This window comes from Tistrella arctica (genome assembly GCF_039630945.1).
GTDB lineage: Bacteria > Pseudomonadota > Alphaproteobacteria > Tistrellales > Tistrellaceae > Tistrella > Tistrella bauzanensis.
In genome coordinates, this window is sequence record NZ_JBBKTV010000007.1 from 1 (window position 1) to 230,686 (window position 230,686).

Here is a 230,686-nt window from a genome sequence, read left to right on the forward strand (position 1 = left end):
CTGGCGCGGTGCCCGGCCGCCCACCGCGTCCCCGGGGCGGCGGCGCCGGCCCGCCCGGGGGGCGCGCCCCGGCGCGCACGGTCGGCCTGGACACCATGCCTGCCCATCCCCCAAGCATCCGATGCCATGTCACAGCTCCGCACCTCATCATCGGCCGGTGTCGCCGAGGCCGGCGACAGTCCGGCGCCTGTTCCTGCTCCCGTTCAGGCGCTGGTGCATGGCGGCACGGTGGTCGCAGCCCAGTTGGCGCAGCTTGGCATCGGCCACCTGTTCACCCTGACCGGCGGCCATCTGTCGCCGCTGTTCGACGGCTGCGACCGCGCCGGCATCCGGCTGGTGGATTTCCGCCATGAACAGGCCGCCGCCCATGCGGCCGATGCCATGGCGCGGCTGACCCGGCAGGTGCAGGCCAGTGCCGCGACCGCGGGCCCCGGCGTCGCGGGGGCGGCGGTGGCGGTTGCCAATGCCTGGTCGGCGGGCAGCCCGTTGATGCTGCTCTGCGGTCGCAACCCGATCGCGACCGACGGCATGGGCGCGCTTCAGGAAGCGCCACAGCTTGACATGCTGAAGCCGGTGACCCGGGTCGCGGCCCTGCCGCTGGATGCCTGGCGGCTGCCATCGGTCATTGCCGAAACGGCTGCCGCGGCCATGGTGCCACGACCGGCGCCGGTCGCCATCGATCTGCCCTTCGATCTGCTGATGACCCGGTTGCCGGCCGATCAGGTGGCGCTGGCGGGTGGGCGCGGCCAGAGCCATGGGCCGGGCGCCGATCCGGATGCCGTGGCCAAGACTGCCGCCCTGCTGCGCGCGGCCCGCACGCCGCTGATCCTGGTGGGCTCAGGGGTGTACTGGGCGGGGGCCGAGGCGGCGCTGGACCGGTTGACGCGTGAGACCGGCTGCCCGGTCTTCGCCAATGGTGCGGCGCGCGGCATCCTGCCACCCGATCACCCGGCGATGATCGCATCCGACCGGGCACGCGCTCTGCCGCGGGCGGATCTGGTGCTGGCGATCGGGGTCGATTTCGATTTCCGGCTGAATTATGGCCAGCCGCCGCTGTTCCACCCCGATGCGGTCGTGGTTCATGTCGATGCCGATCCGTCACGGCTGGGCCGCAATCGCGGTGCGGTGATGGGCATCACCGCCTGTCCGCGCCGGTTCGTCACCGCACTGGCCGAGGCGTTCGAGACCGGCGGCCACCGGGTGCCGGGTGACTGGTTGCAGGGGCTGAAGGCGCGCGATGTTCGTGCGGCGACAGCACGGGCGGTGCGTCTGGCCGACGAGGACGGCATCATCGATCATATCCGTTTCGCCGCCGAGGCCGCGCGCTTCGCCGATGCCGAGACGGTGGCGATCGGCGATGGCGGCGACGTGATCGCCGAGACCGCCGGCGCCATCCAGGTGGGGCGCCCTGGCCATTGGCTGGACCCCGGCCCCTTCGGCTGCCTGGGCGTGGGGCTGCCCTTCGCGATGGCGGCCCGCCTTGCCCGGCCGCAGGCGCCGGTTCTGGCGGTGATGGGCGATGGCGCCTTCGGATTCAATGCCATGGAAATCGACAGCGCGGTGCGCCAGCGCCTGGGCTTCGTGGTGCTGATCGGCAATGACGGCGCCTGGGGCGAGATGCGCAATTTCCATGCCGATATTTTTGGCGATCGCTGCCTCGACGCCCAGTCGTTGAGCCGGCATGCGCGCTATGACCGGCTGGCCGAGGCGCTGGGCGGCCATGGCGAGCGGGTGGAGCGCGCGCGTGACATCCGCCCGGCGTTGGAGCGTGCCCGGCGTGCCGCCGAACAGGGTGTGCCGGCGATCGTCGATGTGATGCTGGACCCGGCCGCACGCCGCCCCGCGGGCGTCGTATCGGGTGCGGCTGTCGCCGCCGCCTTTGGCGGCGGCGACCCCTCTGCCTTCAAGTCCTGACCCGGTCCGGTCCGGTCCCCGTCGCGTCGTCCCGAGGTGCCAGCCGTCATGCACAGCCCCGATCCATCCACCGCACGCCCTTTGAAGCCCAGGCTTGCCGCCCGGATCGTCGAGGATGCCGGCGGTTTGTCGCTCGATCGCGGCGACAGCCGCTTCGTCCTGGCGCCTGATGGCATCGATGCCCACGCGCTGGGGCAGGTGCTGCGGCTGATCGATGGCGGCGCCGGTGCCGTCGATCTGGTGCGGGCGGCGGGAAGCGCCGCCGGCCAGGGCATCGGCCGGCTGATCGACGATCTGGCCGCCCACGACCTGATCGACGAGGTGGCGGCACCCCATGCCCGATCGGGCCGTGCGGCACTGCTGGCTCTGGAAGACCGCACCAATCGGCTGCTGTTCAGGACGCTCTATCGCAACCGGTTCTGGCGGGCGATGCTGGATGATCCGCATGCGGTGCCCGAGCGGGTGTTTCATGGCATGGCGATCGAGAATTATCACTTCCTGTTCCGGGAAAGCTGGTTCGACAGCCCGGTCCTGGCCTGGACCGGCAGCACGCCCGCCCGGGTGGCGATGAACCGCTTCTATGCCGAAGAAACCGGCCATGACGAGCTGATCCTGAAGGCGCTGGTGTCGGTGGGCATCGACCGCGAGATGCTGGCCCGGACCGTGCCGCTGCCGGAAACCATGGCGCTGGCCAACGCCCTCAGCCATTGGGCACGCACCGATCCGCTGCTGTTCTTCGCCACATTGGGTGTGCTGGAGGGGCGCGACATCGCCGTCGACAGCTTCGTGACCGCGGCCGAACGCCGGGGGCTGGACGAGGCCTTCGTGGGGCCGATCCGTGCCCATGCCGGCATCAACATGACCGGCGAACATGGCATGCTGACCCGCGAGATCTTCGATGCGCTGGATGGGGTGGGCGAGGATGACATCCGCCGGGTTTCAGACGGGCTCGACCTGTTCGTCGCGCTGTATGACGATTTCTATTCGGCGATCCTCGATCACTATGCCGCACCGGGCGACCGGCTGCGGCGGGTGGAAAGCTTCGCGCCCGATACCGTGCTGATGTCGATCGCCCTGCCGCTGACCGCCGATCCGGCGGCCGCCCTGCCGCCGGTGCCGCGCCGGCCACGGCTGCGGGCGGGTGTCGGTGTCGACTGCGCGGCCGATCATGTCCGGCTGGATTATGGCGATCAGGGCTGTGTGATCGACATCCTGCCCGAGGGCGCCGACGAGGCGGTGCGGCTGATGCAGGCCCTGGGCACGGGGGCCGATCGCGGGCGGCTGGCGGCGGTGGCGCCCGGCTTCGCCGATGGCCTGGACGGGCTGCTGTCGACGCTCGACGGGCTGGGGCTGCTGGACGATGCCGATCCGGGGCAGGTGCGGGGCGTGTCGGGCGTGCAGGCGATGCGGGAACTCCGCCGGTTCATCGCCGCCGCCGAACGCCGGATCTGCACCGGCAGCCTGGCCCATGCCTTCGCCGAGGGCAGCGCGTCGCGCGCCCAGGTGGTGGGCTATGCGATCGAATATCATCAGATCGTCCGGATGGGGCCACGGGCCGTGGCGCCGGCCCTGGCCCATGCCGGCCCGCCGGCCCGCACCCGGCTGATGGAGCGCTTTCTGGCCGACGAGGTGGGGCATGACCGCACGCTCGCCCAGGCTCTGGGCGCGGTCGGTCTGGATGAAGATCTGCTCGACGATCTGGTGCCGCTGCCGGAAAGCTTCGCGCTGACCGCCACGCTCGGCGTGCTGGCGGCGCAGGATCCGGTCAGCTTCGAGGCGCTGCTGTTCCTGTTCGAGCGACCGGCCGCGACCTTTCATGATCTGCTGGTGGCGCGGGCCCGGGCGCTGGACCTGCCGGACGGGTTCTGGTCGCCGCTGGTCTGGCATGCCGGGCTGAATGACGATGGCGGCCATGGCGACATCTCCGCGCGTCTGATGGCGCTGCGCGATTTCGTCGGTGCCGAACAGGTGCTGGTGGTGCTGAAGGCGGCGGTGCAGCTTCTGGAAGGCTTCGACCGTCTGGAACGGCGCATCCTGCATCATTACGGGCCCGGCGATGACGTGCGCCCGGCGCTGCGCCTGCCGGCATCGCGGCGGGCGGTGGCCGGCAACGGCGGTGTGCCGTCATGACTGCGATGCCGCACCCGGATGACGAACCGGCCCCGTGGAGCGTGGGTGCCTATCGCCGGCCGCGGCTGGTGCTGGACCGGGTGGAGGTGGCGGGCGATGGCGGCCTGCGGATCGGCCGGGGCGCGATCATGGCCGATCTGGCCCCCGATGGCATCGACGCGGACGTGCTGGCCGCCTTGCTTGCCCGGCTGACCGATCCCGATGACGGGGGCTGGCGGCAGATCGCCGGCGATGCTGCCCGGCGTGCCCGCCAGCGCCTGGCCGGCGGCGATCCCGGCCCCGATGGTCTGGTCGATCTGATCGAATGCCTGGACCGGCTGGGGCTGGTGGCGGAAGCCGATGACGGCGCCGACAGCCTGACCGCCGATCGCGCGCGGATCGCGCGGGCGGTGGACCGCGCCGCCGGCTGGCTGGCGGCGGCGCGGCGCCTGTCATCGGTGGATGATATCGCGGTCGACCGGCTGGGGGCCGATCTGCTGGAGCGGACCCGGCATCTGGCGGCGGGCGGGGTGACCACCGGGCCATTCGCGCCGCCGCTGCTGGCATCCGGCCGCACAGGCTTTCATGACGCGGTGCTGACCGCCCTGGTCGATGGCTGGGCGGTGACCGCACCCGCCAGCCTGATCGCGGCCGGCCGGCTGCTGACCCGGGTGGTGCCGGCGGTGGCGGCGATGCCCGGCCTGCTGCTGCCGGATGGTTGCCTGTATGACGCGGGCGAGGTGGAACGCCATCTGGGCGTGCTGGCGACCGGTCTGGTGCTGGCCGGGCTGCCCGGTGCCGGGCGCCGGGCGCTGCTGCCGGCGGATATCGATCTGCCGTCGACCGGTATCGGCCTGATCCATGCGGCTGAAGCCGCGACCCCGTCACTGGTGGCGGCGGCCGGGGCCGACCGGCTGGGGGCACTGCTGCGGGGGGCGGCACCCGATCGGGCCCTGGCGCTGGCGCGCGGCATCTATCTGGCTCAGTACCACGTGTCGGCGCGGATCACCGACATCTTCCTGCCGGCGATGCGCATGGGGCTGCGGTCGGGCCTGCGGGCGCGGATGCGGCGCTATCATGTCGAGGAAAGTGGCCACGAGGCCCATGAACTGGCGGCCTGTATCGCGGTGGGGCTGGATGCGCGGGCAGTGCCGGCCAGCCTGCCGCTGCCGCCGTTTACCGCCTATGTCGAGTTGCTGGGCCAGATCGCCGAACGGGCGCCTGCCGCCTTCCTGCCGGCGCTGATCGTGACCGAAGGCCTGCCCGGCGCCCCCAACCCCACCAATGACTGGCTGGCGTCAGCCGGCATCGGTGCGGCGGCGGAAGACACCGCCACCGCCCATCAGCGGGTCAATGCCGGGCTGGACCACACCACCATGCCCCGCCGGCTGGGCGCTGAAATCCCACGCATCGGCACGGCCGACGTGCGTCTGGCGCTGGATCTGTATGCCCTGATGATCGATCTCAACGCCCGCGCGCTCGGCTGGATCGCGGCCTATCACGGCGACCCGTCGAACCCGCCGCTGCCCGACTGGCTGCCGGTCACCCCTGAGGTGCTGGCCGGCTGGGCCGCCGACGGCATGGTATAGCCGGCTGGCAGCGGGCTGGCCGCTATCTGATCAGGATGGCGCGGAAGTCGTTGACATTGGTGCGGGTGGCACCGGTGACGACCTGATCGCCCAGCGCCTCGAACAGGCTGTGGGCATCGTTGGTCTCAAGCATGGCCACCGGGTCCAGGCCAAGCGCCCGGGCGCGGGCGATGCTGTCGGGGTGGATCACGGCGCCGGCGATCCGCTCGGCGCCGTCGATGCCGTCGGTATCTGCCGCCAGCGCATGGATGCCGGCATGACCATCCAGCGCCAGCATCGCCGCCAGCAGCCATTCGACATTGCGGCCACCCCGGCCGTTGCCCCGCACCGTCACCGTGGTTTCACCACCCGACAGCAGCACGGCGGGTGCCGCCACCGGCTGGCCATGGGCCGCGACGGAAAGCGCCATGCCGGCCAGGGCGCGGCCGACCTCTCGGGCCTCGCCCTCGATCCGGTCGCCCAGCACCAGCGGCGACAGGCCCAGGCGCCGGGCTTCCGCGGCCGCGGCATCCAGCGACAGCATGGGGGTCGCGACCATCCGATAATCGGCACGGGCGAAGGCGGTGTCGCCGGGCTTCGGGGTCTCGTTCGCCGGATCGTTCAGGGCCGCCGCCACCGATGGCGGCGGCGTGATGCCGAAACGGGCCAGCACGGCGCGGGCGTCGGCCAGTGTCGTCGGATCGGGCACGGTCGGCCCTGAGGCAATGGTGGACCGGTCGTCGCCGGCGACGTCGGAGATCGCCAGGGTCACGATCCGTGCCGGCGCCGCCGCCGCGGCCAGACGCCCGCCCTTGATCGCCGACAGATGCTTGCGGACGGTGTTGATGGCGCCGATCGGCGCACCCGACGCCAGCAGGGCGCGGGTGACCGCACGCTTGTCGTCGAGCGTCACCCCCGCCACCGGCGCTGCCGCCAGTGCCGAGCCGCCGCCTGAGATCAGCGCCAGCAGCAGGTCGTCGGGGCCAAGCGTGCCGGCGGCGGCGATCAGGGCGGCGCTGGCATTCTGGCCTGCCGCATCAGGCACCGGATGGGCCGCTTCCACCACCTGGATACGCTGCGTGGGCGCGCCATGCCCGTAAGGGGCGATGACCAGACCTTGCGGAGGAACCGGCCAGTCGCCGGTCAGGGCCTCAATGGCCGCCGCCATGGATGCCGCGGCCTTGCCGGCGCCAAGCACCAATGTGCGGCCTGGGGGCGGCTCGGGCAGATGCGGGCGCAGCAGGTCGGGCGAGGGCAGTGCGGCCGCGAGCCCGACATCGAACAGGCGGCGGAGCAGGGCATCGTCGTCTTGCAGGCTGAAGGGCGGTGTCATCTGGCTGTCCGCTGCGCGTGAGAGAATAGGGGCTCGGACCGTGCGACGGTGGCCGCGATCGCTGTGGCTTGGCAAGGCCTGCGGTCCGCGCCATGCTGCGGGCGCAAGCCTACAACCACGCCGCGTCGATATCCACCCGGCAGGAATGAGCCCGCCATGATCCCGATCCATCAGCGATTGCCCGAACGTCGCAGCCATCCGCCGGTGGCGGCGATCCTGCCGGTCGGGTCGTTCGAGCAGCACGGCCCCCATCTGCCGATGACCACCGATAGCCTGATCGCGGCGCTCGTTGCCGGCGCCGTCCACGGCGCGCTGCCGCCCGACATGGCGCAGGCGACCCTGCTGCTGCCACCGCTGCCGGTCAGTTGCTCGCAGGAGCATGCGGGCTTTCCGGGGGCTGTCTGGATCAGCGCCCGCACGCTGGCGGCTGTGGTCGAGGATATTGCCGCCGGGCTGGCCGGGCAGGGGGTGGGCGTGCTGGCGATCGTCAATGCCCATGGCGGCAATTACGTGCTGTCGAATGTGGCCCAGGAACTGAATCTGCCGGGCTGTGGTCCGCGCACCCTGCTGTTGCCCGGCCGCGACCATTGGCGCGGGGCGCTCGCCGCCGCCGGGATCGCGCGCAGCCTGTCGGAAGACATGCATGCCGGGGAAATCGAAACCTCGATCCTGCTGGCCGGATGCCCCGATGCGGTGGCGGCGGATCTGCCGCCCGCCGATGGCGCGCGCGAGCGGCCGCGGCTGACCGAGCTTGGCATGGCCGCCTATACCGAAAGCGGCGTGATCGGCGCGCCGCGCGATGCCACGGCGGCCAAGGGGCGGGTGCTGCTCGACCATCTGGGCAATGCCGGTGCCGCCGATCTGGTCGCCGCCGTTGCTCTGGCCTCCGGAGGCGCCGGCTGCTAGCCTTGGGTGGTTCCGAGGTCTTCGTCCTGTCGTCTTGGCCTGTGACAGCAAGGCACGCATGCCCGATCGCCCGATGCCGATCCATTCCGACGCTGCCCGTGTCGTTCCCGACATCGTCAATGGCGACCGGATGGCCGATGTCATCTTCATCTGCGATCACGCGAGCAACGTGATTCCGCCCGATCTGGCCGGGCTGGGCCTGCCGCCGGCGGCGCTGGCGCTGCACATCGCCTGGGATATCGGGGCGGCCGACATCACCCGCCGGCTGGCCGGTGCCTTCGGCGCGCCGGCGGTGCTCGCCACCGTGTCGCGTCTTGTGCTCGACGTGAACCGGTTCCTCGACGATCCGGCCTCGCTGCTGGCACAGAGCGACGGGATCGAGGTGCCGGGCAATCGCGGGGCGTCGGCTGAGGAACGTCACGCCCGCGCGGCCCGCATCTTCCATCCCTATCACGCCGCCACCTGCCGGTTGATCACCCGGCAGGTGGCGGCGGGCCGGCGGCCGGCGCTGGTCGCGGTGCATTCCTGCACCGACCGGATGGAGGGCGTGCCGCGGCCCTGGCATGTCGGCGTGCTGTGGGGGCGCGATGACCGTCTGGCCCGGCCGCTGCTTGCCAGCCTGGGCAGCCAGACCGGCATCGTGGTGGGTGACAACCAGCCCTATTCGCTGCAACTTGTGCGTGGCTACACCACCGAAGTCCATGGCGAACATCGCGGCCTGCCTTATGTGGCGTTGGAGATCCGCCAGGATCTGATCGCCGATCCGGCCGGGGCCGCCGCCTGGGCCGGGCGGATCGCGGCCGGGCTGTCGGCGGCGCTGGCGTCACTGGACTGAAACCGCCGCCGCCCCATAACGGCCGCGATCCGACCCTGGACATGCGGATCAGCGACATGTGCACCCGGCCAATGCCGGCGCTGCCGATGCCGAACCAACAGACAGTGTGAAGGACAAGCGTCATGACCGACCAGACCAGCCAGACCGAACTCGAAGCCGCGGCCTTCCGCCGCCTGGTCCAGCATCTGCGCGACCGGCCCGAGGTGCAGAACATCGACCTGATGAACCTGGCCGGGTTCTGCCGCAACTGCCTGTCGAACTGGTATGCCGATGCCGCGGCCGAACGCGGCCAGGAGATCAGCAAGGACGCAGCCCGCGAGCGGATCTATGGCATGGCCTATGCCGACTGGAAGGCGCTGCACCAGACCGAGGCGACCCCCGAGCAGCAGGCAGCCTTCGCCGCCAAGGCACCCGAAAAGCCTTGATCCGGCCGCACGCGACGCGGGGATCCGGCGGCACGCGGCGCGGGCGGAGCGACAGCGTTGCGCCTGACGTCGCCAGCGGCTATCTTGCCGCCCTTGGCGCCCAAGGCCATCCAGGGTGGATGGTCGGTTGGCCAGATGCTCCGGCGGCCCGATGCGCTGGCGGCATGGGTCGCCGACGATGCGTCACGTGACATCAAGAGACGGGGATACGATCCATGACCGAGGTCGGCGGCATCGCGGGCGACGTCCTGCGCTCGTATATCGATCGGATCGAGCGGCTGGAAGAAGAGAAGGCGGGGATTGCCGCCAATATCCGCGAGATCTTCGCCGAAGCAAAGGGTAACGGCTTCGACACCAAGGTCATGCGCCAGATCCTGAAGATCCGCAAGATGGAGCCGCATGACGTGGCCGAGCAGGACGAATTGCTTGAGCTGTACAAGCGTGCGCTTGGCATGCCGCTGGGTTGACGGCCGAGACCGGATTCAAGTCGACGCGAAACGGGCGCCCGCAGATGCCGGGCGCCCGTTTTGCATCTTCGGCCGGGCATGATGCCCCCTCAGAGGCCATATCTGCGGGCGAGCAGCCGGTCCAGCGACAGGCGGCCGGCGCCGGCGGCGGCGATGATCAGGCCGGCGGCCACCCAGGGCAGTTGTTCAGAGGCGACGGCGATGCCGTTCTCCATCCCCTGCGGGGTCTGGCCTATGACCAGATAGATCATGGCGGCCATCACCGCCAGTCCAAGCGCCGCCGGGCGGGCGAACAGGCCCAGCGCCAGCAGCACCGGCAGGGTCAGTTCGGCGCTCGTGGTGACGATGGCGGCGAACAGCGGATCGACGCCGGGCAGGGGATGGATCTCGCCGAACAGGAAGGTCTGGCTTGGCCAGTGATCGACCCGCAGCATCCCGGCCTGGAAGAACGGCCGTGCCAGCCACAGCCGCAGGGCCAGCAGCGCCGCGCCGATCAGCAGACCGTTGCCGGCGCCCGGCAATGAGAGATAGCGGATGAGCAGGCGTCGCGGCAGCGCGGCCTTGGCCGTGGACAGGGCTGAGGACATGCTGTGGTTCCTTTGACTGATGAAGAGGTCAGCGATCCTGCGGCATCGCCACCGCGGTCAAGGCGCCGTGGGCGACCAGCAGGCCCAGCGCCGTGGCCAGATCGAGCGCCGGATCGGCGGCGAGCGCCCGGCGCGCGGCCTCGGCCAGAGCGACCGCTCCGTCGGCAGAATTCAGGGCATTGAACAGATGAACGGCGCCCGGTGGCAGTGGATGCAGGCCGATGCGGTCATCGCGGCGAACCACCAGCACGGTTTCCGGGCCGGCATCCGCCGCCTGATGGATGGTGAGGCTGGCTCCGGGCTGATGGGCCTGCCACAGCGACAGGATCGGGCAGGGGCTGTCGATCACCCGCGCCGCCGGATGGGCGGCCAGATGATCGGGGATCGTTGCCCCGGGCGTGAAATGCTCGGCGCCGACCGCGAACCACACCGCCACCCGCGCCCATTCAAGCCGCGCGGTCTCGGCCACGGCCGGCCATGCCGCCAGATCGGGATCCGCCGCAAGATCGGCGGCGAAGCCGGCGCCCCATTGCGACAATTGCGGCGTCGATGGTGGCTGATGCCGCAGATGCCGTGTCACCACGGCGGCGAAGCAATCCAGGCCGACCATCCGCGCGACCACCGGAAACGCGGCCTCCAGCGACTGGACAGCCGCGCCCAGCGCGTTTCGCCGGTGCACGGCCAGCCGGCGGGCGATCAGCCTGTCGGGCGCATCGGGTGCCATCCAGGGCCGAAGGGCCGAGGGATCGACCGGTCGGCGGCCCCAGGCGATGGATGCGACCTGATCCTGGAAATGTTGAAGCGCGGCGACGGTTTCGGTCACGACGCGGCCTCGATGATCTGATGCGTGCCGCATGTGGCGTCGATCGCGCGCCCGGCACGGGCGGCTTCGGCCATCAGCACCTCGAATTCCGGCAGGTTGGTGTCGCGTTCCAGCAGAACCGGCACCGGTCCGGTGCGGGCAAGCGCGCGGTCGAGCAGATCCCAGACCGGGTCCGACACCGGATGGCCATGATCGTCGATCAGCAGGGGGGGGCCATATGGATCATCGGGATCGGCATCGACGGCATGACCGGCGATATGAATTTCGCCCACCGCCGCGAACGGCATCGCGTCCAGCCAGGCCGCAGCATCGGCCCCGAGATTGACCGCGCTGACCTGAATGTTGTTGACGTCCAGAAGCAGGCCGCAGCCGGTGCGACGCACCAGTTCGGCCAGAAAGGCCGGTTCGTCCATGTCATGGGCCAGCGGCATGTAGCTCGACGGGTTTTCGATCAGCAGCGGGCGCTTCAGCACGTCCTGCGCCCGGCCGATATTGCCGGCCAGCACCGTCAGGCCGGCCGTGGTCATCGGCACCGGCAGCAGGTCGTCGACCCAGCCATCGGCGGTCCGGCACCACGACGCGTGTTCAGACACCGCCGCCGGCTCGATCCGGTCGACCAGATCTGCCAGACGGCGCAGATGATCGTGATCGATCCCGCCGGCCGAGCCGAGCGACAGGCCGACGCCGTGCAGCGATACCGGCATCAGCGCCCTGATCTGTTCCAGATGCCGGGCCCGTGGATGAGGCGCCGCGCCGGGGCGGGCGCTCATGTAGTTTTCGGCGTGTACCTCAACCCAAGGTGGTATTATGGGATTGGGGCCCATGTCGGCTGTGTCGAGCAACCGGTGGAGGTGCGGCGTTCTGAGGCCGATCCCGGCCTTGCGGGGCAGGGTGGTGGCACCCGGCCGGGATGATGCATCCCGGCGCGGGTGAGCGGGTCGGACCTGGACCGGCATCTGACGGCACCTCCACGGTGGCGTAAGCATATCCGCGCGCATGCCGCGGCGTTGGGGCAAGCGGCGTCCGGGCGATCAGCCCTTCTTGGGGTTCATGCCCTCGAAGGCATCCAGCATGCCGCCCATCTCCTGGCACGTACCCTTGGCGACCGCCTTCCAGTCGCCGCCGTCGTAATCGGCCTTGGACATGCCGGCGCAGGAATGGGTGCCGGCCTTGTTGGCGCAATCGTTCTCGCCGGCCTTGGAAATGCCATAGCACTTCTCGGTATCGGCCGCCACGGCGGGGGCGGACAGCGCGATGGCGGCCAGTGACATGGCGCCGGCAATGGCGGATGCGATGGCGGTATTCGTGGCGCGGGTGGTCATGTCGTCATCTCCCTGATCTGGATCGGCATTGCGAATGCCCGGGGCCTGTCGGCCGGGCTCCCTCTCCGCTGCCGTAAGAGGACGATAGGACGGTCGGCGGTTCGGCGCCAATCAACCCCCCATCGCTGCCGATCACGTTCCCGTCATCACATCGTCATCGGGTGCCCCGCCATGCCGGCCCTGCGTTGCGCGATGGCACCGGCTCCACATCTATAAGTTGTGTATATAAACGACGACATGCGTCATGACCATTGCGTGTCATGCACCATATGCGTGCCAGTTCCACTGCTAAAAGATGAATGACATGTGATCAATATCATCGTTAAGTTTCAGTTCATGATTAGATCCTCTTGTGTCCCCATGTAGCTTAGGGGCTGATCTGCACTATCGGGGGCAGCTTGAGAGTGTTCCAGTATGCCAGATCGCTCCCCGTATCACCCGAAACGGCGCCAGACCGGCGCCAGCACTTGTCCGATGACGGACATGACTTCCAGGAGATGACACATGCTCACCAACGAGATCGCCGCCGTCCGCGCTTCCGCCATCGACAGCATGCACCGCACCCTCGCCGGCCCGCAGCCCTTTGCCGCCGCCCAGCCCCGCAGCCTTGGCGGGCTTGCGGCCGAACTGCCGGGACTGACCCGGCGGATCGCCGAATGGAAGGCCGAGTATCCCGACCATCATGTCACGGTTGGCCGCGCCCCGCAGGCGGGTTCCATCATGCTGGCCAATAATGATTATCTGTCACTCGCCGATGACGGCAGGATCATCGGCGCACTGCGCGCGGCACTGGATGACGTGAAGACCGAGACCTTCATGTCGGGCGTGTTCGTGCAGTTCCTGGACGCCCAGAGCCGCTATGAGCGCGAGATGGCGGCATTCCTGGGGGCAGAGGCGGTGTCGCTGTGCCAGTCGGGCTGGGCCGCCAATGACGGGCTGATCCAGGCGATCGCCGACGCCGAAACGCCGGTCTATGTGGATCTGTATGGCCATGCCTCGCTGTGGCAGGGCATTCACAGCGCCGGCGCCAGGCCGCGGCCGTTCCGCCACAACAACATGACCCATCTGGCCAGCCTGATCGCCAAGAACGGCCCGGGTGTGATCCTGGTCGATTCTGTCTACAGCACCAGCGGCGATCTGTGCCCGCTCGACAAGCTGTGCGATCTGGCCGAGCAGACCGGCTGCACGCTGGTGGTGGATGAAAGCCACGGCGTTGGCGTGTTCGGCCCCGGCGGTGCCGGCCTGGTGCCGGCGATGGGCCTGGAACACCGGGTGCATTTCCGCACCTTCAGCCTGTCGAAGGCCATGGTCGGACGCGGCGGCATCGTGGCCGGCACGAAGCGGACGCTGGAATATTTCCGCTATACCTCGCGCCCCGCGATCTTCAGCTCCACGGTGCTGCCGCATGAAATCGCGGGCTTTCATGCAACGCTCGACGCGGTGCGCGGCGACGACCATCGCCGGGCGCGGCTGTTCGCGAACACCGCCTATCTGCGGTCGGGCCTCAGGGATGTGGGCATCGATGTCGGCAACAGCCCGGCGCCGATCATTTCGCTGATCGGCGGGTTCGAACCCGGCACGGCGCAGTTGCGCGACCGGTTGGAGGATCACGGCATCTTCGGTGCGGTGTTCTGCGCCCCGGCAACGCCCAAGGGCCGTTCGCTGGTGCGGTTGACCGTCAACAGCGGCCTGACCCATGCCGATCTGGACCGGGTGATCCACGCCGTGGGCCAGTGCCGCGACTTGCTGGTGCGCGATCTGCGGCTGGAACAGGCGGCGGCCTGATGCGCATCACGCGCCGTCATGCGGGTCAGACCGGGGACCGGGCGTTTACGCCCGGCCCCGTCGCTGGTGGTGCCGTCACTGGTGATCCCGTCGCTGATGGTCCCGTCGCTGATGGTCCGGGATCAGCCCTGGCGCCGCCGGATATCGGCCGGATCGCCCAGGGCCTGCAGTCTGCGGGCGACATCGGCGCAGTCTTCATCGATCCGCGCCGGCACGTGGAGCAGGGCTTCCAGATGCGCGTCGTCGAAGCTTTCGACCGGCACGCCCTGCGCGCGGGCGATGCGGTGACTGCGCACCAGCCCCGGCAGATAGGTTTCAAGCGACCGGGCCGAGGTGCGGATGCTCATCAGCGGTGTCTGCACCATGCGCCCGGCGGTGCGGCCGCTTTCGGCCAGGGCGCGTTCACGCACCGCCCGGCTGTTGGCGGCGTTGTAGTTGAAGATGGCGCCGCCCAGCAGGCCGAAGGCCAGGATCGGCGCATATTCGGCATAGATCGCCATGTCATGGCCGGGCGGTCCGGTGATCAGGGCCGCCAGGATGCCGAGGCTGGTGCCCAGAATGAACAGAATGATCAGGCTGAACCAGTCGACCAGCAGTACCAGAAGGAACAGGGCGGTCAACGTCGACATCTGCCAGATCACCGACCCGCCGTTCATCACCGTCATGAAGGTGAAGAAAAAGGGCAGGCAATAGCCCAGCATCAGCAGCCAGACCACCGGCGTCGCCGCCTGCAGACGGCCGGGCCAGCGGCGGCGGAAGACCAGGCTCAGACACAAGGCGGAGCCCGCCAGCCGCATCGGCAGGTTCTCGTAGGCCTGCGGAAACAGGAAGGTCCACACCATCCAATAGGCCGGCATCATCACCGCGCCGGCGATGGACACCGCGACGATATTCGGCTCGATGTGCTGAAAGCCGTTGAGGATGATGCCCCGCAGGCTGCCCGGCTGGGCCGGGCCATGCGGCCCGGGCGGTGCTGGCTGGCCGGCCGGCATCCGTGCGGGATCGCGTGCCGGTTGATCGGCCTGATAGGTGCTGCTTCCCGACATCGTTCAGCCCATCACCGCGCTCGGGCCCGTCGGCAGGCTGCCGGTCGGGCGGCGGCCGTCGCCACTCCGCCCGCCGCCAAGACGTCCGCCGCCCAGATCCTGAACGCCGGAATGCGGGCCGCCGCGCCGGCCGCTGCCCACCACCCGGGCCGGGGGCCACAGAATTTCCGCACGCGTGCCTTCATTCACCCGGCTGACCAGTTGAAAGCGCCCGCCATGCATCTCGATCAGCGAGCGGACCAGCGGCAGGCCCAGCCCGGTGCCGGCATAGCGGCGGTTCAGGGCGCTGTCGACCTGGCCGAACGCCTCCATGGCGCGGGTGATGTCTTCAGGCGCGATGCCGATCCCGGTATCCACCACGGCGATCAGCAGCCCGCCCTCTTCGGCCGCACCGGCCTGAACCGTCACGCTGCCGCCGATCGGCGTGAATTTGACCGCATTGGACAACAGGTTCAGCAGGATCTGCTTCATGGCGCGTTGATCGCCGCGGATCGCCGGCAGATCCGGCGCCAGATCGCTCACCAGCCGCAAGCCGGCCTTGTCGGCCTGACCGCGCATCAGATTGGTGGTGGTCCGCACGACGCTGTCGAGCGTGAACACGCTTTCGTCGAGGTTGTAGGCGCCGGCTTCGATCTTCGACAGATCCAGGATGTCGTTGACGATATCGAGCAGATGGACCCCGCTTTCGTTGATCAGCCGCGCGAATTCCATCTGTTCCTCGATCTGGGCATCACCGCGCGGCCTGTCGTTCATCAGGATCTCCGAAAAGCCGATGATCGCGTTCAACGGCGTGCGCAGTTCGTGGCTGGTATTCGCCAGGAAGTCGGATTTGGCGATGTTGGCGGCCTGTGCCGCCTTGACCGCATCGGCCAGTTCGAAACGCAGCCGCAGACCGTCGTCGAGCAGGCGCGATAGATGACGCGCGCCAACCGCCAGCGCGCCGCTGGCGACCAGAATGGTCAGGGCCAGTTGCAGGTCGAGCCGGCCGGCCACCAGCAGGCCGGTGAGCAGGGCGCCCGATGTAACGCCCAGCCAGATCAGCGCCGCTGTCAGATGACACGACATCATCACCGTGCCGGCAACCCCGATGGCGGCGGTGGCACACAGCACCTTCGCCATGTCGATGGAGGCGGCATTGGTTGGCAGCACCAGGGGTGCCAGGCCCCAGATGACCCCGCTGACCGCGATGATCATCATGATCGGCAGGGCGCGGCTGTCGGTGTCGCCACCCGGACCGACATCGCGCACATCGCGCTGAATGGCGGCGAAGCGCAGGCCCACCAGGCAGTTGACCGCCACCAGCCACAGCGCGATCTGCTGCTGAGCCGCGGCGGGCCAGATCAGCACCGCCAGACAGATGGACACCAGCGGCTCAATCAGGATTCCGATCCGGGCGGCCTGGTACAGGCTGTCCAGCTGGGCGGCACCCATGCGCGCCGCCACCGTCACAGATGCCTTTTCGCCCGGCCGTTCCGTCTGCAGCTCCATGGTCTGCCGTCATGTCCTCTGATGCCGACGGGTCAGTGTTGGCGGCCTGCCGGCCGTCGGAATCATTATGACGACAAACCATCGTCATTGCGATGCGGCGTTGCGTTGACGGCGGATGATACCCGCCAAGCGGGTTTATTCTTCTATGTGATAAAACTATAACACGTTATTCTCGTCGTGTCGGTTGTATCGGTGCCCGATCTCCCATTCGTGGCAGGCGGTCCCTTTGCCGAATAAGGTATATGGGCCGCCGCCTGTTACCCGGCGATCACGCAGAAGATTGCGGCCTGCAATGCAGGGCGGGGGCTACTCCGCCGCCAACGCTGCCGGCGCCGGGCCGTCATAAGCCGCCAGCAGGCGCTGTTCCTTCAGTCGGGTGCGTGTCAGAGCCTCGTCCTTCACATGGCCGAAGCCGCGGATGTCCATCGCCAGGCGGGCGATCTCGACAGCCCTGGCATGGGTTGCGGGGGTCAGGCCGTTGATCAGCCGGTCGACGGTCTGGCGATAATCGTCGATCAGCCGGCGTTCAGCCCGCCGTTCGGCGGTATAGCCGAAGATGTCGAAGGGGGTGCCGCGCAGGCCCTTCAGCTTTGCCATCAGCTTGAACAGCCGCATGGTGGCGCCGCCGAACCGCATCTTGCGCATCCGCCCGGTCCGCGGATCGCGCGGAGCGATCATCGGCGGTGCCAGATGGAAGGTCAGCTTGACGTCGCCCTCGAACTGGCGGTTCAGCTTTTCCAGGAACCGGCCATCGGTGTACAGACGGGCGACTTCGTATTCGTCCTTATAGGCCATCAGCTTGAACAGCGACCGGGCGACCGCATCGGTCAAAGCGGTGCGGCCGGGCGTGCGTGCGGCCTCGGCGGCCCGGACCTGGTCGACGGTCTGGCGATAGCGCGCGGCCCAGGCGGCATTCTGATAGCCGGTCAGGAAATCCACGCGCCGCGCGATCACCTCATCCAGGGTGTCCGACAGCCGCTCGGTCTCGACCACCGGGCGGTTGCGCTCGACGATGGTCTGCACGGCCTGCAGGTCGTGGGCGGCGCGCCGGCCCCACATGAAGGCATCCTGATTGAGCGTGACGGCGACCCCGTTGATCTCGATCGCGCCGAGGATCGATGCCTCTTCCAGCGGCACCAGACCCTTCTGCCAGGCATAGCCCAGCAGGAACAGGTTGGTGGCGATGCTGTCGCCAAGCAGGGTGGTGGCGATGCGGGTGGCGGCCACCAGATCGACATTGCCGGCGCCGGCGGTGCGGCGATAGGCGTCGCGCAGATCCTGGCCGGGGAAGCGCAGATCCGGGTTCGAGATGAAGCCCGCGGTGATCAGCTCATGATCGTTGATCAGCACCGTGCTGCGCGCCGGATCCAGCAGGACCAGGGCGTCGGGCCGCGCGCCCACCACCAGATCGGCGGCGATCATCAGGTCGGCACCGCCGGTGGCGATGCGGATCGAATGGATGTCTTCAGGCGTTTTCGCGATGCGCAGATGGGTGAACACCCCGCCGCCCTTCTGGGCCATGCCGGTCATGTCCAGAACGCCGACACCCTTGCCTTCAAGATGGGCCGCCACGCCGATCAGCGCGCCGATCGTCACCACACCGGTGCCGCCGATACCGGCGACGAGGATGCTGTAGGGATCGGCCCCCACCGTCGGCAGAACCGGATGCGGCAGGGTCTCGAACGGCGTGCGTCCGGAGTCGCGGGCCCTGGGCTTGCGGATGCTGGCGCCCTGCACCGTCACGAAGCTGGGGCAGAAGCCCTCGACGCAGGAATAATCCTTGTTGCAGCTCGACTGATCGATCTGGCGTTTGCGGCCATATTCGGTCTCAAGCGGCTGAACCGACACGCAGTGGCTCTTGGCCGAACAGTCGCCGCAGCCCTCGCAGACCAGATCATTGATGAACACCCGCCGGTCGGGATCGGCCATCAGGCCGCGCTTGCGCCGGCGGCGCTTCTCCGTGGCGCAGGTCTGCTGATAGATGATGATCGAACAGCCATCGACCTCGCGCATCATCCGCTGCACATCATCGAGCGCGCCGCGGTCATAGACATCGGTGCCGTGGGGCAGGCCGTTGCGGCCGGCATAGGCGCTGGTGTCGTCGGTCACCACCACCAGCTTCGTCACGCCTTCCTGAACCAGTTCGTGCGCCATCTGCTGAATGCTCAGCGACCCGTCGATCGGCTGGCCGCCGGTCATGGCGACCGCGTCGTTGAACAGGATCTTATAGGTGATGTTCACCTTGGCGGCGATGGCGGCGCGGATGGCCAGCACGCCCGAATGGAAATAGGTGCCGTCGCCCAGATTCTGGAAGACGTGCTTTTCCGTCGTGAACGGCGCCTGACCGATCCAGCTTGTGCCTTCGGCGCCCATCTGGGTATAGGTCTCGGTGCGCGGCATGATCCAGGTCGCCATGTAATGGCAGCCGATGCCGCCAAGCGCCCGGCTGCCTTCCGGCACCACGGTCGAGGTGTTGTGCGGGCAGCCTGAGCAATAGGTCGGCTTGCGCTCGATCGGCGCCTGCGATGGCACCGCGTCTTCCAGCCGGCGCAGATGATCGAGACGGCTCTGGATGCGGTCATTGGTATAGAAGCGGGCCAGCCGCTCGCCGATCACCCGGGCGATCCGGCTGGGGCGCAGTTCGCCCGCCGATGGCAGGATCCAGTTGCCCCGCTCGTCGAACTTGCCGACGACCCGGGGGCGAACCTCATCCTTCCAGTCGTAAAGCTGTTCCTTGAACTGGTTCTCGATGACCGCACGCTTCTCCTCGACCACCAGAACCTCGTCCAGCCCCTCGGCGAAGGCGCGGGCACCTTCGCGTTCAAGCGGCCAGGACATGCCGACCTTGTAGAGCCGGATGCCGATCTCGGCGGCCAGGGCCTCGTCGATGCCCAGCTCTTCCAGCGCCTGCATCACGTCCAGATAGCTCTTGCCGGTGGTGACGATGCCGAAGCGGGCGCGGGGGCTGTCGAGCACCACGCGGTCCAGCCGGTTGGCGCGCGCGAAGGCCAGCGCCGCATACAGCCGGTAGCGGTGATGGCGGTATTCCTGATCCATCGGCGCATCCGGCCAGCGGATGTTCACGCCATCGGCCGGAAAGTCGAAATCGGGCAGGGTGATCCTCACCCGGTCCGTGGCAACCGAGACCGAGGCCGAGCTGTCGACCGTGTCGGCGATGGTCTTCATGCCGACCCAGGCGCCCGAGAACCGCGACAGCGCCCAGCCGATCAGGCCGTAATCAAGGATCTCCTGCACCCCCGACGGGTTCAGCACCGGGATCAGGCAGTCCATGAAGGTGTATTCGGCCTGATGGGGCAGGGTGGAGGATTTGGCGCCATGGTCGTCGCCGGCCAGCAGCAGCACGCCGCCATGGCGCGACGAGCCGGCCATGTTGCCGTGCTTCATCACGTCGCCGGACCGGTCGACGCCGGGGCCCTTGCCGTACCACATGCCGAAAACGCCGTCATATTTGGCGAGGCTGGCATGCTCCGGCCGGGCGACATTGTCCATATTGGCCTGCTGGCTGCCCCAGACCGAGGTCATCGCCAGGTCTTCGTTGACGCCGGGATTGAACACCACATGGTGCTTCTGAAGATGCTTGCGCGCCTTCCATAGCTGCTGGTCCAGGCCACCCAGCGGCGAGCCGCGATAGCCCGAGATGAAGCCGGCCGTGTCGAGGCCGGCGGCCAGATCGCGCTGGCGCTGCATCAGCGGCAGCCGTACCAGAGCCTGGGTACCGGTCAGGAAGATCCGTCCGTGCTCGACGGTGTACTTATCGTCGAGCGACAATTCGGGCAGCGTCATCTTGGCATCTCCACGCGATATCGTCCCCGCCGCGGGCGGGTGCCCCGGTCATGGCCCCGCCTTCGCCGCAGTCGATGCGGTGGGCCGGGCTCGTCTTGTCCATCCTGCCCGAGAGGGCTGCCGACGGATCAAAATAGGTCAGTATTAATGACCTATTTTCCCGGTTATACGACGAACGAAAGCTGTGCCGCAATGACCTTGTCAGGTGCGGCAAAGACACCTCATCGAGGACGATTTTCTGGAAAATAATTCTGAGAAGGTGCTGAATTTAATAATTAATGACCAATAGCGGCATCTGGCGCTCGTAGAACGCACTCAGGCCGGACTGGCTGGGCCGTTGTCAAAAGCCGGCCGAGGCCGCACCCGGCAGCTCAAGTACACCTCGACGGGGCTGGTGGCCGGAGGGCGTTTCGCCTGCTTGAGAATGGCTTCGGCACCATTCAAGAAGACCTCGATGCTGAAATCGATCTGGGCGGCGCCGTAGGTATCCACGCCGCGGCCGGCAATTCGTTCGAGATTGTGAAATCGCCTATGTCCGACCTCGGACAGGGCCAGTTTAGGTGAACGAACACGGGAACGGTCATTCTCCCGGCGGGCCCGGCTGCATCGCCCCTGGACCAGAATGCGGAACGCATCCGATCCCACCTCAATCAGTGCCGTCGAGGCCCAGCTCGCGCAGCTTGCGATAGAGGGTGGACCGGCCGATGCCGAGCCGCCGGGCCATCTCGCTCACCCGGCCGCGATACTGACGCAGGGCGATGCGGATGACATCGGCCTCGATCTCTTCCAGCGAGCGGATATGGCCGGCATCGTCGAAGGCACGCACCGGCGCCTCGGCGTCCTCGTCGCGCAACCGGGCCAGGGGGATCGGCTGGCCCGGCGTCAGCGGCAGGGCCGGTGCCTGGGCAAAGCCACCGGCCTGCATCGGCGATGCGGCGACAGCCGCCTGCCCGCCGGCACCGGCCGCGAGCAACGGCCTGCCACCGCCGCCATAGGTCATGCCGGCCGCCGCAGCGATGCCGCCCGGCACCGACCCGATGGCGCCGGCACCGATGCCGGCGGTCGTCGATGGCAGGTGGCTGCCCATGGGGCCGCCGGTCGCGGCCACCTGCGCGGGGCTCGCGCCATAATCGCCGGGCAGGGCGGTGTCGCCGAAGCCATTGGCGCGATAGGCGGCCTGGGCCACCTGTGGGAAGTGCTCCACATCCAGCCATTCGCCGTCCGACAGCACCACGGCGCGAAAGATCGCGTTCTCAAGCTGCCGGACATTGCCGGGCCAGTGATAGGTGGTCAGCAGGCGTTCGGCCTCTTCGGTCAGGCCTTCGATCCGCTTGCCTTCGGCGGCTTCGAACCGCTGGATGAAATGCTGCGCCAGCACCAGGATGTCGTCGCGCCGCTCGCGCAGCGGCGGGACATAGATCGGGAAGACGTTCAGCCGGTAATACAGGTCGTCTCGGAACTGGCCGGTCTGGACCAGATCCCAAAGATTGCGATTGGTGGCCGAAATCAGCCGGATGTCGATCGGCACCGGCTGCTTGCTGCCCACCGGGTCGATCTCGCCGGCCTGCAGGGCGCGCAGCAGCTTGACCTGAAGGTCGGGGCGCAGCTCGCCGATCTCGTCCAGGAACAAGGTGCCGCCCGATGCTTCCTGGAACTTGCCGATATGGCGTTCGCTCGCACCGGTGAAGGCACCCTTCTCGTGGCCGAACAGCAGGGTTTCGACCAGATTCTCAGGGATCGCGCCGCAATTCACCGTGACCAGGGGGCCGTGGGTCCGATCGCTGCGCGCGTGGATCGCGCGGGCGATCAGCTCCTTGCCGACACCGCTCTCGCCTTCGATCAGGATCGGGATGGTGGAATTGGCCGCCCGGTCGACCAGGCCCAGCACCGCGCGGATCGCCCGGCTGTCGCCCAGAATCTCGGTGACCGGCATCGGCCGGCCACGCCTTGGCGCCGGGCCGTCCAGATCATCGGCGACACCAGGCCGCAGCGCCTGGCGGATGGCGATCTGAAGCCGGTCGGCCGAAACCGGCTTGACCATGAAATCGGTGGCACCGGCCCGCATTGCCTGCACCGCCACATCGATGCCGCCATGGGCGGTGAAGACCAGGATCGGCAGATGCGGCCGGATCGGGCGTACCTGATTGAGCACGTCGATGCCCGACAGGCCGGGCATGGTCAGGTCCAGCAGCACGGCATCGACCCGCTCCCGCCCCGGCATCAGCAGCCGCACCGCTTCCTCGCCGCTGCCCACAGGGCGCGGACGATAGCCGAAGCGGCCGATGGTCGCCTCCAGCAGGCGCCGCTGGGCAGGGTCGTCATCGACGATCAGGATGGTGGGGTTCATATGAATGGGCCGCTGACATGCCGGTTGCAGGGTGGCCGCCAACCGGCCGCCCGCGTGAGATCGCATATTTAATCAGATAAGCGTATCGCGTCCATTTACCAAGTTGCTTAACGCCTGAACGGCGATCCGCCGCACCCGGTCCCGCCCATGGTTGACGGATGGGTCGGGGTCGATGGACGGGCCGGGGCCGATGGACGGGTCGGGACGGATGGATGGATAGGGCCCGATGTCGGTGGGGCGGGCGCGAATTGTCTATGATACGCCCGAAAGCCGCATGATAAGCCCGAAACCCTGGTGACACCGGGTTGGTGGGCGATCGACGGCCAACTATATTCAGGGTCCGGACGGGGCACGATGCGTGGTCCCGGCCAGGGATAACCGATCAGGCGGCGTCTGGCCGCCTGGACGAACAGGAGCTGCGCACCCATGCCTGATGGCCACGAGCCCGCCCGCGCCACGTTCGGCGACCTGCCGCGCTGGCGCCTCGACGATCTTTATGCCAGCCCCGAGGATCCGGCGCTGGACGCCGACGTCGCACGGGCGCGCAGCGATGCCCAGGCCTTTGCCGCCCGGTATGAAGGCAAACTGGCTGCGCTGACGCCGGCAGAGCTCGCCGATGCGATCGAGGCCTTCGAGCGGCTGGAAGAGCTGATGGGCCGGGTCGGCTCGTATATCGGGCTGATGCATGTCACCCGGCTGGATCAGGCCGAGGCGGGGCGCCGTTATCAGACCGTATCGGAACGGCTGACCGAGATTTCCAGCCTGCTGCTGTTCTTCACCCTGGAATTCAACCGGCTGGACGAGGCACTGCTAGAGGCCGGCTATGCGGCCGAGCCGCGGCTGGCGCGCTATCGCCCCTGGGCCGATCAGCAGCGGGCCTTCCGGCCCCATCAGCTCGAAGACCGGCTGGAAAAGCTGCTGCTTGAGAAATCGGTGTCGGGCCGCGCGGCCTGGGTGCGGCTGTTCGACGAAAGCTGGGCCGCCGCCCGCTTCACGATCGATGGCGAGGAGCTGACATCCGACGCCGTGCTGTCGCGGCTGAGCGATCGCGACCCTGAGCGCCGGCGCAAGGCCGCGGCGGCCTTCTCCGCCGGGCTGGCCGACCGGGTGCCGATGCTGACCCTGATCTATAATACGGTGGTGAAGGACAAGGAGGTCGAGGACCGCTGGCGCGGCTTCGGCCGGCCGATCTCGTCGCGCAATCTGTCGAACCAGGTCGAGGACGAGGTGGTCGATGCGCTGATCAAGGCGGTGCGCGAGGCATATCCCCGGATATCGCATCGCTATTACGCCTTGAAAGCCCGGCTGCTCGGCGTCGAGACGATGAATTTCTGGGACCGCAACGCCGCCTATCCTCAGGACAGCGACGCCCATATTCCGTGGAGCCGGGCGCAGGACATCGTGCTGGGCGCCTTCGGCGGCTTCATGCCCGAGATGGCCGATATCGCCGGCCGGTTCTTCACCGAGAACTGGATCGATGCGCCGGTGGCGCCGGGTAAGGCCGGTGGCGCCTTCTCGCACCCCACCGTGCCCAGCGCGCATCCTTACGTGCTGATGAATTATCAGGGCAAGGCCCGCGACGTGATGACGCTGGCCCATGAACTGGGCCACGGCGTGCATCAGACGCTGGCGGCGGATCAGGGCCTGTTCCTGGCCGATACGCCGCTGACCCTGGCCGAGACAGCCTCGGTCTTCGGCGAAATGCTGACCTTCCGTGCCCTGCTGGATGCCGAGACCGACCCTGAGCGTCGCCGTCTGATGCTGGCCTCGAAGATCGAGGACATCATCAACACCGTGGTGCGCCAGATCGCCTTTGCGACCTTCGAGATGAAGGTGCACGATGCGCGGCGCGAGGGGGAGTTGACCCCTGACGTTCTGGGGCGCCTGTGGTTCGAGGTTCAGACCGAGAGCCTGGGGCCGGCCTTCACCTTCAGCGATGACTATCGCAACTGGTGGGCCTATATCCCCCACTTCTTCCACACGCCCTTTTATGTCTATGCCTATGCCTTCGGGGAATGCCTGGTTCATGCGCTGTATGCGGTGCATGAACAGGGCGATCCGGATTTCGCCGCCAAATATCGCACGTTGCTGGCCACCGGTGGCGCCAAGGGCCATCGCGAGCTGCTGGCCCCCTTCGGGCTGGATGCGGGCGATCCGGCGTTCTGGAGCCGTGGACTGGCGTTGATCGAGGGCTATATCGACCGGCTGGAGGAGGAGGTCGCCGCCGCCGGTCTGTAGCCGCGCGCCGGGACCGCCCCCGATCCGGTCCAGGGAGCCGATGATGACCACCGAAGCCCGCACGCCTGCCGATGCCGATGCCGACGCTGTCCGCGATGCGGATGGAGGTGACGCGCTGGCCTCGCGATCGACCGCCGTCGGCGATGATGCCGCCTATGCCGAGAACGACCGGCTGGGCGGCCGCATCCGCCGCTATGCCCGCGTCGGCACCGGGGTGGGCGGGCTGGCGGCCCGGCTGGCGGGGGAACGCCTGCTGGGACTGCCGATGGACCGCGGGCGCCATGCCGAGGATCTGCGCGCGGCTCTGGGCGGTCTGAAAGGGCCGCTGATGAAGGCGGCGCAGATCCTGTCGACCATCCCCGACGCGCTGCCCCGCGAATATGCCGAGGAACTGGCCCAGTTGCAGGCCGACGCGCCGTCGATGGGCTGGCTGTTCGTCAAGCGCCGCATGGCGACCGAGCTGGGGCCGGACTGGCGGGGCCGCTTCGGTGCCTTCAGCCGCGAGGCGGCGGCGGCGGCATCGCTGGGGCAGGTGCACAAGGCGGCCGCCCATGACGGCCGGCCGCTTGCCTGTAAACTGCAATACCCCGACATGTCATCGGCGGTGGAGGCCGATCTCAGGCAGTTGAAGCTGATCTTCGGCATCTATCGCCGCTATGACCGGGCGATCAATCCCGACCAGATCCATGCCGAGCTGTCGGCGCGCCTGCGGGAGGAGCTGGATTACGGCCGCGAGGGCCGGCAGATGCGGCTTTATGCCCATATGCTGCGCGATGAGCCGGGGGTGGTGGTGCCGGACTGGCTGCCCGAGCTGTCGACCCGGCGGCTGTTGACCATGTCGTGGCTGGATGGTCAGCGGCTGATGTCGTTTCAGGGCGCCGATCAGGCGGTGCGCGACCATATCGCCATGAACATGTTCCGGGCGTGGTATGTGCCCTTCTATGAGTATGGCGTCATCCATGGCGATCCGCATCTGGGCAATTATTCGGTGCGGCCCGATGATCACCGGGTGAACCTGCTCGATTTCGGCTGCATCCGCGTGTTTCGTCCGGTTTTCGTGAAGGGCGTGATCGACCTCTATCACGCGCTGGACCGCAAGGACGACGAATTGGCGGTCGAAGCCTATCGCGCCTGGGGGTTCGAAACGGTCGACAAACCGCTGCTTGAGGTGCTGAACGCCTGGGCAGGTTTCCTGTACCGGCCGCTGCTGCAGGACAAGGTCCAGCGGATCGAGGAAGACGGCGCCGGGCAGGCCGGCCGGGCGGTGGCAGGTCGGGTTCATGCCGAGCTGAAGCGTCTGGGCGGGGTGACGCCGCCGCGCGAATTCGTGCTGATGGACCGGGCCGCCATCGGGTTGGGCTCGGTGTTCATGCATCTGAAGGCCGAGATCAACTGGCACCGCATGTTCCGGGATCTGATCGACGATTTCGATGTCGATGCCATGGCCCGCCGTCAGGACGCGGCGCTGGCCGCGGTCGATCTGGAGCGCCCCGCCGACTGACCATCCGACGGGGCCCGGGCTGCGTCGGGTTTTTCATCTGATCGCCCAAAGCGTTACCGCCCGCCTGGACCCGGTTCCCGGCGTGCGCGTGGTTTCTGCCGCAAGAATGTCACGGCAGACAGGAACCCTTTTGCCCGCGCCACGTTGATGTCCATAAGGTGGGGCCATGGTCGCACGACGATTGCGGAAGGCTAAAATGCCAACAAAATCCGTGCGATAAAAAGACATGGTTAACGGTTTATGAACGCTTGCGACGGCGTTCGAACCGCCCCATATGACGGATCACGGTCGCGTGGCATAATTGGGTCATCGGGGAGAGACGGGATGATGTTCGACGGGCTGCTGGCCGTGCACACGGCCGCCGCTGTCCTGGCCGTGCTCGCCGCGTTCGGCTTGGCACTACTGGACCACAAGGATCGGCGACATCGGAGGATGGGCGGCGTGTTCGCCCTGACGATGGCGGTGGCGCTGGGTGCGGCACTGGCCATGGCATTCGTCCAGCCGTCGCTGGTGTTGATGATCCTGACCTTGCTGTCGGTCTATGTGCTGGTTTCGGGCTGGCGGGCAGCCAAGCGCCGCTCCGCCGAGCCCGCCATTGCCGACCGCATGTTTTCAGGTGTCGCCATCGGCTTCGGCCTGCTGCTGGTGATGGCCAGCCTGACCGGCATGATCGACCGCTCGGCCGATCCGGCGGTTGCCGCCATGATGCCGGTCGCGGCCAACATCATTCTACCGGCGCTGGGCGTGATCGGCGCGGTGCTGGCGGTGCAGGACGTGCTGGAGGAACCGGGCCGGGTGCGGGTGGGCCGTCACATGGCCCGCATGCTGGGCGCACTGGCCGCCACCGTCACCCTGGTACTCGTCCGTTATGAGCCGCTGTCATCGACGGCTCTGCCCAATCTGGCGCATTGGATCGCACCGGCGACCGTCACTATGCCCCTGATCGTGTTGTGGATCATGCGGCTGCGCCGTGCCACCACCTCCGACGCCCGGGCCGATCTGCCCACCGGTCAGGAAGCGCTGAGCAACTGATCCGGCAGCCGGCCGGGCCGGCGCCGCGACCTCTTGTCTCTGCCCTCCAATCCATCCCTTGTTTCTGTGGCTTTTCTGTGTCACACCGCACAACCGGTGCTGACCGGACGCATTTATAATGCGCCATGGGCCGGTTGCACCGGTTCCGGCAAGCCTGCGGGAACGAGGAGAGTGGCATTGATTTTCAGCCTGTTGCTGATGGTGCACATCGCCGCCGGGGCGGTCGCCCTGGGGGCCGGGCTGGTGCTGCTGGTGCTGGCCAAGGGCGATGACCGCCATCGTCGGATCGGCCGGCTGTTCGGCCGCATGATGGTGGTGGTGCTGATCGCCGCCTATGGCTTGGCCCTGATCCGCTTCTCGCCCTTCCTGCTGGCGGTTGCGGCCTTTTCCTCATATCTGCTGGCGGCGGGATGGCGGGCGGCGCGGCGGCGCAAGCCGGCCCCCGGCATGGCCGACCGCCTGATCGCCGGGCTGATGCTGGGGGTGGGGCTGGTGATGGCGGCGGCGGGGCTGACCGGTGCCGTCGATGGTGCCGCCCGGATCGTGATGCCGGTCTTCGGCCTGTTGGGGGCGGCCCTTGCCGCCCAGGACCTGCTGGAAAGCGGCCGCAGCAATGCCGACCGGATCGGCCGCCATCTGTCGCGCATGCTGGGGGCGCTGATCGCAACCGTCACCGCGGTTCTGGTGGTCAATGGCGATGCGCTGGGCCTGCCGTCGGTGGCGGCATGGCTGGTGCCGACGGTGGCGGTGGTGCCGCTGATCGTGTGGTGGAACGTGCGTCTGCGGCGCGGGGCGCCCGGGCACTGATCCGCCGGGACACACGGGGGGCGATGATGGCCAGACCTCCGGCCAGCACCAGTCCGGCCATGGGGACGATGCAGATCCAGCCGGCAAGGCCGATGCCCAGGCCCCGGCCATCGATGATCACACCGGCCGAAATCGCCAGCAGCACCCAACCCATGGCTTTCAGCGTGCCCACCCTCAGGCGGGATGGTGACCGGTCGAAGACCTGCCGGTGGTGGCGATCCATCGCAAGGCTGATCGCGGCGAGCCCTGCCCAGGCAGCCGCCATCGACAGCAGCGTCGCCGTCATGACCTGAACCCTCGGCGGCATACGGTCCGGGCGATCCAGCCAAACCCGATCCCCGATCCGATGGCCGACAGATGCACGCCGATGGTGACGGCGTCGCCGCGACCCAGTGCCGCGCCCGCCTGGCCACCGGTGCTGATCAGATCGAGGACCGGCAGCAACAGGCACAGCGCGGCCGCGAGCCCAAGCTGCGTGGTCCAGCCGACGGCCGGGCGCACCATCAGGCCATGAAGGATGGCCAGCAACCATACCGCCAGGAATACCGCCACTTCGGCCAAGCTGCGCATCTCCATTGCCACGGGCAGAAGCCGGTTGCCCCAGAGATAGGCGATGCAGGCCAGAAGCAGCCCGGCCACGGTGCCGGTATTGATCCGGGCCGCCACCGCCGGAAAGCGGCTGACCTCTGTGGGGCGCCTGCCGGTGAACAGCACCAGCCCGGTCGCGATCATCGCCGATCCGGCGGCACCGCCCGCGACATAGAGCCAGCGGATCACCGGATCGGCGAACGATACCCGGTGCAGGCCGATCATGGCCGCCTGCACCGCATGGGCGGGGCGGCGCGTGCGGCGTTCACCGATCAGCGCGCCGCTGACCCCATCGAAGCTGGCGATGTCGGCATCGCGGGTCAGCCGCCGGTCCCAGGCATCATGGACGTGGACCAAGGCGGCGGCATCGCCGGGGTGATCGACGATCAGAAGCCGCACGCCAGGGCCGCCATCCGGTCGCCTGAAGGTATCGAGCATCGGCCCAAGCGGCGCCAGCGGGGCCGCGACACCTGCGGCCGGTCGATCCGGCAGGGGGCCCTCGGGATACAGCGCCGCCAGATAGGCACCGCGGCGGCCGTCATAGAGCTGGTCGATCGCGGCCGGCATATAGGTGTCGTAGAGAATGGCGAGGCCTGTGTAGGTGATCATCACGTGGAAGGGCAGGAACAGAACCGCCAGCAGCAGATGACCGTCGAGCCAGGCACGGCGGGGGGATGCCCATGGCCTGAAGGTGAAGATGTCCTTGAAGATCCGCAGATGGATCAGCACCCCGGCCAGCATCGCCACCAGCATGGCCATCGCCGCCACCCCGACGACCCATTTGCCGATCGCGCCGGGGGTATAGAGCCGGTAATGGAACCGGAAAAAGAAGTCGCCGCCGGCGGTCTCGCGGGCGTGCAGATCGGCGCCGGTCGCCGGGTCGATCAGCCGCAGCCTGAAGCCGTCATCGCCGAACCAGCCGACACTGGCATAGGGCCTGCGATCGTCGGGCAGGGCGATGATCAGCCGGTCGGCACCGGGGATGTCGCGGGAAAGCTGCGCCATCACCCGGTCAGGATCGAAAGGGCCGCCCGATACCACCAGATCCGGCCGCATCCAGGCATCGATCTCGTCGTCGAACACCGCCAGCGTGCCGGTGACGAAAATCGCGAACAGCAGCCAGCCGAACACCAGCCCGGCCCAGCTATGCAGCCAGGTCATCGATTGCAGAAGCGCCCCCTTCACGGCGTGCCCTCGCTGCCGGCCAGCACCATGATCAGGGCGCCTGCGGCGGTGATCGCCGCGATCTCTGCCCAGGCGCGCGCCGTGGTGGCAACCGCGAAGACCCGGACCGCCAGCACCGTGTGGAGCAGGAAGGCCGGCAGGGTTGCCACCAGCACGGCATCGGGCCGCCCGATCGGGTCTGCCAGCAACAGCGCGGCGGCGGCGGTGACGGCATAGCTTGCAGCCCAGGCACCGCCGGTCGCGGCGGTGATGCGGGCGACAAGCGCCGGCACCGCCGGCCGGCCGGTTTTGCGCTGTGCGACCGGCTCCGCCATTGGCGTTCTCACCAGCGATAGCTGATGGTGCCGGTCATGGTGCGCGGATCACCATAGCGGCAGCCATCGGGGGCGTTGCAGACGACGTAATCCTCGTCGGTCAGGTTGCGGGCGTTGAACCGCAATTCGGCACCCGCCAAGCTGGGCGACAGTTCCGCCAGATCGAACGAGACCATGGCGTCATAGAGGGTGTGGGAGGGGACGTCGGCGCCGGTGTCCTCGTTGACCAGATTGGCGGCGCCGACATAGCGCGCACCGCCACCGACCCGCACACCGCGCAGGCCGAAGCCATCCAGCCCGTAATCGCCCCACAGGCCGAAGGCATGCAGGGGAATGCTGCTGCGGCGCTGGCCGGTCTCGCCCGCGACGGCACTTTCTGTGATGCGGGCATCGGTATAGGCATAGCTGGCGATCACGGCCAGGGCGCCGATCCGGGTGCGGGCCTCGGCCTCGAACCCGCGTGAACGGACCCGGCCGGTCTGGACGACGTCGCTGCCGACATAGTTGACGACATCTTCCTGAACCAGTTCATAGACAGCGGCACTCAGCATGGTGTCGCCATCGGGCAACTGATAGCGCAGGCCGATTTCGATCTGCTCCCCGGTCGTCGGGCTCAACGGCGCGCCGTCCGAACTGGTGCCGGCATTGGCCGAGAACGACTGACTGAAACTGGCATAGGGCGCCAGACCATTGTCGAACAGATAGACCAGCCCGGCGCGGCCGGTGAAGGCATTCTCGTGGCTGGCATCGGTGACGCCGCTGCTGGCGGATGTCACGTCGCTGCGCAGCCAGTCATAGCGGCCGCCCAGCACCACCACCCAATGGTCGTCGATCTTCACCTGATCCTGAAGATAAATGCCCAACTGGTCGCTTTCGGTCCGTGAACCGCGGTTGGTGGCGAAATCGACCGCCGGATCGGTGCCATAGACCGGGTTGTTCGGGTCGAACAGGCTGAAACCGCCACGATAGCGGTCGGTGTCGTAGAGCTGGCGGTAGATATCCACACCGCCGAGCAGGGTGTGATCGAGCGGGCCGGTGCTGGTGGTGTATTCCACCGAGGTGTCGGCGGTCAGGCCGGTGGAGTGCTCTTCGCGATCGCTGGCCCGGCGGATGAAGCTGCTGCCCGACCAGCCGACCTGCATGTAATCCCAGGTCACGTCGGCGCGGTAATAGCGCAGGCCATGGCGCAGCCTCAGATCGGGCGACAGGTCATGCTCGATCCGATAGCCGATGGTGTCGACCGTGCTCTCGAACGTGTCGTAATCGGGCTCGCCCAGAAAGGTATCGGCGGGAATGAATTGTCCGTCCGGCCCGGCATACAATGTGCCGGCCGCGGGCAGTGGTGCCGCAAAGCCCGAACGGATCTCCTGGTGACTGGCCAGAAGCGTGATCCGGGTGTCGTCGTCCGGATCGAAGCGCAGCGCGGGCGCGATATACAGCTTGTCGTCCTGGATGTGGTCGACCCAGGTATCACTGTCGCGATACAGCGCGGTCAGCCGGTATGACCAGCGGCCGTCATCATCGAGCGCGCCGCCGTGGTCGGTGGCGATCTGGCGTCGGGCGTTGCTGCCCGCATCCAGCGACAACTCGTGCAGCGGGTCGCGGGTCGGCTGCTTGGTGATGGCGTTGATCACGCCGCCCGGCCCCAACTGGCCATAGAGCACCGAGGCGGCGCCGCGCAGCACCTCCAGCCGTTCAAGACCATAGGGTTCCTGGCCGCCGTCATAGACATTCGATTGCAGCTTCATGCCGTCGCGCAGCATGCCGGTATTGCCATTGGCGACGTTGAAGCCACGGATAGTCACGTCATCCGCCACCCGGCTGAACCCCGACGGCATGGTGACGACCGATGCGGTATAGCCCAGGGCGTCGGATAATGTGGTGGCTTTGGTGGTGACCATTTCGTCGGCGGTGACCACCGTGACCGATTGCGGGGTTTCGATCAGCGGCGTGTCGGTGCGGGTGCCCGACGCGCTGCGGGTGGCGACATAGCCGATGACCGGGCCGTCGGCACGTTCCCGGAACCGGCTTCCCTCCACGGTCAGCGGATCGAGCCGTTCGGTGGCGCCGGTCTCGGGCAGGGTGTCGAGTGCCACGGCCTTGGGGCCGGTGAACCGCCAGCCCAGCCCCGTACCCGCGAGCAGGATGGCCAGCGCCTGATCGGCGGGATAGCGGCCTTGAAGCGGGCTGCTGTGCCGGCCCTCGACCCGCGTGGCATCATAGAACACCTGCCATCCGGCCTGATATGCAAAGCTGAGCAGGGCCTGGTTGAGATCCTGTGCCGGAATGTCGAACGCTGCCGTCGCATCGGCTGCAACCGCCGGCGCGGGCCATGCAGATAGTGCCGTGGCCATGGCTGTGCTGCCGATCGCGGCTGCAACCGCCATGGCGCAGCCCGCCATCCGGCGGCGTGCATCCGCCTGCTGTCGTCCGGTCATCCGTGCGTCCTTCCCGATACCATGCCAGAGCTGCGCCGACTTGGTCTGCGATTGCGTGTCGGTCGCGCTGTGCAGGGGAAGACGTGCGACGGCGGATATCCGGTAACGCCGATCTGACTTTTTTGCCGCCGGCGGTGCTGCGCAGGCAGCGGCTCAATAGAGCAGGGTCAGAAATGGCGGCATTGTGCGGCGGGTGGCGCCCAGTTCATCGGTGATTGCCCGCAACGCGGCTTCGGGATCGTCGCCGTGAAACACGCCGCTGACCCGGCGCGCGGCCAGATCATCGTTCAGAATCATGATCCGGCCATGCTGATGGCGTTGCAGAACCGCGACGACCTCCGACAATGGCTGCCGGTCGAAGACCAGCCGGCCCTGGCGCCAGGCCATGGCGCGGCTGACATCCGCTGCCACCACCTGTCCGATCCGGCCATGATCGTCATAGACGAGGCTCTGGCCGGCGGCGAGACCGGCTGTGGTGGGAGTGGGAGTGCCCGACCCGGCGCCGTCGGCGGTGGGGGTGGTCGTCACCTCCACCGCGTGCTCGGTCACGGTCACGGTCACGCGGTCCGGCAGGGTCATATCGGCCACGAAGCCGGTGCCGATGGCCCGGATGGTTCCGGTGCCGGCCGCCACCACGAACGCCCGCCCGCCCGCCACCGCCGCGGGGGCGACGTCGAAATAGGCGCGGCCGGCAAGAAGGGTGACCCGGCGCTGCGTGTCGGTATCGTCGACCGTGATCGCGCTGGAGGCATCGAGCACCACCCGGCTGCCATCCGCCAGGGTGACGCTGGCCGGGCCATCGCTGGTGCTGCGGTGATCGGCGGTCAACATCCGCCATGGATCGGGTGCCAGCCAGACATCGGCGCCGCCGGTTGCCAGGCCGACCGCAACCATCACCGCGGCCGCGGCCGCCATGGCCATCAGGCTGCGCTGGCGGTGCCTGCGCGGTGCCGCCCCTGTCATCGTGGTGCGGGCGGCCGCGGGTGCGGGCCCGAGCGCGCCCCACACCGCCTGTGCCGCATCGAAGGCGTCCCGATGGGCCGGATCGTCGGCAAGCCACTGGTCGAATTGGCGGCGCGTCGCGTGATCCAGCGGCGCGCCGCCCAGCCGGATCACCCAGGTCGCGGCCTCGGCATCGATGTCGGGGCGTGGGTGGTGCTGTTGCTGACCCATCATCTCGTCTCGGGACTCATCTCGTCTCCGGCTTCACCGCGCGCATGATCTCGACCAGCGCCTTTGCCAGATGCTTTTGAACCGAGCTTTCCGAGATGTCCAGCCGGCGTGCGACCTCGGCATAGCTCAACCCCTCGATGCGATTGAGCACGAAGATCTGCCGTGTACGGGGCGGCAATCGATCAATGACATGCCGGACCCGCGCCAGCATCTGGCGCGCGCCAAGAGCGGTCTCGGAATCCGGCCGGTCCTCGGCGATCCGCGCCAACTGATCATCGGGCGTCGTGACGGTCTGCCGGCGCGCGCTCGACCGCAGATGGTCGATCATCAGGTTGCGGGCGGTGCGGAACAGGAATGCCCGGTCGTTGACGATGGCGGCCGCGCGGTCTGCGGGAGGCTGGTCATTGGCGCCCCGCTCGGCATAGCGCAGAAACGTCTCCTGCGTCAGGTCGGCCGCCATCTCCGCGTCCCGCAGCCGGCGCGTCAGATAGACCTGCAACTCCCGACCATGGGCCAGGAACAGTCGTTTGAGCGTATGTCCGGTCAAGAGAGCCTGTGCGCCGCCGATCAGCCGGTCCCGAGAAGCGTGAACCGGTCTTCGGCGGCGACAGTAGAGTTATTGCGAATCATTCGCAATAATCAAACAACCATTCCCCCGCATGGGGACGGTCAATCCCCGGCGGCTGGCGTGAACAGATGCGGTACGAAACGGCTGGCGACGCCGGTGATCGCGCCGGCATCTTCACGTATGCCAAGGGCGACCGCCTTGTCGCCGATCACCCACACCCCCAGCACCGCATGTCCGGCCGGGCCGCCGTTGATGCCGGGAGCCGGTGCCAGCGGCGTGAAGGCCTGATAGACCCAGCCCTCGTCGCCGGCGATCCGCGGGCCGGCGCCGATCTGGCGCACGACACTGTCGGGCAGCGGCATGCCGTCGGGCCCGAGCGTCACGATCTCGATGCCGTCGCCCTCACGCCCGGCCATCGGCTTGGCGACCACCTGTTCGCCGGGGCCGAAGGCGGTGGGCATGAAGGCCGCTTTCAACAGGCCCGGGTGATCCGGGGCAATCTCGTGCATCAGCGCCAGAATGCCCTTCGACAGCATCTGCTTCCAGAGCGGTTCGAACAGGACCAGCCGGCCGGCCTCGATCGCCTCGATCAGCGGCGCGCCCCAATCCTCGCGCAGCATCCATTCCGGCGGATACAGGCTGAACAGCGCCTCGATCGGCGTGCCGTCGGGATCGAAGAACCGGCGGTCAGCCTCGTCGAATGCGATGTCGTTGATGGCGACCAGCTTGGTGGCGAGCCCGGCTTCGGTGGCGATGGCCTGAAGATAGCCGGCCGTCGCCATGTCCTCGGCCACGTCGGCGGCGGTGAAATGTACAGGCCGCCCGGCCAGCGCGTCGCCCCTGGCGCGCCAGGCCTCGACCAGCGCCTCGTGCAGCAGGTTGAACTGGTCGGCGCCGGGCTGGATGCTCGGGCCGGCATCTTCCAGCCAGTGCCATTGCACGACCGAGGTTTCATACAGGCTGGTGGGCGTGGCGGCGTTGTATTCAAGCAGGGCCGGCGGCCCATCGCCGGCCCAGGCCAGATCGAGCCGGCCATAGATCGGTGCCTCCAGCATGTCGCCATCGCGAAAGCGCCGCCAGCTTTCCGCCACGGCCGCGACCGCGAAGCCGGGCACGCCCAGTTCGCCGATCCGGCCCTGTTCCACCGCCCGATCGGCCGCGCGCAGGGCCAGGGCATGGAAAGCGGTGGCGGCATCCTCGATCTGGTCGATCTGGGCTTCCGAAAACGCCCAATGCGCGGTTTCGTCCCAATAGACCGTGCCATCGGGGGAATGGAAGACGAAGCCAAGCTCGGTCTCGACGCGCCGCGCCCAATCGGGGCGTGGCGGGTGGGTTATGCGCTGCATGATGTCTGTCCGCCCTGAAGATCGCCTGGATCGCCCGTCGCCTGGATCGTCCGTCGCCTGGATCGTCCGTCGCCTGACTCAGCCGCCGACTGAAAAGCCGCGGGCGCCGGTGCCGCCGAAGCCGCCGCTGCGGCGTGCGGGCGACACGGTGCCGGCGGGCTTGACCGGGTTGGTCACGGTGCTGCGGGCGACATTGGCCGATCCCGCCCAGTTGCCGCGCTGGCCGTTGCGGAAGACATCCTCGCGCCGGGCCTGACCGACGCGGTCGGCGCCACTGTACATATAGCCGCCGCGATCGACATAGACCGGCCGGCCCTGATAGCCCCCCATATTGCCCATCATCCGGCCCATCATGAACCCGGCCAGCGCCGGCATGAACATGCTGCCGCCGGACGATGCCTGCTGCTGCTGCTGCTGCTGCTCGGCCGGGACCGGCTGGCAGCCGCCTTCGCCGAAATCGGCCTCGCAGGCGGCGATGTCCTCGAAACGCGGGGCGGTTTCGGCATGGGCCGCCAATGCCTCGGCCTCGGCGGCGGCACAATCGGCCGGCGTCAGCTCGGCGCTGCACGCCTGAGCGGTGCCATAGAGCTTCACCTCTTCCTTGTCTTCGCCACAGGCGGCAAGGGTGAAGGCGGTGCCGGCCAGCAGCAGGGTGGTGACGGCGCGGGAGCGTCGCATCGGGGGCAGCCTCATGGCATTGGGGAAGATAAAACGGGTCCTGGCGTCAACATGGTGATGCCGGGCATGGATCTGTAGACCCGGCGATCGCTAAGCCTGAGCGGTCAATAGGTGAGCGCGCCGGCATTGACGATGCCGGTGGCGATCGACACGCCGCCCAGCAGCACGCCATAACCCATACGGTCGCCTTCGATGCCGGCGCGCAGATCGCCCAGCAGGCGCGACACCACCAGGAACACCACCAATTGGCTGATGCAGGCGATGGCGCCCCACAGCGCCATGTCCAGGATCGAGACGGCGCCGGCGGCGACGCTGTTCAGCGCGATGGCAAGGCCGATGATCGTCCCCGACAGCGACAGGGCCGCCGCACGGTTGCCGGCACGGATCAGCCGGATCTCGTGATAGGGCGTGATCGCCTGATAGATGGCGGTGAACACGGCGATCAACCCGGCCATGGTCGCAAGGAAGCCCAGATAATCGGGCAGGGCGGCGATGGTGTAGTCGAGGAAGGTCTGCATCCTGGCTCCGCGTCGGGGCTGAGGTGCGGCCGGCCATGCGCCGGCCATCGACCTGGACGATACCCCGGCGCGGGTCCGCTTTACAATCAGGCCCGTCTGCAATCAGGTCCGTCTACAGTCAGGCCTGTCTGCAATCAGGCCCGGCGAAACGGCGATATCACGCCGGCATTGCGCCGGAAGGCGGCGATGCCGGCCATGCAGAACCCGACCACGAAATCGATCCGCTGCGGATTGTCGGCGGCGCCGTCGGGCACGGCCGCGAACGGCCAGATGATCGCCTCGTCGATCGCGCCGGTGATACAGGCCGCGGCCATCGCCGTATCGAATGGATAATACTCGCCGCCGGCGATCGCCTGATCCATCACACCTGCGAACATCTCGTGAAAGCCCTTGCGGCAGGCCAGGCGCACGGCTTCCACGTCCGGGGCGACCGGTTCGGCCAGCAGGGCGTGGGCCAGGCGCGGCCGTTTCAGCGCCCGGGTCAGATGGATGCGCACGGCGGCGGCCAGTCGATCGGCCCCGGGCCCGGGACCGGTCGCGGCCCGGGTGGCGACCTCCAGCTCCCGCATGGCCGACATCCGGAGCAATTCGGTGAACAGCGCCGTCATGCTGGGAAAATAGCGATAGATCGTGCCCTCGGACACGCCGGCCCGCGCCGCCACCAGCCGGACGCGGGTGCCGCGAAATCCGTCCGTCGCGATCTGTTCGCGGGCAGCCTTCAAGATCAGGCTGCGACGCTCCGCCTTGCGGCGTTCGGTGGCTTCTGTCGGACGATAGGGCATGGCGCTTGATCTCCGTGGAGACGGCGTGTCGGGTGCGGGCGGCCGACACTGCGATACCGCATTCCGCCTCTGCCTGAACAGCATGCCGGCTGCGTCGCGGGCTTGCCAGCCAGAAAGATATGAGTCCATACTCATTTTTATGGACGCCACTTCAGGGTGATCCAAAGCCAACCTGCAGACGTCAGTATTCGGTCGGTCTTCGCGTCATCCCCTTAAGGACGGAGAGCTCGCATGACACTCTTCCTGCGCCCGGATGCGCAACCTTTAGGTGATGTTGATACGTTGAGGGCAATCCGTGATGCCGCCGGCATCGCCACGGGCGGGAGACCGGCGGTGAACTGGTGGCCGGCTGATACCTCGGAACCGGCGGATCAGCCGGGGCTGGGTGACCGGCTGGCTGCCATGGCCGCGCGCCATCCGGCGCGCCGTGCCATCGACGGCGATGGCGGCGCCCTGGATTATGCCGGCTTTGATGCGCGGGTGAACCGCACCGCCCGGCTGCTGCGGGCGGCGGGGCTGGGCGTCGGCGACCGGGTGGCCGTGCTGTCGGAAAACCGGACGGAATATCTGGAACTCGCATTTGCCGCCGCGCGCAGCGGCGTCGTTCTTGCGGCCTTGAACTGGCGGCTGTCGGCGGGCGAGCTTGGCCATTGCGTCGGGCTGGTGGCACCGTCGCTGCTGATCGCATCGGAACGCTTTGCCGGCGCGGCCGCGGGGTTGCTGCCGGATGACCGGGTTCGTGTGTTCGGGCACGATTATGAAACGGCACTGGCCCATCAGAGCCCCGCGCCGCTGGACAGCGATGATCCGGCACAGGGGCTCGATCCGGAATCCGGCCTGCTGATCCTGTATACCAGCGGCACGACCGGGCTGCCCAAAGGCGCGCTGATCAGCCATCGTGCCGAACTGGCGCGGCTGGCGCTGAGCACGGGCGAACTTGGCCTGCAAGCCGGCGATGGTTTTGTCGCCTGGGCGCCGATGTTTCACATGGTGTCGATCGAACATGCCATGCACGTGCTGTGCACCGGCGGTTGCGTCACCGTTGTGGATGGCGCCGACATTCCGCGTCTGGTGGATCTGGCCGGAACCCGGCCGCAATGGTGGCTGGTGCTGATCCCCGGCATGATCGAGCGGGTGGTGGCCGAGATCCGCGACCGGCGGGCCCGGCCGGGCGGCTGGCGGCCGGCGCCGATCCGGATGGTGGGCGCGCTGGCCGATCTGCTGCCGCCCGATCTGGTGGCCGAGGTGTCGGGCGCCCTGAACGCCCCCTATTGGAACAGCTTCGGCTCCACCGAGACCGGCATGCTGCCGGCGGCCGGCACCCGTTTCGCACCCGGCGAGCGGCCGGCCGATCTGGCCAAGGCCCCGAACGGCCTGCATCTGTGGCGGCTGGTCGGCCCCGACGACCACGACGTGGCCCCGGGCGAGGCGGGCGAGATCGCGGTGCGTGGCCCGACCGTGTTCAGCGGCTATTGGAACGCGCCGGAGGCCAATGCCCGGGATTTCCGGGGCGGCTGGTTCCATATGGGCGACATGTTCCGGCAGCGCCCCGATGGCCGGCTCGATTTCGTCGATCGGGCCAAATACATGATCAAATCCGGGGCCGAGAACATCTATCCGGTGGAAATCGAACGGGTGCTGATGACCCATCCACGGGTGGGCGAGGCGGTGGTGGTGCGCCGCCCGGACCGGCAATGGGGCGAAGTGCCGGTTGCGTTCGTGGCCCTGGCCGATGGCGCGGCGGCGGTGACGCCGGATGAGTTGTTCGCCCACTGCCGGGCGCATCTGGCGCGCTACAAATGCCCGCGTGAGATCCGCTTCGTGGCCTCCCGCGACGATTTCCCGCGCAGCACCAGCGGCAAGGTTCAACGCAAGCTGCTCGAAGTCCGGGCAATGGAGAGCATGGAGGGCGTGGCATGACCGGCATCATCCTGCACCATTACGACTATTCGCCGTTTTCCGAGAAGATCCGGCTGATCTTCGGGATGAAGCAGCTTGAATGGCGCTCGGTGATCGTGCCGGCGATCATGCCCAAGCCGCAGTTGCTGCCGCTGACCGGCGGCTATCGGCACACGCCGGTGATGCAGATCGGCGCCGACATCTATTGCGACACCCGGATCATCGCCCGCGAGATCGAGCGCCGGTTCCCCGAACCGCCGCTGCACGCCAATCTGGCCGAACAGGGGCTGTCGGGGGTGATCGAGGCCTGGGCCGAGCGCGACCTGTTCTGGCCCCTGGCGCGCTATGTCAGCGGCATCAATGCCGAGCGGACGGAACCCGGGCTGAATGCCGACCGGGCGGCCCTGCGCGGCAAGCCCGAACCCTCGCCTCAGCGTCTGAAGCAGGTGGCGCGCGACAGTCTGGGTCAGGCGCTGGGCGAAATCCGCCTGATCGACCAGATGCTGTCCGATGGCCGCGACTATCTGCTGGGCGGGGCGGCGCCATGTCTGGCCGATCTGTCAGTGTATCACGGGCTGTGGTTCCTGGATGCGCTGCCGATCCGCTGCGGTGCCGCGCTCGACATGTATCCGCGCATCCGCGCCTGGATGCGGCGGGTGACGCGGCTGGGGCATGGCATCAGAACCGAACTGCCGGCGGCCACCGCGATCGACATCGCCACCGCCGCCTATCCTGAGCCGCTGATGCCGGGCTGTGACGGTTCGGCGCCGGCGCCGGGCAGTCTGGTGACCGTGCGGCCCGAGGGCTATGTCACCCCGCCGGTGACCGGGGTGCTGGTGCGTGCCGATGCGGCCCGGATCGTGATCAGCCGCATCGATCCGACGGTGGGCGAGGTGATGGTGCATTTCCCGCGCGCAGGCTATGTGCTGCGCCCGGCGGCACGGCGCGGCACCGATGCCGGGCCGCCGGCCATGGCCGTGGATGATGATGCAAGCGAGGACGAAACCATGGCTCTGACGGGATATGGCCGATGACCGGCGCCTTGCATCCGGGCCAGTTGGATGGCCGGGTGGTGCTGCTGACCGGGGCGGCATCGGGCATTGGTGCCGCCTGCGCCGAGCGGATGCTGAATGAAGGCGCCCGGGTGATGATGACCGATATCGATGCCACGCGCGGCCGGCTGCTGGCCGATCGGCTGGGCGAGATATATGACGACCGTGTCGCCTTCACCGCCCATGACGTGACCGACGAGGCCGCGTGGCGGGCCGCGATCGACGCGGTCGGCGCCCGGTTCGGCACTGTCGGCGTGGTGGTCAACAATGCCGGCGTGCTGCCGGCGCTGTGCCGGCTGGAAGACACCAGCCTTGAGGAATGGCGCCGGGTCAGCGCCGTCAATCTGGACGGCGTGTTTCTGGGCGTGAAGCATGCGATCCTGGCGATGAAGCAGACCGGCGGTGCCATCGTGAACATCTCGTCGGTGGCGGCGATGATCGGCATGCCGATCACCGGCGCCTATAACGCCACCAAGGCCGGCGTGCATATGCTGACCAAGTGCGCGGCCCTGGAATGCGCCCATCTGGGTTATCCGATCCGGGTGAATTCGGTCCATCCGGGCTATGTCCGCACCGAGATGACCGAGGCCATCGCCGAGCGGCTGGGCGGTGACCGCTTCGCCAGCCGGATGCAGGCGGTGACCCCGATGCGCCGGCTGGGTGAGCCGCGCGAGATTGCCGATGCGGTGGTGTTCCTGGCATCGGACCGGGCTTCTTATGCCACCGGCACCGCGCTGGTCATCGACGGCGGCTGGACGGCCCAGTAGGATCGGCGGGCGATGTCCCCTGATCCGCGAGGCCCCCCTTGATCCGCCAGGCTATGCCCATGCGTTCCGTCGTTTTGCCCCTGCTCGGTTTGTGCGGCCTTGCCGTCGCTGGTGTCCTGTCGGCCGGGCCGGCAGCGGCCGAGGAGGTCGGCTGTGTCAGCACCACCTTCAAACTGGTCGGGCCGAACAACAAGATCTGCGTCGACAGCTTCCGTGACCCCAAGATCGACGGCGTGGTCTGCCATGTCAGCCGCGCCAAGACCGGCGGCATCAAGGGGGCGATCGGGCTGGCCGAAGACACCTCCGACGCTTCGATCGCCTGCCGGCAGGTCGGGCCGGTGACGATCAAATCCAAGCTGAAAGAAGGCGAGGACGTCTTCCGCGAAAGCCGGTCGTGGCTGTTCAAGCGGCTGCAGGTGGTCCGCTTCTTCGACGAGCCGAACAACACCCTGATCTATCTGAGCTATTCCGACGAGCTGATCGACGGCTCGCCCAAGAACGCCATCTCCACCGTGCCGATCATGCCCTGGCCCGACGCGAAGTGATCCGGGCGCCGACGGTGGCGGTCAATGCGCCGCCGGCGACCAGAGCGCAGGCGACGGCAAGGCGCCAACTGGGCTCCGCCCGGCCGAAGCCGACCAGCAGCAGGGTGGAGATGACCGGCGCCGCATAGGAGGCGACCCCCAGCAGGCGGACATCGCCGCGCTTCATGCCGATATCCCAGGCAAAGAAGGCAAGGCCCACCGGGCCGAGGCCGAGGGCTGCCACCGCCGCCCATTCCACCGCGCCTGCCGGCCACACCGTGGTCTCGAAGGCCAGATGGCAGGCAAGGCCCAGAACCGCGGTGGCGGCACAGAACCAGCCGACCGCATCGGTCGGCACATCGCCGAAGCGCCGCGAGCCGACCGAATAGGTCGACCAGATCAGCGCGCAGGCCGCCGCCGCCAGATAGCCCGGCACGGCGGCCGGATCGAAGGCGAGCCCGGCCCTGGCGATGAGCGTGGCGGTGCCGGCAAGGCCCATCAGCGCGCCCAGGATATGGGCGGCGCGCAGCCGTTCCCCCGGCAGCAGCCCCGACAGCACCACGATCAACAGCGGCCACAGATAGGCGATCAGGCTGGCTTCCGCCGCAGGCGCCAGCCGCAGCGCCACGAAATAGCAGGCGTGATAGCCGAACAGCCCGCCCACCCCCAGCAGCCAGACCGCCGGCGGGTGGCGCAGATGCCGGGTCCAGCGCTCGCCCGTCCAGGTCCATTTCGCGGCCATCAGCAGAAAGGCGATGGCGAAGGTCATCGCGACCATCTGGAAGGGCGGCACGGTGCCCGACAGATCGGTGAACAGGGCAAGCGCCCCCCACATCAGCACGGCGGTGAAGCCGATCAGGGTGGCGCGGATCCGCGCCGGCCGACGGGTCTGCGCCGGCTGGTCTGTCCGGGTGGCATTGGCTGGCATGAAGCGGGCAATCCGGCGGTGATGCGATGATGGGCGGGGTGCAGCACGCATCCTATGCCGGATCGTCCGGCTTTGGTCATGAGGATCGGTGATGCGGCCATCATTGTCGGCAATGGCGGCGCGGGGTAGGCTCGCCGGTGCAACAGCATAAGGATGACGATGATGGAAGTCTGGATCGCGATCGGCGCCGTGGTGCTGCTCGCGCTGTATGCGATCACCACCTATAACGGGCTGGTCGGGCGCCGCAACGGCGTGCGCAACGCCTTCGCCCAGATCTCGGTGCAGTTGAAGCGCCGTCATGATCTGGTGCCGAACCTGGTGGCGGCGGTGCGCGATGCCATGGCGTTCGAGCGCGAGACCCTGGAGGCGGTGGTGGCCGCCCGCGGCCGCGCGATCAGCGCCAATGAGCGGGCGACCACGGGTGGTGCCGCCGAGCGGTCGGCGGCGCTGGCGGCCGAGCGCGAACTCGGCGCCGGCCTGGGCAGGCTGCTGGCGGTGGTGGAGGCCTATCCCGAAATCCGCTCCGGCGCCCATGTCTCGGAATTGACCGAGGAACTGCGCTCGACCGAGAACCGCATCGCCTTTGCCCGCCAGCATTACAACGACAGCATCCAGTCGTATAATGACCGGGTGCAGATGTTCCCGTCGAACGTGATCGCGGGGATGTTCGGCTTTCGCACCGAGGCCTTCTTTCAGGTCGACGAGGCAGAGACCGCCGTTCCCGCCGTTTCGCTGCGCTGAGGCCGCTGATGCAGGATGATGGCGGGCATGAACCGGCCGGTGGCACGCCCGCACCCCGCGGACCATGGGGATGGCGCCGGGCGCCGGGCCGGCGCCGGCCGTGGGAGCGCGCGCCCGCGCATGCGGCTGCGGCCACGGCGGCGACCGCCATGGCCATGAATGATGTGGCGGCGGCGGAACAGGCCGATGACCTGCCCCAGCCGGTCGAGGGGCCGCGCATCGACCGCACCGATTTCGCCAGCGCCATCCGCGCCAACCGCCGGCGCAGCCTGATGATCTGTGCCGGATTGACCCTGCTTGGCGTGGTGCTGGGCTATCTGGTGGGCTTCGTGATCCTGCCGCCCGAGGACGTGGCGGCGGCCGGCGGCGCACAGGTCGGCGGACCCGGCGATTACGCCTGGCTGCTGACCGGCGGCGGCGCTGTCGGTGCCGCGGCGATGGCGGCGGCGGGCGGTTTGTGGTCGGTGCTGGCGCTGACCCGGGGCGACCGCATGGCGCTGAGCATTGCCGGCGCCCGCGATGCCGACCCGGTCGCCCATCGCCGGCTTCACAACGTGGTCGAGGAAATGGCCCTGGCGGCGGGCCTGCCCAAGCCGCGGGTGATGGTGATCGATACCGACATGCCCAATGCCTTCGCGGCCGGCCTGCGGCCCGAACGCGGCACCATCGCCGTCACCCGCGGGCTTATGGAGCGGCTGAGCCGCGACCAGCTTCAGGCGGTGGTGGCCCATGAAATGGGCCATCTGGCCAATGGCGACAGCCGCTATATGGTGGTGGTGTCGGTGGTGGTGGGGCTGATCGTGATCGTGGCCTCGATCGCGCGCAACATGGCGCGCTTCGGGGCGCTTTCAGGGGGCAGCCGCCGTGGGCGCGGCGGTGACCGGGGCGGTGGCGGCGGCAATGCCGCGCTGGTGGTGATCGCCCTTGTGCTGATGCTGGTGGCGTTTCTGGCGCCGCTGGCGGCGCAGATGATGAAATTCGCCCTGTCGCGCCAGCGCGAATATCTGGCCGATGCCACGGCCGTGAAGCTGACCCGCAACCCGCAGGCGATGATCGGCGCCCTGGACCAGTTGGACCGGGCCGCGGCCGAAACCTCACGCGCCGCCCCGGTATCGGCGCGAGCGCTTGAGGCCTTGTGGATCGTCAATCCGCTGGATGGCCCGGGCGAGAGCGGCCGTCGCCGCCGCCCGGCCGGCCTGTTCTCAACCCATCCGGCGATCGAGGACCGGATCGACCGCATCCGGGCGATGGCCTGATCAATCGCCGCCCGGCCGCGACGTGGCGGTGCGGGGAATATCCTGGCGCGGCTGCTGCCTGCGGCCGGGCGCGGGCTTGCGGCGCGGCGCCGTGCGACGGGCCAGTTCGTGCAGCCCCGCAATCGCCAGCGCCGCCAGCGCAACCACGGCCGCCGGGCGCGGGAACACGTCGGGATTGACGTTCGCGACCACCAGCTTCAGCGGATCGATGCCGGTGCCGAAGGCGAACCACGCGCCTTCGATCGCGACCGTCAGCAGGCCCGCCGCCAGTGCCAGCATCACAAGCCCGGCAGGCTTGCGCAGGATCTGCGGGCGGCGGGCATCGGCCAGCCGCCACAGGGCGGCCCAGCCCAGCACGCCGGCCAGGATGGTCGCCTCCGACGGTTCCAGCCGGGTCTGCATGAAATAGTGCAGCGCGCCCAGCAGGGCCGCGGCATAGACCAGCTTGTGCAGCCGCTTCCACGCCCGCCCGCCCAGCCGGCGCAGCATGCCGTCGGTGGATGTGGCCAGCAGCACAGCCAGGATCAGGATGGCCGCGAAGCCGATGGTGAGATAGGTGCGCAGCCAGATCTCGGACAGAACGCGCGCGATATCGCCCTTCATGTACAGGATGTAGAGCGCCAGATGGCCGAGCGCATACAGGCCCGCCGCCACGCCGATCATCCGCCGAAGCTGGCCGATCATCGGGCGGGCCAGGGTCACCCGCAATGGCGTGATCAGCAATGACAGCGCCAGCAGCCGGATCGCCCACAGCCCGGCCAGAAGCAGCGCGTCCTTCACCGCCGGCACACCCAGCCCGCCGCCGGCAGCATCGGCGGCCGGGCCCAGAAGCCCGCGATCGGGCAGGGCCGCTCCGCCGCCGATACCCGCCGGTCCAGGCCCGAGGCTGCCGATATCCGTCAGACCGGGGGCGGCGCCGCTGCCATTGGCCATGCTCCACAGAATCCACACCGCCGGCAGAAACAGGCCGGCCAGCACCACGGCCTTGACCGGAGAGAACCGGCCGCGGGGATCGTTCCAGGGAAAGCGCATCGGGATCGGCCTTGGATGGGGAAGGGAGCGGGAGACGGGGAAGGGGCGGGGGACGGGGAAGGGAGCGGGGCATGGGGCAGGGCGGCGGTGACGTCTCATGATGCGACGACCCGCCCTCAGCAGATGGCGGCAGAAGCACCGGTCACGCAAGTCATGCTCTGTACACCATCGCTCACGTTCCGGTGATCCGGGCCGGGGCGGGGGATATTCCGTCCGCTCACGCGAAAAATATAAGCGTTACTCGACTCACAGGTTCAATCCGTGGTGGAATTCCCGCGGATGGCCGGCACGAACCGGCTCTGGCGCGGCGAACCGCCGCCGACCTCCTGAGGATGGAGACGTGTGTGATGGACGTGCACAGCATTGACGAGATCGCCGGCAGCCTGCCGCTGCTGACCGTCGGCCCCGGCACCACCCAGGCCGATTTCATGACGGCGATGCGACCATTGGGGGTTGCCAATGGCTGCGTGGCCAGCCTGCTGCGCTATACGGGCCAGGTGCCGTGGGAACGCCACCCCCAGGATGAGCAGGTCTTCGTGTTGAAGGGCGCGATCCATCTGACCCTGCTGCATGACGCGGGGCCCGAGCAGATCCTGATCGAGGCCGGCAATTTCGTCGTCATTCCGGCGGGTGTCTGGCACCACCCGATGCCGGCGCCCGAGGCGACCAGCTTCGCCGTCACCTCGATGGTCGGCACCGAGCATTCGGTGGCTCAGGATCCCCGGGCCGCCTGAATCCCCGGGCCGCCTGAATCCCCGGGCCGCCTGACGACGCCGGTGTGACGGCGGGTCCGGGCAGGATCAGGTATACAGCAGCCGCCCCGGCCGCATGCTGTCGGCGAGGGCGCGGGCGACCGCCTCCTCCTCGCCGGCGGCAAGGCCGGCGATGCCGATCCGCACACCCGGTCCGCTGCGCAGCCTGAAAATCTCGCCGGCCTGGATCGCCCAGCCCCTGGCCAGCATGCCCTGGACCACCTCGGCCTCGCGCTGAACCGGCACCCAGACATGCAGGCCCGAGCGGGCGGTGCCGGTGATGCCCTCGGCGGCAAGGCAGGCCAGCAGGCGTTCGCGGCGCGCGGCATAGGATGTGGCCGCGCGTTCGATCAGCCCGGTGGTCTCAGGCGCGGACCAGACCTGCATCACCAGCCGCTGGATGATGTGGCTGACCCAGCGTGGCCCCAGCGCCTGCTGGTCCTGAAGCCGGGCGATGGTCATCGCGTCGCCGGTCATCACCGCCAGCCTGAGATCGGGGCCGAGGAATTTCGACACCGAGCGGATGATCGCCCAGGGCCGGCTGCCGGGATGGGCCGGCGCGGCGGTGACCGGTGGCGCGCCCGACACCGCGCCGGCGTGATCATCCTCGATCAGCACGACATCGGGATGCCGGTCGAGCACCGCCGCCAGGGCGGCGGCGCGCTCGGCGCTCATGCAACTGCCGGTCGGGTTCTGGGCCCGGGGGGTCAGGACCACACCGCGAATTCCGGCGGCGAGCGCTGCTTCCAGCGCCTCGATCTGCACGCCGTCATCGTCCAGCGACAGCGGTACCGGCTTCAACCCCAGCGACCGCACCAGCAGCAGGGCCGATACATAACCGGGGTCTTCGATGCCGATCGCGTCGCCCTGGCGCAGATGGGCGCGCAAGCCGCGTTCCAGCCCGTCCATGGCGCCCGAGACCACGGCGACCCGGCCGGCGGGCAGGCCGTCGGTGCGAAAGGCATGGGTGGCGAAGCGCACCAGATCGGGATCGTCCTCGACCATCTCATAGCCCCCCGGCGCCAGATCCAGCGCCGCCAGCCATGGCCGCAGATCGGGCAGCAGGCTGGCATCGACATTGCCCGAGGCAAGGTCGCGGACATCGGCCGGGATGACGGTGCGATAGATCTCGACACTGGGTGTGCCGGCAACGCGCGATCCCTGGCGGCCATTGCCGGTGACCAGGCCCGCATCGCGCAACCGCGCATAGGCGGCGGTCACCGTGTTGCGATTGACCCCCAGCCGTTCGGCAACCTCGCGCACCGACGGCAACTGCTCGCCGGGGCTGACCTGCCCGGTGCGGATCGCGCGCTCGACGCTCGCCGCGATATCGGCGGCCGATCTGCCGGTGACGAAGTGCATGAGGTCCGGAACTCCGGGCGTGAGGGGCAGGCCCGGACCGGCCTCTGCCGGCCGAAGCCGCCCGAGGGCCGGCCCCCGGGGCCGCAAGGAGATGGCTGCATCATTCCCGGACATTTATGGCGTCATCTCCTGTGATCGGCAATCACCCAGCCATGATCGGCGTGGAAGAGCCTTGTATCGGTGGCGGTTGTCATCGGGGCGCGGGGCGGATTCCGGATGCTGAACCCGGGCCCGGCAGCGGCGCTCGACATTGGCCGATGATCTCCGCGTCGGGCCTTGCCGGATGATGGGGAAGCGGGTAGATATATCGGCACGTGTCAAAATATAGATTGGCATGGGTCATTAATCGGAGGCAACGATGCTGAAGACCGCCGTCGCCATTCGCCACCTCGCCTTCGAGGATCTGGGCTGCTTTGAACCGGTGCTGGAACGGGCCGGTTACAAGGTTCACTACTACGATGCGGGCGTGGACGATCTGTGGACACTCGACCCGCTGACCACCGGGCTGATTATCGTGCTCGGCGGTCCGATCGGCGCTTATGAGGACGACAAATATCCGTTCCTCGCCGATGAACTCACCCTGATCGAGCAGCGGCTTGCCGCCGGCCGGCCGATCTTCGGCATCTGCCTGGGCGCGCAGTTGATGGCGCGGGCGATGGGGGCCCGGGTTTATCCCGGCCCGGCCAAGGAAATCGGCTTCGCGTCGCTGACGCTGACCGATGCCGGTGCCGCGTCGTGCCTGGGGGTGTTCGGCGACGGGCCGGTGCTGCATTGGCATGGTGACCGGTTCGATCTTCCCGATGGTGCGGTGGGGCTGGCATCGACGCCGCTCTGCCCCGTGCAGGCATTCAGCCGCGGACCGAACGTTCTGGCGGCGCAGTTTCACCCGGAAGCGGGTGGCGAGGGTTTCGAGCGCTGGCTGATCGGCCACACGGTGGAGCTGGCGGCGGCGGGCGTGGATGTGCCGGCACTGCGGGCGGCAAACGCCGAGCTCGGGCCGATGCTGGGATCGCGTGCCGCCGCGTGCCTGCAAACCTGGCTGCGTGGCCTGAACGCCTGACCTCAAGGCCGCCGGCCCACGCCCCCGTTCTTCCCCTTCATGTGAGGCGACGCGCAATGCCGATCACAGCGACCGCAATGGCGACCCAGGCACCCGACGATGTGCTGGCCGCGACCGACCCCGATCTTGCCCGCGCCATCCGCGCGGAAGAGCGGCGCCAACAGACCCAGATCGAACTGATCGCCTCGGAGAACATCGTCAGTCAGGCGGTGCGGGCGGCGCAAGGCTCGGTCCTGACCAATAAATATGCCGAAGGCTATCCCGGGCGGCGCTATTACGGCGGCTGCGAGGCCGTGGACGTGGCCGAGCGGCTGGCGATCGATCGCGCCTGCCGGCTGTTCGGCGCCGCCCACGCCAATGTCCAGCCCCATTCGGGCGCCAATGCCAATCTGGCGGTGCTGTTCGCGCTGCTGGAGCCGGGCGATACGGTGATGGGGCTGGATCTGGCCTGTGGCGGCCATCTGACCCATGGCTCGCCGGTCAGCCTGTCGGGCCGCTGGTTCAAGGCCGTCAGCTACAAGGTGCGCGGCAGCGACGAGCTGATCGATTACGACGCCATGGAAGCCGAGGCCCTGCGGGCGCGCCCCCGGCTGATCTTCGTCGGTGGTTCGGCCTATCCGCGCTGGATCGATTTCGCTCGCGCCCGGGCGATCGCCGACCGGGTCGGGGCCTGGCTGATGGCCGATATCGCCCATTATGCCGGGCTGATCGCCTGCGGCCTGTATCCGGACCCGGTGCCCCATGCCCATGTGGTGACCTCCACCACCCACAAGACCCTGCGCGGGCCGCGCGGCGGCATCATCCTGACCAATGACGGCGATCTGGCGCGGCGGATCGACAAGGCGGTGTTCCCGGGGGTTCAGGGCGGGCCGCTGATGCATGTGATCGCGGCCAAGGCGGTGGCGTTCCACGAGGCGCTTCAGCCGGATTTCCGGCAGTACATCAATGCCGTGGTCGATAATGCCCGCACGCTGGCCGCTTGTCTGAGCGCAGGTGGGCTGCGGCTGGTCACCGGTGGTACCGATTGCCATCTGGTGCTGGCGGATCTGCGGCCCTTCGGTGTCACCGGCAAGGCGGCGGTCGAGGCCATGGACAGTGTGGGCCTGACCGCGAACAAGAATGCCGTGCCCTTCGATACCGCCAAGCCCACGGTCACCTCGGGCATCCGGCTGGGCAGCCCCGCCGCCACCAGCCGTGGCTTCGGTCCGGCCGAATTCCGCGCGGTCGGCACGCTGATCCTTCAGGTGCTGGCCAGCCTGCGCGATCATGGCGGGCTCGACATCGCCACCGCGGCCCGGGTACGGGCCGAGGTCGACGGGCTGTGCCGGCGGTTCCCGGTCGCCTGACGCTTTGGGGCAACGCGACGTCACGTCGATCAATGGCTGCCGCCCGACCGTTCATCGGTCGGGCGGTTTGCATGTGGGGGCATAATAGGGAAAGAGTACTGACCTATCTGTTTGATGTGACACAAAACCGCGACGGATCAGACGCTAAAAATTCGTAAATCATCATAACTTTTGGTTGTGTTCCGTCTGGACAGGCGATGGTCGTTTGGGTAATTTATGACCCATGCCGTTAATAAAATGACCTAGGCCAAAATGGCATTTTCCGCAGGAGGCATCCTTCACCCTCCGTCAGAGCCGCGGAGCGGCGGACCACAGACCTGCCTTCTCCGGCAATCCCCCCATCTGCATCCGCTTTCGGAGAGCCCTGCCATGACCACGATGAGCGCCCCCGCCATCGGTGCCGGCGGCCATGAGGCCGCATGCGACCAGTCCGAAACCCGACGTCTGCTGCAACGCATCGGTGACGGCTGGATCCGGCGCGCCAAAGTGCGCCGCGAACCGATCGAGCTTTGCTTCGATGCCGCGCGCGACGATTTCCTGGAAGAGCTGCTGCCTTTCCATACCCATCCCGGCTATCGCGCGCTCGACGCAGCCACCCGGACCCGCATCCTGTCGGCGGGCTGGATCATCTATAACGAGAAGACGGTCGCCATCGAAAGCGCCATCGTCTCGCCATCCTGCTATGACGCACTCGACGGCCGCATCCCCGGCCTTCAGTCGGAAACCATCCGCCAGATCGTCTGCGAGACCCTGGTGGACGAGGCCTATCACCTGCTGCTGGTCGCCAATGCCAACCGTCTGACCCGCACCCATCGCGGGCTCGATGATCTGCGGATCCCGACCTTCAATCTGGTCCGGTTTATGAACCGCGAGAAGGCGGCTTATGCCGAAGACTGGCAGAAGACCCTGGTGCACCTGGCGACATCGGTGGTGTCGGAGATCTTCGTCAGCGACTATCTGCATCAGTTGTCGGACTGCCCGCACATCCAGCCGATGAACACGGCCACCGTCGCCGCCCATCGCCACGACGAACTGGCGCATTCCAAGATCTTCACCCTGTTGACCGAGACCTTCTACCCGGCGCTGTCGCCGCGTGAGCAGGCGTTCTTCGCCGACATGCTGCCCAAGCCGATCGGCTGGTTCGCCGATCTGGAGCTGGATATCTGGGCCTCGGTTCTGGACCAACTGGGCGTGCCGGGTGCCGCCGGCATCATCGCCGACTGCCGGCCGCTGAATCTGGCCGCGCGCAGCCGGCTTGACTATAGCGGCATTCTTGGCCTGTCGCGCGATGTCGGCATCCTCGATACCGCCGCCGGCCGCGACAGCTTCGCCGCCCACGGCATCGCCGCCTGATCCGGCCATCCGCCAAGTGAGGACGTCTCCGATGCCGATGCATGCGCCCGAAACCGCCGCGCTGGTGGCCCCAGGTCACCCGCAGGGCAAGGCATGGCAATGCCTGCTGTGCAGCTATGTCTATGACGAGGCGGCGGGATCACCCGCCCACGGCATTCCGCCTGGAACCGCGCTCGACGCGCTCGACGACGACTGGTCCTGCCCCGATTGCGGCGCGGGCCGGGAAGATTTCGAGCCCCGCGACCGCTGACCGGCGGAACCCGGCCGGATGGGATGCCCCCGCCCCATCCGGCCACCCATCCCTCTGAATTCAGCCCCAGGGAGACTGCCCGTGATCCGGCATTTCGACATCGCCATCGTCGGCACCGGCCATGCCGGCGCCCAGGCCGCCGCGAGTCTGCGCCAGGGTGGCTTTACCGGCAGCATCGGTCTGATCGGTGCCGAGGACGAGCCGCCCTATGATCGGCCGTCGCTGTCGAAGGATTACCTGGCAGGCATCGCCGGCAGCGAGGATATCCGCATGCGGCCGGCGGATTTCTGGGCCGGGCGCGATATCACCCTGGTGCCCGGCACCCGCATCGTCCAGGTCGATGCGGCGGCTCACCGGCTGTTGACCGGGACGGGCGAGGCGATCGGCTATGGCCGGATGCTCTGGGCGGCCGGCGGCACGGCGCGGCGACTGACCTGCCCGGGTGCCGGCCTTGCCGGGCTGCACACCATCCGGCATCGCCACGATGTCGATGCCTTGCGCGCCGATCTGGGCAATGGATCACCCCCGGCCGGCCGGCGGGTGGTGGTGATCGGTGCGGGTTTCATCGGCCTTGAAGCCGCCGCGGTGCTGAGCCAGGCCGGGCACAGGGTGACGGTGGTCGAGGCGCAGGACCGGGTGCTGGCGCGGGTGGCCGGCCGACTGGTCGCGCGTCATGTCGACGCCGTCCATCGCGATCAGGGGGTCGATATCCGGCTGGGCGCGGTGGTGCGGTCGCTGGCCGCCGATGCCGCGCGCCGGGTCTCGGCCGTCGTGCTGGCGGATGGCGAACATCTGCCCGCCGATCTGGTGATCGCAGGCATCGGCCTTGAGCCGGTCGTGGCGCCGCTGCCGGCTGAGCCGGATGCCGCCGGTGGCATCGCGGTCGATGGTCAGGGCCGGACCGCGCTGCCCGACATCTGGGCCGCCGGTGACTGCGCCGCCCATGTCAACCGCTATGCCGGCGGCCGGCGGATCCGGCTGGAAAGCGTGCAGAACGCCGTCGATCAGGCGCGTGTGGTGGCGGCGGCCATGCTGGGCGGCACGGCGGTCTACGATGCCGTGCCCCGGTTCTGGTCCACCCAGTATGATATGCGCCTGCAGACCGTCGGATTGCAGACGGGCCATGATGTTGAACTGATGCGCGGCGATCCGGCGGCTGGCAGCTTCAGCGTGGTCTATCTGCGCCAGGGCCGGGTGATCGCGATCGACGGCATCAATGCCCCGCAGGATCTGGCGCAGGGTCGGCTGCTGGTTCAGGCGCAGGCCGACCCTGCGTCGGACCAGATCGATCCCGCCGCCCTGGCCGATCCGGCTATCGCCTTGAAGTCACTGATACGGGCGCCGGCAATGGCGACGCTCTGACCCGACAGATATGCTGGTTCAAGAGTGTCGGAAAATGACCTTCAGGGTGATTATCAATCATCGACTGACGCGTGGGCATTGAATATCCGGACCGATATGTGCCACCTGAACAGCTATTGATCTTTCGCGATGGAATGTGAAGACCTTCTGGCCGTCCGCCTCTATCGTCAATGACAGGGGATGGCGTTCCCCATGGCATAAGCCATGGCCGCCGAAACGGTTCTGTGTGCGCCGACCGCCGGGGCTGGCGCCCGCCAACCGTGCAGAAGGGCAGGGATCAGTGAAGGCCGACACCGCAAGCTCCACCGCGTTCACCGTGTTGCAGGGCGTGTTGATGACCGCGCGCGACCCGGCCTATGCCGGGCAGGTGGCGCCGGCCACGGAACAGGCCTGCCGGCAGATCCTGCAGGCCTCCCCCGAAGGGCGCCGCAGGCTCAAGACAGTCGACAGCGGCCTGGCCCGCCGGATCATGCCGCTGGCCGAACGGCTGATCATGCCGGGCATCGCCGGCCATTACGTGATGCGCAAGCGATTCATGGAAGAGGCCGCCCTGGCCGCCCTGGCCGACGGCTATACCCAGGTGGTGTGCCTGGGAGCGGGCTTCGACGTGTTGGCGTTGACCCTGCACCGCGCGTGGCCGGACGCCACCTTCATTGAAATCGATCATCCGGCGACCAGCGCCGTGAAGCAGGCGGCGATCGCCGGCACGACCGCCGACAATCTGCACCTGCTGGCGGTGGATCTTGCCGAACGCTCGCTCCCGGCGGCGCTGGGTGGCTTCCCGGCCTTCGATCCGGGGCGCCGGACGCTGTTCCTGTGCGAAGGCGTGCTGATGTATCTGGACGTCAGCGCGGTGGTGGCGCTGTTCGCGGCGATCCGCGACCTGACCGGCCCTGGCAGCCGCTTCGGCTTCACCGCTGTGACGCCGATGACATCGCCTGACAACAACACCGGCCCGTTGTTGCGCGCCTATCTGGCGATCAAGCGCGAGCCATTGGCCTGGACGCTGGAACGCCCCCAGATCGCCGGCTTCGTGGCGGCCCGGGATTATCGCCTGCTCGACAGCGCGAACACCGCCGACCTTGTCGCCCGCTATATGTCGCGGCCGGTCGCGGGGCCGATCCACAAGGGCGAATTCATGGCGTTGACCGAAGCCTGCTGACCACCAGCTCAGCGGCATCCGTCGACAGGGCGCGGGCAGCGCGTCGTCCGGTCACACAAAAGGGACGATCACGATGATGAACCGTATCGACTCCATGCCCCGGCCGGCGACCGGCCAGGTGGCCACGGGTGCCCGTCTGGGCCTGCTGCTGATCAAGCCGTCGCATTACGACGAAGACGGCTATGTCATCCAGTGGCGTCGGTCGTTCATTCCAGCCCATGTTCTGGCGGTGGTGGAGGGGATTTTTCAGGACGCCGCCGGCCGCGCCGCGCCGGGTGTCGCGTCGATCGAGACCCGCGCGATCAACGAGGCGTCGAGCGTGGTGCGTCCGGCAAAGCTGATCGCGTGGCTGCGCGGCTTCGACCGGGCGGCGGTGATGATGATCGGGGTCCAGAGCAGCCAGTTTCCGCGCGCGCTCGACCTGTCACGCGACTTCGTGGCGGCGGGCTTTCCGGTGGTGATTGGCGGCTTTCATATCAGCGGGTCGATGTCGATGGTGCCGGGCTGGGAGCCGGCCTTCACCGGCGCGGCCGAGGCCGGTGTCACCCTGTATGCCGGTGAACTTGAATGCGGTGTGGACGCGCTGGTGGCCGACCTGGTGGCCGGGACGATCAGGCCGCTCTATAACCATCTGAAATCGACAGCGGATATGGGGCTGTCGCCACAGGCCACGCTGGGCACCAGCGCCACAGACGGCACGCTGAACGGAACGGCTGGCATGGATGTCGGGCGCGGCTGCCCATTCCAATGCAGCTTCTGCACGATCATCAATGTCCATGGCCGCACCATGCGCAATCGCGATCCATCGTCGATCGAGGCTTACCTGCGCGACTGTGCCGCCCGGGGCATTCACAATCTGATGGTCACCGATGACAATTTCGCCCGCAGCCCGATCTGGCGCGAGGTGACGGAGATCATGGCGCGTCTGCAGCGTGAGCTGGGCATCGAATGGGATGCGATGATCCAGGTCGACACCCTGGCGACCCGGATGAAGGGCTTCGTGGAAGCCTGTAAGGCCGCGGGTGTTAAGCGGGTTTTCATCGGCATGGAATCGGTGCGCCCCGATAATCTGAAGGCCGCGTCCAAGGGGCAGAACAAGGTCCATCAGATGCGTGACATGATCATGGCCTGGAAAGAGGCCGGGATCATGATCTATGCCGGTGTGATCATCGGCTTTCCGGCTGATACACCTGAGCGGATCGCCGAGGACATCCGCACCTTCCAGACCGATATCCCGATCGACGTGATCGAGATCTTCGCCCTGACCCCTCTGCCCGGGTCGGAGGACCACCAGCGGCTGGTGGCGGCGGGGGTGGATATGGACCTGGACCTGAACCGCTATGACACGGTTCATGTGGTAACCGATCATCCGCGAATGACCCGCGACGCCTGGACCCGGCTTTACTGGCAGAGCTGGGAGATGTTCTACACCACAGCGCACATGAAGACCCTGATTGGCCGGGCGATCCTGTACAAGCTGCCGCTTGGCGAGTTGCGCACCAGCCTGTTGGGCTTCGTGGGGGCGGTGCGTTACGAGAGGGTCCATCCGGTGGATGGCGGCCTGTTCCGGATCAGGAACAGGCTGTCGCGTCGGCGGGGCCACCGGGTGGTGCCCGCGCTGCCCCATGCCCTCATCCGCGCCGTCGAGATCACCGTGGTCCAGAGCCGTTTTCTGATGTTGCTGGCACGGATTCTGCGCTGCGAAGCGGCGGTGCGCTGGGATCTGCTGCGCGGACGTCGCGCGCCTTATCTTTGCGCGCAGACCCCGGCCCCGGCGCGCGCAGCCCCGGATCTTGCCGCGGCGGCTGAGTGATGTCGGCCCGTGAGCGCCCGGCTGGCGCCGATATCCGGCTGCCGCTGGCCACCTGTCAGGACGATGTCCTCACCGACCAGCGCGCCCATCCCGGCAGTGCCCATCAGACCATCGGCGGCTGCTGTTTCCTGGTGGGGCCGCTTGATATCGACCGGCTGGTGCTGGCGCTTCATCGGCTGATGGCCGAGGCGGTCGCCCTGCGTCTGGTGCCCGATGACGCCGACGGCCAATGGTTGAGGGGGCAGGTGGTGCCCGCCGTGACCGTGACGGACGTCAGCGACGCGCCCGATCCAGACAAGCGGATCCGCGACGATTGGCAGGCCATGGCCGCGCGGATGATCACGGTCGAGGGGCGCCGGCCGCCCTGGCGGGTGGTGATCAGCCGGGCCGGTCCCGAGCGTCATGGGGTGATGGCGCTGTTTCACCATGCGGTGATGGATGGTTATGGCAGTTCACTGTTCTTCCAGCGCTGGGCCGCCCACTATACCGCCATCGATCAGGGTCTGCCGCCGCCGCCGCTGGACGATCCCGGCTATGAGCGGTTCATCGCCGACAGTCGCGCCTATGCCACGGGGCCGGGGATTGAGCGGGATCTGGACCACTGGCAACGGCTGTTCGCGACCCTGCCGCCACCGCTGATGGCCGACCGCGCGCCGCCGGCTGTTGACGCGGGACATGACGCGGGTCGGCTGCCGCTGGCGAGCCTGGTCGAGATGGCCGTGCCCCGGGCGGTGCATGATCGTGCCGGGGGCGCGGTCGGCGTCGATGGCGCGAGCCGGTTTCATCTGTATCTGGCGGCGTTGGCGGTGGTGCTGGCCGGGCAGTATGGGCGGGATGATCTGGTGATCGCGGTGCCGACGCTGAACCGCGCCGGCCGCCGCTATCGCCAGACCCTGGGCCTGTTCGCCGGCCTGCTGCCCTTGCGCGTGACAGTGGCCGCCACCGATACCCCGGCGGATCTGGTGGCCCGCATCGGTCGTGGTCTGCGGCAGGCCTATCGTCACCGGCGGGTGCCGCTGGCGCGGTTGTGTGGCCGGCTGGACCTGCTGCGCCAGGGCCGCGCGCGGTTGTTCGACGTGGTGTTGTCGTTCGAGCGTCAGGATTATGCAACCAGCTTCGGCGCCGCCCGGCTGACAGAGGCGCGGCAGTTGTTCAGTGGCGTCGCCCGCTATCCGCTGGCGGTGACGCTGTGCGATTTTCTGCCCGGGGATGATCCGGCGCTGGTGATCGAGGCTGCCCGGGGCCAGGTCTCGGCCAATGAGGCCACGCTGATTGGTGCTCGCCTGACGCATGTTCTGACGGCCCTGGTCGACAATCCGGACCTGCCGCTTGGTCGTATCGATCTGCTGCCGGCGACCGAACGGGAACTGCTGGCGACGATCGGCGGTGATGTTCCGGCGCGTGACGACGCGGCAGCACCACGGGCGACGGTGGTCTCGACCTTTCTCGACAGCGTGAGGCGGCGGCCCGACGCGCCGGCGGTGTTGTGGTCGGGTGGCATGATGAGCTATGCGGCACTGGCCGCCGCCGCCGGCGATATCGCCCTCCGGCTGCGACAGGCCGGTGTTGCGCGTGGCCATGTGGTTGGTGTGCAGATGCCACCGGGCATGCCGGATCTGGTGTCGGCGATGCTGGGTGTGATGATGGCCGGGGCGGCTGTCGTGCCTGTCGATCCCGAGGCACCGGTCGCCTATCGCGCCGCGCGGCTGGCGGAGCTTGATGTCGCGGCGCTGATCGTGGGTGGGGGGGATGGCGAGCCGGAGCTGACCGCTGTCTGTCCGCTGGTGCTGGCTGTCGGTCAGCGGACCGCGAGCCCCTCTGGGGCCGTCGCCGTCGCGCCGGAGGGCCCCGTCGCCGGCGATCCCGCGTATGTGTTGTTCACATCCGGCAGCACCGGGGCGCCCAAGCGGGTGGTGGTCGGCCATGATGCCTTGCTGCGCCGGCTGTCGTGGCTGGCGGAGCACTGGCAGGTCACGGCGGATGACCGGACCGGTGCCATGGTTCGCCCCGGCTTCGATCCATCGCTGATCGCGTTGCTGATGCCGCTGATCCGGGGTGGCGCGGTGGCGCTGCCCACGGCATGGCGGACGACCGCCGGCGAGCTTGGTGATTTTCTGGCCGCGCATAAGGTTTCCATCGTGCCGCTGGTGCCGGCGACCCTGGCATTGGTGCTGGATGCCACGCGCGGGCGCGGCGACATCCACCTGCGCGCCGCCTGCTGCGGCGGCGAGGCGCTGCCCCGCCTGCTCGCCGACCGGTTCATATGCCAGACGGGGGCACGGCTCACCAATCTCTATGGCCCCACCGAAGCGACTATTTTCGCCACGGCCTGGGCCTGTATGGCCAGCGATGCCGGCAACGGCCCCATGCCGGTGGGCCTTCCGGCCGGCGGCGCCGTCATCCGGCTTATCGACCGGGATGGCGATCTGGCGGCGCTTGGCGCGGTTGGCGAGATCTGCATCGGTGGTGCCGGGCTGGCACAAGGCTATGCCGGCCAGCCGGCGCTGACCGCGGCGCGTTTCGTGCCCGATCCGGTCACGCCGGGCGCGCGGCTCTATCGCACCGGCGATCTGGGGCGCTGGGGCGATGACGGCGCGCTGCGGTTTCTGGGCCGGATGGATCGCCAGGTGAAGCTGAACGGCCAGCGGATCGAGCCGGGCGAGATCGAGGCGGTGCTGCTGGCCGATCCGTCGGTGCGCGCGGCGGTGGTGCGGGTGGTGGGTGAGGGCCACAGCCGCCGGCTGCATGGCTGGGTGGCATCCGAGGCGGTGGATGGACCGGCATTGGCCGATCGGCTTCGCCAAAATATTGAAAAGTTGTTGCCTTTGCACATGCGGCTGGCCGGGATCAGCGTGTTGCCGGAACTGCCGCTGATGCCGGCCACCGCCAAGTTGGATGAAGCGGCGCTGATCGAGAGTCTGGCGCCATTGCAGCCGCCGGCTGAACGCCGGGCGGTGACCCTGGCCGCCGAGCCGGAGACGGTTCTGGAGCGGGCGCTGTGTGACCTGTGGTCTGCGGCGCTTGGCATCGGCCATGTCGGCGTTCATGACGACCTGTTCGCGTTGGGGGGCGATTCCATGGCGGCGATGACCGTCCTGGCGGGGCTCAGGCCGATCGCGGGGCCGGATCTGTCGCTGTCGCTGCTGGTGCGTCACCCAACGGTCGCCGGACAGGTGCGGGCGGTCGGGATGGCGCTGGCGCACCGGGCTGTGCGGCTGGCGGGACCGGCGGCGGCCACGTCGGCGCCGATTTATCTGGCCGCGTCGGGCCATGGCGATGCCTTGCGCTTTCGGCGGCTTGCCGATGCGCTGGGCGCCTGTCACGACGTGCTGATGCTGCAACCGCCGATGACGGATGCCAGGGCCGCCGATGCCGGGGCCGCCGATGCCGCCGCCGCCGAGGTCAGGCGGCCCGATTTCGCCGATCTGGCTGAACGCTATGGCGCCATGATCGGGGATGCCGGGGACGCGCGAGGTGAAGCGGCCGCGCGCCATGGCATCGCCGTGGCCGGATTTTCAATCGGCGGGCTGGCGGCGCTTGAAACCGCGCGGCATCTGCGCCGCTTGGGGGTGTCGGTCCAGCGGCTGATCCTGATCGATACCACCTATCCGGTCGATCCGGCGCGCGGGATCGCCGCCTGGCGGACCTTCGCGGCCGTGGTGAGACGGCTGGGGCTGCATCAGCGCGGTGGCGCGCTCTGGCGGCTGATCTCGATGCTGGAGGACCGGGGATTGGCCTGGCAGCTTCAGGCGCTGCGCCAGTATCAGCCGGCCGCGTATGACGGGCCGGTCGATCTGATCATCTCGTCGGGCATGCGGCCGTTCGCGCCACTGCTGTTCAACCGCTGGCGGCGGGTGTTGACCGGGCCGCTGCGCGTGCATCATGTCGAGGGCCTGCACGGCACGCTGCTGCAACCAGGGCGGGTCGAGCATCTGGCCGCTCTGCTCGACCGCCTGACCGCCGGGGGGCCGGCGTCCTGACAGGATCAGGTGTCGCCCCGATCACGAATACCATCCCGCCATCCGGCGAACAGCGCCCGGGCGGTGGTCTCGCCCACAGCGGCGATCGCCTCGGCCTGGCCATAGGCCATCAGCGGATAGCCTGAGACCGGCGGCTCGAAATAGAGGTCGGCGTCGGCCTTCACCCGGTCGCGATGGGCGATGCCGCCGACAATGCCCGCGCGCATCAGAATGTCGCCCAGAACCGGCAGCCGGGGCTGACGCAGAACAATCCGGCGCAGGGCATCCACGGGCGACAGGCGGGTCAGGGCCGGGTCCACCGCCAGATCCTCACGCGCGTTGACGTCGACGGCGATCACCCGGCCCCGACCGATGCGGTGGCGCATGACATCGGCCGGCACGTTGTTCAGGACAGCGCCATCGATCAGCAGATGACCATCCTTGACCATGGGCGGCAGCAGGCCGGCGGGGGAATTGCTTGCCAGCACCGCTTCATACAGTGATCCGTGGTCATGCACCCGCACGCTGGCGCTGGTGATGTCGCAGGATACGGTGAACAGTGGCAGCCACAGATCCTCGATCAGTGTCTCGCCGAACATCCGGCGCAGGTCGCGCGCCACCCGTCGTCCGCTGACCAGCGAGATGATCGGCAGGGTGGGAAACTCGCCACCCTTGGCGAAGCGGCGGGTGTGGGCCAGCACGCTGTCGGGATCGGTGCCCATGGCATATTGCGCGGCGATCAGCGCGCCCATGCTGTTGCCGCCGATGACATCGATCGGAATGCCGGCCGCGATCAGCGCCCGCAGCACGCCGATATGGGCGAAGCCCCGGGCACCGCCGCCGCCCAGCACCAATCCGATCGCCCGGCCGGTCAGCAGGCGGGCGACGCGGCCGGCGTCGCCATCATTGCCGTGACGAAGGTGATGCAGCGGCAGGCCCGGCCGTGGCGCCTGCCATCTGGCGCGATGGCTGGGGCGGGGGGCATCGGCATCATGCAGCAGCAGCAGGCTGCGGGTTTTGTCGACCAGCCCCGGCTCGCTGTTCAACCGCGCTTCCACCGGTCGCACGCCGGGATCGTCGCCCGACGCCGCGACCAGCAGAACATGATCGGCCTGGCGCAGACACAGATCGGTCCAGGCCGGATTGTCGCCATCGGCGATATACACCAGCAGGTCGACGGTCTGTTCGATCGCGGCTAGCTGGGCCGTGCCGATGCCGTGGCTGAAATCGGCCAGCGCCTCGCCATCCCTGTGATCCAGCGGTCCCACGCGGCCCAGGGCCTCGAAGGCCGGCAGCAGCAGGCGGGCGGCCTGGCTTGCGCTGTCCGGGGCGCCGAGGGGCACAATCGCCAGGGTGCGCATCCGGCCCTGGCCATCGGCATCGATCGTGGCCGACAGATTGCGATGAATGGCGCCGCACAGGATGCGGTTCATGTCGTCAGGGTGTCGGCGCAGCAGCCGTTGATAATCGTCGCGGCCGATGACCAGCAACTCGCTGTCCCGGATCGCGATCAGGTCGGACCTGCGCGGTTCATCCAGCACCAGCCCGATCTCGCCCACGGTGTTGCCGGGGGCCACCGGATCGACCGGCATCGTGCCCGCCGCATGGGCCATGGCGGCACCGGGAAGGCGAGGCCGCAACATCCCGGCCAGCACGATCATCATCGCGTCCGACCGGTCGCCGGCCCTGAACACCGCGCCGCCGCCCTCGACACTCAGCACCGGCAGGCTGGTTTCCATATCGCGCAGCAGATCGTCGGAGGCGCTGGTGAACTGCGATCGCCGGCGCAGCATCGCCGACAACCGGGCCTGAAGGGCGCATGCGGCCTCGAAATCGGGGCAGTCGAGAAACGCCAGCGCCTCGTCGAGATAGGCACCGCGCAGCAGCGCATCGTCCAGCACCACCACCCGGCTGTCGGGGATCGCCATCACCGCGTCCGCCCACACCGCGTCGCTGGTGATGGCGTGCGGGGCAAGGACCGCCAACCCGCCGGCATTCTGGTGCGAGGCCAGATCCTGGTTCGAGGCCAGATCCTGGCGCAGGAATAGCCCCCGGCGCGCGCGGCCCCGGGCGAAGACACAGCCATTCCGATCCGGCTCAACGGTCACGGCACTGGCGGCAAGGGCGGCGACCAGAGGTTCAGGCAGATCGGAAAACGGCGCTGTTCGACGCAGCAGATCGCCCAGGCCACCATCCGGCCCGCTCCTCATGTCGTCGGTCATCGACGTCCCGTCCCTCCGCATCAGCGGCTCAAAGTCTAGCCTTGGGGAGCGAGGGTGACAAGCTGAGCGCCTGCCCGACGATGACGACTATAGCGAGGTCGCGGCCCTGGCCGCCTGATCATACAACCCCGACAGCGCCCTCAGCCGTTGCGCAAGATCGCCGATCTCCTGGTTCGACAGGCCCAGCGAGTGCAGTGAGTCGATCAGGCAGCGCTCGCGGACGTCACGATAGGCAAGGCAGGCGGCCTCGCCTGCCGGGGTGGTGGCGTACAACGCCTCCTTGCCCTTGCGCGCGGTCGAGACCAGTCCGCCCTTTTGCAGCTTCTTCAGGCTGTAGGCGACGGTGTGGCTGTCTTCGATGTTCAGCACGAAGCAGATATCCGCCAGTTTCTTCAGTCGCGCGCGGTGATTGACGGTGTGCAGCACCAGCACGTCCAACTGACCCAGATCACCGATACCGGCTGCCGCCATGCAGCGGGTCATCCAGCGCTGGAAGCCATGGGCGGCAATGATCAGGCCGAATTCGAACTCCGACAATTCGGGGCTTTTGGTCGAAACCAGATGGGCCGAATTGACGATGCCGCGCCCGCCGCCGGGAAGGGTGGGCGAGACCCGGTCCTCCCGCGTCGTCGGGCTGTCTGACATGGCCGCGGCGGCGCCCGAAGGCGCCACCTTGCTGCCGGTGTTGGGTCGTGTCATGGGGCGTCTACCTGTCGTCTGACGCGGCGCCATAGCCGCCGCCGCCCGGGGTTTCTATCACGAACACGTCGCCGGGCTGCACATCGACCGTGGCGCAGGCGCCGAATGTCTCGCGGGTGCCGTCGGTGCGCTCCACCCAGTTGCGGCCGACAGCGCCGTCTTCACCGCCATCGAGCCCGAAGGGCGGCACCCGGCGACGGTTGGACAGCAGCGACACGGTCATCGCCTCGTCGAAACGCAGCCGCCGCCGCGCGCCATTGCCGCCATGATGGCGCCCGGCCCCCCCTGAGCCCTCGCGGACCTCGAAGGCTTCCAGCACCACCGGGAAGCGCCATTCCAGCACCTCCGGATCGGTCAGGCGCGAATTGGTCATATGGGTGTGGACCGCATCGGTGCCGTCGAAATCAGGGCCGGCGCCCGATCCGCCGCAGATGGTTTCATAGTATTGATGGCGGGCATTGCCGAAGGTGAGGTTGTTCATGGTGCCCTGGGCACCGGCCTGCACACCCAGCGCGCCATAGATCGCATCGGTCACGACCTGCGAGGTCTCGACATTGCCGGCAACCACCGCTGCCGGATAATGCGGGTTCAGCATCGATCCGGCCGGGATCCGGATGCTGATCGGCTCAAGACAGCCGTCATTCATCGGGATCTTGTCGTCGACCAGGGTGCGGAAGCTGTAGAGCACCGCCGCCCGGCACACGGCCGATGGCGCGTTGAAATTGTTGTCGCGCTGGGGTGAGGTGCCCTCGAAATCGACCACCGCCTCGCGCGCGTCCCGATCGATGGTGATGGTGACGGTCACCACCGCGCCGTCATCCATCTCATAGCTGAAGCGGCCGCCCTCCAGCCGGGCGATCGCGCGGCGCACGGCCTCTTCGGCGTTGTTGCGGACATGGATGGTATAGGCCTTCACCACATCCAGCCCGAACTGGCGGACCATGCGCCGGATTTCGATGACACCCTTTTCGCAGGCCGCGATCTGCGCCTTCAGATCGGCCATGTTCTGGTCGGGGTTGCGCGACGGCCAGGTGCCCGAGACCAGCAGGGCGCGCATCTCCGCCTCAAGCAGCCGGCCTTCGGCGACCAGTTGCACGCCGTCGATCAGCACGCCCTCTTCATCGATATGACGGCTGTCGGCGGGCATCGATCCGGGCGTCTTGCCGCCGATATCGGCATGGTGCCCGCGTGAGGCCACGAAGAACAGCGGCGGGTCGCCCGCCACCGCATCCTCGGCGAAAACCGGGGTGATCACGGTGATGTCGGGCAGGTGGGTGCCGCCGTTATAGGGCGCGTTCAGCACGAAAACGTCGCCCGGCTTCATGGCCGTGCCCTGTTTGCGGATCACCGCCCGGACACTCTCGCCCATCGACCCCAGATGCACCGGCATATGCGGGGCATTGGCGACCAGCGCGCCGTCGCTCTCGAAGATCGCGCAGGAAAAATCGAGCCGTTCCTTGATGTTGACCGAATGGGCGGTGTTCTCAAGCGTCGCCCCCATCTGTTCGGCGATCGACATGAACAGGTTGTTGAAGATCTCAAGCATCACCGGATCGGCATCGGTGCCGATGGCGACGCGCTTGGGCCGCGCCACCACCCGGGTCAGGATCAGATGGCCGCGATCGTTCAATTCCGCGGCCCAGCCCTGTTCCACCACTGTGGTGCCGGTCGCCTCGATGATGATCGCCGGGCCCTGGACGCGGTCGGCCACCGCCATGGCGTCGCGGTCATAGACCGGGGCGTCGTGCCAGTCGCCATCGGAATAGAATCGGGTTTCCGCGATCGATGCCAAAACATGATCCGCGGGGGCGGCCGGCAGAACCGCATCTTCCGGCTGATCGGTGGCGCCGATCGCCTCCACCTCGACCGCCTCCACCACCAGCGGCTTGCCGGTCATCACGAAGCCGAAGCGCTGACGATGGGCGCCCTCGAAGCCTGAGACGATCTGGTCGAGCGTGCCGTGATCGACCGAGATGGTGCTGTCGCTGCCGCGATACTTCACATGCAGCCGGCAGGCGACGCTGATCCGCGCATCGGGGATCGACTGGCCGCGCAGTTCGTTGGCGGCCTCGATGCCCAGACTGTCGGTCAGGACGTCGAGCTCGGGGATGGCATCGGCGTCGAGCACGCGTTCCACCGCGCGTTCACGCATCGCCCGGATATCGGCCAGGCCCATGCCATAGGCCGACAGCACGCCGGCCAGCGGATGCACGAACACCCGGGTCATGCCCAGCGCGTCGGCCACCAGGCAGGCATGCTGGCCGCCGGCACCGCCGAAACAGGCCAGAACATAGGACGAGACATCATAGCCGCGCTGCACCGAGATCTGCTTGATCGCATTGGCCATGTTGTCGACCGCGATCTTCAGGAAGCCGTCGGCGATGGCCTCGGGCGGGCGGCGGTCACCGGTCGCGGCCTCGATCCGCTCGGCCATGTCGGTGAAGGCGGTGGCGACCGCCTCGGCATCCAGCGGCTGGTCGCCATCGGCGCCGAAGATCTTCGGGAAGTATTCGGGGCGGACCTTGCCGACCATGACATTGCAGTCGGTCACCGCCAGCGGCCCGCCACGGCGATAGCAGGCGGGGCCGGGATTGGCGCCGGCGCTGTCGGGGCCAACCCGGAAGCGGGCGCCGTCGAAACCCAGGATCGAGCCGCCGCCGGCGGCGACCGTATGGATGCGCATCATCGGCGCCCGCATCCGCACGCCTGCCACCATGGTGTCGAAGGCGCGTTCATACTCGCCGGCGAAATGCATCACGTCGGTCGAGGTGCCGCCCATGTCGAAGCCGATCAGCTTGTCAAAACCGGCCATGGCGGCGGTGCGCACGGCCCCGACCACGCCACCCGCCGGCCCCGACAGGATGCTGTCCTTGCCCTGGAACAGTTCGGCATCGGTCAGCCCGCCATTGGAGCGCATGAACATCAGGGGCGCGCCACCCAGGGCGCCGGCGACCTTGTCGACATAGCGGCGCAGGATCGGGGTCAGATAGGCATCGACCACGGTGGTGTCGCCGCGTCCGACCAGCTTCATCAGCGGACTGGTCTCGTGGCTGACCGAAATCTGGCTGAAGCCGATAGCGGTCGCGATCCGCTTCAAGGCGATCTCGTGGTCATGCCAGCGATAGCCATGCATCAGCACGATGGCGATGGCCCGCACGCCGTTGTCGTAGAGGGCTTGAAGGTCGCGGGTGGCGGCGGCCTCGTCCAGCGCCGTGATCACCCGGCCATCGGCCGCCACGCGTTCCGCGACCTCGACCACCTCGCGATAGAGCAGTTCGGGGCGGATGATCTCGCGGGCGAAGATGTCGGGCCGGTTCTGATAGCCGATGCGCAGCGCATCGCGGAAGCCGCGGGTGATGATCAGCGCCGTGTGCTCGCCCTTGCGCTCCAGCAGCGCGTTGGTGGCGACGGTGGTGCCCATCTTCACCGCCGCGATCCGTTCGGCCGGAATGGGCTCATCCGGTTCGATCTCAAGGAAGGCCCGGATCGCCGCCAGCGCCGCGTCGTCATAGCGCTCAGGGTTTTCCGACAGCAGCTTCATCGTCCGGACCGCACCATCGGGGGCGCGGGCAACGACGTCGGTGAAGGTGCCGCCGCGATCGATCCAGAACTGCCAGGTGTCGCCGGTGAGCGGGGCGGCGGCATTGGTGGGGGAGGCGGAAGCGGTCATCGCAGGGTCTCGATCCGATGGAGCGGTGGCGGGATTACATGAGGCAGGCATGGCGGGGCGGGGCGGGTGCGGCCCGGGTCAGCCGGGGCTGCGCACCATGCCGCCGGGCAGCAGGGTCACGATCTCGGGAAAGGCGGTGATCAGCAGCAGCATCACCACCATCACCGCGAACATCGGCATCGCCACCCGGGCGACATAGGTGATGCTGCGGCCGGTCATGCCTTGCAGGACGAACAGGTTGAAGCCGACCGGCGGGGTGATCTGCGCGGTTTCGACCACGATCACCACGAAGACGCCGAACCAGATCAGGTCGATGCCGGCTTCCATCACCATCGGCAGCACCACCGCCATCGTCAGCACCACGGCCGAGATGCCGTCGAGGAAGCAGCCCAGGATGATATAGAACACCGCCAGCGCCGCGATCAGGGCCAGGGGCGACAGGTTCATCGTGGCGATCATGTCGGCCAGCGCGCGCGGGATGCCGGTGAAGCCCATGGCCAGGGTCAGGAAGGCCGAACCGGCCAGAATCAGCGCGATCATGCACGAGGTGCGCACGGCGCCCATCAGGCTGGCGGAGAAATTCGCCCAGGTCAGATCGCGGCTGAGCGCCGCCACCCCGAAGGCGCCGATCACGCCGAAGGCGGCCGCTTCGGTGGCGGTGGCGATGCCGGTATAGATCGAGCCCAGCACGAAGGCGATCAGCCCCACCACCGGCAGCAATTCGCCGAGCGCCCGGAATTTCTGGCCCCAGCTCGGCCGCTCGTCATCGGCCGGAATCCGGTCGGGGTGCAGCAGCGACCAGACGACGATATAGCCCATGAACATCGAGGCGAGCACGATGCCGGGCAGGATGCCGGCCATGAACAGCTTGGCGATCGAGACATTGGCCGCGACCCCATAGACGATCAGGATGATCGAGGGCGGGATCAGCAGGCCCAGCGTGCCGCCGCCGGCAAGCGTGCCGATCATCATGTTCTCAGGATAGCCGCGGCGCTTCATCTCGGGCAGCGCCATGCGGCCGACGGTGGCGGTGGTGGCGGCCGACGAGCCTGAAATGGCGGCGAACAGCGCGCAGCCCAGGATATTGACGTGAAGCAGCCGTCCGGGCAGGGGCCGCATCCAGGGGCTGAGCCCTTTGAACAGGTTCTCCGACAGCTTCGTTCGGAACAGGATCTCGCCCATCCACACGAACAGCGGCAGGGCTGTCAGCGTCCAGCCGGAGGATGCCGTCCAGATGGTCATCGCCATGGCTTCGCCGATCGGGCGCGGACTGAACAGCGCCATCGCGATATAGGCAACGCCCATCAGCGACAACCCCACCCAGATGCCGCCGCCCAGCAGGGCCAGCAGCCCCACGCCCAGCACGATCAACTGATAGGTCTGATCCATGATACGTTCAGTCCCGGCTCAGCGATCGGCCGCTGCGTCCAGCACGCCATCGCCCTCAGGGGCGAAGCCACGGCCGGTCAGCGCGGTTTCGATCAGGGTGTGACACAGGGCAACCGCGAACAGCGCGGTGCCGACCACCATGGCGATCTGCGGGATCCACATCGCCACCGCGACGTCGCCCTGCGACACCTCGCCGATCTCCCACGAGATATAGGCGAGGTCATAGGCCCACCAGGCGAACCAGGCGGCGATCACGGTGCCGACGGCGAGGCCGGCCAGATCCAGCACCAGCCGTGGACGCGGCGGCAGGGCCTGAAGCAGGATGGTGATCCGGATATGGGCATGGCGCCGGAAGGCATGGGGCAGGGCCAGGAAGCTGGCCGCCGCCATGGCATAGCCCGCGAACTGGGCACCGCCGCGCAAGGGATAGGCGAGCAGGCGGGCGCCGACCTGCGCCAGAATGATCAGGACGATGGCGATCATGGCGATGCCGGCCAGAACACCGGCGGCATCATAGACGCGATCGAGCAGGCGCGAGATGGCCATCTGGCCTCCTCCGTCGTCGGTCTGGTCTGAACGGGCGGAACCGACCGGCGGGGGGAAGCGGTCGTCCGGGCGATGGCGGCCGGGATGGCGGGGCTGGTGACCCACTATCCCGGTCCGGCCTGTGTGGGTGCTTACTTCGCCCGGTAATCGGCGATGATCGCCTTGCCGGTGTCGCCGGCGCCGGCTTCCCATTCGGCGGTCATCTTGTCGCCGATCGCGGTCATGTCGCCGGCAAGCTGCGCCGAGGGCTTGGCCACGGTCATGCCGTTCTCGGCCAGGGTCTTCAGGTAGCCGGAAGCCAGCTCCTCGCTCATCGCCCAGCCCTTGTCCTCGATCGCGGCGGCGGCCTTGGTGATCGCCTCCTGGGTCTTGGCATCCAGGCCGTCCCAGGCGCGCTTGTTCACGAACACCATGTTCTTGGGCAGCCAGGCCTGGACGTCATAGAAGTTCTTCACCTGCTCCCACACCTGGCTGTCGACGCCGGTGGCACCCGAGGTGATCATCGCCTCGACCGTGCCGGTGGCCAGCGCCTGCGACAATTCCGCCGCCTCGATCTGGGTCGGCACCATCTGCAACAGTTCCGCCAGACGCGCCATGGTGGCGTTATAGGTGCGGAACTTCAGCCCGCGCATGTCGGCGGCACTGTCGATGGTCTTGTTGGCATAGATGCCCTGCGGCGGCCAGGCGATGGCATAGAGCAGGTGCAGGTTCTCTTTTTCGAGCCGGGCTTCCAGCGCCGGCTTCGACACCGCATACAGCTTGCGGGCATCGGCATAATTGGTCGCCAGGAACGGGATCGCATCCAGCGCGAACAGCGGGTCTTCATTCGACAGGGCCGAAATCAGCCGCTCGCCGATCGGCGCGGTGCCGCGCTGCACGGCGCGCTTGATCTCGTCGCCCTTGAACAGCGAGCCGCCGCCATGAACGGTGATGGCCACCTCGCCATTGGTGTCGGTCTTGACCATCTCGGCGAATTCACGGCCGAGCTTGGTGTGGAAATTGCCGTCGGGATAGGCCATCGGCATGTCCCAGGCTTCCGCCGCCTGTGCGGCCGCGCCGCCGAAACCGACCATGCCGGCGACCAGCGCCGCCCCAATCCACGTCTTGAACATCTGAACGCGTCTCCCCTGATGCGGACCGGCCATCACACGCCCGGCCGTTGATCCGCATGCGTCGCGAATGCCGGCCCCCTCGGCCGCATCCGCCACATCACGGGCACCAGACCGGTGCCCCCCTTGTCGATACTCCCCGACCGGCCGGCATCTTGCCAGCACAACCGCGCCACGATCGCGGGTGGCGGCCTGCCTGGATATGCATGGCCGGGTTTGGCCCTGGTCGATTCCGGCCAGCCCGTGGTCGCCAGCCCGTGGTCGGCTGCGGCCCGACGGAAACCACCCTCCCGGCGGCGATCCATCTGCTGAGACGGTCGCTGATCATCGATAATCTGTCAATAAAATGTCGGCAAAGTGTCTGAATATTTTCAGTCGTTGATGCGGATGATCGCGCCTGCTTGCGCGCGATCCCGGTTTGGTGTTTGCTCGGCGGCGATGGTGCGGCGCGGGATATATCGCCGGTCCGGACCATGGCGCGACGGAGCATCCAGAGGCGGTGCGTCCGGCGCCGGTTGCGGTGTGATCCGGCCGCGGGGGGCCGATTGATGAGTTTCTGGGGCAAGGTGGTCGGCGGCGCCGCCGGCTTCGCGATGGGCGGGCCGCTGGGCGCGCTGATCGGCGCGGTGATGGGCCATGCGGTCGACCGCTTCAATGAAAGCGGCGATGCCACCGCGATGCCGGTCGACCGGGTGCAGCGCGAACAGGCCTTCGCGATCGCGGTGATCGTGCTGGGCGCCAAGATGGCCAAGGCCGACGGCCAGGTGACGCGCGACGAGATCGCGGCCTTCCGCCGGGTGTTCACGGTGCCGGAAAGCGATGTCGGCCGGGTGGCGCAGATCTTCGACGAAGCCAAGAAGGATGCCCGCGGTTTCGAGCCCTATGCCCGCCAGATCGCGGCGCTGTTCCAGGGCCGTCCCGCCGTGCTGGAAGAGCTGTTGAATGCCCTGCTGGAAATTGCCAGCGCCGACGGCGCGGTCGGCGATGCCGAACGGCGCTTTCTGGGCCAGGTGGCACAGATCTTCGGGCTTGAACCTGCGGTGCTCGACCGCCTGCTTGCCGTGCGCGGCATCGATATCGGCACCGCCGGCAGCCCCTATGCGGTGCTGGGCGTTTCGCCCGACGCGCCGCTCGACGAGGTGAAGACCGCCTATCGCCGCCTGGCCCGCGAACACCACCCTGACCGGCTGGTGGCCGAAGGCCTGCCCGAAGAGATGATCCAGATCGCCACCCGCAAGATCGCCGGCATCAACGAGGCCTATGACCGGGTGCTGCGGCTGCGCGGCGCGCGGTGATGCGTGCTGCGGACGGTGCCGTTCCTATCTGGCCCCCGCCGGCTGGGCGAACACCGGCGGGTCGACCCATGTCGGTCTTCGTGATCAGCGCGTCATTCTCCTGCCGGGCCATGGTCTTCACCAACACCGATCATTCATGGAGCATCGGCCGGGACAGGGTCGTGCGGCAGTGCCAGGACCGGCCGCAATCCCGGCGCGCTGATGCTTCAGGACGGTGACACATGACGGCTCTGGGGAGCCATGCGCAGGCGGGCGCAGCCGATCGGTCTTCCGGATGGGGTGGGATCGTCTGTGTTTCCGCGTCACTGTGAGCGAGGATAAGGCTCTTCAGGCGTCGCCGAGTTCGAGATAGAGCCGGACTCGACATATTAATCCGGATCTATTCTCTAGTCATCGGCATTGGTGCTGCTCCTACTATGCCAATGATATGACCGGCTTAGATATGTGATGAAGACTCTTACGTTAAAGAGTGCATACAGAAATAATGTCTCGATGGTGATCTTCGATCAGCGCTCGGCACCATAGGGTGTTCAATCCTGCATCAACGCGTTCAGGCCGTCGAATTCCGCCGGAACCTGAGCATCGTGCAGGGTCTGGCGCACCTCGGGGGACAGGTCGGCTGGGCGCAGGTGTTGGCGTGTGTCAGTTGCTTTCAGGCGTCGGGCCTTGGAAAGATCGTCTGGTGACATAAAGCGCCCCGCGATTTGGTGTGGGAAATCATTGCCTGTGGCAGATCCGATCAGGGGCTTGATCACGCGATCAGGCGGCGCCCGTCGCGCATGTCATTCATCTTGGCGTAATCCGATCCGGCCATCAAATACCGGCAACATGCGGGCTGGTGCAGCGCGCTGCGGCGCGGGCTTGCAATATCGACATCACCGCAGGGCAGATAGCGCATAACCGCCCCTTGCGCGCGAGGGGTGGTCCGGCGCATCCTGCGGCCGCCCCTTGCCCGCTATCCGCCTGTCGTCTGTCTTGTCCTCCGTCCGGAAGTCCGTATTGCAATGTCCGCACCGCTTATCTCGCTTGCCGGTATCCGTGTCACCTTCGGTGGGGGTGATCTGATCGAGGAGGCGACGCTTGCCGTCAGTGCCGGCGACCGGGTGGCGCTGGTCGGGCGCAATGGTGCCGGCAAGTCGACCCTGCTGCGGATCATGGGCGGGCTGGCCGAGGCCGATGGTGGCGAGATCGCGCGCCGGCCGGGCCTGCGGGCCGCCTATATGGCGCAGGATCCCCAGACCGATACCGGCACGACCGTGCGCGCCTATATAGAAGAGGGGCTGGTGGAAGCGGGGCAGGGCGACCGGCATTACCGGGTCGATCAGGTGGCGGTGCCGTTGAGCCTGGACCCTGACCGGATGATGAGCGAGCTGTCGGGCGGCAACCGGCGCCGGGCGGCGCTGGCCCGTGCTTTGGCGGTGGAGCCCGAATTGCTGCTGCTGGACGAGCCCACCAACCATATGGACCTGCCGACCATCGAATGGCTGGAAGCCGAGCTTGCCCGGTTCCGCGGCGGGCTGGTGGTGATCAGCCATGACCGGGCCTTCCTCGACCGGGTGGCGGGCAGCATCGCCTGGCTGTACCGCCGCAGGCTGGTGCGCCACGATATCGGCTACAGCGCCTTCGAGGCCCAGCTTGAAGATCTGCGCGCCCAGGAAGATCAGCGTCTGGCCAAGATGGCCGACAAGCTGGCGCGCGAAACCCTGTGGTTGAACGAGGGCCTGACCGCGCGGCGCAAGCGCAATGAGCGCCGGGCGCGCGGCGTGCATGAACTCCGCGCCCAGCTTGCCGCCGAACGCCAGGATATCGAGCGCACCCGCGCCCGCGCCGGCATCGCCGTCGCCAGCGCCGAGACCAGCGGCCGGCTGGTGATCGAGGCCGAAGGGCTGGTGAAGCGGTTCCAGTCGCCATCGGGCGAGATCACGGTGGCCGACGGCTTTTCCACCCGGATCATGCGCGGCGCGCGGGTCGGCATCATCGGCCGCAATGGCGCCGGCAAGACCACGCTGGTCAAGATGCTGATCGGCGAGATCGAACCCGATGCCGGCGAGGTGAGGCTGGGCACCAATCTGGAGATCGCCTATTTCGACCAGCACCGCGTGGCGCTGGATCTGGACGCGACCCTGTGGGACACGCTGGCCGATGGCGGCGGCGATCAGGTGACCGTGCGCGGCCAGCCGCGCCATGTGGTGGCCTATCTGCGCGACTTCCTGTTTGACGAGGGCCAGGCGCGCCAGAAGGTGCGGGCGCTTTCCGGCGGCGAGCGCAACCGGCTGCTGCTGGCCAAGCTGTTCCTGAAGCCATGCAATCTGCTGGTGATGGACGAGCCGACCAACGACCTGGACCTCGACACGCTGGATCTGCTGGAAGACGTGCTGGACGAGTATGACGGCACCGTGCTGCTGATCAGCCATGACCGCGCCTTTCTGGACCGGCTGGCGACATCGGTGATCGCGGTCGATGGTGATGGCCAGATCACCGAATATGCCGGCGGCTGGAGCGATGCCGACGCCCAGCGCAAGCGCGCGGCCGAAGCCGCGCGAGAGGCGGCCCGTGAGGCCGGGCGCGAGGCGGCGGCGGCGAAGCGCGGCGGTGGCGCGGGGAGTGGCGGGGGTGCGAGTGGTGCGGCCGGTGGCAAGCCGCAGGTGCCAGCGCCTCAGAAGCTGAGCTTCAAGGAAGCCCGCGAACTCGACGAGTTGCCCAAACGCATGGCCGCGCTTGAAAAGGAACTGGCGGCGCTGGCGGCGAAAATGGGCGATCCGGCGCTGTACACCCGCGACCCGGCGGCGGCGCAGGCGGCGGCGGACCGGGCATCGGCGGCGCGCGTCGAGCTGGATGCCGCCGAGGAACGCTGGCTGGAACTGGAAGAGAAGCGCGAGGCGATCGCCGCCGCTAAGGCGCGGTGATGAAGGCGGCATCCGCATCGGCGCCGGTCCTCACCCCGATGACGCCGGCCCATATCCTGCTGGCCCTGCTGGTGGTGGCGATCTGGGGCTGCAATTTCGTGGCGGTGAAGGTGGCCGCCGCCGCCATACCGCCGCTGTTTCTGGTGGCGCTGCGCTTCGGCGTGCTGTTTCTGCTGCTGGCACCCTTCCTGCCCATGCCCCGGCGCAGCCAGATCCCCAAGCTGGCGGCGATCGGCATGACCCTGGGCGTGGGGCATTTCGGGCTGATGTTCGTGGCGCTGTCGCTGGGCGTCGATGCCTCGACCCTGTCGGTGGCGATCCAGATCGAGGTGCCGTTCGCGGCACTTTGCGCCATGCTGGTGCTGGGGGAGCGGATGGGCCCACGCCAGATCGCCGGCCTGGTGCTGGGCATGATCGGCGTCGCCCTGGTCGCGGGCGACCCCAAGGTGCTGACCCAGCTTGACGGGCTGGGGGTGGGGCTGCTGGCCGGCGGGTTCTGGGCCTATTCCAACATCCAGATCAAGCAGTTGGGCCAGTTGGGTGCCGTGCCGCCGCAGATGCTCAATGCCTGGTTGGGCCCGTTCTGCGTGCTGCCCTTGCTGGCGCTGTCGTTCATCTTCGAAAGCGGGCAGGGTGACGCCCTGTCGGCCCTGAACTGGCAGACGGTCGCCGCCCTGGCCTATATTCTGGGCGGCGCCTCGCTGGTCGCCTATGGCGCCTGGTATTTCCTGCTCGGCCGCTATTCGGTGGGGCAGGTGACGATCTATATGTTGCTGGTGCCGGTGTTCGGCGTGCTGGGCGGCGTGGTGATGATGGGCGAGACCCTTGGCCTGCTTGAGATGATCGGCGGTGCCTTGATCGTGTCGGGCGTGGCGGTCGTCCAGTTGCGCCGGCTGCCCGGGCCGCTCAGGCGGCTGCGCTGACCCTGTTGCCTGTTGAAAGCCTGTCAGACCATGTCTTTGCCCGCCGATCCGCTTCCCGGCCTTGCCGGCCTCGACATCACCGACCGGCCATCGCCCAATCACGACGAGCGCCCTGGCGGTGCCCGGCCCGACATGGTGGTGCTGCATTATACGGGGATGCCGACGGCCGAGGTCGCGATCGACTGGTTGGCGGATACGGCGTCGCGCGTCAGCGCCCATTGGGTGGTGGATGAAGCTGGCCGCCTGACCCGAATGGTGGCTGAAGACCGCCGCGCATGGCATGCCGGCGTGTCGTATTGGCGCGGGCAGGAGCGGCTGAACGACGTCTCGATCGGCATCGAGATCGTCAATCCGGGCCATGAATGGGGCTATCGCGCATTCCCGGAACCACAGATGGCGGCGGTCGAACGGCTTCTGGCCGATATTCTGGCCCGGCATGATATCGCGCCCGAACGGGTGGTCGGGCATTCCGACATCGCCCCGGCCCGGAAATTCGATCCGGGTGAGCGGTTCGACTGGTACCGGCTGGCGGCGAAGGGGCTGGCCCTGATGCCGCGATCGCGGCCGGTGATCGGCGAGATGGGGCTGACCCTGCAGGAAGGTGATGCCGGGCCGGCGGTTGCAGATATTCAGCGCGGGCTGGCGGCGATCGGCTATCGGATTGATGTCGACGGGGTTTACGACGCGGTCACCCGCGCGGTGGTCCATGCCTTCCAGTCGCGGTTTCTGGGGCTGGCCGGCGGCGTCTGCGATCCGGCGACCGCCCAGACGGTGTTCGCGGTGGCGCGGCTGTTCGACAGCGCGCCGCGCGCCGGCGGTGCTGATGCTGGCCATGCCTGGTCATTGACCGATTGACCGGACCTGCCCGCTGCTGCATGGTGCGGCCGCGTCAGACGGCTGGATGGCCGCCCTTTCGGTGCCGCAAGGCAGATGAGGGGGAGGAAAGTCCGGGCTCCACGGAAACACGGTGCCGGGTAATGCCCGGCGGGGGCGACCCCAGGGAAAGTGCCACAGAGAGCAGACCGCCCGGCCGGCGCCGTCGATACCTTCGGGTGGCGATCGGTGTGCCGGGCAAGGGTGAAAGGGTGCGGTAAGAGCGCACCGCGCCCCCGGCAACGGGGGCGGCATGGTAAACCCCACCGGGAGCAAGACCGAATAGGAACCGCGCGCCGAGCTCAATCATGGGTTGGGCAGGGTCTGTTTCCGACCCGGCGGTTCGGGTTGGTCGCGAGAGGCGCCCGGTGACGGGCGTCCCAGAGGAATGGTCATCCAGCACCCTTTGAACAGGGTGTGGACAGAACCCGGCTTACAGGCCGTCTGACGCGCACTTTGTCACATAACAGGCGGCCGCAGCCCTTCGATGCGGCTCTCATGCGACGGCAATTCCACCGACGCGGGCGCCGTCATTTTGTCGTGAGGCAAAATTGGGACCGGTTGGGCGCAGGCTCTTATCCGCGCGTTCCTGCGGGGTTAGACCGCGAAGAAAATGGGGTGCCGCATTTCGCTCCACTTAAGTTCCTGTTTTGTTCTGGAGAGTTTCAAGACTGTCCCGTGATTTCAATGGGCTGGCCGTCCTTTCCAGCGTGCATGTGCGGTATTTGCCAAGCGTCTGTTTCATCGAAGAATTTCCAAGCAAATGCAGCCGATTGTTCGCTTGACCCTCCCCCTGCCATTCGATACCTTCGGCTCAAGGCCCAGCTTTACCCAGATTTTCCCAAATCGCCCCAGCTTTCCCCGGCGCCTTTCGGGCGAGCTGGTCAAACAGGCGGGAAGGCGGGCCTTGTCAGCACGGTCTGGTCCAGTCATCGGGCGGCGGTCATCGGTTGTATCAGGCAACTGATGGCAAGCGGCATCGGGTGCAGCGGCTGATGGGTAGGCCCGGTTCCGGTCGGGATCGGGTGGTCAAGGAGTTCGCCGGGTGGCGCTGTTCCTGTCGACGTTTGAAAAGCCAATCGACAAGAAGGGTCGCGTCTCGGTGCCGCCTCAGTTCAGGACTGCGCTCGGTCCCCAGGAATTTCACGGCATCGTCGCCTATCCATCATTTATCAACGCGGCGGTTGAAGCCTGTGGCTATGACCGGATCGTTCAACTGTCGGAAAGCATCGAGACGTTCGACCCCTTCTCGGAAGAGCGCGATGCCTTTGCGACCGCCATTCTCGCCGAATGCCAGCAACTTGCTTTCGACCCCGAGGGGCGGGTGATGCTGTCGCGGCGTCTGATGGACATCGCCGGTCTGGAAGACCGGGTGGTTTTCGTGGGCAAGGGACGGACCTTCGAATTGTGGCAGCCTGACCGCTTCGCCGATCATCAGACCGCAGCGCGTGACATCGCGCTGGCCCAGCGCGGCCGGCTGCGGATGGACCCGGGCGGGCGGCGGGCGGCGGCGCAGCCATCGGCGATCCTGCCTGCCGGCGGCGGCAACGGCGCGGGCGGAGGTGACGCATGACCGACACCCTGCCCATGCCATCCGCCCCGCATGTTCCGGTGCTGCTGACCGAAGTGCTCGCCGCCGCGACGCCGGTCGAGGGCGCTGTGGTGGTCGACGGCACGTTTGGTGCCGGCGGCTATAGCCGCGGCTTTCTGGATGCCGGGGCCGCCTGTGTTCTGGGGATCGATCGCGACCCGGCGGCCGAGCCGGCGGGGCGGGCGCTGGAGGCGGCGTCCGGCGGTCGCTTCCGTTTCCTGGCGGGACGCTTCGGCGATCTGGAGGCGCTGCTCGACGCGGCGGGTGTGCCGGCGGTGGATGTGGTCGCCTTCGATTTCGGCGTGTCGTCGATGCAGCTCGATCAGGCGGCGCGCGGCTTTTCGTTCCGCAATGACGGCCCGCTGGACATGCGGATGGAGCAGGCGGGCATGACCGCCGCCGATTTCGTCAACACCGCCGAAGAGCACGAGATCGCCCGGATCATCTGGACCTATGGCGAAGAGCGCGCCTCGCGCCGCATCGCGCGCGCGATCACCCGTGCGCGGCCGTTCGAGACCACGGCGGCGCTGGCAGAGGCGGTGCGTTCGGCGCTGCCGCCGCGCGGCCGTGATCAGATCGATCCCGCGACCCGCAGCTTCCAGGCCATCCGCATTCACGTGAATGACGAGCTGGGCGAGATCCTGCGCGGGCTGGTTGCGGCCGAACGCCGGCTGAAGCCGGGGGGGCGGCTGGCGGCCGTGACCTTCCACAGCCTGGAAGACCGGCTGGTGAAGCGGTTCATCGCCACCCGTGCCGGGCGGACCACCAATCCGTCGCGCCATGTGGTGATGGCGGCGCCGGATGCGCGGCAGGCCGGCAGTTTCGCCATCCGGGGCACCAGACCCGTGGTGGCGGGCGCCGCCGAGACCGATGCCAATCCGCGGTCGCGCTCGGCCAAGCTGCGCATCGCGCGGCGCACCGATGCGCCCGCCTGGGATGCCCCCGCCGTTGCCGACGATCTGTTCAGGGAGGCCGCACGATGATCCGCCCCGGCACCGTTCTGCTTCTGGGCTGCACCGCCGCGATCGCGGCGGGCCTGTTCTGGGTGAAGTATCGGGTGGCAAGCCTTGAGGACGCCTATGTCGCGCGCAATGCGGAATTGCTGCGCGAGCAGGAGTCCATTCACGTGCTGAAGGCGGAATGGGCCTATCTCAACAATCCCGACCGGCTGGAGCGCCTGGCCGCCGAGTATCTTGAGACCGCGCCGGTTCAGGGGCGCCAACTGGTCAGTCTGGCGTCGTTGCCGCTGCCGCGGACCGAAACCGAGCCGCGTCCGCGCAACAAACCCGGTACACCACCGGCCACCTGGCCGCTGGTCGAGGCGTTGCCCGAGGCACGGGGTATGACGGTGGCGTCGGCGGGGACGCAAGGCGGCCGCAGCCTGACCGCGGCCCGAGGCGCCACGCCTGATACCGACAACGTCGTGTTGACGGGGGCCACACGATGAGCCCGCAGGATCGCATGCCACCCCGCCACGATGCCGCCGGCCAGTCTGGACAGGCTGGATATTCCGGGCAGGCCGGCCAGTCCGGACAGGCCGGCGTTCGCCCGCGCGTGCCGCTGCCGCGCGCGCGGCGGGTGCGGCTGGGCGTCGCCCGTGCGGTGAAGCTGGACGGCAACGTCAAGCAGGCGTTGGAAACCGGCCGCAATCGCGTGCTGTTCACCGCGGCTTTCTTCGTTCTGGCCTTTCTGGCCCTGTCGATGAAGCTGATCGCTGTGGGGGTGCTGCATGACGGTGGCGAACCCCGGGTCGCGCGCGGCGCGCCGCCGCCGCAACTGGTGCTGGACCGTGCCGACATCGTCGATCGCAATGGCGTGCTGCTGGCATCGAACCTGATCACGGCATCGCTTTATGCCGATCCGAAGCTGGTCTTCGACCCGGTGGATGCGGCCACCCGGCTGCGCACGGTGCTGCCGCATCTGAACCAGACCGATCTGATCGCGCAGCTTTCGGGCGACCGGCGGTTCGTTTGGATTCAACGCGGTCTGAAGCCCGAACAGCAGTATCAGATCAATGCACTGGGCATTCCCGGCCTGTATTTCCAGCGCGAGCAGCGCCGGATCTATCCGCAGGGCCGGTTGCTGTCGCATGTGGTCGGCTTCACCAATGTCGACAACACCGGCCGTTACGGGCTGGAACAGGGCTTGGACCGTACCCTGCGTGAGCGTGCCGAAACCGGCCGCGGTCCGCTGGTGACGACCATCGACATCCGCGTGCAGCAGGTGATGCGCGACGCGCTGCGCGCGGCGATCGCCGAGTTCCAGGCGATCGGCGCCACCGGTCTGGTCATGGACGCCCGCAACGGCGAGATCCTGTCGATGGTGTCGCTGCCGGATTACGACCCGAACGCGCCGGTCGACCCCAATGATCCGGCGATGTTCAACCGGGCGACGCTGGGCGTCTATGAAATGGGGTCGATCTTCAAGGCCTTCACGGCCGCCCAGGCGCTGGATGCGGGCGTGGTGAGGATCGATGGCGGCTTCGACGCCACCGACCCGATCAAGATCGGCCGGTTCACCATCCGCGATTTCCATCCCGAGCGGCGCTGGCTGAGCGTGCCCGAGATCATGCTGTATTCGTCGAACATCGGTGCGGCCAAGATGGCGCTGGCCCTGGGGGCGACGCGTCAGCAGGACTATATGCGCCGCTTCGGTTTTCTGACGCCGGCCCGCATCGAGCTGCCCGAGGTGGGCCTGCCGCTTGCCCCGCATCCGTGGCGTGACATCAACGTCATGACCATCGGCTTCGGCCATGGCATGGCGGTATCGCCCTTGCAGGCGGTGGGCGGTATGGCGGCGCTGCTGAACGGCGGCTACAAGGTGCCGGCGACCCTGATCAAGCATCAGTCGGGTGAACGGGTGGTCCGCGAGCGGATCATCGACGAGAAGGTGTCGATGCAGCTTCGCAAGCTGCTGATCAGTGTGGTCGAGGCCGGAACCGCCAAGAAGGCACAGGTGCCGGGCTATCTGATCGGCGGCAAGACCGGCACGGCCGAGAAGCCCGGCGTGGGCGGCTATCGGCGCAAGGCGCTGCTGACCTCGTTCCTGGGCGGCTTCCCGATGAACGATCCACGCTATGTGGTGCTGGTGACACTGGACGAGCCGAAATCGACGCCCAAGACCTATGGCTATGCGACGTCGGGCTGGAACGCCGCGCCGACCGCGGGCGAGGTGATCCGCCGGATCGCGCCGCTGCTGGGTGTGCGGCCGCAGGCGATGGACGGCGCGCCGCTGGAAGGCCCGGTGCTGCCGCAGCAGCGCGAAACCGAACTGCGCTATGCCCAGGTCGGCGACGAGGATGAAGTCGCTGTCGGCGACGAACTTCCCGAGGTGCAGAATGCGGCTTACTGAGCTGGTCGACCGCAATGTGCAGGTGCTGGGTGGCGATCCCGTGATTACCGGGATCACCGCCGACAGCCGTGCCGTGGGGCCGGGCATGCTGTTCGCCGCCATCCCGGGCACGGTCCATGACGGGCGCCGTTTCATCAGGGCGGCGGCGGATGCCGGCGCCGTGGCGGTGCTGGCGCCGCGAGGGACCGTCGTGCCCGCCGGCCTGCCTCTGGTCGAGGCGGACGAGCCGCGTGGCGCGCTGGCCCGCATGGCCGGCCGCTTCTATCCGCGCCGGCCGGATGTGATCGCCGCCGTCACCGGCACAAATGGCAAAAGCTCCGTTGTCAGCTTCACCCGTCAGATCTGGATGCGGCTGGGCCTGTCCGCCGCCTGCCTGGGGACGCTTGGCTATGAAGGGCCGGGCGATCTGTCGGCGCCGGCGCTGACCACGGCCGACCCTGTGGCCCTGCACCGGCTGCTGGATCAGGCGGCCCGCGCCGGCGTCGGTCATCTGGCGCTGGAGGCATCCAGCCATGGCATCGACCAGCACCGGCTGGACGGGATCGCACCGGTGGCGGTGGCCTTCACCAACCTGACCCATGACCATCTGGATTATCACGGCACGATCGAGGCCTATCGCGACGCCAAGCTGCAACTGTTCTCGCGGCTGGCGGCGCCGGCAGGGTATGCGGTGGTCAATGCCGACAGCCGCACATACGACCAGGTGGTGCGCGCGGCGCTGAAGCGGCCGCTGGCGGTGATCGATTATGGCCGCAAGGCACGGGTGCTGCGGCTGGTGTCGGTGGAGTCGATGCCGGGCGGCGGCCTGCATGTGGTGATCGAGCACAGCGGCCAGCGCCATGAATTCGGCCTGGGGCTGATCGGCAGCTTTCAGGCGCATAACGTGCTGGCGGCGGTGGGGCTGGTGATCGGCTGTGGCGGATCGCTGCCGGCGGCGCTGGCGACCCTGTCGCATCTGAAGGCCGTGCCCGGCCGCATGGAGCAGGTGGGGATGACCGCCGACGGCGCGCCGGTGATCGTGGATTACGCCCACACACCCGATGCGCTTGAGACGGTGATCAAGGCGGTCCGCCCCCATGCCGATGGTCGGGTGGTGGTGGTGTTCGGCTGCGGCGGCGATCGCGACCGGGCCAAGCGGCCGCTGATGGGCCGCATCGCCTCGCGCGAAGCCGATCATGTCATCGTCACCGACGACAATCCGCGCGGCGAAGACCCGGCGGTGATCCGGGCCGAGATCATGGCGGCGGCACCCGATGCCGTCGAGATCGGCGACCGGGCGGCCGCGATCGATGCCGCGGTGGCCGGGCTGGAGCCGGGCGACGTGCTGCTGATCGCGGGCAAGGGCCATGAGACCGGCCAGACCGTTGCCGGCACGGTTCATCCCTTCAGCGACCGGCAGCAGGCGCTGGCGGCGCTGGCGCGTCGCGGCGGCGCGCAGGCGGGAGGGCGGCCATGACCAGCGCATCCCCGATCCTGTGGACGGCCGGGGCGGTGGCGGCGGCAACCGGCGGCCGGATGACGGCCGAGGGCGCGGCCGATGCCGCCATCACCGGCGTTGCCATCGACAGCCGCGAGGTCCGCGCGGGCGACCTGTTCATCGCGCTGCGTGGTGACGCCAATGACGGACACGACTATGCCGTGGCGGCCGAAGCCGCCGGCGCCGCGGTCCTGCTGGTCGATCGCGCCGTGCCGGGCCTGACCGGCGCGGCTCTGGTGATCATCTGCGGCGACACCATGGCGGGGTTGCAGGCGCTGGGTGCGGCGGCGCGCGCGCGGTTCACCGGCCGGATGATCGCGGTCACCGGCAGTGTCGGCAAGACCGGCACCCGTGGTGCCATCGCCCGGGCGCTGGCGTCTTATGGCCGGGTTCATCAGAGCGTGCGCAGCTTCAACAATCACTGGGGCGTGCCGCTGTCGCTGGCGCGGATGCCGGCGGATGCGGCGTTCGCGGTGCTGGAACTGGGCATGAACCACGCGGGCGAGATCGATGCCTTGTCGCGGCTGGCGCGGCCGCATGTGGCGCTGATCACCAAGATCGCCCCGGCGCATCTGGGCAATTTCGACGGCGAGGAAGCGATCGCCGATGCCAAGGCCGAAATCTTCAACGGGTTGGAAGCCGATGGCGTGGCGGTGCTGAACCGTGACAGCCGGCATTTCGACCGGCTCGCGGCGGCGGTGCTGCGGGGCCATGCCGCAACCCGTGTGATCGATTTCGCGACCTCGCGCCATGGTGGCCAGCGGGCGGTGGTGCGGCTGGTGACGGCCACCCCCACGGCGGCCGGTACGGCGGTGGCCGCGGAAGTGGCCGGCCTGCCGGTCGACTTCATCATCGGCGTGCCTGGCGCGCACTGGGTTGAAAACGCGCTGGCGGTGCTGGGCGTGCTGCATGCGCTGGGGCTGGACCCGGTGCCGGGTGCGGCGGCCCTGGCCGGGCTTGACGCGCCGGTCGGGCGCGGCACCCAGATCCGGCTGCCGCTGGGCGACGGTCAGGTGCTGATCGTGGATGAAACCTATAACGCCAATCCGGAATCGATGCGGGCGGCGATCTGCCTGTGCGCGGAACTGGTGGCGGTGCATGGCGGGCGTCTGGTCGCCGTGCTGGGCGACATGCTGGAACTGGGCGATCACGCCCGGCGTCTGCACGAAGATCTCACAACGCCGCTCGTTGACGCGGATGCGGCACTCGTCTACACCGCCGGGCCGGCCATGGCCCATCTGCATGACCGGCTCGATCCGGGCCGTCGCGCGGAGCATGGCGACACATCGGATGCAGTCGCGCCAGCCGTCGTCGAAGGCCTGATGGCCGGAGACGTGGTGCTGGTGAAGGGATCGCGCGGGATGCGCATGGAACGGGTCATCGTGGCGATCACCGCCGCGCTGGCACCACCTGCCATCGCACGGAAACAGACACGGGGTTAACGGGCCGCGGCCGCAGGGGCCTTGCCGCCCGCGGCCGTCACGGACTTGGAGCACGCATGCTATTCAACCTGCTCTATCCGCTCTCAAGCGATCTGAGCTTCCTGAACGTCTTCAGGTATCTGACGTTCCGGACCGGTGGAGCCTTGATCACGGCGCTGCTGATCAGTTTCGTGGCGGGCCCGAGCCTCATCCGCTGGTTGCGCCGCAAACAGCGGGAAGGTCAGCCGATCCGCAGCGACGGCCCCGAGCGCCATCTGATCGAGAAGCGCGGCACGCCCACCATGGGCGGCGTGCTGATCCTGGCCGGGGCCGGATTGTCGACCCTGCTGTGGGCCGACATCACCAGCGCCTATGTCTGGATCGTGCTGATGGTGACCTTGGGCTTCGGCATGATCGGCTTCGCCGACGATTATCTGAAGGTCGTGCGTCGCAACCCCAAGGGCCTGCCGGGGCGGATGAAGCTGCTGCTTCAGGCGCTGATCGGCATCGTCGCGGCCCTGTGGGTGCAGTATGTCGCACTCGATGCCCAGGCCAGCGGCCTGGCCATCCCGTTCGTGAAGAATGTCCTGCTCGATCTGGGTCTGCTCTATGTGCCGTTCGCGGTGCTGGTGATGATCGGGTCCAGCAACGCCGTCAACCTCACCGACGGGCTGGACGGGCTGGCGATCGTGCCGGTGATGATCGCGGCCTCCAGCTTCGCCTTCATCGCCTATCTGGTCGGCAATGCGATCTATTCCGATTACCTCCAGGTCCATTACGTCCCCGGCACCGGTGAATTGACCGTGCTGTGCGGGGCGCTGGTCGGGGCGGGGCTGGGCTTCCTGTGGTTCAACGCGCCGCCGGCCATGGTGTTCATGGGCGATACCGGATCGCTGTCGCTGGGCGGCGCGCTGGGGGCGATCAGCGTGGTCACCAAGCATGAACTGGTGCTGGCCGTGATCGGCGGGCTGTTCGTGCTGGAAACCGTGTCGGTCATGGTGCAGGTGGCCTCGTTCAAACTCACCGGCAAACGCGTCTTCCGCATGGCGCCACTGCATCATCACTTCGAGAAGAAGGGCTGGGCCGAGAGCACCATCGTCATCCGCTTCTGGATCATCGCCTTCATCCTGGCGCTGATCGGTCTGTCCACCCTGAAACTGCGCTGAGCCGCTGAAAGAACGCCGCTGATGACCGCCACCGACATCCGTCCAGCCATCCATGAGGCAGCAGCCCCCGCCACACCGGTCGTCCCGGGTGTGGCGGGGGCGCGCGTGGTCGTGGCCGGGCTGGCGCGGTCGGGGCTGGCGACCATCCGCGCCCTCCGCGCCGGCGGGGCCGAGGTCGTGGCCTGGGACGATGCCGAGGCGGCGCGTGTGGCCGGTGCCGCCGCCGGTGCCGCGATCGCGGCACCCGATGCCATCGACTGGTCGGGCGTGGCGCTGCTGGTGGTGGCCCCCGGCCTGCCGTTGCATTTCCCGCGCCCGCATGCGGCGGTGCGCCATGCCCGGGCCGCCGGGGTGGCGATCACCGGCGATGTCGACCTGCTGTTTGGCGCCTGCGGCGCCGCCCGCTATGCGGCGATCACCGGCACCAATGGCAAGTCGACCACCACCGCATTGCTGGGCCATGTGGTGAGCCGGCTGGCCGGCACGCCGGTTGCGGGCGCGCCGGCGCAGGTGGCTGTGGGCGGTAATCTGGGCGTGGCGCCGCTGGATCTGCCGGCGCTGGGTGCGGGAGGCCTGTATGTTCTGGAGCTGTCGTCCTATCAACTGGATCTGACCCGGACATTCGCGCCGGCGGTGGGCGTGCTGCTCAATCTCAGCCCCGACCATATCGACCGGCATGGCGATTTCGCGGGCTATGTCGCCGCCAAGCGCCGGTTGTTCGATCATCAGCCGGCCGGTGCCGTCGCGATCATCGGTTGCGATGACGGCCCGTCGATCGAGGTGTTCGATGCGCTGGCCGCCGAAGGCCGGCTGCGGGCGATTCCGATCGCCGCCACCCGGCCGGTTGCCGGCGGTGTCTGGCTGGACGAGGCGGGCCAGTTGATCGACGACCTGAACGGCCTGGCCCGGCCGGTGATGTCGCTTGACGGCATCGATACGCTGCGTGGCCGCCATAACGGCCAGAACGCGGCGGCGGCCTATGCCGCGGCGCGGGCGCTGGGGCTGGCATCCGACGATATCGTGGCCGGTATCCGCAGCTATCCGGGCCTGCCACATCGCCTTGAGACCGTGGGGCGGCTGGGCGGCTGCGTGATCGTGAACGACAGCAAGGCCACCAATGCCGAGGCGGTCCGCCCGGCGCTGGAGACCTTCGAGCGGATCTACTGGATCGCGGGCGGCGTGCCCAAGGCCGGCGGCATCGCGATGCTGAAGCCGTGGTTCGACCGCATCGCCCATGCCTGGCTGATCGGTGATGCCGCCGAAGGCTTCGCCGCGACGCTTGGCGGCGACGTGCCGTGGACGATCGCGGGCACGCTGGACGTGGCGCTGGATCAGGCGCTGGCGGCGGCCGATGCCGCGGGCGATACGGCCGAGGGCGCGCAAGGGGTGGCGGTGCTGCTGTCGCCGGCCTGCGCCTCGTTCGACCAGTACAAAAGCTTCGAACATCGCGGCGACGCCTTCCGGGCGCTGGTCGCGGCACGGCTGGAGGGACGGTCATGATTGCATTCGCCCGCACCGATACCAGCCTCGTCGCCCGCTGGTGGTGGACGGTCGACCGGGTCACGCTGCTGCTGATCCTGCTGCTGATCCTGGCCGGCATCGTGCTGACCATGTCGGCATCGCCGGCGGTGGCCAACCGGATCGGCGCGCCGACCTATCATTTCGTCTTCCGTCAGGCGATCTTCGTGATCCCGGCGATCATCGCCATGGTCGGGCTGTCGCTGCTGACGCCCGAACAGGTGCGATCGGTGGGGGCGATGGGCTTCGGGCTGTTCTTCGTGCTGCTGGCGCTGGTGCCGATCGCCGGTACCGAGATCAAAGGCGCGCGTCAGTGGATCGGCGCCGGGCCCATCGCCTTGCAGCCGTCCGAATTCATCCGGCCGTTCTTCTGCATCGTGGTGGCCTGGGCGCTGGCCGATGCCCGCATCCGGCGCAACCTGATGGGCTATGCCCTGACCGTGGTGGCGCTGCTGGGCGTCATCGGCCTGATCGTGATGCAGCCCGATTTCGGCATGACCATGCTGGTGGCCGGCACCTGGGCGGTGCAGGTCTTCGTGGCCGGGTTGCCCTGGCTGCTGGTCGCGATCGTCCTGGGCGGGGCCGTGGCCGGGCTCGCCGGCGGCTATCTGATGCTCGATCACGTCGCCAGCCGTATCGACCGCTTCCTCGATCCATCGACCGGCGACAGCTATCAGATCACCACCTCGTTGTCGGCGATCCAGAATGGCGGGTTGATCGGCCGCGGTCCGGGCGAGGGGCTGGTCAAGGCGGTGCTGCCCGATGCCCATACCGATTTCATCTTCTCGGTGACCGCCGAGGAATTCGGCGTGCTGGCCTGCCTGCTGATGATTTCGGCCTTCGCCGGCATCATCATCCGCGGCTATATGCGGATGATGCAGGAACGCGATCTGTTCGTGGTGCTGGCGGTATCGGGGCTGCTCGGCAGCTTCGGGCTTCAGGCATTCATCAATATGGGTGTGGCGGTGCATCTGATGCCGACCACCGGCATGACCCTGCCGCTGATTTCCTATGGCGGCTCGTCGCTGGTCGCCACCGCCTGCGGTCTGGGCATGATGCTGGCGCTGACCCGCCGGCGCTATATGGAAGGGAGCGGGCGATGACCGGCCGGCATCCCACCCCATCCGATCGCTCGGCGCGCGGCCGCATCGTCGTCACCACCGGTGGCACCGGCGGCCATGTGTTCCCGGCGCGGGCGCTGGCGGCCGAGTTGATCCGGCGCGGCTGGACGGTCGATTTCGCCACCGACGCCCGTGGCGTCGCCCATGTCCGCATGCCCGAGGGCGTGACCGTTCATGCGCTGCCGGCCGGCGGCGTGTCGGGGATGGGTCTGGCGCGGCGGGTGCGGGGTGCCGTCGACCTGCTGCGCGGCGTGGCGCGGGCGCGGGGCCTGCTGCGCCGGCTGGCGCCGGCCGCCGTGATCGGCTTCGGGTCTTATGCGGCGCTGCCGGCGACCCTGGCCGCGATGCTGCTGAAGCTGCCGGTCGCCATCCACGAACAGAACGCGGTGCTGGGCCGTGCGAACCGGCTGCTGGGCCGGCGGGCGCGACTGCTGGCACTGACGGTTGCCGATACCCGCGCGGTGCCGGCCGGTGCCGCCGGCCGGGTGCGGATCACCGGCAATCCGGTGCGGGCCGAGATCGCCCAGATCGGCGAGGCCGGTTTCGTGGCGCCGGCGGTGACCGGGCCGTTCGTTCTGCTGTCGACCGGTGGCAGCCAGGGCGCCCGGTTCCTGGGCACGGTGCTGCCGCAGGCGGCGGCGATGCTGCCGGCGGCGCTGAAGGCGCGGATGCATCTGGTGATGCAGGTTCGGCCCGAAGACATGACGGCGGCCCGCGCGGCGCTGGACGGCCAGGGTTTTGCCGCGGTCGATCTGGCGTCGTTCTTCACCGACATGCCCGACCGGCTGGCGGCGGCGCATCTGGTGGTGGCGCGGTCGGGCGCATCCACCGTGGCCGAACTGTCGGCTGCCGGGCGGCCGTCGCTGCTGGTGCCGCTGCCGGGGGCGATCGACGATCACCAGACCGCCAATGCCCGTGCCCTGGTCGATGCCGGTGCTGCCGTGGCCCTGGCACAGGCCGAGGCGAGCCCTGAGCGGCTGGCCGCCGAGATCGCGGCTCTGGCCGATGATCCGGCGCGGCTTGGCCGGATGGCGCTGGCGGCACGGGGCGTCGCGCGAACCGATGCCGCCGCCCGGCTGGCCGATCTGGTCGAGGCCCTGGCGGCGGGCCGGCCGCTTGGCGCGGATCGTCCGGCCGAAAGCACCGCCACCCTGTCCGTCAACAAGTCCCCGGAGCACCACGAACGGCGCCTGCCGGGGCGCGAGGAGATCGCATGAGGCGCATTCCGCTCACCATCGGCACGCTGCATTTCGTCGGCATCGGCGGGATCGGCATGTCGGGCATCGCCGAGATCCTTCAGGGTCTGGGCTATGACGTGCAGGGCAGCGACATCGCCGAGAACGCGAATGTCCGCCGCCTGCGCGCGCGGGGCGTGCCGGTCGCGATCGGCCATGCGGCATCGAATGTCGAGACCGCGAGTGTGGTGGTGGTGTCGTCGGCGATCCGCCAGGACAATCCGGAACTGGTGGAAGCGCGCCGGCGTTTTCTGCCGGTGGTGCGGCGCGCGGAAATGCTGGCCGAGTTGATGCGCCTGAAATCGGCGGTTGCGGTGGGTGGCACCCATGGCAAGACCACCACCACATCGCTGGTGGCGGCGGTGCTGGATGCCGGCGGTATCGATCCGACCGTGATCAATGGCGGCATCATCAACGCCTATGGCACCAATGCCCGCCCGGGTGAGGGCGAATGGATGGTGGTCGAGGCCGACGAGAGCGACGGCACCTTCCTGAAGCTGCCGGCGACCATCGCCATCGTCACCAATATCGACCCCGAGCATCTGGACCATTACGGCAGTTTCGCCGCGGTACGCGAGGCGTTCCGGACCTTCGTCGAGAACATCCCGTTCTATGGCCTGGCGGTGCTGTGCAGCGACCATGCCGAGGTCCAGGCCCTGATCGGTCAGGTTCAAGACCGGCGGATCGTGACCTATGGCTTCAATCCGCAGGCCGATGTCCGCGCGATCGATGTGCGCCACGACATCGACGGCGCCCGCTTCACGGTGGTGATCCGCGATCGCCAGACCGGCGACGAACGCCGCATCCCCGATATCCATCTGGCGATGCACGGGCCCCACAATGTGCAGAATGCCCTGTCGGCGATCGCCGTCGCCGACGAGTTGGGGATCGGTGACGATGCGGTGCGTGGTGCTCTGGCGGGTTTCGCCGGGGTCAAGCGGCGCTTCACCGTCACCGGCGAGACCAATGGCGTGCGGGTGATCGACGATTACGGCCATCATCCGGTCGAGATCGCGGCGGTGCTGCGGGCGGCGCGGGGTGTGGCCGGCGACCGGCGGGTGGTGGCGGTGGTGCAGCCGCATCGCTACAGCCGGCTGATGAGCCTGTTCGAGGAATTCTGCACCTGCTTCAACGATGCCGACACCGTGGTGGTGGCCGATGTCTATGCCGCGGGCGAAACCCCGATCGAGGGCATCGACAAGGACGCGCTGGTGGAAGGCCTGCGCGCGCGCGGCCATCGCCATGTCGTGCCGCTGACCGGGCCTGAGGCGCTGGCCGGGGTGGTGGTGGCGATGGTGAAGCCGGGCGACATGGTGGTCTGCCTGGGCGCCGGCAATATCACGGTGTGGGCCGAGAAGCTGCCCCGCGAGATGGCGGCGGTGGCGGCCGGCGAGGCTGCCGCCGAACGGAAGGGGGCATCTGCGTGACCGGATATCCCGCCCATATGCACGAGCGTCGGATGCGCATCGCCGGTGATCGGGACGGCGCCGCCGCCCTGCCGGCAATTGCCGCCCGGCTGCCGGCGGCACGCGGGCGGGTGACGTTCGGGGCCATGCTCGACCGCGTGACCTGGTTTCAGGTCGGCGGCCCGGCCGAGGTGCTGTTCAAGCCGGCAGGCACCCAGGATCTGGCCGGGTTCCTGGCCGGTCTGCCGGCGGATGTGCCGGTGACCGTGATCGGGGTGGGGTCGAACCTGCTGGTGCGCGATGGCGGGGTCGACGGCGTGGTGATCCGGCTTGGCCGCGGCTTCGTCGAGATGGAGGTCGACGGGACCGAGATCGTGGCCGGTGCCGGTGCGCTGGATGTCAACGTGGCCGAGATCGCCCAGCGCGCAGGCCTGTCGGGGCTGGAATTCCTGTCGGGTATTCCGGGCACGATCGGCGGCGCCCTGCGGATGAATGCCGGTGCCTATGGCGCCGAGATCGCCGACATCCTGGTGTCGGCGACGGCGGTCGACCGTCAGGGGCGGGTGCATGAGGTGGCGGCGGCCGATCTGGGCCTGAGCTATCGCCGCACGGCAGCACCGTCCGACTGGATCTTCACCGCGGCACGGCTGCGGGGGGTGACTGGCGATGCCGCGCGCATCCGGGCACGGATGGACGAGATCCGGGCCGCGCGGGAAGACAGCCAGCCCGTCCGCTCGCGGACCGGCGGCAGCACCTTCAAGAACCCCGAAGGCGCCAGGGCCTGGGAGTTGATCGACCGGGCCGGATGCCGGGGGCTGAGCCTGGGCGCGGCCCAGGTCTCGGAGCGGCACTGCAACTTCCTGATCAACACCGGCGGTGCGACCGCCGCCGAGATCGAGGCGCTGGGTGAAGAGGTGCGGGCGCGGGTGCGGGCGCTGACCGGCATCGAGCTTGGCTGGGAAATCCGGCGGATCGGCCGGCCGGGTGACGCGGCCGGTCAGAACAGCGAAGACGGGAGCGGGTCATGACCCTGCATGTGGCGGTACTGATGGGCGGCATGTCGGCGGAACGCGAGGTTTCGCTGAGCAGTGGCCGTGCCTGTGCCGACGCCCTGCGCGGCGAGGGCTATGTCGTGACCGAGATCGATGCCGGCGCCGATCTGGGCGCGCGTCTGGCCGAGATCCGGCCGGATGTGGTGTTCAATGCGCTGCATGGCCGGTTCGGCGAGGATGGCTGCGTGCAGGGTGTGATGAACCTGATGCGCCTGCCCTATACCCATTCGGGCGTGCTGGCATCGGCGATCGCGATGGACAAGCCCGTGGCCAAGCGCCTGTTCGCCGCGGCCGGCCTGCCGGTCGCCGACGGCCGGGTGATGATGATCGACGAGCTTGGCAGCGACCATCCGATGCCGGTGCCTTACGTGGTGAAGCCGGCGCAGGAGGGATCGAGCGTCGGCGTCCGCATCGTGCGCGACGACAGCGAGACCCCGCTTGGCAACCGCAGTTGGACCCACGGGCCGATGGTGCTGGTCGAGCGTTACATCCCGGGCCACGAATTGACGATCGGGGTGATGGACGGCCGGCCGCTGGGCATCACCGAGATCCGGCCGCAGCAGAGCTTCTATGACTATGAGGCGAAATATACCGATGGCCGCGCCGTTCATCTGGTTCCGGCGCCGGTGCCCGAGGCCGTGGCCAGCCGCGCGATGGAGATCGCGGTGGCGGCGCACCATGCGCTGGGCTGCCGCGGTGTCAGCCGGTCGGATCTGCGATGGGACGACAGCCTGCCCGGCACGGACGGGCTGATCCTGCTGGAAGTGAACACTCAGCCGGGCATGACGCCGCTGTCGCTGGTGCCGGAACAGGCCATGGCCGCCGGAATCAGCTTTGGTGAACTGGTCAGATGGATGGTGGAGCACGCCGCATGCGACGCCTGAATACCGACGACATCCGCGTCAAGCGGGTCACCAGCCATGGTTTCGAGGGCGCCGACGACGCGGCGATCCTGGCCGAAGCCCTGCGCCGCCGCCGCCGCCGACCGAAATGGTTGCGTCCGGCGGTCACCTGGGGCCGCAGGCTGGCCGTCACCGCCGTGATCGGCGGTGCGGGCTGGTGGCTGTGGTCGTCGGGCACTGCCCAGGCGGCTGTGGATGGGGCGCGGTCCTTCGCTGTGGTTCAGGCCGGGGCACTCGGTCTGGCAGTGAAGGAAATCTACCTCGAAGGACGATACGAGACCAAGCCAGGACAAGTGCTCGGGGCAATGGCTGTTGACCAGGGTGCGCCGATGTTGTCGCTCGATCTTGATCAGATGCGCCTGCGCCTTGAACAATTGCCCTGGGTGGAGCGCGCATCTATCGAGCGGCGCTGGCCTGACACGCTTTACGTGCGCATCCGCGAACGCCAGGCCGCAGCGCTCTGGCAGGTCGGCGACGGCCATATTCTGGTCGACCGCAAGGGCGCGCTGATCGAGGGCGTCGATGTCGGCCGCTTCGCCTATCTGCCGGTGGTGGTGGGCGATGATGCACCGCAACTGGTGGCGCCGCTGCTGGATCTGATCGAAACCGCGCCCGATCTGGCCGATCAGTTCGTGGCCGGTGTCCGGGTCGGCGGGCGGCGGTGGGATGTGCACCTGAAGGACGGCGTGGTGGTGCGCCTGCCGGCGACCGGCGCGGCCGCTGCCTGGCAGCGTCTGGCGGCGGTTGAAAAGGAGCACGGCATTCTGGAACGGGCGATCACCGCCGTCGACCTCAGGATCGCCGGCCAGTTCGCGGTGCGGCTGACCGATGCGGCCAGCCTGGCCGAACGGATGAAGCCGGTGATCAAGCGACCACCGGCCAAGGCGGGGGTGGCGGCCACCGGCCCCGGCCTCGACGCCTGACGACGCACGATACGGCACGACACGCACCAGACGACCCGAACGATAACGCGCAGATCCCCGACAGGGCGGCAAACGGCCCGCAGGATCATGGATGGAAGGTGGGACCAGGAATGGCGAAGGGGCGCGGCGGCCTGATTGCGGCACTCGACATCGGCACCACCAAGGTGGTCTGCTTCATCGCCGAAGGCGACGGGCATGGCCGCTGGCGGGTGCGCGGCATCGGACATCAGGCGGCGCGCGGCCTGCGTGCCGGGCTGATCGTCGATATGGTCCAGGCCGAGGCATCGATTCTGGCGGCCGTGCATGCGGCCGAGCAGATGTCGGGCGAGACCATCGAGCGGGTGGTGGTGGCCCTGCCGTCGACGGTGATGGCAAGCCATCTGATCGATCTTGAGGTCGAGATCGCCGGCCACGCGGTCGCCGATGCCGATATCCGACGGATCTATACCGAGGGGCGGCGCATGTTCGCGGGCGACGAGCGCGCGGTCATCCATGCCCTGCCGGTCGATCATTCCATCGACGAGGCCGGCGGCATCCGGGACCCGCGCGGCATGTATGGCGAGCGGCTGGGCGTCAGCATGCATGTCATCACCGCCCAGTCGAGCCCCTGGCGCAACCTTGAGCTGTGCATCGCCCGCTGCCACCTGGAAATCGAATCGGTTGTCGCCTCGCCCTTCGCCGCCGGTCTGGCCTGTCTGGTGGATGACGAGCGCAACATGGGCACCACCGTGGTCGATATGGGCGGCGGCAGCACCACCATGGCCGTGTTCTTCAACGGCAGCGTCATCCATGTCGACGGTTTCGGCATCGGCGGCCTGCATGTCACCCGCGATATCGCCCAGGTGCTGGAAACCCCGCTGGTTCATGCCGAGCGGATGAAGACGCTGTACGGCTCGGCGATCGCCACGCCATCGGATGCGCGGGAACTGATCGAACTGCCACGGGTCGGTGAGCCTGATGGCGTGCAGAACGTGCCGCGCTCTCTGTTGGTCAACATCGTCCGGCCGCGGATCGAAGAGACCCTTGAACTGATCCGCGAGCAGCTTGAAAAAAGCGGCCTGGCCGATGTCGGCGCCAAGCGCGTGGTGCTGACCGGCGGCGCGTCGCAGCTTCAGGGCCTGCGTGAACTGGCGGGCCGGGTGCTGGGTCGTCAGGTCCGGCTGGGCCGGCCGATCGCGGCCTCGGGCGAGATCGAGCAGTCGGGTGGCGCCGGCTTCTCGGTGGTGACCGGGTTGATCGCTCATGCGGTGGCCGATTGGGGCGAGGTGGGCGAGCGTGACGCCGGACCCGATGCCGGCCGCGGCACCCTTGGCCGGCTGGGACGCTGGCTGAAGGCGAACTTCTAGATGACCGGCGGGGGTCAGACGGTCTGACCCGCGTCCCAAAGTTTCCGGGATCCTGCGACGGCGATCTGCGGCAGGGTCCATCGAGCAAAGTCCGAGCGACCAGGAGGCAACACAATGTCCCTTAATCTCAGCATCCCCGACAGCATGCAGTTGACCCCGCGTATCACCGTGATCGGTGTCGGCGGCGCCGGCGGCAATGCGGTCAACAATATGATCAACGCCCAGCTTGAGGGCGTTGAATTCATCGTCTGCAACACCGACGCCCAGGCCTTGAGCCAGAGCCAGTCGGAGCGGCGCATCCAGCTTGGCCACCAGATCACTCATGGTCTGGGTGCGGGCGCGCGCCCTGAGGTCGGCCGCGCGGCCGCCCAGGAGACGATGGAAGAGATTTCCGAATATCTCGACGGCAGCCATATGGTGTTCGTCACCGCCGGCATGGGTGGCGGCACCGGCACCGGTGCGGCACCGGTGATCGCCCAGGTCGCCCGCGAAAAGGGCATCCTGACCGTCGGTGTGGTGACCAAGCCCTTCCACTTCGAGGGCACCCGCCGCATGCGGCTGGCCGAGACCGGCATCGACGAGCTGCAGAAGTATGTCGACACCCTGATCGTCATCCCGAACCAGAACCTGTTCCGGGTGGCCAATGAGCGCACGACCTTTGCCGATGCGTTCAAGATGGCCGACGACGTGCTGTATGCCGGGGTGCGCGGCGTGACCGATCTGATGGTCATGCCCGGCCTGATCAACCTGGACTTCGCCGATATCCGGACCGTGATGAGCGAGATGGGCAAGGCGATGATGGGCACCGGCGAGGCCGGTGGCGACAACCGTGCGATCGAGGCCGCCGAGGCAGCGATCTCCAACCCGCTGCTCGACGACGTGTCGATGAAGGGCGCGCGCGGCGTGCTGATCAACATCACCGGCGGCGGCGACATGACCCTGTACGAGGTCGACGAGGCCGCCAACCGCATCCGCGAGGAAGTCGACCCCGACGCCCACATCATCTTCGGCTCGACCTTCGATCCCAGCCTGGAAGGCACGGTTCGGGTGTCGGTCGTGGCAACGGGCATCGATGCCGAGGAAGTCGCCCGCCAGCGCGCCCGCCGCGAACAGGAAGCCGAAGCCGCCGCCCGTGGCCAGGCCCAGGCCAATGCGACCGCGCAGGCCCAGGCCCGCGCCGATGCCCAGCAGGCGGCCGCCATGCAGCATGCGCCGCAGATGGCCGCCGGCGGCGGCATGAACCGTCAGCGCCCGGCGATGGAAAGCCAGGCGCCGGTCATCACCACCACCCGTGGCGATGCCCGCGGCGGCCAGCCGCAGATGCCGCGTGGCGAGGTGGATGATGGCAGCTTCATTGCGCCGGAGCCGGTGCGGGCGCCCGAGCGTCCGGCCCATGCGGCCCAGTCGCATGGTGAGGCGCATGATGGCGCGCTGAACCTGCCTGCCGCCGCCCGCGTCACCGAGCCGGCCAGCCGGTCGGTGGTCGATGACCGCCCGGCCACCGAAGCGGCCCCCCGCAAGCTGTCATTCCTGCAGCGGATGACGGGTGGCCATCGCCGCGAGGCCGACGTGCCGCCCCGCCCGGCGGACGAACAGCCCCGTCGCACGCCGCGGCTGGATCATGTTGAAGGCTCTGCCGCCCCGCGCGCGGCCGAAGAGGAGACCGACCTGCTGGAGATCCCGGCCTTCCTGCGCCGTCAGGCCAATTGAGCCCTGTGACCTGACGGGTGCCATCCCCGGGCCGGCCGGCCGCTTCTGCGGCCTGTCGGGGCCTGGTGGGGGATGCCTGCCGGGGCCTGGGGGATGGCGCCCCCGCCATAGACGACCCGGTCTGCCGCGATCTGCCCGCGGTGGCCAGGTCTGCCGATGAAGCCGGCCGCACCGACGGATCCGCGCGACGATCGCGTTCTGCCATCTTGGGCGGAGGCGGTGCGCAGCCGTGGTGCCCCGGGCTGCAAGCCTGCGCGTCCGGTCGCTCGGAAGCGCGCAGACGGGCGCCGGCTCGTGCCGTGACGGCACGGGCCGGCGTCTTCTTTTTTCGAAACGGCGTTTTTTCCAATCGCCACCGGGGCGAGCGGTCCCCCTGGCCGTCATGCCTGCCCGGCGATGTCACGGCTGATGACGGCGGTGCTGTTACAATTGGTAACAAAGAGTGATTTGTGAGCTGACGCGCGGCTTGCTACCTGTTCACTGACGGATCCCGACATGGATCCACGCTGGCCGACAGATGGCCCGCCTGCTTCGGCAGACCACGACGATCTGCAAGACGACGGTGTCGCACCGCAGATCGACCCATTGCCGAACAGACGTGCTGACCGGCCGCATTTGTGAACGGAGCCTTTGACCGTGTACCTCAACGACATCCACGACAGCGCCGATTTCTTCCGCCGTGCCGCGCCCCTGGGCGTTGTCCGTCAGCGGACGCTGGCCGTGCCGATGCGGTGCAGCGGCATCGGTCTGCATAGCGGCATGCCCGTCGAGATGATCCTGCGCCCGGCGCCGGTGGACAGCGGTATCCGCTTCCGCCGGAGCGATCTTGGGGGCGTGATCGTGCCGGCGCGGCATGACACCATCATCAACACCCGGCTGTGCAGCATGTTGGGCGTTCCGGCTATGGGTGACCGGCCGGCGGCGAGCGTGTCGACGGTTGAACATCTGATGGCGGCGCTGGCCGCGGCCGGGATCGACAATCTGCTGGTCGATATCGACGGGCCGGAAGTGCCGGTGATGGATGGCAGTTCGCGCCCCTTCCTGTTCCTGATCGACTGCGCGGGCGTCACCGAGCAGGCGGCGGCGCGCCGCTTCATCGAGGTGCTGAAGCCGGTCGAGCTGGAGCAGGGCGCATCGCTGGTGCGGCTTGTTCCCGCGGATCGCTGGATTCTGGACGTCACGATCGACTTCGAAAACCCGGTGATCGGCCGTGAGCGGATCGAGCTTGAATTGACCGCGAACGGCTTTGCCAGCGAGCTGGCTGCGGCCCGCACCTTCGGATTTGCTCATGAGGTGGAGCAGATGCGGGCGGCGGGCCTGGGCCGCGGCGGGTCGCTGGACAATGCCGTGGTGGTCGATGGCGGGTCGGTGCTGAACCCTGAGGGCTTGCGCTATGCCGACGAGTTCGTGCGCCACAAGGCACTGGATGCGGTGGGCGATCTGTATCTGGCCGGTGCACCGCTGCTGGCACGCTTCGAGGGGCTGGCCCCGGGGCATGGGGTGAACAACGCCCTGTTGCACAAGATGTTCGCCGATCCGACGGCGTGGCGCTATACCGAATGCGTCGCAGAGGCCGGCCAACTGCATCAGGTTGCGGCGGCCTGAGCCGCGAACCGCCGCGACCACGTCGCTGCAGCCGTATCGCAGGGTGGACCCTCACCCGACACAAAAAAGCCCGCGCCGTTTCCCTGGGACGGCGCGGGCTTTTCAGTGGTCTTCGATCGGCCATGCAGGCGTGGGCATGACAGGGCCGTGGCGTGCCACCGGCGACGGCTACGATCTCTCGCGGTCGTCGGCCAGCAGATTGTCCACGTCCAGATCTGGCGCGAGCGGTGTCCCGTCGCGACGTCCGCCTTCTGACAAGGCCTTGATCAGGCGAATGATTGCCGTCCGCAAGGTCTGGTCGGTGATATCGGTGAAGTAACGGACAAGCTCGATCGTCGACCGGTTCTTGCCGCCATGTTCCTTAGGCGCATCCAGATCTATACTGTCCGCGATCTCTTCGAGGCCGTCGAAGAAGAAAGCAACTGGCACCCCAAGTTTGGTTGCAATTTCATAAAGACGGCCAGCACTGACCCGATTCAGGCCAGTTTCGTATTTCTGCACCTGCTGGTACGAAATATCGAGCGCTGCCGCCAGATGTTCCTGTGTCATGCCGAGCAGCGTCCGCCTCAGACGGATACGCTCTCCGACAAAATTATCGACACGTCTTGCCAGTTCCCCCATAGCGCAGGCGTCTCTGTGCATGTTTTTGTTGCTCATATTTGCGGTCGCATGAACAGGTTTGTCAAACAGAACTTCGAGTAATCATTCTTGTTCGCCGAACAGACATAACGGGCACGGAAACAATCGCCAGAGATGTTCGTGCTAGAAAGTGACTTCTTCACATAATACCGTCGGTTGCTCAGGGATTCTTTCGCACGCTTCAAATTCATCGAACCGGAGCTTGCAGCGAAATGCATGAATATATTCTCCGGCCTGCATCGACAATAAAAGCCGCCATCAAAGAATTGGTTGAAACCAGGCAGCCTCATGAACGCGTAACGGCGTATCATGAATAAAATATTAACTCTGTCGCTGCTTCCAGAAAATGGTCAGGGTTGTGGACCAGACCGTTTCAGCGCCGTCCGGCTGCAATCGAAATGCTGTTTCAAAGTGAGAATTGGGTCATGTCTCGCCTGCGACTTGCGCCCTGAGGATGCGGGGATCGATAGATTATGTGCGCTGTGCTGCCAGTCCGGCATGCGCTGTTCATCTCATCGCGGTCTAAGCCAACGCTGTGCGTTTCTGACGCGCCAATCATATCCGGATATGGCGCCCTGCCGCCTGACGGGAGGCAGACGGCCCGGAGGTGGTAGCCCCCTGTGAGCGGTTTCCAGCGTGATCGGTATGATCGGTATCCCGGTCTCATCGTGCGCAACAGAACGACGCACGGCTGGTCGTCGCCGCCGGCCGGATGCTGCGGCGGGGGGGGAGGCCGTGGCATTGCCGGGGCACGCGCGCATCGATGCGCCACGGCTCTGTTCGTCCGGGACAAGAGTGATATAGTAGCGGCCGCCCGACCCGGGACTGTCGTCTGTGGTGGTTCGGGGGCGGGGCGCCGGCCGGCTGCAGTGGCCGGCAGGGCTTGAGTGCGTGACACCGAGTAAGCGTGACGGGGAGCGGATGGCGAAGGCAGTCGCAACGGAACGGGCGATCGCGATGCGGATGGCGGCACAGGCGGGCCGCGGCCGGAAGATCGCGCGGGCTGGCATCCTGCTGGCGGGCATGACCGTGCTCGCCGCGTGCTCCAGCGACAACGACGAGCCGGTCTATGTGGAACGGCCGGTCGACCAGATCTATAACGAGGCGGCGGGACAGCTCGACCAGGGCGAATATCGCGATGCCGCCCGCAGTTTCGACGAGGTGGAACGCCAGCATCCCTATTCGACCTGGGCCACGGAAGCGCAGCTTATGGCCGCGTATTCGTATTATCAGGCCAATGAATACGAGGATGCGATCGCGGCGGCCCAACGTTTCATCGACCTGCATCCCGGTAATCCCAATGTTGCCTATGCCTATTACCTTGTGGGCCTGTGCAATTATGAGCGGATCTCGGATGTCGGACGCGATCAGGACATGACCCGCAAGGCGATGGAAGCCTTCGAGGAGGTGGTGCGCCGCTTCCCCGACAGCGCCTATGCCCGCGATGCGCGCCTGAAGATCGATCTGGCCCGAGACCATCTGGCGGGCAAGGAGATGCAGATCGGCCGCTATTATCTGACGCGCGGCATGTATATCGCGGCGATCAACCGGTTCCGCACCGTGGTTGAACGCTATCAGACCACCACCCATGCGCCGGAAGCCCTGCACCGGCTGACCGAGGCCTATCTTTCGCTCGGCATCGAGCGGGAGGCCCAGACCTCGGCCGCCGTGCTGGGTTACAACTATCCGGGCAGCGAGTGGTATGAGGACAGCTATGCCCTGCTCACCGGTCGCGACCTGCGCCCGATTGAAGACAAGGGTTCGTGGATCAGCCGGGCCTTCAGCTCGGTGTTCTGATCCGTCGTCTCGAATGGGTCGGGCAGGGCCCGCGCGACTGACCGCGCCTGGGCCCGCCCGCAACCGTCACGGAAGGCCGGATGCTCGCAAGCCTCTCGATCCGCGACGTCGTTCTGATCGACCGGCTGGATCTCGACCTGGGGTCCGGTCTCGCCGTCCTGACCGGTGAAACCGGTGCCGGCAAATCCATTCTGCTCGACGCGCTGGGCCTGGCGCTGGGTGCGCGCGGTGACAGCGGGCTGGTCCGCGCCGGCGCGACGCAGGCATCGGTTACCGCCGTCTTCGAGCTGGCCCCTGGCCATGCGGTCTGGGCCGTGCTCGACGAACAGTCGATCCCCGTCGAGGCATCGCTGACCTTGCGCCGTGTGGTCACCGCCGATGGCCGCAGCCGCGCCTGGATCAATGATCGGGCGGTGGGTGTCACGCTGCTTCGGCAGATCGGCGATTATCTGGTCGAGATCCACGGCCAGCATGATCAGCACGGCCTGCTGGATCCGCGCACCCATCGCGATGTGCTGGACCAGTTCGGCGGCCACGATGCCTTGCGCGCGGCCACCGCGCATGCCTTCCGCGAGATGCAGGCAGCCGATGCCGCCCGCGATCGCGCCGAGGCCGAGGCCGAGGCGGTGCGCCGTGAAGAGGATCATCTTCGCACCAGCCTTGCCGACCTGGTGAAGCTGAAGCCTGAGCCGGGCGAGGAGGCCGATCTGGTCGCCCGCCGCCAGCGGCTTCAGAATGCCGACCGGGTGGTGTCGGCGCTGAATGCGGCGCTCGATGCCTTGAACGGCGAACCCGGCCTGGAGATGCGGCTGCTGGATGCCGACCGCGCCCTGCAGCGCCTGCCTGATGCCGATACCGAGCCGCGGGTGGCGCAGTTGCGGGCCGGGCTGGAACGGGCCTCGATCGAGATCGGCGAGGGTGTTGCGGCCATCGAGCGGCTGATGGCCGATCTGGATCTGGGCGAAGACAGCCTGGAAGCGGTGGAAGACCGGCTCTATGCCCTGCGGGCGGCCGCGCGGCGCCATCAGGTGACGACCGAAGACCTGCCCGAATTGTCGCGGCACCTCCGCGAACGGCTGGATCTGATCGATGGCGGCACCGGCGGTGTCACCAGACTTGCCGCCGTCGCCACGGCCGCGCGTGCCGCCTATAAGACGGCGGCAGCCGCCCTGTCGACGGCGCGGCGCGGCGCGGCCGATGCCCTGGTGACGGCGATTTCCGCCGAACTGGTGCCGCTGCGTATGGGCCGGGTGGAACTGGCGGTCGCGTTCGACCCTTTGCCCGAGGGCAGTTGGGGGCCCGAGGGCACCGAACGCTGCCAGTTCATGGTGCGCACCAATCCCGGCGCTCCCGCCGGGCCGCTGGCCCGTGTGGCCTCGGGTGGCGAGTTGTCGCGGCTGATGCTGGCCCTGAAGGTGGTGCTGGCACGCACCGCCAGCGCCGGCACCCTGGTGTTCGACGAGGTCGACAGCGGCATCGGCGGTGCCGTCGCCGATGCGGTGGGCGAGCGGTTGCAACGGCTGGGCGGCCATGCACAGGTACTGGTGGTGACCCACAACCCGCAGGTCGCGGCCCGCGGCGACCTGCATCTGAGGGTCGCCAAGCGCGTGGAGGATGGCCAGACGCTGACCGAGGTGCGGGCACTGGACGCGACCGAGCGACGCGAAGAGGTGGCGCGGATGCTGTCGGGCGCCGAATTGACCGCCGAGGCCCGGGCCGCCGCCGATCGGCTGATGAGCCTGGCATCGCGCGACGTCGCCTGACCGACCCCCCCCCTGTGGCGGCACATGCGGGCGTTCCGCCTTGATCCGCGTCCGTCGGCGTCGTACACCTCGCGGCCCCAGCCCAATTCGTCGTCCCGTCTGTTCAGGGAGCCTTCCGGCCATGACCGAGCGCCCAGATATCGCCGCTTCAGCGCAGCCGACATTCGACGAGGCCCGCGCGCAGCACAAGGCGCTGGTCCAGCGGATCCGGTTTCATGACGCCCGCTATTACAAGGAGGCGCAGCCGGAGATCAGCGACGCGGAATACGATGCGCTGCGCGCCGATCTGACCCGGCTGGAGACGCTTTATCCCGAACTACAAACCCCGGACAGCCCCAACCGCATGGTTGGCGCAGCACCTGCCGAAGGCTTTGCCAAGGTCCGTCATGCCCGGCCGATGCTGTCTTTGGCCAATGCCTTCGACGACGACGACGTGGTGGAGTTCCTGGCCCGCGCCCGCAAGGGGCTGAACCTGGCCGAGGATGCGCCGGTCGAGGTGGTCGCCGAAGCCAAGATCGACGGGCTGTCGGCCAGCCTGCGATACGAGAACCGCCGCCTGACGGTGGCCGCCACCCGTGGCGACGGCACCGAGGGCGAGGACATCACCCGCAATCTGCTGACCCTGGACAGCGTGCCCGAGCGCCTGCCCGAAGATGCCCCCGATCTGGTCGAGATCCGTGGCGAGGTCTATATGGGCAAGGCGGATTTCGCCGCGCTGAACGAACGCCGCGCCGCGGCCGGAGAAGCGCTGTTCGCCAACCCGCGCAATGCCGCCGCCGGATCGCTGCGCCAGCTTGACCCCGAGATCACCCGCAGCCGGCCGCTGAAATTCTTCGCCTATGGCTGGGGCGAGCTGTCGGCACCGCTGGCCGACACCCAGTGGGGCGCGCTGGAACGGATGGCGGCCTTCGGCTTCACGGTCAATCCCTTGCGCCAGCTATGCACCAGCGCCGATGACCTGATCGCCCGCTATCGGGCGATCGGCAATGACCGTCACGGCCTGGATTACGACATCGACGGCGTGGTCTACAAGATCAACCGGCTGGACTGGCAGACCCTGCTGGGGCAGGTCGCGCGGGCGCCGCGCTGGGCGATCGCCCATAAATTTCCGGCCGAACAGGCCCGCACCCGGCTGCTGGGCATCGAGATCCAGGTCGGCCGCACCGGCGCGCTGACCCCGGTTGCCCATCTTGAGCCGATCACGGTCGGCGGCGTGGTGGTGGCCCGCGCCACGTTGCACAACGAGGACGAGATCGCCCGCAAGGACATCCGGATCGGCGATCTGGTGGTGGTGCAGCGCGCCGGCGACGTGATCCCGCAGGTGGTGGAGGTGGTGACGACCGAACGGCCGGCGGATGCGGTGCCGTTCGAGGCGCCGACCGTTTGCCCGCGCTGCGGATCGCATGCGGTGCGTGAGCCGGGCGAGGCCATCCGCCGCTGCACCGGCGGGCTGATCTGCCCGGCCCAGGCGGTTGAACGGTTGAAGCATTTTGTGTCGCGTGACGCCGCCGATATCGAGGGGCTGGGCCGCAAGGAGGTCGAGGCGTTTTTCGAGGACGGCCTGATCCGCGGACCGGTGGACATCTACACCCTGCCGCAGCGACAGACCACAGGCGAGATCGACCTGACCAGCCGCGCCGGGTGGGGACAGAAATCGGTCGACAACCTGTTGCAGGCGATCGAACAGCGGCGGCGACTGCCGCTCGACCGGCTGATCTTCGCATTGGGCATCCGCCATGTCGGGCAGAACACGGCCAAGCTTCTGGCCCGCAATTACGGCACGGTTCAGAACTGGCGCGCGGGACTTGAGGCGGCAGCCGACCCTGAAAGCCCGGCACGCGCCGATCTGGATGCCATCGCCGGCATCGGCCCGGTGGTGACCGAGGCGCTGGTCGATTTCATGGCGGAAGCCCATAACCGCGCGGTGCTGGACCGGCTGATCGACGAGATCGAGGTGGTGGCGGCCGACATCCCGGCGCAGGTTTCGGGGGTTCTGTCGGGCAAGACCCTGGTGTTCACCGGCAAGCTTGAGAAGCTGACCCGCGATGCCGCCAAACGCCGCGCTGAGCAGCATGGCGGGACGGTGGCCAGTGCGGTGTCGTCGGCAACCGGTATCCTGGTGGCCGGGGCCGCCGCCGGATCGAAGCTTGCCAAGGCGCGCGACAAGGGGATCGAGGTCTGGACCGAGGACGAGTTCCTGGCGGCGACCGGCGGCGAGGGCTGACGTCGGGCTCGGAAACGGGCATACTCACGCGGATCAAACGTTCGTTTCAAGGGTCCGCGACGAAGAGGCCCCAGGAAAAGGTTTGCCCATGCCTGCCGACACCGTGCCAGCCGGAACCGCATCCGCCGCCAGCGGCCTGCCCGTGACCGATCTTTATTTCGAGGATTTCGCCCCCGGCCAGACCTTCAACACCCCCTCGCGCCACGTGACCGAGGATGAGGTGATCGCCTTCGCCCGGCAGTTCGACGACCAGCCCTTTCATGTCGACCGCGAGGCGGCGGCGGCGAGCATCTATGGCGGCATCATCGCCAGCGGCTTTCATACCCTGTCGCTGGGCTTCAAGCTGGTTCTGGAAGCCCGGATCGTCAGCGGTTCGTCGATGGGCTCGCCCGGCCTGGACGAGATCCGCTGGCTGAAGCCGATGCGTCCCGGCGATACCGTGCGCCTGGTGCTGGAGGTGACCGAGGTGATCCCCAGCCGGTCGAAACCCGATCGCGGCATCGTCAAACTGCTCTATACCACCTTCAACCAGAAGGACGAGGCGATCTGCACGATGCGCGGCATGTGGATGCTGCGCCGGCGGACGGTGATGGCATGAGCGGGGTGGATACCAGAGCGCCGCTGCCGCCATCGGATGCGCCGGCAGGCGCGGCCGATCTGGCATCGGGACTGGATGGTCTGGCCCAGTTGCAGGCCTATATCGACCGGGCGGGCCCGCTGTCGCCGATCGGCGAGACCCTGGGTTTCCGGCTGGTCCGCATCACGCGGGGCGAAGCCGAGATCGCGGCCGAACCCGGCCCCCATGTCCTGAACGGGATGGGCGTCGCCCATGGCGGCTATATGGCGACCCTGCTGGATGCCGCTGTCGCCTGCGCCATCCACAGCCTGATGCCGGCGGGTGTGGGGTCCACGACCGTTGAATTGAAGGTCAACATGGTCAAGGCGCTGCCGTTGAGCGCCGGCCCGGTGCGCGCGATCGGCCGGGCCATTCACACCGGCCGGATGATCGCCACCGCCGAAGGCCGGCTGGAGGATCTGAACGGCACGCTCTATGCCCACGCCACCACGACCTGTGCCGTGCTGCAGCCGCGCGGCTGACAACCCGGCGATCCGACCCTGCGGGGACCGATTGCCATGGATGTCCCGGTATTATTGAGCCACACCGCCCCGGCCCTGCGCAGACGCGCAGGGCCGGGGCTTTTTCTTGATCACAACTCTGGCGTGTCTGTTAACCCTGCCCAGGCAGCCGCCTCAGGGTCAATGGACGAGATTCGCAGCGCTTCTGTCGTATCTTAGCCAATTGTCGCAATACGCGTTCTATCTGCGCAAATATTAATTCCTGCGTTGCAGCGCGACGCAACCATAAGTATATTTCAAGGAGAGTTTGATTCTCAAGGCGCGCCATCCTCCCGTTCCAGGCGAATGATGCATCAGGAATGGTGGGCAGCGGTCATCGCGGCGCCCAATGCCCCAATAAGCATATGTGTGAGGACGCCATGGATCACGCCACACAGGTTCATCTGATCGAACGAGTGTTCGACATGATCGACCGCCGGACGACCGAGATGGATCCGACCGAATATCGCAACCCGGTCAGCCGCTATACCGACCCTGAGCGCTACAAGCGCGAGGTCGAGGTCATCTTCCGGCGCAACCCGATCATCGTCGCCCATGGCAGCGAGCTGCCGAAGCCCGGTGATTACAAGACCATGGACGTGACCGGCATTCCGATTCTGCTGATCCGGACCCAGGATGGCCATGTCAATGCCTTCCTGAATGTCTGCCGCCATCGCGGCACCAAGCTGGTGTGGGAGGAATGCGGCAGCCACAAGCGCAGCTTCGTGTGCCCCTATCATGCCTGGACCTATGGTACCGACGGCAAGCTGGTGGGCGTGCCCGCCGCCGAGGGTTTCCCAAACATGAAGCGCGAGGAGATGGGGCTGAAGCAACTGCATTGCACCGAGCGCTTCGGCTTCGTGTTTGTGCAGGCGGACCCGACCGCGCCCAAGGTGGATGTCGACGCCTGGCTTGGGCCGATGGCGCATGAGCTGGAACATATCGGCACCGCCGATTATGTCGTCTGGCGGCCGGCCCAGCTTGAGAAGAAGACCAATTGGAAGCTGGCGCTGGACACGTTCCTTGAAAACTATCACACCCGCCGCACCCATACGAAAACCATCTGGCCGGTGTTCATGGACAACACCGCCGGCTTCGACCGGTTGTCGCCGCATGCCCGTGTGGTCCTGCCCAAGCGGTCGATTCCGGAAATCCGCGATCAGGATCGCTCCACCTGGAATCTGCGCGATCATTCCACGGTGCTGTACACCATCTTCCCGAACCTGATGCTGGCGGTGCTGCCGGATCACTGCGCGATCTTCCAGGCCTGGCCGGACGGAATCGACAACTGCAAGCTGCCGGCCTACACGCTGGTGCCACCGAAGTATCTGAACAGCAAGACCGCCGAGGACATCTGGTCGAAGAGCATGCATGTCGTCTTCGATGTCACCGAGGAAGACAGCGACCGGTCGGAAGCGATCCAGGCCGGGTTGAATTCAGGCGCCAATGATCATCTGGTCTTCGGGCGCTATGAACAGGCCCTTGCCTGGTTCCACCAGGAAGTCGAGGCGATGCTGAACGGCGACGCGGACTGGGTCCGTTATGCCGAGGCAGCCGAGTAACGGCTGAGGGGGGCGGCGCACCGGTTGCGGCGCACGCCCCCCTCGACAGACCGACAGCGGATGATGGACGACATGCCGGCGTAGGACGCGTCGCGTGGACGCTCCCCACTTGGCCGGCCTATGTCGGCCAGGCGGCCCGTGCCGGTTTCCGCGACCCCCGACGATTCAATCTTATGACGACAGGGGCTGCCTGATGAAGTCCGACGACAATCGCAGTGTCACGCGCGAACGCATGCAACGCCTTGAGACGCTTCTCGATGGCGACGATACATTGCGTGACCGGCTGCAAGCGGTGCTGCGCTTCTCGCGCAAGATCCGTGTCAGCGAATATCACCTGACCAACGCCTGCAACATCCGCTGCAAGGGCTGCTGGTTCTTCGAATACGGCCACGATACCGCCACCCGTGAGGCCAAGGATCTTGAGGCGCTGGAAGCCTTTCTGATCAAGGAAACCAAGGAACGGCGGGTCAATGCCGCCCTGGTGATCGGCGGTGAGCCGACCCTGTTTCCCGACCGGTTGAAGCTTTACGTCAAGCACATGGCGCATGTGACCATCTCGTCGAATGGCTTGCGCCGGCTGCCGATGGAGGGATTCGAGAATGTCGCGGTCGGGCTGACCCTGTTCGGTGGCGGCCCGATGGATGACGAGCTGCGCGGCATCAAGCCGAGCGGCCGGACCTTTCAGGGCCTGTTCGACACGGCTCTGGCCAATTACCGCGACGATCCGCGTGCCGGTTTCATCTATGCCCTCACCGAGAACGGCATCGACCATATCGAGGAGACGGTGGTCCGGATCCGCGACAATGGCAACCGGGTGAACTTCAACTTCTACAGCGCTTATGACACCGATGATCCGACCGGACTGGCGCGGCAGGCGGATCTGCTGGAAGAGGCGTTGCGGGTGCGGGCCAAGTATCCCGACACCGTTGTCAGCACACCCTATTACATCCGCACCATGATCACCGGCCGCAGCCATTTCGGCCGCTTCGGCTATGACGTCTGCCCGTCGCTGTCGCAGGACCACGAGACCCATGCCGATCGGCTGGTGAACGGCAATCCGGTGCTGCCGTTCTTCAACACCTGGGCGGCCGACCTGAAGACGGTGAAGTTCTGCTGCACCTCGGGTCATTGCGATGGCTGTCGCGACAGTCAGGCGGTGATCTCGTGGATGGTGGTCAGCATGGATCGCTTCCTTGAAAGCAAGCTGTTGCTCGAAACCTGGATCGAGATGGCCGAAAGCTACTGGAAGCAGTTCATCTGGGGGCCGTTCCACTGGACCAAGCCCGCCGGCCAGCGCCATGCGGTGCTCGACGTCATCGGCGATGGCCTGGTGTCGCAGGTGACCACCGAGATGGGCTATGGCGAAACCATGCCCAATCCGCTGCATGCGGCCGTACCGGTGTCGCCGGCGGGCGCCGCCAGTGCCAAGGCCGAGGCGGGGGCATTCGCGTGACCGATGCCGGCATGCCGCGGATCCGCGAGGCCGCGGCCCGGCTGTCGGCCGAGCCGGTCTCGATCCACAACGCCATCCGCGTCGAGGCGGCGGGGGCCGACAGTGCCCGCGCCGTCATCGACCGGATCGAGCCCTTCCACAAGGGCGGCGCGGAGCGCGGCCTGATCAATGGCGGCATTCTGCAGGCCTTGCTGGAGCGTGCCATGCGGGCCGCGGCCGCGGCCGCTTTCGAGGCCGGACCGACCCGGCTGGTGTCGCTGGATCAGCGTTGGCTGGGGCCGGTGCTGCCGCGCGGGGTGACCGCCCTGGCGCGGGTCGAGGGCCGCGCCGGCGCGGGCGTCGTGATGGTGCATGCCGAGATTTCCGATGCCCGTGGCGGGCCGCGTGTCGCGGCCGCGGGCATCGTCGTTCATACCGGTGCGGCGACGGTGCGGCCGACCGGTGTCTCCCCTGACGGGGGCGCCAGACCCGCCTGAACCCAGGCGGGTGCCTGCGCGCCCGTTCCACGACCATCTCGTTTGAGAGGAAGACCGCCATGACCGAACAGACCGCTCACGCCGCCGCCCAGGAGCGGCTGAACGTTCCGGACGCCACCGCGTTCCGCGCGATGCCCGACGAGTATCAGGAGCTGGTCATTCACCAGTTGCGCGCCCATACCGAGGGCGAGCTGACCGGCGCCGACGACTATATCCAGATCTTCTATCCGCTGGCGCCCAATGCCTATGAGCGCAAGGTGTGCTGCGAGCGGGCGGCGGAAGAGATGGACCACTATATCCGCGGCAAGCTGGTGCTGGACGAGATCGGCATCGACACCGCCTATATGCTTCAGCAGCATATCGACCAGCGCGAATTCTATCGCACCGAAGGCGTGCGCCGGATCGAGAACTGGCTGGGTCGCGGCATGTTCTCGTTCATCGGCGAGGCGGCGGTGCTGGCGCAGATCCACGAGATGTCGAAGAGCTCCTACAAGCCGATCGCCGACATGTGCACCAGCGTCATCATCGACGAGCACAACCATGTCGCCCAGGGCTATCGGATCGTGTGGGAGATCTGCCAGACCGAGGAAGGCCTGGCCGATGCCCAGAAGATGCTGGAAAAGGCCTGGCCGATCACGCTCGACCTGTTCGGCAGTTCGGAAAGCAAGCGCTCGCCGCTCTATGTGAAGTGGGGCCTGCGCCAGTACACCAACGAAGAGGCGCGCGCGCGTTTCATCAAGCAGATCACCCCCCGGGTGGAGGTGCTGGGTCTGAAGGTTCCCGAGGACGCGGCCAACCGCAAATTCCTCTGATCCGGCCCGATCTGTCCGATGCCGAAGGCTGCGGCCCCGATAGCGGCACCCCGAACCGGTGCGGCGCGGGGCCGCAGCCATCCGGTTGACGTTTACGTCATTCGCGTATAGCGATAATATTCTTCAACCATAAGCCGCGCGACCCTGCCGGTCGTTCGAGGCCTGTCGCCATTCCGGTCCGGAACCGCCTGCCATGGGGAGCATGACACCATGACCGAAGCCACCAGCGTCAGCCGGAGCGGCGCCTTTCGCGCCGTCGGCCCCGCGGGCTTCCTCGACCAGATCCAGGTGCCGCGCTATGCGGAGCGGACGGATCTGTTCGACGAGATCATCGCCGAGACCCACCGCCATTTCTGGGATCCGCTGGATACGGCCTATATCCGGTACGACGAGCCGTTCGATATGGCGACGCAGACTGTGATGCCGGCCCAGATCGTGCCTGAACTGAACAGTTCCGTGGCCGACCGGCTGACCGAGGCGCAGCGGATCTGGTTCGCCAATGAAAGCGCCCGCTGGTGGCTGTCGAGCGTGCTGCATGGCGAGCAGGGGGCGCTGGCCCTGTCGGCCAGCCTGTGTCATGTGCTGAACGATCCGGGCACGGTTGAATATGCGGCCAATCAGGCCCGCGAGGAAGCGCGCCACGTGACCGCCTTCAATTGCTATATCACCACGCGCTGGGGCACACCGCTGCCGGCATCGGAGGTGCTGGGCAATCTGCTGAAGGATCTGGTCGACCAGACCGATGTGCCGCGCAAGATCGTCGGCATGCAGTTGCTGGTGGAAGGTCTGGCGATGGGCATTTTCGCCAGCCTGCACGCCAAAAGCCATGACCCGGTTCTGCGCCGGCTGACCCAGTTGGTCATGACCGACGAGGCCTTTCATCATCGCGCCGGCAAACTGTGGGGCCGTGATGCCCTGCCGATGATGGACGAGAAGGCCCGCAACGGCGTGGAGGATTGGGCCGCCCAGTGCTTCCAGATCCTGATGTTCAACATGCTGCATCCCAGCCAGAAGCAGGCGTTGTACGCGCCGCTGGGCCTGGACTGGCAATGGGTGCGCGACGCGATGAAGGAGAGCTATACCTCCGACGTGCGCCGCGCCGAGATGGGCGAGAGCACCAATGTCTTCCGGGTTCTGGTGAAGACCCTGCTGCATGCCGGCATCATCACCGACCGGACACGGCCGCTTTATGCGCAATGGGTCGATCTGGGCTCGCTGATGACGGAAGGCGAGGCAACCGTCGGTGACGCCATCGCGGCCGAGGGCCTGGCCTTCCTGGCGGGGGTGAACGCCACGCGCCGCAGCCGCCACGATACCGCGGCCTGACCGGCGGCGCCCAGGCCCGGCACCGACAGTCGGCAGAGCATAATGGAAGGCGGCCCCGCGTCTGCGGCGGCCGCCTTCGCCGTTCCGGACCACAAGCCCTTCTGGACCACAAATCTTTCCGGGCCACAAATCTTTCCGGGCCACAATGATCCGTCAGAGCCACCTGAAGGCTTGACGGGATTTACTGAATAAGATTAATTTAATGTTGTTCAGTAAATGCCGGAGGGCCGGATGGCGCGACCGCGCAAGGATCAGGCGATCGACATCCCGGATCGGGCGGTGTCGGAAACCATCCGGCTGCTTGAGAGCCGGGAGCCGGAGGCCGTGACCATGGCCGAGGTCGCCGCCGCCGTCGGGTGCAGCGCGCCGGCATTGTACAATCACTTCCGCAACCGCGATGCGCTGCTGCGCGCGGTGCATGATGCCGGTTTCGCGCGGCTGTTCGACACCAAGCTCTCGGTCGCGGTCGCGAGTGGCGGCGATGCGATGGCACGGCTGCGCCTTGGCGGGCTTGCCTATCTGCGGTTCGCCGCCGACAACCCGGCGCTTTACCGGCTGATGTTCTCGCCGCCCCCTGCCGTCGCCGCCATGCCCGACCCCTTCGCCGCCGATCCCGGCATGACATCGCTGGTGTTCCTGAAGGCCGGCATCCAGGCGGCACAGGCCGAAGGCTATCTGCCCGGCCGCGATCCGGATCTGGTCGCCTTCACCATGTGGTCGGCCGTCCATGGCGCGGCGGCGCTGATTGCCGCCGGGCGCATTCCGGCCGCGACCCGGCCGGTGGATGCGCTGCTGACCGGCACCGTCGACACCATCATGGGGTTGATTGCGGACACGCGCCGCCCCGACGGCTGATCAACCGTCTCCATCCTTATCCCTGACAGCCACAACCATCATGACCTCCGCCCGCGCGGCGGGGGCGGGGAGATCCCATGCGCAGATCCTGGACCAGAACCCGGACCATGGCGGCCCTTGGGGCCGGCGGCTTGCTGGCGGCGGGCGCGATCGCGGTTGCGGTCGGTTCATACACGACCGAGGCGACCATCGCGGCGCATGTCGTTCGGGTGCGTGAAGCCGGAGATGCCCGGCCGTCACCACAGCCTGATTCCGGGGCGATGGCGGCGCTGCCGGCACCGGTGCAGGCCTATTTCCGGGCGGTTTTTCCCGATGGCCTGCCACCGCCGGTGACGGCGGTGGCATTGGAGATGGCGGGCGATTTCCGCCGGCCGCTGACCGAGGATTTCGCGCCGACCACCGCCGAGCAGACAATCGCCACCGGCACGCCGGCACTGGTCTTTGCCGCAACCACGCCGGTGCTGTCGGGTCTTGTCTGGGCGCGGGCCTATGATGCCTTCGCCGATGGCCGCATGGAGATGAAGGCCCGCATCCTGTCGACCATCACCGTCGTCGACGAAGCGGGCTCACCGGCGCTGGACCGGATGTCCCTGCGTCGCTGGCTGCTGGAAAGCCCGCTCTACCCGATGGCGCTGCTGCCCGGCGGGCCGGTGCACTGGCAGGCGATCGATGCCGTCCGCGCCCGCGCGGTGGTGACCGCCATGGGGCAGACGGCATCGCTTGTGGCCACCTTCCGCGCCGATGGGCTGCTGGAACGCTTCGATGCCGAGGAGGATGGCGATTTGTCCACGCCCTATCACGGATCGGGCGAGCATGTCAGCCGCAGCGATTATCAGCAGGTCGACGGCGTGATGGTGCCGATGGCGTTCTCCATCGCCCGCGCGGCGGCCGGCCGCATCCTGCCCTTCTGGACCGGGCGGGTGACACGGATCACGTTCCTGCCCATGTGACGCAGGGCCCCGTCAATCGCGCTTGAGGAAGCGCCGCATGGCGGCCTGCGCCGTCTCTGTGCGGGCAAGCTCGGCGACATGGGCCATTTCGGCCGCATAGCCCGCGACCAGCGGCATGTCTTCCACCTCGCGCAGACAGGCAAGCGCATGGCGGATGGCGACCGGATCCTTGCCGGCGATCTCGCGCGCCAGGGCCAGCGCCTCCGGCAGCAGGGCCTCGGGCGTCGTCACCGGCTCGATCGCGCCGCGGCGGGCAAGTTCGGCGGCCGGCAGTGGCCGGCCGGTCAGCAGCAGCCGCGACACGGTGGAATGCCCCAGCAGCCGCATGGCATGGCGTGCGCCGCCCAGCATGCCGACATTGATCTCGGGCAGGCCGACCATGGCATTGTCGGCTGCCAGGATGACGTCGCAGCAGACGGCGATGCCAAGTCCGGCCCCCAGTGCGGCACCATTGATCGCGGCGATCCACGGCGTCTGCCGGTGGGTGAGCGCTTCATACAACGCCACACCATGCGCCGAGGGGCCGGGGCGGCCGGCCTCGATCGCGTCGAGTTCTTCGGCAAGATCCAGCCCGGCCGAAAAGCAGCGCCCCTGGCCGGTCAGGACCACGGCGCGGATGGCAGGGTCGGCATCGATCTCGGCCACCAGCCCGATCAGCCGTTCCAGCGCAGCACTGTCGAGGGCGTTGACCGGCGGCATGGCAAGGGTGACGGTGGCGACGGCGCCGTCGCATGTGACGAGAACGGGTGTGGAGACATGGGGTGTCGACTGCATGGCGGGCGTGTTCCTCGGCGGGCGCATTCGTGCGTCTTCATGGCTCCCGATTGGAAATCATCCGCCGCCCTGAGACAATGCCGCATCGTTCAGGTCAGGGAGGCAGAGGATGACCCCGTCCAGCCAGGGGGTGGAATATGCGCAGTTGCGCGCCTTCGTGGAAGTGGCCGAGCAGGGCGGCTTCAGCCGGGCGGCCGAGCGGCTGGGCGTCACACCGTCATCGTTGAGCCAGACGATCCGGGCGCTGGAGACGCGGCTGGGTGTGCGGCTGTTCAATCGCACCACGCGCAGCGTGGCGCTGACGCCACCCGGTCAGGCACTGTTCAACCGCCTGCGGCCAGCCATGGACGAGATCGGTGCCGCGGTCGAGATGGCGAGCCGGGCCGGCGGGCGGGTCGCTGGAACGGTGCGGGTGCATGCCGCCCGTGTCGCGGCGGCCAGACGTATCGAGCCGATGCTGGCGGCGTTTCATGCCGCCCATCCCGATGTGGTGATCGATCTGACGGTGGACGACGCGGTGGTCGATATCGTCGCCGGTGGCTTCGATCTGGCGATCCGGCCGGGAGAGGTGGTGGAGAAGGACATGATCGCCGTGAAACTGGGGGGCGATCACCGGCAGTTTCCCATGGCCACACCGGATTACCTTGCCCGCCATGGCCGGCCGGCGGAGCCCGGTGATCTGACCGCTCATGCCTGTATCCGCTGGCGCTGGGACGGGCGCAGCCAGCCCTATGACTGGGAATTCTGCCGCGATGGCGCCTGGTTCGCGGTCAGCGTTGCGGGCCCGCTGATCGTCAATGACCGGCGGATGATGCTCGATGCCTGCCTCGCCGGTATCGGCATCGCCTTCCTGACCAATGAGGAAGGCGCCCCGCATATCGCGGCCGGGCGGCTGGAGCCGATGCTGGAGCCGTGGTGTGCGGCCTATCCGGGGTTCTTCCTGTGCTATCCGCGCCAGCGCCAGATGGCACCGGCGCTCAGGGCCTTCATCGACGCCGTGCGGGCGGTGGAGCACGATTATACCATTCCGGCTAACAAGTCCTGGTAACGGCCCGGTGATTATGCTCCATGACCACAGGCTGTATCTCTGAGTGCAAGGGGCGACCGGTCATCACCGGCTTGTCCCGTCCAGCATGACACGGGGATTGATGCCATGACCACTCAACCGATATCACCCGCATCCGGCACCATGCAGCCGGTGGTGCCCATGGCGGGTGTCGCCGGCAAGATCGTGCTGATCACAGGCGCCAGCAGCGGCATCGGTGAGGCGACCGCCCGTATCCTGGCCGCCGCCGGCGCGGTGGTGGTGCTGGGCGCGCGCCGCGCCGACCGGCTGGACCGGCTGGCCGATGCCATCACCGCGGCCGGCGGCACCGCCCGGGCCCGCGCGCTCGACGTTACCGACCGCGCCGACATGATGGCCTTCGTCGATGCCGCCCGTGCCGAATTCGGCCGGATCGACGTCATCGTCAACAATGCGGGCGTGATGCCGTTGTCGCCGCTGGCTGCCTTGAAGCTGGATGAATGGGACCGGATGATCGACGTCAACATCCGGGGCGTGCTGCACGGCATCGCGGCCGTGCTGCCGGTGATGACGGAACAGGGCACGGGTCAGGTGATCAATGTGTCGTCGATCGGCGGTCATGCGGTCAGCCCGACCGCCGCAGTGTATTGCGCGACCAAATTCGCGGTCGGCGCCATTTCCGACGGCTTGCGCCAGGAAACCGACCGCATCCGGGTGACGGTGATCTCGCCCGGCACCGTGACGTCGGAACTGGCCGACACCATCACCGACGACACCGCCCGCGTGGCGATGGAGAGCTTCCGGCAGATCACCATCGAGCCCGAGGCCATCGCCCGAGCGATCCGGTTTGCCATCGCCCAGCCCGATGATGTCGATGTCAGCGAAATGATCGTCCGGCCGACCGCCAGCCCCCACTGACCGGCCCGGCAGGTTGCCGGCTGCGGAGGAGATGCATTTGCGTATCAGCCGTGTCACGGGGGTTACAGTCGCGGCCATGCTCGGCCTCATCCCCATTCCCACGCTCATTCCCATGGCCTATGCCGAGGAGACCCGCGCCATGACCACCCCTGATCAACCCCATGACCATCCATATGTCGGCATGTGGGTGACCGAGGATGGCCGCATCCGCCATGAACTGCTGGCCAATGGCCGCTATGTCGAGGCGCGCGGCAACCGCGAGGCCGCCTATCAGGGCGCCTACACTGTCACCGGTGACCATATCGAATACCTCGATGACACCGGCTTCACCGCCGATGGCGATTTCATCGACGGCGTGCTGTATCACGGCGGCATGGTGCTGTACCGGCGACCCTGAGTGCTGGTTCTGAACGCTGGTCCCGGCGGTCAGATCCAGCGCAGGCGCCGGAACAGCCAGAGCTGGATCGCGACCAGGATCGCCAGCGCCGCGCACAGAATGGCGAAGGCCCCCGGATGGTCGGCGCCGGGAATGCCACCGACATTCACGCCCAGCAGCCCGGTGATGAAGCCCAGCGGCAGCATCACCGCCGACAGGATGGTGAGCAGATAGACCGTGCGGTCGGTCCGCTCGGCGATCCGTGCCTCCCATTCACCCTGGGCGAGCAGGGTGCGGTCGCGGATGGCATCCAGATCCTCGACCATCCGGGTCAACTGGTCGGCGGTTTCGCGCAGTTCCAGGCGGTCGGCATGTCCGAAGGGGCTGGGGTCCAAAGTCGCCAGCCGCGACAGGGCCTCGCGCTGCGGCGCCATATAGCGGCGGAGCGCGATGGTTTCGCGGCGCAGTTCCGCCAGCCGCGCCCGGGCGCGGCGGATGCCGACGGGCCTGTGGGCATTGCGCGCACTGGTGCCGCCGACGGCGGCGGCATCCAGCGCCTCGTCTTCCAACTGGTCGATCTCGTCTTCCAGGCGGTCGATCTCGACCCGCAGGCGGGTCATCAGCCGGTCGGCCAACTGCGCGATCACCCCACCCGCATCCAGCGGGCCATCGGCGCCGGCCGCCAGCGCCTCGGCCATGCCGCGGGCGGCCATGATCCGATAGCGCCGGGTGGTCAGCGTGATGCCGGGGGCGGTCCAGGCGCGCACCGACACCAGATCGAAGGCATCCATTCCGGGATTGAGGTTCAACCCGCGCAGATTGATCACCAGCCCGTCGCCGAACCGGTCGGCGCGCGGGCGGGTTTCCTCGGCCAGCAGGGCTTCGGCCGCCTGTGGTGGAATGCCGGCTTCATCCAGCCAGATACCGACCGCGGCGGCGGTGCGGTCGACATGCAGCCACAGCGGCGGACCGCTGCCATCGCGCGCGGCACGGGTGGCGGCAGGCAGATCGGCGGGCGGCACGGCCCGGCCTCCACCCCGACCATCCAGAGTGAAGGCATAGACCAGGCCGCGATCGGTGTCGGCGTTGGAAGCAGGCTGCATCTCGGCCGCCATCGGATCATCAACCTTCAACGGTCAGCGCCAGCGCAGCAGGCGCTTCTCGATCAGCCCCAGCAGCCCGGCCACGATCAGCCCCAGCAGCGACAGCACCACCACACCCGCGATCAGCAGATCGGTCTGCATCAGATTGCCCGCCGCCAGCACCAGGGCACCCAGACCATACTGGGCGCCGATCATCTCGGCCGCCACCAGCAGGATGATGCCGATCGAGGCCGAGACCCGGAACCCGGTCAGGATGGCGGGCAGGGCTCCCGGCAGAACGATCCGGGTCATGATCCGCCAGGGGCTGAGGCCGAAGCTCTGGCCCATGGCGATCAGGCTGCGCGGCACATTGGCAACCCCGCCGGCGGTGTTGATCACCGTCGGGAAGAACACGCCGAAGGCGATGGTCGCCACCTTCGACGGCTCGCCGATGCCGAACCAGATGATGAACAACGGCAGCAGCGCGATCTTGGGGATGGGGAACAATGCCGAGACCACCGGCATGCCCATGGCGCGCGCCACCGAGAACAGCCCCACCGCCAGCCCCAGCGCCACGCCTGCCGTGACCCCGATCGTCCAGCCGGCGCCCAGCCGGAACAGCGAGGCCGACAGATGGCGCCACAGATCGCCGGTCTCGATCAACCGGGCCAGGGATGCCAGCACATCGCCCGGCGGCGGCAGGGTCAGCGGCCCGATGAAGCCGGTGCGGCTGCCCACCGCCCACAGCGCCAGCAGGCAGATGAAGAACACGGCGGTGACCACCGGCATGCGGCGGGGCCGGAAGCCGCCGCCCCGGAACGGGACCGGACGGATGTCACGATCGGACATTGGCAAGCTCCCGGTCGGCGGTCGCGGCCTCGTCGCGGATCGACTGCCACAGCCGGTCGGTGATCACGGCCAGATCGGCCGAGGTGCTGGCGCGATCGGCGATGGGGATATCGATGTCGACCACGTCGCGCACCCGGCCGGGGCGGCGCGACAGCACCACCACCCGATGCGCCAGGCGGACGGCTTCGGCAAGATTATGGGTGACATAGAGCGCGCTGAACGGCGCGCGGCCATGCAGGGCCACCAGATCGTCCATCAGCAGATCGCGGGTCTGGGCGTCCAGCGCCGATAGCGGTTCGTCCATCAGCAGCACGGCCGGATTGACCGCCAGCGCCCGGGCGATGCCGACCCGCTGGCGCATGCCGCCCGACAACTGGCGGGGCAGGGCGTCGGCGAAATCCGACAGGCCGGTGCGGTCCAGCGCATCGGCCACACGGGCGCGACGTTCGGCCCGCCCCAGCCCGCGCCCTTCCAGCGGCAGGGCGACATTGGCCGCGACACTGCGCCATGGCAGCAGGGCGAAATCCTGAAACACATAGGTCAATGGGTTGAGGCATCCGGCGGGCACGTCGCCCGCCATCGCCACCCGCCCCGCAGACGGCCGGATCAGGCCGCCCGCGATGGCGAGCAGGGTGGATTTGCCGCAGCCCGACGGGCCGACCACGGCCACGATCCGACCATCATCCACCTCAAGGTCGATCGGACCCAGGGCGTGAAGGTCATCATAGCTGTGGACGACCGCATCGAGGATCAGACGCATCGGCTGTCGGCGCCCTATCTGGCGGCGGTGACGGAAAAGCCGCCATCGACGAAGCTGGTGTCGATGAAGCTGGCCGGATCGACCGAGGCATCGACCAGATTGCGCGCCTGATACCAGCGGACCTGTTCGGCGATGTCGGCGGCATCGAACCGGCCCTTGGGCTCGATGAACATCGCGCCGGCCTTCACACCCGCGTCATTGGGCTTATCCGGATAGACATATTTGTTGATGATATCGACCACCGGCTGCGTGTCGGGGCCGAACACCCGGTTGCCCTGGGCGTCGACCGCGTTCAGCGTGGCATTGTAATCGGCCGAGGCGCGGACATAGGCGCGCACGAAGCGTTCCACCATGTCGCGACGCTCGGCGACGTTCTCGGTGGAGGTGAACAGCCCGCCCAGTTGATAGGGCGCATAATCGGCGACCTTGCCCAGAGTTTTGGCGGCACCGCTGTCGACCAGCCCCTTGGCGATATGGGGCACGATGATCATGGCGTCGACCTGACCGGTCTTCAGCGCCGCGATCATGTTGGGCACCGCCTGAAGCGGCTTCAGATCCACCTTGTCCAGATCGAAGCCACGAGCCTCGGCCAGCTTGCCGGCCATATAGTGGAAGGACGAGCCGACCTGGGTCATCGCCAGACTGTGGCCGGGGAAATCGTCGACGCTGCGGAACCCGGCCTCCCAGGCCTGGTTCGACACCAGGATCGCCGATCCCTCATGCCCGGCGATCTCGGCCGACTGGCCCGCGATCACCTTCACCGCGCCCTTGCCGGCCAGATTGAAGAAGCCGGCGGTGAAAGCGGTCACGCCGAAATCGGCATCGCCCGAGGCGATCGCCACCGCCACCGGCTGGGCGGCGCGGAAGAACTCGATCTCGACATCGAGCCCTTCATCCTCGTAATAGCCGCGCTCCTTGGCGATGAACAGCGGCGACGACGACACGAAGGTGAGGGCCGCGACCTTGACCTTGTCGCCGGCGGCTTCGGCGCCGTGGGGCAGGACGGTTGCAAGGGCTGCGGCCGCGACCGACAGGCCGAGGCTCTTCAGAAGACCACGGCGTGTCAGCCGTGACAGGATGCGATGGGTGCTCATGTCGGGACGGTTCCCCCCAGGATCGTTTCTTGGGACAGGCTGTTCTTGAGACAGGCTGCCGGTCGTGCGGCGTGGGCGAGCAGTCTAGGCGCGGCCTGCCGGTGCCGTCACCCCACGAACGACAACGCCCGCGGGATTCTGCCGCGGGCGTCGATCGGCCGGTCGGAGGATCGCGCCCCGGATCAGGGGCGCAGCACCTTGCCGGGATTCATGATGCCCTGCGGGTCCAGCGCCTGCTTGATCTGGCGCATGACCGAAATCGCCTCGCCATGTTCGGCGATCAGGAAGTCGCGCTTGCCAAGGCCGATGCCATGTTCGCCGGTGCAGGTGCCGCCCATGGCCAGCGCCCGTTCCACCAGCCGGTCATTGATCCGCTGGGCTTCGACCAGATCGGCCGGATTGTCGGGGTCGACCAGCAGCACCAGATGGAAATTGCCATCGCCGACATGGCCGACCATCGGCGCGATCAGCGTCGAGGTTTTCAGATCCTCCTGGGTTTCCAGGATCGCATCGGCCAGCCTGGAGATCGGCACGCAGACATCGGTGGGCCAGCCCTTCGACCCGGGCCGCAGGCGCAGCGACGCGTAATAGGCATTGTGGCGGGCCTGCCAGAGCGCGTTGCGGTCTTCGGCGAGGGTCGCGAACTTGAAATCGCCCCCGCCATGCTCCGAGGCGATCGCCTGGACCATTTCCGCCTGCTCGACCACCCCGGCCTCGGTGCCGTGGAATTCGAAGAACAGCGTCGGCTGCACCGGGTGATCGAGCTTCGAATAGGCGTTGACCGCCTTGACCGACAACTCGTCGAGCAGTTCCACCCGCGCGATCGGCACACCCATCTGGATGGTCTGAATGACCGTCCGCACGGCGCCTTCCAGGCTGTCGAACGGACAGACCGCGGCCGAAATCGCCTCGGGCACGCCATAGAGCCGGAGGGTGACTTCGGTGATCACGCAGAGCGTGCCTTCCGAGCCCACGAAGATGCGGGTGAGGTCATAGCCGGCCGAGGATTTGCGGGCGCGGCGCGCGGTCTTCACGATCCGGCCATCGGGCATCACCACGGTCAGGGCCAGCACGTTCTCGCGCATCGTGCCATAGCGCACGGCATTGGTGCCCGAGGCGCGGGTGGCGGCCATACCGCCCAGCGAGGCGTCGGCGCCGGGGTCGATCGGGAAGAACAGACCGGTGGTCTTCAGATGCTCGTTCAACTGCTTGCGGGTGACGCCGGCCTGAACGGTCACGTCCAGATCATCGGTCGACACGCGCAGGATGGCGTTCATCCGGCTCATGTCGATGCACACCCCGCCACGGGTCGCGGCGACGCCGCCTTCCAGCGACGTGCCGGTGCCGAAGGGGATCAGCGGCACGTCGTTCGCGGCACAGAGCTTGACGATCGCCGCCACCTCCTCGGTGGTCTCGGGGAAGACCACGACATCCGGCGCCTCGACCTCGTGATAGCTCTCATCGCGGCCATGCTGGTCGCGAACCGCCTGGGCGGTCGACATCCGGTCGCTCAGGATGGCGGCGAGCGCCGCGAGGAAACCGTCATCGACGGCGATGGCAACGGGCTTGGCGGGGGCTACGACGGCCATGGCGATGGATCTCCGGAAGACGGGAAGCCTGTAATCGGTGGTTGGACCACAGCTTGTCCCTCCGGGCAACCGGCGCCAACCATTTTCGACACACCGCGCCATCCGGGCTGCGATCGCGTCTCTGGTGCCGGCTATGGCTTGTCGGCCGGATCATCAGTTGTGTGGTCCGGTACCATGTCCACCACGGCGACATCGATTCCCGCCACCGGCGCGGCATCGCCGGCCGGGGTGGGCGCGGCCTCCTTGTCCTCTGTCATGATCGGTACCCCTGCCTGACCGGTATGGTCTGACGGCGGGATGGTGCCCATACATGCCTTATGAACGCATGACGGGATGCCGCTATCAAGCGACCAGTTGGCGCAGTGGTGGCCTTCGGTCTGGGCGGACGCGGCCGCGCACTATATGTTGATGCGGATGCCGTGTGATGGATCGGCCAGATGAGGCATGCCCCCTGATGACCTACCAGACCCGACCGACTGCATCGGGCCGCGCCCGCCATTGGGGCGCGGTGCTGGCCGTTGCGGCCGCCCTGATCCTGCCCGCGATGGCACCAGCGCCGGCGCGCGCCGGATGCAGCGATCCCGGCCGACCCAATGTCGACTGGACCGACTGCTATTTCGACGGCCGGCCGATGCAGAACATGAACCTTCAGGGCAGCCGGCTGCGCAAGGCGTCGTTCACCCGTGCCGATGTGACCGGCACCGATTTTTCCGGCGCCGATCTGCGCGAGACCAAATTCGTCTCGACCATCGCCGAGGAGGCGGTGTTCGCCGGCGCCAACATGATCACCACCGATTTCACCCGCGCCCGGGCGCGCGGCGCCGATTTTTCCGGCGCCGATCTGCGCCGGACCCGCTTCTACCGCGCGGATCTGCGCGAGGCCAATTTCACCGGTGCCAATCTGGGTGGCACTGATCTGTACAACGCCGATCTGACCGGCGCGATCTGGGTGGACGGCGAGACCCGCTGTGCTGAGGGGAGTGTCGGCCAATGCCGTTGATGAGCCGGTCTCTGATCCACCGGTCGCTGATCCACCGGTCGCTGGCATCACTGCTGGTCGGTGCTGCACTCGCACTTGCCGCCATGCCGGCGGCGCAGGCGGAGACGGTCACGCTGCGCTTCGTGCAGACCAACGACATCGACCGCATGGAAGACAAGGACGGGCAGGGTGGTTTCGCCCGCCTGAAAACGGTGCTGGATCGGGTGCGGGCAGAAGGGCCGGCCTTCTTCATCCATGCCGGCGACACCATTTCGCCGTCGCTGCTGTCGGGCATCGACCAGGGCCGGCACATCATCGAGATCCTGAACCGGATGCCGCCGGATGTGATGGTGCCGGGCAATCACGAGTTCGATTTCGGTGCCGATGTCTTCCGCGCGCGCATGGCCGAGGCCCGCTTCGACGTGGTGGCATCGAATATCCGCGAGGCCGATGGCAGCCAGCCGGCGCATACCATGGACCACAAGATCGTCGAGGTCGACGGCATCCGGGTGGGTTTCTATGGCCTGACCACTGAGACCACACGGGTTCTGGCCAAGCGCAGCCCGATCAGCTTCGCGTCCAGCCTCGACACCGGCCGGGCGCGGGCGCGGGCCCTGCGTGAGATGGGCGCCGATTTCGTGGTCGCGGTCGCTCATACCCCGCTCGATATCGATATGCGCCTGGTCCGCGACGGGGGGACCGATCTGATCCTGTCGGGCCATGACGAACATCTGCTTGTGTTCCACGATGGCCGGGTGGCGCTGGCCGAGGCGCAGTCGCAGGCCGATCACGTGGTCATCACCCGCATCGACATCGACAAGACCGCGACCGGTACGGGCACGGGGCCGGGAACGGGCATCACATGGCAGCCGCGATTCGAAATCGTCAACACCGCCGGCATCGCGCCCGATCCTGAGATCGCGGCGCTGGTGCAGTCTTATACCGACCGGCTGGGGCATGAATTGTCGGCGGTGATCGGCCGGACCGACACCCGCCTCGATACCCGCCGGGCGGCGGTGCGGGGTGGCGAGGCCGCCTTCGGCAATCTTGTCGCCGATGCGATGCGCATGGCGGTCGATGCCGACGTGGCATTGATCAATGGCGGCGGCATCCGCGCCGACCGGATCTATGAACCCGGCATGGCGATGACCCGCGCCGACATCCTGGCGGAACTGCCGTTCGGCAACCGCACCCTGAAGGTGGAGGTGACCGGCGCCGAACTGAAGGCGGCGCTGGAGAACGGCCTGTCGGGCATCGAGGATCTGGCCGGCCGTTTCCCGCAGGTCTCCGGTCTGACCGCGCGGATCGATCCGCGTGAAGCGGTCGGCATGCGGGTGCTGGAGCTGGCGGTGGACGGCGAGCCGGTCGAAACCACGCGCATCTATACCCTGGCCACCAGCGATTACCTGGCGGCCGGTGGCGACGGCTATGCCGTGCTGACGGCGGCTGAACCGGTGATCAACCCATCCGATGCCCAGCTGACCGCCAATCAGGTGATCGATTATATCGCGGCGGCGGGCACGATTGCCCCCGCGGTGGAGGGGCGCCTGACCGTTTCGGCACCCTGACGGCCGCGCTGCCGCCGACCCACCCGCCTTTCGCGTGGAGATGACGACGATGCCCGATATCATTGCCCGCTGGGAAAGCCAGTGCGGCACCGGCCTTGAACATCTGGTGCTGAAATTGCGGCCCGAGGGCGCCACCGCCGAAAGCGTGGTCATCGGCACCGCCGATGACCCGGTCGCTGTGCGCTATCGCCTGGTGATGGATGCCGGCTGGCGGGTGCAGGAACTGCGCGCGGAAGCCGTGGGCACCAATCGCCGGCTGCATCTGCTGTCGGATGGGGCAGGGCATTGGCGCGATGGCGACGACCGGCCGCTGCCCCATCTGGACGGTGCCATCGACATCGATCTGTCGATCAGTCCGTTCACCAACACGCTGCCGATCCGGCGGCTGGCGGCGGCGACCGACGGCCCCGATCCGGCCCTGGGCATCGACATCGTCACCGCCTATGTCAGCGTGCCCGACCTGGATGTGATGGCCGATCCGCAGCGTTATACCCGCATCGACGCCGGCGGCGTGTGGCTGTATCAGTCGCGCGACAGCGATTTCCGGCGCGAGATCAAGGTCGATGGTCACGGGCTGGTGGTCGACTATCCGGGGCTGTTCCGCCGCGTGCTCTGATCCCGTTTGAAAGACGTCCGCGGCCATGACCGACGACATCGACCACCCGGCACCGCAGGGGCTCGCCCGCGGCCTGACCACTTATGGCGACCGCGATTTCGCGCGCTATCTGCGCCTGTCGATGGCCCGCGCCATGGGCCATTCGTTGGCGTTGCTGAACAAGCCGGTGGTGGGCATCGCCTCGACCTATAGCGAGTTCAACAACTGCCATCGCGGCGTGCCGGAACTGGTGACGGCGGTGAAGCGCGGCGTGCTGGCGGCAGGCGGCCTGCCGCTGGAATTCCCCACCATCTCGCTGGGTGAGGTGTTTCTCAACCCGACCAGCCTGTTCTTCCGCAATCTGATGGCGATGGACACCGAAGAGATGATCCGCGCCCAGCCGATGGATGCGGTGGTTCTGGTCGGCGGCTGCGACAAGACCGTGCCGGCCCAGTTGATGGGCGCGGTCTCGGCCGGGCTGCCGACGGTGCAGGTGGTCACCGGGCCGATGATGACCGGCCGCTGGCGGGGGGAACGGCTGGGCGCCTGCACCGATTGCCGCCGGTTCTGGGCGAAGTTCCGCGCCGGCGAGATCGATGGCGAGACCATCGCCGAGGTCGAGGGCAATCTGGCCACCACCGCCGGCACCTGTGCGGTGATGGGAACCGCCAGCACCATGGCCGCGATCGCCGAGGCGCTGGGCATCATCCTGCCCGGCACCGCCGCGATCCCCGCCGTGCATGCCGATCGCATCCGTGCGGCCGAGGCATCGGGCACGGCGGCCATGGCGCTGATCCGCCAGGGCATCACCATCCGCGACATCATCACGCCGGGGTCGGTGGAAAATGCGCTGCGCGTGCTGCTGGCGATCGGCGGCTCGACCAACGCGATCATTCACCTCACCGCCATTGCCGGGCGCGCCGGCATCGACATCGATCTGCATCGGCTCAACCAGTTGTCGGACACCACGCCGGTTCTGGTCGATCTGAAGCCGACCGGGCCGTTCTATATGGAGGATCTGCATGCGGCCGGCGGCATCGGCGCGGTGCTGCGCGAACTGGCGCCGATGCTGAACCTCGACTGTCTGACGGTTTCGGGGGAAACGCTGGGCGAACGCCTGGCCGTGCCGGCACCTTATGTCGATCGGGCCGTGGTCCGGGCAAGGGCCGCCCCCTTGCAGCCGGAAGGCGGGCTGATCGCGCTGTTCGGCTCGCTGGCCCCGCGCGGCGCCATTCTGAAACGCGCGGCCGCCGACCCGGCGCTGTTCGAGCGCGAGGGCAGGGCCGTGGTCTTCACCTCGCTTGAAGACCTTGCCGCCCGCATCGACGATCCGGGCCTCGACGTCGCGGCCGACGATTTTCTGGTGCTTCAGAACGCCGGGCCGTTGAGCCAGTCGGGCATGCCGGAAGCCGGCTATCTGCCGATCCCGAAGAAGCTTGCCCAGGCCGGGGTGAAGGACATGGTCCGCATCTCGGATGCCCGGATGAGCGGCACGGCTTACGGCACCATCGTGCTGCATGTGGCCCCGGACGCGGCCTCCGGCGGCCCGCTGGCGCTGGTCAGGACCGGCGACCGCATCCGCCTGTCGGTGTGCGACCGCCGCATCGACCTTCTGGTCGACGATGCCGAACTGGCGCGGCGTCGTGCCGGAACGCCGGCGACCGCGATCACCCCGGCGCGTGGATATGCCAGGCTTTATGCGCAGGAGGTGTTGCAGGCCGATCAGGGTTGCGATTTCGATTTCCTGCGGGCGCAGCCGTCCCGACCCGCGACATAGCGGGCCTGGATCGCGAACCCGTGCCGCTGGATTCAGTTGTATAGGGAACATGGCCCGCGATCAGGGCGTCAATACGCGCTTTCCAGCCGATAGCGGGTGCCCGGATAGAGCAGGCGGACTGATGTCACCACCCTGGCCTCGGCGCGCTGGGCCACCGACCATGTCCGCCGCCGGACCATCAGGCAGGGCTCGGTGCGGGCGATCGACAGCAGCCGGCATTCCCATGCCTTCGGCAGAATAGCCTCGACCGACTGTTCGGTGCGCGCGATCGGCGCCAGTGCCGTCAGATAGGCGTTGGGCGTGGTGCCGTGGAAATCCTGCGCCAGATAATCGGGCGCCACGGCCGGATTGACGAACCGGTCCTCGATCTGGATCGGCACATCGTCCTCGCGGTGCACGATCACGGTGTGGAAGACCTGCGCGCCCATCGCCACCTCCAGCGCATCGGCCAGTTCAGGGCCGCAATTCTCGGCCTGGCTCAAGGTGATGACGGCGGTGTGGACGGCGCCGCGCTCGGCAATTTCGTCGGCAATGTTGCGCACGCCCAGAAATGGCGCGCTGCGCTTGGCGGGCGCCACGAACGAGCCCTTACCCTGGATTCTCAGGATCACGCCTTCGGTCGCCAGTTCGCGCAGCGCCCGGTTGGCGGTCATCCGGCTGACGCCCAGCGCCTCGACCAGTTCGTTTTCCGACGGCACCCGGTGATTGGCCGGCCAGTCGCCGGCATCGATCCGTGCCTTGATCCGGGCCTTCAGTTGTTCATACAGCGGCAGGTCGCGCAGCCCGTCCGGCCCCGCGGGGGCCGGGGTGGTCGCCTCGATCGGCATGGCGATATCGGTCATCGGGGCTGCCTGTCTGGTGTGCACGGGGGAGGTTGCATGTTTTTCGACCATACCGTATTGCGCCGGTTCGGGAAATGGGTCATCTTGCATATACAACTTGTCTGGCCGCATCGGGGGGATGATCCGAGCGGTCTGGACCAAGTCGCACCGCCCGTCCCGGGGAGAACAGTGGACAGCGGCGGAAGGCGATCACCGAAAATCCTGACCGGGTCTGCCACAAAAGGGAATGCGACGTGTCCATGTCCACGCTCAAGCTCGCGCTTGCCGCCAGTGCCGCCATTTTCGCCGCCTCGACAGGGGCCGCGCAGGCGGAAACCTATTGCGGTGACGGCAAGACCGTCACCTTCGCCGGTATCGACTGGGAAAGCGGCGCCTTCATCACCGAGGTGATGAAGACCATTCTGTCCGAAGGTTATGACTGCAAGGTCGACTCGATCCCCGGCAATTCGGTGACACTGGAACAGGCGACCGCCAATAACGACGTCCAGATCTTCGCCGAGGAATGGATCGGTCGCAGCGATGTCTGGAACAACGCCGCCGATGCCGGCCAGGTGGTCTCGGTCGGCAAGACCTTCGTCGGCGCCAGCGAAGGCTGGTATGTGCCGGCCTATGTCGTCAAGGGCGATGCCGAGCGGGGCGTGAAGCCGATGGCGCCCGATCTGAAGAGCGTGTCGCAGCTCACCGATCCGGCGATCGTGAAACTGTTCACCGATCCGGAAGAGCCGTCGAAGGGCCGGTTCCTGAACTGCCCCTCGGGCTGGACCTGCGAGGGCGTGAACACCGCCAAGCTTCAGGCCTATAAGCTGACCGACGCCTATGTGAACTTCCGCCCCGGTACCGGCACCGCGCTGGATGCGGCGATCGCCTCGGCCTATCTTCAGCGCGAACCGGCCCTGTTCTATTACTGGACGCCGACCGCGATCATGGGCAAATACGACCTGATCAAGCTGGACGAGCCGGCCTATGACGAGGCCTGCTGGACGGAACTGACCAGTTCGACCGGCAGCCGCGAGCGCGGCTGCGCCTTCCCGGCGGTCGAGGTGGCCTATGGCCTGAACGCCCAGTTCGCCAAGGATGCGCCCGAGATCGTGGCGATGCTGGAGAAGGCCACCTTCCCGCTGGCCGAGGTGAATGCCAGCCTGGCTTATATGGTCGACGAGAAGGCCGAGGCGGCGGATGCCGCGAAGCATTTCCTGGCCACCAAGGGTGATGTCTGGGGCGGCTGGGTCTCGCCCGAGACCAAGGCGAAGATCGACGCCGCGGTGAAGTAACCGGCCCGCGCGCCCCGGCCGGTTTCTTCGTCCGGCCTCTTCCCAACGTGCCCGCCGCCGGGTTGTCGGCGGCGGGGGCGTCCTCCGCTTCACCCGCGGCAAGGAAGCGACCCCATGTTCCCAGACTCCCTGCATGTGTCCATTCGCGGGCCGATCAACGATTTCGTCCGGATGCTGGTGATCGAGTACGGCTTTGTGTTCAAGGCCATCTCGACCGTCATCCTTCAGGGCATCCTGTTCATCGAACAGATCCTGCGCGGCCTGCCCTGGTGGGCGGTGTTTCTGATTTTCATCGCACTCGCCTGGCAGGCGACCCGCCGGATCGGCCTGACGGCGATGGTGGCGGTGCTGCTGTTCGCGGTGGGGATGCTGGGCCTGTGGGATCTGACCATGCAGACCCTGGCGCTGATGCTGATGGCGACCCTGGTCTCGGTGGTGATCGGCGTGCCCATGGGCATCTGGGTGGCCAAAAGCCGGATCGTGCGCGGCATCACGCTGCCGGTGCTCGATGTGATGCAGACCATGCCCAGCTTCGTCTATCTGATCCCGGCGATCATGCTGTTCGGTCTGGGCAAGGTGCCGGCGGTGCTGGCGACCATCGTCTATGCCGTGCCGCCGCTGATCCGGCTGACCGATCTCGGCATTCGTCAGGTCGATGGCGAGGTGGTGGAGGCGGCGCAGGCCTTCGGTGGCAGCCCGCGCCAGATCCTGTTCGGCGTGGAACTGCCGCTGGCGGCGCCCACCATCATGGCCGGCCTGAACCAGACCATCATGATGGCGCTGTCGATGGTGGTGGTGGCGTCGATGATCGGCGCCCGCGGCCTGGGCGAGCAGGTGCTGAACGGCATCCAGACGCTCGACGTCGGCAAGGGGCTGGAAGCGGGCCTCGGCATCGTCATTCTGGCGATCGTGCTCGACCGCATCACCCAGGGCTTCGGCCGGCCGCGCAGCGAGGACCGGACACATGGCTGAAATCGGGATCAGCAACGTCTACAAGATTTTCGGCCGCGACACCGCCGCCGCGCTGGCCCTGGCGCGCGAGGGTCTGGACAAGGCGGAAATCCTGGCCCGCACCGGGTGCAGCGTTGGCCTCGACGATGTCAGCCTGACCATCGGCGCCGGCCGGATCTTCGTGATCATGGGCCTGTCCGGCTCCGGCAAGTCGACGCTTGTCCGCCATATCAACCGGCTGATCGAGCCGACCGCCGGCGCGGTCAGCTTCGACGGCCAGGACATCCTGGCGCTGGGCCCCAAGGCCTTGCGCGACTTCCGCACCCATCGGGTCAGCATGGTGTTTCAGAGCTTCGGCCTGATGCCACATCGCACCGTGTTGCAGAACGCGGTCTATGGCCAGCGGGTTCGCGGACTTTCAGCCGCCCAGGCCCGGCCGATCGGCATGCAGTGGATCGAGGCCGTGGGCCTGTCGGGCTATGAGAACAAATACCCGCACCAGTTGTCGGGCGGCATGAAGCAGCGCGTCGGGCTGGCCCGGGCATTGGCCGCCGATACCGACGTGATCCTGATGGACGAGGCGTTCTCGGCGCTCGATCCGCTGATCCGCGCCGATATGCAGGATCAACTGCTTCAGCTTCAGCAGACCCTGTCGAAGACCATCGTCTTCATCACCCACGATCTCGACGAGGCGCTGCGCATCGGATCGGAGATCGCCATCCTGAAGGATGGCCGGCTGGTTCAGGTCGGCACGCCCGACGAGATTCTGACCAGCCCCGCCAATGATTATGTGGCCCGCTTCGTTCAGCGGCGGGCCGGAGGCGCGCATGAGTGAGAACAGGCATGGGATCGGGAACCAGACCGGGTTTCTCTCGGGCGACATGACCCCGGGTGATCTTGTGACGGCCAACCGCATCGTTCGTCACGGTCCGCTCGGCTGGCGTGACGTCGCGGCGGTGGCCGATGGCGCGGGCCTGGATCTCTCGCCCGCCGCCCATGGGCGCGTCGAGGCCGCGCGGCGCATTGTCGATGCGCTGGTGGCGCGCGGCATTCGTGGCTATGGCATCAACACCGGCGTCGGCGCGCTTTGCGATGTGATCATCGACCGCGACGCCCAGCAGAGCCTGTCGCGCAACATCCTGTTCAGCCATGCCTGCGGCGTGGGCGACCCGCTGCCGGCCCCTGAGACCCGGGCGATCATGGCCGCCCAGATCAACAATTTCGCCCATGGCGCGTCGGGTATCCGGCCCGAGACGGTCGATGCGCTTCTGGCATTGCTGAACGCAGATGTTCTGCCGGTGGTGCCGTCGCGCGGCTCGGTCGGCTATCTCACCCATGGCGCGGCGATCGGTCTGGTGCTGATCGGCCATGGCGAGGCGCGCCATGGCGCCGAACGGCTGAGCGGGCGCGAGGCGCTGGCGCGGGTCGGTCTGGAACCGCTGGTGCTGGAGGCCAAGGAAGGTCTCAGCCTGGTCAACGGCACGCCCTGTGCCACCGGCCTCGCCTGTCTGGCCCTGGCCCGCATGGACCGGGCGATGGACTGGGCGGATGCGGCGGCGACCTTGTCCTATGAAAACCTGGGTGCTCAGGCCGAGGCGTTTGCCGCGGTGCCGCTGGCGCTGCGCACCTCGCCGGGTCTGCGCACCGTGGGTGCCCGGCTGGCATCCTGGCTCGACGGCAGTGAATTGCTGGCGGCCTCGGCCGGCAGCCGCACCCAGGATCCGCTGAGCCTGCGGGCGGTGCCACAGGTGCACGGCGCGGTGCGCGATCAGATGGACTATCTGACGGTGGTGGTGGATCGCGAGCTTGCCAGTGTCACCGACAATCCGGCGGTCGCCGGCACGCCTGACGCGCCGGAGGTGCATTCCCAGGCCCATGCGGTGGGCGCGGCGCTGGGCCTTGCCATGGATGGCCTGGCCGTCGCGGCGGCGGAGCTGGCGGCGATCTCGGAACGCCGCATCGACCGGCTGGTCAACCCGCTCGTCAGCCGGCTGCCCGCCTTCCTCGCCTGGAACAGCGGCGTCTGCTCGGGCTTCATGATCGCCCAATACACGGCGGCGGCGATCGCCGCCGAATGCCGCAGGCTGGCGGCGCCCGCCAGCCTGGATGGCGGTGTCACCTCGGGGCTTCAGGAGGATATCCTGACCCATGCCACGCCGGCGGCGGGCAAGGCATTGATGGTCCTTGACAATCTGGAGCGGGTGCTGGCGATCGAATTGCTGGCGGCGGCGCAGGCCTATGATCTTCAGCCGGCGGGTCTGGGGCGGGCGCCACGGACCGATGCCCTGTATCGCCGCATCCGGGCGCGTGTGGCCCCCTATGCCGACGACCGGCCGCTGAACGGCGATTTCACCGCGATGCAGACCATCGTGCAGACCACGCGGCCCTGAACCCGCGACGCGGTTCCGCGCGTCTTGAGCCTCTCTTTATCCTTCAGCCCCCTCGGCCGGTCGAGATCGACGACACCGGCCGCATTATCGCCCGAGGAGCACATCCGATGAGCAATCCGCGCCACAATATCCGCGAGATCAGGGCGCCGCGCGGACCCGAGATCAGCGCCCGGAGCTGGCTGACCGAAGCGCCGCTCCGCATGCTGATGAATAATCTCGATCCGGACGTCGCCGAGAATCCCAACGAGCTGGTGGTCTATGGCGGCATCGGCCGGGCGGCGCGGACCTGGGCGGATTTCGACCGGATCGCGGCGACGCTGCGCACGCTGGGCGATGACGAGACGCTGCTGGTTCAGTCGGGCAAGCCGGTGGGCGTGTTCCGCACCCACAAGGATGCGCCGCGGGTGCTGATCGCCAATTCCAATCTGGTGCCGCATTGGGCGACCTGGGATCATTTCAACGAGCTGGACCGCAAGGGTCTGGCCATGTACGGCCAGATGACGGCGGGTTCCTGGATCTATATCGGCACCCAGGGCATCGTTCAGGGCACCTATGAAACCTTTGTCGAGGCCGGCCGCCAGCATTACGACGGCAACCTCAAGGGCCGCTGGATCCTGACCGGCGGTCTCGGCGGCATGGGCGGCGCCCAGCCGCTGGCGGCGGTGATGGCCGGCGCCTGCTGCCTTGCGGTCGAATGCAACCCGGACTCGATCGATTTCCGCCTGCGCACCCGCTATGTCGACGCCAAGGCCGAGACGCTCGACGAGGCGCTGGAGATGATCCGCCGCTGGACGGACGCGGGCGAGGCGAAGTCGGTGGGCCTGCTCGGCAATGCGGCCGAGGTTTTGCCTGAACTGGTGCGGCGCGGCGTGCGGCCCGACATGGTCACCGACCAGACATCCGCCCACGATCCGATCAACGGCTATCTGCCGATCGGCTGGAATATGGCCGAATGGCGGGCGAAGCGTGAGAGCGACCCCAAGGCGGTCGAGGCGGCGGCGCGCGCCTCGATGAAGATCCATGTCCAGGCGATGCTCGACTTCTGGAACAGGGGCGTGCCGACGCTCGATTATGGCAACAATATCCGTCAGGTCGCCAAGGATGAGGGGCTTGAAGACGCCTTCGCCTTCCCGGGCTTCGTGCCCGCCTATATCCGGCCGCTGTTCTGCCGTGGCGTCGGCCCGTTCCGCTGGGCGGCCCTGTCGGGCAACCCTGAGGACATCTACAAGACCGACGCCAAGGTGAAGGAACTGCTGCCCGACAACGCCCATCTGCACCGCTGGCTCGACATGGCGCGCGACCGGATCGCCTTCCAGGGCCTGCCGGCGCGGATCTGCTGGGTCGGCCTTGGCGACCGTCATCGGCTGGGCCTCGCCTTCAACGAGATGGTGGCGAAGGGCGAGCTTGAGGCACCGGTGGTGATCGGCCGCGACCATCTGGATTCGGGCTCGGTCGCCAGCCCCAACCGCGAGACCGAGGCGATGAAGGACGGCTCCGACGCGGTGTCGGACTGGCCGCTGCTGAACGCGCTGCTGAACTGCGCCAGCGGTGCCACCTGGGTCAGCCTGCATCATGGCGGCGGCGTCGGTATGGGCTTCTCGCAGCATTCCGGCATGGTGGTGGTCTGCGACGGCACCGACGACGCGGCGCGGCGGATCGAGCGGGTGTTGTGGAACGACCCGGCGACCGGCGTCATGCGTCATGCCGATGCCGGTTATGACATCGCCCTCGACTGCGCCCGCGAACAGGGCCTGCGCCTCCCGGCGATCCTGGGGAACTGACCATGGATGCGGCTTGCGTCACGCGGTTTCTGCCGGCGGCGGGGCACAGACGCATGCCGTGGAAAAACGGCGGCGGCGAGACCGTGGAAATCGCGGTCTCGCCGGCCGGTGCCGGGCTGGATGGCTTCGACTGGCGGCTGAGCATGGCGACAGTGGCGGTGGATGGGCCATTCTCGACCTTTCCCGGCATCGACCGGACGCTGGCGGTGCTGACCGGCGCCGGCATGGTGCTGGACATCGCCGGGCTGGGGCGCCGCACCCTCGATCCCGCCACCCCGCCGCTCGCCTTCCCGGCCGACCGGCCGACGACGGCGCAGCTCGTGAACGGCCCGATCACCGATCTGAACCTGATGACCCGGCGCGGCCGCCTGGTCCACGACATGACGCGCCTGCGGGTGACCGCCCCGCAGGCGCTGGCGGCGACATCGGATATCCTTGTCCTGCTCTGCGCCAGCGGCCATGCCGGTGTCCGGGTCGGTGACGCGCATATCGGGCTGGCGCCGCTCGACGCGCTGCTGATCGCCGGCCGCCCGCAGACGGAACCGGTCTGCGAGATCGCGGCCGATGGCACCGACAGCGCTGCCGTGATCTTCGTCTGCCGGATCAGCGACCGGCTGCCCGGCTGCCCGGACTGACGGCGGACGGCATGCGGCAGGCGCGGGCCGGCCCATGTCCCCGTCCGCAACCCCTCCTTGTAGAGCCAGCCCCAAGGGTATAGGTAAGACAGGCGCGCCGGCGGCTGTCGGCCCGGCTGCGTTTTTGTTATGTTCCGGGATGACAGCCCCCGGAAGATCCAGAGGAAGAGGTCCGGTCGACCCGATGTCCGATCCATTCAGCCTGCCGGAACCACAGGCGCCGCTGCCGCAGGACCATGGCGCCCGCGGCACCCATGCCTATCTCGACGGGCTGAATGCCGAACAGCGGGCGGCGGTGGAAACGCTCGACGGGCCGGTGCTGGTGCTGGCGGGGGCCGGGACCGGCAAGACCCGCGTGCTGACCACCCGGCTTGCCCATCTGGTCGATACCGGGCGGGCACGGCCCTGGCAGATCCTGGCGGTCACCTTCACCAACAAGGCCGCGCGCGAAATGCGCGAGCGGGTGGCGCGGCTGATCGGCGGCGATGAAAGCGGGCTGTGGTTCGGCACCTTCCATTCGCTGGCGGCCCGCATCCTCAGGCGTCATGCCGAACTGGTGGGCCTGAGTTCCACCTTCACCATCCTGGACACCGACGACCAGATCCGCCTGGCCAAGCAGGTGATCCAGGCGGCGGGCGTGGACGAGAAGCGCTGGCCGCCCAAGGTGCTGGTCGGCGCCATCCAGCGCTGGAAGGACAAGGCCTATCAGCCGGCCGAGGTGCCGGGGGTGGAGGCGCATGAATTCGCCCGCGGCCGCGGATCCGACCTTTATGCCGCCTATCAGGCTCGGCTGAAGGAGCTGAACGCGGCCGATTTCGGCGATCTGCTGATGGAATGCATCCGGCTGTTCCGCCAGCACCCCGACATCCTGACCGACTGGCAGCGCCGCTTCCGCTATATTCTGGTCGACGAGTATCAGGATACCAACGTGGCCCAGTATCTGTGGCTGCGGCTGCTGGCGCAGGCCCATCACAACATCTGCTGCGTGGGCGACGACGACCAGTCGATCTATTCCTGGCGCGGCGCCGAGGTCGGCAACATCCTGCGGTTCGAGACCGATTTCCCCGATGCGACCGTGGTGCGGCTGGAACGGAATTATCGCTCCACCGGCCATATTCTGGGCGCTGCCGGGGCGTTGATCGCCCATAATGAAGGCCGGCTGGGCAAGACGCTGTGGACCGATGACGGCGAGGGTGAGCGCGTCCGCATTCAGGGCTGCTGGGATGGCGACGAGGAGGCGCGCTTCGTCTCGGATGTGATCGAACATCTGCGCGCGCAGGGGCTGTCGCTGTCGGACATGGCGGTGCTGGTGCGTGCCGGCCACCAGACCCGCGCCTTCGAAGACCGCTTCGTGACCATCGGTCTGCCCTATCGGGTGGTGGGCGGCCTGCGGTTCTTCGAGCGCGCCGAGGTGCGCGACGCGCTGGCCTATCTGCGGCTGATGATCGCCAGCGCCGATGATCTGGCCTTCGAGCGGATCGTGAACGTGCCCAAGCGCGGGCTGGGCGACGCCTCGGTTCAGGCGCTGGCGGTGGCGGCGCGGGCCGAGGGCGTGCCGCTGCTGGTGGCGGCGGGCGAGCCGGCCATCACCAATGCGCTGCGCCCGAAGGCGCGGGCGGCGCTGGGCGATCTGGCGCGGCTGATCGCCGGCTGGCGCGAGGCGTTGTCGCATGAGACCCATGGCGAGGTCGTGCGCCGGATGCTGGATGAAAGCGGCCTGACCGGCATGTGGCAGGCCGAGAAGACCCCGGAAGCCCAGGGCCGGCTGGACAATCTGAAGGAACTGGCCCGCACGGTCGAGGAATTCGACAGCCTGCCGGCCTTTCTGGAACATGTCTCGCTGGTGATGGATGTCGACACCCGGGCCGGCGACGAGATGGTCAGCCTGATGACCCTGCACGGCGCCAAGGGGCTGGAATTCGACACCGTGTTCCTGCCCGGCTGGGAAGAGGGCGTCTTCCCCCATGAGCGTGCGCTTGAGGAAAGCGGACGCGAGGGGCTGGAGGAAGAACGTCGGCTGGCCTATGTCGGGCTGACCCGCGCCCGGCGCCGGGCGGTGATCAGCTTCGCCGCCAACCGGCGGGTCTATAACCAGTGGCTGTCTTCGGTGCCGTCGCGTTTCGTCGAGGAACTGCCGGCGGCCCATATCGAGCTGTCGGGGCAGACCGGGGTTTATGGCGGCAACCGCCAGGGCGGATGGCAGCCCGCGGGCCGCGGCCGGCCATCGGACCATGCGGCGCCCGACCCTTATGCGCAGACGGAGGTTTACGACCGTGCCACACGCCTGGCCGACGACCTGTCCACCCGCACCATCGACGGATCGGCGGTTCGGGTGAACGATCGCGCAGGATCTGGCGGCACGGCCGGCGGCGGTCGCGATTTCGCGCCGCGCCGGCTTCAGCCGACCAGTGGCCGCACACCCGGACAGGCCGCGGCGGCCGCCAAGGCCGCCGACACCTCGTCGTTCAAGATCGGCATGCGGGTGTCCCATGCCAAATATGGCGCCGGATTCATCGAACGCATCGAAGGCGACAAGCTGCAGGTGGTGTTCGATGGTGTCGGCCGGAAGAAAGTGATCGATCGCTTTGTCGAGCCCGTCTGATCCCGCCCGCCTGGTGTGGCGGCTGACCCTGGATGTCCCGGGGCTGGACCATGTTTCCGCGGTTGAAACCGCGCTTGAACCCTTCGTCGAAAGCCTGACCAGCTTCGAGGTGGTGGAGGACGGCCTGTGGTGGCGGGTCAGCGGCTATGCCCGCGGTGCCCGGCCCGATATGGCGGTGATCTCCACCCGTGTCGCCGTGCTGGCGGCGGCGCTGGATATTCCGCTGGAAAGCCCCGCGCTGGACCGGCTGGAGGATCGCGACTGGGCAAGCGACGTTCTGAAGAGCTTCGTGCCGATCAAGGCCGGCCGCTTCGTGGTCCATGGCAGCCATCTGTCGGGCGACGTGGTGCCGCCGGGGGCGATCGGCATCGTGGTCGATGCCGGCCAGGCCTTCGGATCGGGCGAACACGGCACCACCCGGGGCTGCCTGACCATGATCGATCGCATCGCCCGCCGGCGGTTGCCGGTCCGGCGTGTGCTGGACATGGGCTGCGGCTCGGGCGTGCTGGCGATCGGCGCCGCCAAGCGGCTGAACCCGCGCATGCTGCGCCGCCGGGTGCTGGCGGTCGACAATGATCCGCGATCGGTTGCGGTGACCGCCGAGAATATCCACATCAACCATGTGCGCGACCGGGTGATCCCGCTGATCTCGGAAGGCTTCCGCCGGCCCGAGGTGACGGCATACGGGCCGTACAACCTGATCCTGGCCAATATCCTGGCCCGTCCGCTGGCGCGGATGGCGCCGGTGGTGGTGCGGCATCTGGCACCGGGCGGGCGGCTGGTGCTGTCGGGGCTGACCCCGCGTCAGGATGCCTGGGTGCGCAACGCCTATCGCCGGCGTGGCCTGGTTCTGGAAGCCCGGCTGGTGCTGGATGGCTGGACGACATTGCTGATGCGGCGTGCCTGGCCGCAGCGGCCAGACCGGCACTGATCACCGGCACTGATCATTTTTCCTCCAACATCTTCTCTGTCGAGGCCGTCGATGACCGCAGCCACCCCGGACGGAACCAATCCGCAGCGCAGCCCCGGCGACGATCTGGGCGCCCGGCTTGCCGCGGCCGGATCGCGCCTGCGACCGGGCGATCTGGATGCGGTGCTGGCCGGGATCAACGCGTCGGCGGTGCCTGCGGATGACGAGGGCTGGATCGATCTGATTCTTGGCGCCGGGCCACATGATCCGGCCCTGGTGGCCGATCTGGTGCGGCGGCGCGCCAAGACGGGGGCCGAGCCGGCCGACGGCCTGTGGGATGATGCGCCCGATACCGCCGGCCGGGTCGCCCGGCTGCGCGCCCGGCTGGCGGCGGCGGGCGTCGATGGCTTCATCGTGCCCCGCGCCGACGAACACCAGGGCGAATATGTGCCCCGGGCGGCGGAACGGCTGGGCTGGATCACCGGCTTTCATGGCTCGGCCGGCACCGCGATCATCCTTGGCGACCGGGCGGCGATCTTCATTGATGGCCGCTATACCATTCAGGCCGAACAGGAGGTCGACGGGGCGGTGTTCGAACGCTGCCATGTGGTCGATCGGGCGCCGATGACATGGCTGGCCGAGGTGGCGGATCGTGGTGCGCGGATCGGCTATGATCCGCATCTGCACACGCCGGGGGAACTGGCCCGCTGGCAGCGCCAGCTCTCGCCGGCGGGCATCGATCTGGTGGCGCTGGATGGCAACCCGGTGGACGCCGTGTGGAACGGCCGCGCCGCCCTGCCGCTGGGGCCGGTGGTGCCCCATGACGAGCGTTTCGCGGGCGAGCCGGTGGCGGCCAAGCGTGCGCGGATCGGGGCCGCGATCCGGGCCGCCGGCGCCGATGCCTATCTGATGACGCTGCCTGAGGATCTGGCCTGGCTGCTGAACATCCGCGGCGCCGACGTGCCCTGCGCGCCGATGCCCCTGGGCTTCGGGTTGATCGATGCCGATGGCGCCACGCAGATGTTCATCGACCCGCGCAAGCTGACCCAGGCGGCGCTGACCCATCTGGCGGGCGAGGCGCGGGTGGCGCCGGTCGAGGGGCTGGGGGCGGCGCTGGATGCCTGCGCCGGCCGGCGGGTGCTGATCGATCCGGCGACCGCCACGGTCTGGGCCGATCTGCGACTGAAGGCGGCGGGCGCCACGGTTGTCGAGGGCGCGTCGCCGATCGCCCTGCCCAAGGCGCGCAAGAATGCGGTGGAACTGGCGGGGACAAGAGCGGCGCATCTGCGTGACGCGGGCGCGCTGGTCACCTTCCTGGCCTGGATCGCCGCCGAGGCCCCCATGGGCCGGGTGACCGAGCTGGACGCGGCAGAGAAGCTTGGCGCGCTGCGGCGCGGGCTGGATCATTATCGCGGCATGAGCTTCGAGACCATCTCGGCCGCCGGACCCAACGCCGCCATGGCCCATTACCGGGTGAATGAGCGCAGCAACCGCCGGCTGGTCCCGGGCGAGATCTATCTGGTCGACAGCGGCGGCCAGTTCCTGGACGGCACCACCGATGTCACCCGCACCATCGGCATCGGCGCTATGCCCGACGCGGTGGCGCGGTCGTTCACCCTGGTGCTGAAGGGCCATATCGCGGTCGCGACCGCCCGTTTCCCGGCCGGCACCACCGGCGCGCAGCTCGATGTGCTGGCGCGTCATCACCTGTGGGCGGCGGGGCTGGATTTCGACCATGGCACCGGCCATGGCGTCGGCAGTTATCTGTCGGTCCATGAGGGGCCACAGCGGATTTCGAAGGTGTCGGGCGTGGCGCTGGAACCGGGCATGATCCTGTCGGACGAGCCCGGCTATTACGAGCCCGGCCGCTATGGCATCCGGATCGAGAATCTGGTGGTGGTGCGCGAGGATGGCATCGGCTTCGCGGGGCGGCGGTTCCTGGCCTTCGATACCATCACGCTCGCGCCGATCGACCGCACGCTGATCCGCGCCGACATGCTGACGGCGGCCGAGTGCGACTGGGTCGACGCCTATCATGCCCGGGTGCTGGCCGAGGTGGGGCCGCTGGTCGCGCCCGATGTGGCCGCGTGGCTGGCGGATGTGACCCGGCCGCTCGACCGGTAAAGTCCAGCTCCGCCGGCCATTCAGCGCGCTGGCGTCCGGTCAGCGCTGTGGCGTCTTGTCGGGGTCGTCTCCGGTCAACCGCTTCAGGTCCAGGATATGGCGGTCCCGGTCGCGTTCGGTATCGCGCAGGGTGCGCTGAAACCGGCTCATGCCGAAGCGGGCGCGGTTTTCGGCCGCGCGGGCCTCTTTCTCCGCACGGGCGCGCTGCTTGCGCGCGTCCTTCAGGTTGATGATGTCACCCATGGTCGGCATCTCCCGGGGCAAGACGACCGGAATGCCTGCACTGTACCGGCGGAGTTGCCCATACCTGCGGCCCCGGCTAGGGTCTATGGCGCTGCGATGCCGGCCATGGGCCGGCCGTTTGAACCTTCCGGCAAGGGCCGGCCTTGTGAACACTAAGGCGGCGCGTGGCCGGGGGCGAGTGGCATTTCCGCACAAGGGGGCCGCGTGATGTGGCGGCGGCCCCGGATGTTGATGCCACGGCAGCGCTGTGGCTGTTGTATCATGCGGCCTCTCGCCCCTTGAGACACGCCGCTGCCGCTGACCGGATCCGATCTGAAAGGGAACCTCGCGCCGATGTCGTCCGCCGCCCGTATCGCCATTGCCGCCGGCAGTCTGATCGTGATCGGCATCGCCGCGATCGCGGTTGCGGGGGCTGTGTGGCTGCCGGGCCAGGATCTGCGGCAGGTGGCACCGTCGGTGGCCCAGTCGATGGCCGATCGGATCGCCAATGCGACCGGCGAGCCGGTCAGCATTGCCGGGGCCATGCAACTCAGGCTGCTGCCGGGGCTGGACCTTACCCTCAATGACGTGCGGATCGGCGCCGATCCCCAGACCGGGCTTGCGGCCGACCGGATGGTGATCGGCCTGTCGGTGCTGGATCTGGCGGGCGGCGGCTTCACGCCCCGGCGGCTCGACCTCGATGGGCCGCGGATGGCGCTGGAGAATCAGGGGCCCGAGACCGCGGCGTCGTCGGGTGCCGAGGCGCTGATCGCGGCGGTGCCGTCGCTGTCGATCCGCAACGGCACCCTGGATCTGGGCCTGGGCGGCGATCGCCGGGTTCTGATCGACGGGATAGAGATCGATGCCACCACCACCGGCGCCGGTGTGCGCGAGATCAGGGGACGGCTGGCGGCTGGCGGTGTGCCGGTGCTGGTTGAGACCCGCCTGGGCAGTGCCGACCCGGACGGTGCCCAGGCGATTGCCGGCCGGTTGACGCTGATCGCCGGCGGCGCGCTGCTGACCTATGACGGCCAGGTGACGGATGGCGGCTTCAAGGGCCGCGTGGATATGAAGGCCGGTGATGCCGGCGTGCTGGCCGGGCTGGTGTCGGATGTGTCGGGCGTGACGGAAACGCCGCCCGTGCCCTTCGGCCTGCCCTTGCGACTGACCGGCCAGTTGTCGGCGGGGGCGGCCGGCGCGCGGCTGGATGACGGCCAACTCGTCCTTGGCGAGACCAGCGCGCAAGGCGCCGTGCACTGGGTGCCGGGCGAAGGCACCACCATGCGGCTGGATGTCGGGCGGCTGGATCTGGCGCCGTGGATCGAGGCGGCTGCCGCGCCCGGTGCCACCGTGGCCCTGCTGGCGGCCCTGCCGCGGCAGTTGGATCTGAAGGCCGCATCGGTCGAAACCGGGCGGCCCGACCTGCCGGGGCTGACCGGTCTGGTGATCGGCCTGCGTCGCGACCCGCGCACGGGCGGCGATCTGCTGATGCCGGCATTTTCGATCGAAAGCACCGCCGGCGTCTCGCGACTGGATGCCGAGGGGCGGATCGGCCCGCGCGGTGGCGGCCTGGGCTTCGATGGTGCCGTGACCCTGCAGGCGCGGTCTGCCGCGGGGCTGATCGCCGGTTTCAATGATGGTGAAGCACCCGATACCGCCACCGGCCGTTTCGGCCGGGTGGCGCTGCGGGCCAGGGCGGCCCTGGCACCCCAGGGGCTGAACCTTGCCGATCTGTCGGGCACGGTCGATGGTGCCGATGTCGCGGGCGGATTGTCGGCGGCCTGGGGCGGCCCCGACGGCGCCTGGCGGCTGGGCGGGCGGCTGGCTTTCGACCGCTTGAACCTGGATGCCTATCTGCCGGTGCGGACCGGCGCGGATGACGGCGCCGAGAGTGTGCAGGCCGGTCGGCTGGTGGTGGCGGGGCTGCCGGATGCCGGCGGCGGCCGGGTCCAACTGGCTGCCGGGCAGGGTGTGTGGCGTGGCGGCACGGTTCAGGATCTGGAAGTCGATCTGTCGATCGAGGGCAGTGTCGCGCGTGGCGTGGTGCGGTTCCGCGACGACACGGCCGCGCGCTTCGTGCCGCAGCCGGCCGGAGCGTCCTGACGATGCTGCGTCCTGACGATGCTGCGTCCTGATGACGCAGGGCCGGTGCCGTCCGTCGCCGCATGATCGGTCATGCCCATAGTGAAACAGCCGCATCCATGGCCATGGATGCGGCTGTTTCATCGGTCATCCAGGATCCCCGGCGGGCCGGGGCACCGGATGACGCAATCAGATATCGCGCCAGGCAACCGGGCGGCCGGCATGGTCGTTGACCAGCTTGCCACCGTCGTCCTGCGCCGCGATATACCGGCCATGGCCGACATTCGAGCCGACATACAGGACCGGCTTCACCTTCTTGCCGTCGAAGAGCTTCTCAACCGCGACAGCGCCACGGTTCTTCGGGTTGTTCTTGCTACCCATAGCACCACTTCCTCAAGGTACGGGCGCTCACCGCGTCCGGCAAACACCACGCGGGCCGTGCCCGCTCTGAAAGGGGCCGGGCTGACACGCACAGAAGCGCCCGGCCTCGCAAGAGGCGGGCGGCGGGCAGAATCGAGCCGGCTCCCATCGGGGATACGGGCACCCGCCACCCATCGGCAGCGCGGCCCTTCTTTGTAACCCGTGATTTGTGCGCCAAAGCCGGGCGAAGGTCAAGCGTCGAGCCCGGCGTTACACGCATGGGTCGCCCGATCCGGTACACGGGTCGCACCAGCCTCGGCGCTGGACAGGCGGGTGGTCAACGTGTCCAATGGTGACATTGCCGCAACGCGGTACGAGACGAAAATGTCGCAGGCCTGCCGGATGCCGTGGCCAGCCTTGCCTGGACGTGGGGCACATGCGACGAATGGCGGTCCGGGCAACCGGAGAGCGACCAGGGGGCCGGCCGGCTGTTATAAGCACGGACCGGCGCGAGCCGATCGACGGGATGGACTTGCGTATGAGACGGGCAGGCAGCGGACGGGCGGGTGCGATGATCGTCGCGGCCCTTGCAGCGGGTCTGCTGGCGGCGTGCGCCGGACCTGTCGCGGGGCCGGTGAGCGAGGTCCGTGTCGGCCGCACCTTCACCGGCAACTACCTGGCCGGGCGCTATGCCCAGACCCGTGACGATTTTTCGGCGGCCGCGTCGTTCTATCGCGCGGCGCTGGATCAGGCGCCAAACGATGCCGAGTTGCTGCGTCGCGCCATGCTGTTGACGGCGGGCGAAGGCGATATCGATCAGGCGCTGGACTATGCCGGCCGTGTGCAGGCGCTGGAGCCTGCCGCCCCCTTTTCCGATCTGCTGCTGATCCTTCATAGCATCAACACGGGCGAGTTGATCGAGGCGGAGCGGATGGCCGACCGGATGGATCGCGGCGGCGTCAACGGCCTGCTGGCGCCGGTGGTCGATGCCTGGATCCGCTATGGCCGCGGCCGGTCGGGTGAGGCGGTGACGGCGCTCGACCGTCTTGCCGGCAATCCGGCCTTCGCAAGCTTCCGCTATCAACATGCGGCGCTGATCCACGATCTGGCCGGCCAGACCGATGGTGCCACGGCGAATTATGAGCTGGCGCTGTCGGCGGGCGGGCCGACATCGGTGCGGCTTATCCAGGCCTATGCCTCGCATCTGGTGCGGACCGGCAATCGTGACATGGCGGGGCAATTGTATCGCGAGATGCTGCGCGACGCGCCGGAAAGCACCACCTTGCGCCGCACGCTGGCGCGGATCGAGGCCGGCGACGACCTGCCACGGACCGTGCCCGATTATCGCGCCGGCATCGCCGAAGCGCTGTACAGCGTCGCCGGGCTGCTGCTGCGCGATCAGGTTCTGGGCGCCGCTCTGTTCTATGGCCGTCTGGCGCTGTATATGCGGCCCGATTTCGCCGATGCCCGCTATCTGGTGGGTGAGATTTATGAACGCGCGGGCGATCATCGCGCGGCGCTCGACACCTTCCGCACCATCGACGATGACGGCGCCGTCGCCGATGCGGCCGCGATCCGCATTGCCGAGAATCTGGCCCGCAAGGGCGAGACCGAGCAGGCAGAGACCCTGCTGAAGGCGCGTGTCGACGCCGGGCAGCGCGACGCCGTGATCAGTCTGGCCGAGATCTACCGCCAGCAGGAGCGTTGGGACGATGCCGCCGCGGCCTATGGTCAGGTGATCGCATCCCTTGGCGGCCAGCCGGGGCCGGAGCAATGGGATCTGTTCTATGCCCGCGGCGTCGCCTATGAACGCGCCGGGCGCTGGCCCGAAGCCGAGGCGGATTTCCTGACCGCGCTGCAACTGTCCCCCGATCAGCCGCTGGTGCTGAATTATCTGGGCTATTCATGGGTTGAGAAGGGCATGAACCTCGCCCGGGCTCGCGGCATGCTGGAGCGTGCTGTGGCCCTGCGGCCGCGCGACGGGTTCATCATTGATAGCCTGGGCTGGGCGCTCTATCAGCTCGGTCTGTTCGACGAGGCGGTGGAGCGGCTGGAGCAGGCGGTGATGCTGCAGCCCAACGATCCCACCATCAACGATCATCTGGGCGACGCCTATTGGCGGGTCGGCCGCGACCGCGAGGCCCGGTTCCAGTGGAGCCATGCCCTGGTCTTCAATCCCGAGCCGGCCCAGGCCGAGGCGCTGCGCCGCAAGCTGAACGAGGGCCTGCCGCCGGCGGCCGGCATCCTGCGCTCGGCCGGCGTGGTCGACGCCAGTGGTGCCAGCATCGCCCGCGCTGCCGCCGCAGAATGACGATTGGGCGATGACGGCCGGGACGAGGACAGCCGGGGAGAGGATGAGCAGGGCGGCCGGATATGGCTTGGCCGGCGCCGGAACCGGGCCGCTGGAAACGCTGGGCGCCGCCAAGATCAACCTGCATCTGCATGTCACCGGCCGGCGTGACGATGGCTATCACCTGCTGGACAGTCTGGTGGTGTTTGCCGATATCGGCGATCGGGTGGTGGTGGACCCGTGGCCGCTGCCCGCCGGCGCGGAGACGGTTTTTCGCCTGACCGGTCGCTTCGCGGCCGATCTCGCCTGCACCATGCCGGCCGACAATCTCGCGATGCGCGCGGCGGCGGCGCTGGCGGGGCGGGTGAACCGGCCGCTTCCCCGGATGATTGCCCTGGACAAGCGCCTGCCGGTGGCCAGTGGCATCGGCGGCGGATCGGCCGATGCCGCCGCCGTGCTGCGCCTGCTGTCCGGCGCATGGGGTGTGCCGCGGCCGGTGGTGATGGACGTGGCCGGGCAACTGGGTGCCGATGTGGCGATGTGTGTTGCGGCCTGTCCCGCCCGGATCGCCGGGGTGGGCGAGGTGGTGACGCCGCTTGGCCACCCCACCGCCCGCCTGCTCGGCGGGATGGGGCTGGTGCTGGCCAATCCGCTGATGCCGCTGTCGACCCCGGCCGTCTTCAAGGCGCGTGCCGCATCGGGCGCCGTGGCCTCGGCGCCGGCCTCGCTGCCCGATGCCGGCGATCTGCCGCAGCTTCTGGCGGCGCTGGCCGATGCGACCAACGACCTGGCGCCGCCCGCCCGCGTGCTGCTGCCGGTGATCGCCGATGTCGAGACGGCACTGGCGGCGTTGCCGGGGGCATGTTTCACGCGCATGTCCGGCTCGGGCGCCACCTGTTTCGCCCTGTTCGCCAGCCCTGATGCCGCGAAAGCCGCATCGGTCCGGCTTGCCGCCGCCCGTCCGTCGTGGTGGGTGGCCGCCGGCCGGGTGCTGGCGGTGGCTCCCGAAATCCGTGAAACACCCTCTGCATCCAGTTGAAAACCGCTGTGGTCCGTACTATGGTTCGGCCCGGCGCGTTGGGGCGTAGCCAAGCGGTAAGGCATCGGGTTTTGATCCCGTGATCCCAGGTTCGAATCCTGGCGCCCCAGCCATTTCTTCCGCGTCACCATGTCGGGCAGTACCATGAACCGCGCATTCCATCGAATGCGCGGATTTTTGTTTGCGCGCATGGTTTTCGAGGCGACGCCACGCAAACAGACTTGCGCCGCCGCCGCCGCTGTGGCTCGATGTGAATCCGGATTCACATCGGTGATCGCAAGCGGGCTGTCAGCGTTGTGCGGCCAGCGGCGATCCCGGACTGAAGGCAGAGGGTGATGGATGAACATGCGCCGGACGGCCGATCGCTGCCGGCCGATCAGGTGCCGGCGGATCAGATGCCGGTGACGCCGGTCAAGACCCGCGAGCGGCTATGCATCGCGGGCTTCGGCATCGTGCGGCGCGCGGGCTTTGCCGGGCTGTCGGTCAGCGCGGTTGCGGAAGATGCCGAGGTGGCCGTGGGCACCGTTTATCGCCATTTCACCTCGAAGGCGGAACTGTGCGCGGAACTGTTCCGGCGGGCATCGGGGCATGAATATCAGGCGGTTGCCGATGCGATCCGCGGTCAGGGGCCGGCCGACCGGCGGATCGCCTTTGCGGTTGCCACCTTCGCCGCCCGTGCCCTGGCGGGGCGGGCACTGGCCTATGCCCTGCTGGCCGAACCGGTCGACCCGCTGGTCGATGCCGAGCGGCTGGCGTCGCGGCGGCGCTACACGGCCCTTTATGCCGAGGCGGTGGCGACCGGACTTGCCGAAGAGACCCTGAGCCCGCAGCCGCCCGAAATCGCGGCCGCCGCCATGGTCGGCATCGTCAGCGAAACCCTGGTCGGGCCGCTGGCTCGCGCCCGGCGGATCGACAGCGGCCGCAACGCCCTGACCGATGCCGATGCCACCATGATCGCCGACATCGTCGGCTTCTGCCGGCGCGGCCTGACCGGCCGCCCGGATGCGCCGAGCGACACGCTGCGGATTGCGCAGCGGGCCATCGAGGGCCTGGGCCGCGGGCCGCATCCCCTGTCCTGAAGACCGTCATCATCCATCCCGACATCCATTCCGGAGACCTCCGATGACCGACCAGACCCCCCTTGCATCATCATCGTCATCGTCATCGTCATCACCGGCACTGGCACCCGCTGCGGCGCCCGGCGCCACCCATGCGGTGTTCAATCAGGTGCCGCTGCTGGAGGCCAATCTCTATGCCGGCGATCAGGCGCTCGGCGAGGCGGTCGAGGGTTTCGGCGGCGGCTGGGCGCGCGGGCTGCTGTCGGATTACGGCGCCAGGACCGGCGGGCCGATGCTGGCGCTGGGACATGACGCCAACCGGTTTCCGCCCGAACTGACCACCCATGACCGCTATGGCAACCGGATCGACGAGGTGCGCTTTCATCCGGCCTATCACGCGCTGATGGCCGAAGCGGTGGGCGCCGGCATGCATTCCCTGGCCTGGACCGATCCGCGCCCCGGCGCCATGGTCGCGCGATCGGCCCTGGTCTATATGCACTGCCAGGCCGAGGCCGGCACCATGTGCCCGATGACCATGACCTTCGCGGTGGTCCCGGCGCTGAAGCAGGAGCCGGCGGTGGCGGAGCGCTGGCTGCCCGGCGTGCTGAGCACCCAGTATGACCCGCGCGCCATTCCAGCGCCGGAAAAGGCCGGGTTGACCCTGGGCATGGCGATGACCGAGAAACAGGGCGGGTCCGACGTCCGCGCCAACACCACCCGGGCGGTGCGTGTGGGCGAAGAGGACGGCCAGGAGGTCTATGAGCTGACCGGCCATAAATGGTTCTGCTCGGCGCCGATGTGCGACGGCTTTCTGGTGCTGGCCCAGACCGATGCCGGCGTCACCTGTTTCCTGATGCCGCGCCGCCGGCCCGATGGCAGCCGCAATGCCATGCATATCCAGCGGCTGAAGGACAAGGTCGGCAACCGGTCCAACGCCTCGTCGGAAATCGAGCTGCGCGGCGCTTATGCGGTTCGGGTCGGGCCCGAGGGGCGCGGGGTGCGCACCATCATCGAGATGGTCCATCACACCCGGCTGGATTGCGCGCTGGGGGCATCGGGGCTGATGCGCCAGGCGCTGACCCAGGCGATCCATCACGCCCGCCACCGCCAGGCCTTCGGCGCCCGGCTGGTGGACCAGCCGGCGATGCGCAATGTGCTGGCCGATCTGGCGCTGGAGCAGGAGGCCGGGATGCGCATGGTGATGCGACTGGCCCATTCCTTCGAGCAGAGCGGCGCCGATCCGCAGGAACAGGCCTTCGCGCGTATCGCCACCGCCGTGGTGAAATACTGGGTGTGCAAGCGCGCGCCGGGCTTCATCTACGAGGCGATGGAATGCCTGGGCGGCAATGGCTATGTCGAGGAAAGCGGCCTGCCGCGGCTGTATCGCGAGGCGCCGCTGAACGCGATCTGGGAAGGGTCGGGCAATGTGATCGCGCTGGATGTGCTGCGCGCTCTTGGTCGCGAACCCGCGACGCGTGAGGCGCTGGCCGCCCGGCTGATGCGCAATCGCGGCGCCGATGCCCGCTATGATGCCCATCTCGACCGCACGCTGGCGGCGCTGGGGTCGAATGCCGATCTGGAATTCCGCGCGCGGCGGCTGGTCGGCGATCTGGGGCTGGCGCTGGCGGGGGCCGAACTGATCGATCATGCGCCGGAAACCCTGGCCGAAGCCTGGCTGGCCAGCCGGCTGGGCGGCGATCATGGCGGGTTCTATGGCACCCTGCCCACCGGCACCGATGCCGAGGGCATCATCTCACGGGCGGCGGTGGCCGCCTGAGCATCGCTGACCGGGCCGCCGGCGCGGCGCATGGCCGCCCTTCAGATTGCCACGGCATGGTCGCTCGACCACCCGGGCGGTTGCGGCCAGAATGGTGGCCGTAACCGCCCGCTGTCGTATACAGGGGGGGCGCGCGCCGCCGTATGGTGCCGCCCCCCGATCCACCGGAGCCCGAGCCCGCATGTCCGAACCCAGCCATACCGTGCCTGTCGAGGCCGCATCCTTTGGTCGCGATGACGTCGAGATCCTGGGGCGTGAGATCCTGTATGACGGCTATTTCCGGATCGTGCGGGTCACCCTGCGCCACCGGGCGATGGATGGTGGCTGGACGGAACCGTTTTCCCGCGAGATCTTTGAACGCGGCATCGCCTCGGCGGTGCTGCCCTATGATCCGGTCCGCGACGAGGTGGTGCTGATCGAACAATTCCGCGCCGGCGGCCTGTATGGCGCGGCCAGCCCCTGGATGATCGAGATCGTGGCCGGAATCATCGATGCGGGCGAGACCCCGGAAATGGTCGCCCGCCGCGAGGCGGTGGAGGAAGCCGGCCTTGAGGTCGGGCGGATCGAGGCCATATCGGTATATCAGCCCTCGCCGGGCGCCTGTGACGAATGGGTGCATCTCTATGTGGGCGAGGTGGCGGCCGGTACCCGCGCCGACCGGGCCGGACTTGCCGAAGAGAACGAGGACATCAAGGTCTTCGCCCTGTCGCGCGCCGATGCCGTAGCGCTGCTCGACGGCGACCGGCTGGACAACGCGACCACCATCGTGGCGCTGAACTGGCTTGCCCGTCACGGCGAGGCCCTGCGTCGGCGCTGGCTGGCGACAAAGACGGAGGATGAGGCATGAGCGCCAATGACGGCAAGGGCACCGCGGCCGGCGGCGCGCCGGCGGCACGGGGCACCGAACTGGCGGGGCGGCTGGGCCTGGGCACGCCGCCTGCGGGTGGCGACGGCACGGCCGCGGCCGAAGGCGGGCCGCGCCGCAAGGGCCCGTTCTTCTGCGGCGACATCGACATGCGCATCGCCCGCGACGGCACCTGGTTCTATCTGGGCACACCGATCGGGCGGCATGCGCTGGTCAAGCTGTTCTCGACCGTGCTGCATCGCGACGCGGATGGCGATTACTGGTTGGAAACCCCGGTCGAGAAGTGCCGGATCCAGGTGGAGGACGCGGCCTATATCGTCACCGCCATGCGGGTCGAGGGCACCGGTCGCGATGCCCGGATCGTCTTCACCACCAATGTCGAGGCCGAGGTGCCGCTGGACGATGCGCATCCGCTGGTCTTGCGGCCACGCCCCGACAGCGGCGATCTGGCACCCTATCTGACGGTTGGCCGGGGGCTGGAGGCGCTGCTTGGCCGCGCGGTTTATTATCAATTGGTCGATCTGGCCGATATCCGGCGCCATCCCGACACCGGCGCCGAGGTGCTGGCGGTGGAAAGCGCCGGCATGACCCATTATCTGGGATCGCCCGAATTCGAGGATGACCGCATCGCGGCGGGGGCCGGCCGATGACCGTCGCCGCCGATATCGTCGCGGTCTTCAACGACAGCCTGCCCAATGCCGTCGGCATCGACCCGGACACCCCGGCGGTCAATGGCGACTATGTTCTGAACCCCGGCAGCCGGATCGCCGGCGCCAAGCGGCCGGCGGCGGTGCTGGTGCCGCTGGTCGAGCGCTCGGCCGGGCTGACCGTGCTGCTGACCCAGCGCACCCAGCATCTGCACGCCCATGCGGGCCAGGTGGCCTTTCCCGGCGGCCGGGTTGACGAGGGCGACATCGATGCGGTGGATACCGCGCTGCGCGAGACCCGCGAGGAGATCGGCGTCGATCGTGCGCATATCCGGATCATTGGCCGGCTCGACACCTACGAGACCACCACCGGCTTTCACGTGGTGCCGATCGTGGGGCTGGTGACGCCGCCGGTGGAGATCATCCCCGACCCGTTCGAGGTGGCGGAGGTGTTCGAGGTGCCGCTCAGCTTCTTCATGGATCCGCGCAACCGCAAACGCCATTCGCTGGAGCGGGGCGGGGTGGTGCGCCACTGGTATGCCTTCCCCTTCGGCCGCTATTACATCTGGGGGGCGACCGCCGGCATGCTGGTCAACCTGACCCGGGTTCTGGATGCGGGGCTGGGTCTTCAGGGCGCCGACCTGCCGGCCGCACCCGTCGCCGCCGGCATCTCCGGAGCCAGCCTGACCGGCGGTGCCGCTGACCGCCGGCCGGCGCTCTAGGCCGGCGGCATGCGGATTCTGCTGACCTATGTCCTGCCGTTCCTGGCGCCGTTTCTGCTGTATGGCGGCTGGGTGCTGTGGGCCGATCGCGTGCGGGAACGGCGCGGCGTCGCGCCGGCGCCGCCGCCCCCCTGGGTGACGGCGCTTGCGGTGCTGGCGCTTGGCGGGTCATTGTTCGTGTTCGGGCAGGCCATCGGGCCACGGCCTGATCCGGGTATCTATGTGCCGCCGCATATGGAGGATGGCCGGATCGTGCCGGGGCATTACGGCGCCCGCTGATACTCATCTGCCTGCCCCATCCCCCGCTGACACCGAGACCATACAGAGCCATGCCCAGTTCAGAACCCGTGCTGCCGGCGCGCACCGATCCGGTCGCGACCGGCCTTGCCCTGCCGCCGGCAATGACGGCGGCGCCGGTGCGCCGGGTGCTGGCGGCGCTGGCCGCCGCGGGCGGCGAAGCGCGTTTCGTGGGCGGCGCGGTGCGCGACCTGATGGCGGGGCAGCCCTCGGCCGATATCGATCTGGCGACCACCCTGCTGCCGGATGCGGTGATGGCCGCCGCAGCCCAGGCCGGCATCAAGGCGGTGCCCACCGGCATCGACCATGGCACGGTGACGCTGGTCGCCGACCGGGTGCCGGTGGAGGTGACCACGCTGCGCCGCGACGTCGCCACCGATGGAAGGCGGGCGGTGGTGGCATTCACCCAGGACTGGTCTGAAGATGCCAGGCGGCGCGATTTCACCGTCAACGCCATGTCGCTCTCGGCCGATGGCCGGTTGTACGACCCGTTCGACGGGCTGGCGGATCTGGCCAATGGCCGGGTGCGGTTCATCGGCGATGCCCGCCGCCGCATTCTGGAAGACGTGCTGCGTATCCTGAGATTCTTCCGCTTCGAGGCGCGGATCGGCCGCGGCGCACCCGATCGGACGGCGCTCGATGCCTGCCGGGAACTGGCCGAGCGGATCGACAGCCTGTCGGGGGAGCGGATCCGCGATGAATTCCTGCGCATCCTGCGCGGCCCCCGCCTGACCGGCGGCGATGGCATGATCCTGCTGATGGCCGATCTGGGGGTGCTGGATCACGTGCTGGGCGGGGTGGTCGACACCGGCCCCTTCGACGCGCTTGTCGCTATCGAAACCGAGCTTGGTATCCCCGATCCTGAACGCCGGCTGGCGGTGCTGGCGGCGGTATGTGGCCCGGCCGGCGACAGCATCGACCATTGGCGCCGGCGGATCGAGCGGTTGCGGCCGTCGAACCAGATGCTGGCGCGGGTTGCGGCGGTGGCCGAGGTGGCACCACGGTTGCCCGCGCTGCCGCCGACACCGCTGGCGGCGCGGGTCGCCGCCTACCGCGACGGCGTGGTCACGACCCGCGACCGCCTGCTGGCCGGCTGGGCGCGGGGCCGTGCCCGGGGCATCAGCGACGACACCGCTGCTGCCGGGTTCCGGGCCGCGCTGGCCGCTCTGGAGGGCTGGCAGCAGCCCGGCCTGCCGGTGGGGGGCGCCGATCTGGTCGCCATGGGGTTGAAGCCGGGGCCGGCTCTGGGCCAGGCGCTGGCCGAACTGGAAGCCTGGTGGCTGGATGAAGGCTTCCTGCCCGACCGGGCACGCTGCCTGGCCGAAGCCCGCCGGCGCTTCACGCCGCTGCCATCAGCCGGCGACTGACCGCCTGGCCGGCGGGCACATCGCGGCCGGCACGTCATCATGGCATTCCACGCGCAGCGGCGGCAGGCCGTTGAAACCGACGGAGCTGTAGCTGTGGGTATAGGCGCCGGTGGCCCCGATCACCAGCCGGTCGCCCGATCGTAGCCCCAGCGGCAGATCGACCGGCCGGCGTTCATACAGAATATCGGCGCTGTCGCAGGTGGGGCCGGCGAGCACGACCGGGCCGGTCGGTTCATCCGGCGCGCCGTCATCGGCCGACACCCGGCTGATCGGATAGCGGATGGCTTCGCCCAGCGTCTCGGCCAGCCCGTGGAACACGCCGATATCGATATACACCCAGCGCCGGGCGTCGGCGCCGGTGCCGCGATCGGCGACCAGCACCACCTCGGTTTCGATCTGCCCGGCCTCGGCGACCAGACCGCGCCCCAGTTCCGCGGCAAGCCGGGGGCGTCGGCCCAGAACCGGCAGCAGATGCCGGTCGATCGCCTGATCGACGGCCGCACTGTAATGGGCCAGCGACGGGATGTCGGTGGTGTACCGGGCGGGCAGCCCGCCGCCGATATTCACCAGCCGCAGGCGCAGCCCCGCATTCAGCAGCCGCGCCGCAACCCCGGCCACCCGTTCAAGCGCCGCATCGAAGGCATGTGGCCGCACTTGTTGTGATCCGACATGAAAGCTGATCCCGACCGGGTCGAGGCCCGAAGCCCGGGCCTGGAGCATCAATGCGACGGCCCGGTCCGGGTCGCAGCCGAATTTGCGGCTGAGCGGCCATTCGGCACCGCTGCCATCCACGTCCAGCCGGCAGAACACCATGGCCCCGGGGGCGGCACCGGCGATCTTGGCAAGATCGTCGGGGGCATCGACCGCGAACAGGCGCACGCCCAGGGCGTGGGCGATGGCGATGTCGCGGTGCTTCTTGATCGTGTTGCCGAACGAAATCCGGTCAGGCGGTGTGCCGGTCGCCAGCACGGCCTCGATCTCGCCGATGCTGGCGGCATCGAAGCGGGCGCCAAGCACTGCCAGCGCCGCCAGAACCTGCGGATGCGGATTGGCCTTTACCGCGTAATAGATGTCGAAGCCGGCGAAGGCGGCGGCGATCTCGTGCCAGCGCTGCCGGATGCGGCCGATATTCAGGCGCAACACTGGCGTCTGCGTCTGCGTCAGGGGGCGGCCGGCGGCATCGCGTGCCGGCACCAGGGCGCCAGGGGCATCGTCGGCCGGGCGGTCCGGCGGGTGGGTCAGGTCGATCAGCGTCATCGGGCAACCTTCGGGGCAGGGGGCTTCGGGGCGGGGGAAGGGCTGTGGGCGAAGGGGCAGCCGGCATTGGCGGCGGCATCCGCCGCGTCCGCCATGTCGTTGGCCGTCATCGTGCCGGCGAAGGTGCCGGCGGGGGTGAGGTCGAGTGTCGAGGGTGCCGCCGCCGCGAAGGCATTCGCCGCTTCCGCGCCGTCGAACAGGCCGATCCAGCGCTGGATGATCCGGTCGGTGTAGAGCACCGGCATGTCGTGGCGATACAGTTCCTTGCGGGTTTCGGCAAAGGCCGGATCCTGATGGCTGGCATACCAGTGCCGGTGATCGCCATCCATGAAGGTGGGGCAGAGTGCCGTGTCGGTGATCGCGATGTAATTGCGGATGGTCTTCTCGGCGAAGCGTTGCCACAGGGCCGCGGCATGGGCGAACACCTGACGCCGGGTCGCCGCGTCGGGCAGATCCCAGACCTCCATGCCATGGGCCTGCAGGCAGGTATCGCGGGTGAACATCGAAAAGGCATAGACGTCGGAATTCAGGTTCGCACAGACCACCGGTGCCGCCATCATCGGGTCATAGAGCGGATCGGCCGGATCCTGTGCCGCCGGGCAGAAGGCGACGGCGTCGAAATCGTCGAACATCAGCATGCGGTCGGTGACCGGGCAGCGCAGACGGATGCGGCGGTTCAACTGACCGCCATCGGCAAGCCGGCTGGCTGGCGTATCGGTCAGAACCGACATCAGCCCGGCCATGCGCCGCATGGCGTCGGCGGCGGGTTCTGGTGGCAGCGGGCCGCCATTTTCCGCCGTCGCCACGAACAGGCCGGCGACCGTGCGGCGCGTCTCCAGGGCTTGCAGAAAGCCGGTGAAGGTGCTGCGGACGTCGTCGGGGGTGGCGACCGGGGCAATGAAATAGCGGTCTCTCAGGAACTCGCGGCGGCCGGCGACGCAACTCAGGCTGTCGGTCATCCACCGGCGGAGCAGATCGGTTGCGGATTCTGGGCGGCTGGATGCGGCCACAGATGGACAATCGCCCGGCTGCGGCCGGACGTCGGATATCGGCGGGGCCATCGGGGGCTCTTTGCGAGGGGTGAGGCTGCGGGCTGCCGACGCCATGGCGCCAGTGACCGGCAGGCGGTCGGGGCATGTCCGGCGTATCCCGGCGGATCGGCCGACCGGCGCATGATAGCGCGTGGTCTGGGGCGGGTTGGTCCCGGCGCTCCCTTGTCCAGGCAGGTTGTGTGCGAGATGTTGTATCGCCCTGCCTTGTGAGATATATACTATTCGGAAAATATCATCGGTCAAAATAAAATTATAAGTTGATGACCGAGCCATGACGCATCCGGTGCTTGCAGGCCGCCGCCTGTGGCGCCCCCCCCTCTGTCGGAGCCGGCCGCCGATGTCCTCCCCGCCGTCTGAGCCGCACATGCCGTCACCCGGAACGTCGCCCGCTCCGCCATCCACCCCGCCATCTCTCGCCAGCCGCAACCGCCGGTTGGCAGGGCTGGTCGCGGTCAACCTGCTGTCGGTTCTGGCGCAGATCGTTCAGATCGGTACGATCGCGCCGTTGCTGGCGCTGTCACTGGACGGGCGCGGCGTCGATGCCAGCCTGATCGGTCTGGTTGCGGCGGCACCTTGGGCCGTGATCCTGCTGGTGTCGCGCTTCGTGCCACGGATCATCCACCGGTTGGGCTTGGCCGGCACCTGCCTGATCGCCATCGCGCTGACGCTGCTGGCGCTGGGTGGCATGGCTGTGGTCGATGATCCTCTGGGGCTGATGGCCCTGAACGGGCTGGCCGGGCTGGGCCTGATCCTGCGCTGGATCGCCTGCGACACCTGGATCGTGCGCATCGCCGATGATGCCATCCGTGGCCGGGCGATCGGCAGCCATGAAACCCTGATGGGGCTGGGCATTGCCCTGGGGCCGGCGCTGATCGCGCTGACCGGCCATGACGGGGTGGTGCCGTTCCTGGCGGCCGGCCTGCTGGTGGCGGCGGGGCTGGTGCCGCTGGCGCTGCTGGCCCGGATGGGGCTGAACGGCAGGCCCGGTGTGCCGCCGGCCGGGCGGGGGGCCGGAATGGGCCTGATCCGGCTGTTGCCGGTGGCGCTGCTTGGTGCCTTCGCCTGCGGGGTGGCGGAAACCGCCTCGATCGCGCTGCTGCCGCTCTATGCGGCGGCGGCGGGGCTGGGCATCGTGGCGGCACCCCTGTTCGCCACGGCCTTCGGCACCGGCGGCACCGTTCTGCAGATGCCGCTGGGGCTGGTGGCCGACCGGCTGGGGTTTCGCGGCGCCCAGCTCGGCTGTGCCGCGCTGGCGGTGCTGGGGGCGGCCCTGCTGCCGCTGGTCGACCCGCTGGGGCCATGGCCCTGGGCGGGGCTGCCCTGGCTGCTGGTGTTTCTGTGGGGCGGCGCCGTCGGCGGCATGAACACCCTGGCGGTGATCGAGGCCGGTGCCCGTGTCGACGACGATCACATGAGTGCGGCGATGACCGCGATCGCCTTCGCCTACACCATGGGCGGCTTCGCGGGGCCGGCGGCGGCGGGTGTCGCCATGGATCTGATGTCGATGAACGGGCTGCTGATGGTGGCCGGCGGCGTGGCGCTGGCGGTGCTGCTGGCGGGGCTGTGGCTGGGGCGACGTGTGCCCGCCGCAGCCCCGGCGATCACCGAACGCCACCCCTCCGACACGCCATCCCGTTGAGGGCTCAGGGCCATTTCGCCGCGGGCGGCATCGACATCAGGATCGCCTCGGTATGGCCGCCGGTCTTCAGGCCGAACTGGGTGCCGCGATCATAAAGCAGGTTGAATTCGGCATAGCGGCCGCGGCGGATCAACTGATGCTCGCGCTCGGCCTCGGTCCAGGGGCGGTTCATATGCTGGCGGATGATCGCCGGAAACACGCTCAGGAAGGCGGTGCCGACATCGCGGGTGAAGGCGAAGTCGCGCGCCCAGTCGCCGCTGTCCAGATAGTCATAGAAAATCCCGCCGACGCCACGCTTCTCGCCCCGGTGGGGCAGGTCGAAATAGTCGTCGCACCAGGCCTTGAAGCGCGGATAATAGGCCGGATCATGGGCGTCGCAGGCGGCCTTGAAGGCGCCGTGGAACCGCTCGGTATCGGGCGCGTGGGGGGTGATCGGGTTCAGGTCGCCGCCGCCGCCGAACCAGCCCAGTGTGGTGCGGATATGGCGGGTGTTCATATGGGCGGCGGGCACATGCGGCGACCACATATGAGCGACCAGCGAAATCCCCGCGGCCCAGAACTGCGCGCCGGCACCATTGGCGCCCCCCTCGGCGGGCGCGCGATCGGCGCCGGGGATCGCCTTGGCGAAGTCGGGCGAAAAGCTGCCATGGACGACCGAGATGTTCACGCCGACCTTCTCGAACACCCGGCCGCGCATCACCGACATCTCGCCGCCGCCGCCGCCGGGGCGGTCCCAGGTGCTGCGGGTGAAGCGGCCGGCGGCCATGGCGGCGTTCATCGGCCCCGCATAATCATCCTCGATCGCCTCGAACGCCGCGCACATCCGGTCGCGCAGATCCCGGAACCAGGTGCTGGCAGCGGCGCGGCGGCTGGCGGCGGTGGCCGCATCCTCCGCCGGTGCCGTGCGGGCGCGGGCCTCAAGGGCGGCGCGGGCGTCGAAGCTCATCAGGTCGTCTCCTCAGGGCTGGGCCGGTATCGCGCCATCGGCATCGAAGCCGCCGGTCTGGCGCAACGCCTCTCCCAATACCATGGATGCGGCGACCGCGACATTCAGCGATCGAAACCCCGGCCGCAACGGAATCCGCACCCGCAGATCGGCCGCCTGATGGACATGGTCGGGCACGCCGGCGCTTTCGCGGCCGACCATCAGGATGTCGTCGGCGCGGAAGACGGCCTCGGTATGGGGCAGGGCGCCTGCCGTGGTCAGCAGCACCAGACGTCCGGGCAGCCGGCCCTGGCGGCGCTCGTCCTGGAAATGCACCCAGCTCGCATGGCGGTGCACGGCCGCGCGCGCCGCGTAATCCATACCGGCGCGTTTCATCCGCGTGTCCGACACTATGAAGCCGCAGGGCTCGATGATGTCGACGGCCAGCCCCAGACAGGCGCCGAGCCTGATGCAGGTGCCGGCATTTCCGGGAATATCGGGTTCGAACAGAGCAAGGCGCATGCGGGTGGAACCCTCGGCATCGGGGGTGGCGCAAGAGATCCGCGACGTGTCAATCACGGCCTTGTAACATGGGATGGGGCGCCACCCTTTGCAAAGGGGGCGTTTTTCGGTATACCCCTTGCGACGCGGCGGCGGCCCGTCGGCCCGGTGGCTGTCTCTGGCAGGCATCGGGACCGGAGCGGCGGTCGCGATCGGGCGGGACGAGAGGATCAAGAATGTCGAGGCTCGCAACGGCCGCAACCCGGCCCTGCGACAACCTGACGCATCCACCTGTCCGGGTACCGCAGACAGTATCCGTGTAGATCGACGTACCCTTGTGTTAAGGGAACGTCGGCGACGGAAGTTTGCGGCATTCGGCCGGATCCCGTTCGACCGCAGGCGAGACCGAGGCTTGCGCCCGATGAAGGTGTGAGAGCGACGAAAGGTTTGCGACATGGCGAACACGGTGCCATCCGGCGGCCACCACGAACATGGTGACGGAGCCACGCGCCGCGACTTCCTGATGCTGCTGGCTGGCGGCGGCGCTGCGGTGGGTGCCGCAGCGCTGGTCTGGCCGCTCATCGACAGCATGAATCCGGCGGCAGACGTTCTGGCGCTGGCATCGACCGAGGTGAATATCTCGCAGATCGAGGCCGGCCAGTCCGTGACCATCACCTGGCGCGGCAAGCCGGTGTTTGTCCGGCACCGGACCGAGAAGGAAATCGAGGAGGCACGGTCGGTCCCCCTCTCGGATCTGCCCGACCCTCAGACAGATGCGGACCGCGTCGAAAAGCCGGAATGGCTGATCGTCGTTGGCGTATGCACCCATCTTGGTTGCGTGCCCCTCGGCTATCAGGGCGATTACGATGGCTGGTTCTGCCCGTGCCATGGCTCGCATTACGACACGTCGGGTCGTATCCGCCGCGGGCCTGCGCCTCTGAACCTGCTCGTCCCGGAATACGTGTTCCTCGACGACAGCACCATCCGCATCGGGTAACCAAGAACAAGGTTGGGGTAGGGCGATGAGCAGTCCCTCGACCGGCAGCCGTGTGTCGAACTGGATCGACCACCGTTTGCCGATCATCTCCTTCGCACGGGAACACTTGATCGAGTACCCGGCGCCGAGGAATCTGAACTACTGGTGGAACTTCGGCTCGCTGGCCGGCATCGCTCTGGTTCTCCAGATCGTGACCGGTATCGTGCTGGCGATGTCGTACACCGCCCATGTCGACATGGCGTTCGACAGCGTCGAACGCATCATGCGCGACGTGAATTTCGGCTGGCTGCTGCGCTATGCGCATGCCAACGGCGCATCGATGTTCTTCATCGTCGTCTACATCCACATTTTCCGCGGCCTGTACTATGGATCGTACAAGGCGCCGCGCGAAATTCTGTGGTGGCTGGGCGTGATCATCCTGCTGCTGATGATGGCCACCGCGTTCATGGGCTATGTGCTGCCCTGGGGCCAGATGAGCTTCTGGGGTGCCACCGTCATCACCAACCTGTTCTCGGCCATCCCGCTGGTGGGTGAGAGCATCGTGACCTGGCTGTGGGGTGGCTTCTCGGTTGCCAACCCGACCCTGAACCGGTTCTTCAGCCTGCACTATCTGCTGCCCTTCGTGATCGTCGGTGTCGTGGTGCTGCATCTCGCGGCTCTGCATACCCATGGGTCGAACAACCCGCTGGGTATCGACAAGAAGACCAAGAAGGACGTCATCCCCTTCCATCCGTATTACACGATCAAGGATCTGTTTGGCCTTGGCGTGTTCTTCATCGTGTTCGCGGTGTTCCTGTTCTTCGCGCCAAATTTCTTTGGCGAGCCGGACAACTACATCCCCGCGAATCCGCTGGTGACGCCGGCGCATATTGTGCCGGAATGGTACTTCCTGCCGTTCTACGCCATCTTGCGCGCTGTTCCGAGCAAGCTTGGCGGTGTGCTGCTGATGTTCGCCTCGATCTTCGTGCTGTTCCTTCTGCCCTGGCTCGATACCTCGCGGGTCCGCAGCGCCAAGTTCCGTCCGGTCTTCAAGATCTTCTATCTGTTCCTGGTGATCGACATCGCCCTTCTCGGCTGGGCCGGTGGCCAGCCCGCGGAAGGCTTGGCGGTGGTGATTGGCCGGCTTGCGACCGCTTGGTACTTCCTCCACTTCCTGGTGCTGCTGCCCTTGCTCGGCTGGTTCGAACGGCCGCGGCCGCTGCCGGAGAGCATTGCCCAGGCGGTGCTTGGTGACCGTGCGATGGAGAAGGCGTGATGCGCAAGGCGATCCTCAGCACTCTTGCGGGTCTCGGGCTGCTGGCTGGCGTGGCGGGCTCCGCCCACGCCGCCGGCCCCACCGAAGCCCTGCCCGACGTGTCGTTCAGCCATGAAGGCGTGTTCGGCAGCTATGACCGGGCGGCCGCACAGCGCGGCTTCCAGGTGTTCGAGCAGGTCTGCTCGGCCTGCCATTCGGCCAAGTACCTGACCTTCCGCAACCTTGCCGACCTCGGCTATAACGAGGACGAGATCAAGGCGATCGCGGCGAAGAAGCAGGTCGAAGACGGCCCGGACGGCAATGGCGACATGTTCCAGCGCCCGGCCGCCGCGTCGGATGCCTGGCCCAGCCCCTATGCCAATGACAACCAGGCCCGGGCGTCGAATGGTGGCGCGCTGCCGCCGGACCTGTCGCTGCTGGCCAAGGCCCGCCTGGGTGGCGAGCACTATGTCTACGCGGTTCTCACCGGCTATGAAGAGCCGCCGGCAGGCGTCGAGGTTCGTCCGGGCCTCTATTACAACAAGTACTTCCCCGGCCATATGATCGGCATGCCGCCGCCGCTGGCGAACGACATGGTGCCTTATGGCGACAATACGCCGGCCACCGTTCAGCAGATGTCGCATGACGTCTCGGTCTTCCTGACCTGGCTCGCCGAGCCGAAGATGGAAGAGCGCAAGCAGATGGGTATCAAGTCGATCCTGTTCCTGCTGGCCCTGACCATCCTGTTCTATGTGGTCAAGCGCCGGATCTGGGCCCGCATTCACTGATTGCGGCCGATCGATCCTGACTGTCCGACCAGACGCGGGGCCGCCCTTGAGATCAGGGGCGGCCCCGTTTCCGTTCAGGTGGCATGATGCGGTGGATGCAGATGCGATGCATTGGCGCGATCGAACTTAACGCAGGGTAGAAAATTCCCTCCGAACCACGCACAATGCGAGCGGCCAGGGGTGATGGCCGCCAGCGGCGGGCCGGGTGCGCAGGGACCCAGGCGGGCGGGGAACCTGGCGGGCGGGAACCTGGCGCGCGGGGGGAGAGGCCGATCAATCGGCCCGATCAGAGGAGACGAGGACGGATGGCATCGACGATCGGTTTGGGGGCGGATGGCCGGCCCGTGATCGGCATCATCGGCGGCAGTGGCGTCTATGATATTCCGGGCCTGTCGGATATCGGCTGGCGCCGGATCAACTCGCCATTCGGCGACCCGTCCGACGAGCTGATGTTCGGCCGGCTGGGTGATCTGCAACTGGTCTTCCTGCCCCGCCACGGGCGCGGCCATGTTCATGCGCCGTCGGACCTGAACTACCGCGCCAATATCGATGCGATGAAGCGCGCGGGGGTGACCGAGATCCTGTCGGTGTCGGCTGTCGGCTCGCTGAAAGAGGATCTGGCGCCCGGTACCTTCGTGATCGTCGACGATTTCATCGATCGCACCTTCGCGCGCGAGAAGAGCTTCTTCACCAAGGGCTGTGTTGCCCATGTGTCGGTCGGCCACCCGGTCTGTCCGCGCATGGGGGATGCGGTCGAGGCGGCCGGTGCCCGCATCGGCCTGTCGATGCATCGCGGCGGCACCTATATCGCGATGGAAGGGCCGCAATTCTCCACACTGGCGGAATCGAGGCTCTATCGCAGTTGGGGCGCCAGCGTGATCGGCATGACCAACATGCCCGAGGCGAAACTCGCCCGCGAGGCCGAACTTTGTTATGCGACCGTCGCCATGGTGACCGATTTCGATAGCTGGCATCCTGAACACGACAAGGTGACGGTCGATCAGGTGATCAAAGTGCTGCTGGGCAATGCCGACAATGCCCGCACGCTGGTGCGCGAGGTGGCGCCGCTGCTGGGCGCGCGCCGCGAGACCTGCCATGCCGGCTGCCACACCGCCCTGGATTATGCGCTGATCACCGCGCCCGAGAAGCGGGATCCGGCCCTGCTCGCCAAGCTCGACGCGGTCGCCGGCCGGGTGCTTGGCGCCTGACCGCCAATGGTGCCTGACCGCCAATGGTGCCTGACCGCAGCCGGTCTTGTCCGTTTCATCCGTTTCACGCGCCACAGCGGAGCCTGCCCCATGGATGACAGCCGCTTTACCCACCGCACCGTCTGGCTTGAGCCGGACGGCCGCACCGTCGGCATCCTGGACCAGACCCGGTTGCCGTTCGAAACCGTCAACGTCGCCCTGAAGACGTCGACCGATGCCGAGATCGCGATCCGCGACATGCTGGTGCGCGGTGCGCCGCTGATCGGTGCCGTGGGCGCCTATGGCCTGGCGCTGGCCCTGGCCGAGGATGCCTCCGATACCGGGCTGGCCGCGGCCTATGACCGGCTGCACGCCACGCGCCCGACGGCGATCAACCTGCGCTGGGCGCTGGACGATGTGCGGGCGCGGGTGGCCGGACTGGCGCCGACGGCACGTGTCGACGCGGCGTATGCCCGTGCCCGCGAGATCGCGGACGAGGATGTGGCCATCAACCGGGCGATCGGCGAGAACGCCTTCGGGCTGATCGAGACCCGCCACAAGGCGGTGGGCGGCAACCGGCCGGTGAACATCCTGACCCATTGCAATGCCGGCTTCCTGGCGACGGTGGGCTGGGGCACGGCGCTGGCCGGCATCTTCATGGCCCATGCCCGCGGCCTGCCGGTGCATGTCTGGGTGGACGAGACCCGGCCGCGCAGCCAGGGCGCCTATCTGACCGCCTGGGAACTGCGCGAGGCGGGCGTGCCGCACACGGTGATCGCCGACAATGCCGGCGGCCATCTGATGCAGCACGGTCAGGTCGACATGTGCATTGTCGGCACCGACCGGGTGGCGGCGAATGGCGATGTCTGCAATAAGATCGGCACTTATCTGAAGGCGCTGGCCGCGTTCGACAATGGCGTGCCGTTCTATGTGGCGCTGCCCTATCCGACCATCGACTGGCGGGTGGCCGATGGCGTGCGCGACATCCCGATCGAGGAGCGCTCCCCGACCGAGGTGACGCAGGTGCGCGGGCGGCTGCCGGATGGTGCCGTCGCCGATGTGACGGTGATCGAGGGCAGTGCCGCGGCCAACCCGGCTTTCGACGTCACCCCGGGCCGGCTGGTCACGGGGCTGATCACCGAGCGCGGGGTCTGTGTCGCCAGTGGCGAGGGCCTGCGCGGCCTTTATCCTGAGCGCGCCGCCGCCGAGTAAGGCCGGCGCGTGTCCCCAGAGGCCGGGGCCCGGCCCCGGCCGCGACCAACAATCGAGGTGAGTTCAAGCGATGCGCAACCGCTGGGCAGATGCGGACGCCGCGGCCATGGTGGCCCGATATGTCGACCAGGGCATCAACGAGGATCTGGCGCTGAGGGTCTATACCACCCGGCTGTTGGGATCGGAGCCGCGGCTGGTGCTTCATGGCGGCGGCAACACCTCGGTCAAGACCGCCATGACCGATACGCTGGGCGAGATGGTCGATGTGCTGTGCGTGAAGGGCAGCGGCTGGGACATGGGCGTGATCGAGCCGGCCGGCCTGCCGGCGGTGCGGCTTCTGCCGCTGCGCCGGCTGGAGGCGCTGGAGGCGCTGGCCGACGAGGATATGGTCAATTTTCAGCGGCTCAATCTGCTGGATGCGGCGGCACCGAACCCGTCGATCGAGACCCTGCTGCACGCTTTCCTGCCGCATAAATTCATCGATCACACCCATGCGAATGCGGTGTTGTCGCTGACCGATCAGCCGGATGGCGAGCAGATCGTCCGTGACCTCTATGGCCGGCGGCTGGCCTATGTGCCCTATATCATGCCCGGTTTCCTGCTGGCCAAGACCGCGGCGCGGATCGTGCGCGAGACGCCGGATGTCGAGGGCATGGTGCTGCTGAAGCATGGCATCTTCAGCTTCAACGACGATGGCCGCACCGCCTATGATCTGATGATCGAGTTCGTCTCGATGGCCGAAGAGCGGCTGCGGCAGGGCCGCCGCACGCTGGTTCAGGTGGCTCTGCCCGGGCCGGTCGCGGGTGCGGCGGCGGTGGCGCCGATCCTGCGCGGCTTGACGGCATTGCCGGATGTGAAGGCCGAGGGTGGCCGCAGGCCCTTCGTGCTGGAGCATCGCGCGACCGAGGCCGTGCTGGCCTTCGCCAACAGCGCCGATCTGGACCGGATCGCCAATTCGGGCGTGGCCACCCCCGATCATGTGATCCGCACCAAGCCGGCGCCGCTGGTGCTGCCCGCGCCGGTCGCGGGCGAACTGGCGGCGTTCCGGGCGTCGGCTGAAACGGCGCTCGATGCCTATGTCGCGCGGTATCATGACTATTTCAATCGCAACAATCAGCGTCTGGACGGGGTGAAGACCGAACTGGATCCGATGCCGCGGCTGATCGTCGTGCGCGGCCTTGGCCTGTTCGCCCTGGGCAAGTCGATGAAAGAGGCTCGGATCGCCGCCGATGTCTATGAAGCGGCGATCGAGGTGATCACCGATGCCGAGGGCGTCGGCCGGTTCGAGAGCATCCCCGAGCCTGACCTGTTCGATGTGGAATACTGGTCGCTGGAACAGGCGAAGCTGGGCAAGGGGGCTGAAAAGCCATTGCAGCGGCGGATCGTCGCCGTCACCGGTGGCGCCGGCGGCATCGGTGCCGCCTGCGCGCGCGCTTTCGCGGCGGCGGGTGCCGAGGTGGCCGTGCTCGATCTGGATGCGGCGGCGGCAGCCGGCGTGGCGAAGCCGCTGGGCGGGATCGGCATCGGCTGCGACGTTACCGATCCGGCCTCGGTCGCTGCCGCCATGGACGCGGTGGTGGCGGCATTCGGCGGGCTCGACATCCTGGTCAGCAATGCCGGCGCCGCCTGGCAGGGCCGGATCGGCGAGGTCGAGGAAGATGTCCTGCGCCAGAGCTTCGAGCTGAATTTCTATGGCCATCAGCGTGCCGCCCAGGCGGCGGTGGCGGTGATGAAGGCCCAGGGCTTCGGCGGCCAACTGCTGTTCAACACCTCGAAACAGGCGATCAATCCGGGGCCGGATTTCGGGCCCTATGGTCTGCCCAAGGCCGCGACGCTGTTTTTGTCGCGGCAATACGCGCTCGATCATGGCCGCGACGGCATCCGCTCCAATGCGGTCAATGCCGACCGGGTGCGATCGGGTCTGCTGACCGACAAGATGGTGGCGGCGCGATCGAAGGCGCGGGGGTTGTCGGAAGCCGACTATATGGGCGGCAACCTGCTTGGCCGCGAAGTGACCGCGGCCGATGTGGCCCAGGCCTTCCTGGATCTGGCGCTGGCCACCAGGACCACCGGCTCGGTCACCACGGTGGATGGCGGCAACATCGCCGCCGCTCTGCGCTGATCGGCGCTGCCTGATCCGGTCACCATACAGAAAGGCCGCCCCGATCGGGCGGCCTTTCTTGTTCAGGCGCTGTGACGATATGGATGTCAGGTCAGGCTGGGTGTGGCCGGGCCGTTTGCGCGGCTGCCCAGTGCCTTGCGCAACTGCGGCTCCACCAGATCGGCCAGTTTGCGCATCGCGCGGCTTTCGATCTGGCGGACGCGTTCCTTCGAGATGCCCAGTTCCGAGCCCAGCGCCTCCAGGGTCGCCGAGGCTTCTGCCAGATGGCGGCGGGTGATGATCAGCCGCTCGCGGGCATTCAGCGCATCCAGCGCGCCGCGGATCATCCGGGTGCGGAACGACGCCAGATCCTTCTCGACCAGCAGCTCTTCCTGGTCGGGCTTGTCGTCGGCCAGCTGGTCCAGCCATTCATCGCCGCTATCGGCCGACATCGGTGCGTTCAGCGACTGATCGCCACCCGACATCCGCATCTCCATCAGCCGGACGTCACGGTCGCGCACGCCCAGCGTGGTGGCGATCTGGCCGACATCCGTGGGGTCCAGCGTCTCGCCCATGCGGGTCTCGTCGCTGCGCCGCAGCTTGGCCTTCAGCTTGCGCAGGTTGAAGAACAGGGCCTTCTGCGCGGCCGTCGTGCCGATGCGGACCATCGACCAGGACCGCAGGATATAGTCCTGGATCGCGGCCTTGATCCACCACATGGCATAAGTGGCCAGCCGCACGCCGCGCTCCGGATCGAACCGCTCCACCGCCTGCATCAGGCCGAGCGACCCTTCCTGGACCAGCTCATTCATCGGCAGGCCGTAATTGCGATAACGCGACGCCACCTTGATCACCAGACGCAGATGGCTGCGGACCAGGATCTCGGCCGCGGCCTTGTCGCCGGCCTGGACACGCGCCGCCAGCGACACCTCTTCCTCGCGCGTCAGAAGCGGCTGGCGCTGCACCGAGGAATAATACCGGGTGTCGCCGCGGTCCTGGCTGCGCACGGCGCCACGCATATTTCTGGTCAGCCGGTCGATCATGACGTCCCTCCAGACTCTCACGGCCTTCGCAACCTTGTGAAGATACAGGATTCCATACCTTGTGTCCGGTTGGAACGCTTAATCCGCACTGAACCGGTCCGAATTTCCGAGACTCGCATGTCGCATCCGCGCCCCCATCTTTCAACCAGAGCCCGCCTGTCTTCGGCCGCAAATGGCGGTCGACGCTTTGCGGTCGGACATGACGGCGACCATTTCACGGAGGACGGAACATGCCGGGACATAACGATACCGCCGCAGCCGGACGTGAAGAGAACGCCGGGGGTGGCGACAGCATCGGCGCGATCATCGACGCCGCCCTCAATCGTGCCGCCATCGACGGCTGGGACGGGCTGACGCTGACCGCCATCGCCGATGAGGCCGGGATGAGTCTGGCGGCGCTGTCGAGCCATGTGGGGTCGGTGTCCGACATCCTCGACGCCTTCAGCCGCCGGATCGACAGGGCGATGCTGGCGGAAGCCGATGACGAGCCGGACGCCTTTGCCGAACAGCCGGTCAAGGACCGGCTTCTGGCCCTGATCATGGCGCGGCTGGATGCCCTGGAACCCCATCGGCCGGCCTTGCGGCGGCTGGCCGATCGGGCCGAACGCGGCATTCCGGCACTGGATCTGATCTGCGGGCAGGGGATGCGCCTGCAACGCAGCATGGGCTGGTTGGCGGCTGCCGCCGGTATCGAGGCGCGGGGTTTGAGCGGGCTTGCCCGCAGACAGGCGCTGGCGGCGATTTATCTGGCGACCTTGCGGGCGTGGTTGAAGGATGACACCGACGACAAGGCCCGGACGATGAAGACGCTCGATGGCTTGCTCGACCGTGCCGGGCGCTGGTCCCGGGCGGCCAAGCACTTTACACAGCGTGGTTCTCGCTGGGGGCGGCGTGACAAGACGGCGCGGGCGGGTATGGCGCCCGACGGGCCGCTGGCCGATCCGCGCGATCCGCCGGCACCGTCCGGCGACCCCGCGCCTGCGGCGACCTGACCAGCGGGTTGCGCGGATTGCAGCCACGGTCTTCGCCGAAAACACCCAACCAACGAGTGTCCATGACGGCCGCTATGCTCGCGCAGCCATTTTTGTGCAATGCAAAAACGACCTTGACCTCCCGGCCTCGTTATAGCATATATGCCTCTAGGATTTTGCACCGCAGCATAAACCCCGACGCTGTGGTGCTCGCGACCGGATGCCAGCCATGCCATCGGTCGCAGAGGCGAACGGAGGTTTTCCAGATGGCCGACAATAAGTTCAACGCGATCGACTACACCAAGATGTTCGGCGAGTTCAAGATGCCCGCCATGGCCATGCCGACTGTCGACATGGAAGCCATGATGGGCACTGCGCGCCGCAATTACGAAGCCGTCGCCCAGGCGAACAAGCTGATGGCCGAGGGCTTCCAGGCCCTGGCGAAGCGTCAGGCCGAAGTTGCGCGCACCTCGTTTGAAGAGGCCTGGAAGGCCACGCAGGAGGTGATGAACGCCGGCTCCGTCGAGGCCAAGACCGAGAAGCAGGCCGAGGTCATGAAGGCCGCGGTCGAGAAGGCGGTCAGCAATGTCCGCGAGCTTTCGGAACTGGCCCAGAAGTCGCAGGGCGAAGCCTTCGACGTGCTGAACAAGCGCTTCATCGAGAGCGTCGATGAAGTGAAGGTTCTGACCGCCGCGAAGTGATCTGGCCATGCGGGCCGCAAGGCCCGCATGATCTGGACGATACAAAAGGCGCCATTCCCCCCGCGGGAGTGGCGCCTTTTGGTTGTCAGGGGCAATATGACGGCATCATTCCCTGTCGTGAAGCTGCTGCCAGACCATGACCGACGACATCCAGACGCCCCGGCCGCCGATTGCCTTCGATGATTTTCTGGCGGTCGATATCCGTGCCGGAACCGTGATACGGGCCGAGCCATACCCGGAAGCCCGCAAGCCGGCGATCAAGCTGTGGATCGATTTCGGCCCCGGGATCGGCGAGCGCCGGACCTCGGCACAGGTCACCCATCTTTATACGCCCCAGGCGCTGATCGGCCGCAAGGTCGCCGCGGTGGTGAATTTCCCTCCGCGTCAGATCGGCCGGTTCATGTCCGAGGTGCTGCTGCTGGGCTTTCCCGATGCCGCCGGGCGGATCAGCCTGATTGCGCCGGATCATGAGGTGCCGGACGGCGCGCGGCTGGGCTGAAACAACGCCTGATAGAGCCTGGCGGCGTAGATGTCGATGCCGCTTCTCAAACACCGGCGATCCGTGTATCACCGCCGATGCGGGAAGGTGCGGGGGCGGCATGATCCATAGTGGTAAATGGGCGCACAGGCTCAGTTCCATGTCGGTGTTCCGGCAGGTCACATTGATGATCGTCGTGGCGATCATCGCCGCCGACCTGCTGACCGCTTTCTTCTATTGGTATTTTGAATTCGATCGCCTGCCGCTCGATATTCTTCTGACCACGATTATCGTTCTGATCATTGGCTATCCGCTGGGTTTCTTTTTCATCGGGCAGAATGTCAAGCTGCGGGAAATGGCGGTCGAACTCGACCGGCTGTCGAAGATCGACGATCTGACCGGGCTGCTGAACCGCCGCACCTTCTTTTCCGAGACCAGACGCGTGGCCGCAGGCGGATCTGCCCCAAGGGGCGCCGGCGCGCTGCTGTTTATCGACGTCGACCACTTCAAGGCGGTCAATGACGGGTTCGGCCATGCCGTGGGCGATCTCGTGCTGCGCGAGATCGGATCGATCATCCGCAGCTGTATCAGCCAGGACGATGTGGCGGCGCGGCTGGGTGGCGAGGAGTTCGCGGTGTTCCTGCCCGGGGCGGATGCGGCGCACGCCACCCAGGTGTCCGAGACGATCCGCGAGACCATGGGGCGATGTGGCCGGGTGATTCCGGCCCTGGAAGGGAGCGGGATCACCGTCAGCATCGGCATTGCCACGTTGACGCCCGACCGTCAGTTCGAAGAGGCGCTGCTGCGTGCCGACCGCTCGTTGTATGCGGCCAAGGAACGCGGCCGCAACCGGATCGTCCGCGAGGACGAGCCCGCGCATGTGGCCGGGCCACAGCAACCCTCGCAGCGCCCTATCGACGCGGGTCTACCGGCACCGGAATGTCGTGGCCGGCCGGCTGGGCTGCCCGGATAATCGGCGCGGACCTCTAGAAGCAGGCCGCCCACACAATCGGCCCATGATGAGCCGCCCCAGCGGCCGCCACAGGCGAACCGGTCATCAACGCGGCCCCCTCAGGCGCCTGTGAGGTGAATTATGACGGGGGGGGCCGGATCAGATCGGCAGATCCAGCGTCACGCGCAGGCCTCCCAGCGGGCTGTCTTCCAGCCGGATATCGCCGCCATGACCGCGCATCACGTCGCGGGCGATGGCGAGGCCCAGGCCCACACCGGTGATCCCCGAGCCGCCTTCCCAGGCCGCGTCCTGCGCCGACGGGTCGTCGCCGGCCTCCGTCAGCCGTCGGAACGGGCGGAAGGCCTCGGCCCGCAGATGAGCGGGGATGCCGGGGCCATCATCGTCGATCAGCACCTGCGCCACCTCGCGCCCGGGCAGCAGGGTCACCTCCACCCGCTCGGCGTGGCGCATGGCGTTGTCGATCACATTGCCCAGGCACCGCCGGAATGCCTGAGGGCGGACCAGCACCATCAGATGGTCGGCGCCACGGATGTCGATCCGGCCCTGGCCGGTGCCGCGGGCGCGGAACACCACCTGCTGCACCAACTGGGCCAGATCGGCCAGCACCGCCGGTTCCTCGGCGCCTTCACCGCGCGCGAAGGCGAGATAGCCTTCGACCATGCGGGTCATTTCCTCGACATCGGCCTCAAGCTCGGCCAGATCGGCCGAGGGCGGCATCAGCGCCAGTTGCAGCTTCATCCGGGTCAGGGGCGTGCGCAGATCATGGCTGACGCCAGCCAGCATCTCGGTGCGCTGGGTAACCTGCCGGCGGATGCGATCTCGCATACGCAGGAAGGCATGCGACACCTGGCGGACCTCGGTGGCGCCGCTGGGTTTGAAGATCGCCAGCTCGTCGCGGCCCTTGCCCAGATTGTCGGCCGCCATCGCCAGCTTGCGCAGCGACCGCATCTGATTGCGCAGGAACATCATCGCCAGCACCATCAGCACCAGCGAGATGCCGACCAGCCACAGAATGAAGATATAGGTCGTGGCACTGGTCACGCGCTTGCGTGGCACCTTGACCTGCAACACCCCGTCCTGAAGCTGAACATCGATATTGACCCAGGTATTGTCGGTCACCGCGTCCAGCACGAATGGCCGGTACACCCGCGTGTCCAGCGCCGAGGCCATCATCCGCTCCAGAAGGCTGTTGCCTGCGTCATGATCGATATTGGGCAGGATTTCGGCGGCCCGGAAGTCGAAGCGGATGTCGGTATAGACCTGGATCAGCCGCAGCAGACGGTCGCGTTCCTCGCCTTCGGGATAGTTGCGCAGAACCTCGACCGTCAGGGCAATGTCGCCGGCGACGGCAAGGGTCATATGGCGGGTGACATTGTCCCAGTGGCGATTGTAAAACAGATAGGTCGTCAGGCCGAGCAGCACGACCAGTGGCGCCACGATCATCAGGAAGGACCGGCCATAGAGCGAGCGCGGCAGCACGGTTCTGAGAAAGCGGTCGATGCTGGTCATGAGGCAGGTATCTTCATCTGATGGCCGGGGCCGATGGCGCCGGGAGGGCGCCGCGGCCGGTCAGGCATCGGTGCGCAGCGCATAGCCGGCGCCACGCAGGGTGTGGATGTGGCGCGGGTTGCGCGGATCATCCTCGATCTTGCGGCGCAGGCGGACGATCTGGACATCGACCGCGCGGTCGCCGCCACGGATCTGGGCCCGCTCCGCCAGGGCGTCGCGGCTGATCGGGCGGTTGGGCGCGGCCGCCAGCACCCCCAGCAATGTGGCCTCTCCCTGCGTCAGATGCACGATCTCGCCATCGCGGCGCAGTTCCTGCCGGCCCAGATCGAAACTCCACGGCCCGAAGCGCAGTGTGACGCCGGCAAGGGTCCGGCCGGGCCCGCCCGAGGCCAATGCCGCCCGCGGTACCGAGCGGCGCAGGATGGACCGGATCCGGGCCAGCAGTTCCCGCGGGTCGAAGGGCTTGGCCAGATAATCGTCGGCACCGGTTTCCAGCCCCGCGATCCGATCCTCGGCGCCGTCCATCGCGGTGAGCAGCAGGATCGGCAGCTCGCCGCGTTCGCGGAGCGACTGGGTGAGATCCAGCCCGCTTTCGCCCGGCATCATCACGTCCAGAACCAGCAGGTCGACGGTGATGACCTGAAGCTTGGCCCGCGCCTCGGCGGCGTCATGCGCGGTTGAGACCATGAACCCGTTCTCGCGCAGCAGGCGGGCGATCAGGGCACACAGCCGGCGGTCGTCATCCACCACCAGCACATGGGGCGCGTCCGGATCGGGCGGTGGTGGCGGGCTGCCTTGCGTCATCCGCATGGCAGCAGGTGCAGCATCGCCGGGCTCATCGATACTCATGGCCGGTTGAACCCGTCACGCTCGGGATCGTCCATGATGCCGACCATCACCTTGCGAAATCCTTCGACAGCCTCGGCACCCGCTTCCCGATAGGCGCGCGCCACTCGTTTGCGCTGATTGCCCGAGAGTTCGCGCTCCAGAGATTTACCGGACTCCGTCAGATAAAGAAGTCGCTGGCGGCGGTCTCTCAGCCCTGACTGCTGATCGATCAGGTTCTGGTCGATCAGTTGTTTCAGGACGCGGCTGAGCGACTGCTTGGTGATCCGCAGGATGCGCAACAAATCTGTAATCGTCGTGCCGGGATTACGGCCGACGAAATACACCACGCGGTGATGGGCCCGGCCCAGCCCGTGCTTTTCCAGGATGCGGTCGGGTTCGCTGGTGAAATCCCGATAAGCGTAGAACAGCAGTTCGATGCCCTGGTTCAGCTCCTCCTCGCGGAGAAAGAGCGGATTCGGGTTTGCGTTCGGATTTGACATTACGGCAGCCATGTTGACATAGTTGGAACGGAATGTTACTCATTCCATCCAGTTTTTGTTCGCAAATTATCCAAGGCGCGCGACAATGGCACTCATCCCCTTCGACGACCGCGACGGCTGGATCTGGTTCGACGGCAAGCTCACTCCGTGGCGTGAGGCACGCATCCACGTGCTCAACCACGGCCTCCACTACGCGAGCTGCGTGTTCGAGGGCCAGAGAGCCTATGACGGCATCGTTTTCAAGCTCAACGAGCATTCTGAGCGGCTTGCCCGTTCGGCACAACTGCTGGGCTTCGAGCTGCCCTATACCCCGGCCGAGATCAACACGGCGACCGCCGAGCTGCTGGCGGCCAACAATCTCAGCGATGCCTATGTCCGGCCGGTGGCCTGGCTCGGCAGCGAGCAGATGGGCGTCTACACCCGCGGATCGCAGGTGCATATGGCCATCGCCTGCTGGGAATGGCCATCCTATTTCTCGGCGGAAGAGAAGCTGAAGGGCATCCGCCTGGAACTGTCGCGCTGGAAGCGTCCGGCACCCGATACCGCGCCGACCGAAAGCAAGGCCGCCGGCCTGTACATGATCTGCACCATGAGCCGCCGTGAAGCCGACAGCCGTGGCTTCGACGACGCCATGATGCTGGACTATCGCGGTTATGTGGCGGAAGCGACCGGTGCCAATGTGTTCTTCGGCCGTGGCAAGGAACTGCACACCCCGATCGCCGACTGCTTCCTGAACGGCATCACCCGCCGCACGGTGATGGGCTTGGCCGAACAGGCCGGCTATACCATCATCGAGCGTCATATCCGTCCGGAAGAGATGGCCGATTTCGACGAGTGCTTCCTGACCGGTTCGGCCGCGGAAGTGACGCCGGTGCGCCAGATCGGCGACGTCATGTTCAAGCCGGCCGATGCCTGCTCGACCCTGATGCATGCCTATTCGGCCCTGGTGCGCGCCCATGGTGCGGCGGCCCGCGTCGCTGCCGAGTGATCTTGGCCGTGTCGTGACGCCGCTCTGCGAATGACGAACCGCCCGCTCCGGCTTGTCCGGGGCGGGCGGTTCGTCGTTCAGGTGGGGGTGACGGTAACCGGTTGCTCAGCGGGCGGGGGGCACTCAGCGGGTGGGGGCCGGGGATGATGCGGCGCGCCGCCAGCCCTCGACCATCAGCCGGCTGGCCAGATCCTGCATCTCGCGGTCGCGCAGGGCCAGTTCGGTGAGGGCCGCTTCCAACTCGGCCGCACCGGCCGCGGGCCGGGCCTTGATCACGCGCTTCAACCCGTGGCGCGCATCGCGCAGAGCCGTCAGATGGTCGTGCAGCGCGTCGCGCTCGGCCGCGAACGAGGCCTTGATGGCGCTGCGCTGCGGTTCCTGAAGATCGTGCATCAGCCGCATCAGCCCGCGGTCATGCGATGGCGGCCGCGACACGACCGAGCCGGAGATCACCACGCCGGCGACAAACAGATTCAGCGCCAGGCTGGCGATCAATCCGCCGACCACCAGCCGCGCACGGCGCCCGCTCAGGGTCATTGCGGCTCCTCCAGCGTGCCCTGCTCGGCATAGAGCACGGCCGCGATGTCGATGTCGTTCGATGTGTCCAGCGCCAGCGCCGCGCCGGTCATCCAGCCATTGCCACCGATCAGCATGCCCATCAGCAGGGCCGCGGCGGCAACGGCACCGCCCAGCCGGGCGGCGAAAGCCGGGCTGCGACCGGGGGTGGACGACGGCCTGTCGGATACGGCCCCAGGCTGGCGACGTGGTTTCGGTTGGTGGCGTGGCCTCGCGCCCGGCGGCGGCCCAGGCTGCACCCCTGGCTGTGCGGTCGTGGCTGGCTGTGCGGTCGTCGCCGGCTGTGCCGTCGCGGCGGCGATCGTGCCGCGCCCGCCATCGATCACCACGATCTGCGGCCGCTCGGCCGGAATCGCCTTCAGCCGGTTCAGGAATGCCGTATCCCGGCCTGTGCCTGTGCCTGTGCCTGTGCCTGTGCCTGTGCCGCGCGGTTCGGGGGCGGCAGCCCGGATCAGGGCATCCAGCCGGCGGGCATCGTCCAGCACCGCACGGGCGCGGGGTTCGGCCGCCAGCAAGACAAGGGCGTCGTCGCGGGCGGCGGCGGGCCAGCGTGCGGGATCGCCGCCATGGGCGTCGAGCAACGCCCTGAAGCCATCGATGTCCATCACGCGCCTCCCTCGTCCTCGTCCATGCCGGTCTTGAGCTCAAGGCGCAGGCTGCGCCGTGCCCTGACCAGCAGTTGTTCCATCGCCCCGGCGCTGACACCCATGGCGTCCGCAGCCTCGCTGCCCGACAGCCCGGCGTCGTAGACCAGAGCGATTGCCATGCGTTGGCGTTCAGGCAGACCAGCCACGGCGTCGCCCACCCGCCGCATCGTCCGGTCGTGGATCAGGCGATCCAGCGCGCCGGGCGACGGGTCGGGCGGCTCCATGGCCTCGGTCAGTTCAGTCATCCGTGGCCGGCGGAGCTGATCCAGGCAGCGATTGGCGACCGCCCGCCACAGCCAGGTTCCGAACCGCGCGCCACCCGGTCGCCAGCGGGCCGCGGCCCCCGCCCACAGGCGGGTGAACACGTCCTGCACGGCATCTTCGGCGTCGCTGCGGCTGCTCAGCATGCGGGTCGCCACGGCGAGCGCCCGCTCGCCATGGCGATCCACCAGCCGGCCAAAGGCTGCACCATCGCCTGCCGCCACACGGGCGAGCAGGCGATCATCCTCGTCTTCCGGCCGCCCTGCGGCCTCGATGTCCGACGAGGATGCGACCATCGTCACCCGCCGGCCTTGGGGGCGTCGGCGGCAGGCTTGCCGTCCTTGCCGTCCATCTTCCAGCCGTCCATGTGGCGGGCCCGCATGGCCTCGCGCTCGGCCTCGGTGATCTGGCCATCGCCATCGGCATCCAGGCGACTGAACATCCGGTCGGCGCCGGTCATGAACTCGTCGCGGCTGATCTTGCCGTCGCTGTTGGTGTCGACCTGCTTCATCATATGGGCGCCCATGCGTCCCGGCCCATGGCCACCGGGGCCTTTGCCGTCACGCCACATGCCGTCATGGCCCTTCATCATATCGGCGCGGGCGGCCTTCATCTCGTCACGAGTGACGCGGCCGTCCTTGTCGGCGTCCATGCGCTGGAAGCGCTCGGCGGTCTTCGCCTGCATCTGCTCCAGGGTCATGCCCTGATCATCGGCGGCGATCGCGGCCACGGGAAATGCCATCAGGGTGGCGATACCGGCGGCTGCGGCCATGCGGCGGATGCTGAACTCGGTCATCGGTCACATCTCCTTCGGAGCGTGTGGGGGATCGGGGACTGCCGGATCGTTCCGGTTCTGCCAGAGACGGCGCGTCGTCGTGCCCGTCTTCTGTCCCTTAAACGACCGGCCCCGGTCACCTCCTACGCCTGTCGTGTGTGGTCGTCCCGCCAGCGTGCCGCCGCCGCGTCGTCCGATGCCTTGGCCGCCACCCAGCGCGGCCCCTCGCTGGTGTCTTCCAGCTTCCAGAACGGCGCGCGGGTCTTCAGCCAGTCGATCAGGAAGGCGCAGGCATCGAAGGCGGCGGCGCGATGGGCGGATGCGGCGATCACCAGCACGATCCGCTCGCCCGGCTGAAGCCGCCCGACCCGATGAATGATGCGGATCGCGGCCAGCGGCCAGCGGGTTGCCGCCTGTTCCGCCACCCGGCGGATCTCCCGCTCGGTCATGCCGGGATAATGTTCAAGCGTCATGGCGCCGATCGTCTGGTCGCCGTCGCGGCCGCGCACCTGGCCCACGAAGATGGCGATGCCGCCGGTGGCATCGCCGCCTGCCGCCCGGGCGTATTCGGCGCCGACGTCGAAATCTCCGGTCTGGACGCGGATCTCGATGGCGCAGGCGCCGGCGTCACCGCCGCTGCCGCCGGTGACCGGCGGAAAGATCGCGACCTCGTCGCCATCGGCCAGCCCGGCATCGCCCTGCGCATAATCCTGATTCACCGCCACCCGCACCGCCGAGCGATCGGCCAGCGCCGCCTCATGACCGGGGCTGAGCGTCGACAGATGATCGAGCAGCCCGGCCACGGTCGCGACCGCCGGGGAAAAGGCGATGTCCTCGTCCGCCCGGCCGACGCGGGCGCGCATCCAGGCGAAATAAAGCACATGCAGCGACATGGGGCCGTCTCCTGGTTTGGGGGGTCAGCGCCGGTCGGCGGCGATCAGATGGCGCATGCCGGTCTGCATATAGGCCCAGCCCGTGATCACGGTCAGGCCCGCCGCCAGCCACAGCAATGCCGTGCCGCCCCAGGCGGCCGATGCCGGCAGCACCGGCAGCAGCAGCAGCACGGCGATGGCCGCCATCTGCACCGTCGTCTTCCATTTGGCAAGGCCCGATACCGGCACCGATACCCGGTCGCCGGCCAGATGTTCGCGCAGGCCCGAAATCAGGATCTCGCGGCACAGGATGACCAGCGCCGGCAGGGCATCGGCCCGGCCGTCACCAACCAGCATCAGCAGCGCCGCCGTCACCAGCAGCTTGTCGGCGATCGGATCGAGGAAGCGACCGACGGCCGAGACCACGCCCCAGCGCCGCGCCAGCCAGCCATCCAGCCAGTCGGTGACCGATGCGGCCGCGAACAGCCCGAAGCTGACCCAGGCACCGGCCGCCGGTTCCAGCAGGAAGGCCGCCAGGAAGAACGGGATCACCACGATCCGCGACAGGGTGAGCAGGTTGGGAAGGCGATTGCGCATCGGCATCCGGTGGCTGGGGGGCGGGGCCATATGGCCAACTCGGGCGGCAGGACGCGCCCATTCTCATGACGCGCCCACTCTACAGGCCGGCGACGGGTTCGTCAGCCTCGCGCGATCATGTGCCGGTGAAGGTGGTCAGCCATCGGGGTGGAAGAAATGATAGATCTGGCGGGCGACGGTGGTGGAGATGCCGTCGACCTTGGCGATATCGGCCAGGCTTGCCACCTCGACCGCCTTGGCCGAGCCGAAATGATGCAGCAACGCCTTTTTGCGCCGCGGGCCGATGCCGGGGATCTCGTCCAGTGCCGAGGTGCCGATCGCGCGGCTGCGCTTGGCGCGGTGCTGGCCGCCGGCGAAGCGGTGGGCCTCGTCGCGCAGCCGCTGCAGGAAATACAGCACCGGGTCGCGGTCGGGCAGGCGGAACGGCGCCTGACCGGGCAGGAAGAACCGCTCGCGGCCGGCATCGCGGTCGGGGCCCTTGGCGATGGCGGCCACCATGATCCGGCCGGTCAGCCCGGCCGCCTCCAACTCCTCGACGCCGGTCTTGAGCTGGCCTTCGCCGCCATCCAGCAGCACCAGATCCGGCCAGCTGTCGACCCGTTCCACCACGCCGGCGGCCTCGTCGAGTTCGCGGGCGAGCCGGGTGAACCGGCGGCGCATCACCTCGCGCATCATCGCATAGTCGTCGCCGCCGGCCTTGGCCGGGTCGATGTCGCGGATGGTGAAGCTGCGATAGGCGCGCCGGTCCAGGCCGTCGGGGCCGGCGACGATCATGCCGCAGACCGCATGGGTGCCCGAGATATGGGCGTTGTCATAGACCTCGATCCGGCCGGGCGTGCGGTCCATGCCGAAGACCCTGGCGGTGCCCTCCAGCAGCCGTTTCTGGCTGGAGGTCTCGGCCAGCTTGCGGCCCAGCGCCTCACGCGCATTGGTGGCGGCATGGCCCACGGCCTGGGCCTTGTCGCCACGTCGCGGCACCGCCAGCCGCACCTTATGGCCGGCGCGCACCGACAGCGCCTGGGCGACCAGTGCCGCCTCGTCAGGTTCCTGGCTCAGCAGCACCTCACGCGGGGGCAGCTTGTCGGCATAGAACTGGCCAAGAAAGGCCGACAGCACCTCGGGCGCCGGGCTGCCGGCCTCGTTGGCCGGGAAATAGGCCCGGTTGCCGTAATTCTGGCCGCCGCGGAAGAAGAACACCTGGATGCAGGCCTGGCCGCCCTCGTCGGCGATCGCCACCACATCCGCATCCTCCAGACCCTGAAAATTGATCCCCTGGCTGGCGGTCACCCGGGCCAGCGCCTTGATCCGGTCGCGATAGACCGCGGCGGTCTCGAAATCCAGCGCGTCGGCCGCCTGCGCCATATGGCCCTGCATCGCCTCGCGCACGCTGGCCGAGCGTCCGCGCAGGAAATCGCGTGCCTCCGACACCAGCCGGCCATAGCTGTCGCGGTCGACATAGGCGCAGCACGGCGCGCTGCACCGCTTGATCTGGTATTGCAGGCAGGGGCGGGTGCGGCTGTCGAACATCGGGTCCGAGCAGGTCCGCAGCAGGAACGCCTTCTCCAGCATCGCCAGGGTTTCGTTCACCGCGCCGGCGCTGGCAAAGGGGCCGAAATACTCGCCCTTGCGGTTGCGGGCCCCGCGATGCTTCACGATCTGCGGAAAATCGTGGTCGCCGGTGATCAGGATATAGGGGAAGCTCTTGTCGTCGCGCAGCAGCACGTTGAAGCGGGGCCGCAGCCGCTTGATCAGATTGGCTTCCAGCAGCAGCGCCTCGGCCTCGGAACCGGTGACGACGATCTCCATGGTCCGGGTCTCGGCCACCATCCGCATCAACCGCGGTTGTAGCTGGTTGATCCGGGTATACGACGCCACCCGCCGCTTCAGATGCTTGGCCTTGCCGACATAGAGCACGTCGCCATGGCTATCCAGCATCCGGTACACGCCGGCGCTGTCGGGCATGGTGCGCAGTGCCGACTGAATTGCCGCCCGTCCGACCTGCAATTGCGGATGCCGGCGCAGCGACGGGCCGGCGGGGGCCGCCGGGCCGGCATCGCTGCCGGTTGCCCCTTCAGGGGGCGTGGCGGTGGCATCATCGGGTGCCCCGACGTCAGGCGGTCCGGCAGCACCGTCGCCGGTGTCGGCCGATACCCCGGCATCCGCCTCATCCGCCTCGGCATCGTCGGCATCAGCCTCGTCATCGGCGTTCTCATCACCGCCGTCGACAGGCGCCAGCCGCACCCAGCCCGGATCGCCGGTCTCGTGACGCGGCCGCCGACCCGGACGATGGGGCGCCGGGCGATCCTGCGAGGCGCCGGTTGTCCCGGCCCGGCGGCCGGCGCGACCCTCGTCATGCCCTGGGGCATCAACGGGCGCACCATCGTCCGTCCCGTCATCGCTCGCGCCGTCGTCGCCGTCGCCAGTGCCGTCGTCGCCAGTGCCGTCGTCGCCAGTGTCTTCGTCGCCGGTCTCGCCGTCCGCGACACCGGCGGGCCGGCGGCGCGACAGCAGCCGGGCCAGGGCCGGCGTGTCGAGTGCGGCGCCATCGCCTTCCCAGACGATATCCTCGGCCCCCATATCCTCGGACCCGGTATCCTCGGCATCTCCCGACGCGGTGCCGGTCCGGGCCGGATCGGTCGGCTGGCGGTGGATATCTTCAGGGGTCTCGGTCATGTCCGTCTCACAAGCGTCATCGGATCGTCAACATATCCACGGAAACTGTGGATAACCATGTGCATATCGTGTTGAGGGACGTTGCGACAGGGCCGCCCGCTTGGTTTTCCATCGCTTTGCCCAAAAATAAGGCATTTATTAAGGTCTTGTTTTTACTGCGATTTCCACAAATCAGGTCGCCAGCCACGTACCATCAAGGGCTTAGCACGGAGAGTCAGTGTCAAGTGCTTTCTTGGATGGTCCCTGTGCAAAAAAAAGCGGGTGTGGCCGGATTCCGCCACCGTTCCTGCCCCGTTCATGGGGGTGGGCCGCATGCATCAGCATGTTGTCAGGCCGATTCGGCATGTGGTGGGCGGGCTTTGCGCAATATCGCCCGCCGCGCGGTCAGGCGCGCATTCGCTCAATTTCCACACCCACCCCGGCGGCGTCGGGGAACACGTCCAGCTTTTCGATCCGCACCCGTGCCACCAGAACGCGATCGTCGGTGAAGCAGAGCCCCGCCACGCGTTCTGCCAGCGTTTCGACCAGATTGACATGGCCATGCCGGGCAAGTGCGCGTATGCCGATCACCAGATCCTCGTAAGACAGCACATGCGACAGATCATCGGCCGGTGGCGGCCCGTCGTCGCGCAGCGTGATGTCGATGTTGAAGGCCACGCGCTGTGGCCGGCCATGTTCATGCGCGTGGACGCCGATATCGCAGGCGATCACCAGGTCGCGGATGAACAGATGTCGCCGCGCGGGCCGTTGATCCGGCTGGGGGACGGCACGCAGTTGGATCGGGTCGGTCAAGTCGCTCTCCCATTCGGGGCGCGCGGCCGGCCGGCAGACCGGCCCGCCCGAGGGTCTTGGTTCAGGGCAAGGACGAAGCGAGAAGGGGTAGAGGCCGGCCCGGGCCGGCATCGCGCAGTCCTACCGCAGTGCGCGGGCGCCGTCGAGGGTCAGTCCAGTGCCGCATCATGCGCCCCGCCCCCGGCGCCGGGATGCGGTTCCGATCCATGTGGTCCCGAGCCATGCGGCGCCTGTGCCCAGCCCAGATGCTGGCCGCCATCCAGGGCCAGCATCTGGCCGGTCATCGCCTGGGCATCGATCAGGAAGCGGATCGCCGCCGCGATCTCGGCAGGCGAGGTGCCGCGCCGCAGGGGCATCTTATCGCATTGGGCGCGGAAGCCCTCGTGGTCCTGATGCACGCTGGCGAGTGTCGGGCCGGGGCCGATCGCATTCACCCGGATGCGTGGCGCCAGCGCCATCGCCATGGTCCGGGTCAGGGTCCACAAGCCGGCTTTGCTGACGGTATAGGTCATGAAATGCGGGGTCAGATTCCACACCCGCTGGTCGATCAGGTTGATGATCGCCCCGCCTGAATCGTCGGGCAGTTGTGCCACCAGCGCCTGCGACAGCACGAAAGGCGCGCGCAGGTTGACCTCCATGTGGAAATCCCAGCTATCGCGGGTGGCGGTGGTGACGGCATCATATTCGAAGGTCGAGGCATTGTTGATCAGCACACCCACCGGCCCCAGCGCCGCGGTGGCGGCTGGCATCAGTGCCGCGACCTCGGCTTCCACAGACAGATCGGCGGCCAATGCCACCGCCCGCCCGCCCGCCGACACGATCTGCGCGACCACGGCGTCGGCATCCTCGGCCGAACCGTTATAGTGCACGGCCACGGCATAGCCATGGGCTGCGAGGTCCAGCGCCACGCACCGGCCGATGCGCCGGGCGGCGCCGGTCACCAGGGCCGCTCTGGGTATGGCGGGCAGGGGTCTGGCGCCGTCGATGAGGCCGGGCTGTTCCGAGTGCAGGGTCATGGGGCAGGGGTCCGTCTGACAGGAAGGGTCATGTTAAGACGCGGCACCCGGCCACCCGGTCATTCGCCGGGGATGCCATCTCCCGGCAGGGGGCCAGCCGGGTGTTTCCCGGCAGGGCCGGCTGGCGGCGGAGCCCGGCCATCGTCGGATGCGCCATCCTGGTGGACATGTGCCGTCGCCGGCTGCCGGTCAAGCGCGAGCAGGCGGTTTGCGATGGTCGCCGCCGGCCTGGTGAAGCCCGCCAGCATGGCATACAGCACCGGCACCAGGAACAGGGTCATGATCGTGGCCAGCGTCATGCCGCCGATCACCACCACCGCCAGCGCGCTGCGGCTTTCGACGCCGGCACCCGATCCCATGGCCAGCGGCACCGCGCCCAGAACCGTGGCGATGGTGGTCATCAGGATTGGCCGCAGGCGCAGAACCGCCGATTTACGCGCCGCCTCGGCCGGTGACAAGCCGTCTTCATCCCGCAACTGATTGGCGAATTCCACGATCAGAATGCCGTTCTTGGCCATAAGCCCGATCAGCATCACCATGCCGATCTGGCTGTAGATGTTCAGCGTGCCGCCCGACAGCCAGATGCCGGCAAGGCCGCCGGTCAGCGCCAGCGGCACCGCCAGCAGGATGATCACCGGGTGGATCCAGCTTTCGAACTGGGCCGCCAGCACCAGGAACACGATCAGGATCGACAATGCGAAGGTCAGCATGATACCGGCGCCGGCATCGACATATTCCCGCGACTGGCCGTCGAAGCTGATCCGCGCCTGGGGCGGCAGGTCGGTGGCCGCGATCTCCTGCACCCGCTCCACGGCGTTGCCGAGACCATAGCCGTCGGCCAGCCCGGCCGAGATGGTGATCGCCGGCAGCCGGTCGACGCGGCGCAGTTCCTTGGGCACCGCCACCTCTTCCATCCGCACCAGATTGGACAGCGGCACCAGCGAGCCGTCGGTGCCGGCGCGCACGAACAGGCTGGACAGATCGGCGGCGCTGGCGCGGTCGCTGTTTTCGGCCTGAAGCACCACGTCATACTGTTCGCCGCGATCCTCGAACCGGGTGACGGTGCGGCTGCCGAACATCACCTCCAGCGTGCTGCCGATATCCTGGGCCGAGATGCCGAGGGCCGCCGCGCGCTCACGATCGACGGTGACATCCAACTGCGGCTTGGTTTCCTCGTAATCGCTGTTGACGTTGTTGAGGCCCGGTTCGGCCAGCAGCCGGTCCATCATGATGTCGCGCCAGGCCTTCACGTCCTCGCGGTCCAGGCCGGCAACCACCACTTCCAGCGGATTGGAGAAGCCGCGCTGGCCCAGCCCCGGCGGATTGACCGGCACCGCGCGCACCCCCGGAATGGCGGTGAGCTGCGGCCGCACCCGGTTGACCAGCGCCACCTGACCGGTGGTGCGCTCGGCCCAGGGCACCAGCCGCACGATGACGAAGGCGCGATCGACCGGTGCCGGCCGGCTGGAGCCGGGCGAGACGATGGTGAACACGGTCGAGGCGACGCCCTCGTCGACCAGCGGCCGCAGGATCTCTTCGACCTTTTCGACATTGCGGCTGGTGTAGTCGTAGCTCGATCCCTGCGGCGCCTCGACCACCACGATGAAGCTGCCGCGATCCTCGGTGGGGGCGAACTCCTTCGGAACCTGTTCGTAGAGCAGGCCCGCCACCGCCGACAGGGCCACCGCCACCGCCAGCACCACCAGCCGCGCGCCCATCGCCCAGCCCAGCATCCGGTCGTAAACCGTGTTCAGGCCGTCGAAGAACCGGCGGGCGCCGCGTTCGGCGGCATTGGCATGGCCGGGCGCGCGCAGCAGCTTGCTGCACATCATCGGGGTCAGGGTCAGCGCCACCAGCATCGAGAACGCCACCGATGCCGCCATGGCGATGCCGAATTCGCCGAACAGCCGGCCGGTCCGGCCTTCCATGAACGAGATCGGCACGAACACCGCGATCAGCACCAGCGTGGTCGCGATCACCGCGAAGGCGATCTGGCGGGCACCGCGATAGGCCGCAAGCAATGGCGGCTCACCCTCTTCGATCCGCCGGTGGATGTTCTCAAGCACCACGATCGCATCATCGACCACCAGCCCGATCGCCAGCACCAGGGCCAGCAGGGTCAGCACGTTGATCGAAAAGCCCATGGCGCCGAGCACGGTGAGCGAGGCGATAACCGAGACCGGGATCGCCACCGCCGGCACCAGCGTGGCCGCGATCGAGCGCAGAAAGACGAAGATGATGCCCACCACCAGCAGCAGGGCGATGACCAGCGCATGCATCACCTCATAGATCGCCTCCGAGATGAACAGGCTTTCGTCATAGGAATAATTGATGGTCATGTCCGGCGGCAGGCTGGTGCGCAGCGCCTCCACTTCCGCCCGCACGCCGTTGGCCACATCCAGCGTATTGGCCTTGGACTGTCGGATGACGCCGACGCCGATGCCCTGCTGACCGTTGGAGCGGATCTCGTTCTTGTAATCCTCGGCGCCCACCTCGATGCGGGCGATGTCGCCCAGCCGGATCGGCCGGCCATCGGCGCCGCCGCTGACCACAAGCTGGCGGAAATCGGCCTCGGTCGCGAACCGGGTGTCGGTGCGGATCGTGACCTCGCGATTGGTGGTCTCGATGCTGCCGGCCGGCAGTTCCAGGTTTTCGCGGTTGAGTGCTGCGGTGACGTCGTTGACCGTCAGGCCGCGGGCCGACAGCGCCTGACGGTCGATCCAGATCCGCATCGCATAGCGCCGCTCGCCGCCGATATAGACCGAGGCCACACCCGGCACCACCGACAGCCGGTCGACGATGAAACGGTCGGCGTAATCGGTGAGCGCCAGCGCGTCGCGGGCATTCGAGGTCAATGTCATCCACAGCATCGGCCGGCTGTCGGCGTCGGCCTTCGAGATGATCGGCTGTTCCGCCGTCTCGGGCAGATCGTCGATGACCTGGGCGACCTTGTCGCGGACGTCGTTGGTGGCGGCCTCCAGGTCGCGCTCGACATTGAATTCGATGTTCACGAACGAGCGGCCGTCGCGGCTGACCGAGCGCAGGGTCCGGATGCCCTCGATGCCGCTGACCGCGCCTTCGATGATCTCAGTCACCTGGGTTTCGACCAGGGAGGCCGGCGCGCCACGGAACGACGTGCCGACCGAGACCTGCGGCGTGTCGACATCGGGATATTCACGCACCGCCAGCCTGAGCCCCGCGGCCAGCCCCACCACGATCAGCAGCAGGGACAGCACGGTCGCAAAGACCGGGCGCTTGATGGAGACATCCGACAGGATCATGGCGGGACCGGCCTCTCTTGCGCAGCATTCCGGCCCCGGTCAGGGGCATGGCATCTGATCTTGGCCAGCCGTCAGCCAGCGGTGGCGGCGGCGGGGGTCACGGCGATGGGCGCGCCGTTGCGCAGCCGCTGATGGCCCGCGGCAACCACCTGCTCGCCGGCCTGAAGCCCGGCCAGAATCTCGACCTGGCCGTTCTGGCGCCGGCCGGGTTCCACCACCCGGCGTTCGGCCGTGCCGTCGGCGGCTGCGACATAGACATAGGCCAGCCGGCCCTCGCGGATCAGCGCCTGTTCGGGAATGGTCGGCACGTCGGGGCCGGGGTCGAGTGTCAGGGTGACGGCCAGGAACATGCCGGGCTTCAGCCGGCCGTCGGCATTGTCGATTTCGGCTTCGACCGTCACCGCGCGCGTGGACACGTCGATGCGGGTGTCGATGAACCGGACCGTGCCGACGAAGGCGGTGGCGGGATAGGCCGCACTCGCCGCCGCGACCATCTGGCCGGGGGCGAGTTGGGCCAGCGCGGTTTCGGGCACCGCGAAAGCGACCTTGATCGGATCGATGTTGTCGAGGGTGGTGATGGCGGTATCGGGGCCGACCACGGCGCCCACGCTCACCTGCTTCAACCCCACCCGGCCGGGAAAGGGGGCGACCACGCGATGATCGGCCAGGGTGGCGCGCGCCGAGGCCAGGGTGGCGCGGGCGGCGGTGAGCTCGGTGGTCCGGGTGTCGAATTCAGCCGCCGAAACGGCGTTGCCCCGGCGAAGCTGCCGGGTGCGTTCCAACTGGGTGGTGGCTTCCTTCACCGCCGCGTCCAGGCGGGCGACATCGGCGCGGGCGCCGGCATCGTCGAGCACCGCCAGAACCTGGCCGGCCTCGACCGTGCCGCCGGGGGCGAAGTTCAGGTCGGTGATCCGCCCGGAAATCTTGGTGGAGACGGTGATCGCCTCGATCGCGCGCGCCGTGCCCACGGCCTCCACCGTCCGGGCGAGCTGGCGCGGGATCACCGTTTCCAGCTCCACCCGCACCGGCTGTTGTCCGGCGGGGGCGATGGTGGCGGATGCCGTGCCCGTTTCCCCCCCGGTCAGGTGGTCCCAGCCATACCACGCGCCCGCGCCTGCCGCTGCAAGCCCGGCGATCAACACGATCTGCCCGATGATCCGCACGTCCAGTCCCCCGAAGCCCCGCCCGCCGTGGCGTCTGCCATGATGACGCCATCACCTGTTGCTGGCGATGATACGCGCAGGCGCACAGTTCTCCTACGCTGCGATTTCAAGGACGGATCGGGTGCTGCCGTGACGGGCGCGGGCATGATGCCGCTCAGCCGCGCTTGCGGCCGGTGGGGCGTCCGGATTTCATGGCGCCGCGTCGCCCGCCGGCCTTGGCGCCGCCACTGACCGTCGCGGCTCTGCTGTCGAGGGATCGCGACCCGCCGCGCCCCCGTGGTGGCGACAGCGTTGGGGCACCGGCTTCGGCCAGCCCCAGTTCGGCGGCGTCCAGGCGCTTCAACTCGTCGCGCAGGCGGGCTGCTTCCTCGAATTCCAGATCGGCGGCGGCCTCGCGCATCCGCTTTTCCAGATCCTCCTTATAGGCCTTCAGGTTATGGCCGACCAGGTGGCCGCCCTCGGCCTCGTCGACATCCACCTTCAGGTAATCGGCCTCATAGACCGAGCCCAGCGCCGCGCCGATGGTTTTGCGCACGCTTTCGGGCGTGATGCCGTGCTCCTCGTTATAGGCGACCTGCTTGGCGCGCCGGCGCTCGGTCTCGGCGATGGCATAGTTCAGGCTTTCGGTCATATGGTCGGCATAGCACAGCACCCGGCCATCGATATTGCGGGCCGCCCGCCCGATGGTCTGAACCAGCGAGGTCTTGGAGCGCAGAAAGCCTTCCTTGTCGGCATCCAGAATCGCCACCAGCGCGCATTCCGGGATATCCAGACCCTCGCGCAACAGGTTGATCCCGATCAGGATATCGAACACGCCCTTGCGCAGGTCGCGGATGATCTCGATCCGCTCCAGGGTCTCGATGTCGGAATGCAGATAGCGGACCTTCAGCCCGGCTTCATGCATGTATTCCGTCAGATCCTCGGCCATGCGCTTGGTCAGGGTGGTGACCAGAACCCGATAGCCGCGGGCGATGGTGTCGCGGGCCTCCGCCAGCAGATCGTCGACCTGGCGCGTGCAGGGCCGCACGATCACCGGCGGATCGATCAGCCCGGTCGGGCGGATCACCTGTTCCACGAACAGGCCGCCGGTGCGCTCCATCTCCCAAGGCCCCGGGGTCGCCGACACGAACACCGATTGCGGCCGCATCGCGTCCCATTCCTCGAATTTCAGCGGCCGGTTGTCGGCGCAGGACGGCAGCCGGAAGCCGAATTCCGACAGGGTCGATTTGCGCTGAAAGTCGCCGCGGAACATGCCGCCGACCTGGGGCACGGTGACGTGGCTTTCGTCCACGAACAGGATCGCGTCTTCCGGCAGATATTCGAACAGCGTCGGCGGCGGCTCGCCCGGCGCGCGGCCCGACAGATAGCGTGAATAGTTCTCGATGCCGGCGCAGGAGCCGGTGGCCTCGATCATCTCCAGATCGAACATGGTGCGCTGTTCCAGGCGCTGTGCTTCCAGCAGCTTGCCGTCGGCCTCGAACTGAACCAGCCGGGCCTTCAGCTCCTGCTTGATCAGCTTCGACGCCTGGGCCAGTGTCGGCTTGGGCGTCACGTAATGGCTGTTGGGATAGATCCGGACCTTGGGGAAGCTGCCGGTCTTCTCGCCGGTCAGCGGGTCGAATTCCACGATCTGCTCCACCTCGTCGCCGAACAGGCTCAGCCGCCAGGCGCGGTCTTCCAGATGGGCGGGGAAGATTTCCACCACATCGCCGCGCACCCGGAAGGCGCCGCGCTGGAAGCCGGTATCGTTGCGCTTGTACTGCAATTCCACCAGCCGCTTGACGAAGGCGTTGCGGTCGAGCGTCTCGCCCTTCGACACGTCGAGGGTCATCCGGGCATAGGTTTCCACCGCGCCGATACCATAGATGCACGACACCGAGGCGACGATGACCACGTCGCGACGTTCCAGCAGCGCCCGTGTCGCCGAATGGCGCATCCGGTCGATCTGCTCGTTGATCGAGGCTTCTTTTTCGATATAGGTGTCCGAGCGTGGCACATAGGCTTCAGGCTGGTAATAATCGTAATACGAGACGAAATACTCCACCGCGTTGTCGGGGAAGAATTCCTTCATCTCGCCATAAAGCTGGGCGGCAAGGGTCTTGTTCGGTGCCAGGATCAGGGCAGGGCGTTTCTCGGCGGCGATCACCTGGGCCATGGTGAAGGTCTTGCCCGATCCGGTCACGCCCAGCAGAACCTGATCGCGTTCCTGGCCGCGGATCCCGTCGATCAGTTCGGCGATCGCGGTCGGCTGGTCTCCGGCCGGCTGATAGGCGCTGACCAGACGGAAATCGGCCGGCCCGTCCGGGCGGGTCGGCATCGGATCGGGTGACTGCCGGTCGGGCGTCAGAGCAGACAGGCTGCCGGGCATGATCTCGGAACTCCGGTACCGATGGGGGAGGCGTGCAACCCAATATAGTATCTTTTGCAGCTTTTTCAGCGGGTGTGTGAACCGCGCGAGGAGGGGCGCGTGAGGCCTTCGGTTGAGGGCTTTTCCGTTGAAAGGCCCGGGGGGCGGGAGTACGTTGCCGCCCGGATGTCCGCTTGCGGAATGTGGGCCGGTCAGCATGCTGACGGCACGCGCTTTTCTCCGATCGGCGGCGCATCGTTCGCCCGTTTTGTTTCCCAGCCGAAGAGCTGATCCAATGTCCGTGATCGCCGACCGCCTGTCCCGCATCAAGCCGTCGCCGACGCTTGCCGTCACCGCCAAGGCCGCCCAGCTCAAGGAAGCTGGTCGCGACATCATCGGCCTGGGCGCGGGCGAGCCCGATTTCGACACCCCCGACAACATCAAGGACGCCGCGATCAAGGCGATCCGCGATGGCCAGACCAAATACACCCCGGTGCAGGGCACCCGGGCGCTGGTCGAGGCGGTGCGGAACAAGTTCAAGCGCGAGAACGGCCTGGATTACGCGGCGAACCAGATCGTGGTCGGCACCGGCGGCAAGCAGGTGCTGTACAACGCGTTCATGGCCACGTTGAACCCGGGCGACGAGGTGATCATTCCGGCGCCGTACTGGGTGTCGTATCCCGATATGGCCTTGCTGGCCGAAGGCGTGCCGGTCTTCGTTGAAGCCGGCCGCGAGACCGGCTTCAAGATCCAGCCGGCCCAGCTTGAGGCGGCGATCACGCCCCGCACCAAGTGGTTGATCCTGAATTCGCCCAGCAACCCCAGCGGTGCCGCCTATTCGGCCGCCGAATTGCGGGCGCTGGCCGATGTTCTGGTCCGTCACCCGCATGTGCTGGTGCTGACCGACGACATGTACGAGCACATCCTGTATGACGGCTTCGAATTCGCCACCATCGCGCAGGTGGCGCCGGAGCTGTATGACCGCACCCTCACCGTGAACGGCGTCTCCAAGGCCTATTCGATGACCGGCTGGCGCATCGGCTATGCCGGCGGCCCCGCCAACATCATCAAGGCGATCACCGCCATTCAGTCGCAGTCGACCTCGAACCCGTCCTCGATCAGTCAGGCGGCCGCGGTCGAGGCGCTGAACGGCCCGCAGGATTTCATCGCCGAGCGCGCGCGCCGCTTCCAGGTCCGCCGCGATCTGGTGGTGCGGCTGCTGAACCAGGCCCCCGGGCTGGTCTGCCCGGTGCCCGAGGGCGCGTTCTATGTCTATCCGTCCTGCGAGGGCGTGCTGGGCAAGAAGACCCCGCAGGGGCAGGTGATCGGGTCGAGCGAGGATTTCGCCGGCTATCTGCTGGAGCATGTCGGCATCGCCGTCGTGCATGGCGCGGCCTTCGGTCTCGACCCCTATTTCCGCATCTCCTACGCCACCGCCGACGAGGTGCTGGAAGAAGCCTGCGGCCGCATCGCCCGGGCCTGCAACGACCTGATCTGAGCGGCTGACACCGCCATCCCGCGGCATCAGTGAACCCCCGGCAGCTTCGGCTGCCGGGGGTTTCGCATTTTCGCGGCCTCATCACGCCTGCGTGAGCGACGCGTCATCCCCTTTGATGTGGGGCGGTGGGGATCTAATCTCGATCTTGGGACGTAGCGTCTCAGAACCCACTGGACCTGTCAGGAGTCTGTTCGATGCGCATCATCCGTCGCCGCAGCTGGGATTTGCCGGAACGCGACGTCACGCCCGAGGCCGTGTGGCGCGATCGACGCTCGGTGTTGAAGGCCATGGGGCTTGGCGCCATGGGTGCCGCCATGGGGGGCGGTGTGGCGGGCGCACTGCTGGCGCCCGGCCGTGCCCATGCCTATCAGCCGGGCGACGCACCCAACGACAACCCGTGGACGGCGCTGTATCCGGTCGACCGCAACCCCGCCTATGCCGATGCCGGTCGGCCGTTGACGCCCGAGAAGATCGCCTCGTCCTATAACAATTTCTATGAATTCGGCACCCATAAGCGGATCTGGCCCGACGCCCAGAAGCTGACGCTTCAGCCCTGGACGGTCACGATCGACGGCATGGTCGACGACCCGCAGACCCTGGATGCCGATGCGCTGATCCGGAAGATGGCGCTGGAAGAGCGGGTCTATCGGTTCCGCTGTGTCGAGGCCTGGGCGATGGTGGTGCCGTGGAGCGGCTTTCCGCTGTCGGCGCTGGTGAAGATGGCCGGGCCCAAGGCCGGCGCGAAGTACCTGCGCATGGAGACTTTCGAGGACAGCGGCATGGCCCATGGCCAGCGCTCCATCTGGCTGCCCTGGCCTTATGTCGAGGGGCTGACGCTGGACGAGGCGACCAATGATCTGGCCTTCATCGCCACCGGCATCTATGGCAAGCCGCTGCCCCGGCAGCATGGCGCGCCGCTGCGACTGGTGACGCCGTGGAAATATGGCTTCAAGTCGATCAAGTCGATCGTGCGCTTCACCGTCACCGATGAACGACCGACCAGCTTCTGGGAACAGCTTGAAAGCCGGGAATATGGCTTCTGGGCCAATGTGAACCCCGAGGTCTCCCATCCACGCTGGAGCCAGGCCACCGAGAAGATGATCGACACCGGCGAGGACGTGCCGACCCTGAAGTGGAACGGCTATGGCGAGCAGGTCGCCAGCCTTTATGCCGGTGTCAACGACGGCGATCGCCTGTTCCGCTGACCGCCGCCATACGCGGTTTCCGTCACCTGCCATGCGTCCAGCGCACAACGGACTTGCGTGGATCGGCTGGCTGCGTCATATTGGCGCATCGTCAGACCGGACGAAAACATGGTCGCGACGGGCCGGCGGTGGAACTGGGGAGGGCTGCCGCCGACACGACGAACGGAACGGCCGATGGCAGCCGCGTTGCGCGCGATCGCGTTGCAGAGGCAGGCACCTGAGGCACACGACGACAGCTTCGGACGAGACATCCGGGGCACAGGCGCCCGCCCGGCAGTGACGCCGGTCGCAGAACGCCGCGATATCCGATGCCACGAGGGAGGGGAGGCCCTTCGGCATCACCGGTATCGTCCCGTCGGCCGCTCCGTTCTTCGCGCTCCTGTTAAAAGATGCCGGCTGGCGTCATCTTGCGTGAGGAAGCGCCCTTGATCCGCAGACCGTTGACGGGCTGGCCTCTATGGTCGCCGGTCCGTCTGCGGATCACTCGATTGTCATGCCTGCCGCCTGCGGTGGCGGGAGCCAAGGTGCCGGCAAAAAAAAGCCGGGCCTTGCGGCCCGGCTGAAGTCTGACAGGGAGGCTTCACGTCTGGGAGACGCGAAAAAGGTCAGGGAGACCTTTGCACCCGGGGGGAGACCCGGATGCGGAAACCGATGGGGGAGCCATCTGTTTCCGTGGCATCGGAGGATAACCTCGACGATGTTGCAGTGCATATAGGACGCCACGGCGCCGAGCGCCAGAGCCCCGAAGACAGTTCAGCCATGCACGTTGCGCATGGCTTTCTTTTTGCGCGCATTTGGGGTGCGATCAGGGCCGCTGTCATGACACCGCAACTCTCCTCTGGCATGAGGCATGGGCGCCCGTGGGCTGATGCGGGCCAGAGGACGGGAGGCTGAACGCCATGTATGTCTTCGCAATGATCCTGACCATCCTGGTGACGCTTGCCGGCACCATTCATCATCTGCCGGCCGCCGCGGCGGCCGAGCCGACGGTGGAGTCGCCGCTCACCGTGCTGGTCGGCGGCTATCAGTTTCCGCCGTATGTCGAGATGAACCGGTCGGACGGCAGCATCACCGGCCTGACGATCGAGACCATCGCGGCGTTGAACGCACGGCAGGATCGTTACCGTTTCGTGTTCGTGCCGACCACACCGACCCGCCGGTACCAGGATTTCGCCAATCGCCGTTTCGACATCATGCTGTTCGAGATGGCCGCCTGGGGATGGACGGATCAAGGGATCGCGGTCGACGCCTCCGGAACCATCGGCACCGATGGCGAGGTGTACATCGCCCAGGTGCTTCAGGATCGCGATCAGGCCTGGTTCGACACGGTCACCGGCCAGCGGATCGCCGCCATTCTTGGCTATCATTATCAGTTCGCGGGTTTCCAGAACGATCCGGTCCACTTGCGCAGCCGGTTCGACATCGTGCTGGTCAACGACAGCGAGGCGGTGATTGCGCTGGTGCTGCGCGGACGGGTGACGGCCGGCGTGGTGACCAGATCCTTTCTGGAACGCTATCTGAACCGGCACCCGCAGGATCGGGCGCGGATACTGATCTCGACCCGCCTCGATCAGCTTTATGATCTGCGCGTGCTGGCGCATCCCGACGCGACATTGTCGGCGGACGCGGTGCGCTGCCTGCTGGCGGATCTGGATGCCGCCGACCGGCTGGCGCCGCTCTGGCAGAGCCATGGCCTGGAGCCAGTCCCTCTGAGGCAGGTGTATTTGCCCCTGGTTCCACGCGCGTCCGGCGTGCCCGGCGGCGCCTGCCAGACCGGTACGGACACGCTCCCAACCCGCGAGCGGAGCAGGCCATCTCCTGAGAAATCAGGCCGCTAAACCACAAAGCCGCACCGCAACACCAATGGGAATCCGATCGGGATATTGCTAGGATGCGGCCCTGATCGGGGTGCCGTGCCGGATGGTCCGGCGGCCTCCGACCATGTCGTTTCGATGCCTGCACACGCGTGTCGGGCCGTCCGCAGCAGGAGACCGGAAAAGCGTGCGTCTGTTGGCCAGGTTCTTGGCGGTGATGCTGGTCGCTGTGTCTGGACATGTCGCATCCGCGCTGGCCGCGGATACCGTCGCCTCGCGTCGTGACGTGCCGATCGGCGGCTATCAGTTCCCGCCCTATGTCGAGATGGATATCGGTGGCGGGCCGGCCACCGGCCTGATCATCGACACCATCGCCGTCCTGAACGCCGCTCAGGATCGATGGAATTTCGTGTTCGTGCCGACCACGCCGGCGCGTCGCTATCAGGACTATGCGGCCGGACGGTTCGACCTGCTGCTGTTCGAGAAGATGGCCTGGGGCTGGTCGGCCGCGGGCATCGTGATGGAGACATCCCGGACGATCGCCGAGGATGGCGACGTCTATATCGCCCGCGCCGAGCCCGGCCGGGACGAAAGCTGGTTCGACGATATCGCCAGTCGCCGGATCGCGGCGATCCTGGGCTACAACTATCGCTTCGCCGATTTCCAGAACGATCCCACTGAATTGCGGAAGCGCTTCGATATCGCGCTGGTCAACGACACCGCGGCGGTGATCGCGCTGGTGCTGCGCGGCCGGGTGGACACCGGGGTCGTGACGAAGTCCCATCTGGAGCGGTATCTGCAGCAGTATCCGGATGATCGGGAACGCGTCCTGGTATCGGCCCGCTTCGACCAGACCAACGATCTCAAGGTTCTGGGGCGGCCAGGCACCACGCCTTCGGCTGACACCGTCTTTGGCCTGCTGGCCGATCTGCAGCGCCAGGGCAGACTGGCGCCGTTATGGCAGGCCTATGGTCTGGCGCCCATGCCGCTGGACAAGGGGGGGCAGACGCCAACACCCACGCCACCGGTCGTGCCGCCATCCCCTGCCGCGGCGCCGGCGCCGCGCTGATCTGAGGACGATCGATCATGCAACCCGTTGAGCGGCGCAATGTTGCGGCCCCCGCTGCCCCGGTCCCTTCCGGCGGTGATGCGGTAAACGGCGGCCGCCCCGCGCGGTCGCTGGCCGGCAAGCTGTTCCGCCGCACCCTGCCGGTGGTGGTGCTGGTGCTGCTGCTGATCCAGGGCGGCATTGCCTGGATCACCTGGACCGATCAGCGCAATGCCCTGACCCATCGCGCCCAGATCATGGTCGAGCTGACCGCCCGGGCGATCGCCACCCCGATCTGGTATCTGGACCGGACGGTGTTCGAACCGCAGGTGCAGGCCCTGGCCACCGATGACGGCTTCCGCTATGCCCGTGTCTTTGACGAGCTGGGCAAAGTGTTGTTCCAGACGGGGGATGCAGCGGCGCTGAACGCCACCGATACGATCGTGGTCAGCCGCGACATCGTGGAGCCCAAGGCCGATCTGACGGTGGGACGGATCGAACTGGTGATCGGCACCGACGAGTTGAACCGCACCGCGGCCCTGCTGGCGATGACGGCATTGCTTGCGGTGCTGGTGCTGGCGGCGGCGCTGTCGATCACGGTGCAGATCGTCATGCGCCGGCTGGTGGTGAAGCCGCTGGCGCGCATGCTGGCGGCCATGCGGCAGGTCGAGCGCAAATCCTGGGTGCAGCTCGATGATGTCGGCGATGACGAGCTGGGGCAGGCAGGTGCCGCCTTCAACCGCATGGTCGATGGCCTGCGCTCGGGTGATGACGCCAAGCGGCTGCTGGCGGCGCTGCAACGGGCGCAATCCGAGCTGGTCGACAAGAACCAGGCCCTGGAGGCGGCCAATCATCAGGTGATGGAGAGCATCCGCTATGCCCGCCGCATCCAGGAAGGCATTCTGCCCGATGCGACGGTGCTGGCCCCGGTGATGAACGAGATGGCGGTGCTGTGGGAACCGCTGGATCTGGTGGGCGGCGATTATTGCTGGATGGAGCGGCGCGATGGTCAGGCGCTTGTCCTGGTGGCCGACTGCACAGGCCATGGTGTGCCGGGCGCCTTCATGACCATGGTTGTGGCATCGGCGCTGCGGCGCATTCTGGACCGGCCGATCTTCCCGCAGCCGGATGTCATCCTGACCGAGCTTGACCGCATTGTCCGCCATCGTCTGCGCCAGGACGCGCCGGATCTGGCGACAGGGGCCGATGATGGCCGTGCGCCCTGGGACATGTCGGATGACGGGCTGGATGCGGGGGTGTGCATCTATGACGAGGCGACCGGGCTGCTGTATTTTGCCGGTGCCGGCCTGTCGCTGACGGTGATCGGCCCGGACGGCGTGATGTCGCATACCGGCGTCCGGCGCAGCCTGGGCTATCGGACGCTGCCGCCGCCGGGATCGGTGCCGGTGCATTGCCATCAGGTGCTGCCGGGTGAGCGGTTCTATCTGTGGACCGATGGCGTTTCCGACCATGTCGGCGGCCGGCCCAAGCGCATTTTCGGGCGCAGACGGGTGGCGGCGACCCTGGCGCGGCTGGCGCATCTGTCTCTGGAGGATCAGATCCAGGGGCTGTGCGCCGATCTGGACCGCTATCGCGGGGCCGAGGCCCGGCGTGACGACATGACCATGGTGGCGTTTCAGCCACGGCTACCCGACGATGTCCATTCCCGCGCCGGCACGAGCCCGGACGCGGTGACAGCCTGAGGAGCGGCGACGTGCTTGCACGAGAGCTTTTCGAATTCCGGTCGCAGATCCAGGCCCACAAGCTGATGCTGGTCTATAGCGGCATCATGTCCGAGGGCATCCTGTTTTCGTTGGGCGAGGCGTTGCGTCGCAAGCTTGAGCAGGACGACACCGATCGCAACCTTACCAGGCGCGTGTTCTCGGTGTTTGTCGAGCAGGTGCAGAACATCATCCGCTATTCCGGTGACGCCGAAGGATCGGCCGGCACGGCCGCCGGGGACGCGGGGGCGGGTGCAGGGGCAGGCGCGCTGCGCTCGGGCATCGTGACCGTCGGCAAGGATGGCGGCCGGTTCTTCGTGATCTGCGCCAACATGATCGACAGCGCCAAGGCGCCCCGGCTGCGCAGCCGGCTGGAGGAACTGGCGGCTCTGTCACCCGAAGAGCTGAAGGTGCTATACCGGCGCAAGCTGAAGGAAGAGCCCGAGGCCGAAAGCCAGGGCGCCACGCTGGGACTGATCGAGATTGCCCGCCGCGCCAGCAGCCCGATCGAGTTCGACTTCTTCGAGGTCGATGCGCAGACCACCTTCTATTGCATCAGGGTGTTCATATGACCGCTGTTTCGTCTGTCCTGTCCTCCGGCATCGATCTGCCGGCCACCGATCGGTCGCCGGCCGTGCGGTTCGATCCGGCGGCAGGCGCGCTGGCGCTCGCGGGTGAGTCCTATCCTGAGGATGCGGCGGCGTTCTTCGGCCCGATCCTGCATGGCTTGCGCGCCTTTCTTCAGATGGAGGGGCCCAGCGTCACAGTGGATATTGCGCTGATCTACTTCAATTCTTCCAGTGCCAAGGCGCTGATGAACATCTTTCAGATGCTGGAAGAGGCGGCCGCGAATGGTCGGGCGGTCACGGTGAACTGGCACTTTGCGCCCGATGATGAGACCATGGAAGAATTCGGAGAAGACTTTGCGTCGGACCTCGACGCAATCGACTTCGTGATGTGCGCGGACGAGGAGCCTTCCGGATGACGAGGACCAGACGGCCGCTGGATACGACCAACAGCGATTTCTCGCTCTTCGATCAGGAAGAGGCGATGATCGCCGAAGGCGAGCAGATGATCCGGAAACTGGAGGAGGTTTCCGACGGCGTCCGCAGCCTGATGCGCGCCTATCGTCAGGGGTATCGTGAACAGCGCCGGCTGGTGCGGTTGTCCGACCGGATGCAGGACGAATTGCGGCGTTTGAACCAGCGGCTGGAGGCCGAGGTTCGGGCACGGGAGGCGCTGACCCGGCGGCTGGAGGCGCTGGCCGCGGTCGACGAACTGACCGGTGCCGCCACCCGTCGCCACTTCATGGAGGTTGCCGGGACCCTCAGCCAGCGCTGGCAGCAGGATGGCATATCATCCGGGGTGATGATGGCCGATATCGACCAGTTCAAGACCATCAATGATCGCTTCGGCCATGCCGCGGGCGATGAGGCGTTGCGCCTGTTCGTGGGGCGTCTGTCCGAGGCACTGCGTGAGACTGATGTCGTGGGCCGGCTGGGCGGCGAGGAATTCGCGGTGCTGCTGCCCGATATCGATGCGGGCGAGCTGGATCAGATCGCCGAACGGCTGCGGAGCACTATTGCCGCCATCCGCCTGCCGTGGAAAGAGGATGAAATCCGCCTGACCGCCAGCTTCGGCGTCGCCCGGTTCTCGGCGCCGGGCGACGATATCGACCGCGTGCTGTCGCGGGCGGACAAGGCGCTGTATGCGGCCAAACGTGCCGGCCGCAACCGGGTTGCCACGAGCGATGCCGGTGGTGGAGACGGCGAAGGCGACAGCGCGGGCATCTGATCGCCCGATCCCGTTCTGCCCGCGGCCACGCTCCGCCACCGCCATAGCCCGGTCAGCGAAGGCTCTGTTCGATCTCGCGGATCAGGAAGTCGCGGAACACCGCGATGCGCTTGGAATGGCGCAATTCCTCGTGATAGACGAAATAGACCTCCGATTGCGGGCCTTCCAGTTCCGGCAGCACCTGCACGACATTGCCGTTCTCGCGCACCATGTAATCGGGGATCGAGGCGATGCCGAGCCCGCTTTCAACGGCACGCAGGATGCCATAGATGTTGTTGACCTTCAGGATCGGCCGTCGCGGCTTGCCGGCCGTGGCGCCCACATCCAGGATCCAGTTGGCGTTGGCGACCGGGGCCGCCGTGTCCTCGCCGAACACGATCAGCTTGTGATCATCCAGTTCCGCCGGTGATTTGGGCATGCCTGACCGGTTGATGTAATCCGGCGAGGCATAGATGCCGTGGCGGATGGTCATCAGCTTGCGTTTCACCAGATCCGGCTGGCGGGGCGGCGACATCCGGATCGCGATATCCGCCTCGCGCATCCCCAGATCCAGCTCGCTGTCGTCGAGCAGCAGGGTGATGGTGACGTCCGGATGCAGGGTGACGAAGCCGTGGATGCGCGGCGTCAGCCAGACCGAACCGAAGGCGACCGTGGTTGTCACCTTCAGCGGTCCTTTCGGCCGTTCGCGGCTTTCGGTCAGCATCGCCTCGGCCATCGACAGTTTGGCGAAGACGTCGCGCGCGGTGTTGCGCAGCAACTCGCCTTGCTCAGTCAGAATCAGGCCGCGGGCGTGGCGATGGAACAGCGGTACGCCGAGGCTCTCCTCCAACGCGCTGATCTGCCGGCTGATGGCCGACTGGCTGAGGTTCAGCAACTCGCTTGCATGCGTGAAGCTGCCGGCCTCGGCGACGGTGTGGAAGATCTTGACCCGGTCCCAGTCCATATCAGGCTCGCGAGGCTCCGCTGAAGCAGTGGGCGTACGAACGTCTGGCCGCCGCACCCCATGTCATTTGTCTTTTTCCCGATCTTACGGTGCCGGGCGCCGGTCTTCAAAGGAAGTGTTGGAACAATGATCGACAGGTCGACGATCCGGGCCCCACGGGCGCGATATCGCCGACCGTCGACCGGGCCGGACCCGTCTATTCGGCCGCGACTTCCACGCCGTGATGCGCCGTGCCGGCCAGGAAGCGTTCGGCTTCCAGGGCGGCCATGCAGCCGGTGCCGGCCGCAGTCACCGCCTGCCGGAAGATCTTGTCCTGAACGTCGCCGGCGGCGAACACGCCGGGCACGCCGGTGCGGGTGCTGTCGGCCTGTGTGATCAGATAGCCGTCATTGTCCAACTCCAGCTTGCCCGCGAACAGGCTGGTCGCCGGGGCATGGCCGATGGCGATGAACACGCCGTCGACCAGCAGGTCGGTCAGGCCGCCGTCATTGGTATCCTTCAGCCGCACGCCGGTCACCGAGGCCGGGCCGCCATGCGCGCTTTCCGACAGATAGCTGTCGATGGTGGCGTTCCACACCATTTCGATCTTCGGGTTGGCGAACAACCGTTCCTGAAGCATCTTCTCGGCGCGCAACTCGTCCCGGCGGTGGATCAGATAGACCTTGTCGGCGTGGTTGGTCAGGTACAGGGCCTCTTCGACGGCGGTGTTGCCGCCGCCGACCACCGCGACCTTGCGGTTGCGATAGAAGAACCCGTCGCAGGTGGCGCAGGCCGACAGGCCGAAACCCTTCAGGGTTTCTTCGCCCTCAAGCCCCAGCCATTTTGCCTGGGCGCCGGTGGAGATGATGACCGTGTCGCCGGTATAGATGTCGCCGCTGTCGCCGCGGGCCACGAACGGCCGCTGGCTGAAATCGATGTCGACGATGATGTCGTGATGGAAGCGGGTGCCGACATGCTCGGCCTGACGCTGCATCTGTTCCATCAGCCAGGGGCCCTGGATGACGTCGGGGAAGCCTGGAAAATTCTCGACATCGGTGGTGATCGTCATCTGGCCGCCGGGCTGCAGGCCGTGCACCAGGATCGGTTCCAGCATCGCGCGGGCGGCATAGATCGCGGCGGTCAGGCCGGCGGGGCCGGATCCCAGGATCAGAACCTTGCTGTGATGGGTGGCGCTCATGACGATCGGCTTTCCTGGCTGGCGAACGCTGGACGCAGGCCTTCGGGCGTTGCGCCCTGCGGCTTGCGGTCCCTGGCGGATGGACAGGTGGCGCCCCTGGCATCTGCCCGTCGCAGACTGTGGCAGGGGGCACGGACACTAGCGGGATCGGGCGTATTGGGCCAGCTTTTTGCGCAAGGGCCAGCTTTTTGCGCAAGGGTCGGCTTTTGCGCAAGGGCCGGGCAATACGCCGCAGTTGGGGTTAACGGGGCGCGGACCGCGCGACCAGCCGGCGAACCGCCGTGGCCACCACCGCCGCATCCTGCAACGGGGTATAGCGCCACATTGTTTCACCCGCGGCCATGAAATCCGCGTTCAGCGGCCGTGCGGCACCGTGTGCATAAAGCGCCCGGTGCAGCCGTGCCTCTTTCGATGTGCCGCCGCCGGGCGCGAAGATCGCGACCGGCCGACCGGTGCTGGCGGCTTCAGATGCCATCGACATGCTGTCGCCGGTGACGACGATCAGGTCCGCCAGCCCCAGAATGCCGAAATAGGGATTGTCACCGCCCTTTGCCACATCATGCAGCCAGTATCGGCAGGGGGCCAGGCTTGCGCCAAGCGCCGCGGTAACGGCATCGCCGGTGCGGCGGCTGTTGGTCGCGACCACCGAACCGCCGGTCCGCCGGGCCAGTTCCGCGACCATGCCGCCCAATTGCCGGGCATCCTCGGGGATGAACGGCGCGCGCTTGGTGCTGCCGCCGACCAGCAGGCCGATCCGTGGCCCCGCGCCGGCGCCGGCGCCGGCGGCGGCGAAACGCCGGGCCCAGTCGGCGGCGGCGGCCTGAAGCTTTGCCGGCGTCACGCGATTGGGTGCGCCCAGGGTGACGATCACGCGTGGGTCGGCCGGGTGGGCGCCGGGGGCGCTGCCGCCGGCCGCGCGGTCATGCGCCGGCACCGCGATCAGATCGAGCCCGCCGGTCGGCGCGCCCGGCCACATGATCTGGAGTGCCACCATCTGCGGATGGCGCTGTTTCAACCGCCGCAGCGCCGGGGTGGCGCGGCGGCCGGCGGCGATCGCGACATCGGGTACGGCGCCGCCATCCAGTGCCGCCGCCGCGGCGGCGGTCAGCCCCAGCGTGGACCGGCCCCGCAGCCAGTTGGGCAGGCGCACCAGCCGGTCATAGCCGAGCCGGGTTTCCTCCATCGGCCAGGTCAGGGCCTCGGCCACGCCCAGCACCTGGGCGTTGTTGCCGGCACGGTCGTCGGTGAGCACACGGATCAGTGGCGGCGTGCTGTGGCGGGACGGATGGCCGGGGGGGAAGGGCGGGCTCAGGGACATGGGTGCTTTCGCGAATGGCGGGGCGTTTTCGGGCGGCCGGGGTATGTCATTGCCCGCAAGCCGCCGTGAAAGATCGTTTCGTGCTTGAGAGGGCCTGGGCGGGACTATAAAGTCCGCGGCGCCGGAACGGAACCGCTTCGCCGCGCTGGCCGCCACACGCGGCCGCGCCCGCAACCGCTGCTGGTTCCGGCCGGGTGAAGAACATCGCATGGCTCATGAAGCGCGACAGAACCGAAAACTGTTGCTATGGGTCCGGGTAATATTGCTATAGACTGCCCAGCGATCGCGGGTGCCGGCCGCGCACCGGCCCGTGACGGGGGAAGGGAGTCAGCGAGACCATGCCGCGGGTAAAACTCGATACAATCGACCGGAAGATCCTGGCGGATCTTCAGTCGGACGGCCGGATCACCAATGTAGAACTGGCCCGCCGGGCCGGGATCTCGGCGCCGCCCTGCCTGAGGCGCGTCAGGGCCCTTGAAGAAGCAGGCTATGTGCGCGGCTATCGCGCGGAGCTCGATCCTGAGCATCTGGGTTTTTCGGTCACGGTCTTCGCCCGGGTCGGCCTTGAGAGCCAGGCCGATCTGGACCTGAAGAAGTTCGAGGCGCTGGTCGGTAGCTGGCCGGAAGTCCGTGAATGCTACATGCTGGCGGGTGAGACCGATTTCCTGCTCAAGATCGTGTCGAAAGACTGGGACGCCTATCAGCGCTTCCTGACCACCAAGCTGACGGCGGCGCCGCCGGTGCGTCATGTCCGCACCTCGCTGACCATCCGCACCTCGAAATACGAGCCGGGTGTGCCGATCGAGTTGCTGGAAGCCGTGGACCCGTCCGACCACGACGACGACTGAGCGGCACGGCTGAGCGGCACGGCGCGGTGCCGCTTGCGCCGGTGCTCTGCAAAATCCGCACACCCCTGGGGGCGGGGGCGGCGGTTGTGGAGCCACCGGGAATATGGTTCGGTGCATTGAACCGATGCGGCCGCTTTCGGGTGAAAGCGGCCGTTTTCAGTTCACGGTTCCACCTTGCCTTGAATCGTGCCGCTCCGGGCCACAAGAGCCGCTTCTGGCCGCTGCCGGACGACACCGTCTTCCGGATGCGTGCCCCGTGCCTCAAGCCCCCGTGCCTCAAGCCCCCGTGCCTCAAGCCCCTGTGTCTCAATTCCCTGTGCCTCAACTACGTCGCCTGCGTCATACCCGACCGCTCATCCGACACCGGATACCGTCGCCGCCCGCCCGGCATCCGGTATCGGATGCGCGGCCATGATCCGGATGCTGCGCTGGCTGCTGCTGCCGGCAGCCTCGGTGCCGGTCACGGCGGCCATGTTCGCCGTCGACCTGCCGGCCGCCCTGCTGCTGGGGCCGATGGTCGCCGGCATCGTGCTCGCCCTGGGCGGTCTCGGCCTGAAGATGCCACGCATCGGCTTTCTTGCCGCGCAATCGGTGCTGGGCTGCATGATCGCGGGCTCCGTCACCCCCGATATCCTGGTAACCTTCATCCACGACTGGCCGCTGTTTCTGGGCGTGGTGATCTCGACCATCCTGCTCAGTGGCGCCATCGGCTGGCTGATCGCGCGCAATCACATCCTGCCGGGCACCACGGGGGTCTGGGGATCATCGGCCGGCGCCGCCTCGGCGATGGTGGTCATGGCGGAAGCTTTCGGCGCCGATGCCCGGCTGGTGGCGTTCATGCAGTATCTGCGGGTGCTGTGCGTGGCCTTCGCGGCCGCCATGCTGGCGCATTTCTGGCTGCAGACCACCGGTGATGGCAATGTCCATCCGCCGATCGTCTGGTTTCCCGCGATCGACCCCACGGCCTTTGCCGAAACGCTGGCCCTGGTGCTGGCCGGGGTTGTGGCGGGGCGGCTGATCCCGCTGCCGGCGGCCGGCCTGCTGGTGCCGATGCTGGGCGGCGCGGTGCTGTCGTCGGCGGGTATCATCACCCTGCAACTGCCGGAATGGCTGCTGGCATCCAGCTATGCGGTGCTGGCCTGGAGCGTCGGCCTGGGCTTCACGCGCGGGGTGCTGCTGCATGCCTTGCGCGCCCTGCCGACCATCCTGGCATCCATCGCGGTGCTGATCGGCTTCTGCGCCGGGCTCGCCTGGATGCTGACGGCGGTGCTGGGCATCGACCCGCTGACCGCCTATCTCGCCACCAGCCCCGGCGGGCTCGATACGGTCGCGATCATCGCCGCCTCCAGCCGCGGGGTGGATCTGTCATTCGTGATGGCGTTGCAGACCCTGCGCTTCTTCCTGGTCGTGCTGTTGGGGCCGCCGATGGCCCGCTTCGTGGCCCGGCGCCTGGGGCCCGATCAGCCGGATGTGCCGGCCTGAGCGCCGGCCCCACATACGACAGACACCACATACGACAGACGAAAGCGGCCGGCGGATCACGATGATCCGCCGGCCGCTTTCAATGGTGGTCTTCCGCGTTAATGCCCGGACCGGTCAGAAACGCACGGCCAGGATTTCATAGGACCGGCGCCCCTTCGGAGTGGCGACCTCGACGGTTTCGCCGGCAGCCTTGTTGATCAGGGCGCGGGCCATCGGCGAGGTCACGGAAATCCGGCCGATCTTCAGGTCGGCTTCATCGACGCCGACGATCTGATAGCTGGTTTCCTCGTCGGTCTCTTCGTCGACCACCTTCACGGTGGCCCCGAACTTGACCCGGTCGCCCGAAAGCTTGCTGGGATCGATGACCTCCGACCGCGAAAGCTTGTCCTCAAGCTCGCCGATCCGGCCTTCGATAAAACTCTGGCGGTCACGTGCGGCGTGATATTCCGCATTCTCGGACAGATCGCCATGCGCGCGGGCTTCGGCGATCGCATTGATCACGTCCGGCCGCGCCACCGTCTTCAGATGCTTGAGTTCGGCAGTCAGTCGGTCGAAGCCTTCCAACGTCATGGGAACTTTTTCCATAGGTATGACGCTTTCCACGTTGGTCGTCGGACGGGCGGCGATCGTCGAGGGGAATGCCGTTCCGCGATAGGTTCTGGACTGTGCGGCACCATCCGGCCTTGGGCCCGCGACGGATCATCGCGACACCGGATGCCGGGTATGTTGCAGCACGACAATAGGAACACATGCGGGGCCGATTTTCATCGGCCCCGCATGTCATCAGCCGTTTTTCAGCGACCGTCCTAGGCAGAATAGGATTGCAGGGATCGGACTTCAAGCGTGCCGGCCCGGATTGCCGCAATTGCGAGAACCACCGCCCGACAACCCGCCACCGTGGTGAAGTAGGGAACCTTGTTCATCAGGGTTTCGCGGCGCAGCGAATAGCTGTCGGAAATCGCCTGCGATCCGGCTGTGGTGTTGAACACCATGTCGATCCGCCGGTCCTTGATCTGGTCGATGATGTTCGGCCGGCCCTCATGGGCCTTTTTGGCGATCTCGACCGCGATGCCGGCATCGGTCAGCACCCTGGCGGTGCCGCGCGAGGCCACGATGTCGAAGCCCTGCGCCTTCAGGCCGCGGGCGATCTCGACCATGGCCGCCTTGTCGTCGTCACGCACCGACACGAACACCCGGCCCGCGGTCGGCAGGCGCACGCCCGCCGCCAACTGTGCCTTGGCGAAGCTGCGGCCGAAATCGGTGTCGAGGCCCATGACCTCGCCGGTCGACTTCATCTCGGGGCCCAGCAGGATGTCGACACCGGGGAAGCGGGCGAAGGGGAAGACCGCTTCCTTGATGGCGATATGCCCGCGCGAGCGCTGGGTCAGGTCGAAGGCATCGAGCTTTTCGCCCGCCATCACCCGTGCCGCGATCTTGGCGATCGGATGACCGATGGCCTTGGCGACGAAGGGCACCGTGCGGCTGGCGCGCGGATTGACCTCAAGGATATAGATCTCGCGGTCCTTGACGGCGAACTGCACGTTCATCAACCCGATCACGCCCAGCTTCAGCGCCATGGCTTCGGTCTGGCGGCCGATCTCGGCGATGATCTCGTCACTCAGCGAATAGGGCGGCAGGGTGCAGGCGCTGTCGCCGGAATGGACGCCGGCTTCCTCGATATGTTCCATGATGCCGGCGACCACGACCCGCTCGCCATCGCAGAGCGCGTCGACATCCACCTCGATCGCATCGGTCAGGAAGCGGTCGAGCAGCACCGGCTTGTTGCCGAATTCCCGCACCGTCCGGCGCATATACGACGACAGGCCGGCCATGTCGTGGACGATTTCCATCGCCCGGCCGCCCAGCACGTAAGACGGCCGCGCGACCAGCGGGAAGCCGATGCGCTGGGCGATCGCCAGGGCCTCGTCCTCGCTGTGACAGGTGTCGTTGGCCGGCTGCTTCAGGCCAAGATCGTTCAGCAGTTTCTGGAAGCGGCGACGGTCTTCGGCCAGATCGATCGCATCGGGCGAGGTGCCCAGGATCGGCACCTGGGCCTTTTCCAGCGGCTCGGCCAGCTTCAGCGGTGTCTGACCGCCATACTGCACGATCACGCCCTTGAGCGTGCCGTTACGGGTCTCCACCCGCACCAGTTCCAGCACGTCCTCGACCGTCAGCGGCTCGAAATACAGCCGGTCGGAGGTGTCGTAATCGGTCGACACCGTCTCGGGGTTGCAGTTGACCATGATCGTCTCATAGCCGGCCTCGCTGAGCGCATAGGCGGCATGGACGCAGCAATAGTCGAACTCGATCCCCTGGCCGATCCGGTTCGGTCCGCCACCCAGCACGATGATCTTGGTGCGGTCGGTGGGCTGGGCCTCGCATTCGACGGTGCCGTCGAAGGCCGGCAGTTCATAGGTCGAATACATATAGGGCGTGCGGGCCTCGAACTCGGCGGCGCAGGTATCCACCCGCTTGAACACCGGATGCACGCCCGCCTTCCAGCGCCGGGCCCGGACGATCTCCTCGTCGAGGCCGGCCAGCTTCGCCAGCCTGGCATCCGAAAAGCCCAGAGATTTCAGACGGCGCCAGCCGGCGGCATCCGACGGCAGGCCGTCCTCGCGCACCTCGGCCTCGACCGCGACCAGACCGGCCAGACGCTCGATGAACCACGGATCGTAATCGGATGCCTCGTGGATCTCCTCGGTCGTCAGGCCCGCGCGCAGCGCCTGGGCGATGACCAGCAGCCGGTCGGGGGTCGGCATCGCCAGGGCGGAGCGGACGGCCTCGACCTCGCTGGTGCCGGCGCCGCCGGCGATCTCGATCTCGTCGAGACCGGTCAGGCCGGTCTCCATCGAGCGCAGCGCCTTCTGCAGCGACTCCTCGAAGCAGCGGCCGATCGCCATCACCTCGCCCACCGCCTTCATCGAGGTGGAGAGCAGGCGCGCGGTGCCCGGGAACTTCTCGAAGGCGAAGCGCGGGATTTTGGTCACGACATAGTCGATGGTCGGCTCGAACGATGCCGGCGTCACGCCGGTGATGTCGTTCTGGACCTCGTCGAGCGTATAGCCCACCGCCAGCTTGGCCGCGACCTTGGCGATCGGGAAGCCGGTGGCCTTCGAGGCCAGCGCCGACGACCGCGACACCCGGGGGTTCATCTCGATCACGACCATGCGGCCGGTTTCGGGGTCGATCGCGAACTGCACGTTCGACCCGCCGGTGTCGACGCCGATCTCGCGGAGAACCGCGAGCGAGGCGTCACGCATGATCTGGTATTCCTTGTCGGTCAGCGTCAGCGCCGGCGCCACAGTGATGCTGTCGCCGGTATGCACGCCCATCGGGTCGATATTCTCGATCGAGCAGATGATGATGCAGTTGTCCGCATGGTCGCGGACCACCTCCATCTCGAATTCCTTCCAGCCGAGGACCGACTCCTCGACCAGCACCTCGTTCACCGGCGAGGCATCGAGGCCGCTGGCCACGATTTCTTCAAATTCCTGCCGGTTATAGGCAATGCCGCCACCGGTGCCGCCCAGCGTATAGGACGGGCGGATGATCGCCGGCAGGCCCACATACTCCATCGCCTCACGCGCCGCCTGCATGGTGCGGACCACGTGGCTGCGCGGGGTGGCCAGGCCGATGCGGTCCATGGCGTCGCGGAACAGCAGCCGGTCTTCGGCCTTCTCGATCGCCGCCTCATTGGCGCCGATCAGCTCGACGCCGTATTTCTTCAGCGTGCCGTCGCGCGACAGGGCAAGGGCCGTGTTCAGCGCGGTCTGCCCGCCCATGGTCGGCAGCAGGGCATCGGGGCGCTCGGCCTCGATCACCTTGGCCACGATTTCGGGCGTGATCGGCTCGACATAGGTCGCATCGGCCAGCCCCGGATCGGTCATGATCGTGGCCGGGTTCGAATTGACCAGGATGATCCGGTAGCCTTCTTCCTTCAGCGCCTTGCAGGCCTGGGTGCCCGAATAGTCGAATTCGCAGGCCTGACCGATGACGATGGGGCCGGCGCCGATCACCAGGATCGACTTGATATCGGTACGCTTAGGCATCGGTCTTGGTCTTCTCGATGAGGCGCGCGAAACGGTCGAAGAGGTAGTGGCTGTCCTTCGGTCCCGGCGAGGCTTCGGGATGGTACTGCACGGCGAAGACCGGCTTGTCGGTCAGTCGGAAGCCTTCAAGCGTGTCGTCGAACAGCGAGACATGGGTCACCTCGGCGCCCTTAGGCAGCGAGGAGGACACCACCCGGAAGCCATGGTTCTGCGAGGTGATCTCCACCTTGCCGGTGGTCAGATCCTTGACCGGCTGGTTGGCGCCGCGATGGCCGCGGGCCATCTTCTCGGTCCGCGCACCCACCGCCAGGGCCAGCAACTGGTGACCAAGGCAGATGCCGAAGGTCGGCTTGCCGGTCTCGATCAACTGCCGGATCACCGGCACCGCGTATTCGCCGGTCGCCGCCGGATCGCCCGGGCCGTTCGACAGGAAGATGCCATCGGGGTTGTGGGCGAGGATGTCCTCGGCGGTCGCCGTCGCCGGCACCACCACCACCTCGGCACCGGTCCCGGCCAGGCAGCGCAGGATGTTGCGCTTGGCGCCGTAATCGACCGCCACCACCTTGAAGCGCGGGGCCTCCTGGCGGCCGAAGCCCTGGCCCAGAACCCAGGGGGTTTCCGCCCAGGCATAGCTCTGCCGGCAGCTGACGGTGATGGCCAGGTCCAGGCCTTCCAGGCTCGGTGCGGCCTTCGCCGCCGCCTTCAGCGCTTCCAGATCCGCCGTGCCGGCATCGCCATGCCAGACCACCGCATTCTGCGGCCCCTGATCGCGCAGATGGCGGGTGACGCGGCGGGTATCGACGCCGGCGATGCCGATCAGCCCGTGCGAGGCGGTCCAGTCCTGGAGCCTGCGGGTCGAGCGGAAATTCGACGGTTCGGTCGGCAGGCTGCGGAGCACGAAGCCACGCGCCGCCGGCGTCGTGGTCTCAAGATCCTCGTCATTGGTGCCGACATTGCCGATATGCGGGAAGGTGAAGGTGATGATCTGACCGGCATAGGACGGATCGGTCAGGATCTCCTGATAGCCGGTGATCGAGGTGTTGAAGCACAGCTCGCCCTCGGCGATGCCTCGTGCGCCGACGCCCTGGCCCCAGAAAACCGTGCCGTCTGCCAGAACGAGGGCGGCCGTGGCCGCCTGGGCGGGCGAGTTCGACGCCTCTTGCATGATGCGAGCCCCCAGGATGATGCGACGCGGCCGCCCGGAATGACCCAGGGCGGCCGATGTTGAGCAAAACTCGTGGTCCATCCGGAGCAGCAGTGCCGGTTCCGCGGGGCCCGATCTGCATCATCATCCAGCCTTTGGCGGCTGATGCGTCCCGACGATCCGGGGCGGGCAGGCAGGTCACAGGCGCAGGGGTTTGAAGACAAGTCCTGCGGCAGCGGTATCGGCGCGTGCAAAGACGCCCGGCGTGTGGGCGCCGGATCGACCGGACGGACCATACGCAAAGCCCCGGTGTGGGTCAAGCCGCGAGCCGGCTGCATCATGGCAACCCTCCCCAGCGGTCAGCAGGCATTGAATACCAGCCCGGTGCAACGCAATATGAAGGCTTGTCACCTGACCCGACCTGCGTTGAGTCATGCCCGTGAATGACCCGCAGTTCCGACCCCGTACCATTTCGACCCGCACCGTCGCCGCCGATGCGTGCCTTCAAGGGATCGACACCATGATACGTGCGCGCCTCAAGGATGCGCTCAAACAGACGGAAGCCCAGGGTCGCGATGACGAACTCGCCGTGTTGCGGCTGATCCGGACCGCGATCCGCGATCGCGATGCGGCCGCCCATCTGAAGGGGCGCAACGGCATCGACGACAACGAAATCCTCGACATGCTCCGCACCATGCTGCGCCAGCGCGACGAGAGCATCCGCGCCTATGAGCAGAGCGGCCGCATCGAACTGGTCGAGCAGGAACTGCACGAGCAGGACGTGATCCGTGGCTTTCTGCCGCCGCAGATGTCGGAAGATGAAATCGATGCCGCCGTGCGCGCCACGGTCGCCGCCTGCTGTGCCAAGGGCCTGAAGGATATGGGCCGGACACTGGATGCCCTGCGGTCGGCCTATGGGCCGGAAATGGATCTCTCCTGCGCCAGCGCCAAGGTCAAGCGGATGCTGCGCGGGTGCTGATGCCGCATGGCCGCCACGGAGCATTGATCTGAGATGGCCCTGCCTCCGGGATTCCTGGAAGAACTGCGCGCCCGCATCCGCCTGTCGGATGTCGTTGGCCGGCGGGTCCGGCTGGTCCGGCGCGGCCGTGAGCACACCGGTCTGTGCCCGTTCCACAACGAGAAGACCCCGAGCTTCACCGTCAGCGATGACAAGGGCTTCTATTATTGCTTCGGCTGTGGCGCCAAGGGCGACGCGATCGATTTCGAGATGAAGCTGGGCGGATTCGATTTCCGCGAGACCGTCGAGCGGCTGGCCGGCGAGGCGGGGCTGGCGGTTCCGGCCGAGGATCCCGATGCCAGGCGCAAGGCGGAGCGGCGCGAAGGCCTGGTCGACGTCATCGAGGAGGCCTGCCGCTGGTTCGAAAGCCGGCTGGGAACCGACGAGGCGGCGCCGGCGCGCGACTATCTCCGCCGGCGCGGTTTCGGCCCGGAGAGCTGGCAGCGGTTCCGCTTCGGCTATGCCCCCGACCGGCGCGACATGCTGATCCGCACCTTCGAGCAGCGCGGCGTCAAGCTGCCGCAGTTGCTGGAGGTCGGCCTGGCCCGCCAGCGCGAGGACCGCTCCGCCTTCGATTATTTCCGCGGCCGCCTGATCATCCCGATCGCCGATCGCCGCGGCCGGATCATCGCTTTCGGTGGCCGGGTGCTGGGCGATGGCGAGCCGAAATACCTGAACAGCCCCGACACGCCGCTGTTCGAAAAAGGCCGTGTGCTCTATGGCTGGCCGGTTGCGCGAGAGGCGGCGCGGCGCGCCGGCACGGTGCTGGTCGCCGAAGGCTATCTGGATGTGGCGGCGCTGGTGATGGCCGGCCGGCCGCATGCGGTGGCACCGCTCGGCACCGCCCTGACCGAGATGCAGATCGAGGAATTGTGGCGGATGGCGCCTGAGCCGATCCTGTGTCTGGATGGCGACAGCGCCGGTATCCGGGCGGCCCGGCGCGCGGCCGAACGGGCGCTGCCTTTGTTGCGGCCGGGGTTGAGCCTGCGCTTCGCGCGTCTGCCCGGTGGCCACGACCCCGACAGCCTGATCCGGACCGAAGGGGTTGCCGCCTTCGATCGGGCGATCGCTCAGCCGCAGCCGATGGTGGATCTGTTGTGGCAGTCGATGCTGGAAAGCCACACCACCGATACGCCGGAACGCATGGCGGCGCTGGAAGCCGATCTGATGACGCTGGCCGATACGATCCGCGAACCCCTGGTGCGGGATCTCTATCGCCGGGATTTCCGCGACCGGGTCTGGCAGTTGCGCCGCAACCGGCGCAGTCCGTCGGGCGGGCCGCAGCAATCGGGACAGTCTGGCTATGGCCAGGGGGCGGGCTTCGGCAAGGGCGGCGGCTATGCCAAGGGCCGCGGCGGCAAGCCGCCCAGGCCCGGCGATCTGACCGACGATCCGTCGCCGATCGCGGCACCGGCTCTGGGCACCGGCCGCGACGGTCAGGCGACGCGGCGGGAAGCGGCGCTGCTGGCGGGCGTTCTGCTGCATCCGCAATTGCTTGACGTGGTCGAGAACGAGGTGGCAAATCTGCCGATTGCGACCCCGTCACTTGACATGTTGCGTGCGGCAATCGTAGATACGCACGCATCGGAGTCCGGGCTTGACAGTGATCGGCTGCGAGACCATCTGAGACTTCGAGGGTTTGCGGACCTGGTTGAACGGCTGATGGCACCGGCGCATACGGGCCGGGTGCCCTTCTTCACACCGGGCGCTGCATTCGACAGGGTTCTGGCCGGATGGCGCAATGTGCTGGCCGTACATCGGCACGCGCAACTGGTCGACGAATTGAAAGCCGCAGAGCGGGAGCTTGTCGAGAGCATGACGGAAGAGGCATTGCAACGCTTCGTCGCGCTCAAGAGGCTCGTTGACGAGAACGAACGGGCGCTGGCGGCTTTCGACCAGAGCGACGGTTTCGACCTTTGACGGTCGGGGCAGGTTCGGCGATGACGCGGGGCGTCGTCGCCGCAGCGGCAGGTATTGCCGTTGCGGGGGCGGCGCCTCACGGCCGTTGAAGGACGGAGCATCGACCGTTGAACAAGCATCGGAATCAAGGCGCAGCGTGCGTTTCTGAGCGGGGGAACGACGAATAATGGCGAAAAAAGCGACCACGGCTGTTGAAGCCGGCGAAGGGCGGGATGACGCGCCCGATGGACCGCTGGTCGATTCGCTGGAAGTCACCGTCAAGAAGATGGTGGCCCGCGCCAAGGAGCGCGGCTACATCTCCTATGACGAACTGAACAAGGCGTTGCCCCAGGATCAGCTTTCGTCCGAGCAGATCGAAGACGTAATGGCCATGCTCTCTGAGATGGGCATCAACGTCGTCGAGAACGAGGAAGAAGGCGAGGAACTGGGCGAGAACCAGGCGCGCGGCGAGGACGAGGAAGAAGAAGGCTTCGGCGCTTCCCACGCGACCTCGGTGGAAGAAGAGGAACTGGGCCGCACCGACGACCCCGTGCGGATGTATCTGCGCGAGATGGGGTCGATCGAGCTGCTGTCGCGTGAAGGCGAGATCCTGCTGGCCAAGCGGATCGAAGCCGGTCGCAACACCATGATCGGCGCGATCTGCGAGAGCCCGCTGACCTTCCGGGCGATCGTGCGCTGGCGCGACATGCTGGCGGGCGGCGAGGTGATGCTGCGCGACATCATCGATCTGGAAGCCAGCTATGGCACCGATCAGCCCCCGATCGGCGACGAGGCCGAGGTCGAGGCGGCGATGCTGGCCGGCACGATCGTGCCGGTGGTGAACGGCAACGGCGCCGGCCCCAACGGCGCCGGCCCCAATGGTGCGGCGGCCGCGAACGGTGCGGCGGTCGTGGCCGGTGGTGTCGCGGCAGCGGCCCGGCCGGCAGCGGTTGCGGACGATGCTGAGGCACCGCGCAAGGCGGCCGGTGAAGACGACGACGAGGAAGAGGTCGTCCGCCCGGCCGAGACGGATGACGAGGAAGACGAAGAGGGCGACGGCGCCGCCGTGTCGATCTCGGTGATGGAAGCCGAGCTGACCCCGGTGATCCTTGAGAGCTTCGACAAGATCGTCGAGGCCTGGCAGAAGCTTGAAAAGCTTCAGGCCAAGCGCCTGGAAGCAGCACTCAAGGGCGAGGACCAGACCGCACAGGCGCGCGGGCGGTTCGAGAACGCCAAGGCCGACGTGATCGAGATGGTCCGGGGCCTGAACTTCGCCCAGGGCCGGATCGACAATCTGGTCGAGGAACTGTATCTGCTGAACCGCAGCCTGATGTCGCTGGAAGGCCAGTTGATGCGTCTGGCGGTGGGCTGCCGGGTGAAGCGCGAGGACTTCCTGCGCCTGTACAGCGGCCAGGAACTGGCGCCGAACTGGTTCACGGTGATCGGTGCCCAGAACGGCAAGGCCTGGAAGACCTTCCTTGAGCGCCATGGCGGCGAGGCGGCGGATATCCGCGAGGGCATCTCGCGGCTGGCGCGCGAAGTCGGTCTGCCGGTGACCGAGTTCAAGCGGCTGGTCAACAATGTCCAGCGCGGTGAGCGCGAGGCGAGTCAGGCCAAGAAGGAAATGGTCGAGGCGAACCTGCGTCTGGTGATCTCGATCGCCAAGAAGTACACCAACCGCGGCCTTCAGTTCCTGGATCTGATTCAGGAAGGCAATATCGGGCTGATGAAGGCGGTGGATAAGTTCGAATACCGCCGTGGCTATAAGTTCTCGACCTATGCCACCTGGTGGATCCGTCAGGCCATCACCCGGTCGATCGCCGACCAGGCCCGGACGATCCGGATTCCGGTACACATGATCGAGACCATCAACAAGCTGGTCCGCACCTCGCGGCAGATGCTCCACGAGATCGGCCGCGAGCCGACCCCGGAAGAGCTGGCCGAGAAGCTGCAGATGCCGCTTGAGAAGGTCCGCAAGGTTCTGAAGATCGCCAAGGAACCGATCAGCCTTGAAACGCCGATCGGCGACGAGGAAGACAGCCATCTGGGTGATTTCATCGAGGACAAGAATGCGATCCTGCCGGTCGATGCGGCGATCCATTCCAATCTGAAGGAAACCACCACCCGGGTGCTTGCCAGCCTGACGGCGCGCGAGGAACGGGTGCTGCGGATGCGCTTCGGCATCGGCATGAACACCGACCACACCCTTGAAGAGGTGGGGCAGCAGTTCTCGGTCACCCGCGAACGCATCCGCCAGATCGAGGCCAAGGCCCTGCGCAAGCTGAAGCATCCCAGCCGGTCGCGCAAGCTGCGCAGCTTCCTCGACCACTAGGCGTTATGGCCCCAGGGGCATCGCACGCCTGCACGACCATCTGTGAAAACGCGGCCGGAAAGCATTTTCCGGCCGCGTTTTTTTACAGGTCGCCTTGGGCGTCAGACGCGCCTGCTCTTGACTGATCATGCAGAACTGGACAAGGTGTGCGCCCGGTAACCGCTGGTGTCGATGACGTGGCGACACGTTGCGTGGCATCGGCCGGGTGCCGGTCGGTCGTGGGGGCCTGTAGTTCAGCGGTTAGAACCCGCCGCTCATAACGGTGTTGTCGCAGGTTCGAATCCTGCCGGGCCCACCACCGCCATCGCGCGCGAGCATCCACATCCGGGCGATCGACGATTTCGACCTGTTTCTTCCGTTCGATACGACGCCGGCGCGCGACCGGTTCACCAGCGCAGACTGACAACATGCCACAGCCGCCATCGGCAGATGCGGGCACCTGCTGAGAATTGCGTTGCCCCCCGGGCGGTGATAGCCTGATGTCCATGACGATCCCGCACACATCCATCTGCCCCATGCAGACCCGCCGCTGGTGGCCCGCGTAAGCGGGCGGTTTCACCGGCAGTCGTCATGCCCTGTGGAAAGCCGCTCACCTTGGAGAGCGGCTTTTGTTCTGTCCCGGGATCGGACGGCGGGAGCGGGGTTCCGGGGTGCGGCCTTCCGTGAGAACACAGCTCCGGAGGTCTTTTCCGATGACATCGCCTGACACGGCCCATCTTCGCCCCAACAGCCTGCGCAACGGCCCCGACGACCAGGGCCGTTTCGGCATCTTCGGCGGCCGGTTCGTGGCCGAAACCCTGATGCCCAATCTTCTGGAGCTGGAAGCGGCCTATGCGGCGGCGCGCGCCGATCCGGCATTTCAGGCCGAGATGGCCGGGTTGCGGGCCCATTATATCGGCCGGCCCAGCCCGCTCTATTTTGCCGAACGGCTGACGGCCCATCTGGGCGGCGCCAGGATCTATCTGAAGCGCGAGGATCTGAATCACACCGGCTCGCACAAGGTGAACAACGTGCTGGGGCAGATCCTGCTGGCCCGGCGGATGGGCAAGCGGCGGATCATCGCCGAAACCGGCGCCGGCCAGCACGGTGTGGCCACCGCCACGCTCTGTGCCCGTTTCGGGCTGGATTGCGTGGTCTATATGGGGGCGGTCGATATCGAGCGACAGATGCCCAATGTCATCCGGATGGAGATGCTGGGCGCCCGGGTCGTGCCGGCCCTGTCGGGCGCCCGGACCCTGAAGGATGCGATGAACGAGGCGTTGCGCGACTGGGTGACCAACGTCGCCGACACCTTCTACTGCATCGGCACCGTGGCCGGGCCGCATCCCTATCCGATGATGGTGCGCGATTTCCAGACCGTGATCGGCGACGAAGTCCGCACCCAGCTTCATCAGGCCGAGGGCAGGCTGCCCGACAGCCTCATTGCCTGCATCGGCGGCGGTTCGAATGCCCTGGGTCTGTTTCATCCGTTTCTGGACGAGCCGTCGGTTGCGATCTATGGCGTGGAAGCCGCAGGCTGCGGGTTGGCGAGCGGCCGCCATGCCGCCTCGCTGACCGGCGGCCGCCCGGGCGTGCTGCACGGCAACCGCACCTTCCTGCTGATGGATGATGACGGGCAGATCACCGAGGCCCATTCGATTTCGGCCGGGCTCGACTATCCCGGCATCGGCCCCGAACATGCCTGGCTGCATCAGATCGGACGGGTGCGCTATCTGTCGGCGACCGACGATCAGGCGGTGGCGGCCTTCCATCTGCTGTCACGGCTGGAGGGGATCATTCCGGCGCTGGAATCCGCCCATGCGCTGGCGCAGGTGGCGCTGCTGGCCCCGGCATTCCCCGCCGATCACGTGATGGTGGTATCTGTATCGGGACGTGGCGACAAGGACGTGCCGCAGGTCGCCGCGCTGGCGAGACCCTGATGGAGCAGCGGGGGGCGCCCCCCGATCGCGACGCGTGACGTGTCGTTGCTGTGTGCGTCTCGATGACACGGAACAAAATATGTGCGGCCGATGGCCGGCATCTGAAACGCCGAACGGGCGGCCGGATGATCCGGCCGCCCGTTCGGATTGTCGGGGGCATTCAGGGGGTGACTGAGCGACTACCGGCCCCGTCGCAGCAGCCCGGCAACCAGGGCGATCACAAAGATCACGATCGCAACCCAGAACAGAATCTTGGCCCCCGCCATCGCGGTGCCGGCAACGCCGCCAAAGCCAAGCAGGGCGGCAACCAGCGCCACGATAAGGAAGACGATTGCCCAATGAAGAAGACTGCCCATGACGTAACTCTCCTTGTTTCTGGGGCGTGTCGGGAACGGTGTGCCATGTGCATCCATCCTGATCTACCAGGTCGCACTGGTCGCGGGCAGGATACGCCGCCCGATATTCATGTCACCGTCTGTCGACTTGCCCATTCAGAGTGGTTGTCCGGAAATATCCGGCCGATGATCCGTGGGTGCGAAAATCGAAACTCTGTTGCCAGAGCCGGTCTTCACTGTGCTGCGACAAGAGAAATCTATCACCTCTCATATTCGATTGGTGCGGGCATTAACGTGACCGCTTTTGGTCCGTCGCATCTCGTGTTGGGTCATTTCGAGGCGGACGTGGCGTGCCGCGCATGGCCCGCGCTCGGGCGCGCTTCAGGGCTCTGTCGTCTCGCCGCAGGGGTATATAAGCGGCGAGGCGGTGCTATCATGCGGACAGTCGGGATCAAGGAGCGTGGGCATGTCCGAGCGGTCGGAACAGGATCCGTCATCGCCGTCGCCATCCCCTGAGACGGAGGGGGGCGTCATCGCCGATGACGGCGCCGGTTTTCATGCCGGCGAGCGGGCCGTGCAGGATCTGTACGGGCTGGGCGCGCGGATGGCCGCCATCGGTCCGCAGGTGCTGCGCGATCATATGCCGGACCAGCATCGCCTGTTCTTCATGGCGCTGCCTTTCGTGCTGGTTGGATCGGTCGATGCCGGCGGGCTGCCCTGGGCGTCGCTGCTGGCCGGGCCGGCGGGGTTTATCCAGGCGCCGGACCCGCGGGTGTTGAGCATCACAGCGACCATCCCCGCGGGCGACCCGCTGGCGGATCATCTGGTGCCGGGCGCGGCGCTGGGGCTGCTGGGCATCGTGCCGGAAACCCGGCGGCGCAACCGGCTGAACGGTCGCGTGCTGCGGGTGCGCAGCCCGGCCGAGATGGAAGCCGAGGGGGCTGCGCCGGCTGCCATCGATCCGACGGCGCTGTGCATCGATATCCTGGTCGATCAGTGTTTCGGCAATTGCCCGCGTTTCATCAGGCCGCGTGTGGCAGCGCCGGGGCGGGGTGGCATGACGCAGACCCCGCCGGTGGCCGTGGCCGACCGGCTGAGCCCGGCGGCACGGGAGATGATCGCCGCCGCCGACACCCTGTTCGTCGCCAGCGCCGCCGACAGCCGCGCCAGCGGCCGTGCGGCGGGCGTGGATGTGTCGCATCGCGGCGGCCCGCGGGGCTTTGCGGTGGTGGAGGCCGACGGTGCCGTCACCGTGCCCGATTATGCCGGCAACCGCTATTTCAACACGCTCGGCAACATGGTGCTGCGTCCCGCCGCCGGGATTCTGGTGCCGGATTTCCTGACCGGTGACCTGTTGAGCCTGTCGGGGGATGTCGAGATCATCTGGCAGGGGCCGGAACTGCGCCGTCACCCGGGCGCCGAACGGCTGTGGCGGCTGCGCCCGCGCCGGGTGATCCATATGGCTGGCGCCTGGGGCGCGCGGCTGCGCGAGACCGATGGCCGGGTTATGGGCATCGGCGTGGATGGCGTGCCGGCCTGAGCGGCGGCACGCGCCGAACAGCGTTCAGAGCCGACCAGCGTTCAGAGCGTGGCAATCACCCCGACGCAGATCACCACGCCCCACATGACCAGCGCCACGCCGCCGAAAACGGTCGCATGGTCGAAATAGATCCGCTGCAACGTGCTGTTGATCAACTGCCGGGCCTGCTCGGCGGGCAGCTTCAGATCCGCCTTGACGGCGTGCCAGACCTCGGTGCGGCGGTGGTCCTGATGCGGCGCGCGATAGGCCTTGAGGGTGAGGATCGCCCCCACCATCGTCACCAGGATCGCCCCCGATCTCAGGCTCATCAACGGGTCGTAGACCAGCGCCATCATGATCACCCAGATGGCGAGGAGAGAAAACGCGCAGGCGCGGCGCACCGAAACGGTGGCGGCTTGTTCCAGAAGGTCGATCGGCATATCGCAAGACGCTTTGCGGCAGACGGGACAACACGACGGGCAGGCATCACGGGCCGATGCCGGCCGGCACACGAACCGGGGCGCGGACAGGAAGATATATAAGGGGTGCGATGAACGCCCGGGACGCCCGGGCGCCCATTAAAGATGGCGCGGCCCCGTTCTGCCTGCCAGTGCCAAAATTGTGGTCGGTGTCGATGGTTCCGCGATCGTCTGCAAGACTGGGGGCGGTGTCAGCCCATCTGGTCTGCAAGCCGGGGCGCCAGGCCCAGATTGTACATGATGAGCCAGAATATCAGCCGCAGGATCCACAGATAGCCGGCCGCCACGATCGGCCGCAGCCCGCTGACCACGAAGCGCGGGGTCAGTGGATTGGTGATCTTCAGCACCGGGTCGGTGATCCGGCAGAAAAATCGCCAGATATAGTTGGGATTGTCGGGCTGCACGAACGCCGACAGCAGCGCCCGTCCGATCAGCGTATAGACCAGCAGCGACAGAATGTAGTTGGGAATATGGAAATACCAGTGATTCCAGAAGAACGGATCGAACTGCATGGCGGAGTGTCTGTCTCCCCTCTTTGGTTGCGCGTGCCGGCGCACCGAAGCCCGACGGTGTCATTGCAGCCGCCGCCAGGCAAGCCCGGACATGCCGACGGCGCCAGGGCGCGATGCCCTGGCGCCGCCGGCGCGCGGATGTCGGCTCAGGCCTTCAGGCCCTGCGCATAAGGGTTGCTTTCCGCCAGCCTGGCGCTGGGAACGCGGACGAATTCGACGAAATCCTGCATGTCCTGCGAGGGCTCGCGGGTCATGAGGCTGACGACGTAGGTTACGGCAAAGCCCACCGGAATGCCGAACAATCCGGCCGAGATGTTCTTCACCCCGAACCACAGCCCCATACCGTACCACTGGGTGCCGGCAAGATAGAGCAGGCAGACGCCCAGGCCGGCAAGCATGCCGGCGCAGGCACCCACCTTGGTGGTGCGTTTCCACCACACCCCCATCACCAGGGCCGGGAACAGGCCGGACGCGGCAATGGAGAATGCCCAGGCCACCATCGACAGGATGCCTGCGGGCTTGAACGAGGCGACATAGGCCGCGAACCCTGCCACCACGACCAGCAGAACCCGTGCCACGATCAGCCGGCGCGACGAACTCGCCTTGGGATCGATCATCTTATAGTAGACGTCGTGACTGAGCGCATTGGCGATGGCGAGCAGCAGGCCGTCGGCGGTCGACAGCGCCGCGGCCAGGCCACCTGCCGAGACCAGGCCGGCGATGACATAGGGCAGACCGGCGATTTCCGGCGTGGCCAGCACGATGGCGTCGTTGTTGATGGTGAATTCGGCCAGTTGAAGCAGGCCGTCGCCATTGAGATCCTTGATGGAAAGCAGGCCGATCTCGGACCAGATGCTCACCCATTCCGGCAGGCTGGCGATGGGCTGGCCGATGACGTTGGTGTAGACCTCCAGCTTGGCGAAGGCGGCATAGGCCGGCGCGCTGAAATAGAGCAGGAAGATGAACAGCAGGCTCCAGCCCACCGATGACCGTGCCTCACGCACGCTGGGCGTGGTGAAGAACCGCATCAGCACATGCGGCAATGCCGCGGTGCCGACCATCAGGCACAGCACCAGGCTGAAGAAGTTCAGCATGTCGCCATCACGCGCGAAGGCCGTGACATGGCCGACCGTGACGCCCAGGCTGGGCTCGATCTGTTCGATATCCTGCAGCGCATAGCCGTACATCAACTGCGGGATCGGCACCCCGGTCAACTGCGCCGACATCAGCACGATCGGGATCAGATAGGCGATGATCAGGATGATGTACTGCGCCACCTGGGTCCAGGTCACCGCCCGCATGCCACCCAGCATCGAGCACACCAGGATGCCGAGCAGGCCCACGAAGATGCCGATCTCGAACGGGATCGCCAGGAAGCGCGACGCGATGATGCCGGCGCCGGTGACCTGTGCCACCACATAGGTGAACGAGCACATCATCAGCACCACGATGCCGATCAGCCGTGGCGTATGACCGTCATAGCGGGTGCCGAGGAAGTCGGGCACCGTGAACTGGCCGAATTTGCGCAGGTAAGGCGCCAGCAGCACCGCCACCAGCACATAGCCGCCGGTCCACCCCAGCACGAAGGCGAGCCCGTTATAGCCGGATGCATAGAGCGTGCCGGCCATGCCGATGAAGGACGCGGCACTCATCCAGTCGGCGGCGGTCGCCATGCCGTTGTACAGCGCCGGCACGCGCCGGCCCGCCACATAATATTCCGAGACCTGAACCGTCCGGCTCAGGATGCCGATCATCGCATAGACGCCGATCGTTACCGCGACGAAGGCATAGCCGATGATCCGGTCGGGCACCCCCATCTGCTCCAGGATCGCCAGGATGATCGTGAAGCCGATGAAGCCGCCGGTATAGATGCCGTAGACCTTGCCCAGGTTCTGGGTGAAGTCGCCCTTGGTTGCCATTGGTCGTGTCCCCTTGGGTTCAGTCTTCGGACACGCCGAATTCGTCGTCGATCCGGTTCTGGCGATTGACGTACCAGAAGATCAACCATACGAAGATGATCAGTGACCCTTGGGCCGCCATGTAGAAGCCCAGCGGAAAGCCCAGGATCCGGATCTGATTCAGAGCTGGCGCAAACGCGTGGACCACGAAGCCGGACAGGAACCAGATGACAAGCACCACCCACATGAGGTTCTTGGTTCTCTGCCAGTATTCCTGCGCCTTCTGGGGCGTCAGGACTTTGGTGTCGGACATGTCTCTCCCCCAAATGCATTGATGTGTCGCTGTGTGCCTTCTGAGCCGGCTCTGGAACCGGCGGCACTTGTTGTGCGACATATTCGCACGCGGCGATATGTCGCACCCTGCCGACGCGACATGTCCGGATCCGGCAGGTGATCCGGTACAATCCGTTCAGCGGCTCCCTCAACCGCTGCGCGGATAATGATCTTCTACAGATTTCCCGTCGAAACTGCTAATCTTGTCAACAAAGAAGATTATGAGCGCAGATCAGCGACTTGCGCAATATGAGACACCGGGGATGGCAGGAACGCCCATGATTCAGCGGATGATGCGCCTTTGGCGCGAGAAGCCACGTGGCCGCGACCGTGCGGCTCTGGACAGGTTCCTTGAAGCCCATGCGGCCTTTGTGGGGCAGCGGATGACCATCGGCTATTGCGAGATCAAGGCCGGGCCGCTGCGTCACAGTCTGTTCCGCGAAGAGGGCTTCAAGGTGATGATGGAACGGGCGCGGTGGGAGGCCTTCGCCGCCGTGCGCGCCGACATGGCCGTTGTCGCCCAGGCGCGGCTTCGGTCACATGTCGACGATGCGGCGGCGCTCGATGCACCGCTGGTTGATGGATTCGCCACATCGCTTGCGGCGGCGCCCTATTTCACCGACCGGCCCGACGGTTTCGCGGCCGAGACGGCGGTGCTGGCCGATCGTCTGGCCCAGGCGCGGCTGGCGGCACCAGTGCCGCCGGCGCGGGTGTTCGCGGTGGGCGGCGCCCGGGTCTTCGATTGCCTGCCCATCCACACCAGCCTGCGTGCGCATGAGCGCGAGATGATCGTGAACGGTGTCTGCTTCCATGCCATGGGGGCGCTGGCCAAGGGCGATATCCAGCTCGACTGGCCGGCCATCGCCCGCGATCTCGTCTCTCAGGCGCAGGTGGCGGCCTGAACGGGTCGGCAGCGGCGGCCAGCGACCTGAAGGCGATGGCGATGGATATACGCAGGCCCGTGCGCGATGACGGGCGCCTGGCGCTGACCCTTGGTGCTGCCGCCATTCTGGCCGGGTTGGCCCTGCTGGTGGTGGCGGCACTGCTGGCCGATGCAGCGCCGGCGCTGTTGATGGGCGGCACCGCCCTGGCAGTGGGCGGGCTTTCGCTTGCGGCCGCGGTCGTCCGGCGCCGGCGGGTCGGGGATGCGCGGCTGCGCGGCGATCTGGCCCAGGCGCTGAGGGCGGTCGACGACAACACGCTGCCGCTGCCGGATTTTGCCGGTGACGACGATCCCGGCCACGATGCCCGGCTGCTGGGGCTGGCCCGCGCGCTGGCCGAGCGGGCGCGGGCGGCAAGCGGGCGTGGCGATCACCGGCTGGCGGCCCTGGTCGCGGCCCTGCCGGTGCCGGTGCTGGGCCTGTCGCCCACCGGGCTGGTGACGCTCGCGAACCCGATGGCGCTGGATCTTCTGGGCGCGGATGCCGTGGCCGCGGGCACCTCGGTCTATGCCGCACTCGCCCGTGAAAGCCTGGATCCGCTGCTGGCGGCGGCCGTGTCGCGGACGGTCGCCTCAGGGCCGGTTCATCATGTCGATGGCCGGATGATCGGCCTGCGCGCCGCATCGGTCGGCGGCGGCTGGGTTCTGGTGGCCGAGCCCGACCGGATGCGTTCGGCCGTCGTGGCGACCGTGCCGGCGGCGCCGATGCCGATGGCACTGGCCCTGCACGATCTGCCACCCGACCTGCCACCGGCCGCCGATGCCACGCCGCTGGACCAGTTGCCCGGCCTGTCGCTGGATCTTGAAACCACAGGGCTGAACGTGGCGGCGGACCGCATGCTGTCGCTGGGGGCGGTGCGCCTGGTCGGCGGGCGGTTGTTCGTGGCTGCGGCGCTGGACATGCTGGTCGATCCGGGGGTGGCGATACCGGCCTCAGCCACCCGCATTCATGGCATCGACGCCGCCATGATCGCCGGCGCGCCGCCACCGGCTGTCGCGCTGGAACGCCTGCGGCATCTGGCCGCGGGCACGGTGCTGATCGGCCACAATATCGGTTTCGATCTGGCGATCCTGAAGGCCGAGGCCGAACGGCTGGGCGGGGCTGCGCGCCCCTGGCCGGATGGTGACCACGCCGCCCTGGACACGCTGGCATTATACGCCCGGCTTGAACCCGATCAGGCGATGCTGGACCTTGAACATATCGCCGAGCGGCTGGGGATCGCCGTGTCCGGCCGTCACACGGCGCTGGGCGATGCCCTGCTGGCGGGGCGGGTTTTCGCGGCTCTGGTGCCCCGGCTGGCGGAACGCGGGGTGATCACTCTGGGCGATGCCCGCGATTTTGCCGCGGGTGCGGTGGCGGTGATCACAGCCCAGCGCCGGGCCGGCTGGTAGGCTCTGCGTCAAGATGGGTGCGGCCATGGGTGGCATCGCGCCCGCGGGCGTGAAATGATCTGTCGGGACAATCGATCTGACGGCGCATGGCGCCTTGAGGATTTGACGGCGCTCGGCGCCCCGATCGCGACCAGAAGGGAGCCTGCGGCCGATGGAGCCCTCGCAAGCTGAAGCCTTGTTCCGGCTCGACAGCTATCCGTATCGCCATCGGGCGGGCGATGTCGCCAACCGGCCGCTGGTGACGGCGGCGCCGGCGATCAGCCTTCGCGCGGCCGCGGCGGTGATGGCCGATGCCGGCGTGTCGGCGCTGGTCGCAACCGATGTGCTGGGCCGGCCGGAAGGCATTCTGACGGAACGCGATCTGGTGCGCGCCATGGCCCGCGACGGTGCTGCTGCCGCCGATGCCGATGCCGCCGCGCTGATGAGCCGGCCGGTGCAGACCATCGAGGAAGGGGCCTTCGTGTATGTCGCGATCGGCCGCATGCGCCGGTTTCGCATCCGCCATCTGGTGGTGGTCGACCAGATGGGCCGGGCGGTGGGCATGATCACCCGCCGGTCGCTGCTGCGCTTGCGGGCCGGTGACGCGCTGGCGATGGGCGATCGCGCCGCCGCAGCCGAAGATGCCGCCGGGCTTGCGTCGGTGCGGGCCGATCTGGCGCCGCTGGCCGGCAGTCTGCTGGATCAGGCGGTCGATGCCCGCGCGATCGCGGCGGTGATCAGCGCCGTGACCCGGGATCTGACCGCGCGGGCCGCCGGCATCGCCGAGGCGTCGATGCTGGCCGATGGCGCGGGGCCGGCGCCGGCCGCCTATACCGTGCTGGTGCTGGGATCGGCGGGGCGGGGCGAAGCCCTGCTGGTGCCGGACCAGGACAATGCGCTGATCCATGCCGGCCGCGAAAGCGACGACCCATGGTTCGCCGAACTGGGCCGCCGGATGTGCCGGCTGCTGAACGATGCCGGCATTCCGTTCTGCCAGGGCGGCGTGATGGCATCGAACGCAGCCTGGCGGCATGCGGCCGAGGACTGGCGCGACCGGGTGCGCGACTGGATCGCGCATCCCGAAGGCGACAACATGCTGAATGCCGATATCTTCTTCGACATGATGCCGGTGTTCGGCGACAAGGTGCTCGGCGTCGACCTGAAGGCCTTCGCGTTGAACCATGCCCGGCACGCTCCCCATTTCCTGCACGCGATGACCCGCGACCTCGACGACATGCATGCCCCGATCGGGCTGTTCGGCGATATCCGCACCGATGGCCGCGGCAAGCTGGACCTGAAGCGCCATGGCCTGCTGCCGCTGACCCTGGCGGCCCGCGCGCTGGCCTTGCGCCAGGGCATCGCCCTGACCGGCACGGCCGAAAGGCTGGCGGCGCTGGGGCAGGCCGGTCTGCTGAACCCCACCGATGCCCGCCAGATCGACGAGGCGCATGCTCTGGTGATGGCGCTGATGCTGGATGCCCAGGTGGCGCGGATCAAGGCCGGCAAGGTGCCTGAGACATCTGTGGTGGTCTCGGGGCTGGACCCGCATCGCCGGGGTCTGCTGAAAACCGCCCTGAAGCGCATCGATGCCATGGTCTGGGTGATGCGCAGTTCGGTGACGGCCTGATGCCGGCCTTGCCGCCCTTCGGGTGCCCTGTGATCCAGCCGGGAGCGACCGGACCATCATGACCAGCTTCGACGCGGCCGTGGCCGCACGCGCCGCCATGGAAACTGCCGGGGTGCCGCCGGCGCCGCCGGGGCCGGCACCCGACGTGACAGGCACTGTCCTCGGCCCCGACGGCATCGCGATCCGCCATGCGCTGTGGCACGCCGCACCGGGTCGGACGCAGACCGGCAGTGTGCTGCTGCTTCAGGGCCGGGGCGAGTTCGTCGAGAAATATGCCGAGGTGGCCGGCCGCCTGACCGCCATGGGGCGCGATGTCCTGGCGATCGACTGGCGCGGTCAGGGCCGGTCGGGCCGGATGCTGGCCGACCCGACCATCGGCCATGTCGACGATTTCGACCGCTATCTGGATGATCTGGACGCGGTGATGGCCGGGCCGGGCGCCAGCCTGCCGCGGCCGCTGGCGGTGCTTGGCCATTCCATGGGCGGACATCTGGGCTTGCGCTGGGTGGTGGAGCGGGCGTCGGCAGGTGGTGCCGGCGGGCCGGCGGCGGTGATCGCGCCCGACCGGCTGATCATGACCGCGCCGATGATCGGCATCCGGATGGTGCCGCCGATGGGCACCATGGTGCCGGCGCTGGCGCGGATCATGTGCCGCCGCGGCCTGTCGGAACGCTTCGCCGCCGGGCAGGGGCCGGACCGCGCCGGCAACGGGCGTTTCCAGGGCAATATCCTCACCCACGACCCGGCGCGCTGGGCCCGCGAGCGCGCCTTGATCGCGGCCGATCCGTCCCTGCATCTGGGCGGGACAAGCTGGGGCTGGCTGGCTGCGGCCTTCCGATCGATCACCGCCGCCCGTCGGGCGGTGGCGGCGCGTGGCCGCGACATCCGGCTGCCGGTCACGATCATGTCGGCCGGCGCCGAACGCGTGGTCGACAACCGCGCGCATCTGTGGCTGGCCGGGCAGTTGCCATCGGCCGAGGTGATCATCGCCCCCGGCGCCTTCCATGAGATCCTGATGGAAACCGACCATCTGGCGGAGCCGGTCTGGTCGGCGCTGGCGGCACGGCTGAGCGGCTGATCACTGCCTGCCAGCCCCTCTATTGCGCCAGAAAGCCACCATCGACACACAGGTTATGGCCGGCCACGAACCCGGCGGCATCCGAGGCCAGCCACAGCACCGCGGCTGCAACCTCGTGCGGCTGGCCCAGCCGGCGCAGCGGCAGGCCGGCGGCGATGGTCGCGGCATCGGCGACGCCTGATCCCCTCATGATCGGCCCCATCAGCATCGGCGTCTCCACCCGTCCGGGCGAGATCGCGTTGATCCGGATGCCCAGCGGCCCGTATTCCATCGCCGCCGAGCGCGTCAGCGAGATCACCGCCGCCTTGGACGCCGAATAGACCGCCACCCCCGGATAGGCATTGCGCACGCCGCTGGCCGAGGCGTTGTTGATGATGACACCGCCCCGGGGCAGCATGGCCCGGATCTGCGCCTGCATCGCCTCGACCAGACCAAGCAGGTTGGTCGCCACCACCCGGGCCACCATCTCTGCGGGCTGGTCGGCGAGCAGGGCGCGCGGTTCCTGGATCGCGGCATTGTTGAAGGCGATGTCGAGGCGGCCGAAGCGGTCGATCGCGGCGTCGACCAGCCTGCCGGCAGCCCCGGGCGCGGCCAGATCCCCCGCGACGAATGCGGCCTCGGCGCCCGCGTCCTGGCAGGCATGAAGCACCGACTGCCCACGCTCGGCATCGCGGCCGCCCAGCATCAACCGTGCGCCCTGGCGCGCGAAGGCGAGGGCGGTGGCGCGGCCGATGCCCGAGGTGGCGCCCGAGATCAGGATGACGGGCATTTCAGTTGGTGTCGACGCGGATGGGATTGACATGAACGGCGGTCTCCGGCTGCGGGATCTTGTGCCGAGCATGATGCCGGCCGGTGCCGGTCGTATTGGAGGATCCTGGCATTGCTCAGCCAAGGCCCGCGACATAGCGGCCGGGGGTGATGCCATAGCTGCGCTTGAAATGGCGGGTCAGATGGCTCTGATCGTAAAATCCGGCGGCGAGGGCGGCATCCGCGAGGCCTGCACCGCGCGCCAGCGCGTCGCGGGCCAGGTTCAGGCGGATCTGGGTCAGATACAGATGCGGTGTCAGGCCGGTTTCCCTGCGGAAGGCCCGACAGAAATGGAACGGGCTCATCCCGGCCGTGTCTGCAAGCTCCGCCAGCGACCAGTCATGGGCGGGCGCATCGCGCATCAGGGATACCACCTTCCGTATCGGTCGCCGCTCGCGTCCCGGCCGGCTCTGCGGCGGCGCCGGATTGCCATGGCGGCCGAACAGTCCGGCCAGCGCGCCCAGCAACAGCGTCTCGCGGATCAGCCTGGCCTCGCGCAGTTCCAGCGCCTGATGGGCCCGCACCACCAGCGCCGCCAGATCCGGGTCGGAAACCACGCTGTCGCGGAAATAGGGCAGGGTGATGCGGCGGCCGAACAGCCGGTCGCGGGCAGGCTCCAGCAGCCCGGCGCCGACATACAGGCTGCGATAATGCCAGCCCTGAGCGCCGGCAACGCCGCCTTCATGTGGCTCGCCGGGATTGAACACCATCACCGTCTGCGGCGTGCCGACCGCCGAAACCCCGCGGGTGACGCAGCGCCCGGCGCCCTGCTCGGTGATCGCGATCACCAGTTCCTCGTGGACATGGGGCGCGAAGACCAGGGTGCTGAAGGCGGCGGTCAGCAGGCCCACACCGGCGATCTGCCGGTCGGTGCGATAGATCGCCTGATTGCGCGGATCGTGTTTCGCCATCGCCGCCACCTCTCCACGCCTGGCTTTCGCCGCATCATGGCACCGTCCGGGCCTACCGTATTGGACGCGATTGCGGCGTCAGTCGCGCAGCGACACGCTGGCATAGGCATCCTTCACGATCATGATATGGTCGCGCATCACCTCGGTCGCGGTCTGGCGGTCGCCGCGCATGATCGCCTGCACCACCGCTTCATGCTCGCGGTTCGATTGGGCCAGGCGGCCGCGGGCGCGGAACTGCGCGCGGCGGAAGGGAGAGACCCGCACCCGGGTCGCCAGCGCCATCTCGGCCAGATAGCTGTTGCCGGTGCCGGTATAGATCAGCCCATGGAAGACATCGTTGGCGGCGGCATACTGGTCGCGCAGGCCGTCGCGCATCATCTGGCCCATGCGCTCATGAAGGGCCTGCAACTGCCGCCGGTCCTCAGGCGTCATCTCGACGGCACAGAGGCCGGCGCACAGCGCCTCCAGCTCGGCCATGGCGCGAAACATGTCGTCGAGCTCGCGCGGGGTGGGCAGGGCGACCACCGCGCCGCGATGCGCCCGCGACATCACCAGCCCCGATGCCGCAAGCTGCCGGATGGCCTCGCGCACGGGGGTGCGCGAGACGCCGAACCGCCGGGCCAGCTCGTTCTCGTCCAGCGGCGTGCCGGGCTCCAGCGCGCCGGAGACGATCTCGTCGGCGAGTTGCTGGCGCAGGGCCTCGGTGCGGGTGCGGGGCAAGGGGCGTTTGGGGGCCGGGGCTGCGAACGCAAGAGGATCGGTCATGTCGGTCCAGTGGGCGGTTGTGGCGATGCGGGGGCGGCGTCGGATATCAGAGTGGCGGATGGGGAATGGCAGACAGCAGGTCGCGGGTATAGTCGCTGGTCGGGGTGTTCAGCACCGTATCTGTCGGCCCCTGTTCGACGATCCGGCCGCCGCGCATCACGATCACCCGGTCGCACAGCAGCCGTACCACGTTCAGGTCGTGGCTGACGAAGATATAGCTCATGCTCAGCCGCTGTTTGAGATCTTGCAACAGATTGAGCACCACGGCCTGCACCGAAACGTCGAGCGCCGCGGTCGGTTCATCCAGAATGACCAGATCGGGGTTGAGCGCGATCGCCCGCGCAATGCCGACCCGCGCCTTCTGACCGCCTGAAAGCTGGTGGGGAAAGCGGTCGAGCAGATGCACCGGCAGGCCGACCAGATCGGCGAGTTCGGCGCAGCGCGCCCGCAATGCCGCGGCCGGCTGCGGCGGGCCCAGCCGGAGCAGCGGGTCCATGATCGCGCGCGCCGCCGTATAGCGGGGGTTGAGGCTGTCGGTCGGATCCTGGAACACCATCTGGATGCGGCGGCGCAGATCCATGCGGGCGAAGCGGGTCGCGGGAATGGCGCCGATGTCGGTGCCGTCGAAGATGATGCTGCCCGATGTGATGTCGGCGAGCCGGGTGATCATCATCGAGGTGGTGGATTTGCCGCAGCCGCTTTCCCCCACCAGCCCCAGCGTCTCGCCGCGCCCGACCGTGAACGAGATGCCGTCGACCGCCCGGAACGGGCTGGCGTCTTGCGGGACAGTGTCGCGTCGCAACAGCCGGCGCACCATGTCCGAAGACCCGCCCTTGCGCGGATAGGCCTTCACCAGATCGCGCACCACCATCAGATCACCGCCAGACGGCGGATTGCCGGGCATGGCCTCATCGGCTTTGCCGCTCCCTTCGGGCAGCAGGGCCCGCAAGCTGCCGCCGGGCCGTGGCGTCGCCCGCATCAGCTTGCGGGTGTAGGGGTGGGTGGGTTCTGAGAAGATCGTGGCCGCGCTGGCGGTTTCCACCACCCGGCCCTTCTCCATCACCACCACCCGGTCGCAATAGGCGGCGGCAAGGCCCAGATCATGGGTGATCAGGATGGTCGACATGCCGCGTTCCCGGGTCAGGTCGACGATCAGGTCCATCACCGTCTTCTGGGTGGTGACGTCCAGCCCGGTGGTGGGCTCGTCGGCGATCAGTAATTGCGGCTGGCAGGCGATGGCCATGGCGATCACCACCCGCTGGCACATGCCGCCCGACAATTCGAACGGATAGGCGTGATAGCGCCGCTCCGGATCGCCGATGCGCACCTTGCGCAGGGCATCGATGGCCCGGGCGCGCGCGTTGCCGCGATCGGCCTGAAGATGTTCCAGCAGAACGTCTTCGATCTGCCGGCCGATCGGCCGGATCGGGTTCAGCGCCGCGCGCGGGTTCTGGAAGATCATCGACATCTCGCGTCCGCGCAGTTCGCGGACCACGGATTCCGGCGCCGCGCGCAGGTCGATGCCGCCGAAGCTGACCGCGCCGTCGGCGATCCGCCCGGCGCGGTCCAGGATGCGCATCACCGCATAAGAGGTGACCGATTTGCCGGAGCCGCTTTCGCCGACGATGCCGATGGTCTCGCCCCTGGCGACGCTGATGTCGATCGACGTCACGGCCTGGACGGTGCCGTTGCGGGTGGCGAATTCCACCGTCAACCCGCGGATGTCGAGCAGGGGCGGGTTCTGGTTCTGGGTGGCGGCGATGGCGGGCTGGCCGGTGGTCGTGGTCGTGATTGTGTCTGCGGTCATGACAGCCATCCCCCGTCAGGTGCGGCGCTGCGGGTCGATCAGGTCGCGCAGACCGTCGCCCAGAAGATTGAAGCAGAACACCGCCAGCATCAGGGCAAGCCCCGGAAACAGCGCGATCCACCATTCACCCGACACGATGAACGAGGCGCCTTCCGCGACCATGATGCCCCATTCGGCCGTGGGCGGCCGCACCCCCAGCCCGATGAACGACAGCCCGGCCGCGTTCAGGATGGCGTAGCCCATGGTCAGCGACATCTGCACCATCATGATCGGCATGATATTGGGCAGAATCTGGCCCAGCACGATCCGCGCCTCGCTGTTGCCCGACAGCCGTGCCGCCTGCACGAAGCCGGCATTGCGGCGGATATTGGCTTCGGACCGCGCCACCCTTGCATAGAGCGGGAAATTGATGATCGCGGTGGCGATGACGATGTTGGTGATGGTGTTGCCGAGTGCTGCAACGATGCCCATGGCCAGCACGAACAGCGGGAAGGCCATGATCGTGTCGCCGATGCGGCCGACCACGATGTCGATCCAGCCGCCGAAATAGCCGGCCGCGACCCCGGCGAGCCCACCCGCCGCGAAGACCAGCGCCACCGAGGCGATCGCGATCGCCA

The 230,686-nt window shown here is 67.7% G+C and carries 194 protein-coding genes, 2 tRNA genes and 1 other RNA gene (1 of these 197 cut by a window edge); 120 read left to right on the plus strand and 77 right to left on the minus strand.

Going from position 1 to position 230,686, the window contains the following annotated elements; translation table 11 throughout:
• Positions 1-126: 126 nt before the first annotated feature.
• From WG924_RS16310 to WG924_RS16320, 3 genes are read left to right on the plus strand one after another with little or no spacing between them, the layout of a single operon-like run.
• Positions 127-1,914 carry a thiamine pyrophosphate-binding protein gene (locus tag WG924_RS16310; protein ID WP_345934147.1) on the plus strand — a complete coding sequence of 596 codons (1,788 nt, stop codon included), beginning with the start codon at positions 127-129 and terminating at the stop codon, positions 1,912-1,914.
• A 48-nt stretch (positions 1,915-1,962) separates the two neighbouring features.
• The gene (locus WG924_RS16315) at positions 1,963-4,044 is read left to right on the plus strand and encodes an iron-containing redox enzyme family protein (protein WP_345934148.1); all 2,082 of its coding nucleotides are present in this window, start codon (positions 1,963-1,965) and stop codon (positions 4,042-4,044) included.
• Complete coding sequence (locus tag WG924_RS16320) at positions 4,041-5,612, plus strand: hypothetical protein (protein WP_345934149.1); 1,572 nt, start codon at positions 4,041-4,043, stop codon at positions 5,610-5,612. Before WG924_RS16315 ends, WG924_RS16320 begins: the two co-directional genes overlap by 4 nt.
• Positions 5,613-5,634: 22 nt before the next feature.
• Here the strand turns inward: WG924_RS16320 and WG924_RS16325 are convergent, their stop codons facing one another.
• Positions 5,635-6,924, minus strand: coding sequence for a glycerate kinase type-2 family protein (locus WG924_RS16325; RefSeq protein WP_345934150.1), 1,290 nt, complete (start codon positions 6,922-6,924; stop codon positions 5,635-5,637).
• Between the two features lie 156 nt (positions 6,925-7,080).
• Between WG924_RS16325 and WG924_RS16330 the strand changes: the two genes are divergently transcribed.
• From WG924_RS16330 to WG924_RS16345, 4 genes are all read left to right on the plus strand, one after another.
• Complete coding sequence (locus WG924_RS16330) at positions 7,081-7,830, plus strand: creatininase family protein (RefSeq protein ID WP_345934151.1); 750 nt, start codon at positions 7,081-7,083, stop codon at positions 7,828-7,830.
• A 58-nt stretch (positions 7,831-7,888) separates the two neighbouring features.
• The gene (locus WG924_RS16335) at positions 7,889-8,665 is read left to right on the plus strand and encodes an N-formylglutamate amidohydrolase (RefSeq protein WP_345934152.1); all 777 of its coding nucleotides are present in this window, start codon (positions 7,889-7,891) and stop codon (positions 8,663-8,665) included.
• A gap of 122 nt (positions 8,666-8,787) precedes the next feature.
• Complete coding sequence (locus WG924_RS16340; protein WP_345934153.1) at positions 8,788-9,090, plus strand: DUF1244 domain-containing protein; 303 nt, start codon at positions 8,788-8,790, stop codon at positions 9,088-9,090.
• A 215-nt stretch (positions 9,091-9,305) separates the two neighbouring features.
• The gene (locus tag WG924_RS16345; protein WP_188573940.1) at positions 9,306-9,557 is read left to right on the plus strand and encodes a DUF2312 domain-containing protein; all 252 of its coding nucleotides are present in this window, start codon (positions 9,306-9,308) and stop codon (positions 9,555-9,557) included.
• 89 nt (positions 9,558-9,646) lie between these two features.
• Here WG924_RS16345 and WG924_RS16350 read toward each other — a convergent pair whose 3' ends face one another.
• The 4 genes from WG924_RS16350 to WG924_RS16365 are packed head-to-tail and all read right to left on the minus strand — an operon-like array spanning position 9,647 to position 12,289.
• A complete protein-coding gene (locus WG924_RS16350; RefSeq protein WP_345934155.1) occupies positions 9,647-10,144 on the minus strand; it encodes a DoxX family protein in 498 nt (165 codons plus the stop codon).
• A 28-nt stretch (positions 10,145-10,172) separates the two neighbouring features.
• Complete coding sequence (locus WG924_RS16355; RefSeq protein ID WP_345934156.1) at positions 10,173-10,967, minus strand: HvfC/BufC family peptide modification chaperone; 795 nt, start codon at positions 10,965-10,967, stop codon at positions 10,173-10,175.
• Entirely contained in the window at positions 10,964-11,965 is a 1,002-nt protein-coding gene (gene bufB, locus WG924_RS16360) for an MNIO family bufferin maturase (protein WP_372045058.1), read from the minus strand. The genes WG924_RS16355 and bufB overlap by 4 nt, the downstream gene beginning before the upstream one ends.
• 33 nt (positions 11,966-11,998) lie before the next feature.
• Entirely contained in the window at positions 11,999-12,289 is a 291-nt protein-coding gene (locus WG924_RS16365; RefSeq protein ID WP_345934157.1) for a BufA1 family periplasmic bufferin-type metallophore, read from the minus strand.
• Between the two features lie 504 nt (positions 12,290-12,793).
• Between WG924_RS16365 and cqsA the strand changes: the two genes are divergently transcribed.
• Positions 12,794-14,074 carry an alpha-hydroxyketone-type quorum-sensing autoinducer synthase gene (gene cqsA, locus WG924_RS16370; protein ID WP_345934159.1) on the plus strand — a complete coding sequence of 427 codons (1,281 nt, stop codon included), beginning with the start codon at positions 12,794-12,796 and terminating at the stop codon, positions 14,072-14,074.
• A 122-nt stretch (positions 14,075-14,196) separates the two neighbouring features.
• Here cqsA and WG924_RS16375 read toward each other — a convergent pair whose 3' ends face one another.
• The 4 genes from WG924_RS16375 to WG924_RS16390 all read right to left on the minus strand — a co-directional run bounded on the left by WG924_RS16375 (position 14,197) and on the right by WG924_RS16390 (position 22,825).
• Entirely contained in the window at positions 14,197-15,120 is a 924-nt protein-coding gene (locus WG924_RS16375) for a CAI-1 autoinducer sensor kinase/phosphatase cqsS (protein ID WP_345934161.1), read from the minus strand.
• Positions 15,121-15,123: 3 nt separating this feature from the next.
• Complete coding sequence (locus tag WG924_RS16380; RefSeq protein ID WP_345934162.1) at positions 15,124-16,608, minus strand: sensor histidine kinase; 1,485 nt, start codon at positions 16,606-16,608, stop codon at positions 15,124-15,126.
• 306 nt (positions 16,609-16,914) lie between these two features.
• A complete protein-coding gene (locus WG924_RS16385) occupies positions 16,915-20,412 on the minus strand; it encodes an indolepyruvate ferredoxin oxidoreductase family protein (protein WP_345934163.1) in 3,498 nt (1,165 codons plus the stop codon).
• Positions 20,413-21,058: 646 nt separating this feature from the next.
• Positions 21,059-22,825 carry a sigma-54-dependent transcriptional regulator gene (locus WG924_RS16390; protein ID WP_435369388.1) on the minus strand — a complete coding sequence of 589 codons (1,767 nt, stop codon included), beginning with the start codon at positions 22,823-22,825 and terminating at the stop codon, positions 21,059-21,061.
• A 360-nt stretch (positions 22,826-23,185) separates the two neighbouring features.
• On the opposite strand from WG924_RS16390, the gene WG924_RS16395 reads away from it, so the two are divergent.
• From WG924_RS16395 to WG924_RS16410, 4 genes are all read left to right on the plus strand, one after another.
• The gene (locus WG924_RS16395) at positions 23,186-24,997 is read left to right on the plus strand and encodes a M3 family oligoendopeptidase (RefSeq protein ID WP_345934165.1); all 1,812 of its coding nucleotides are present in this window, start codon (positions 23,186-23,188) and stop codon (positions 24,995-24,997) included.
• Positions 24,998-25,040: 43 nt separating this feature from the next.
• Positions 25,041-26,498, plus strand: a complete 1,458-nt coding sequence (locus tag WG924_RS16400) for an ABC1 kinase family protein (protein WP_345934166.1) — start codon at positions 25,041-25,043, stop codon at positions 26,496-26,498.
• Positions 26,499-26,822: 324 nt separating this feature from the next.
• Positions 26,823-27,530, plus strand: a complete 708-nt coding sequence (locus WG924_RS16405) for a hypothetical protein (RefSeq protein ID WP_345934167.1) — start codon at positions 26,823-26,825, stop codon at positions 27,528-27,530.
• A gap of 171 nt (positions 27,531-27,701) precedes the next feature.
• Entirely contained in the window at positions 27,702-28,337 is a 636-nt protein-coding gene (locus tag WG924_RS16410) for a hypothetical protein (protein ID WP_345934168.1), read from the plus strand.
• On the opposite strand, the gene WG924_RS28260 is transcribed toward WG924_RS16410, so the two are convergent.
• The 10 genes from WG924_RS28260 to WG924_RS16455 form a co-directional block, all read right to left on the minus strand.
• A complete protein-coding gene (locus WG924_RS28260) occupies positions 28,219-28,644 on the minus strand; it encodes a DUF3325 domain-containing protein (protein ID WP_372045060.1) in 426 nt (141 codons plus the stop codon). The two genes, WG924_RS16410 and WG924_RS28260, sit on opposite strands and share 119 nt — an antisense overlap.
• Positions 28,620-30,110, minus strand: coding sequence for a PepSY-associated TM helix domain-containing protein (locus WG924_RS16415; protein WP_345934169.1), 1,491 nt, complete (start codon positions 30,108-30,110; stop codon positions 28,620-28,622). The genes WG924_RS28260 and WG924_RS16415 overlap by 25 nt, the downstream gene beginning before the upstream one ends.
• Positions 30,107-30,424, minus strand: coding sequence for an iron transporter (locus WG924_RS16420; RefSeq protein ID WP_345934170.1), 318 nt, complete (start codon positions 30,422-30,424; stop codon positions 30,107-30,109). Before WG924_RS16420 ends, WG924_RS16415 begins: the two co-directional genes overlap by 4 nt.
• An 8-nt stretch (positions 30,425-30,432) precedes the next feature.
• Positions 30,433-32,862 carry a TonB-dependent siderophore receptor gene (locus WG924_RS16425; RefSeq protein WP_345934171.1) on the minus strand — a complete coding sequence of 810 codons (2,430 nt, stop codon included), beginning with the start codon at positions 32,860-32,862 and terminating at the stop codon, positions 30,433-30,435.
• A 153-nt stretch (positions 32,863-33,015) separates the two neighbouring features.
• Entirely contained in the window at positions 33,016-34,038 is a 1,023-nt protein-coding gene (locus WG924_RS16430; protein ID WP_345934173.1) for a FecR family protein, read from the minus strand.
• A gap of 13 nt (positions 34,039-34,051) precedes the next feature.
• Positions 34,052-34,582: an RNA polymerase sigma factor gene (locus WG924_RS16435; protein ID WP_345934176.1), complete on the minus strand. Its 531-nt coding sequence runs from the start codon at positions 34,580-34,582 to the stop codon at positions 34,052-34,054.
• 122 nt (positions 34,583-34,704) lie between these two features.
• The gene (locus WG924_RS16440) at positions 34,705-35,949 is read right to left on the minus strand and encodes a glutathionylspermidine synthase family protein (RefSeq protein WP_345934177.1); all 1,245 of its coding nucleotides are present in this window, start codon (positions 35,947-35,949) and stop codon (positions 34,705-34,707) included.
• 78 nt (positions 35,950-36,027) lie between these two features.
• Complete coding sequence (locus WG924_RS16445; RefSeq protein WP_345934179.1) at positions 36,028-36,627, minus strand: DUF1190 domain-containing protein; 600 nt, start codon at positions 36,625-36,627, stop codon at positions 36,028-36,030.
• A 104-nt stretch (positions 36,628-36,731) separates the two neighbouring features.
• On the minus strand, positions 36,732-37,145 hold the full coding sequence (locus WG924_RS16450; RefSeq protein WP_188573955.1) for a DUF350 domain-containing protein: 414 nt from the start codon (positions 37,143-37,145) through the stop codon (positions 36,732-36,734).
• A 134-nt stretch (positions 37,146-37,279) separates the two neighbouring features.
• Positions 37,280-37,927: a TetR/AcrR family transcriptional regulator gene (locus WG924_RS16455; protein ID WP_345934180.1), complete on the minus strand. Its 648-nt coding sequence runs from the start codon at positions 37,925-37,927 to the stop codon at positions 37,280-37,282.
• A gap of 282 nt (positions 37,928-38,209) precedes the next feature.
• Here WG924_RS16455 and WG924_RS16460 point away from each other — a divergent pair, with 282 nt between their 5' ends.
• The 4 genes from WG924_RS16460 to WG924_RS16475 are packed head-to-tail and all read left to right on the plus strand — an operon-like array spanning position 38,210 to position 42,190.
• On the plus strand, positions 38,210-39,847 hold the full coding sequence (locus tag WG924_RS16460) for a class I adenylate-forming enzyme family protein (RefSeq protein ID WP_345934181.1): 1,638 nt from the start codon (positions 38,210-38,212) through the stop codon (positions 39,845-39,847).
• Positions 39,844-40,860, plus strand: coding sequence for a glutathione S-transferase family protein (locus WG924_RS16465; protein ID WP_345934182.1), 1,017 nt, complete (start codon positions 39,844-39,846; stop codon positions 40,858-40,860). Before WG924_RS16460 ends, WG924_RS16465 begins: the two co-directional genes overlap by 4 nt.
• Positions 40,857-41,645 carry a glucose 1-dehydrogenase gene (locus tag WG924_RS16470; RefSeq protein ID WP_345934183.1) on the plus strand — a complete coding sequence of 263 codons (789 nt, stop codon included), beginning with the start codon at positions 40,857-40,859 and terminating at the stop codon, positions 41,643-41,645. The genes WG924_RS16465 and WG924_RS16470 overlap by 4 nt, the downstream gene beginning before the upstream one ends.
• 59 nt (positions 41,646-41,704) lie before the next feature.
• Positions 41,705-42,190 (plus strand): CreA family protein, encoded by a 486-nt coding sequence (locus WG924_RS16475; RefSeq protein ID WP_345934184.1) that lies wholly within the window; start codon positions 41,705-41,707, stop codon positions 42,188-42,190.
• On the opposite strand, the gene yddG is transcribed toward WG924_RS16475, so the two are convergent.
• Positions 42,165-43,097 (minus strand): aromatic amino acid exporter YddG, encoded by a 933-nt coding sequence (gene yddG / locus WG924_RS16480; protein ID WP_345934185.1) that lies wholly within the window; start codon positions 43,095-43,097, stop codon positions 42,165-42,167. The two genes, WG924_RS16475 and yddG, sit on opposite strands and share 26 nt — an antisense overlap.
• A 162-nt stretch (positions 43,098-43,259) precedes the next feature.
• Between yddG and WG924_RS16485 the strand changes: the two genes are divergently transcribed.
• Positions 43,260-43,838 carry a LemA family protein gene (locus WG924_RS16485; protein ID WP_345934186.1) on the plus strand — a complete coding sequence of 193 codons (579 nt, stop codon included), beginning with the start codon at positions 43,260-43,262 and terminating at the stop codon, positions 43,836-43,838.
• 149 nt (positions 43,839-43,987) lie between these two features.
• Positions 43,988-45,094 carry a M48 family metallopeptidase gene (locus WG924_RS16490; protein WP_345934187.1) on the plus strand — a complete coding sequence of 369 codons (1,107 nt, stop codon included), beginning with the start codon at positions 43,988-43,990 and terminating at the stop codon, positions 45,092-45,094.
• Here the strand turns inward: WG924_RS16490 and WG924_RS16495 are convergent, their stop codons facing one another.
• Positions 45,095-46,126 (minus strand): protein-methionine-sulfoxide reductase heme-binding subunit MsrQ, encoded by a 1,032-nt coding sequence (locus tag WG924_RS16495; protein ID WP_345934188.1) that lies wholly within the window; start codon positions 46,124-46,126, stop codon positions 45,095-45,097.
• Positions 46,127-46,473: 347 nt separating this feature from the next.
• On the opposite strand from WG924_RS16495, the gene WG924_RS16500 reads away from it, so the two are divergent.
• Positions 46,474-46,860, plus strand: a complete 387-nt coding sequence (locus WG924_RS16500; protein ID WP_345934189.1) for a cupin domain-containing protein — start codon at positions 46,474-46,476, stop codon at positions 46,858-46,860.
• A 66-nt stretch (positions 46,861-46,926) separates the two neighbouring features.
• On the opposite strand, the gene WG924_RS16505 is transcribed toward WG924_RS16500, so the two are convergent.
• Positions 46,927-48,240, minus strand: coding sequence for an aminotransferase class I/II-fold pyridoxal phosphate-dependent enzyme (locus WG924_RS16505; RefSeq protein ID WP_345934190.1), 1,314 nt, complete (start codon positions 48,238-48,240; stop codon positions 46,927-46,929).
• Between the two features lie 358 nt (positions 48,241-48,598).
• Between WG924_RS16505 and WG924_RS16510 the strand changes: the two genes are divergently transcribed.
• The 8 genes from WG924_RS16510 to WG924_RS16545 all read left to right on the plus strand — a co-directional run bounded on the left by WG924_RS16510 (position 48,599) and on the right by WG924_RS16545 (position 60,566).
• The gene (locus WG924_RS16510; RefSeq protein ID WP_345934191.1) at positions 48,599-49,300 is read left to right on the plus strand and encodes a glutamine amidotransferase; all 702 of its coding nucleotides are present in this window, start codon (positions 48,599-48,601) and stop codon (positions 49,298-49,300) included.
• Positions 49,301-49,356: 56 nt separating this feature from the next.
• Positions 49,357-50,646, plus strand: a complete 1,290-nt coding sequence (glyA, locus tag WG924_RS16515; protein WP_345934192.1) for a serine hydroxymethyltransferase — start codon at positions 49,357-49,359, stop codon at positions 50,644-50,646.
• 369 nt (positions 50,647-51,015) lie between these two features.
• A complete protein-coding gene (locus WG924_RS16520; protein WP_345934193.1) occupies positions 51,016-51,999 on the plus strand; it encodes an AurF N-oxygenase family protein in 984 nt (327 codons plus the stop codon).
• A gap of 31 nt (positions 52,000-52,030) precedes the next feature.
• The gene (locus WG924_RS16525; protein WP_372045067.1) at positions 52,031-52,249 is read left to right on the plus strand and encodes a rubredoxin; all 219 of its coding nucleotides are present in this window, start codon (positions 52,031-52,033) and stop codon (positions 52,247-52,249) included.
• A gap of 81 nt (positions 52,250-52,330) precedes the next feature.
• Positions 52,331-53,611: an NAD(P)/FAD-dependent oxidoreductase gene (locus WG924_RS16530; protein ID WP_345934194.1), complete on the plus strand. Its 1,281-nt coding sequence runs from the start codon at positions 52,331-52,333 to the stop codon at positions 53,609-53,611.
• Positions 53,612-53,891: 280 nt separating this feature from the next.
• Positions 53,892-54,773, plus strand: a complete 882-nt coding sequence (locus WG924_RS16535) for a class I SAM-dependent methyltransferase (protein WP_345934195.1) — start codon at positions 53,892-53,894, stop codon at positions 54,771-54,773.
• Between the two features lie 76 nt (positions 54,774-54,849).
• Complete coding sequence (locus WG924_RS16540; RefSeq protein WP_345934196.1) at positions 54,850-56,586, plus strand: B12-binding domain-containing radical SAM protein; 1,737 nt, start codon at positions 54,850-54,852, stop codon at positions 56,584-56,586.
• A complete protein-coding gene (locus WG924_RS16545; protein WP_345934197.1) occupies positions 56,586-60,566 on the plus strand; it encodes a non-ribosomal peptide synthetase in 3,981 nt (1,326 codons plus the stop codon). The genes WG924_RS16540 and WG924_RS16545 overlap by 1 nt, the downstream gene beginning before the upstream one ends.
• A 5-nt stretch (positions 60,567-60,571) precedes the next feature.
• On the opposite strand, the gene WG924_RS16550 is transcribed toward WG924_RS16545, so the two are convergent.
• From WG924_RS16550 to WG924_RS16575, 6 genes are all read right to left on the minus strand, one after another.
• Positions 60,572-62,767: a cyclic nucleotide-binding and patatin-like phospholipase domain-containing protein gene (locus WG924_RS16550; protein WP_345934198.1), complete on the minus strand. Its 2,196-nt coding sequence runs from the start codon at positions 62,765-62,767 to the stop codon at positions 60,572-60,574.
• A gap of 87 nt (positions 62,768-62,854) precedes the next feature.
• Complete coding sequence (locus tag WG924_RS16555) at positions 62,855-63,466, minus strand: winged helix DNA-binding protein (RefSeq protein ID WP_345934199.1); 612 nt, start codon at positions 63,464-63,466, stop codon at positions 62,855-62,857.
• A gap of 7 nt (positions 63,467-63,473) precedes the next feature.
• Positions 63,474-67,136 (minus strand): hydantoinase B/oxoprolinase family protein, encoded by a 3,663-nt coding sequence (locus WG924_RS16560; protein ID WP_345934200.1) that lies wholly within the window; start codon positions 67,134-67,136, stop codon positions 63,474-63,476.
• Positions 67,137-67,214: 78 nt separating this feature from the next.
• A complete protein-coding gene (locus WG924_RS16565) occupies positions 67,215-68,525 on the minus strand; it encodes a TRAP transporter large permease (RefSeq protein ID WP_345934201.1) in 1,311 nt (436 codons plus the stop codon).
• Between the two features lie 18 nt (positions 68,526-68,543).
• Positions 68,544-69,071 (minus strand): TRAP transporter small permease, encoded by a 528-nt coding sequence (locus WG924_RS16570; protein WP_345934202.1) that lies wholly within the window; start codon positions 69,069-69,071, stop codon positions 68,544-68,546.
• 131 nt (positions 69,072-69,202) lie between these two features.
• Positions 69,203-70,183 (minus strand): TRAP transporter substrate-binding protein, encoded by a 981-nt coding sequence (locus tag WG924_RS16575; RefSeq protein WP_345934203.1) that lies wholly within the window; start codon positions 70,181-70,183, stop codon positions 69,203-69,205.
• 545 nt (positions 70,184-70,728) lie between these two features.
• Between WG924_RS16575 and WG924_RS16580 the strand changes: the two genes are divergently transcribed.
• Positions 70,729-71,475: a TerB family tellurite resistance protein gene (locus tag WG924_RS16580; protein ID WP_345934204.1), complete on the plus strand. Its 747-nt coding sequence runs from the start codon at positions 70,729-70,731 to the stop codon at positions 71,473-71,475.
• Positions 71,476-72,005: 530 nt separating this feature from the next.
• Here WG924_RS16580 and WG924_RS16585 read toward each other — a convergent pair.
• Both WG924_RS16585 and WG924_RS16590 read right to left on the minus strand, forming a co-directional pair.
• Entirely contained in the window at positions 72,006-72,230 is a 225-nt protein-coding gene (locus tag WG924_RS16585) for a hypothetical protein (RefSeq protein WP_345934206.1), read from the minus strand.
• A complete protein-coding gene (locus tag WG924_RS16590; RefSeq protein ID WP_345934209.1) occupies positions 72,227-72,409 on the minus strand; it encodes a hypothetical protein in 183 nt (60 codons plus the stop codon). The genes WG924_RS16585 and WG924_RS16590 overlap by 4 nt, the downstream gene beginning before the upstream one ends.
• A gap of 70 nt (positions 72,410-72,479) precedes the next feature.
• Between WG924_RS16590 and WG924_RS16595 the strand changes: the two genes are divergently transcribed.
• The 21 genes from WG924_RS16595 to lpxC all read left to right on the plus strand — a co-directional run bounded on the left by WG924_RS16595 (position 72,480) and on the right by lpxC (position 98,001).
• Entirely contained in the window at positions 72,480-74,381 is a 1,902-nt protein-coding gene (locus WG924_RS16595) for an ABC-F family ATP-binding cassette domain-containing protein (RefSeq protein WP_345934212.1), read from the plus strand.
• Positions 74,381-75,304 carry a DMT family transporter gene (locus WG924_RS16600; RefSeq protein WP_345934213.1) on the plus strand — a complete coding sequence of 308 codons (924 nt, stop codon included), beginning with the start codon at positions 74,381-74,383 and terminating at the stop codon, positions 75,302-75,304. The genes WG924_RS16595 and WG924_RS16600 overlap by 1 nt, the downstream gene beginning before the upstream one ends.
• Positions 75,305-75,334: 30 nt before the next feature.
• Complete coding sequence (locus WG924_RS16605; RefSeq protein ID WP_345934214.1) at positions 75,335-76,159, plus strand: peptidoglycan recognition protein family protein; 825 nt, start codon at positions 75,335-75,337, stop codon at positions 76,157-76,159.
• 34 nt (positions 76,160-76,193) lie between these two features.
• Positions 76,194-76,629: RNase P RNA component class A (gene rnpB, locus WG924_RS16610), an RNA gene on the plus strand.
• 593 nt (positions 76,630-77,222) lie between these two features.
• On the plus strand, positions 77,223-77,750 hold the full coding sequence (locus tag WG924_RS16615; protein ID WP_345934215.1) for a division/cell wall cluster transcriptional repressor MraZ: 528 nt from the start codon (positions 77,223-77,225) through the stop codon (positions 77,748-77,750).
• Positions 77,747-78,751 (plus strand): 16S rRNA (cytosine(1402)-N(4))-methyltransferase RsmH, encoded by a 1,005-nt coding sequence (rsmH, locus tag WG924_RS16620; RefSeq protein ID WP_345934216.1) that lies wholly within the window; start codon positions 77,747-77,749, stop codon positions 78,749-78,751. The genes WG924_RS16615 and rsmH overlap by 4 nt, the downstream gene beginning before the upstream one ends.
• Positions 78,748-79,215, plus strand: a complete 468-nt coding sequence (ftsL, locus tag WG924_RS16625) for a cell division protein FtsL (protein ID WP_345934217.1) — start codon at positions 78,748-78,750, stop codon at positions 79,213-79,215. Before rsmH ends, ftsL begins: the two co-directional genes overlap by 4 nt.
• Before the next feature lie 14 nt (positions 79,216-79,229).
• Positions 79,230-81,119 (plus strand): peptidoglycan D,D-transpeptidase FtsI family protein, encoded by a 1,890-nt coding sequence (locus WG924_RS16630; RefSeq protein WP_345934218.1) that lies wholly within the window; start codon positions 79,230-79,232, stop codon positions 81,117-81,119.
• Positions 81,106-82,575: a UDP-N-acetylmuramoyl-L-alanyl-D-glutamate--2,6-diaminopimelate ligase gene (locus WG924_RS16635; protein WP_345934219.1), complete on the plus strand. Its 1,470-nt coding sequence runs from the start codon at positions 81,106-81,108 to the stop codon at positions 82,573-82,575. The genes WG924_RS16630 and WG924_RS16635 overlap by 14 nt, the downstream gene beginning before the upstream one ends.
• Positions 82,572-84,038: a UDP-N-acetylmuramoyl-tripeptide--D-alanyl-D-alanine ligase gene (locus tag WG924_RS16640; RefSeq protein ID WP_345934220.1), complete on the plus strand. Its 1,467-nt coding sequence runs from the start codon at positions 82,572-82,574 to the stop codon at positions 84,036-84,038. Before WG924_RS16635 ends, WG924_RS16640 begins: the two co-directional genes overlap by 4 nt.
• A 56-nt stretch (positions 84,039-84,094) precedes the next feature.
• Complete coding sequence (mraY, locus tag WG924_RS16645) at positions 84,095-85,183, plus strand: phospho-N-acetylmuramoyl-pentapeptide-transferase (RefSeq protein WP_345934221.1); 1,089 nt, start codon at positions 84,095-84,097, stop codon at positions 85,181-85,183.
• 21 nt (positions 85,184-85,204) lie between these two features.
• Positions 85,205-86,683, plus strand: coding sequence for a UDP-N-acetylmuramoyl-L-alanine--D-glutamate ligase (murD, locus tag WG924_RS16650; protein ID WP_345934222.1), 1,479 nt, complete (start codon positions 85,205-85,207; stop codon positions 86,681-86,683).
• Complete coding sequence (locus WG924_RS16655; protein WP_345934223.1) at positions 86,680-87,804, plus strand: FtsW/RodA/SpoVE family cell cycle protein; 1,125 nt, start codon at positions 86,680-86,682, stop codon at positions 87,802-87,804. Before murD ends, WG924_RS16655 begins: the two co-directional genes overlap by 4 nt.
• Positions 87,801-89,039, plus strand: a complete 1,239-nt coding sequence (gene murG / locus WG924_RS16660) for an undecaprenyldiphospho-muramoylpentapeptide beta-N-acetylglucosaminyltransferase (RefSeq protein ID WP_345934224.1) — start codon at positions 87,801-87,803, stop codon at positions 89,037-89,039. The genes WG924_RS16655 and murG overlap by 4 nt, the downstream gene beginning before the upstream one ends.
• Positions 89,036-90,484 (plus strand): UDP-N-acetylmuramate--L-alanine ligase, encoded by a 1,449-nt coding sequence (murC, locus tag WG924_RS16665; protein ID WP_345934225.1) that lies wholly within the window; start codon positions 89,036-89,038, stop codon positions 90,482-90,484. Before murG ends, murC begins: the two co-directional genes overlap by 4 nt.
• Positions 90,485-90,516: 32 nt before the next feature.
• A complete protein-coding gene (gene murB, locus WG924_RS16670; RefSeq protein ID WP_345934543.1) occupies positions 90,517-91,491 on the plus strand; it encodes a UDP-N-acetylmuramate dehydrogenase in 975 nt (324 codons plus the stop codon).
• Positions 91,488-92,399 carry a D-alanine--D-alanine ligase gene (locus WG924_RS16675; RefSeq protein WP_345934226.1) on the plus strand — a complete coding sequence of 304 codons (912 nt, stop codon included), beginning with the start codon at positions 91,488-91,490 and terminating at the stop codon, positions 92,397-92,399. The genes murB and WG924_RS16675 overlap by 4 nt, the downstream gene beginning before the upstream one ends.
• Entirely contained in the window at positions 92,387-93,340 is a 954-nt protein-coding gene (locus WG924_RS16680; RefSeq protein ID WP_345934227.1) for a cell division protein FtsQ/DivIB, read from the plus strand. Before WG924_RS16675 ends, WG924_RS16680 begins: the two co-directional genes overlap by 13 nt.
• A gap of 110 nt (positions 93,341-93,450) precedes the next feature.
• Complete coding sequence (ftsA, locus tag WG924_RS16685) at positions 93,451-94,686, plus strand: cell division protein FtsA (RefSeq protein ID WP_345934229.1); 1,236 nt, start codon at positions 93,451-93,453, stop codon at positions 94,684-94,686.
• Positions 94,687-94,800: 114 nt separating this feature from the next.
• Positions 94,801-96,396 (plus strand): cell division protein FtsZ, encoded by a 1,596-nt coding sequence (ftsZ, locus tag WG924_RS16690; protein ID WP_345934230.1) that lies wholly within the window; start codon positions 94,801-94,803, stop codon positions 96,394-96,396.
• Between the two features lie 636 nt (positions 96,397-97,032).
• Complete coding sequence (lpxC, locus tag WG924_RS16695) at positions 97,033-98,001, plus strand: UDP-3-O-acyl-N-acetylglucosamine deacetylase (RefSeq protein WP_345934231.1); 969 nt, start codon at positions 97,033-97,035, stop codon at positions 97,999-98,001.
• Between the two features lie 168 nt (positions 98,002-98,169).
• On the opposite strand, the gene WG924_RS16700 is transcribed toward lpxC, so the two are convergent.
• Positions 98,170-98,658, minus strand: coding sequence for a helix-turn-helix domain-containing protein (locus WG924_RS16700; RefSeq protein WP_345934232.1), 489 nt, complete (start codon positions 98,656-98,658; stop codon positions 98,170-98,172).
• A gap of 903 nt (positions 98,659-99,561) precedes the next feature.
• On the opposite strand from WG924_RS16700, the gene WG924_RS16705 reads away from it, so the two are divergent.
• The 12 genes from WG924_RS16705 (at position 99,562) to WG924_RS16760 (ending at position 112,974) form a co-directional block, all read left to right on the plus strand.
• Positions 99,562-100,437: an outer membrane protein assembly factor BamD gene (locus tag WG924_RS16705; RefSeq protein ID WP_345934233.1), complete on the plus strand. Its 876-nt coding sequence runs from the start codon at positions 99,562-99,564 to the stop codon at positions 100,435-100,437.
• An 80-nt stretch (positions 100,438-100,517) separates the two neighbouring features.
• Positions 100,518-102,200 carry a DNA repair protein RecN gene (gene recN, locus WG924_RS16710; RefSeq protein ID WP_345934234.1) on the plus strand — a complete coding sequence of 561 codons (1,683 nt, stop codon included), beginning with the start codon at positions 100,518-100,520 and terminating at the stop codon, positions 102,198-102,200.
• Between the two features lie 121 nt (positions 102,201-102,321).
• Positions 102,322-104,424: an NAD-dependent DNA ligase LigA gene (ligA, locus tag WG924_RS16715; protein ID WP_345934236.1), complete on the plus strand. Its 2,103-nt coding sequence runs from the start codon at positions 102,322-102,324 to the stop codon at positions 104,422-104,424.
• Positions 104,425-104,512: 88 nt separating this feature from the next.
• Complete coding sequence (locus WG924_RS16720; protein WP_345934237.1) at positions 104,513-105,022, plus strand: MaoC family dehydratase; 510 nt, start codon at positions 104,513-104,515, stop codon at positions 105,020-105,022.
• Complete coding sequence (locus tag WG924_RS16725; RefSeq protein ID WP_345934238.1) at positions 105,019-105,522, plus strand: PaaI family thioesterase; 504 nt, start codon at positions 105,019-105,021, stop codon at positions 105,520-105,522. Before WG924_RS16720 ends, WG924_RS16725 begins: the two co-directional genes overlap by 4 nt.
• 398 nt (positions 105,523-105,920) lie before the next feature.
• Positions 105,921-107,102 (plus strand): aromatic ring-hydroxylating oxygenase subunit alpha, encoded by a 1,182-nt coding sequence (locus WG924_RS16730; RefSeq protein WP_345934239.1) that lies wholly within the window; start codon positions 105,921-105,923, stop codon positions 107,100-107,102.
• Positions 107,103-107,295: 193 nt separating this feature from the next.
• Positions 107,296-108,555 (plus strand): radical SAM protein, encoded by a 1,260-nt coding sequence (locus WG924_RS16735; RefSeq protein ID WP_345934240.1) that lies wholly within the window; start codon positions 107,296-107,298, stop codon positions 108,553-108,555.
• Entirely contained in the window at positions 108,552-109,031 is a 480-nt protein-coding gene (locus WG924_RS16740) for a hypothetical protein (protein ID WP_345934241.1), read from the plus strand. Before WG924_RS16735 ends, WG924_RS16740 begins: the two co-directional genes overlap by 4 nt.
• A gap of 59 nt (positions 109,032-109,090) precedes the next feature.
• Positions 109,091-109,843 carry a Phenylacetic acid catabolic protein gene (locus WG924_RS16745; RefSeq protein WP_345934242.1) on the plus strand — a complete coding sequence of 251 codons (753 nt, stop codon included), beginning with the start codon at positions 109,091-109,093 and terminating at the stop codon, positions 109,841-109,843.
• Between the two features lie 210 nt (positions 109,844-110,053).
• Positions 110,054-111,169: a ferritin-like domain-containing protein gene (locus WG924_RS16750; protein ID WP_345934243.1), complete on the plus strand. Its 1,116-nt coding sequence runs from the start codon at positions 110,054-110,056 to the stop codon at positions 111,167-111,169.
• Positions 111,170-111,400: 231 nt separating this feature from the next.
• Entirely contained in the window at positions 111,401-112,024 is a 624-nt protein-coding gene (locus WG924_RS16755) for a TetR/AcrR family transcriptional regulator (RefSeq protein WP_345934245.1), read from the plus strand.
• Between the two features lie 77 nt (positions 112,025-112,101).
• Positions 112,102-112,974, plus strand: coding sequence for a DUF6920 family protein (locus WG924_RS16760; RefSeq protein ID WP_345934246.1), 873 nt, complete (start codon positions 112,102-112,104; stop codon positions 112,972-112,974).
• Between the two features lie 12 nt (positions 112,975-112,986).
• On the opposite strand, the gene WG924_RS16765 is transcribed toward WG924_RS16760, so the two are convergent.
• Positions 112,987-113,748: an enoyl-CoA hydratase-related protein gene (locus WG924_RS16765; RefSeq protein ID WP_345934247.1), complete on the minus strand. Its 762-nt coding sequence runs from the start codon at positions 113,746-113,748 to the stop codon at positions 112,987-112,989.
• A 109-nt stretch (positions 113,749-113,857) separates the two neighbouring features.
• Between WG924_RS16765 and WG924_RS16770 the strand changes: the two genes are divergently transcribed.
• The 3 genes from WG924_RS16770 to WG924_RS16780 all read left to right on the plus strand — a co-directional run bounded on the left by WG924_RS16770 (position 113,858) and on the right by WG924_RS16780 (position 116,087).
• Positions 113,858-114,796, plus strand: coding sequence for a LysR family transcriptional regulator (locus tag WG924_RS16770; protein WP_345934248.1), 939 nt, complete (start codon positions 113,858-113,860; stop codon positions 114,794-114,796).
• Positions 114,797-114,955: 159 nt separating this feature from the next.
• Entirely contained in the window at positions 114,956-115,690 is a 735-nt protein-coding gene (locus WG924_RS16775; RefSeq protein WP_345934544.1) for an SDR family oxidoreductase, read from the plus strand.
• Positions 115,691-115,802: 112 nt separating this feature from the next.
• Positions 115,803-116,087, plus strand: coding sequence for an Atu4866 domain-containing protein (locus WG924_RS16780; protein ID WP_345934545.1), 285 nt, complete (start codon positions 115,803-115,805; stop codon positions 116,085-116,087).
• A 29-nt stretch (positions 116,088-116,116) separates the two neighbouring features.
• Here WG924_RS16780 and WG924_RS16785 read toward each other — a convergent pair whose 3' ends face one another.
• The 6 genes from WG924_RS16785 to WG924_RS16810 all read right to left on the minus strand — a co-directional run bounded on the left by WG924_RS16785 (position 116,117) and on the right by WG924_RS16810 (position 121,697).
• On the minus strand, positions 116,117-117,169 hold the full coding sequence (locus WG924_RS16785) for a zinc transporter ZntB (RefSeq protein WP_345934249.1): 1,053 nt from the start codon (positions 117,167-117,169) through the stop codon (positions 116,117-116,119).
• A 33-nt stretch (positions 117,170-117,202) separates the two neighbouring features.
• On the minus strand, positions 117,203-117,997 hold the full coding sequence (locus WG924_RS16790) for an ABC transporter permease (protein ID WP_345934250.1): 795 nt from the start codon (positions 117,995-117,997) through the stop codon (positions 117,203-117,205).
• Complete coding sequence (locus WG924_RS16795) at positions 117,984-118,757, minus strand: ABC transporter ATP-binding protein (RefSeq protein ID WP_345934251.1); 774 nt, start codon at positions 118,755-118,757, stop codon at positions 117,984-117,986. Before WG924_RS16795 ends, WG924_RS16790 begins: the two co-directional genes overlap by 14 nt.
• A 14-nt stretch (positions 118,758-118,771) precedes the next feature.
• Positions 118,772-119,851: an ABC transporter substrate-binding protein gene (locus WG924_RS16800; protein WP_345934252.1), complete on the minus strand. Its 1,080-nt coding sequence runs from the start codon at positions 119,849-119,851 to the stop codon at positions 118,772-118,774.
• A 182-nt stretch (positions 119,852-120,033) separates the two neighbouring features.
• Entirely contained in the window at positions 120,034-121,440 is a 1,407-nt protein-coding gene (locus WG924_RS16805) for an FAD-binding oxidoreductase (protein ID WP_345934253.1), read from the minus strand.
• 131 nt (positions 121,441-121,571) lie between these two features.
• Positions 121,572-121,697, minus strand: coding sequence for a hypothetical protein (locus WG924_RS16810; protein WP_345934255.1), 126 nt, complete (start codon positions 121,695-121,697; stop codon positions 121,572-121,574).
• Between the two features lie 197 nt (positions 121,698-121,894).
• Between WG924_RS16810 and WG924_RS16815 the strand changes: the two genes are divergently transcribed.
• The 4 genes from WG924_RS16815 to WG924_RS16830 are packed head-to-tail and all read left to right on the plus strand — an operon-like array spanning position 121,895 to position 126,359.
• Positions 121,895-122,440, plus strand: a complete 546-nt coding sequence (locus WG924_RS16815) for a pentapeptide repeat-containing protein (RefSeq protein WP_345934256.1) — start codon at positions 121,895-121,897, stop codon at positions 122,438-122,440.
• Positions 122,440-123,987 (plus strand): bifunctional metallophosphatase/5'-nucleotidase, encoded by a 1,548-nt coding sequence (locus WG924_RS16820; RefSeq protein WP_345934257.1) that lies wholly within the window; start codon positions 122,440-122,442, stop codon positions 123,985-123,987. The genes WG924_RS16815 and WG924_RS16820 overlap by 1 nt, the downstream gene beginning before the upstream one ends.
• A gap of 49 nt (positions 123,988-124,036) precedes the next feature.
• Positions 124,037-124,603, plus strand: a complete 567-nt coding sequence (locus WG924_RS16825) for a putative glycolipid-binding domain-containing protein (RefSeq protein WP_345934260.1) — start codon at positions 124,037-124,039, stop codon at positions 124,601-124,603.
• A gap of 25 nt (positions 124,604-124,628) precedes the next feature.
• Positions 124,629-126,359, plus strand: coding sequence for a dihydroxy-acid dehydratase (locus WG924_RS16830; protein ID WP_345934261.1), 1,731 nt, complete (start codon positions 124,629-124,631; stop codon positions 126,357-126,359).
• Between the two features lie 68 nt (positions 126,360-126,427).
• On the opposite strand, the gene hutC is transcribed toward WG924_RS16830, so the two are convergent.
• Positions 126,428-127,186: a histidine utilization transcriptional repressor HutC gene (gene hutC, locus WG924_RS16835; protein WP_345934546.1), complete on the minus strand. Its 759-nt coding sequence runs from the start codon at positions 127,184-127,186 to the stop codon at positions 126,428-126,430.
• 248 nt (positions 127,187-127,434) lie between these two features.
• Between hutC and WG924_RS16840 the strand changes: the two genes are divergently transcribed.
• From WG924_RS16840 to WG924_RS16880, 9 genes are all read left to right on the plus strand, one after another.
• Entirely contained in the window at positions 127,435-128,472 is a 1,038-nt protein-coding gene (locus WG924_RS16840; RefSeq protein WP_345934262.1) for an ABC transporter substrate-binding protein, read from the plus strand.
• 114 nt (positions 128,473-128,586) lie between these two features.
• Positions 128,587-129,444 (plus strand): ABC transporter permease, encoded by an 858-nt coding sequence (locus WG924_RS16845; RefSeq protein ID WP_345934263.1) that lies wholly within the window; start codon positions 128,587-128,589, stop codon positions 129,442-129,444.
• Positions 129,437-130,258, plus strand: coding sequence for a quaternary amine ABC transporter ATP-binding protein (locus WG924_RS16850; protein WP_345934264.1), 822 nt, complete (start codon positions 129,437-129,439; stop codon positions 130,256-130,258). Before WG924_RS16845 ends, WG924_RS16850 begins: the two co-directional genes overlap by 8 nt.
• Positions 130,259-130,304: 46 nt before the next feature.
• The gene (locus WG924_RS16855; RefSeq protein WP_345934547.1) at positions 130,305-131,813 is read left to right on the plus strand and encodes an HAL/PAL/TAL family ammonia-lyase; all 1,509 of its coding nucleotides are present in this window, start codon (positions 130,305-130,307) and stop codon (positions 131,811-131,813) included.
• A 107-nt stretch (positions 131,814-131,920) separates the two neighbouring features.
• Positions 131,921-133,594 carry a urocanate hydratase gene (hutU, locus tag WG924_RS16860; protein WP_345934266.1) on the plus strand — a complete coding sequence of 558 codons (1,674 nt, stop codon included), beginning with the start codon at positions 131,921-131,923 and terminating at the stop codon, positions 133,592-133,594.
• 53 nt (positions 133,595-133,647) lie between these two features.
• Positions 133,648-134,229 (plus strand): HutD/Ves family protein, encoded by a 582-nt coding sequence (locus WG924_RS16865; protein ID WP_345934268.1) that lies wholly within the window; start codon positions 133,648-133,650, stop codon positions 134,227-134,229.
• 184 nt (positions 134,230-134,413) lie between these two features.
• A complete protein-coding gene (locus tag WG924_RS16870; RefSeq protein WP_345934269.1) occupies positions 134,414-136,831 on the plus strand; it encodes an ATP-dependent helicase in 2,418 nt (805 codons plus the stop codon).
• Positions 136,815-137,762, plus strand: coding sequence for a 50S ribosomal protein L11 methyltransferase (locus tag WG924_RS16875; protein ID WP_345934271.1), 948 nt, complete (start codon positions 136,815-136,817; stop codon positions 137,760-137,762). The genes WG924_RS16870 and WG924_RS16875 overlap by 17 nt, the downstream gene beginning before the upstream one ends.
• Positions 137,763-137,813: 51 nt before the next feature.
• Positions 137,814-139,865, plus strand: a complete 2,052-nt coding sequence (locus WG924_RS16880) for a M24 family metallopeptidase (RefSeq protein WP_345934274.1) — start codon at positions 137,814-137,816, stop codon at positions 139,863-139,865.
• Between the two features lie 39 nt (positions 139,866-139,904).
• On the opposite strand, the gene WG924_RS16885 is transcribed toward WG924_RS16880, so the two are convergent.
• Complete coding sequence (locus tag WG924_RS16885; protein WP_188574030.1) at positions 139,905-140,108, minus strand: DUF4169 family protein; 204 nt, start codon at positions 140,106-140,108, stop codon at positions 139,905-139,907.
• Between the two features lie 333 nt (positions 140,109-140,441).
• Between WG924_RS16885 and WG924_RS16890 the strand changes: the two genes are divergently transcribed.
• Positions 140,442-142,190: an AsmA family protein gene (locus WG924_RS16890; protein WP_188574031.1), complete on the plus strand. Its 1,749-nt coding sequence runs from the start codon at positions 140,442-140,444 to the stop codon at positions 142,188-142,190.
• A gap of 168 nt (positions 142,191-142,358) precedes the next feature.
• Here the strand turns inward: WG924_RS16890 and WG924_RS16895 are convergent, their stop codons facing one another.
• Complete coding sequence (locus WG924_RS16895) at positions 142,359-142,550, minus strand: hypothetical protein (protein ID WP_188574032.1); 192 nt, start codon at positions 142,548-142,550, stop codon at positions 142,359-142,361.
• Positions 142,551-143,067: 517 nt separating this feature from the next.
• Between WG924_RS16895 and WG924_RS16900 the strand changes: the two genes are divergently transcribed.
• From WG924_RS16900 to WG924_RS16945, 10 genes are all read left to right on the plus strand, one after another.
• Positions 143,068-144,840, plus strand: coding sequence for a tetratricopeptide repeat protein (locus WG924_RS16900; protein ID WP_188574033.1), 1,773 nt, complete (start codon positions 143,068-143,070; stop codon positions 144,838-144,840).
• A gap of 43 nt (positions 144,841-144,883) precedes the next feature.
• Complete coding sequence (locus WG924_RS16905) at positions 144,884-145,858, plus strand: 4-(cytidine 5'-diphospho)-2-C-methyl-D-erythritol kinase (protein ID WP_345934276.1); 975 nt, start codon at positions 144,884-144,886, stop codon at positions 145,856-145,858.
• 39 nt (positions 145,859-145,897) lie between these two features.
• Positions 145,898-145,971 (plus strand) — tRNA-Gln (locus WG924_RS16910).
• Between the two features lie 222 nt (positions 145,972-146,193).
• Positions 146,194-146,937 (plus strand): TetR/AcrR family transcriptional regulator, encoded by a 744-nt coding sequence (locus tag WG924_RS16915; RefSeq protein ID WP_345934277.1) that lies wholly within the window; start codon positions 146,194-146,196, stop codon positions 146,935-146,937.
• Between the two features lie 43 nt (positions 146,938-146,980).
• A complete protein-coding gene (locus WG924_RS16920; RefSeq protein WP_345934279.1) occupies positions 146,981-148,693 on the plus strand; it encodes an isovaleryl-CoA dehydrogenase in 1,713 nt (570 codons plus the stop codon).
• A 181-nt stretch (positions 148,694-148,874) separates the two neighbouring features.
• Positions 148,875-149,540 (plus strand): NUDIX domain-containing protein, encoded by a 666-nt coding sequence (locus tag WG924_RS16925; protein WP_345934280.1) that lies wholly within the window; start codon positions 148,875-148,877, stop codon positions 149,538-149,540.
• Positions 149,537-150,208, plus strand: coding sequence for a DUF1285 domain-containing protein (locus WG924_RS16930; protein WP_345934281.1), 672 nt, complete (start codon positions 149,537-149,539; stop codon positions 150,206-150,208). The genes WG924_RS16925 and WG924_RS16930 overlap by 4 nt, the downstream gene beginning before the upstream one ends.
• A complete protein-coding gene (locus WG924_RS16935; RefSeq protein WP_345934282.1) occupies positions 150,205-150,927 on the plus strand; it encodes a CoA pyrophosphatase in 723 nt (240 codons plus the stop codon). Before WG924_RS16930 ends, WG924_RS16935 begins: the two co-directional genes overlap by 4 nt.
• A gap of 9 nt (positions 150,928-150,936) precedes the next feature.
• Positions 150,937-151,206 (plus strand): DUF6111 family protein, encoded by a 270-nt coding sequence (locus WG924_RS16940; protein ID WP_345934283.1) that lies wholly within the window; start codon positions 150,937-150,939, stop codon positions 151,204-151,206.
• 50 nt (positions 151,207-151,256) lie between these two features.
• On the plus strand, positions 151,257-152,591 hold the full coding sequence (locus WG924_RS16945) for a CCA tRNA nucleotidyltransferase (RefSeq protein WP_345934284.1): 1,335 nt from the start codon (positions 151,257-151,259) through the stop codon (positions 152,589-152,591).
• Here WG924_RS16945 and WG924_RS16950 read toward each other — a convergent pair.
• Positions 152,577-153,848 (minus strand): type III PLP-dependent enzyme, encoded by a 1,272-nt coding sequence (locus tag WG924_RS16950; RefSeq protein ID WP_345934285.1) that lies wholly within the window; start codon positions 153,846-153,848, stop codon positions 152,577-152,579. The genes WG924_RS16945 and WG924_RS16950 overlap by 15 nt on opposite strands.
• The gene (locus tag WG924_RS16955) at positions 153,845-154,807 is read right to left on the minus strand and encodes a hypothetical protein (protein ID WP_345934286.1); all 963 of its coding nucleotides are present in this window, start codon (positions 154,805-154,807) and stop codon (positions 153,845-153,847) included. The genes WG924_RS16950 and WG924_RS16955 overlap by 4 nt, the downstream gene beginning before the upstream one ends.
• A gap of 457 nt (positions 154,808-155,264) precedes the next feature.
• Between WG924_RS16955 and WG924_RS16960 the strand changes: the two genes are divergently transcribed.
• Positions 155,265-156,539, plus strand: a complete 1,275-nt coding sequence (locus WG924_RS16960; RefSeq protein ID WP_345934287.1) for an MFS transporter — start codon at positions 155,265-155,267, stop codon at positions 156,537-156,539.
• Between the two features lie 4 nt (positions 156,540-156,543).
• Here the strand turns inward: WG924_RS16960 and hemF are convergent, their stop codons facing one another.
• On the minus strand, positions 156,544-157,485 hold the full coding sequence (gene hemF / locus WG924_RS16965; protein ID WP_345934288.1) for an oxygen-dependent coproporphyrinogen oxidase: 942 nt from the start codon (positions 157,483-157,485) through the stop codon (positions 156,544-156,546).
• Positions 157,486-157,497: 12 nt separating this feature from the next.
• Positions 157,498-157,986: a tRNA (cytidine(34)-2'-O)-methyltransferase gene (locus tag WG924_RS16970; RefSeq protein WP_345934289.1), complete on the minus strand. Its 489-nt coding sequence runs from the start codon at positions 157,984-157,986 to the stop codon at positions 157,498-157,500.
• 433 nt (positions 157,987-158,419) lie between these two features.
• Between WG924_RS16970 and petA the strand changes: the two genes are divergently transcribed.
• The 6 genes from petA to WG924_RS17000 all read left to right on the plus strand — a co-directional run bounded on the left by petA (position 158,420) and on the right by WG924_RS17000 (position 165,505).
• A complete protein-coding gene (gene petA, locus WG924_RS16975) occupies positions 158,420-158,962 on the plus strand; it encodes a ubiquinol-cytochrome c reductase iron-sulfur subunit (protein ID WP_188574047.1) in 543 nt (180 codons plus the stop codon).
• Between the two features lie 25 nt (positions 158,963-158,987).
• On the plus strand, positions 158,988-160,217 hold the full coding sequence (locus WG924_RS16980) for a cytochrome b (RefSeq protein WP_345934290.1): 1,230 nt from the start codon (positions 158,988-158,990) through the stop codon (positions 160,215-160,217).
• Positions 160,217-160,984, plus strand: a complete 768-nt coding sequence (locus WG924_RS16985; RefSeq protein WP_345934291.1) for a cytochrome c1 — start codon at positions 160,217-160,219, stop codon at positions 160,982-160,984. Before WG924_RS16980 ends, WG924_RS16985 begins: the two co-directional genes overlap by 1 nt.
• 305 nt (positions 160,985-161,289) lie before the next feature.
• The gene (locus tag WG924_RS16990; protein WP_345934292.1) at positions 161,290-162,192 is read left to right on the plus strand and encodes an S-methyl-5'-thioadenosine phosphorylase; all 903 of its coding nucleotides are present in this window, start codon (positions 161,290-161,292) and stop codon (positions 162,190-162,192) included.
• A gap of 90 nt (positions 162,193-162,282) precedes the next feature.
• Positions 162,283-163,383 carry an S-methyl-5-thioribose-1-phosphate isomerase gene (gene mtnA, locus WG924_RS16995; RefSeq protein ID WP_345934293.1) on the plus strand — a complete coding sequence of 367 codons (1,101 nt, stop codon included), beginning with the start codon at positions 162,283-162,285 and terminating at the stop codon, positions 163,381-163,383.
• Positions 163,384-163,453: 70 nt separating this feature from the next.
• On the plus strand, positions 163,454-165,505 hold the full coding sequence (locus WG924_RS17000; protein WP_345934294.1) for a bifunctional aldolase/short-chain dehydrogenase: 2,052 nt from the start codon (positions 163,454-163,456) through the stop codon (positions 165,503-165,505).
• Between the two features lie 86 nt (positions 165,506-165,591).
• Here the strand turns inward: WG924_RS17000 and WG924_RS17005 are convergent, their stop codons facing one another.
• Positions 165,592-166,527, minus strand: coding sequence for an RNA polymerase factor sigma-32 (locus WG924_RS17005; RefSeq protein WP_345934295.1), 936 nt, complete (start codon positions 166,525-166,527; stop codon positions 165,592-165,594).
• A 230-nt stretch (positions 166,528-166,757) separates the two neighbouring features.
• On the opposite strand from WG924_RS17005, the gene WG924_RS17010 reads away from it, so the two are divergent.
• The 4 genes from WG924_RS17010 to WG924_RS17025 all read left to right on the plus strand — a co-directional run bounded on the left by WG924_RS17010 (position 166,758) and on the right by WG924_RS17025 (position 169,650).
• Positions 166,758-167,519, plus strand: coding sequence for a TetR/AcrR family transcriptional regulator (locus WG924_RS17010; RefSeq protein WP_345934296.1), 762 nt, complete (start codon positions 166,758-166,760; stop codon positions 167,517-167,519).
• A gap of 245 nt (positions 167,520-167,764) precedes the next feature.
• A complete protein-coding gene (locus tag WG924_RS17015; protein WP_188574055.1) occupies positions 167,765-168,199 on the plus strand; it encodes a phasin family protein in 435 nt (144 codons plus the stop codon).
• A 136-nt stretch (positions 168,200-168,335) separates the two neighbouring features.
• Positions 168,336-168,698, plus strand: a complete 363-nt coding sequence (locus WG924_RS17020) for a tRNA-binding protein (RefSeq protein ID WP_345934297.1) — start codon at positions 168,336-168,338, stop codon at positions 168,696-168,698.
• Positions 168,655-169,650, plus strand: coding sequence for a GGDEF domain-containing protein (locus WG924_RS17025; RefSeq protein WP_345934298.1), 996 nt, complete (start codon positions 168,655-168,657; stop codon positions 169,648-169,650). The genes WG924_RS17020 and WG924_RS17025 overlap by 44 nt, the downstream gene beginning before the upstream one ends.
• Positions 169,651-169,788: 138 nt before the next feature.
• Here WG924_RS17025 and WG924_RS17030 read toward each other — a convergent pair whose 3' ends face one another.
• Genes WG924_RS17030 through WG924_RS17040 form a run of 3 tightly spaced genes read right to left on the minus strand, consistent with a single transcriptional unit; the run spans position 169,789 to position 172,487 of the window.
• Positions 169,789-171,159, minus strand: a complete 1,371-nt coding sequence (locus WG924_RS17030; RefSeq protein WP_345934299.1) for an ATP-binding protein — start codon at positions 171,157-171,159, stop codon at positions 169,789-169,791.
• 60 nt (positions 171,160-171,219) lie between these two features.
• Complete coding sequence (locus tag WG924_RS17035; protein ID WP_188574118.1) at positions 171,220-171,969, minus strand: response regulator; 750 nt, start codon at positions 171,967-171,969, stop codon at positions 171,220-171,222.
• A 35-nt stretch (positions 171,970-172,004) separates the two neighbouring features.
• The gene (locus WG924_RS17040) at positions 172,005-172,487 is read right to left on the minus strand and encodes a MarR family winged helix-turn-helix transcriptional regulator (RefSeq protein WP_345934300.1); all 483 of its coding nucleotides are present in this window, start codon (positions 172,485-172,487) and stop codon (positions 172,005-172,007) included.
• Positions 172,488-172,572: 85 nt separating this feature from the next.
• On the opposite strand from WG924_RS17040, the gene WG924_RS17045 reads away from it, so the two are divergent.
• A complete protein-coding gene (locus WG924_RS17045) occupies positions 172,573-173,475 on the plus strand; it encodes a branched-chain amino acid aminotransferase (RefSeq protein WP_188574060.1) in 903 nt (300 codons plus the stop codon).
• 123 nt (positions 173,476-173,598) lie between these two features.
• Here the strand turns inward: WG924_RS17045 and WG924_RS17050 are convergent, their stop codons facing one another.
• From WG924_RS17050 to uvrB, 12 genes are all read right to left on the minus strand, one after another.
• Positions 173,599-174,012 (minus strand): periplasmic heavy metal sensor, encoded by a 414-nt coding sequence (locus tag WG924_RS17050; RefSeq protein ID WP_345934301.1) that lies wholly within the window; start codon positions 174,010-174,012, stop codon positions 173,599-173,601.
• On the minus strand, positions 174,009-174,656 hold the full coding sequence (locus WG924_RS17055) for a hypothetical protein (RefSeq protein WP_345934302.1): 648 nt from the start codon (positions 174,654-174,656) through the stop codon (positions 174,009-174,011). The genes WG924_RS17050 and WG924_RS17055 overlap by 4 nt, the downstream gene beginning before the upstream one ends.
• Positions 174,656-175,255, minus strand: a complete 600-nt coding sequence (locus WG924_RS17060) for a sigma-70 family RNA polymerase sigma factor (RefSeq protein WP_345934303.1) — start codon at positions 175,253-175,255, stop codon at positions 174,656-174,658. The genes WG924_RS17055 and WG924_RS17060 overlap by 1 nt, the downstream gene beginning before the upstream one ends.
• 2 nt (positions 175,256-175,257) lie before the next feature.
• On the minus strand, positions 175,258-175,755 hold the full coding sequence (locus tag WG924_RS17065) for an EF-hand domain-containing protein (RefSeq protein WP_345934304.1): 498 nt from the start codon (positions 175,753-175,755) through the stop codon (positions 175,258-175,260).
• Between the two features lie 122 nt (positions 175,756-175,877).
• Complete coding sequence (moaD, locus tag WG924_RS17070) at positions 175,878-176,627, minus strand: molybdopterin converting factor subunit 1 (protein ID WP_345934305.1); 750 nt, start codon at positions 176,625-176,627, stop codon at positions 175,878-175,880.
• 24 nt (positions 176,628-176,651) lie between these two features.
• The gene (gene pgsA / locus WG924_RS17075; protein WP_345934306.1) at positions 176,652-177,203 is read right to left on the minus strand and encodes a CDP-diacylglycerol--glycerol-3-phosphate 3-phosphatidyltransferase; all 552 of its coding nucleotides are present in this window, start codon (positions 177,201-177,203) and stop codon (positions 176,652-176,654) included.
• Positions 177,204-177,338: 135 nt separating this feature from the next.
• Complete coding sequence (gene uvrC / locus WG924_RS17080; protein ID WP_345934548.1) at positions 177,339-179,225, minus strand: excinuclease ABC subunit UvrC; 1,887 nt, start codon at positions 179,223-179,225, stop codon at positions 177,339-177,341.
• A 1,035-nt stretch (positions 179,226-180,260) separates the two neighbouring features.
• On the minus strand, positions 180,261-180,668 hold the full coding sequence (locus WG924_RS17085; protein ID WP_345934307.1) for a dihydroneopterin aldolase: 408 nt from the start codon (positions 180,666-180,668) through the stop codon (positions 180,261-180,263).
• A gap of 149 nt (positions 180,669-180,817) precedes the next feature.
• Complete coding sequence (locus tag WG924_RS17090) at positions 180,818-181,684, minus strand: SDR family oxidoreductase (protein ID WP_345934308.1); 867 nt, start codon at positions 181,682-181,684, stop codon at positions 180,818-180,820.
• A 59-nt stretch (positions 181,685-181,743) separates the two neighbouring features.
• Positions 181,744-184,965: an efflux RND transporter permease subunit gene (locus WG924_RS17095; protein ID WP_345934309.1), complete on the minus strand. Its 3,222-nt coding sequence runs from the start codon at positions 184,963-184,965 to the stop codon at positions 181,744-181,746.
• A 71-nt stretch (positions 184,966-185,036) separates the two neighbouring features.
• Positions 185,037-186,128: an efflux RND transporter periplasmic adaptor subunit gene (locus tag WG924_RS17100; protein ID WP_345934310.1), complete on the minus strand. Its 1,092-nt coding sequence runs from the start codon at positions 186,126-186,128 to the stop codon at positions 185,037-185,039.
• A 154-nt stretch (positions 186,129-186,282) separates the two neighbouring features.
• Positions 186,283-188,496: an excinuclease ABC subunit UvrB gene (gene uvrB, locus WG924_RS17105; protein ID WP_372045097.1), complete on the minus strand. Its 2,214-nt coding sequence runs from the start codon at positions 188,494-188,496 to the stop codon at positions 186,283-186,285.
• Between the two features lie 274 nt (positions 188,497-188,770).
• Here uvrB and WG924_RS17110 point away from each other — a divergent pair, with 274 nt between their 5' ends.
• From WG924_RS17110 to WG924_RS17145, 8 genes are all read left to right on the plus strand, one after another.
• Positions 188,771-189,973, plus strand: a complete 1,203-nt coding sequence (locus WG924_RS17110) for a pyridoxal phosphate-dependent aminotransferase (protein WP_345934311.1) — start codon at positions 188,771-188,773, stop codon at positions 189,971-189,973.
• Positions 189,974-190,167: 194 nt separating this feature from the next.
• Complete coding sequence (gene msrP / locus WG924_RS17115; RefSeq protein WP_345934312.1) at positions 190,168-191,178, plus strand: protein-methionine-sulfoxide reductase catalytic subunit MsrP; 1,011 nt, start codon at positions 190,168-190,170, stop codon at positions 191,176-191,178.
• Between the two features lie 899 nt (positions 191,179-192,077).
• Positions 192,078-193,016, plus strand: a complete 939-nt coding sequence (locus tag WG924_RS17120) for a substrate-binding periplasmic protein (protein WP_345934313.1) — start codon at positions 192,078-192,080, stop codon at positions 193,014-193,016.
• A 172-nt stretch (positions 193,017-193,188) separates the two neighbouring features.
• Positions 193,189-194,061, plus strand: coding sequence for a substrate-binding periplasmic protein (locus WG924_RS17125; protein ID WP_345934314.1), 873 nt, complete (start codon positions 193,189-193,191; stop codon positions 194,059-194,061).
• A gap of 17 nt (positions 194,062-194,078) precedes the next feature.
• Positions 194,079-195,743: a SpoIIE family protein phosphatase gene (locus WG924_RS17130; protein WP_345934315.1), complete on the plus strand. Its 1,665-nt coding sequence runs from the start codon at positions 194,079-194,081 to the stop codon at positions 195,741-195,743.
• 11 nt (positions 195,744-195,754) lie between these two features.
• Positions 195,755-196,333: a SiaB family protein kinase gene (locus tag WG924_RS17135; protein WP_345934316.1), complete on the plus strand. Its 579-nt coding sequence runs from the start codon at positions 195,755-195,757 to the stop codon at positions 196,331-196,333.
• Complete coding sequence (locus WG924_RS17140) at positions 196,330-196,746, plus strand: DUF1987 domain-containing protein (RefSeq protein ID WP_345934317.1); 417 nt, start codon at positions 196,330-196,332, stop codon at positions 196,744-196,746. The genes WG924_RS17135 and WG924_RS17140 overlap by 4 nt, the downstream gene beginning before the upstream one ends.
• Entirely contained in the window at positions 196,743-197,555 is an 813-nt protein-coding gene (locus tag WG924_RS17145) for a GGDEF domain-containing protein (protein WP_345934318.1), read from the plus strand. Before WG924_RS17140 ends, WG924_RS17145 begins: the two co-directional genes overlap by 4 nt.
• Positions 197,556-197,607: 52 nt before the next feature.
• On the opposite strand, the gene WG924_RS17150 is transcribed toward WG924_RS17145, so the two are convergent.
• From WG924_RS17150 to WG924_RS17160, 3 genes are all read right to left on the minus strand, one after another.
• Positions 197,608-198,498: a LysR family transcriptional regulator gene (locus WG924_RS17150; RefSeq protein WP_345934319.1), complete on the minus strand. Its 891-nt coding sequence runs from the start codon at positions 198,496-198,498 to the stop codon at positions 197,608-197,610.
• A gap of 196 nt (positions 198,499-198,694) precedes the next feature.
• Entirely contained in the window at positions 198,695-199,675 is a 981-nt protein-coding gene (trxB, locus tag WG924_RS17155; RefSeq protein ID WP_345934320.1) for a thioredoxin-disulfide reductase, read from the minus strand.
• Between the two features lie 241 nt (positions 199,676-199,916).
• On the minus strand, positions 199,917-200,993 hold the full coding sequence (locus WG924_RS17160) for a mitochondrial fission ELM1 family protein (protein ID WP_345934321.1): 1,077 nt from the start codon (positions 200,991-200,993) through the stop codon (positions 199,917-199,919).
• Positions 200,994-201,331: 338 nt separating this feature from the next.
• On the opposite strand from WG924_RS17160, the gene WG924_RS17165 reads away from it, so the two are divergent.
• A complete protein-coding gene (locus WG924_RS17165; RefSeq protein WP_345934322.1) occupies positions 201,332-201,841 on the plus strand; it encodes an Lrp/AsnC family transcriptional regulator in 510 nt (169 codons plus the stop codon).
• Between the two features lie 411 nt (positions 201,842-202,252).
• Positions 202,253-203,323: an AbrB family transcriptional regulator gene (locus tag WG924_RS17170; protein WP_345934324.1), complete on the plus strand. Its 1,071-nt coding sequence runs from the start codon at positions 202,253-202,255 to the stop codon at positions 203,321-203,323.
• A gap of 114 nt (positions 203,324-203,437) precedes the next feature.
• Here the strand turns inward: WG924_RS17170 and greA are convergent, their stop codons facing one another.
• The 3 genes from greA to carA all read right to left on the minus strand — a co-directional run bounded on the left by greA (position 203,438) and on the right by carA (position 208,540).
• Positions 203,438-203,908 carry a transcription elongation factor GreA gene (gene greA, locus WG924_RS17175; protein WP_345934325.1) on the minus strand — a complete coding sequence of 157 codons (471 nt, stop codon included), beginning with the start codon at positions 203,906-203,908 and terminating at the stop codon, positions 203,438-203,440.
• A 221-nt stretch (positions 203,909-204,129) separates the two neighbouring features.
• Positions 204,130-207,375 (minus strand): carbamoyl-phosphate synthase large subunit, encoded by a 3,246-nt coding sequence (carB, locus tag WG924_RS17180; RefSeq protein WP_345934326.1) that lies wholly within the window; start codon positions 207,373-207,375, stop codon positions 204,130-204,132.
• A complete protein-coding gene (gene carA / locus WG924_RS17185; protein WP_345934327.1) occupies positions 207,368-208,540 on the minus strand; it encodes a glutamine-hydrolyzing carbamoyl-phosphate synthase small subunit in 1,173 nt (390 codons plus the stop codon). The genes carB and carA overlap by 8 nt, the downstream gene beginning before the upstream one ends.
• Before the next feature lie 499 nt (positions 208,541-209,039).
• Between carA and WG924_RS17190 the strand changes: the two genes are divergently transcribed.
• The 5 genes from WG924_RS17190 to trpB all read left to right on the plus strand — a co-directional run bounded on the left by WG924_RS17190 (position 209,040) and on the right by trpB (position 215,687).
• The gene (locus WG924_RS17190; RefSeq protein ID WP_345934328.1) at positions 209,040-209,498 is read left to right on the plus strand and encodes a GatB/YqeY domain-containing protein; all 459 of its coding nucleotides are present in this window, start codon (positions 209,040-209,042) and stop codon (positions 209,496-209,498) included.
• 33 nt (positions 209,499-209,531) lie between these two features.
• Positions 209,532-211,457 carry a DNA primase gene (gene dnaG, locus WG924_RS17195; RefSeq protein WP_345934329.1) on the plus strand — a complete coding sequence of 642 codons (1,926 nt, stop codon included), beginning with the start codon at positions 209,532-209,534 and terminating at the stop codon, positions 211,455-211,457.
• 166 nt (positions 211,458-211,623) lie between these two features.
• On the plus strand, positions 211,624-213,768 hold the full coding sequence (gene rpoD / locus WG924_RS17200; RefSeq protein WP_345934330.1) for an RNA polymerase sigma factor RpoD: 2,145 nt from the start codon (positions 211,624-211,626) through the stop codon (positions 213,766-213,768).
• Positions 213,769-213,990: 222 nt separating this feature from the next.
• A tRNA-Ile gene (locus WG924_RS17205) sits at positions 213,991-214,066 on the plus strand.
• Between the two features lie 394 nt (positions 214,067-214,460).
• Positions 214,461-215,687, plus strand: coding sequence for a tryptophan synthase subunit beta (gene trpB / locus WG924_RS17210; RefSeq protein ID WP_345934333.1), 1,227 nt, complete (start codon positions 214,461-214,463; stop codon positions 215,685-215,687).
• A gap of 179 nt (positions 215,688-215,866) precedes the next feature.
• Here the strand turns inward: trpB and WG924_RS17215 are convergent, their stop codons facing one another.
• Entirely contained in the window at positions 215,867-216,043 is a 177-nt protein-coding gene (locus WG924_RS17215; protein WP_345934334.1) for a DUF1328 domain-containing protein, read from the minus strand.
• A 445-nt stretch (positions 216,044-216,488) separates the two neighbouring features.
• Between WG924_RS17215 and WG924_RS17220 the strand changes: the two genes are divergently transcribed.
• Entirely contained in the window at positions 216,489-217,562 is a 1,074-nt protein-coding gene (locus WG924_RS17220; protein ID WP_345934335.1) for a pyridoxamine 5'-phosphate oxidase family protein, read from the plus strand.
• Positions 217,563-217,603: 41 nt separating this feature from the next.
• Here the strand turns inward: WG924_RS17220 and WG924_RS17225 are convergent, their stop codons facing one another.
• The 4 genes from WG924_RS17225 to WG924_RS17240 all read right to left on the minus strand — a co-directional run bounded on the left by WG924_RS17225 (position 217,604) and on the right by WG924_RS17240 (position 220,743).
• Positions 217,604-217,981: a hypothetical protein gene (locus WG924_RS17225; protein ID WP_229707725.1), complete on the minus strand. Its 378-nt coding sequence runs from the start codon at positions 217,979-217,981 to the stop codon at positions 217,604-217,606.
• Positions 217,982-218,211: 230 nt separating this feature from the next.
• Positions 218,212-218,532, minus strand: coding sequence for a YggT family protein (locus WG924_RS17230; RefSeq protein WP_188574092.1), 321 nt, complete (start codon positions 218,530-218,532; stop codon positions 218,212-218,214).
• 146 nt (positions 218,533-218,678) lie between these two features.
• Entirely contained in the window at positions 218,679-220,451 is a 1,773-nt protein-coding gene (locus WG924_RS17235; RefSeq protein ID WP_345934336.1) for a sodium:solute symporter family protein, read from the minus strand.
• Positions 220,452-220,470: 19 nt separating this feature from the next.
• Positions 220,471-220,743, minus strand: a complete 273-nt coding sequence (locus tag WG924_RS17240) for a DUF4212 domain-containing protein (RefSeq protein WP_345934337.1) — start codon at positions 220,741-220,743, stop codon at positions 220,471-220,473.
• Positions 220,744-221,053: 310 nt separating this feature from the next.
• Between WG924_RS17240 and WG924_RS17245 the strand changes: the two genes are divergently transcribed.
• The 4 genes from WG924_RS17245 to WG924_RS17260 all read left to right on the plus strand — a co-directional run bounded on the left by WG924_RS17245 (position 221,054) and on the right by WG924_RS17260 (position 225,779).
• Entirely contained in the window at positions 221,054-221,665 is a 612-nt protein-coding gene (locus WG924_RS17245; RefSeq protein ID WP_345934338.1) for a hypothetical protein, read from the plus strand.
• Positions 221,666-221,706: 41 nt separating this feature from the next.
• The gene (locus WG924_RS17250) at positions 221,707-223,095 is read left to right on the plus strand and encodes an exonuclease domain-containing protein (RefSeq protein ID WP_345934339.1); all 1,389 of its coding nucleotides are present in this window, start codon (positions 221,707-221,709) and stop codon (positions 223,093-223,095) included.
• Positions 223,096-223,246: 151 nt separating this feature from the next.
• The gene (locus WG924_RS17255; protein WP_345934340.1) at positions 223,247-224,701 is read left to right on the plus strand and encodes a DUF294 nucleotidyltransferase-like domain-containing protein; all 1,455 of its coding nucleotides are present in this window, start codon (positions 223,247-223,249) and stop codon (positions 224,699-224,701) included.
• A 58-nt stretch (positions 224,702-224,759) separates the two neighbouring features.
• Positions 224,760-225,779 carry an alpha/beta fold hydrolase gene (locus WG924_RS17260; RefSeq protein ID WP_345934341.1) on the plus strand — a complete coding sequence of 340 codons (1,020 nt, stop codon included), beginning with the start codon at positions 224,760-224,762 and terminating at the stop codon, positions 225,777-225,779.
• Positions 225,780-225,798: 19 nt separating this feature from the next.
• On the opposite strand, the gene WG924_RS17265 is transcribed toward WG924_RS17260, so the two are convergent.
• From WG924_RS17265 to WG924_RS17285, 5 genes are all read right to left on the minus strand, one after another.
• Positions 225,799-226,581: an SDR family NAD(P)-dependent oxidoreductase gene (locus tag WG924_RS17265; protein WP_345934342.1), complete on the minus strand. Its 783-nt coding sequence runs from the start codon at positions 226,579-226,581 to the stop codon at positions 225,799-225,801.
• 82 nt (positions 226,582-226,663) lie between these two features.
• On the minus strand, positions 226,664-227,497 hold the full coding sequence (locus WG924_RS17270) for an AraC family transcriptional regulator (protein ID WP_345934343.1): 834 nt from the start codon (positions 227,495-227,497) through the stop codon (positions 226,664-226,666).
• Between the two features lie 78 nt (positions 227,498-227,575).
• A complete protein-coding gene (locus WG924_RS17275; RefSeq protein WP_345934344.1) occupies positions 227,576-228,262 on the minus strand; it encodes a GntR family transcriptional regulator in 687 nt (228 codons plus the stop codon).
• A gap of 46 nt (positions 228,263-228,308) precedes the next feature.
• Positions 228,309-230,069: a dipeptide ABC transporter ATP-binding protein gene (locus tag WG924_RS17280; protein WP_345934345.1), complete on the minus strand. Its 1,761-nt coding sequence runs from the start codon at positions 230,067-230,069 to the stop codon at positions 228,309-228,311.
• 15 nt (positions 230,070-230,084) lie between these two features.
• Positions 230,085-230,686: the 3' portion of an ABC transporter permease gene (locus WG924_RS17285; protein WP_345934346.1), read on the minus strand. Its footprint extends 283 nt past the window's final position; 602 of the gene's 885 nt are visible here — the last part of the coding sequence; its start codon lies off the right edge, out of view; the stop codon is at positions 230,085-230,087.

Bases quoted from the DNA above. Each gene is read 5' to 3' on its own strand.
- WG924_RS16940 (WP_345934283.1), top strand. From the start codon at position 150,937: ATGCGGATTCTGCTGACCTATGTCCTGCCGTTCCTGGCGCCGTTTCTG.
- WG924_RS16510 (WP_345934191.1), top strand. From the start codon at position 48,599: ATGCTGAAGACCGCCGTCGCCATTCGCCACCTCGCCTTCGAGGATCTG.
- WG924_RS16675 (WP_345934226.1), top strand. From the start codon at position 91,488: ATGACCCTGCATGTGGCGGTACTGATGGGCGGCATGTCGGCGGAACGC.
- uvrB (WP_372045097.1), bottom strand. From the start codon at position 188,496: ATGCCCGGCAGCCTGTCTGCTCTGACGCCCGACCGGCAGTCACCCGAT.
- WG924_RS16680 (WP_345934227.1), top strand. From the start codon at position 92,387: ATGCGACGCCTGAATACCGACGACATCCGCGTCAAGCGGGTCACCAGC.
- WG924_RS16845 (WP_345934263.1), top strand. From the start codon at position 128,587: ATGTTCCCAGACTCCCTGCATGTGTCCATTCGCGGGCCGATCAACGAT.
- WG924_RS16850 (WP_345934264.1), top strand. From the start codon at position 129,437: ATGGCTGAAATCGGGATCAGCAACGTCTACAAGATTTTCGGCCGCGAC.
- WG924_RS16590 (WP_345934209.1), bottom strand. From the start codon at position 72,409: ATGCGCCGGACCACCCCTCGCGCGCAAGGGGCGGTTATGCGCTATCTG.
- WG924_RS16345 (WP_188573940.1), top strand. From the start codon at position 9,306: ATGACCGAGGTCGGCGGCATCGCGGGCGACGTCCTGCGCTCGTATATC.
- WG924_RS16470 (WP_345934183.1), top strand. From the start codon at position 40,857: ATGACCGGCGCCTTGCATCCGGGCCAGTTGGATGGCCGGGTGGTGCTG.
- WG924_RS17130 (WP_345934315.1), top strand. From the start codon at position 194,079: ATGCAACCCGTTGAGCGGCGCAATGTTGCGGCCCCCGCTGCCCCGGTC.
- WG924_RS16430 (WP_345934173.1), bottom strand. From the start codon at position 34,038: ATGATGGGTCAGCAACAGCACCACCCACGCCCCGACATCGATGCCGAG.
- WG924_RS16465 (WP_345934182.1), top strand. From the start codon at position 39,844: ATGACCGGCATCATCCTGCACCATTACGACTATTCGCCGTTTTCCGAG.
- WG924_RS17030 (WP_345934299.1), bottom strand. From the start codon at position 171,159: ATGACCAGCATCGACCGCTTTCTCAGAACCGTGCTGCCGCGCTCGCTC.
- WG924_RS16655 (WP_345934223.1), top strand. From the start codon at position 86,680: ATGATTGCATTCGCCCGCACCGATACCAGCCTCGTCGCCCGCTGGTGG.
- WG924_RS16820 (WP_345934257.1), top strand. From the start codon at position 122,440: ATGAGCCGGTCTCTGATCCACCGGTCGCTGATCCACCGGTCGCTGGCA.
- trxB (WP_345934320.1), bottom strand. From the start codon at position 199,675: ATGAGCGCCACCCATCACAGCAAGGTTCTGATCCTGGGATCCGGCCCC.
- WG924_RS16890 (WP_188574031.1), top strand. From the start codon at position 140,442: ATGTCGTCCGCCGCCCGTATCGCCATTGCCGCCGGCAGTCTGATCGTG.
- WG924_RS17045 (WP_188574060.1), top strand. From the start codon at position 172,573: ATGGCACTCATCCCCTTCGACGACCGCGACGGCTGGATCTGGTTCGAC.
- WG924_RS16755 (WP_345934245.1), top strand. From the start codon at position 111,401: ATGGCGCGACCGCGCAAGGATCAGGCGATCGACATCCCGGATCGGGCG.
- WG924_RS17225 (WP_229707725.1), bottom strand. From the start codon at position 217,981: ATGCCGATCGACCTTCTGGAACAAGCCGCCACCGTTTCGGTGCGCCGC.
- WG924_RS17170 (WP_345934324.1), top strand. From the start codon at position 202,253: ATGATCCGGATGCTGCGCTGGCTGCTGCTGCCGGCAGCCTCGGTGCCG.
- WG924_RS16630 (WP_345934218.1), top strand. From the start codon at position 79,230: ATGCCACCCCGCCACGATGCCGCCGGCCAGTCTGGACAGGCTGGATAT.
- WG924_RS17010 (WP_345934296.1), top strand. From the start codon at position 166,758: ATGCCGGGACATAACGATACCGCCGCAGCCGGACGTGAAGAGAACGCC.
- WG924_RS28260 (WP_372045060.1), bottom strand. From the start codon at position 28,644: ATGCCGCCGAGGGTTCAGGTCATGACGGCGACGCTGCTGTCGATGGCG.
- hutU (WP_345934266.1), top strand. From the start codon at position 131,921: ATGAGCAATCCGCGCCACAATATCCGCGAGATCAGGGCGCCGCGCGGA.
- WG924_RS16725 (WP_345934238.1), top strand. From the start codon at position 105,019: ATGAGCGGGGTGGATACCAGAGCGCCGCTGCCGCCATCGGATGCGCCG.
- WG924_RS16900 (WP_188574033.1), top strand. From the start codon at position 143,068: ATGAGACGGGCAGGCAGCGGACGGGCGGGTGCGATGATCGTCGCGGCC.
- WG924_RS16330 (WP_345934151.1), top strand. From the start codon at position 7,081: ATGATCCCGATCCATCAGCGATTGCCCGAACGTCGCAGCCATCCGCCG.
- WG924_RS16825 (WP_345934260.1), top strand. From the start codon at position 124,037: ATGCCCGATATCATTGCCCGCTGGGAAAGCCAGTGCGGCACCGGCCTT.
- WG924_RS16365 (WP_345934157.1), bottom strand. From the start codon at position 12,289: ATGACCACCCGCGCCACGAATACCGCCATCGCATCCGCCATTGCCGGC.
- WG924_RS16980 (WP_345934290.1), top strand. From the start codon at position 158,988: ATGAGCAGTCCCTCGACCGGCAGCCGTGTGTCGAACTGGATCGACCAC.
- WG924_RS16705 (WP_345934233.1), top strand. From the start codon at position 99,562: ATGGCGAAGGCAGTCGCAACGGAACGGGCGATCGCGATGCGGATGGCG.
- WG924_RS16750 (WP_345934243.1), top strand. From the start codon at position 110,054: ATGACCGAAGCCACCAGCGTCAGCCGGAGCGGCGCCTTTCGCGCCGTC.
- WG924_RS17245 (WP_345934338.1), top strand. From the start codon at position 221,054: ATGATGCGCCTTTGGCGCGAGAAGCCACGTGGCCGCGACCGTGCGGCT.
- WG924_RS16935 (WP_345934282.1), top strand. From the start codon at position 150,205: ATGACCGTCGCCGCCGATATCGTCGCGGTCTTCAACGACAGCCTGCCC.
- WG924_RS16950 (WP_345934285.1), bottom strand. From the start codon at position 153,848: ATGACGCTGATCGACCTGACCCACCCGCCGGACCGCCCGGCCGACGAT.
- WG924_RS16375 (WP_345934161.1), bottom strand. From the start codon at position 15,120: ATGTCGGGAAGCAGCACCTATCAGGCCGATCAACCGGCACGCGATCCC.
- WG924_RS17260 (WP_345934341.1), top strand. From the start codon at position 224,760: ATGACCAGCTTCGACGCGGCCGTGGCCGCACGCGCCGCCATGGAAACT.
- WG924_RS17250 (WP_345934339.1), top strand. From the start codon at position 221,707: ATGGATATACGCAGGCCCGTGCGCGATGACGGGCGCCTGGCGCTGACC.
- WG924_RS16505 (WP_345934190.1), bottom strand. From the start codon at position 48,240: ATGCACTTCGTCACCGGCAGATCGGCCGCCGATATCGCGGCGAGCGTC.
- WG924_RS16730 (WP_345934239.1), top strand. From the start codon at position 105,921: ATGGATCACGCCACACAGGTTCATCTGATCGAACGAGTGTTCGACATG.
- WG924_RS16310 (WP_345934147.1), top strand. From the start codon at position 127: ATGTCACAGCTCCGCACCTCATCATCGGCCGGTGTCGCCGAGGCCGGC.
- WG924_RS16930 (WP_345934281.1), top strand. From the start codon at position 149,537: ATGAGCGCCAATGACGGCAAGGGCACCGCGGCCGGCGGCGCGCCGGCG.
- WG924_RS16795 (WP_345934251.1), bottom strand. From the start codon at position 118,757: ATGCGTCTGATCCTCGATGCGGTCGTCCACAGCTATGATGACCTTCAC.
- ligA (WP_345934236.1), top strand. From the start codon at position 102,322: ATGACCGAGCGCCCAGATATCGCCGCTTCAGCGCAGCCGACATTCGAC.
- rsmH (WP_345934216.1), top strand. From the start codon at position 77,747: ATGACCGACACCCTGCCCATGCCATCCGCCCCGCATGTTCCGGTGCTG.
- WG924_RS16450 (WP_188573955.1), bottom strand. From the start codon at position 37,145: ATGCAGACCTTCCTCGACTACACCATCGCCGCCCTGCCCGATTATCTG.
- WG924_RS16855 (WP_345934547.1), top strand. From the start codon at position 130,305: ATGACCCCGGGTGATCTTGTGACGGCCAACCGCATCGTTCGTCACGGT.
- ftsZ (WP_345934230.1), top strand. From the start codon at position 94,801: ATGTCCCTTAATCTCAGCATCCCCGACAGCATGCAGTTGACCCCGCGT.
- WG924_RS16895 (WP_188574032.1), bottom strand. From the start codon at position 142,550: ATGGGTAGCAAGAACAACCCGAAGAACCGTGGCGCTGTCGCGGTTGAG.
- ftsA (WP_345934229.1), top strand. From the start codon at position 93,451: ATGGCGAAGGGGCGCGGCGGCCTGATTGCGGCACTCGACATCGGCACC.
- murD (WP_345934222.1), top strand. From the start codon at position 85,205: ATGACCGCCACCGACATCCGTCCAGCCATCCATGAGGCAGCAGCCCCC.
- WG924_RS16880 (WP_345934274.1), top strand. From the start codon at position 137,814: ATGACCGCAGCCACCCCGGACGGAACCAATCCGCAGCGCAGCCCCGGC.
- WG924_RS16475 (WP_345934184.1), top strand. From the start codon at position 41,705: ATGCGTTCCGTCGTTTTGCCCCTGCTCGGTTTGTGCGGCCTTGCCGTC.
- WG924_RS17270 (WP_345934343.1), bottom strand. From the start codon at position 227,497: ATGGCGAAACACGATCCGCGCAATCAGGCGATCTATCGCACCGACCGG.
- WG924_RS16780 (WP_345934545.1), top strand. From the start codon at position 115,803: ATGGCCTATGCCGAGGAGACCCGCGCCATGACCACCCCTGATCAACCC.
- WG924_RS17120 (WP_345934313.1), top strand. From the start codon at position 192,078: ATGTATGTCTTCGCAATGATCCTGACCATCCTGGTGACGCTTGCCGGC.
- WG924_RS17095 (WP_345934309.1), bottom strand. From the start codon at position 184,965: ATGATCCTGTCGGATGTCTCCATCAAGCGCCCGGTCTTTGCGACCGTG.
- WG924_RS17230 (WP_188574092.1), bottom strand. From the start codon at position 218,532: ATGCAGTTCGATCCGTTCTTCTGGAATCACTGGTATTTCCATATTCCC.
- WG924_RS16870 (WP_345934269.1), top strand. From the start codon at position 134,414: ATGTCCGATCCATTCAGCCTGCCGGAACCACAGGCGCCGCTGCCGCAG.
- mraY (WP_345934221.1), top strand. From the start codon at position 84,095: ATGCTATTCAACCTGCTCTATCCGCTCTCAAGCGATCTGAGCTTCCTG.
- WG924_RS16395 (WP_345934165.1), top strand. From the start codon at position 23,186: ATGCCTGATGGCCACGAGCCCGCCCGCGCCACGTTCGGCGACCTGCCG.
- WG924_RS16425 (WP_345934171.1), bottom strand. From the start codon at position 32,862: ATGACCGGACGACAGCAGGCGGATGCACGCCGCCGGATGGCGGGCTGC.
- WG924_RS16925 (WP_345934280.1), top strand. From the start codon at position 148,875: ATGTCCGAACCCAGCCATACCGTGCCTGTCGAGGCCGCATCCTTTGGT.
- mtnA (WP_345934293.1), top strand. From the start codon at position 162,283: ATGGATGACAGCCGCTTTACCCACCGCACCGTCTGGCTTGAGCCGGAC.
- petA (WP_188574047.1), top strand. From the start codon at position 158,420: ATGGCGAACACGGTGCCATCCGGCGGCCACCACGAACATGGTGACGGA.
- moaD (WP_345934305.1), bottom strand. From the start codon at position 176,627: ATGTCGCTGCATGTGCTTTATTTCGCCTGGATGCGCGCCCGCGTCGGC.
- recN (WP_345934234.1), top strand. From the start codon at position 100,518: ATGCTCGCAAGCCTCTCGATCCGCGACGTCGTTCTGATCGACCGGCTG.
- WG924_RS16960 (WP_345934287.1), top strand. From the start codon at position 155,265: ATGCCGTCACCCGGAACGTCGCCCGCTCCGCCATCCACCCCGCCATCT.
- WG924_RS16490 (WP_345934187.1), top strand. From the start codon at position 43,988: ATGGCCATGAATGATGTGGCGGCGGCGGAACAGGCCGATGACCTGCCC.
- carA (WP_345934327.1), bottom strand. From the start codon at position 208,540: ATGCAAGAGGCGTCGAACTCGCCCGCCCAGGCGGCCACGGCCGCCCTC.
- WG924_RS17160 (WP_345934321.1), bottom strand. From the start codon at position 200,993: ATGTCCCTGAGCCCGCCCTTCCCCCCCGGCCATCCGTCCCGCCACAGC.
- WG924_RS16540 (WP_345934196.1), top strand. From the start codon at position 54,850: ATGAACCGTATCGACTCCATGCCCCGGCCGGCGACCGGCCAGGTGGCC.
- hemF (WP_345934288.1), bottom strand. From the start codon at position 157,485: ATGAGCTTCGACGCCCGCGCCGCCCTTGAGGCCCGCGCCCGCACGGCA.
- WG924_RS16810 (WP_345934255.1), bottom strand. From the start codon at position 121,697: ATGACAGAGGACAAGGAGGCCGCGCCCACCCCGGCCGGCGATGCCGCG.
- dnaG (WP_345934329.1), top strand. From the start codon at position 209,532: ATGGCCCTGCCTCCGGGATTCCTGGAAGAACTGCGCGCCCGCATCCGC.
- WG924_RS16760 (WP_345934246.1), top strand. From the start codon at position 112,102: ATGCGCAGATCCTGGACCAGAACCCGGACCATGGCGGCCCTTGGGGCC.
- murB (WP_345934543.1), top strand. From the start codon at position 90,517: ATGCGCATCGCCGGTGATCGGGACGGCGCCGCCGCCCTGCCGGCAATT.
- WG924_RS16915 (WP_345934277.1), top strand. From the start codon at position 146,194: ATGGATGAACATGCGCCGGACGGCCGATCGCTGCCGGCCGATCAGGTG.
- WG924_RS16955 (WP_345934286.1), bottom strand. From the start codon at position 154,807: ATGACCGACAGCCTGAGTTGCGTCGCCGGCCGCCGCGAGTTCCTGAGA.
- WG924_RS16970 (WP_345934289.1), bottom strand. From the start codon at position 157,986: ATGCGCCTTGCTCTGTTCGAACCCGATATTCCCGGAAATGCCGGCACC.
- WG924_RS16885 (WP_188574030.1), bottom strand. From the start codon at position 140,108: ATGGGTGACATCATCAACCTGAAGGACGCGCGCAAGCAGCGCGCCCGT.
- bufB (WP_372045058.1), bottom strand. From the start codon at position 11,965: ATGCGCGCGGATATGCTTACGCCACCGTGGAGGTGCCGTCAGATGCCG.
- rpoD (WP_345934330.1), top strand. From the start codon at position 211,624: ATGGCGAAAAAAGCGACCACGGCTGTTGAAGCCGGCGAAGGGCGGGAT.
- WG924_RS16570 (WP_345934202.1), bottom strand. From the start codon at position 69,071: ATGGCCATCTCGCGCCTGCTCGATCGCGTCTATGATGCCGCCGGTGTT.
- WG924_RS16985 (WP_345934291.1), top strand. From the start codon at position 160,217: ATGCGCAAGGCGATCCTCAGCACTCTTGCGGGTCTCGGGCTGCTGGCT.
- pgsA (WP_345934306.1), bottom strand. From the start codon at position 177,203: ATGCGCAATCGCCTTCCCAACCTGCTCACCCTGTCGCGGATCGTGGTG.
- WG924_RS16325 (WP_345934150.1), bottom strand. From the start codon at position 6,924: ATGACACCGCCCTTCAGCCTGCAAGACGACGATGCCCTGCTCCGCCGC.
- WG924_RS17215 (WP_345934334.1), bottom strand. From the start codon at position 216,043: ATGGGCAGTCTTCTTCATTGGGCAATCGTCTTCCTTATCGTGGCGCTG.
- WG924_RS16735 (WP_345934240.1), top strand. From the start codon at position 107,296: ATGAAGTCCGACGACAATCGCAGTGTCACGCGCGAACGCATGCAACGC.
- WG924_RS17280 (WP_345934345.1), bottom strand. From the start codon at position 230,069: ATGACCGCAGACACAATCACGACCACGACCACCGGCCAGCCCGCCATC.
- WG924_RS16575 (WP_345934203.1), bottom strand. From the start codon at position 70,183: ATGTTCAAGACGTGGATTGGGGCGGCGCTGGTCGCCGGCATGGTCGGT.
- WG924_RS16455 (WP_345934180.1), bottom strand. From the start codon at position 37,927: ATGCCCTATCGTCCGACAGAAGCCACCGAACGCCGCAAGGCGGAGCGT.
- WG924_RS16335 (WP_345934152.1), top strand. From the start codon at position 7,889: ATGCCCGATCGCCCGATGCCGATCCATTCCGACGCTGCCCGTGTCGTT.
- WG924_RS16340 (WP_345934153.1), top strand. From the start codon at position 8,788: ATGACCGACCAGACCAGCCAGACCGAACTCGAAGCCGCGGCCTTCCGC.
- WG924_RS17165 (WP_345934322.1), top strand. From the start codon at position 201,332: ATGCCGCGGGTAAAACTCGATACAATCGACCGGAAGATCCTGGCGGAT.
- WG924_RS16390 (WP_435369388.1), bottom strand. From the start codon at position 22,825: ATGCGATCTCACGCGGGCGGCCGGTTGGCGGCCACCCTGCAACCGGCA.
- WG924_RS16640 (WP_345934220.1), top strand. From the start codon at position 82,572: ATGACCAGCGCATCCCCGATCCTGTGGACGGCCGGGGCGGTGGCGGCG.
- WG924_RS16320 (WP_345934149.1), top strand. From the start codon at position 4,041: ATGACTGCGATGCCGCACCCGGATGACGAACCGGCCCCGTGGAGCGTG.
- WG924_RS17150 (WP_345934319.1), bottom strand. From the start codon at position 198,498: ATGGACTGGGACCGGGTCAAGATCTTCCACACCGTCGCCGAGGCCGGC.
- hutC (WP_345934546.1), bottom strand. From the start codon at position 127,186: ATGCCGATCGAGGCGACCACCCCGGCCCCCGCGGGGCCGGACGGGCTG.
- WG924_RS16580 (WP_345934204.1), top strand. From the start codon at position 70,729: ATGAGTTTCTGGGGCAAGGTGGTCGGCGGCGCCGCCGGCTTCGCGATG.
- WG924_RS16495 (WP_345934188.1), bottom strand. From the start codon at position 46,126: ATGCGCTTTCCCTGGAACGATCCCCGCGGCCGGTTCTCTCCGGTCAAG.
- WG924_RS17060 (WP_345934303.1), bottom strand. From the start codon at position 175,255: ATGGTCGCATCCTCGTCGGACATCGAGGCCGCAGGGCGGCCGGAAGAC.
- WG924_RS16800 (WP_345934252.1), bottom strand. From the start codon at position 119,851: ATGAGCACCCATCGCATCCTGTCACGGCTGACACGCCGTGGTCTTCTG.
- WG924_RS17145 (WP_345934318.1), top strand. From the start codon at position 196,743: ATGACGAGGACCAGACGGCCGCTGGATACGACCAACAGCGATTTCTCG.
- WG924_RS16720 (WP_345934237.1), top strand. From the start codon at position 104,513: ATGCCTGCCGACACCGTGCCAGCCGGAACCGCATCCGCCGCCAGCGGC.
- WG924_RS17065 (WP_345934304.1), bottom strand. From the start codon at position 175,755: ATGACCGAGTTCAGCATCCGCCGCATGGCCGCAGCCGCCGGTATCGCC.
- WG924_RS17000 (WP_345934294.1), top strand. From the start codon at position 163,454: ATGCGCAACCGCTGGGCAGATGCGGACGCCGCGGCCATGGTGGCCCGA.
- WG924_RS16775 (WP_345934544.1), top strand. From the start codon at position 114,956: ATGGCGGGTGTCGCCGGCAAGATCGTGCTGATCACAGGCGCCAGCAGC.
- WG924_RS17090 (WP_345934308.1), bottom strand. From the start codon at position 181,684: ATGACCCTGCACTCGGAACAGCCCGGCCTCATCGACGGCGCCAGACCC.
- WG924_RS16350 (WP_345934155.1), bottom strand. From the start codon at position 10,144: ATGTCCTCAGCCCTGTCCACGGCCAAGGCCGCGCTGCCGCGACGCCTG.
- WG924_RS16565 (WP_345934201.1), bottom strand. From the start codon at position 68,525: ATGGATCAGACCTATCAGTTGATCGTGCTGGGCGTGGGGCTGCTGGCC.
- WG924_RS17050 (WP_345934301.1), bottom strand. From the start codon at position 174,012: ATGACCCTGAGCGGGCGCCGTGCGCGGCTGGTGGTCGGCGGATTGATC.
- msrP (WP_345934312.1), top strand. From the start codon at position 190,168: ATGCGCATCATCCGTCGCCGCAGCTGGGATTTGCCGGAACGCGACGTC.
- WG924_RS16315 (WP_345934148.1), top strand. From the start codon at position 1,963: ATGCACAGCCCCGATCCATCCACCGCACGCCCTTTGAAGCCCAGGCTT.
- WG924_RS16905 (WP_345934276.1), top strand. From the start codon at position 144,884: ATGAGCAGGGCGGCCGGATATGGCTTGGCCGGCGCCGGAACCGGGCCG.
- WG924_RS16500 (WP_345934189.1), top strand. From the start codon at position 46,474: ATGGACGTGCACAGCATTGACGAGATCGCCGGCAGCCTGCCGCTGCTG.
- WG924_RS16485 (WP_345934186.1), top strand. From the start codon at position 43,260: ATGGAAGTCTGGATCGCGATCGGCGCCGTGGTGCTGCTCGCGCTGTAT.
- WG924_RS16555 (WP_345934199.1), bottom strand. From the start codon at position 63,466: ATGACACGACCCAACACCGGCAGCAAGGTGGCGCCTTCGGGCGCCGCC.
- WG924_RS17240 (WP_345934337.1), bottom strand. From the start codon at position 220,743: ATGTCCGACACCAAAGTCCTGACGCCCCAGAAGGCGCAGGAATACTGG.
- WG924_RS17265 (WP_345934342.1), bottom strand. From the start codon at position 226,581: ATGTCAATCCCATCCGCGTCGACACCAACTGAAATGCCCGTCATCCTG.
- WG924_RS17005 (WP_345934295.1), bottom strand. From the start codon at position 166,527: ATGATCGACCGGCTGACCAGAAATATGCGTGGCGCCGTGCGCAGCCAG.
- WG924_RS16525 (WP_372045067.1), top strand. From the start codon at position 52,031: ATGCCGATGCATGCGCCCGAAACCGCCGCGCTGGTGGCCCCAGGTCAC.
- WG924_RS16700 (WP_345934232.1), bottom strand. From the start codon at position 98,658: ATGAGCAACAAAAACATGCACAGAGACGCCTGCGCTATGGGGGAACTG.
- WG924_RS16595 (WP_345934212.1), top strand. From the start codon at position 72,480: ATGTCCGCACCGCTTATCTCGCTTGCCGGTATCCGTGTCACCTTCGGT.
- WG924_RS16805 (WP_345934253.1), bottom strand. From the start codon at position 121,440: ATGGCCGTCGTAGCCCCCGCCAAGCCCGTTGCCATCGCCGTCGATGAC.
- WG924_RS16605 (WP_345934214.1), top strand. From the start codon at position 75,335: ATGTCTTTGCCCGCCGATCCGCTTCCCGGCCTTGCCGGCCTCGACATC.
- WG924_RS17015 (WP_188574055.1), top strand. From the start codon at position 167,765: ATGGCCGACAATAAGTTCAACGCGATCGACTACACCAAGATGTTCGGC.
- greA (WP_345934325.1), bottom strand. From the start codon at position 203,908: ATGGAAAAAGTTCCCATGACGTTGGAAGGCTTCGACCGACTGACTGCC.
- WG924_RS16550 (WP_345934198.1), bottom strand. From the start codon at position 62,767: ATGACCGACGACATGAGGAGCGGGCCGGATGGTGGCCTGGGCGATCTG.
- WG924_RS16635 (WP_345934219.1), top strand. From the start codon at position 81,106: ATGCGGCTTACTGAGCTGGTCGACCGCAATGTGCAGGTGCTGGGTGGC.
- carB (WP_345934326.1), bottom strand. From the start codon at position 207,375: ATGCCTAAGCGTACCGATATCAAGTCGATCCTGGTGATCGGCGCCGGC.
- WG924_RS17235 (WP_345934336.1), bottom strand. From the start codon at position 220,451: ATGGCAACCAAGGGCGACTTCACCCAGAACCTGGGCAAGGTCTACGGC.
- yddG (WP_345934185.1), bottom strand. From the start codon at position 43,097: ATGCCAGCCAATGCCACCCGGACAGACCAGCCGGCGCAGACCCGTCGG.
- WG924_RS17220 (WP_345934335.1), top strand. From the start codon at position 216,489: ATGTCCGAGCGGTCGGAACAGGATCCGTCATCGCCGTCGCCATCCCCT.
- WG924_RS16445 (WP_345934179.1), bottom strand. From the start codon at position 36,627: ATGCGACGCTCCCGCGCCGTCACCACCCTGCTGCTGGCCGGCACCGCC.
- WG924_RS16765 (WP_345934247.1), bottom strand. From the start codon at position 113,748: ATGCAGTCGACACCCCATGTCTCCACACCCGTTCTCGTCACATGCGAC.
- WG924_RS16815 (WP_345934256.1), top strand. From the start codon at position 121,895: ATGACCTACCAGACCCGACCGACTGCATCGGGCCGCGCCCGCCATTGG.
- WG924_RS17140 (WP_345934317.1), top strand. From the start codon at position 196,330: ATGACCGCTGTTTCGTCTGTCCTGTCCTCCGGCATCGATCTGCCGGCC.
- trpB (WP_345934333.1), top strand. From the start codon at position 214,461: ATGACATCGCCTGACACGGCCCATCTTCGCCCCAACAGCCTGCGCAAC.
- WG924_RS17035 (WP_188574118.1), bottom strand. From the start codon at position 171,969: ATGCGGATGACGCAAGGCAGCCCGCCACCACCGCCCGATCCGGACGCG.
- WG924_RS17040 (WP_345934300.1), bottom strand. From the start codon at position 172,487: ATGTCAAATCCGAACGCAAACCCGAATCCGCTCTTTCTCCGCGAGGAG.
- WG924_RS17255 (WP_345934340.1), top strand. From the start codon at position 223,247: ATGGAGCCCTCGCAAGCTGAAGCCTTGTTCCGGCTCGACAGCTATCCG.
- WG924_RS17110 (WP_345934311.1), top strand. From the start codon at position 188,771: ATGTCCGTGATCGCCGACCGCCTGTCCCGCATCAAGCCGTCGCCGACG.
- WG924_RS16600 (WP_345934213.1), top strand. From the start codon at position 74,381: ATGAAGGCGGCATCCGCATCGGCGCCGGTCCTCACCCCGATGACGCCG.
- murC (WP_345934225.1), top strand. From the start codon at position 89,036: ATGAGGCGCATTCCGCTCACCATCGGCACGCTGCATTTCGTCGGCATC.
- WG924_RS17055 (WP_345934302.1), bottom strand. From the start codon at position 174,656: ATGGACATCGATGGCTTCAGGGCGTTGCTCGACGCCCATGGCGGCGAT.
- WG924_RS16380 (WP_345934162.1), bottom strand. From the start codon at position 16,608: ATGGAGCTGCAGACGGAACGGCCGGGCGAAAAGGCATCTGTGACGGTG.
- WG924_RS16405 (WP_345934167.1), top strand. From the start codon at position 26,823: ATGATGTTCGACGGGCTGCTGGCCGTGCACACGGCCGCCGCTGTCCTG.
- WG924_RS16830 (WP_345934261.1), top strand. From the start codon at position 124,629: ATGACCGACGACATCGACCACCCGGCACCGCAGGGGCTCGCCCGCGGC.
- WG924_RS16520 (WP_345934193.1), top strand. From the start codon at position 51,016: ATGACCACGATGAGCGCCCCCGCCATCGGTGCCGGCGGCCATGAGGCC.
- WG924_RS17190 (WP_345934328.1), top strand. From the start codon at position 209,040: ATGATACGTGCGCGCCTCAAGGATGCGCTCAAACAGACGGAAGCCCAG.
- murG (WP_345934224.1), top strand. From the start codon at position 87,801: ATGACCGGCCGGCATCCCACCCCATCCGATCGCTCGGCGCGCGGCCGC.
- WG924_RS16990 (WP_345934292.1), top strand. From the start codon at position 161,290: ATGGCATCGACGATCGGTTTGGGGGCGGATGGCCGGCCCGTGATCGGC.
- WG924_RS16745 (WP_345934242.1), top strand. From the start codon at position 109,091: ATGACCGAACAGACCGCTCACGCCGCCGCCCAGGAGCGGCTGAACGTT.
- WG924_RS16945 (WP_345934284.1), top strand. From the start codon at position 151,257: ATGCCCAGTTCAGAACCCGTGCTGCCGGCGCGCACCGATCCGGTCGCG.
- ftsL (WP_345934217.1), top strand. From the start codon at position 78,748: ATGATCCGCCCCGGCACCGTTCTGCTTCTGGGCTGCACCGCCGCGATC.
- WG924_RS16920 (WP_345934279.1), top strand. From the start codon at position 146,981: ATGACCGACCAGACCCCCCTTGCATCATCATCGTCATCGTCATCGTCA.
- WG924_RS16865 (WP_345934268.1), top strand. From the start codon at position 133,648: ATGCCGTGGAAAAACGGCGGCGGCGAGACCGTGGAAATCGCGGTCTCG.
- WG924_RS17020 (WP_345934297.1), top strand. From the start codon at position 168,336: ATGACCGACGACATCCAGACGCCCCGGCCGCCGATTGCCTTCGATGAT.
- WG924_RS16770 (WP_345934248.1), top strand. From the start codon at position 113,858: ATGACCCCGTCCAGCCAGGGGGTGGAATATGCGCAGTTGCGCGCCTTC.
- WG924_RS16385 (WP_345934163.1), bottom strand. From the start codon at position 20,412: ATGACGCTGCCCGAATTGTCGCTCGACGATAAGTACACCGTCGAGCAC.
- WG924_RS16440 (WP_345934177.1), bottom strand. From the start codon at position 35,949: ATGCAGCGCATAACCCACCCGCCACGCCCCGATTGGGCGCGGCGCGTC.
- WG924_RS16400 (WP_345934166.1), top strand. From the start codon at position 25,041: ATGACCACCGAAGCCCGCACGCCTGCCGATGCCGATGCCGACGCTGTC.
- WG924_RS16790 (WP_345934250.1), bottom strand. From the start codon at position 117,997: ATGTCCGATCGTGACATCCGTCCGGTCCCGTTCCGGGGCGGCGGCTTC.
- WG924_RS16785 (WP_345934249.1), bottom strand. From the start codon at position 117,169: ATGCAGCCTGCTTCCAACGCCGACACCGATCGCGGCCTGGTCTATGCC.
- WG924_RS16545 (WP_345934197.1), top strand. From the start codon at position 56,586: ATGTCGGCCCGTGAGCGCCCGGCTGGCGCCGATATCCGGCTGCCGCTG.
- WG924_RS16560 (WP_345934200.1), bottom strand. From the start codon at position 67,136: ATGACCGCTTCCGCCTCCCCCACCAATGCCGCCGCCCCGCTCACCGGC.
- glyA (WP_345934192.1), top strand. From the start codon at position 49,357: ATGCCGATCACAGCGACCGCAATGGCGACCCAGGCACCCGACGATGTG.
- cqsA (WP_345934159.1), top strand. From the start codon at position 12,794: ATGCTCACCAACGAGATCGCCGCCGTCCGCGCTTCCGCCATCGACAGC.
- WG924_RS17275 (WP_345934344.1), bottom strand. From the start codon at position 228,262: ATGACCGATCCTCTTGCGTTCGCAGCCCCGGCCCCCAAACGCCCCTTG.
- WG924_RS16420 (WP_345934170.1), bottom strand. From the start codon at position 30,424: ATGGCGGAGCCGGTCGCACAGCGCAAAACCGGCCGGCCGGCGGTGCCG.